218 protein-coding genes, 3 tRNA genes and 1 pseudogene (1 of these 222 running past the window's edge) are annotated in these 223,049 nt (G+C 72.6%); 121 read left to right on the top strand and 101 right to left on the bottom strand.

Going from position 1 to position 223,049, the window contains the following annotated elements; translation table 11 throughout:
* Nucleotides 1-307 carry the 5' portion of a YdeI/OmpD-associated family protein gene (locus GLX25_RS01245; RefSeq protein ID WP_166548314.1) on the bottom strand. It extends 194 nt beyond the left edge of the window, so 307 of the gene's 501 nt are visible here — the first part of the coding sequence; it begins with the start codon at nt 305-307; its stop codon lies off the left edge, out of view.
* 295 nt (nt 308-602) lie between these two features.
* On the opposite strand from GLX25_RS01245, the gene GLX25_RS01240 reads away from it, so the two are divergent.
* Nucleotides 603-2,699: a multicopper oxidase family protein gene (locus GLX25_RS01240; protein ID WP_240898045.1), complete on the top strand. Its 2,097-nt coding sequence runs from the start codon at nt 603-605 to the stop codon at nt 2,697-2,699.
* Here GLX25_RS01240 and GLX25_RS18660 read toward each other — a convergent pair.
* The 3 genes from GLX25_RS18660 to GLX25_RS01220 form a co-directional block, all read right to left on the bottom strand.
* A complete protein-coding gene (locus tag GLX25_RS18660; protein WP_240898044.1) occupies nt 2,678-4,198 on the bottom strand; it encodes an alpha/beta hydrolase in 1,521 nt (506 codons plus the stop codon). The genes GLX25_RS01240 and GLX25_RS18660 overlap by 22 nt on opposite strands.
* A 73-nt stretch (nt 4,199-4,271) precedes the next feature.
* The gene (locus GLX25_RS01225; protein ID WP_155840381.1) at nt 4,272-4,676 is read right to left on the bottom strand and encodes an NUDIX domain-containing protein; all 405 of its coding nucleotides are present in this window, start codon (nt 4,674-4,676) and stop codon (nt 4,272-4,274) included.
* 17 nt (nt 4,677-4,693) lie between these two features.
* Nucleotides 4,694-5,470, bottom strand: coding sequence for a polysaccharide deacetylase family protein (locus GLX25_RS01220; protein WP_155840380.1), 777 nt, complete (start codon nt 5,468-5,470; stop codon nt 4,694-4,696).
* Nucleotides 5,471-5,666: 196 nt separating this feature from the next.
* On the opposite strand from GLX25_RS01220, the gene GLX25_RS01215 reads away from it, so the two are divergent.
* From GLX25_RS01215 to GLX25_RS01185, 7 genes are all read left to right on the top strand, one after another.
* The gene (locus GLX25_RS01215) at nt 5,667-7,052 is read left to right on the top strand and encodes a glycine--tRNA ligase (protein WP_166548313.1); all 1,386 of its coding nucleotides are present in this window, start codon (nt 5,667-5,669) and stop codon (nt 7,050-7,052) included.
* A gap of 233 nt (nt 7,053-7,285) precedes the next feature.
* A complete protein-coding gene (locus GLX25_RS01210; protein ID WP_155840379.1) occupies nt 7,286-7,897 on the top strand; it encodes a hypothetical protein in 612 nt (203 codons plus the stop codon).
* Nucleotides 7,898-8,000: 103 nt separating this feature from the next.
* Nucleotides 8,001-8,516, top strand: coding sequence for a thioredoxin family protein (locus GLX25_RS01205; protein WP_155840378.1), 516 nt, complete (start codon nt 8,001-8,003; stop codon nt 8,514-8,516).
* A 16-nt stretch (nt 8,517-8,532) separates the two neighbouring features.
* Nucleotides 8,533-9,270 (top strand): cytochrome c biogenesis CcdA family protein, encoded by a 738-nt coding sequence (locus tag GLX25_RS01200; protein WP_166548312.1) that lies wholly within the window; start codon nt 8,533-8,535, stop codon nt 9,268-9,270.
* Nucleotides 9,263-10,045: a response regulator transcription factor gene (locus GLX25_RS01195; protein WP_166548311.1), complete on the top strand. Its 783-nt coding sequence runs from the start codon at nt 9,263-9,265 to the stop codon at nt 10,043-10,045. The genes GLX25_RS01200 and GLX25_RS01195 overlap by 8 nt, the downstream gene beginning before the upstream one ends.
* A complete protein-coding gene (locus GLX25_RS01190) occupies nt 10,042-11,178 on the top strand; it encodes a sensor histidine kinase (RefSeq protein ID WP_155840377.1) in 1,137 nt (378 codons plus the stop codon). Before GLX25_RS01195 ends, GLX25_RS01190 begins: the two co-directional genes overlap by 4 nt.
* 83 nt (nt 11,179-11,261) lie before the next feature.
* Nucleotides 11,262-12,287, top strand: coding sequence for a DUF4190 domain-containing protein (locus tag GLX25_RS01185; RefSeq protein ID WP_155840376.1), 1,026 nt, complete (start codon nt 11,262-11,264; stop codon nt 12,285-12,287).
* Nucleotides 12,288-12,471: 184 nt separating this feature from the next.
* Here the strand turns inward: GLX25_RS01185 and GLX25_RS01180 are convergent, their stop codons facing one another.
* The 3 genes from GLX25_RS01180 to GLX25_RS01170 form a co-directional block, all read right to left on the bottom strand.
* Nucleotides 12,472-13,119 (bottom strand): GNAT family N-acetyltransferase, encoded by a 648-nt coding sequence (locus GLX25_RS01180; protein WP_155840375.1) that lies wholly within the window; start codon nt 13,117-13,119, stop codon nt 12,472-12,474.
* 56 nt (nt 13,120-13,175) lie between these two features.
* Nucleotides 13,176-14,588, bottom strand: a complete 1,413-nt coding sequence (locus GLX25_RS01175; protein WP_166548310.1) for a glutamyl-tRNA reductase — start codon at nt 14,586-14,588, stop codon at nt 13,176-13,178.
* 79 nt (nt 14,589-14,667) lie between these two features.
* A complete protein-coding gene (locus tag GLX25_RS01170) occupies nt 14,668-15,384 on the bottom strand; it encodes a hypothetical protein (RefSeq protein ID WP_155840374.1) in 717 nt (238 codons plus the stop codon).
* A 165-nt stretch (nt 15,385-15,549) separates the two neighbouring features.
* Between GLX25_RS01170 and hemE the strand changes: the two genes are divergently transcribed.
* On the top strand, nt 15,550-16,710 hold the full coding sequence (gene hemE, locus GLX25_RS01165) for a uroporphyrinogen decarboxylase (protein ID WP_155840373.1): 1,161 nt from the start codon (nt 15,550-15,552) through the stop codon (nt 16,708-16,710).
* Nucleotides 16,707-18,242, top strand: a complete 1,536-nt coding sequence (gene hemG / locus GLX25_RS01160) for a protoporphyrinogen oxidase (protein WP_155840372.1) — start codon at nt 16,707-16,709, stop codon at nt 18,240-18,242. Before hemE ends, hemG begins: the two co-directional genes overlap by 4 nt.
* Before the next feature lie 187 nt (nt 18,243-18,429).
* Here the strand turns inward: hemG and GLX25_RS18440 are convergent, their stop codons facing one another.
* Nucleotides 18,430-18,840, bottom strand: a complete 411-nt coding sequence (locus tag GLX25_RS18440; protein ID WP_205719794.1) for a hypothetical protein — start codon at nt 18,838-18,840, stop codon at nt 18,430-18,432.
* Between the two features lie 3 nt (nt 18,841-18,843).
* Here GLX25_RS18440 and GLX25_RS01150 point away from each other — a divergent pair, with 3 nt between their 5' ends.
* The 11 genes from GLX25_RS01150 (at nt 18,844) to GLX25_RS01100 (ending at nt 28,232) form a co-directional block, all read left to right on the top strand.
* Nucleotides 18,844-19,248 carry a phage holin family protein gene (locus tag GLX25_RS01150; RefSeq protein ID WP_155840370.1) on the top strand — a complete coding sequence of 135 codons (405 nt, stop codon included), beginning with the start codon at nt 18,844-18,846 and terminating at the stop codon, nt 19,246-19,248.
* Nucleotides 19,235-19,528 carry a DUF3618 domain-containing protein gene (locus GLX25_RS01145; protein ID WP_155840369.1) on the top strand — a complete coding sequence of 98 codons (294 nt, stop codon included), beginning with the start codon at nt 19,235-19,237 and terminating at the stop codon, nt 19,526-19,528. Before GLX25_RS01150 ends, GLX25_RS01145 begins: the two co-directional genes overlap by 14 nt.
* Nucleotides 19,509-20,195, top strand: coding sequence for a GntR family transcriptional regulator (locus GLX25_RS01140; protein WP_166548309.1), 687 nt, complete (start codon nt 19,509-19,511; stop codon nt 20,193-20,195). Before GLX25_RS01145 ends, GLX25_RS01140 begins: the two co-directional genes overlap by 20 nt.
* A gap of 25 nt (nt 20,196-20,220) precedes the next feature.
* Nucleotides 20,221-21,315 (top strand): class I SAM-dependent methyltransferase, encoded by a 1,095-nt coding sequence (locus tag GLX25_RS19255; RefSeq protein ID WP_166548308.1) that lies wholly within the window; start codon nt 20,221-20,223, stop codon nt 21,313-21,315.
* A 72-nt stretch (nt 21,316-21,387) separates the two neighbouring features.
* Nucleotides 21,388-22,122, top strand: a complete 735-nt coding sequence (hemQ, locus tag GLX25_RS01130; RefSeq protein WP_155840367.1) for a hydrogen peroxide-dependent heme synthase — start codon at nt 21,388-21,390, stop codon at nt 22,120-22,122.
* Complete coding sequence (locus GLX25_RS01125) at nt 22,122-23,408, top strand: ferrochelatase (protein ID WP_155840366.1); 1,287 nt, start codon at nt 22,122-22,124, stop codon at nt 23,406-23,408. The genes hemQ and GLX25_RS01125 overlap by 1 nt, the downstream gene beginning before the upstream one ends.
* On the top strand, nt 23,405-24,376 hold the full coding sequence (gene hemC, locus GLX25_RS01120; RefSeq protein WP_166548307.1) for a hydroxymethylbilane synthase: 972 nt from the start codon (nt 23,405-23,407) through the stop codon (nt 24,374-24,376). The genes GLX25_RS01125 and hemC overlap by 4 nt, the downstream gene beginning before the upstream one ends.
* Before the next feature lie 14 nt (nt 24,377-24,390).
* Entirely contained in the window at nt 24,391-25,188 is a 798-nt protein-coding gene (locus tag GLX25_RS01115) for a uroporphyrinogen-III synthase (protein WP_155840571.1), read from the top strand.
* A 62-nt stretch (nt 25,189-25,250) separates the two neighbouring features.
* Complete coding sequence (gene hemB / locus GLX25_RS01110) at nt 25,251-26,246, top strand: porphobilinogen synthase (protein ID WP_166548306.1); 996 nt, start codon at nt 25,251-25,253, stop codon at nt 26,244-26,246.
* Nucleotides 26,243-27,565: a glutamate-1-semialdehyde 2,1-aminomutase gene (hemL, locus tag GLX25_RS01105; RefSeq protein WP_155840365.1), complete on the top strand. Its 1,323-nt coding sequence runs from the start codon at nt 26,243-26,245 to the stop codon at nt 27,563-27,565. The genes hemB and hemL overlap by 4 nt, the downstream gene beginning before the upstream one ends.
* 226 nt (nt 27,566-27,791) lie before the next feature.
* A complete protein-coding gene (locus tag GLX25_RS01100; RefSeq protein WP_205719793.1) occupies nt 27,792-28,232 on the top strand; it encodes a hypothetical protein in 441 nt (146 codons plus the stop codon).
* A 58-nt stretch (nt 28,233-28,290) separates the two neighbouring features.
* Here the strand turns inward: GLX25_RS01100 and GLX25_RS01095 are convergent, their stop codons facing one another.
* The 5 genes from GLX25_RS01095 to GLX25_RS01075 all read right to left on the bottom strand — a co-directional run bounded on the left by GLX25_RS01095 (nt 28,291) and on the right by GLX25_RS01075 (nt 32,554).
* Complete coding sequence (locus GLX25_RS01095; protein ID WP_155840364.1) at nt 28,291-28,680, bottom strand: DUF1304 domain-containing protein; 390 nt, start codon at nt 28,678-28,680, stop codon at nt 28,291-28,293.
* Nucleotides 28,681-28,708: 28 nt separating this feature from the next.
* The gene (locus GLX25_RS01090) at nt 28,709-29,539 is read right to left on the bottom strand and encodes an ABC transporter permease (RefSeq protein ID WP_155840363.1); all 831 of its coding nucleotides are present in this window, start codon (nt 29,537-29,539) and stop codon (nt 28,709-28,711) included.
* Nucleotides 29,539-30,441, bottom strand: a complete 903-nt coding sequence (locus tag GLX25_RS01085; RefSeq protein WP_155840362.1) for an ATP-binding cassette domain-containing protein — start codon at nt 30,439-30,441, stop codon at nt 29,539-29,541. Before GLX25_RS01085 ends, GLX25_RS01090 begins: the two co-directional genes overlap by 1 nt.
* Nucleotides 30,442-30,486: 45 nt before the next feature.
* Nucleotides 30,487-31,260 carry an isocitrate lyase/PEP mutase family protein gene (locus tag GLX25_RS01080; protein ID WP_155840361.1) on the bottom strand — a complete coding sequence of 258 codons (774 nt, stop codon included), beginning with the start codon at nt 31,258-31,260 and terminating at the stop codon, nt 30,487-30,489.
* 82 nt (nt 31,261-31,342) lie between these two features.
* The gene (locus GLX25_RS01075) at nt 31,343-32,554 is read right to left on the bottom strand and encodes a cysteine desulfurase-like protein (protein WP_155840360.1); all 1,212 of its coding nucleotides are present in this window, start codon (nt 32,552-32,554) and stop codon (nt 31,343-31,345) included.
* 160 nt (nt 32,555-32,714) lie between these two features.
* Between GLX25_RS01075 and GLX25_RS01070 the strand changes: the two genes are divergently transcribed.
* Complete coding sequence (locus tag GLX25_RS01070; protein WP_166548305.1) at nt 32,715-33,809, top strand: serine hydrolase domain-containing protein; 1,095 nt, start codon at nt 32,715-32,717, stop codon at nt 33,807-33,809.
* A 57-nt stretch (nt 33,810-33,866) separates the two neighbouring features.
* Here the strand turns inward: GLX25_RS01070 and GLX25_RS01065 are convergent, their stop codons facing one another.
* The gene (locus GLX25_RS01065; protein ID WP_155840358.1) at nt 33,867-34,661 is read right to left on the bottom strand and encodes a siderophore-interacting protein; all 795 of its coding nucleotides are present in this window, start codon (nt 34,659-34,661) and stop codon (nt 33,867-33,869) included.
* Nucleotides 34,662-34,824: 163 nt separating this feature from the next.
* On the opposite strand from GLX25_RS01065, the gene GLX25_RS01060 reads away from it, so the two are divergent.
* The 4 genes from GLX25_RS01060 (at nt 34,825) to GLX25_RS01045 (ending at nt 38,570) form a co-directional block, all read left to right on the top strand.
* Nucleotides 34,825-35,775: a siderophore ABC transporter substrate-binding protein gene (locus tag GLX25_RS01060; RefSeq protein WP_155840357.1), complete on the top strand. Its 951-nt coding sequence runs from the start codon at nt 34,825-34,827 to the stop codon at nt 35,773-35,775.
* Between the two features lie 77 nt (nt 35,776-35,852).
* On the top strand, nt 35,853-36,779 hold the full coding sequence (locus GLX25_RS01055; RefSeq protein WP_240898074.1) for an ABC transporter permease: 927 nt from the start codon (nt 35,853-35,855) through the stop codon (nt 36,777-36,779).
* Complete coding sequence (locus GLX25_RS01050) at nt 36,769-37,815, top strand: iron chelate uptake ABC transporter family permease subunit (protein WP_271192325.1); 1,047 nt, start codon at nt 36,769-36,771, stop codon at nt 37,813-37,815. The genes GLX25_RS01055 and GLX25_RS01050 overlap by 11 nt, the downstream gene beginning before the upstream one ends.
* Nucleotides 37,812-38,570, top strand: a complete 759-nt coding sequence (locus tag GLX25_RS01045) for an iron ABC transporter ATP-binding protein (protein WP_155840356.1) — start codon at nt 37,812-37,814, stop codon at nt 38,568-38,570. Before GLX25_RS01050 ends, GLX25_RS01045 begins: the two co-directional genes overlap by 4 nt.
* Before the next feature lie 156 nt (nt 38,571-38,726).
* Here GLX25_RS01045 and GLX25_RS01040 read toward each other — a convergent pair whose 3' ends face one another.
* From GLX25_RS01040 to GLX25_RS01020, 5 genes are all read right to left on the bottom strand, one after another.
* Nucleotides 38,727-39,107, bottom strand: a complete 381-nt coding sequence (locus GLX25_RS01040; RefSeq protein WP_155840355.1) for a hypothetical protein — start codon at nt 39,105-39,107, stop codon at nt 38,727-38,729.
* 4 nt (nt 39,108-39,111) lie between these two features.
* Nucleotides 39,112-39,453: a type II toxin-antitoxin system PemK/MazF family toxin gene (locus tag GLX25_RS01035; protein WP_166548304.1), complete on the bottom strand. Its 342-nt coding sequence runs from the start codon at nt 39,451-39,453 to the stop codon at nt 39,112-39,114.
* Nucleotides 39,450-39,650, bottom strand: a complete 201-nt coding sequence (locus tag GLX25_RS01030; protein ID WP_155840353.1) for a hypothetical protein — start codon at nt 39,648-39,650, stop codon at nt 39,450-39,452. The genes GLX25_RS01035 and GLX25_RS01030 overlap by 4 nt, the downstream gene beginning before the upstream one ends.
* Before the next feature lie 90 nt (nt 39,651-39,740).
* Nucleotides 39,741-40,736, bottom strand: a complete 996-nt coding sequence (locus GLX25_RS01025; protein WP_166548303.1) for an SIS domain-containing protein — start codon at nt 40,734-40,736, stop codon at nt 39,741-39,743.
* Nucleotides 40,700-41,878 carry a phosphotransferase gene (locus GLX25_RS01020; protein WP_155840352.1) on the bottom strand — a complete coding sequence of 393 codons (1,179 nt, stop codon included), beginning with the start codon at nt 41,876-41,878 and terminating at the stop codon, nt 40,700-40,702. Before GLX25_RS01020 ends, GLX25_RS01025 begins: the two co-directional genes overlap by 37 nt.
* A 120-nt stretch (nt 41,879-41,998) precedes the next feature.
* Between GLX25_RS01020 and GLX25_RS01015 the strand changes: the two genes are divergently transcribed.
* Genes GLX25_RS01015 through GLX25_RS01000 form a run of 4 tightly spaced genes read left to right on the top strand, consistent with a single transcriptional unit; the run spans nt 41,999 to nt 46,071 of the window.
* Nucleotides 41,999-43,102, top strand: a complete 1,104-nt coding sequence (locus tag GLX25_RS01015) for a polyamine ABC transporter substrate-binding protein (protein ID WP_205719792.1) — start codon at nt 41,999-42,001, stop codon at nt 43,100-43,102.
* An 11-nt stretch (nt 43,103-43,113) separates the two neighbouring features.
* Nucleotides 43,114-44,016: an ABC transporter permease gene (locus tag GLX25_RS01010; RefSeq protein ID WP_205719791.1), complete on the top strand. Its 903-nt coding sequence runs from the start codon at nt 43,114-43,116 to the stop codon at nt 44,014-44,016.
* On the top strand, nt 44,009-44,878 hold the full coding sequence (locus GLX25_RS01005) for an ABC transporter permease (protein WP_205719790.1): 870 nt from the start codon (nt 44,009-44,011) through the stop codon (nt 44,876-44,878). Before GLX25_RS01010 ends, GLX25_RS01005 begins: the two co-directional genes overlap by 8 nt.
* Complete coding sequence (locus tag GLX25_RS01000) at nt 44,875-46,071, top strand: ABC transporter ATP-binding protein (RefSeq protein WP_155840351.1); 1,197 nt, start codon at nt 44,875-44,877, stop codon at nt 46,069-46,071. The genes GLX25_RS01005 and GLX25_RS01000 overlap by 4 nt, the downstream gene beginning before the upstream one ends.
* On the opposite strand, the gene GLX25_RS00995 is transcribed toward GLX25_RS01000, so the two are convergent.
* Nucleotides 46,053-46,661: a TetR/AcrR family transcriptional regulator gene (locus GLX25_RS00995; RefSeq protein ID WP_155840350.1), complete on the bottom strand. Its 609-nt coding sequence runs from the start codon at nt 46,659-46,661 to the stop codon at nt 46,053-46,055. The genes GLX25_RS01000 and GLX25_RS00995 overlap by 19 nt on opposite strands.
* Before the next feature lie 133 nt (nt 46,662-46,794).
* On the opposite strand from GLX25_RS00995, the gene GLX25_RS00990 reads away from it, so the two are divergent.
* The 4 genes from GLX25_RS00990 to GLX25_RS00975 all read left to right on the top strand — a co-directional run bounded on the left by GLX25_RS00990 (nt 46,795) and on the right by GLX25_RS00975 (nt 52,680).
* A complete protein-coding gene (locus tag GLX25_RS00990) occupies nt 46,795-48,141 on the top strand; it encodes a glycosyltransferase (protein WP_155840349.1) in 1,347 nt (448 codons plus the stop codon).
* Entirely contained in the window at nt 48,138-49,550 is a 1,413-nt protein-coding gene (locus GLX25_RS00985; protein ID WP_271192324.1) for an NAD(P)/FAD-dependent oxidoreductase, read from the top strand. The genes GLX25_RS00990 and GLX25_RS00985 overlap by 4 nt, the downstream gene beginning before the upstream one ends.
* 13 nt (nt 49,551-49,563) lie before the next feature.
* On the top strand, nt 49,564-51,021 hold the full coding sequence (locus tag GLX25_RS00980) for an aminobutyraldehyde dehydrogenase (protein ID WP_155840348.1): 1,458 nt from the start codon (nt 49,564-49,566) through the stop codon (nt 51,019-51,021).
* A gap of 177 nt (nt 51,022-51,198) precedes the next feature.
* On the top strand, nt 51,199-52,680 hold the full coding sequence (locus GLX25_RS00975; RefSeq protein WP_155840347.1) for an LssY C-terminal domain-containing protein: 1,482 nt from the start codon (nt 51,199-51,201) through the stop codon (nt 52,678-52,680).
* Between the two features lie 34 nt (nt 52,681-52,714).
* On the opposite strand, the gene trhO is transcribed toward GLX25_RS00975, so the two are convergent.
* The gene (trhO, locus tag GLX25_RS00970; protein ID WP_166548302.1) at nt 52,715-53,614 is read right to left on the bottom strand and encodes an oxygen-dependent tRNA uridine(34) hydroxylase TrhO; all 900 of its coding nucleotides are present in this window, start codon (nt 53,612-53,614) and stop codon (nt 52,715-52,717) included.
* Between the two features lie 142 nt (nt 53,615-53,756).
* Here trhO and GLX25_RS00965 point away from each other — a divergent pair, with 142 nt between their 5' ends.
* Nucleotides 53,757-54,293 (top strand): YbhB/YbcL family Raf kinase inhibitor-like protein, encoded by a 537-nt coding sequence (locus tag GLX25_RS00965; RefSeq protein ID WP_155840346.1) that lies wholly within the window; start codon nt 53,757-53,759, stop codon nt 54,291-54,293.
* Nucleotides 54,294-54,305: 12 nt separating this feature from the next.
* Here GLX25_RS00965 and GLX25_RS00960 read toward each other — a convergent pair whose 3' ends face one another.
* Nucleotides 54,306-54,527, bottom strand: a complete 222-nt coding sequence (locus GLX25_RS00960) for a PLD nuclease N-terminal domain-containing protein (RefSeq protein WP_155840345.1) — start codon at nt 54,525-54,527, stop codon at nt 54,306-54,308.
* 43 nt (nt 54,528-54,570) lie between these two features.
* A complete protein-coding gene (locus GLX25_RS00955) occupies nt 54,571-55,209 on the bottom strand; it encodes a LysE family translocator (protein ID WP_166548301.1) in 639 nt (212 codons plus the stop codon).
* Nucleotides 55,210-55,291: 82 nt separating this feature from the next.
* Here GLX25_RS00955 and GLX25_RS00950 point away from each other — a divergent pair, with 82 nt between their 5' ends.
* Nucleotides 55,292-55,831 carry a MarR family winged helix-turn-helix transcriptional regulator gene (locus GLX25_RS00950; protein WP_155840343.1) on the top strand — a complete coding sequence of 180 codons (540 nt, stop codon included), beginning with the start codon at nt 55,292-55,294 and terminating at the stop codon, nt 55,829-55,831.
* Entirely contained in the window at nt 55,828-56,523 is a 696-nt protein-coding gene (locus GLX25_RS19250; protein WP_166548300.1) for a GNAT family N-acetyltransferase, read from the top strand. Before GLX25_RS00950 ends, GLX25_RS19250 begins: the two co-directional genes overlap by 4 nt.
* 14 nt (nt 56,524-56,537) lie before the next feature.
* Here the strand turns inward: GLX25_RS19250 and GLX25_RS00940 are convergent, their stop codons facing one another.
* Complete coding sequence (locus GLX25_RS00940; protein WP_155840342.1) at nt 56,538-56,921, bottom strand: VOC family protein; 384 nt, start codon at nt 56,919-56,921, stop codon at nt 56,538-56,540.
* Nucleotides 56,922-56,977: 56 nt separating this feature from the next.
* On the opposite strand from GLX25_RS00940, the gene GLX25_RS00935 reads away from it, so the two are divergent.
* From GLX25_RS00935 to GLX25_RS00920, 4 genes are all read left to right on the top strand, one after another.
* A complete protein-coding gene (locus tag GLX25_RS00935) occupies nt 56,978-58,120 on the top strand; it encodes an enoyl-CoA hydratase/isomerase family protein (protein WP_166548299.1) in 1,143 nt (380 codons plus the stop codon).
* Between the two features lie 214 nt (nt 58,121-58,334).
* A complete protein-coding gene (locus GLX25_RS00930; protein WP_166548298.1) occupies nt 58,335-58,709 on the top strand; it encodes an ArsR/SmtB family transcription factor in 375 nt (124 codons plus the stop codon).
* Complete coding sequence (locus tag GLX25_RS00925) at nt 58,702-59,139, top strand: SRPBCC family protein (protein ID WP_155050958.1); 438 nt, start codon at nt 58,702-58,704, stop codon at nt 59,137-59,139. Before GLX25_RS00930 ends, GLX25_RS00925 begins: the two co-directional genes overlap by 8 nt.
* A gap of 82 nt (nt 59,140-59,221) precedes the next feature.
* Nucleotides 59,222-59,560 (top strand): YciI family protein, encoded by a 339-nt coding sequence (locus GLX25_RS00920; protein WP_155840340.1) that lies wholly within the window; start codon nt 59,222-59,224, stop codon nt 59,558-59,560.
* Between the two features lie 101 nt (nt 59,561-59,661).
* On the opposite strand, the gene sufU is transcribed toward GLX25_RS00920, so the two are convergent.
* Nucleotides 59,662-60,102: a Fe-S cluster assembly sulfur transfer protein SufU gene (gene sufU, locus GLX25_RS00915; RefSeq protein ID WP_155840339.1), complete on the bottom strand. Its 441-nt coding sequence runs from the start codon at nt 60,100-60,102 to the stop codon at nt 59,662-59,664.
* On the bottom strand, nt 60,102-61,415 hold the full coding sequence (locus GLX25_RS00910) for an aminotransferase class V-fold PLP-dependent enzyme (protein WP_155840338.1): 1,314 nt from the start codon (nt 61,413-61,415) through the stop codon (nt 60,102-60,104). The genes sufU and GLX25_RS00910 overlap by 1 nt, the downstream gene beginning before the upstream one ends.
* An 81-nt stretch (nt 61,416-61,496) precedes the next feature.
* Here GLX25_RS00910 and GLX25_RS00905 point away from each other — a divergent pair, with 81 nt between their 5' ends.
* Complete coding sequence (locus GLX25_RS00905) at nt 61,497-63,035, top strand: MmgE/PrpD family protein (protein ID WP_166548297.1); 1,539 nt, start codon at nt 61,497-61,499, stop codon at nt 63,033-63,035.
* 69 nt (nt 63,036-63,104) lie between these two features.
* Here the strand turns inward: GLX25_RS00905 and GLX25_RS00900 are convergent, their stop codons facing one another.
* Nucleotides 63,105-63,887, bottom strand: coding sequence for a hypothetical protein (locus GLX25_RS00900; protein WP_155840337.1), 783 nt, complete (start codon nt 63,885-63,887; stop codon nt 63,105-63,107).
* A 371-nt stretch (nt 63,888-64,258) separates the two neighbouring features.
* Here GLX25_RS00900 and GLX25_RS00895 point away from each other — a divergent pair, with 371 nt between their 5' ends.
* Both GLX25_RS00895 and GLX25_RS00890 read left to right on the top strand, forming a co-directional pair.
* On the top strand, nt 64,259-65,428 hold the full coding sequence (locus tag GLX25_RS00895) for a bifunctional 2-methylcitrate synthase/citrate synthase (protein ID WP_155840336.1): 1,170 nt from the start codon (nt 64,259-64,261) through the stop codon (nt 65,426-65,428).
* Between the two features lie 110 nt (nt 65,429-65,538).
* Nucleotides 65,539-66,105 (top strand): acyl-CoA thioesterase, encoded by a 567-nt coding sequence (locus GLX25_RS00890; RefSeq protein WP_155840335.1) that lies wholly within the window; start codon nt 65,539-65,541, stop codon nt 66,103-66,105.
* A gap of 106 nt (nt 66,106-66,211) precedes the next feature.
* Here GLX25_RS00890 and GLX25_RS00885 read toward each other — a convergent pair whose 3' ends face one another.
* The gene (locus GLX25_RS00885; protein WP_155840334.1) at nt 66,212-67,321 is read right to left on the bottom strand and encodes an AI-2E family transporter; all 1,110 of its coding nucleotides are present in this window, start codon (nt 67,319-67,321) and stop codon (nt 66,212-66,214) included.
* A 60-nt stretch (nt 67,322-67,381) separates the two neighbouring features.
* Nucleotides 67,382-67,912 (bottom strand): SRPBCC domain-containing protein, encoded by a 531-nt coding sequence (locus tag GLX25_RS00880; RefSeq protein ID WP_166548296.1) that lies wholly within the window; start codon nt 67,910-67,912, stop codon nt 67,382-67,384.
* Nucleotides 67,913-67,982: 70 nt separating this feature from the next.
* Between GLX25_RS00880 and GLX25_RS00875 the strand changes: the two genes are divergently transcribed.
* Nucleotides 67,983-68,354 carry a hypothetical protein gene (locus GLX25_RS00875; protein WP_155840332.1) on the top strand — a complete coding sequence of 124 codons (372 nt, stop codon included), beginning with the start codon at nt 67,983-67,985 and terminating at the stop codon, nt 68,352-68,354.
* A gap of 142 nt (nt 68,355-68,496) precedes the next feature.
* On the opposite strand, the gene GLX25_RS00870 is transcribed toward GLX25_RS00875, so the two are convergent.
* Complete coding sequence (locus GLX25_RS00870) at nt 68,497-70,266, bottom strand: phytoene desaturase family protein (protein ID WP_155840331.1); 1,770 nt, start codon at nt 70,264-70,266, stop codon at nt 68,497-68,499.
* Nucleotides 70,267-70,377: 111 nt separating this feature from the next.
* On the opposite strand from GLX25_RS00870, the gene GLX25_RS00865 reads away from it, so the two are divergent.
* Both GLX25_RS00865 and GLX25_RS00860 read left to right on the top strand, forming a co-directional pair.
* Nucleotides 70,378-70,599 (top strand): ribbon-helix-helix domain-containing protein, encoded by a 222-nt coding sequence (locus GLX25_RS00865; protein WP_155840330.1) that lies wholly within the window; start codon nt 70,378-70,380, stop codon nt 70,597-70,599.
* Nucleotides 70,596-70,958, top strand: coding sequence for a type II toxin-antitoxin system PemK/MazF family toxin (locus GLX25_RS00860; protein WP_166548295.1), 363 nt, complete (start codon nt 70,596-70,598; stop codon nt 70,956-70,958). Before GLX25_RS00865 ends, GLX25_RS00860 begins: the two co-directional genes overlap by 4 nt.
* Nucleotides 70,959-71,023: 65 nt before the next feature.
* Here GLX25_RS00860 and GLX25_RS00855 read toward each other — a convergent pair whose 3' ends face one another.
* Complete coding sequence (locus GLX25_RS00855) at nt 71,024-71,848, bottom strand: ABC transporter permease (RefSeq protein WP_155840329.1); 825 nt, start codon at nt 71,846-71,848, stop codon at nt 71,024-71,026.
* A 112-nt stretch (nt 71,849-71,960) separates the two neighbouring features.
* Complete coding sequence (locus GLX25_RS00850) at nt 71,961-72,935, bottom strand: ATP-binding cassette domain-containing protein (protein ID WP_420837632.1); 975 nt, start codon at nt 72,933-72,935, stop codon at nt 71,961-71,963.
* 61 nt (nt 72,936-72,996) lie between these two features.
* Between GLX25_RS00850 and GLX25_RS00845 the strand changes: the two genes are divergently transcribed.
* Both GLX25_RS00845 and GLX25_RS00840 read left to right on the top strand, forming a co-directional pair.
* On the top strand, nt 72,997-73,974 hold the full coding sequence (locus GLX25_RS00845) for a helix-turn-helix transcriptional regulator (protein ID WP_155840328.1): 978 nt from the start codon (nt 72,997-72,999) through the stop codon (nt 73,972-73,974).
* A 46-nt stretch (nt 73,975-74,020) separates the two neighbouring features.
* Entirely contained in the window at nt 74,021-74,446 is a 426-nt protein-coding gene (locus GLX25_RS00840; protein ID WP_155840327.1) for a VOC family protein, read from the top strand.
* Between the two features lie 22 nt (nt 74,447-74,468).
* Here the strand turns inward: GLX25_RS00840 and GLX25_RS00835 are convergent, their stop codons facing one another.
* Nucleotides 74,469-74,861 (bottom strand): META domain-containing protein, encoded by a 393-nt coding sequence (locus GLX25_RS00835; RefSeq protein ID WP_166548294.1) that lies wholly within the window; start codon nt 74,859-74,861, stop codon nt 74,469-74,471.
* Between the two features lie 237 nt (nt 74,862-75,098).
* A complete protein-coding gene (locus tag GLX25_RS00830) occupies nt 75,099-76,091 on the bottom strand; it encodes a LysR family transcriptional regulator (protein WP_155840325.1) in 993 nt (330 codons plus the stop codon).
* A 201-nt stretch (nt 76,092-76,292) separates the two neighbouring features.
* Here GLX25_RS00830 and GLX25_RS00825 point away from each other — a divergent pair, with 201 nt between their 5' ends.
* The 4 genes from GLX25_RS00825 to GLX25_RS00810 all read left to right on the top strand — a co-directional run bounded on the left by GLX25_RS00825 (nt 76,293) and on the right by GLX25_RS00810 (nt 83,825).
* Complete coding sequence (locus GLX25_RS00825) at nt 76,293-79,925, top strand: bifunctional proline dehydrogenase/L-glutamate gamma-semialdehyde dehydrogenase (protein WP_166548293.1); 3,633 nt, start codon at nt 76,293-76,295, stop codon at nt 79,923-79,925.
* 218 nt (nt 79,926-80,143) lie between these two features.
* A complete protein-coding gene (locus GLX25_RS00820; protein ID WP_155840323.1) occupies nt 80,144-81,604 on the top strand; it encodes a basic amino acid/polyamine antiporter in 1,461 nt (486 codons plus the stop codon).
* 35 nt (nt 81,605-81,639) lie between these two features.
* Nucleotides 81,640-82,878, top strand: coding sequence for an arginine deiminase (locus GLX25_RS00815; RefSeq protein ID WP_155840322.1), 1,239 nt, complete (start codon nt 81,640-81,642; stop codon nt 82,876-82,878).
* Between the two features lie 2 nt (nt 82,879-82,880).
* On the top strand, nt 82,881-83,825 hold the full coding sequence (locus GLX25_RS00810; RefSeq protein ID WP_155840321.1) for a 1-phosphofructokinase family hexose kinase: 945 nt from the start codon (nt 82,881-82,883) through the stop codon (nt 83,823-83,825).
* Nucleotides 83,826-84,077: 252 nt separating this feature from the next.
* Here GLX25_RS00810 and GLX25_RS00805 read toward each other — a convergent pair whose 3' ends face one another.
* Nucleotides 84,078-84,560: an ATP-dependent zinc protease family protein gene (locus GLX25_RS00805; RefSeq protein WP_271192323.1), complete on the bottom strand. Its 483-nt coding sequence runs from the start codon at nt 84,558-84,560 to the stop codon at nt 84,078-84,080.
* 26 nt (nt 84,561-84,586) lie between these two features.
* On the opposite strand from GLX25_RS00805, the gene rimK reads away from it, so the two are divergent.
* Nucleotides 84,587-85,795, top strand: coding sequence for a 30S ribosomal protein S6--L-glutamate ligase (gene rimK / locus GLX25_RS00800; RefSeq protein WP_155840319.1), 1,209 nt, complete (start codon nt 84,587-84,589; stop codon nt 85,793-85,795).
* A 145-nt stretch (nt 85,796-85,940) separates the two neighbouring features.
* Here rimK and GLX25_RS00795 read toward each other — a convergent pair whose 3' ends face one another.
* Both GLX25_RS00795 and GLX25_RS00790 read right to left on the bottom strand, forming a co-directional pair.
* Nucleotides 85,941-86,303: a GntR family transcriptional regulator gene (locus GLX25_RS00795; RefSeq protein WP_155840318.1), complete on the bottom strand. Its 363-nt coding sequence runs from the start codon at nt 86,301-86,303 to the stop codon at nt 85,941-85,943.
* A 51-nt stretch (nt 86,304-86,354) separates the two neighbouring features.
* On the bottom strand, nt 86,355-86,792 hold the full coding sequence (locus GLX25_RS00790) for an Lrp/AsnC family transcriptional regulator (RefSeq protein WP_155840317.1): 438 nt from the start codon (nt 86,790-86,792) through the stop codon (nt 86,355-86,357).
* A 167-nt stretch (nt 86,793-86,959) separates the two neighbouring features.
* On the opposite strand from GLX25_RS00790, the gene GLX25_RS00785 reads away from it, so the two are divergent.
* Nucleotides 86,960-87,787 carry an LLM class F420-dependent oxidoreductase gene (locus tag GLX25_RS00785; protein WP_155840316.1) on the top strand — a complete coding sequence of 276 codons (828 nt, stop codon included), beginning with the start codon at nt 86,960-86,962 and terminating at the stop codon, nt 87,785-87,787.
* 49 nt (nt 87,788-87,836) lie between these two features.
* Here the strand turns inward: GLX25_RS00785 and GLX25_RS00780 are convergent, their stop codons facing one another.
* Nucleotides 87,837-88,658 carry a hypothetical protein gene (locus tag GLX25_RS00780; protein WP_155840315.1) on the bottom strand — a complete coding sequence of 274 codons (822 nt, stop codon included), beginning with the start codon at nt 88,656-88,658 and terminating at the stop codon, nt 87,837-87,839.
* A gap of 512 nt (nt 88,659-89,170) precedes the next feature.
* Between GLX25_RS00780 and ddaH the strand changes: the two genes are divergently transcribed.
* Nucleotides 89,171-90,034 (top strand): dimethylargininase, encoded by an 864-nt coding sequence (gene ddaH, locus GLX25_RS00775; RefSeq protein ID WP_155840314.1) that lies wholly within the window; start codon nt 89,171-89,173, stop codon nt 90,032-90,034.
* A gap of 56 nt (nt 90,035-90,090) precedes the next feature.
* Nucleotides 90,091-90,585, top strand: a complete 495-nt coding sequence (locus GLX25_RS00770; RefSeq protein WP_155840313.1) for a Rho termination factor N-terminal domain-containing protein — start codon at nt 90,091-90,093, stop codon at nt 90,583-90,585.
* 31 nt (nt 90,586-90,616) lie between these two features.
* On the opposite strand, the gene GLX25_RS00765 is transcribed toward GLX25_RS00770, so the two are convergent.
* Nucleotides 90,617-91,447 (bottom strand): alpha/beta fold hydrolase, encoded by an 831-nt coding sequence (locus GLX25_RS00765; protein ID WP_155840312.1) that lies wholly within the window; start codon nt 91,445-91,447, stop codon nt 90,617-90,619.
* A 161-nt stretch (nt 91,448-91,608) separates the two neighbouring features.
* Between GLX25_RS00765 and GLX25_RS00760 the strand changes: the two genes are divergently transcribed.
* Together GLX25_RS00760 and GLX25_RS00755 are read left to right on the top strand one after the other, a co-directional pair.
* A complete protein-coding gene (locus tag GLX25_RS00760) occupies nt 91,609-93,132 on the top strand; it encodes a peptide MFS transporter (protein WP_155840311.1) in 1,524 nt (507 codons plus the stop codon).
* Between the two features lie 43 nt (nt 93,133-93,175).
* A complete protein-coding gene (locus tag GLX25_RS00755) occupies nt 93,176-93,988 on the top strand; it encodes a polyprenol monophosphomannose synthase (RefSeq protein ID WP_155840310.1) in 813 nt (270 codons plus the stop codon).
* Here the strand turns inward: GLX25_RS00755 and GLX25_RS00750 are convergent.
* The gene (locus GLX25_RS00750) at nt 93,940-95,193 is read right to left on the bottom strand and encodes an ROK family transcriptional regulator (RefSeq protein ID WP_155840309.1); all 1,254 of its coding nucleotides are present in this window, start codon (nt 95,191-95,193) and stop codon (nt 93,940-93,942) included. The two genes, GLX25_RS00755 and GLX25_RS00750, sit on opposite strands and share 49 nt — an antisense overlap.
* A gap of 108 nt (nt 95,194-95,301) precedes the next feature.
* On the opposite strand from GLX25_RS00750, the gene GLX25_RS00745 reads away from it, so the two are divergent.
* Nucleotides 95,302-95,865 carry a dihydrofolate reductase family protein gene (locus GLX25_RS00745; RefSeq protein WP_155840308.1) on the top strand — a complete coding sequence of 188 codons (564 nt, stop codon included), beginning with the start codon at nt 95,302-95,304 and terminating at the stop codon, nt 95,863-95,865.
* A 12-nt stretch (nt 95,866-95,877) separates the two neighbouring features.
* Here GLX25_RS00745 and GLX25_RS00740 read toward each other — a convergent pair whose 3' ends face one another.
* Both GLX25_RS00740 and GLX25_RS00735 read right to left on the bottom strand, forming a co-directional pair.
* Nucleotides 95,878-97,416, bottom strand: coding sequence for a carboxylesterase/lipase family protein (locus tag GLX25_RS00740; protein WP_271192321.1), 1,539 nt, complete (start codon nt 97,414-97,416; stop codon nt 95,878-95,880).
* A gap of 14 nt (nt 97,417-97,430) precedes the next feature.
* Nucleotides 97,431-98,030: a TetR/AcrR family transcriptional regulator gene (locus GLX25_RS00735; protein WP_155840307.1), complete on the bottom strand. Its 600-nt coding sequence runs from the start codon at nt 98,028-98,030 to the stop codon at nt 97,431-97,433.
* 124 nt (nt 98,031-98,154) lie between these two features.
* On the opposite strand from GLX25_RS00735, the gene GLX25_RS00730 reads away from it, so the two are divergent.
* From GLX25_RS00730 to GLX25_RS00705, 6 genes are all read left to right on the top strand, one after another.
* On the top strand, nt 98,155-98,631 hold the full coding sequence (locus tag GLX25_RS00730; protein ID WP_155840306.1) for a hypothetical protein: 477 nt from the start codon (nt 98,155-98,157) through the stop codon (nt 98,629-98,631).
* Between the two features lie 94 nt (nt 98,632-98,725).
* Nucleotides 98,726-99,517 carry an MTAP family purine nucleoside phosphorylase gene (locus tag GLX25_RS00725; protein ID WP_155840305.1) on the top strand — a complete coding sequence of 264 codons (792 nt, stop codon included), beginning with the start codon at nt 98,726-98,728 and terminating at the stop codon, nt 99,515-99,517.
* Entirely contained in the window at nt 99,514-100,563 is a 1,050-nt protein-coding gene (locus tag GLX25_RS00720; RefSeq protein WP_155840304.1) for an NAD-dependent epimerase/dehydratase family protein, read from the top strand. The genes GLX25_RS00725 and GLX25_RS00720 overlap by 4 nt, the downstream gene beginning before the upstream one ends.
* Entirely contained in the window at nt 100,560-101,252 is a 693-nt protein-coding gene (locus GLX25_RS00715) for a glycosyltransferase family 2 protein (RefSeq protein ID WP_155840303.1), read from the top strand. Before GLX25_RS00720 ends, GLX25_RS00715 begins: the two co-directional genes overlap by 4 nt.
* Complete coding sequence (locus GLX25_RS00710; protein WP_155840302.1) at nt 101,249-101,881, top strand: TIGR04282 family arsenosugar biosynthesis glycosyltransferase; 633 nt, start codon at nt 101,249-101,251, stop codon at nt 101,879-101,881. The genes GLX25_RS00715 and GLX25_RS00710 overlap by 4 nt, the downstream gene beginning before the upstream one ends.
* Nucleotides 101,878-102,723 carry a class I SAM-dependent methyltransferase gene (locus tag GLX25_RS00705; protein ID WP_205719788.1) on the top strand — a complete coding sequence of 282 codons (846 nt, stop codon included), beginning with the start codon at nt 101,878-101,880 and terminating at the stop codon, nt 102,721-102,723. Before GLX25_RS00710 ends, GLX25_RS00705 begins: the two co-directional genes overlap by 4 nt.
* Here the strand turns inward: GLX25_RS00705 and GLX25_RS00700 are convergent.
* Together GLX25_RS00700 and GLX25_RS00695 are read right to left on the bottom strand one after the other, a co-directional pair.
* Nucleotides 102,609-103,052, bottom strand: coding sequence for a hypothetical protein (locus GLX25_RS00700; RefSeq protein WP_155840301.1), 444 nt, complete (start codon nt 103,050-103,052; stop codon nt 102,609-102,611). The two genes, GLX25_RS00705 and GLX25_RS00700, sit on opposite strands and share 115 nt — an antisense overlap.
* Nucleotides 103,049-104,239, bottom strand: coding sequence for a molybdopterin-dependent oxidoreductase (locus tag GLX25_RS00695; RefSeq protein ID WP_155840300.1), 1,191 nt, complete (start codon nt 104,237-104,239; stop codon nt 103,049-103,051). The genes GLX25_RS00700 and GLX25_RS00695 overlap by 4 nt, the downstream gene beginning before the upstream one ends.
* A gap of 129 nt (nt 104,240-104,368) precedes the next feature.
* On the opposite strand from GLX25_RS00695, the gene GLX25_RS00690 reads away from it, so the two are divergent.
* Nucleotides 104,369-105,715 (top strand): hypothetical protein, encoded by a 1,347-nt coding sequence (locus GLX25_RS00690; RefSeq protein ID WP_205719787.1) that lies wholly within the window; start codon nt 104,369-104,371, stop codon nt 105,713-105,715.
* A 442-nt stretch (nt 105,716-106,157) separates the two neighbouring features.
* Here GLX25_RS00690 and GLX25_RS00685 read toward each other — a convergent pair whose 3' ends face one another.
* The 3 genes from GLX25_RS00685 to GLX25_RS00675 form a co-directional block, all read right to left on the bottom strand.
* Complete coding sequence (locus GLX25_RS00685) at nt 106,158-107,573, bottom strand: MFS transporter (RefSeq protein ID WP_155840299.1); 1,416 nt, start codon at nt 107,571-107,573, stop codon at nt 106,158-106,160.
* A gap of 65 nt (nt 107,574-107,638) precedes the next feature.
* The gene (locus GLX25_RS00680; RefSeq protein ID WP_155840298.1) at nt 107,639-109,450 is read right to left on the bottom strand and encodes a sulfatase; all 1,812 of its coding nucleotides are present in this window, start codon (nt 109,448-109,450) and stop codon (nt 107,639-107,641) included.
* Entirely contained in the window at nt 109,447-110,067 is a 621-nt protein-coding gene (locus GLX25_RS00675) for a PadR family transcriptional regulator (RefSeq protein WP_155840297.1), read from the bottom strand. The genes GLX25_RS00680 and GLX25_RS00675 overlap by 4 nt, the downstream gene beginning before the upstream one ends.
* A gap of 151 nt (nt 110,068-110,218) precedes the next feature.
* On the opposite strand from GLX25_RS00675, the gene GLX25_RS00670 reads away from it, so the two are divergent.
* Nucleotides 110,219-112,576: a glycoside hydrolase family 3 C-terminal domain-containing protein gene (locus tag GLX25_RS00670; protein WP_155840296.1), complete on the top strand. Its 2,358-nt coding sequence runs from the start codon at nt 110,219-110,221 to the stop codon at nt 112,574-112,576.
* Nucleotides 112,577-112,642: 66 nt separating this feature from the next.
* Here GLX25_RS00670 and GLX25_RS00665 read toward each other — a convergent pair whose 3' ends face one another.
* From GLX25_RS00665 to GLX25_RS00655, 3 genes are read right to left on the bottom strand one after another with little or no spacing between them, the layout of a single operon-like run.
* The gene (locus GLX25_RS00665) at nt 112,643-113,677 is read right to left on the bottom strand and encodes a lactonase family protein (protein WP_155840295.1); all 1,035 of its coding nucleotides are present in this window, start codon (nt 113,675-113,677) and stop codon (nt 112,643-112,645) included.
* A gap of 3 nt (nt 113,678-113,680) precedes the next feature.
* Nucleotides 113,681-114,967 (bottom strand): alpha-hydroxy acid oxidase, encoded by a 1,287-nt coding sequence (locus GLX25_RS00660; RefSeq protein ID WP_155840294.1) that lies wholly within the window; start codon nt 114,965-114,967, stop codon nt 113,681-113,683.
* 16 nt (nt 114,968-114,983) lie between these two features.
* Complete coding sequence (locus GLX25_RS00655; RefSeq protein WP_155840293.1) at nt 114,984-115,760, bottom strand: FadR/GntR family transcriptional regulator; 777 nt, start codon at nt 115,758-115,760, stop codon at nt 114,984-114,986.
* Nucleotides 115,761-115,910: 150 nt separating this feature from the next.
* On the opposite strand from GLX25_RS00655, the gene GLX25_RS00650 reads away from it, so the two are divergent.
* Nucleotides 115,911-116,387: a DUF1707 SHOCT-like domain-containing protein gene (locus GLX25_RS00650; RefSeq protein ID WP_155840292.1), complete on the top strand. Its 477-nt coding sequence runs from the start codon at nt 115,911-115,913 to the stop codon at nt 116,385-116,387.
* 21 nt (nt 116,388-116,408) lie between these two features.
* On the opposite strand, the gene GLX25_RS00645 is transcribed toward GLX25_RS00650, so the two are convergent.
* From GLX25_RS00645 to GLX25_RS00625, 5 genes are all read right to left on the bottom strand, one after another.
* Entirely contained in the window at nt 116,409-116,753 is a 345-nt protein-coding gene (locus tag GLX25_RS00645) for a CU044_2847 family protein (RefSeq protein ID WP_155840291.1), read from the bottom strand.
* 28 nt (nt 116,754-116,781) lie between these two features.
* On the bottom strand, nt 116,782-118,500 hold the full coding sequence (locus GLX25_RS00640) for a CHAT domain-containing protein (RefSeq protein ID WP_155840290.1): 1,719 nt from the start codon (nt 118,498-118,500) through the stop codon (nt 116,782-116,784).
* 85 nt (nt 118,501-118,585) lie between these two features.
* Nucleotides 118,586-119,671, bottom strand: coding sequence for an NYN domain-containing protein (locus GLX25_RS00635; protein WP_155840289.1), 1,086 nt, complete (start codon nt 119,669-119,671; stop codon nt 118,586-118,588).
* 75 nt (nt 119,672-119,746) lie between these two features.
* Nucleotides 119,747-120,718 (bottom strand): serine hydrolase domain-containing protein, encoded by a 972-nt coding sequence (locus GLX25_RS00630; RefSeq protein WP_155840288.1) that lies wholly within the window; start codon nt 120,716-120,718, stop codon nt 119,747-119,749.
* Nucleotides 120,719-120,775: 57 nt separating this feature from the next.
* On the bottom strand, nt 120,776-121,729 hold the full coding sequence (locus tag GLX25_RS00625) for a 2-hydroxyacid dehydrogenase (RefSeq protein WP_155840287.1): 954 nt from the start codon (nt 121,727-121,729) through the stop codon (nt 120,776-120,778).
* 116 nt (nt 121,730-121,845) lie between these two features.
* Between GLX25_RS00625 and GLX25_RS00620 the strand changes: the two genes are divergently transcribed.
* The gene (locus GLX25_RS00620; protein ID WP_155840286.1) at nt 121,846-122,418 is read left to right on the top strand and encodes a hypothetical protein; all 573 of its coding nucleotides are present in this window, start codon (nt 121,846-121,848) and stop codon (nt 122,416-122,418) included.
* 69 nt (nt 122,419-122,487) lie between these two features.
* Here the strand turns inward: GLX25_RS00620 and GLX25_RS00615 are convergent, their stop codons facing one another.
* The 6 genes from GLX25_RS00615 to GLX25_RS00590 form a co-directional block, all read right to left on the bottom strand.
* Nucleotides 122,488-123,921, bottom strand: coding sequence for a rhamnulokinase (locus GLX25_RS00615; RefSeq protein ID WP_155840285.1), 1,434 nt, complete (start codon nt 123,919-123,921; stop codon nt 122,488-122,490).
* Nucleotides 123,918-124,169 (bottom strand): hypothetical protein, encoded by a 252-nt coding sequence (locus GLX25_RS00610; RefSeq protein WP_155840284.1) that lies wholly within the window; start codon nt 124,167-124,169, stop codon nt 123,918-123,920. Before GLX25_RS00610 ends, GLX25_RS00615 begins: the two co-directional genes overlap by 4 nt.
* The gene (locus tag GLX25_RS00605) at nt 124,166-126,202 is read right to left on the bottom strand and encodes a bifunctional aldolase/short-chain dehydrogenase (RefSeq protein WP_155840283.1); all 2,037 of its coding nucleotides are present in this window, start codon (nt 126,200-126,202) and stop codon (nt 124,166-124,168) included. Before GLX25_RS00605 ends, GLX25_RS00610 begins: the two co-directional genes overlap by 4 nt.
* 31 nt (nt 126,203-126,233) lie before the next feature.
* The gene (locus tag GLX25_RS00600) at nt 126,234-127,136 is read right to left on the bottom strand and encodes an alpha/beta hydrolase (RefSeq protein WP_155840282.1); all 903 of its coding nucleotides are present in this window, start codon (nt 127,134-127,136) and stop codon (nt 126,234-126,236) included.
* A gap of 94 nt (nt 127,137-127,230) precedes the next feature.
* On the bottom strand, nt 127,231-128,397 hold the full coding sequence (gene rhaI / locus GLX25_RS00595; protein ID WP_166548292.1) for an L-rhamnose isomerase: 1,167 nt from the start codon (nt 128,395-128,397) through the stop codon (nt 127,231-127,233).
* The gene (locus tag GLX25_RS00590; RefSeq protein WP_155840281.1) at nt 128,394-128,828 is read right to left on the bottom strand and encodes an L-rhamnose mutarotase; all 435 of its coding nucleotides are present in this window, start codon (nt 128,826-128,828) and stop codon (nt 128,394-128,396) included. The genes rhaI and GLX25_RS00590 overlap by 4 nt, the downstream gene beginning before the upstream one ends.
* Nucleotides 128,829-129,039: 211 nt before the next feature.
* Between GLX25_RS00590 and GLX25_RS00585 the strand changes: the two genes are divergently transcribed.
* Nucleotides 129,040-130,047: a LacI family DNA-binding transcriptional regulator gene (locus GLX25_RS00585; RefSeq protein WP_155840280.1), complete on the top strand. Its 1,008-nt coding sequence runs from the start codon at nt 129,040-129,042 to the stop codon at nt 130,045-130,047.
* A 67-nt stretch (nt 130,048-130,114) separates the two neighbouring features.
* Here the strand turns inward: GLX25_RS00585 and GLX25_RS00580 are convergent, their stop codons facing one another.
* From GLX25_RS00580 to GLX25_RS19465, 4 genes and pseudogenes are all read right to left on the bottom strand, one after another.
* Nucleotides 130,115-131,584: an MFS transporter gene (locus GLX25_RS00580; RefSeq protein ID WP_155840279.1), complete on the bottom strand. Its 1,470-nt coding sequence runs from the start codon at nt 131,582-131,584 to the stop codon at nt 130,115-130,117.
* 5 nt (nt 131,585-131,589) lie between these two features.
* Nucleotides 131,590-132,060: a MarR family winged helix-turn-helix transcriptional regulator gene (locus GLX25_RS00575; RefSeq protein WP_271192320.1), complete on the bottom strand. Its 471-nt coding sequence runs from the start codon at nt 132,058-132,060 to the stop codon at nt 131,590-131,592.
* Nucleotides 132,061-132,256: 196 nt separating this feature from the next.
* On the bottom strand, nt 132,257-133,201 hold the full coding sequence (locus GLX25_RS00570) for a PDDEXK nuclease domain-containing protein (protein WP_240898043.1): 945 nt from the start codon (nt 133,199-133,201) through the stop codon (nt 132,257-132,259).
* A gap of 118 nt (nt 133,202-133,319) precedes the next feature.
* A pseudogene (locus GLX25_RS19465) lies at nt 133,320-134,038 on the bottom strand (nucleotidyltransferase domain-containing protein).
* Between the two features lie 152 nt (nt 134,039-134,190).
* On the opposite strand from GLX25_RS19465, the gene GLX25_RS00555 reads away from it, so the two are divergent.
* Nucleotides 134,191-134,352, top strand: coding sequence for a hypothetical protein (locus tag GLX25_RS00555; protein WP_155840277.1), 162 nt, complete (start codon nt 134,191-134,193; stop codon nt 134,350-134,352).
* 102 nt (nt 134,353-134,454) lie between these two features.
* Here GLX25_RS00555 and GLX25_RS00550 read toward each other — a convergent pair whose 3' ends face one another.
* Nucleotides 134,455-134,694: a hypothetical protein gene (locus tag GLX25_RS00550; RefSeq protein ID WP_155840276.1), complete on the bottom strand. Its 240-nt coding sequence runs from the start codon at nt 134,692-134,694 to the stop codon at nt 134,455-134,457.
* A gap of 341 nt (nt 134,695-135,035) precedes the next feature.
* Between GLX25_RS00550 and GLX25_RS00545 the strand changes: the two genes are divergently transcribed.
* Genes GLX25_RS00545 through GLX25_RS00530 form a run of 4 tightly spaced genes read left to right on the top strand, consistent with a single transcriptional unit; the run spans nt 135,036 to nt 139,559 of the window.
* Nucleotides 135,036-136,898 carry a circularly permuted type 2 ATP-grasp protein gene (locus tag GLX25_RS00545; protein WP_155840275.1) on the top strand — a complete coding sequence of 621 codons (1,863 nt, stop codon included), beginning with the start codon at nt 135,036-135,038 and terminating at the stop codon, nt 136,896-136,898.
* A complete protein-coding gene (locus tag GLX25_RS00540; protein ID WP_155840274.1) occupies nt 136,892-137,821 on the top strand; it encodes an alpha-E domain-containing protein in 930 nt (309 codons plus the stop codon). The genes GLX25_RS00545 and GLX25_RS00540 overlap by 7 nt, the downstream gene beginning before the upstream one ends.
* On the top strand, nt 137,818-138,663 hold the full coding sequence (locus GLX25_RS00535; protein ID WP_166548290.1) for a transglutaminase family protein: 846 nt from the start codon (nt 137,818-137,820) through the stop codon (nt 138,661-138,663). The genes GLX25_RS00540 and GLX25_RS00535 overlap by 4 nt, the downstream gene beginning before the upstream one ends.
* 47 nt (nt 138,664-138,710) lie before the next feature.
* Nucleotides 138,711-139,559: an alpha/beta fold hydrolase gene (locus GLX25_RS00530; RefSeq protein ID WP_155840273.1), complete on the top strand. Its 849-nt coding sequence runs from the start codon at nt 138,711-138,713 to the stop codon at nt 139,557-139,559.
* Between the two features lie 21 nt (nt 139,560-139,580).
* Here the strand turns inward: GLX25_RS00530 and GLX25_RS00525 are convergent, their stop codons facing one another.
* Nucleotides 139,581-140,243, bottom strand: a complete 663-nt coding sequence (locus GLX25_RS00525) for a histidine phosphatase family protein (RefSeq protein ID WP_155840272.1) — start codon at nt 140,241-140,243, stop codon at nt 139,581-139,583.
* 163 nt (nt 140,244-140,406) lie between these two features.
* Here GLX25_RS00525 and GLX25_RS00520 point away from each other — a divergent pair, with 163 nt between their 5' ends.
* The 3 genes from GLX25_RS00520 (at nt 140,407) to GLX25_RS00510 (ending at nt 143,232) form a co-directional block, all read left to right on the top strand.
* A complete protein-coding gene (locus GLX25_RS00520) occupies nt 140,407-141,642 on the top strand; it encodes a glycoside hydrolase family 6 protein (protein WP_155840271.1) in 1,236 nt (411 codons plus the stop codon).
* A 137-nt stretch (nt 141,643-141,779) separates the two neighbouring features.
* On the top strand, nt 141,780-142,829 hold the full coding sequence (locus GLX25_RS00515; protein ID WP_155840270.1) for a lipoate-protein ligase LplAB: 1,050 nt from the start codon (nt 141,780-141,782) through the stop codon (nt 142,827-142,829).
* A gap of 82 nt (nt 142,830-142,911) precedes the next feature.
* Complete coding sequence (locus tag GLX25_RS00510; protein ID WP_155840269.1) at nt 142,912-143,232, top strand: hypothetical protein; 321 nt, start codon at nt 142,912-142,914, stop codon at nt 143,230-143,232.
* A 57-nt stretch (nt 143,233-143,289) separates the two neighbouring features.
* On the opposite strand, the gene GLX25_RS00505 is transcribed toward GLX25_RS00510, so the two are convergent.
* Nucleotides 143,290-143,793, bottom strand: coding sequence for a flavodoxin family protein (locus GLX25_RS00505; RefSeq protein WP_155840268.1), 504 nt, complete (start codon nt 143,791-143,793; stop codon nt 143,290-143,292).
* 156 nt (nt 143,794-143,949) lie between these two features.
* Between GLX25_RS00505 and GLX25_RS00500 the strand changes: the two genes are divergently transcribed.
* Nucleotides 143,950-144,864 (top strand): DNA-methyltransferase, encoded by a 915-nt coding sequence (locus GLX25_RS00500; protein ID WP_166548289.1) that lies wholly within the window; start codon nt 143,950-143,952, stop codon nt 144,862-144,864.
* 15 nt (nt 144,865-144,879) lie between these two features.
* On the opposite strand, the gene GLX25_RS00495 is transcribed toward GLX25_RS00500, so the two are convergent.
* From GLX25_RS00495 to GLX25_RS00475, 5 genes are all read right to left on the bottom strand, one after another.
* On the bottom strand, nt 144,880-145,905 hold the full coding sequence (locus GLX25_RS00495) for a LacI family DNA-binding transcriptional regulator (protein ID WP_155840267.1): 1,026 nt from the start codon (nt 145,903-145,905) through the stop codon (nt 144,880-144,882).
* A gap of 72 nt (nt 145,906-145,977) precedes the next feature.
* A complete protein-coding gene (locus tag GLX25_RS00490; protein ID WP_155840266.1) occupies nt 145,978-147,459 on the bottom strand; it encodes a GH1 family beta-glucosidase in 1,482 nt (493 codons plus the stop codon).
* Nucleotides 147,456-148,373, bottom strand: a complete 918-nt coding sequence (locus GLX25_RS00485) for a carbohydrate ABC transporter permease (protein WP_155840265.1) — start codon at nt 148,371-148,373, stop codon at nt 147,456-147,458. Before GLX25_RS00485 ends, GLX25_RS00490 begins: the two co-directional genes overlap by 4 nt.
* Nucleotides 148,370-149,404 (bottom strand): carbohydrate ABC transporter permease, encoded by a 1,035-nt coding sequence (locus GLX25_RS00480; protein ID WP_420837633.1) that lies wholly within the window; start codon nt 149,402-149,404, stop codon nt 148,370-148,372. The genes GLX25_RS00485 and GLX25_RS00480 overlap by 4 nt, the downstream gene beginning before the upstream one ends.
* Before the next feature lie 77 nt (nt 149,405-149,481).
* Nucleotides 149,482-150,747: an ABC transporter substrate-binding protein gene (locus GLX25_RS00475; RefSeq protein WP_155840550.1), complete on the bottom strand. Its 1,266-nt coding sequence runs from the start codon at nt 150,745-150,747 to the stop codon at nt 149,482-149,484.
* Between the two features lie 271 nt (nt 150,748-151,018).
* On the opposite strand from GLX25_RS00475, the gene GLX25_RS19245 reads away from it, so the two are divergent.
* The 4 genes from GLX25_RS19245 (at nt 151,019) to GLX25_RS19240 (ending at nt 155,614) form a co-directional block, all read left to right on the top strand.
* Nucleotides 151,019-151,750, top strand: coding sequence for an amidase domain-containing protein (locus tag GLX25_RS19245; protein ID WP_155840264.1), 732 nt, complete (start codon nt 151,019-151,021; stop codon nt 151,748-151,750).
* Nucleotides 151,750-152,550, top strand: a complete 801-nt coding sequence (locus GLX25_RS00465) for a M15 family metallopeptidase (RefSeq protein ID WP_155840263.1) — start codon at nt 151,750-151,752, stop codon at nt 152,548-152,550. Before GLX25_RS19245 ends, GLX25_RS00465 begins: the two co-directional genes overlap by 1 nt.
* On the top strand, nt 152,543-153,865 hold the full coding sequence (locus tag GLX25_RS00460; protein ID WP_155840262.1) for an MFS transporter: 1,323 nt from the start codon (nt 152,543-152,545) through the stop codon (nt 153,863-153,865). The genes GLX25_RS00465 and GLX25_RS00460 overlap by 8 nt, the downstream gene beginning before the upstream one ends.
* A 156-nt stretch (nt 153,866-154,021) precedes the next feature.
* Complete coding sequence (locus GLX25_RS19240; RefSeq protein WP_155840261.1) at nt 154,022-155,614, top strand: amidase domain-containing protein; 1,593 nt, start codon at nt 154,022-154,024, stop codon at nt 155,612-155,614.
* A 66-nt stretch (nt 155,615-155,680) separates the two neighbouring features.
* Here GLX25_RS19240 and GLX25_RS00450 read toward each other — a convergent pair whose 3' ends face one another.
* Nucleotides 155,681-156,883 carry a polysaccharide pyruvyl transferase family protein gene (locus GLX25_RS00450; RefSeq protein WP_155840260.1) on the bottom strand — a complete coding sequence of 401 codons (1,203 nt, stop codon included), beginning with the start codon at nt 156,881-156,883 and terminating at the stop codon, nt 155,681-155,683.
* Nucleotides 156,884-157,013: 130 nt separating this feature from the next.
* Here GLX25_RS00450 and GLX25_RS00445 point away from each other — a divergent pair, with 130 nt between their 5' ends.
* Nucleotides 157,014-159,188 carry a glycosyltransferase gene (locus GLX25_RS00445; RefSeq protein WP_155840259.1) on the top strand — a complete coding sequence of 725 codons (2,175 nt, stop codon included), beginning with the start codon at nt 157,014-157,016 and terminating at the stop codon, nt 159,186-159,188.
* Nucleotides 159,185-160,480, top strand: a complete 1,296-nt coding sequence (locus GLX25_RS00440) for a nucleotide disphospho-sugar-binding domain-containing protein (protein WP_155840258.1) — start codon at nt 159,185-159,187, stop codon at nt 160,478-160,480. Before GLX25_RS00445 ends, GLX25_RS00440 begins: the two co-directional genes overlap by 4 nt.
* Here the strand turns inward: GLX25_RS00440 and GLX25_RS00435 are convergent.
* From GLX25_RS00435 to GLX25_RS00425, 3 genes are all read right to left on the bottom strand, one after another.
* Nucleotides 160,429-161,139, bottom strand: coding sequence for a hypothetical protein (locus GLX25_RS00435; protein WP_155840257.1), 711 nt, complete (start codon nt 161,137-161,139; stop codon nt 160,429-160,431). The genes GLX25_RS00440 and GLX25_RS00435 overlap by 52 nt on opposite strands.
* A 104-nt stretch (nt 161,140-161,243) precedes the next feature.
* Nucleotides 161,244-162,875: a phosphoglucomutase (alpha-D-glucose-1,6-bisphosphate-dependent) gene (pgm, locus tag GLX25_RS00430; protein ID WP_155840256.1), complete on the bottom strand. Its 1,632-nt coding sequence runs from the start codon at nt 162,873-162,875 to the stop codon at nt 161,244-161,246.
* 58 nt (nt 162,876-162,933) lie between these two features.
* Entirely contained in the window at nt 162,934-164,220 is a 1,287-nt protein-coding gene (locus GLX25_RS00425; RefSeq protein ID WP_155840255.1) for a DUF445 domain-containing protein, read from the bottom strand.
* Between the two features lie 84 nt (nt 164,221-164,304).
* Here GLX25_RS00425 and pheA point away from each other — a divergent pair, with 84 nt between their 5' ends.
* Genes pheA through GLX25_RS00410 form a run of 3 tightly spaced genes read left to right on the top strand, consistent with a single transcriptional unit; the run spans nt 164,305 to nt 166,240 of the window.
* A complete protein-coding gene (pheA, locus tag GLX25_RS00420) occupies nt 164,305-165,264 on the top strand; it encodes a prephenate dehydratase (protein ID WP_155840254.1) in 960 nt (319 codons plus the stop codon).
* Between the two features lie 5 nt (nt 165,265-165,269).
* Nucleotides 165,270-165,920: a hypothetical protein gene (locus GLX25_RS00415; RefSeq protein WP_155840253.1), complete on the top strand. Its 651-nt coding sequence runs from the start codon at nt 165,270-165,272 to the stop codon at nt 165,918-165,920.
* Nucleotides 165,920-166,240: a hypothetical protein gene (locus GLX25_RS00410; protein ID WP_155840252.1), complete on the top strand. Its 321-nt coding sequence runs from the start codon at nt 165,920-165,922 to the stop codon at nt 166,238-166,240. The genes GLX25_RS00415 and GLX25_RS00410 overlap by 1 nt, the downstream gene beginning before the upstream one ends.
* Here the strand turns inward: GLX25_RS00410 and GLX25_RS00405 are convergent.
* Nucleotides 166,227-167,237: a diacylglycerol/lipid kinase family protein gene (locus GLX25_RS00405; protein WP_155840251.1), complete on the bottom strand. Its 1,011-nt coding sequence runs from the start codon at nt 167,235-167,237 to the stop codon at nt 166,227-166,229. The two genes, GLX25_RS00410 and GLX25_RS00405, sit on opposite strands and share 14 nt — an antisense overlap.
* Before the next feature lie 94 nt (nt 167,238-167,331).
* Between GLX25_RS00405 and serS the strand changes: the two genes are divergently transcribed.
* The 11 genes from serS (at nt 167,332) to GLX25_RS00350 (ending at nt 180,559) form a co-directional block, all read left to right on the top strand.
* On the top strand, nt 167,332-168,600 hold the full coding sequence (gene serS / locus GLX25_RS00400) for a serine--tRNA ligase (protein WP_166548288.1): 1,269 nt from the start codon (nt 167,332-167,334) through the stop codon (nt 168,598-168,600).
* Nucleotides 168,597-169,409: an HAD family hydrolase gene (locus GLX25_RS00395; protein WP_155840250.1), complete on the top strand. Its 813-nt coding sequence runs from the start codon at nt 168,597-168,599 to the stop codon at nt 169,407-169,409. Before serS ends, GLX25_RS00395 begins: the two co-directional genes overlap by 4 nt.
* Nucleotides 169,410-169,531: 122 nt before the next feature.
* A complete protein-coding gene (locus GLX25_RS00390; protein ID WP_155840249.1) occupies nt 169,532-170,950 on the top strand; it encodes an LCP family protein in 1,419 nt (472 codons plus the stop codon).
* Between the two features lie 150 nt (nt 170,951-171,100).
* Nucleotides 171,101-171,185: transfer RNA gene (locus tag GLX25_RS00385), tRNA-Ser, on the top strand.
* Between the two features lie 49 nt (nt 171,186-171,234).
* Nucleotides 171,235-172,539: an LCP family protein gene (locus GLX25_RS00380; protein WP_271192319.1), complete on the top strand. Its 1,305-nt coding sequence runs from the start codon at nt 171,235-171,237 to the stop codon at nt 172,537-172,539.
* A gap of 129 nt (nt 172,540-172,668) precedes the next feature.
* A tRNA-Ser gene (locus GLX25_RS00375) sits at nt 172,669-172,757 on the top strand.
* A 146-nt stretch (nt 172,758-172,903) separates the two neighbouring features.
* The gene (locus GLX25_RS00370) at nt 172,904-173,377 is read left to right on the top strand and encodes a hypothetical protein (protein ID WP_155840247.1); all 474 of its coding nucleotides are present in this window, start codon (nt 172,904-172,906) and stop codon (nt 173,375-173,377) included.
* A gap of 191 nt (nt 173,378-173,568) precedes the next feature.
* Entirely contained in the window at nt 173,569-175,776 is a 2,208-nt protein-coding gene (gene glgX / locus GLX25_RS00365; RefSeq protein ID WP_155840246.1) for a glycogen debranching protein GlgX, read from the top strand.
* Complete coding sequence (treY, locus tag GLX25_RS00360; protein ID WP_166548287.1) at nt 175,773-178,256, top strand: malto-oligosyltrehalose synthase; 2,484 nt, start codon at nt 175,773-175,775, stop codon at nt 178,254-178,256. The genes glgX and treY overlap by 4 nt, the downstream gene beginning before the upstream one ends.
* A complete protein-coding gene (treZ, locus tag GLX25_RS00355; protein WP_155840245.1) occupies nt 178,253-180,019 on the top strand; it encodes a malto-oligosyltrehalose trehalohydrolase in 1,767 nt (588 codons plus the stop codon). The genes treY and treZ overlap by 4 nt, the downstream gene beginning before the upstream one ends.
* A gap of 9 nt (nt 180,020-180,028) precedes the next feature.
* Complete coding sequence (locus tag GLX25_RS00350) at nt 180,029-180,559, top strand: ClbS/DfsB family four-helix bundle protein (protein ID WP_155840244.1); 531 nt, start codon at nt 180,029-180,031, stop codon at nt 180,557-180,559.
* Between the two features lie 27 nt (nt 180,560-180,586).
* Here GLX25_RS00350 and GLX25_RS00345 read toward each other — a convergent pair whose 3' ends face one another.
* Nucleotides 180,587-181,327 carry a DUF4386 domain-containing protein gene (locus GLX25_RS00345; protein ID WP_155840243.1) on the bottom strand — a complete coding sequence of 247 codons (741 nt, stop codon included), beginning with the start codon at nt 181,325-181,327 and terminating at the stop codon, nt 180,587-180,589.
* Nucleotides 181,328-181,416: 89 nt separating this feature from the next.
* Between GLX25_RS00345 and GLX25_RS00340 the strand changes: the two genes are divergently transcribed.
* Both GLX25_RS00340 and GLX25_RS00335 read left to right on the top strand, forming a co-directional pair.
* Nucleotides 181,417-182,067 (top strand): TetR/AcrR family transcriptional regulator, encoded by a 651-nt coding sequence (locus GLX25_RS00340; RefSeq protein WP_155840242.1) that lies wholly within the window; start codon nt 181,417-181,419, stop codon nt 182,065-182,067.
* Nucleotides 182,068-182,138: 71 nt separating this feature from the next.
* Nucleotides 182,139-183,275 carry a hypothetical protein gene (locus tag GLX25_RS00335; protein WP_155840241.1) on the top strand — a complete coding sequence of 379 codons (1,137 nt, stop codon included), beginning with the start codon at nt 182,139-182,141 and terminating at the stop codon, nt 183,273-183,275.
* A gap of 24 nt (nt 183,276-183,299) precedes the next feature.
* Here the strand turns inward: GLX25_RS00335 and ku are convergent, their stop codons facing one another.
* Complete coding sequence (ku, locus tag GLX25_RS00330) at nt 183,300-184,247, bottom strand: non-homologous end joining protein Ku (RefSeq protein WP_155840240.1); 948 nt, start codon at nt 184,245-184,247, stop codon at nt 183,300-183,302.
* Nucleotides 184,248-184,315: 68 nt separating this feature from the next.
* On the opposite strand from ku, the gene GLX25_RS00325 reads away from it, so the two are divergent.
* Both GLX25_RS00325 and GLX25_RS00320 read left to right on the top strand, forming a co-directional pair.
* Nucleotides 184,316-186,781, top strand: a complete 2,466-nt coding sequence (locus tag GLX25_RS00325) for an ATP-dependent DNA ligase (protein WP_155840239.1) — start codon at nt 184,316-184,318, stop codon at nt 186,779-186,781.
* 53 nt (nt 186,782-186,834) lie between these two features.
* Nucleotides 186,835-187,176, top strand: coding sequence for a DUF7882 family protein (locus GLX25_RS00320; RefSeq protein WP_166548286.1), 342 nt, complete (start codon nt 186,835-186,837; stop codon nt 187,174-187,176).
* 24 nt (nt 187,177-187,200) lie between these two features.
* On the opposite strand, the gene GLX25_RS00315 is transcribed toward GLX25_RS00320, so the two are convergent.
* From GLX25_RS00315 to GLX25_RS00300, 4 genes are all read right to left on the bottom strand, one after another.
* Complete coding sequence (locus GLX25_RS00315) at nt 187,201-188,289, bottom strand: fatty acid desaturase family protein (RefSeq protein ID WP_166548358.1); 1,089 nt, start codon at nt 188,287-188,289, stop codon at nt 187,201-187,203.
* A 156-nt stretch (nt 188,290-188,445) separates the two neighbouring features.
* The gene (locus tag GLX25_RS00310) at nt 188,446-189,420 is read right to left on the bottom strand and encodes a DNA topoisomerase IB (RefSeq protein WP_155840237.1); all 975 of its coding nucleotides are present in this window, start codon (nt 189,418-189,420) and stop codon (nt 188,446-188,448) included.
* A 10-nt stretch (nt 189,421-189,430) separates the two neighbouring features.
* A complete protein-coding gene (locus tag GLX25_RS00305) occupies nt 189,431-189,703 on the bottom strand; it encodes a DUF7218 family protein (protein WP_155840236.1) in 273 nt (90 codons plus the stop codon).
* Nucleotides 189,704-189,743: 40 nt separating this feature from the next.
* Entirely contained in the window at nt 189,744-190,625 is an 882-nt protein-coding gene (locus GLX25_RS00300; RefSeq protein WP_271192318.1) for an SDR family oxidoreductase, read from the bottom strand.
* A gap of 119 nt (nt 190,626-190,744) precedes the next feature.
* On the opposite strand from GLX25_RS00300, the gene GLX25_RS00295 reads away from it, so the two are divergent.
* Nucleotides 190,745-191,098 (top strand): DUF7882 family protein, encoded by a 354-nt coding sequence (locus GLX25_RS00295; protein WP_155840235.1) that lies wholly within the window; start codon nt 190,745-190,747, stop codon nt 191,096-191,098.
* On the opposite strand, the gene GLX25_RS00290 is transcribed toward GLX25_RS00295, so the two are convergent.
* Complete coding sequence (locus GLX25_RS00290) at nt 191,095-191,625, bottom strand: SRPBCC family protein (protein WP_155840234.1); 531 nt, start codon at nt 191,623-191,625, stop codon at nt 191,095-191,097. The genes GLX25_RS00295 and GLX25_RS00290 overlap by 4 nt on opposite strands.
* A gap of 171 nt (nt 191,626-191,796) precedes the next feature.
* A complete protein-coding gene (locus GLX25_RS00285) occupies nt 191,797-192,120 on the bottom strand; it encodes a DUF7882 family protein (RefSeq protein ID WP_155840233.1) in 324 nt (107 codons plus the stop codon).
* 167 nt (nt 192,121-192,287) lie between these two features.
* Here GLX25_RS00285 and GLX25_RS00280 point away from each other — a divergent pair.
* Nucleotides 192,288-192,360, top strand: a tRNA-Arg gene (locus GLX25_RS00280).
* 101 nt (nt 192,361-192,461) lie between these two features.
* Here the strand turns inward: GLX25_RS00280 and GLX25_RS00275 are convergent.
* Nucleotides 192,462-194,402, bottom strand: a complete 1,941-nt coding sequence (locus GLX25_RS00275) for an alpha-amylase family protein (protein ID WP_155840232.1) — start codon at nt 194,400-194,402, stop codon at nt 192,462-192,464.
* 95 nt (nt 194,403-194,497) lie between these two features.
* Here GLX25_RS00275 and GLX25_RS00270 point away from each other — a divergent pair, with 95 nt between their 5' ends.
* The 4 genes from GLX25_RS00270 (at nt 194,498) to GLX25_RS00255 (ending at nt 200,401) form a co-directional block, all read left to right on the top strand.
* The gene (locus tag GLX25_RS00270) at nt 194,498-196,375 is read left to right on the top strand and encodes a glycoside hydrolase family 15 protein (RefSeq protein WP_155840231.1); all 1,878 of its coding nucleotides are present in this window, start codon (nt 194,498-194,500) and stop codon (nt 196,373-196,375) included.
* 129 nt (nt 196,376-196,504) lie between these two features.
* Nucleotides 196,505-197,719, top strand: coding sequence for a hypothetical protein (locus tag GLX25_RS00265; RefSeq protein WP_155840230.1), 1,215 nt, complete (start codon nt 196,505-196,507; stop codon nt 197,717-197,719).
* Nucleotides 197,720-197,760: 41 nt separating this feature from the next.
* Nucleotides 197,761-198,075, top strand: a complete 315-nt coding sequence (locus GLX25_RS00260) for a GNAT family N-acetyltransferase (RefSeq protein ID WP_271192317.1) — start codon at nt 197,761-197,763, stop codon at nt 198,073-198,075.
* A gap of 397 nt (nt 198,076-198,472) precedes the next feature.
* Complete coding sequence (locus GLX25_RS00255; protein ID WP_155840228.1) at nt 198,473-200,401, top strand: S41 family peptidase; 1,929 nt, start codon at nt 198,473-198,475, stop codon at nt 200,399-200,401.
* Nucleotides 200,402-200,429: 28 nt separating this feature from the next.
* Here GLX25_RS00255 and GLX25_RS00250 read toward each other — a convergent pair whose 3' ends face one another.
* From GLX25_RS00250 to upp, 3 genes are all read right to left on the bottom strand, one after another.
* Nucleotides 200,430-200,897 (bottom strand): MarR family winged helix-turn-helix transcriptional regulator, encoded by a 468-nt coding sequence (locus GLX25_RS00250; protein ID WP_240898042.1) that lies wholly within the window; start codon nt 200,895-200,897, stop codon nt 200,430-200,432.
* Nucleotides 200,898-201,228: 331 nt separating this feature from the next.
* Nucleotides 201,229-202,008 carry a winged helix-turn-helix domain-containing protein gene (locus GLX25_RS00245; protein ID WP_155840227.1) on the bottom strand — a complete coding sequence of 260 codons (780 nt, stop codon included), beginning with the start codon at nt 202,006-202,008 and terminating at the stop codon, nt 201,229-201,231.
* 543 nt (nt 202,009-202,551) lie between these two features.
* Entirely contained in the window at nt 202,552-203,184 is a 633-nt protein-coding gene (upp, locus tag GLX25_RS00240; RefSeq protein ID WP_155840226.1) for a uracil phosphoribosyltransferase, read from the bottom strand.
* Between the two features lie 49 nt (nt 203,185-203,233).
* Here upp and tadA point away from each other — a divergent pair, with 49 nt between their 5' ends.
* On the top strand, nt 203,234-203,716 hold the full coding sequence (gene tadA, locus GLX25_RS00235) for a tRNA adenosine(34) deaminase TadA (RefSeq protein WP_240898040.1): 483 nt from the start codon (nt 203,234-203,236) through the stop codon (nt 203,714-203,716).
* A 31-nt stretch (nt 203,717-203,747) separates the two neighbouring features.
* Here the strand turns inward: tadA and GLX25_RS00230 are convergent, their stop codons facing one another.
* The gene (locus GLX25_RS00230; protein ID WP_155840225.1) at nt 203,748-204,497 is read right to left on the bottom strand and encodes a glutamine amidotransferase-related protein; all 750 of its coding nucleotides are present in this window, start codon (nt 204,495-204,497) and stop codon (nt 203,748-203,750) included.
* Complete coding sequence (locus tag GLX25_RS00225) at nt 204,494-205,456, bottom strand: cation diffusion facilitator family transporter (RefSeq protein WP_155840224.1); 963 nt, start codon at nt 205,454-205,456, stop codon at nt 204,494-204,496. The genes GLX25_RS00230 and GLX25_RS00225 overlap by 4 nt, the downstream gene beginning before the upstream one ends.
* Nucleotides 205,457-205,479: 23 nt before the next feature.
* Between GLX25_RS00225 and proC the strand changes: the two genes are divergently transcribed.
* Entirely contained in the window at nt 205,480-206,328 is an 849-nt protein-coding gene (proC, locus tag GLX25_RS00220) for a pyrroline-5-carboxylate reductase (RefSeq protein WP_155840223.1), read from the top strand.
* 7 nt (nt 206,329-206,335) lie between these two features.
* Here proC and rlmC read toward each other — a convergent pair whose 3' ends face one another.
* The 3 genes from rlmC to GLX25_RS00205 are packed head-to-tail and all read right to left on the bottom strand — an operon-like array spanning nt 206,336 to nt 210,071.
* Nucleotides 206,336-207,460, bottom strand: a complete 1,125-nt coding sequence (rlmC, locus tag GLX25_RS00215) for a 23S rRNA (uracil(747)-C(5))-methyltransferase RlmC (protein ID WP_166548285.1) — start codon at nt 207,458-207,460, stop codon at nt 206,336-206,338.
* Between the two features lie 23 nt (nt 207,461-207,483).
* Entirely contained in the window at nt 207,484-209,106 is a 1,623-nt protein-coding gene (locus GLX25_RS00210; RefSeq protein ID WP_205719786.1) for an ABC transporter permease, read from the bottom strand.
* A 5-nt stretch (nt 209,107-209,111) separates the two neighbouring features.
* Nucleotides 209,112-210,071, bottom strand: a complete 960-nt coding sequence (locus tag GLX25_RS00205) for an ABC transporter ATP-binding protein (RefSeq protein WP_155840222.1) — start codon at nt 210,069-210,071, stop codon at nt 209,112-209,114.
* A 134-nt stretch (nt 210,072-210,205) separates the two neighbouring features.
* Here GLX25_RS00205 and GLX25_RS00200 point away from each other — a divergent pair, with 134 nt between their 5' ends.
* Nucleotides 210,206-210,604 (top strand): hypothetical protein, encoded by a 399-nt coding sequence (locus GLX25_RS00200; RefSeq protein ID WP_155840221.1) that lies wholly within the window; start codon nt 210,206-210,208, stop codon nt 210,602-210,604.
* A gap of 89 nt (nt 210,605-210,693) precedes the next feature.
* On the opposite strand, the gene GLX25_RS00195 is transcribed toward GLX25_RS00200, so the two are convergent.
* Nucleotides 210,694-211,362, bottom strand: coding sequence for a potassium channel family protein (locus GLX25_RS00195; RefSeq protein WP_155840220.1), 669 nt, complete (start codon nt 211,360-211,362; stop codon nt 210,694-210,696).
* Nucleotides 211,355-212,800, bottom strand: coding sequence for a TrkH family potassium uptake protein (locus GLX25_RS00190; RefSeq protein ID WP_155840219.1), 1,446 nt, complete (start codon nt 212,798-212,800; stop codon nt 211,355-211,357). The genes GLX25_RS00195 and GLX25_RS00190 overlap by 8 nt, the downstream gene beginning before the upstream one ends.
* A gap of 70 nt (nt 212,801-212,870) precedes the next feature.
* Here GLX25_RS00190 and GLX25_RS00185 point away from each other — a divergent pair, with 70 nt between their 5' ends.
* A complete protein-coding gene (locus GLX25_RS00185; RefSeq protein WP_155840218.1) occupies nt 212,871-213,311 on the top strand; it encodes an ArsR/SmtB family transcription factor in 441 nt (146 codons plus the stop codon).
* Nucleotides 213,312-213,326: 15 nt separating this feature from the next.
* On the opposite strand, the gene GLX25_RS00180 is transcribed toward GLX25_RS00185, so the two are convergent.
* Nucleotides 213,327-213,809: an anthrone oxygenase family protein gene (locus tag GLX25_RS00180; RefSeq protein ID WP_155840217.1), complete on the bottom strand. Its 483-nt coding sequence runs from the start codon at nt 213,807-213,809 to the stop codon at nt 213,327-213,329.
* A 27-nt stretch (nt 213,810-213,836) separates the two neighbouring features.
* Nucleotides 213,837-214,346: a GNAT family N-acetyltransferase gene (locus tag GLX25_RS00175; protein ID WP_155840216.1), complete on the bottom strand. Its 510-nt coding sequence runs from the start codon at nt 214,344-214,346 to the stop codon at nt 213,837-213,839.
* 138 nt (nt 214,347-214,484) lie between these two features.
* Between GLX25_RS00175 and GLX25_RS00170 the strand changes: the two genes are divergently transcribed.
* Both GLX25_RS00170 and GLX25_RS00165 read left to right on the top strand, forming a co-directional pair.
* Nucleotides 214,485-214,583 (top strand): 30S ribosomal protein bS22, encoded by a 99-nt coding sequence (locus GLX25_RS00170; RefSeq protein ID WP_003792170.1) that lies wholly within the window; start codon nt 214,485-214,487, stop codon nt 214,581-214,583.
* Between the two features lie 78 nt (nt 214,584-214,661).
* Nucleotides 214,662-214,943 (top strand): glutaredoxin family protein, encoded by a 282-nt coding sequence (locus tag GLX25_RS00165; protein ID WP_271192316.1) that lies wholly within the window; start codon nt 214,662-214,664, stop codon nt 214,941-214,943.
* Between the two features lie 21 nt (nt 214,944-214,964).
* On the opposite strand, the gene GLX25_RS00160 is transcribed toward GLX25_RS00165, so the two are convergent.
* Complete coding sequence (locus tag GLX25_RS00160) at nt 214,965-216,215, bottom strand: cation:proton antiporter domain-containing protein (RefSeq protein WP_166548284.1); 1,251 nt, start codon at nt 216,213-216,215, stop codon at nt 214,965-214,967.
* A 64-nt stretch (nt 216,216-216,279) separates the two neighbouring features.
* Nucleotides 216,280-217,623 (bottom strand): aspartate--tRNA(Asn) ligase, encoded by a 1,344-nt coding sequence (gene aspS / locus GLX25_RS00155; RefSeq protein WP_166548283.1) that lies wholly within the window; start codon nt 217,621-217,623, stop codon nt 216,280-216,282.
* A 106-nt stretch (nt 217,624-217,729) separates the two neighbouring features.
* Here aspS and GLX25_RS00150 point away from each other — a divergent pair, with 106 nt between their 5' ends.
* The 5 genes from GLX25_RS00150 to ccsB all read left to right on the top strand — a co-directional run bounded on the left by GLX25_RS00150 (nt 217,730) and on the right by ccsB (nt 222,658).
* On the top strand, nt 217,730-218,374 hold the full coding sequence (locus GLX25_RS00150; RefSeq protein WP_166548282.1) for a histidine phosphatase family protein: 645 nt from the start codon (nt 217,730-217,732) through the stop codon (nt 218,372-218,374).
* Nucleotides 218,374-219,030, top strand: coding sequence for a TlpA family protein disulfide reductase (locus GLX25_RS00145; RefSeq protein WP_155840214.1), 657 nt, complete (start codon nt 218,374-218,376; stop codon nt 219,028-219,030). The genes GLX25_RS00150 and GLX25_RS00145 overlap by 1 nt, the downstream gene beginning before the upstream one ends.
* A gap of 15 nt (nt 219,031-219,045) precedes the next feature.
* On the top strand, nt 219,046-219,798 hold the full coding sequence (locus tag GLX25_RS00140) for a cytochrome c biogenesis CcdA family protein (protein WP_155840213.1): 753 nt from the start codon (nt 219,046-219,048) through the stop codon (nt 219,796-219,798).
* A 49-nt stretch (nt 219,799-219,847) separates the two neighbouring features.
* Nucleotides 219,848-221,524, top strand: coding sequence for a cytochrome c biogenesis protein ResB (gene resB, locus GLX25_RS00135; RefSeq protein WP_240898055.1), 1,677 nt, complete (start codon nt 219,848-219,850; stop codon nt 221,522-221,524).
* Between the two features lie 84 nt (nt 221,525-221,608).
* Nucleotides 221,609-222,658, top strand: coding sequence for a c-type cytochrome biogenesis protein CcsB (gene ccsB / locus GLX25_RS00130; RefSeq protein ID WP_155840539.1), 1,050 nt, complete (start codon nt 221,609-221,611; stop codon nt 222,656-222,658).
* The last annotated feature ends 391 nt before the right edge of the window (nt 222,659-223,049 follow it).

Raw genomic sequence — 223,049 nt, 5'->3', positions numbered from 1 at the left:
CCGGGGTGTCGACCTCGTCGGGATCGACCGGCCGGAGCCGGCAGAAGACCGCGACCCCGGGCTCGACCCCGAGGCGGCGCAGCAGCGACCGCCCGGCCCACACGAACGGACCGTCGATCACGGGAGCCCGCGTCACCGCGAGGTTCACCCGCACGTCGTCCATGGTCCCGCCGATGCGCCGCGTCCCCACCTCGCGCGCCGCGTCCGCCAGCTCCGGCGGGATCCGGATGACCGTGTAGGTGCTCCGTCCCCACGCGAGCGGCTCGACCACGCCGACGAACTCCCACTCCGGTTCAGGCTCGCCCATGACGCTCTGCTCCCTCCCGATCCGAGCGTCGCCCACACGGCGCCGGGACGGCTGGGAGAACGCCCCGAGAACGACGTGAGGATGCCTCGGCGGTGTCGCGGGACGCGGCATCCCTCGCGAGCACGACGCCCCCGGAACTGGGGGCGCGCGAACGCCGGCCGGCGGGACCTGAGTCCCGTCTCGCGCCCGACGACGCCGATAGAACTGGTGACGACCCGACCGCACCGCCGTCGCCGCCCTGCGCCCCCGCTCCGGCTCGAAACCAAGGGGAAGCAGGATGTCAGAGGCGACGCCCATGGGGCGACCCATCAGCCGACGCACGTTCATCGCCGCCGCAGGCGCGGCCGGCGCCGGATTCATGCTCTACCTGATGCTGCCGGGCGGCGAACGCGTCGCGCTCGCGCAGATCCCCGGCGGCACGCTCCCGCCGGGCGATGTGACGAAGTTCGTCACCCCGCTGCTCGTTCCGCCCGTCATGCCGAGGGCCGGCACGATCAAGCGCAAGGGCGGCAAGCCCGCCGACTACTACGAGATCTCGGTGCAGCAGTTCGCCCAGCAGATCCTGCCGGCCCCGCTCCCGATGACGACCGTCTGGGGCTACGGCGCGATCACGTCGGCGAGCAAGAAGGGCCTGCTCGTCCACAACGCGCCGTCGCTCACGATCGAGTCGAAGTGGGGCCGCCCGGTCCAGGTCAAGTGGATCAACGACCTCGTCGACGGCGACGGCAACGCCCTGCCCCACCTGCTGCCGGTCGACCCGACGCTGCACTGGGCGAACCCGCCGGGCGGCATCGCCGGTCGCGACAGCCGCCCGACGTTCACGGGCGACACGCCGGACGCCTACACCGGACCCGTCCCGCTCGTCACGCACCTGCACGGCGCGGTCGGCGTCGGCGACGAGAGCGACGGCTACGCCGAGGCGTGGTTCCTGCCCGACGCGAACGACATCCCCGGCGGGTACGCGACGCACGGCACCTGGTACGAGTTCTTCGCCCTCAAGGCCGCCGCCGCGTTCGGCGTGAGCTGGGGCCCGGGGCACGCCGTCTTCGAGTACCCGAACGACCAGCGCGAATCGACGCTCTGGTACCACGACCACACCCTCGGCATGACGCGGCTCAACGTCTACGCGGGGCCGGCCGGGTTCTTCATCGTCCGCGGCGGCCCGGACGGCGAGGCGGCCGTGCTCGATTCGCGAAGCGGGACGACGGCCGTCCTGCCCTCGCCGGCGCCGAACGAGGGCGACAAGTTCCCGCCGAACAAGACCTACTTCGAGATCCCGATCGTCGTGCAGGATCGCTCGTTCGACGTCGACGGGTCGCTCTTCTACCCGGACACGCGCGAGTTCTTCGACGGCGTCGTCGGCCCCTACATCCCCGACGGCGAGTTCTCGCCGATCTGGCAGCCCGAGTTCTTCGGCAACATGATCATGGTCAACGGCAACACCTGGCCGTTCCACGACGTGCAGCAGCGCCGCTACCGGCTGCGACTGCTGAACGGGTGCCAGTCCCGGTTCCTGATCCTCGACTTCACCGCGATCCCCGGGGTCGAGGTGTGGCAGATCGGCAACGAGGGCGGCTTCCTCGCCGCTCCCGTGAACATCACGGCCGACCACGGCAACCGGATGCTGCTGGGCCTCGCCGAACGTGCCGACGTCATCGTCGACTTCACGAACGTGCCCGTCGGCACCCACGTGCTGGGCAACGTCGGCCCCGACGAGCCGTTCGGCGGTGGCGTGCCGGGCCTCGACTTCCCGGAGGCCGATCCGGACTCGACCGGCCAGGTCATGGCGTTCGTGGTCGGGCCGGCCGCGGCCGCCGACCCGACGACCCCGCCCCAGTACCTCGTCCTCCCGCCGATCACGCCGCTCCCCGCCGAGACGGTGGTCCGACCGCTCGCGCTCATCGAGAAGATGGGCGAGGGCGTCGACGCGGGCGGCGAGCCGGTCGAGGGACCGGTCGAGGCGCTGCTCGGCGACATCCAGTCGGGCGTCTGGATCGAGCGCATGTGGGAGGAGGACGTCACCGAGAACCCCGCGGTCGGGGCGACCGAGGTCTGGGAGTTCGTCAACACGACCGGCGACGCGCACCCCATGCACGTGCACGAGGTCGTGTTCGAGGTGGTGGACCGGCAGGCCCTGCAGATCGACGTGGACGGCGAGGTGGCGCAGCCGGTGCAGCCGGTCGGCGCTCCGCGGCCGCCCGAGCCCTGGGAGACCGGGTTCAAGGACACCGTCATCGCCTACCCGGGCGAGGTCACGCGCGTGCGCGCCACGTTCGCGAACCCCGGCCAGTTCGTCTGGCACTGCCACATCGTGGAGCACGAGGACAACGAGATGATGCGGCCGTACCGGGTCGGGCCGGTGCAGCCGGGTCAGCCCGGCGAGCCCGGCTGATCGGTCGGGCTCCGGCCGTCGAGGCGCGCGACGCCCTCGAGCACCGCTCGGTGCGTCTCGACGGCCCCGAGGATCCGGAAGTGCCCGCTGACCGGGACGCGGATGTTCGTCGCGCCCTCGAGCAGGCTCCCGTCGGGGATGTGCGGGTCGAACCGGCCGAACACCGAGACGATGCGTGCGTTGACGGATGCCGCGCGCCCGAGCAGCACGATGGTCTCGTCGCTCGGGAGCAGTGCGCGCACGCTCGGGTCGAGGATGAGCCGCGCCATGCGCGACCCCGCGAACGGGGTCGCGACGGCGACGAGGCCGAGGAGTCCGTGCGGGCCGTCGGCCGCGGCATCCGCCCCGGAGACCAGCAGCTGCTTGGCGACCAGGCCGCCCTTGCTGTGCGCGACGATCACCCGGCCGGCATCGGGTGCCGGGCGGCGCTCGATCGCGCGGCCCAGCCGCTTCGCGGTCTCGGCGATGCCGCGCCGGTTGGTGCCCATGCCGTGCACGACGCGCACGCGGTAGCCGGCGCCGTTCAGCGCATCGCCGAGCGGCCGGAGGAACGACCAGTGCTCGTAGATGCCGGGTAGGAGCAGCACCTCCGGCAGGTCCTCGCGGCCCCGGCGCCACCGCGCGGGAGGGTTCCAGCCCTGGACCACGATGGCGAGCTGGCGGATGCCGGCGTACACGTAGTCGCGCGCCCACCACCAGCCGCGCGCGATCGCCGAGAGCTCCTGCGGCTCGGACACGCGCTCGACCTCGTGCCCGACGTGCTCGCCGCGCGCGTGCCGCGCGACGAGGTCGGCGACGCGCTCACCCGCGGTCACCATCGTCTCGTGGCCGCGGTCGGCGACCTCGACGTAGCGGCCGCGGGGCACCATCCGGGCGACCTGCTCGGCCCAGGCGCGGGGTGCGAGCCGGTCGTGCTCGCCGCGGATCACGAGCGTCGGCGCCGCGACATCCGGCAGCACGAGTTCGATGCGGTGGTCGAGCATGCGCCGGAGCTTCCGGAAGTACCACCGCGGCCCGGCCTGCAGGTACGAGCGGATGCCGAGCGCCACGACCTTCGGGCGAGTGAGCGACGGATCCTCGAGGAGCCGCACGCCCTGCATGAACGCCGAGCGTTCGCGAGGGTTCACGGTCGGCGCGATGAGCACGACGGATGCCACGAGGTCGGGCCGCTGTGCGGCGGCCTCGGCCACGACCTGCGTGCCCATCGAGTGCCCGACGAGCACGGCCGGCTCGCCGCCGCACTCGGCGTCGAGGAGCGCGGCGAGCTGCGCGCCCGACTCGGTGATGGTCGGCGTCTCCCGGGGCTCGGGGGCCTCGCCGAACCCCGGCAGGTCGAGCGCGAGCACGCGGCCCTGACGCGCGAGCTCGTCCGCGAGGTCGGACCAGTAGCGGTGCCCCATGCCGATGCCGTGCACGAGCACGTACGTCGGCCGGCCCGCGCCCGACTCGGTGATCACCGTCACCGCGTCGTCGCGGCGGAACTCGCGCGTCCGCGACATCCGCACCCCCTCCCGCCGGCCCGGTTCGATCATGCCGGATGCTGCGGCGCGCCGGCTCGCCCGCGGCGCGCCGTCAGTCGATGAGACCGGATGCCGCGAGCCGCCGCAGCACCTCGACGCCCGCCGGCGGGCACCGGTGCGCGTCGACGGTGCCGACCCAGTGCACCTCGCCGACCTCGCCCGAGGGCACGGGCGCGGCATCCGTCTCGGCCAGGAAGACGTGCATGCGCACGTGCTGCCCCTCGCCCTGGCCGTGGGCGAGCTCGCGCACGGTGAACGCCTCGACGAGCCGCGCCGGGTCGAGCACGAGCCCGACCTCCTCGAGCGCCTCGCGCGCCGCCGCCTCGGCGGGCGTCTCGCCCGCGTCGAGCTTGCCGCCCGGCATGTAGTGCACGTCGCGTCCGCGCGCCGTCACCATGAGCACGCGACGATCGCGCACGAGCGCGATGGCGGCGACGTGCAGGTCGGGCAGCGGCATCCGCTCAGCCTATGGACCTACGGATGCTGCGCCGACGTGAAGACGTCGTTCAGCGTGACCGTCTGCAGCCCGCGCTCGTCGAGGATCTCCTTCAGGCGCGGGAGCACGCCGACGACCGGGTCCTGGTTCAGGTGGCCGATGATGATGCGGCCGGCGGCGAACCACTCCGCGGCGAGGTCGACGATCTGCTGCTGCGTGATCGCGCCCGAATCGCCGAGCGAGCCGTACCAGAGGGTCGGCACCGTGTAGCCGATCGCGGCGGCCGCGGCATCCACCCGTGCATCGTGCACGCCGTACGGCGGACGGAAGAACGGGCGCGCGTCGACGCCGTAGACCGACTGCAGGTAGTCGTGGTTGTGCTGCAGCTGCCACTGGATCTCGGCGTCGCTCAGCGTGGTGAGGTCGGGGTGCGACCACGTGTGGTTCGCCAGCTGGATCTGGCCGCGCTCGACGAGCGGGCGGATCGCGTCGGCGTTGTCGTCCCACGACGCGTACACGCCGTTCACGAAGTAGGTGAGGCGGATGCCGTTCGCCGCCGCGAACGCGGTGTAGGCGCCGACGACGGCCGAGTCCGTCCCGTCGTCGACCGTCCAGGCCATCACCTGGCCCGCATCGGCGGGGAGTTCGGTGAGCGCACCCGCGGGAACCGAGACCCGCGCGAGCTCGGGAGCCGGGAACTCCTCGACCGCGGCCTGCTCCTGCTCGGCCTCCTGGCGATCGGCCATCACCCGGCTGACGGCGAGCACGCCGACGACGGCGACGCCGGTCAGGAACACGCGTCGGGTGAGGCCCATGCGACCGCCCCCTCCCGCCGTGGCGGCCCGGGCCGACCGCCTCACGAGCCGTTGTACACCGACCGGCGGCGCGCGCCCGGGCGTGCCGCCCGTGCGGCGCGAAGCCGCGGCATCCGTCGCCCTTCACATTTCGTAGGATGGACAGCGACTTCGCGGGCGACTCGCCCGATTCCCTCCCTGGACCATTGGAGCCACCGTGGCCGCACCCACCCGCCTCGAATCCGTCATCACGCTCGCCCAGCACCGGGGCTTCGTCTTCCAGGCGGGTGAGATCTACGGCGGTTCGCGTTCCGCATGGGACTACGGGCCCCTCGGCGTCGAGCTGAAGGAGAACATCAAGCGCCAGTGGTGGCGCACGATGGTGCAGGGCCGCGACGACGTCGTCGGCCTCGACTCGAGCGTCATCCTGCCGCGCCAGGTCTGGGAGGCGTCGGGCCACGTCGAGGTCTTCAGCGACCCGCTCGTCGAGTGCCAGCACTGCCACAAGCGCTTCCGCGAGGACCACCTCATCGAGGCCTTCGAGAACAAGAAGGGCCGCGCGCCCGAGAACGGCATGGCCGACATCGTCTGCCCGAACTGCGGCACGCGCGGCCAGTGGACCGAGCCGCGGGAGTTCTCCGGCCTGCTGAAGACGTTCCTCGGCCCGGTCGACGACGCCGCAGGCCTGCACTACCTGCGCCCCGAGACCGCGCAGGGCATCTTCGTGAACTTCGGCAACGTCCTGCAGGCCGCGCGCATGAAGCCGCCGTTCGGCATCGGCCAGATCGGCAAGTCGTTCCGCAACGAGATCACGCCCGGCAACTTCATCTTCCGCACGCGCGAGTTCGAGCAGATGGAGATGGAGTTCTTCGTCGAGCCCGGCACCGATGAGGAATGGCACCAGTACTGGATCGACGCCCGCTACCAGTGGTACGTCGACCTCGGCATCGACCCCGAGAACCTGCGGCTGTTCGAGCACCCGAAGGACAAGCTGAGCCACTACTCCAAGCGCACCGTCGACATCGAGTACCGCTTCGGCTTCACCGGCGGCGACTGGGGCGAGCTCGAGGGCGTCGCGAACCGCACCGACTTCGACCTCTCGACGCACGCGAAGCACTCCGGCAAGGACCTGTCGTTCTTCGACCAGCAGAAGAACGAGCGCTGGACGCCGTACGTCATCGAGCCCGCTGCGGGCCTCACGCGCTCGCTCATGGCGTTCCTCGTCGACGCGTACCACGTCGAGGAGGTGCCGAACGCGAAGGGCGGCGTCGACACCCGCACGGTGCTGAAGCTCGACCCGCGCCTCGCGCCCGTCAAGGCGGCCGTGCTGCCGCTCTCGCGCAACGAGAAGCTCTCGCCGCTCGCCCGCGAGGTGGCCGCGAACCTCCGAAAGCACTGGAACGTCGACTTCGACGACGCCGGCGCGATCGGCCGCCGCTACCGCCGCCAGGACGAGATCGGCACGCCGTTCTGCGTCACGGTCGACTTCGACTCGCTCGACGACGACGCCGTGACGGTGCGTCACCGCGACACCATGGGCCAGGAGCGCGTGCCGCTCGCCGAGCTCGAGGGGTACCTGGCCGCGCGCCTCGTCGGCGCCTGACCCGCGGCCGGCGGCTGCGCCGCGGCGCCCCCGGTGTCTTCCGCCGGAGTCTCCTCGAGAAGTCGCGGATGGCGAGTACGAGCGACCATCTGCGACCGTTCGATGGGTCGGGTTCGGCGCGCCCCGGCGGCCCGGAGTCGAAAAGTCGCGGATGACGGGTGCGCGCGTGCATCTGCGACCGTTCGATGCGACGACGGATGGTGCGGGGCGCGGTGCTCGCTAGGGTGATCGGCATGCACGCGGCATCCGGTGGGTTCTTCGACGTCGAGCGGCCCGAGCCGGGCCCCGAGCCCGAGGTCCCTCCGATGCCGCCGTGGCTTCAGCCGCCGCAGGACGAGCTGCCGGGTCGCGTGGTGCTCGACGAGCTGCTCCACCACGACGACGCGACCGTGCTGCTCCTCGGCGAGGTCGCGGCGTACTCGTCCGGGCTGCGGCTGACGGTGAGGTGCGTGCACCGGCGCACCGACGAGAGCCCGCGCGAGTGGGAGCGACGCATGATGGAGCGCCATGCGTGGTTCCCGGGGCGCTTCCCCGAGCCCGATGGCATGCACGTCGGAGTGCGGCTCGCCGACGGAACGCGGCTGCTGCCGATCGACCACCAGCGGGTCGCGCACGTCGACCGCGACCTCACGCCTCCGACGCTGCAGGTGCTCGGCGGCGGTGGCGGCGGCGGGCACGACTGGTACGACTGGAACATCGAGCTCTGGCTCTGGACGGGCGAGGTCGGGCGAGCGGGCTTCGAGGTGGTCTTCTCGTGGCCGGAGTTCGGCATCCTCGAGCTGGGACACGTCGTCGACGCCGAGGTGCTCGACGTCGTTCCGCCGCCCCGGCAGCTCTGGCCGTGAGCCGCCGTCAGGGTTCCGTAATCCCGCCGCGCGGCGGGCGGAGCGGGCACGACGTAGCGTGGAGGGAGCGGGCGGAGGTCGCCCGCGGAACGAGGAAGCCGCCATGCCCGAACGCCCCGCCCGCCCCATCGCCGCCGCGATGCTGCTCGTCGCCGCGCTCGCGCTGACCGGCTGCGCCGCGCAGTCGACGGATGCCTCCGGCGCGAGCGCCGAGCCGACGACCACGACCGAGCCGTCGACGCCCGAGGCGACCCCCGATGCGACCGACGAGGCCGAGGCATCCGCCGACGCCGCCGCCGACGACGCCCCCGCCGAGGGCGCCTACCTCGACTACACCGACGGCGCGATCGAGGCCACCGCCGGGCCGAAGGCCCTGTTCTTCCACGCGAGCTGGTGCCCGAAGTGCCGCGCGCTCGACGAGGACCTGAATGCGCAGGGCGCGCCCGACGGGCTCACGGTGTTCAAGGTCGACTACGACTCGCGCACCGACCTGCGCCAGCAGTACGGCGTGACGATCCAGACGACGATCGTGTTCGTCGACGACGCGGGCGAGAAGATCTCGAGCGTCGTGCTCTACGAGGACCCCTCGGTCGAGTCGCTCGTCGCCGCGATGCCGTGAGGCGGCGGACCGCCCCGTGACCGCATCCCTCACCCTCGCCCTCGCCGCCGGCGTCCTCACCGTCGCGGCGCCGTGCGTGCTGCCGCTCCTGCCCGTGATCGTGGGCGGATCGATCGTCCGCGACGGGGACGAGCGCCGTGCGCGCTACCGCCCCTACGTGATCGCCGCGTCGCTCGCGGCATCCGTCGTCGTGTTCACGCTGCTGCTCAAGGCGACCACCGCGCTGCTCGGCATCCCGCCGCAGGTGTGGCAGGTGATCGCCGGCGGCATCGTGATCCTGCTCGGCGTCGACATGCTGTTCCCGCGCCTGTGGGAGCGGGTGTCGACCGCGCTCGGGTGGGGCGCTCGCAGCGGCGAGATGCTCGACCGGTCGGTCCGGCGCCAGAGCGTCGGCGGCGACATCCTCACGGGCGCCGCCCTCGGCCCCGTGTTCTCCAGCTGCAGCCCGACCTATGCCCTGATCGTCGCGGCCGTCCTGCCGGTCTCGTTCGGCGAGGGCGTCCTGTACGTCGTCGCGTACGCGGTGGGGCTCGCGGCGATGCTGCTGCTCATCGCGCTGCTCGGCCGGACGCTCGTGCGCCGGCTCGGGTGGCTCGCGAACCCCGACGGATGGTTCCGGCGCACGATCGGCGTGATCTTCATCGTGGTCGGCATCGTGGTCGTGACCGGGTTCGACAAGACGCTCCAGACGTGGATCCTCGACGCCGGGCTGTACGATCCGATCGCACGCCTCGAGGAGGTGATCGGTGGCTGACCAGGTCGACCTGCTGCTCGACGGGCGTCTCGTGCTGCTCGTCGACGACGACCCCACCGTGCTCGAGGTGTGCCGCGCGTACCTCGAGTCGGCCGGGTTCCGGGTGCAGGATGCCGCGGACGCGTTCGTGGCGCTCGACCGCATCGCCGCGGAGCGTCCCGACCTCGTCGTGCTCGACCGGATGCTGCCCGGCGTCGACGGCATCGAGGTGTGCCGTCGCATCCGCGCGCAGTCGCAGGTTCCGGTCATCATGCTCACCGCGCTCGGCGGCGAGGACGACCGCATCGCGGGCCTCGAGGCCGGCGTCGACGACTACCTCGCGAAGCCGTTCTCGCCGCGCGAGCTGACGCTTCGGGTTCAGTCGGTGCTGCGGCGGGCGCTCGCCGTGGAGGCCGCCGGGGCGGCGGTCGCGGGCTCGGAGGCCGCGGTGATCTCGCGCGGGCCGCTGCGGATCGACACCGCCGCGCACACCGTCGACCTCGACGGGCGCCGGCTCGCGCTCACGCAGCGCGAGTTCGAGCTGCTCGCGTTCCTCGCGCGCCGGCCGGGCACCGTGTTCTCGCGGGAGGACCTGCTGCAGGGCGTCTGGGGCTGGAGCCACGGCGACCTCTCGACGGTCACCGTGCACGTGCGGCGACTGCGCGAGAAGATCGAGGCGGATGCCGCGAACCCGCGCATGCTCGTCACGGTCTGGGGCTACGGCTACCGGTTCGACGACCCGGGGGCGGGCGCCGGCCAGGCGGGCGCCGGCCCGACCGGGGAGGCGGCCCCGTGAGCGGCACCGACCTCCTGCTCGTCATCGCCGTGTCGGCCGCGATCGCCGCCGCGGTCGGGTTCGTCGCCTGGCTGCTGCTGCGCCGCTTCGCATGGGCGCCGATCGTGGTGCACCTCGTCACGGTGGTCGTCGCGGCGGTGGCCTCCGTCGTCGGCGGCGTGCTCGTGGCGACGCAGGCGATGTACCTCTCCGACCACGACGCGCAGATCGCGCTCGCCATCGCGGTGACGAGCGGGGTCGTCGCGATCCTCACCGCGTCGATCCTCGGCGCCGAGATCGCGCGCGCGGCGCGCGTGCTGCGCTCCGCCGCCGAGGACCTGGGTCGCGGCATCCCGGTCGAATCGCGCCCGCTGCCGATCGGCGAGTTCCGGGCCGTGCTCGACGAGCTCGCGGCATCCGACGCCCGCATCCGCGCCGCGCGCGAGGAGGTCGAGCGCCAGGAGCAGGCCCGCCGCGAGCTGGTGACGCGCGTCGCGCACGACCTGCGCGTGCCGCTCGCCGGCATCCGCGCCCAGGCCGAGGCGCTGCAGGACGGGCTCGCGCCCGACCCCGACCGCTACCTCGCGCGCATCGCGTCGCAGGTCGACCGGCTCGACGCGCTCGTCGCCGACCTGTTCGCCGTGTCGCAGATCGATGCGGGCACCCTGCACCTGCGCACCGAGCGGCTGTCGCTGGCGGATGTCGCGAGCGACGCCGTCGCGGAACTGCGCGGCCTCGCCGACGGGGCGGGCGTCCGGCTCGACCTCGACGTGGCGTCGGACGCGTCGCCGACGGTCGACGGCGACGCCCTGCAACTCGGACGCGCCGTCGCGAACCTGCTCGCGAACGCGCTCCAGCACACCCCGGCGGGCGGGCGGATCGCGGTGACCGTCGACGGGGAGGGCGACGAGGTGCGCCTCGCGGTCGCCGACAGCGGCCCGGGGTTCGCCCCGGAGGAGCTCGCGCACGCGTTCGAGGCCGGATGGCGCGGCTCGTCGGCCCGGTCGCCGCATCGGCTCGACGTGACCGGCGGCGCCGGTCTCGGGCTCGCGATCGTGCGCGGCATCGCCCGCGCGCACGGCGGTGACGCGTCGGCGACGAATGCGCCGGCGGGCGGCGCGGTGCTCGCGCTGACGCTGCCTCGGTCCGCCTGACGCGCCCTCCGGTTCGTTGCCGACCCTCGATCGGCCTGCCATCATGGCGCGGGAGCGCACGTCCGAGCATCCACGGGGGAATGATGACGAACGCATCCGGACCGAACCCACCCGACGACGGCCGCACCGAGGTGCTCGACGCGCCCGGCCCGGAGCCGGAGGGGCAGCCCGCGGGAACGAACGGCGTCGGCGTCGGCGCACTCGCCGTCGGCATCGTCGCGGCCGTCGTCGCCCTGCTCGCGTTCGCGTGGCAGTGGGCGTGGATCGCGGGCGTCGTGCTCGCGGCGATCGGCCTCGTGCTCGGCATCGTGGGCCTCACGAAGGCGGATCGCCCGAAGGGCGTCGCGACCGCGGGCACCGTCGTCTCGGGCGCTGCGCTGGTGCTCGCCATCATCGTCGGCGTGCTCTACGGCACCGGCGCGCTCGGTGCGGGCGGCACGCAGCCGACCGCCTCGCCCACGCCGTCGGCCTCGCCGTCGGCGACCCCGACCGAGACGCCGACGAGCACGCCGACGCAGACGCCGACCGCGACCGTGCAGGAGTGGGCCGACCAGACCTGGGGCACGTTCACGAAGGTCGACGCGAGCGGCACGGGCGACGATGTCGTGGCGATCCCCGACGGGATCACGGGCGGCATCGTCACGGCCACGTTCGACGGCGACGACGACGCGCCCTTCACGCTGACGCTGCTGGACTCGTCGAACCAGCCGTCGGGGAACCCGCTCGTCGACACGACCGACGACTACGACGGCACGACCGCGTGGGGCGTGGCGGATGCCTCGTCGGCGCGCAGCGTGCAGGTGACGGCGACCGGCTCGTGGACGATCTCGATCCAGCAGATGTCGGCGGCATCCGAGCTGCCGAACGCCGCGAACGGCGAGGACGACGCCGTCTACCTCTACGGCGGCGGCGCCGCGACGCTCGCCGCGACCCACAGCGGCGACGACGCCGAGGACCCGTTCGTCGTCGCCCAGCAGTCGCAGCAGGCGTTCGGCGGCGCGGCGCTCATCGACGTGACCGGCGCCTACGACGGCAACGTGCCGCTCGCGGCCGGACCGTCGGTCGTGACCGTGATCGCGACGGAGGACTGGACGCTCTCGGTCGGCTGATCCGGGCCCCCGGCCGGCGGGTCGGGCGGGGCCGCCCGATATTCGTCCCGGGAAGCGAACGGCGAGCGACTCTCCTCCGCAGGTCGGGGAGAAAGGTATCCGCGGAATACCGTTCTCCCTCGTCCGCGAGGAGGAGGGTGAGTCGAGACGCCGGCTCGCGCCGGTGCTCGGCCGGATCGGGGCTTCAGGCGGAGCGGCCCGCGCGCACCGCGCGCCATTCGCGCCGCAGCATCCCGTACGACGCCGTGTCCTGCCACTCGCCGTCGTTGTACTCCTCCTCGACGAGGGTCGCCTCGCGCCGCATGCCGAGGCGTTCGCAGAGGTGGGCGGATGCCGCGTTGCGGGCGTCGAGGTGCGCGACGACGCGGTGTGCGGCGAGCCGCCCGAACGCGAGGTCGAGCAGCACGTCGGCGCCCTCGGTCGCGAGCCCGCGGCCGTGGAAGTCGGGGTGCACGACCCACCCGATCTCGAGTCGCGCGTGCTGGGCGTTCGCGAGCCGGACCATGAGGTCGCCGATCACGCGACCGTCGAGCACCATCGCGAGGAAGATCGCGTCGCCGTCGGCGACGAGCCGGCGCATGTCGGCGCGCGCTTCGGTGTGCTCCCGCGCCTCGTCGCGCTCCCGCTCGGGCCACGGGATGTAGCGGAGCACCTCGGGCAGGCGCTGGTACTCCCACACGTCGTCGGCGTCGTACGCCGCGAGCGGACGCAGCGTCATCCGCGCGGTCGTCAACGGCCGGTGCTCGACCTCGGCGACGTCGTACGGCAGGCGGAGGGCCGGCGGGCCGGCGTCGGCGGCCTCGTCGGGCAGCGCGTGGAGGATGGTGGACATCGAACGGCAGCGTACCGCGCCGGCCTGGCGAGCGGGACCGTCCGTCCGGGATCGGGTCAGCGGGTCCCGGAAGCCCGATGCTCGTCGGCGTCGGCGTTCGAGGCGGCGTCCGAAGCCAGGGCGGATGCCGCGGGCTCGGCCTCCGGCCGGATGCCGAAGACCGCCTCGAGCCCGTCGAGCCAGGCCTGCTGGTCGCCGGCGCGGGCGTACTCGCGCGAGCGGACCATCGGGGTGTGCAGGAGGACGCCGGCCATGTGCCGCAGCGCGGCCTCGGTGCGGCCGTCGTCGTCGCCGCGCGAGCGGGCGCGATCGATCTCGGCGTCGAGCACGTCGAACACGTGGCGGCGGAGCGCCACCACGGCGGGGGCGAGGTCGAGCTCCTCGGCGACGCGCCCGAAGTTCCGGGCGGCGCGGTCGACGATCTCGCGGGCGGCGTCGGTCGAGCCGAACTCCTCGAGCGGGGCGTGGATCTTGATGGTCTCGAGGTCGAGCAGTTCGACGCCGGCGACCTCGACGACGTCGGGGGCGACGTTGCGCGGCAGGCCGAGGTCGATCACGAGTTGGCGCGGCGCGTCGGCCGCGGCATCCGCCGCTGCCGCGGCATCCGTCGACCCGCGGCCCGGCAGCAGTGCGACCGGGGCGCGCCCGTCGGCGACGACGAGCTCGGCGCGGCCGAGCTCGAGCAGGTCGCGGTCGACGACGTGGTGGTCGACGGTCGTGCAGGTGACGATGAGGTCGGCGCCCGCGGCGGCCATGGCGTAGTCGGCGCTCGACACGGCCTCGATGCCGTGGTTCGCGGCGAAGCGGCTCGCGCGGCCCGAGACCGAGTGCACGGCGACGTCGACGACGCCGCGGTCGCGGAGCGCGGCGAGCGACGCGCCGGCGTAGCGGCCCGTGCCGACGAGGAGCACGCGCACGGCCGACCAGTCGGTCACGCGGCTCTCGGCGAGGTCGAGCGCGAGGCGCACGAGCGAACGGCCCTCGTGGCCGATGCCCGTGCGGTTCTTGACCTTGCGCGAGGTCTGCGACGCGCGCTGGAAGAGGCGCTCGAGCTCGGCGGTGGTCGTGCCCTCGGACCGGGCGCGTTCGAGCGAGCGGCGCACCTGGCCGGCGATCTCGCCCTCGCCGACGACGACCGACTCGAGGCCCGCGGCGACGGAGAAGAGGTGCCCGGCCACGGCGTTGCCGTGCACGAAGTCGAAGGTGCTGCGCAGTTCGTCGGTCGAGAGGCCCGCGACGTCGCCGACCGCGAAGATCGCGTCGTGCACGGCCTCGACGGGGGAGTCGCCGTGCGGGACGTCGAGGTCGAGGTAGGCCTCGTAGCGGTTGCAGGTGGAGACGACCACCGCGCCGCGAACGGCCTCGTGCCCGTCGGTCAACCGCGGTCCGGCGTGCTCGGAGGACGCCGAGAGACGTTCGAGCATGTCGAAGCCGGCGTTCTTGTGGCTCGCGGAGAGACAGATGAGCACCGGTCGATTCTACCCGGCGTCGAAACCGCCTCCGACCGGCCGCGTCACACGCCTCACGGTCGACGGGCAGGCCGGCCGCTCAGGCCGCGGGCCGAGCCTGCCGGATGATCGGGATGGCGCCCGTCACGGGCGGGAGCTCGAGGCCCTCGGACGCGAGCGCGGCGCGATGCCGCGCCTTCCACGCGCGCACGGTCGCGAAGAACGGCGCGTCGGTGAGCGCGTACCGGCCGGGGCGCGGGTCGCTCAGCATCATCGGCAACTCGATGCTCGAGCCGTCGCGGCGGATGCGCACGACCGCGACGGGGACGCTCGTGCTGCCGGCGACGGTCGAGTCGGCGCGGATGTTGCGCACCTCGCGCCAGGGGAAGGCGGCCGCGCGCCTCGGCCGTCGGCCACCGGCCCAGAACGAGATCCCGTGGTCGTCGGCGACGATCGAGAACCGCCCGGGCAGGCTGGGGGTCCGACTGCCCGGGCGGGTCAGCTCCTCGAGCCGTGCGACGAGATCGCGGTTCCGGATGCCGCAGCTCACCGCTCCGGCATGGACCGACTCGAGTGCGCGATGACGGGCCCGCGCGCGGGCGGACGCCGCTCCGCGCACGATCGCGGAGACGAGGACGATGGCGCCGGCGATGGCGGCGAGGCCGAGTGCGACCGGCGTGCCGGGCACGTCGGGCAGGGTCGGGACGATCCGTTCGACCTGGCGGCCGCCGAGGGCGAGCGCGGCGACGACGACGACCGCGGCGAGGGCGACGAGCACGATGAGTCCGGTGCGATGCCGCGTTGCGATGCTGGACACGATGGTGTTCTCCGTGGGTGGCGGAGGCGCGCGTCGCGGGGGTGGTGCGGAGCGCGTCGTCGTGCCGGGGACGCACGACGCGACCGACCTTAGCGGCGTGGGAGCGCGGCCACCAGCCCCAGTTCTCCGATCGGCCAACACGACCACAGTGCCCGCCCAGCCCCGATGGGGGAGGATGTCACGGTGAACCTCTCCCCGCAGCATCCGCTGGCCGCCGGCCTCACCCACGACTCGCGCCTCGTCCGCGCCTACCGGGGCCTCCGCAGCGACACGCTGCCCGTCTGGTTCATGCGGCAGGCCGGCCGGTCGCTGCCCGAGTACCGCGAGCTCCGCGTCGGGACGCGCATGCTCGACGCGTGCCTCGACCCGGCCATGGCGGCCGAGATCACGCTGCAGCCGGTGCGCCGTCACGGTGTCGACGCGGGCATCTTCTTCAGCGACATCGTCGTGCCGCTGAAGCTCGTCGGCGTCGACGTCGAGATCCAGCCCGGCCGCGGCCCCGTCTTCGGTCGCGCGTACGCGGATGCCGCGGCCGTCGCCGAGCTCGCCGCGATCGACCCGGCCCGCCTCGACGAGGCCGCCGGCCCGATCACCGAGGCCGTGCAGCGCACCGTCGCCGAGCTCGCGACCCTCACCGCTCCGGGCGCGCCGACCTCGACCCCGCTCATCGGCTTCGCGGGCGCGCCGTTCACCCTCGCGGCCTACCTCGCCGAGGGCGGCCCGTCGAAGGACCACCTCGCGGCGCGCACGCTCATGCACGCCGACCCGGGCGCCTGGCGCGCCCTCATGGACTGGACCGCCGAGCTGACCGGCCGCTTCCTCCGCACCCAGGTGCTCGCGGGAGCATCCGCCGCACAGCTCTTCGACTCGTGGGCGGGCGCGCTCTCGCTCGCCGACTACGAGACGCACGTCGCCCCCGCCTCGGCCGCGGCGCTGACGCACGTGCACGACCTGACCTACGAGACGACGGATGCCGCCGGCACCGCCGGCACCCACGCGGTCCCGGTCGTGCACTTCGGCGTCGGCACGGGCGAGCTGCTCGGCGCCATGAAGTCCGTGGGCGTCGACGTGGTGGGCGTCGACTACCGCGTGCCGCTCGACGTCGCTGCGCTCCGCGTCGGCGAGGGCGTGCCGCTGCAGGGCAACCTCGACCCGGCGCTGCTCGCAGCACCGTGGCCCGTGCTCGAGGCCGCGGTGCGCGACGTCGTCGCGCGCGGCCGCACGGCGCCCTCGCACGTCTTCAACCTGGGCCACGGCGTGCCGCCCGAGACCGACCCGACCGTGCTGACCCGCGTGGTCGAACTCGTGCACGAGGTCGGCCGATGACCGACCCCGCCGCCGCCGCCGACCACCGCTCGACCGACGTCGTGGTGATCGGCGGCGGCGTCGCCGGACTCGTCGCCGCCCTCGAGTGCGCGCGCCTCGGCCTCGGCGTCGTCGTGCTCGAGCAGTCCGACCGACCCGGCGGCTGCGTCGGCCGCATCGAGGTCGACGGGCTCGCGCTCGACGCGGGCGCCGAGTCGTTCGCGACCCGGAACGACTCGGTCTCGACGCTCGTCGAACGGCTCGGCCTCGCCGACGCCGTCGAGTCGCCGAACCCGGCCGGGGCCTGGCTCGTCTGGGGCGACCGCAGCGGACGCCGCGCGGCTCGCCTGCCGCGCACGGGCGTGCTCGGCATCCCCGCGAACCCGCTCGGCGAGGACGTCCGCGCGATCATCGGCTGGGGCGGCGCGTGGCGCGCCTGGCGCGACCGGATCACGCCGATCCTCAAGATCGGCAGGGCCGAGCGGCTCGGCCCGCTCGTCCGGCAGCGCATGGGCGACGCCGTGCTCGACCGGCTCGTCACGCCGATCTCGGCGGGCGTGTACTCGACAGACCCCGACGACCTCGACGTCGACGTCGTCGCGCCCGGCCTCAACGAGGCGATGACCCGGGCCGGCTCGCTCTCCGGCGGCGTTGGCCAGCTCATCGAGGCGAGACGCGCCGGCAGTGCCGTGCTCGGGCTCCGCGGCGGCATGCACACGCTCGTCGACGCGCTCACGGCCGAACTCGCGCGCTTCGGCGCCGAGGTCCGCACGGGTGTCCGAGCGACCGCGCTCGAGCGCCGTTCCGCCGCCGAGGCGGACGGTTCGGCGGCGAGGTGGCGCGCGATCGGCGAGACGGTCGAGGCCGACGCGGCCGTGCGACCCGGCGACGTCCCGGTCGACGGCGACGCCGCGGCATCCGTCGTCGTCGACGCGCGGTTCGCGATCGTCGCCACGCCCGCCCACGTCTCGCGCGCGCTGCTGGCCGGCGTCGCGCCCGAGGGCGCGCTCGCCGAGGAGTGGCCGGCCGCGGCATCCGTCGAACTCGTGACGCTCGTGCTCGACGCGCCCGAACTCGACGCCGCGCCGCGCGGCACGGGCGTGCTCGTCGCCGCCGGCACGCCCGGCGTGGCCGCGAAGGCGCTCACGCACTCGAGCGCCAAGTGGCCGTGGCTCGCCGAGTCCGCCGCCGGTCGTCACGTGATCCGGCTGTCGTACGGGCGGGCGGGGGTCGCGAGCCCGCTCGAGGGCCTGGACGACGACGCGGTCGCGGAGCTCGCCCTGCGGGACGCATCCGCCCTGCTCGGGGTCGACCTCGAGGCGTCGCAGCTCCGCGCGCACGGACGGTCCGCCTGGCGAGACGCGCTCTCGCAGGCCGCGGTCGGACAGCGCGACCGCGTGCGCGCGCTCGAAGCCGCGATCGAGCACGACGAGGACCTCGCGCTCGCCGGGTCGTGGGTCGCCGGAACCGGGCTCGCGTCGGTGGTGCCGCACGCCATCGAGGCCGCCGAGCGCATCCGCCGCCGGTCGCTCCGCCTCGCCGGGGATGCATAGCCGGATCGGCATACGATCCGCCGGAACACCCGGCAACCCCCTTGCATCGCACCTGCCGGGGTCTACGCTGGAGTGACGCTGTCTGAAGAACCGCAGCGGGGGATGGGGTGCACATGAAGGGCAAGATCCTCTTCGTCGTCGGTCTCGGGGTGGGCTACGTGCTCGGAACGAGGGCGGGACGGGAACGCTACGAACAGATCCAGAAAGCCGCCCAGGGCGTCTGGAACCAGCCGGCCGTCCAGGACGGCGTCCAGACCGTGAAGGACTTCGCGATGGCGCGCGTCGGCGACGTGAGCGACGCCGTGCTCGACAACGCCAAGAAGCTCGTGCGGCAGATCTCCGAGGGATCGACCGACACCGCCTCGAAGTCGTCGGGCGGCTCGACGTCGACCGGATCGAAGTCGACGGCGTCGAAGTCGACCGCCTCGAGGTCGACCGCATCGAAGTCGTCCGGATCCGGATCGACCGCCTCGAAGTCGTCGGGCTCGGGCTCGTCGACCCGCTCGAGCTCGGCGAAGTCCGGCGCGTCGGGTTCCAAGGCCTCGGGCTCGTCCGGCTCGTCCTCGTCCTCGTCCTGACCGACCACCGGAGGTGACACCCGATGGCTGCACCACTCAACGACGACCGGTCGCTGTTCACCCTGGTCGGTGAACTGCCCGACCAGATCCAGGCGCTCGTCAAGGCCGAGATCGACCAGATCAAGGCCGAGCTGAGCTACAAGGCCAAGCACTTCGGCATCGGCGCGGGGCTCGTGGTCGCCGCGGCGTTCGTCGGCATCTTCCTGCTCGGCACCCTCATCGCGACCGGCATCCTCGCGCTCTCGCTCGTGATGCCGGGCTGGGCGGCGGCGCTGACCGTCTCCGGCATCCTGCTGCTCATCATCGCGATCCTCGTGGGCGTCGCGCTCTCGAGCTTCCGTCGCGGCAGCGAACCGCTCGAGACCATCGAGAGCGTCCGACAGGACATCGACGCGATCACCGGAAGGGGCGACTATGGCGGCCACTGACGTCGTCCGGCTCGACAGGAAGCAGCAGCGCAACTTCACGCGGCTGCAGGCGCACGACAACGCCCGCGCCGCGCGGGACCAGCTCGCCGGCACGCTCAGCGCGCTCGAGGAGAAGCTCAACGTGCCCAAGCGTGCGGCGCGCGCGACGGCCCGAGCGAAGCGGAAGATGCAGCGCTTCGCCGATGAACAACCCGGCGCGGCGATCGCGCTCGCGGTCGGAGTCGCGGCCGCCGTCGGCGTCGGGGTCTGGCTCGTGGTGCGTGCCAACCTCGACCGCTGAATCCGGCCGCGTCGATGCCGCGCCGGCGTCGACGGCCGTCGAGCGCGTCACCGCGGTGCTGCGCGACGAGATCCTGAGCGGCGAGCTCGCACCGGGCACGCCGCTCCGCGAGGAGTCGGCCGCAGCCCGCCACGGCGTGTCCCGGCACACCGTGCGCGCCGCGTTCCAGCGCCTCGTCGCCGAGCGCCTCGCGGTCGCCGAGCCGTACCGCGGCGTGCGGGTCACGAGCTTCGACGACCGCGAGATCATCGCGCTGCAGCAGCTGCGCGCGGCGCTCGAGATCGAGGCGCTGCGCATCGCGTTCGCGCGCTTCGGCGGCACGCTGCCCGAGCACGTGCTCGAACCCGCGCGTGCTGCGGTCGACGCGATGGAGGCGGCGGCCGACGGCGGTCCCGGCGGGGCGACGGATGCCGCGTGGCGGCGCATCGAGCGGTTCCACGCCGACTACCACGCGGCGCTGGTCGCGGCATCCGACAGCCCCCGCATCATCGAAGCCCACACGGCGATCGGCAGCGAGCTGCTGCTGTTCGTCGCCCACATCCGGCGGCACGCCACGGTCGCCGACCTCGTCGAGGACCACCGGCGCCTGCTGGTCGAGCTCCTCGAGCGCGGGCCCGAGGCCATGCGCGCCCATCTCGAGCACTCCACCCGGCTGCTCACCGACTGAGCGGCCCACCCCGCTAGGAGGCGACGTGTCCGCCACCGAACCCACCGCTCCCGACCCCGTCGACGCCTTCGCCGACCGCATCTTCGCCTCCGCGCTCGGCGCGTTCGAGACGCTGTCGGTCCACCTCGGCGACCGGCTCGACTGGTACCGGATCCTCGCCGAACGCGGCTCGCTGACCTCGTCCGAGCTCGCCGAGGCCGCCGAGACCGGCGAGCGCTACACCCGCGAATGGCTCGAGCACCAGGCGGTGAGCGGCATCCTCGCGGTCGACGATCCGGATGCCGAGGCATCCGCTCGCCGGTACTCGCTGCCGCCCGCGCACGCCGAGGTCCTGACCGACGACGAGTCGCTCGCCTACCTCGCCCCGATCGCACGCATCGTCGCGAGCGCTGCGGCGCAGCTGCCCGGGCTGCTCGACGCCGCACGTACCGGGGGCGGCGTGCCGTGGGCGTCGTTCGGGAAGGACATGCGCGACGCGCAGGGCGACATCAACCGCCCGTGGTTCGACCGGGAGCTCGCCGGCGCACTGGCGTCGGTGCCCGAGCTCGATGCCGTGCTGAGCCGCCCCGGGGCCCGGATCCTCGACGTCGGCTGCGGACACGGGTGGTCCTCGCTCGCGCTCGCCCGGGCCTACCCCGAAGCGGTCGTCGACGGCGTGGACCTCGACGGACCCTCGATCGAGGCGGCGCGCGCGCACGCCGAGGACGCCGAGCTCGCGGATCGCGTCACGTTCCACCTCGGCGGCGGGGAGACCCTCGCCGAGGAGGACGCCTACGACGCGGCGTTCGTCTTCGAGGCGCTCCACGACATGCCGAACCCGGTCGACGTGCTCGCCGCGCTCCGCCGCGTCGTGCGCGACGACGGCGCCGTCGTGATCATGGACGAGGCCGTGGCCGAGCGGTTCGCCCCCGACGGCGACGGGGTCGAGCGGGTCATGTACGGCTACAGCCTGCTCGTCTGCCTGCCGGACAGCCTCTCGACGCCGGGGTCGGTCGGCACCGGGACGGTCATGCGACAGGCGACGCTCGAGGGGTACGCGCGGAGCGCGGGCTTCACGTCGGCCGAGGTGCTGCCGATCGAGGGGTTCGCGGCGTTCCGCTTCACGCGGCTGCACCCCTGAGCGCCGCGCGCCGTGCCCCGCCCCGCCCCGCCCCCTTTTTGAGCTTTCAGCTTGCGGGGGGAGGATAGTGCCATGTCTTCCCCCGCTGCCGAAGGGGCAGCCGCGAGCGCACCCGAGTCCGACCCGACCCCCTCGCCGGAGGGCTACACGCTCTTCGCCGTGCTCCGCAAGGACCCGGCCCGGCCCGACGACCTCGACGGGCACGACGTGCCCCGGTTCGTCGGCGAACTCGACGGCGTCATCCGCCTCGTCGAGGACGAGGGCGTCGTGGTCCGCGGCCTCTACGACGTCTCCGGCCTCCGCGCCGACGCCGACGTGATGCTGTGGCTGCACGGCCCGACCGCCGAGGGCCTGCAGTGGGCGCTCCGCGAGCTGCGCCGTGCGCGACTGCTGCGCGCGCTCCTGCCGACCTGGAACGCGATGGGCGTGCACCGCGACGCCGAGTTCAACAAGGCGCACGTGCCCGGCTTCCTCCGCGGCATCGAGCCGAAGTCGTGGCTCACGATCTACCCGTTCGTGCGCAGCTACGAGTGGTACCTGCTGGCGCCCGAGGAGCGCGGGCGCATGCTCGCCGAGCACGGCCGCAAGGGCGCCGCGTTCCGCGGCGTGGTCGCCAACACGGTCTCGGCGTTCGCGCTCGGCGACTACGAGTGGCTGCTGCCCATGGAGTCCGACGAGCTCACCGACCTCGTCGACATGATGCGCGACCTGCGGGCGACCGACGCGCGCCGACACGTGCGCGACGAGCTGCCCTTCTACACGGGCCGTCGCATCACGACCGCCGAGCTCGTGGAGGTGCTGCAGTAATGGTCGCGACGAACCTCGGCGGAGCCGGCGCCGAATCGCCCGAGCGCGCGCAGGCCGCCGAGGCCGGTCACCCGCTGCGCGGCGTGAAACCCGCGGCCGCGACATCCGCCCCGCTCGCCCCCGGTGCGGTCGTGCCGGGCGCGACCGAGCCGGCCCAGTCGGGGCCCGAGCACGTCGAGGCGCCCGTCGCCTACGACGCGATCCTGCTCGCCGGCTTCGGCGGGCCCGAGGGCCAGGACGACGTGATCCCGTTCCTGCGGAACGTCACGCGCGGCCGCGGCATCCCCGACGAGCGCCTCGAGGAGGTCGCGCATCACTACCGCCACTTCGGCGGCGTGAGCCCGATCAACGAGCACAACCGCGAGCTGAAGGCCGCGCTCGAGGCCGAGCTCGCCGGTCGCGGCGTCGACCTGCCGGTCATCTGGGGCAACCGCAACTGGGACCCGTACATGAACGACGCCCTGCGCGAGGCGGGCGATCGCGGCTTCACGAAGCTCATCGCGATCGCCACGAGCGCCTACTCGTCGTACTCGAGCTGCCGCCAGTACCGCGAGGACTTCGCCGATGCGCTGGAGGACACGGGCCTCGGCGGTGTCGTGCAGATCGACAAGGTGCGCCAGTTCTTCGACCACCCCGGCTTCGTCGCGCCGTTCGTCGAGGGCGTGCGCGACGCCATCGCGAAGCTCGAGGCCGACCACGAGGCGTTCGACCCGACGACCGACGTCGAGGTGCTGTTCGCGACCCACTCGATCCCGACGACGGACGCCGAGAGGTCGGGCCCCGCGGAGCGCGGGTTCGGCGAGGGCGGCGCGTACGCGGCCCAGCACACCGCCGTCGCCGAGGTCGTCATGCGCGAGGCCGGCGCGGGCGACGTGCCGTGGCAGCTGGTCTACCAGTCGCGCTCGGGCCCTCCGACGCAGCCGTGGCTCGAGCCCGACGTCAACGACGCGATCGCAGAGTTGCCGGCCGCGGGTCGCAAGGCCGTCGTGATCGTGCCGCTCGGCTTCGTGAGCGACCACATGGAGGTCATGTGGGACCTCGACGAGGAGGCCATGGAGACGGCCGAGAAGCACGGACTCGCTGCCGTGCGGGTGCCGACGCCCGGCGTGCACCCGGCGTACGTGGCCGGGCTCGTCGACCTCGTCCTCGAGCGCGTGAACGGCACGCCCGCCGCCGAGCGCCCGCACGCGACCGACCTGGGCCCCTGGTACGACGTCTGCCGGCCGGGGTGCTGCGAGAACGTCCGCCTCGGCTTCAAGCCGGCCCTCGCGGGGATCGCGCCGTGACCGCCGCAGCGCCGCAGCGCGACGTGATCCGCGTCGGGACGCGGGGGAGCGCCCTCGCGCTCGCGCAGACGAACCAGATCGCCGAGCGCCTCGGCAAGGCCGCGAACGCCGACATCGAGATCGTCACCGTCACCACGCAGGGCGACACGTCTCGCGCGTCGCTGCAGTCGATCGGCGGCACGGGCGTGTTCGCCGCCGCGCTGCGCGAGGCCCTCATCGCGGGCGAGTGCGACGTGGTCGTGCACTCGCTGAAGGACCTGCCGACGGCCGACCACCCGCAGCTCCGCCTCGGCGCCGTGCCCAAGCGCGCCGACGCGCGCGACGCGCTGTGCGCACGCGACGGGCTCACGCTCGCCGAGCTGCCCGAGGGCGCTCGCATCGGCACCGGGTCGCCGCGCCGCATCGCCCAGCTCGGCGCGGCGCGGCCCGACGTGGTCGCGGTCGACGTGCGCGGCAACATCGACACGCGCCTCGGGTTCGTCGAGCAGGGCGAGCTCGACGCGGTCATGCTCGCGGCCGCCGGCCTCGGGCGACTGGGGCGGGCGGATGCCGCGACCGAGCGCTTCTCCCTGAGCGACTGGCCGACCGCGCCGGGTCAGGGCGCCCTCGCGCTCGAGGTCCGGAACGAGCGCGCCTCGCGCCACCTGCAGCGCGCGCTCGACGCCGTCGACCACGGCACGACCCGGGCCACGGTCCTCGCCGAGCGCCTCGTGCTCGCCGGGCTCGAGGCCGGCTGCGCCGCCCCGGTCGGGGCCACCGCGTTCGTGGAGGACGAACTTCTGTTCCTCACGGCGACGGTGTACAGTGCCGACGGGGCGCGGCAGTTGACCAGCTCGCACGCCGCCACCCCCGAGAGCCGCTCGGCCGCCGACCTGGCGGACGCGGCACGCGATGTCGCATCCCGCGTCGTCGCGGACCTCCTCGGCAACGGCGCCGCCGATCTCGCACCTGCCCAGGAGTCGCCGTGACCGAATTCGAACCGATGACCGGCGCGATCAACCTGCCCGGAGCCGACGGCTCCAAGCCGCTGGCGGGGTGGCGCGTGCTCGTGCCCCGAGGGGGGCCCTGGGGCGACTCGGTCGCGGCGTCGCTCCGCGCACGTGGCGCCTCGCCGGTCATCGCGCCGATGATCAACTTCGCGCCGACCGACGACCAGTCCGCGCTCGAGGCGGCCCTGGCGAAGCTCGCCGCGGGCGGCTTCGACTGGGTCACGGTCACGAGCGCGACGACGGTCGACGTGCTGTCCTCGTACGGCGCGGTCATCCCGGAGTCGACGAAGGTCGCCGCGGTGGGGGAGACCACCGCGGCCGCCCTCGTCGCCGCCGGCTACCGCGCCGACATCGTGCCGAGTGAGGAGAACTCCGCGCGCGGCCTCCTCGAGGAGTGGGAGGCGGCGACCGAGGGCGTCGTGCCGCTCCGCGTGCTCGCGCTCCGCTCGGCGATCGCCAAGCAGGTGCTCTCGGTCGGCCTCGAGCGCATCGGCCATCACGTCGAGGCGGTCGTCGCGTATCGCACGGTCGGCGTGCCGGTCGCGCAGAAGGTCGTCGACGACGTCCGTGCGGGCAAGGTCGACGCGATCCTCGTGACCTCGGGCAGCGTCGCCGAGCAGGTGCAGGCGCAGCTGGGTCCCGTCCCCGACAAGACGCTCGTCGCGGCGATCGGCCCGCAGACGCAGAAGGATGCCGCGGCCTTCGGCTTGCGCGTCGACGTCGTCGCCGCCGAGCGCTCGGCCGAGTCGCTCATCGACGCGGTCGTGAACTCGGCGCTCGCGAGCGCCTGAGCCGCCCGCGGCATCCGCCCGCGCCCACCGACCGCACAGCCGGGCCCGCGTAGGCTTGCCGGGTGACTTCTGCACCCGCGCCCCGCGTGCGGCCCCGGCGACTCCGTGAGACGCCGGCCCTGCGCCGCCTCGTGTCCGAGACCCGCCTCGACCCCGCCGAGCTCGTGCTGCCGGTCTTCGTCCGCGAGGGCGTGACCGAGCCCATGCCGATCGCCTCGATGCCGGGCGTCGTGCAGCACTCGCTCGACTCCGTGAAGCAGACGGTGACGGATGCCGCGGCCGCGGGCGTCGGCGGCGTGATGCTGTTCGGCGTGCCCGAGACCCGCGACGCGACCGGTTCGTGCGGTGTCGACCCGAACGGCATCCTCAACGTCGCGACGCGCGTCGTGGCCGACGAGGTCGGCGACGCGATCGTCGTGCAGACCGACCTCTGCCTCGACGAGTTCACCGACCACGGCCACTGCGGCGTGCTCGACGCGCTCGGCCGGGTCGACAACGACGCGACGCTCGAGCGGTACCAGGAGATCGCGCTCGTGCAGGCCGCGTCCGGCTCGCAGCTGCTCGGCCTCTCGGGCATGATGGACGGCCAGGTCGCCGCAGTGCGCGAGGCGCTCGACGGCGCCGGGTTCACGCACACCGCGATCCTCGCGTACTCGGCGAAGTACGCCTCGGCGTACTACGGGCCGTTCCGCGACGCGGTCGAGTCGACGCTCGAGGGCGACCGCCGCAGCTACCAGCTCGACCCGGGCAACCGTCGCGAGGGCCTGCGCGAGGCGATGATCGACATCGACGAGGGCGCCGACATCGTGATGGTGAAGCCCGCGGGCTCGTACCTCGATGTGCTCGCCGACGTGGCCGCCGCGAGCGAGGTACCCGTGTGGGCGTACCAGGTCTCGGGCGAGTACTCGGTGATCGAGGCCGCCGCCATGCACGGCTGGATCGACCGCCGCCGCGCCGTGATCGAGTCGGTCCGCGGCATCCGCCGTGCCGGCGCCGACGGCGTGCTGACCTACTGGGCGACCGAGCTCGCCGGATGGCTCCGGGAGGGGACCGAATGACGACGAACGCCGACCTCTTCGCCCGCGCGCAGGCCGCGATCCCTGGCGGGGTGAACTCGCCAGTGCGCGCCTTCCGCTCGGTGGGCGGCACGCCCCGCTTCCTCGTCTCGGCGCGCGGACCCTACGTGACCGACGCCGAGGGCCGCGAGTACGTCGACCTCGTCGCGGGCTGGGGTCCGGCGATCCTGGGTCATGCGCACCCCGAGGTGATTCGGGCGGTGCAGGATGCCGCGGCGCGGGGCCTCTCGTTCGGCGCCTCGACGCCCGTGGAGACCGAGCTCGCCGAGCTCATCGAGCAGCGCGTGGCGCCCGTCGAGAAGCTGCGGCTCGTGTCGACGGGCACCGAGGCGACCATGAGCGCCATCCGCCTCGCCCGCGGCTTCACCGGCCGCGACCTGCTCGTGAAGTTCGCCGGGCACTACCACGGCCACTCCGACGGCCTCCTCGCCGAGGCGGGTTCGGGCCTCGCGACGTTCGCGCTGCCCGGCTCCGCGGGCGTGCCGGCCGACGTGGCCGCACTCACGCTTGTCGTGCCCTACAACGACCTCGACGCCCTCCGCGCGGTCTTCGCCGAGCACGGCGACCGCATCGCGGCCGTGATCACCGAGGCCGCCGCGGCGAACATGGGCGTGGTACCGCCGCTGCCCGGGTTCAACCGCGCGCTCGTCGACCTCGCCCACGCGCACGGCGCGCTCGTCATCAGCGACGAGGTGCTCACGGGCTTCCGCGTCTCGAAGGCCGGCTGGTGGGGCATCGAGGCCGAGACGGATGCCGCGTACACGCCCGACCTCGTCACGTTCGGCAAGGTCGTCGGCGGCGGCATGCCCGTGGCCGCGCTCGGCGGCCGCGCCGAGATCATGGAGCGGCTCGCGCCGCTCGGCCCGGTGTACCAGGCGGGCACGCTCTCGGGGAACCCGGTCGCGGTGGCGGCGGGCGTCACGACGCTGCGGCTCGCCGACGATGCCGTCTACGCGAGGCTCGACGAGGTGAGCGCGCTCCTGCAGCGCGAGGTCTCGGCGGCGCTGTCGGCCGAGGGCGTCGCGCACGGCGTGCAGGTCGCGGGCAACCTCTTCAGCTTCCTGTTCGGCGAGGGCGTCGCCGGCGGCGCGAGCGACTACGCGGGCGTGCTGTCGCAGGAGTCGTGGCGCTACGCGCCCTTCTTCCACGCGATGCTCGACGCGGGCGTCTCGCTGCCGCCCAGCGTCTTCGAGGCCTGGTTCGTGACCGCCGCGCACGACGAGGACGCGATCTCGCGGATCGTCGACGCCCTCCCGGCCGCGGCGCGCGCCGCGGCATCCGCTCGACCGCCCGCCGCCTGACCGCATCGGCCGCCCACTCGGTTCCCCGGAGATTCCGCGCGTCGCAGGACGCGATCGTCGCGTTCGTCCTGCAGAACGCGGAATCTCCTGTCGACGAGGGTGAGGAGCGGTTGGAAGACCTCCGGCCTGAGACGCTCGTCATGGGAGGTTCCGGCAACGGAACCGATCGCGCGTTTGTGGAGCGTCGACGACGCCCGTGACGGCGGGCTCGGGCAGGATGGGAGATATGGCCAACCTGCGCGTCCACAACGATCGGCTCGAGGTCCACCTCACGCCGGCCGAGAAGTCGCTGGCGCTGCGTGGCGCCGACGTCATCGTGCAGCGCGACGACATCCGCTCCGCGACGATCACCGACGACCCGTGGATCTGGGTGCGCGGCATCCGTCGCCGCGGCACCGAGGTGCCGCTCGTCATCGCGGTCGGGGTCTGGAAGACGCACAGCGGCAGCGACTTCGTGCTCGTCAAGGGCAAGCGCCAGGCCGTCGTGCTCGAGCTCTCCGACGGCGAGTTCGACCGCCTCGTGCTGAGCACGAGCCGAGCGGCCGAGCTCATCGACCGGCTCAAGGTCGGTGCGCCCGACGACGACGACGTGGAGGCCGCCGCCGAGGCCGGTGCCGCCGGCGCGGCCCCCGACGACTTCGCGCAGGAGGAGACGAGCGGCGACTGACGCCGCCCACCCGCGCACGGCGCGCGCCCGCGCGCCCGCTCACCCGGCCGTCGCCGGATCAGACCAGGAGCAGCAGCACGAACCCGATGAGCGGCAGCGTGCCCTGGATGAGCGCCGGGCGAAGGTACCCGGGCCCCGTGGTCGTCAGCACGACGGCCGCCGCGGCCATGCACGCCGTCGTGAACAGCGCGAGCGTCAGCCCGGCCCTCGGCAGGTCCGTCCAGTAGAGCCAGACGCCGGCGAGCGCGCCGATCGCGAGGAACAGGTTGTAGAAGCCCTGGTTGTACGCCATCGGGCGCAGCACCTCGGCCTGGTCGCGATCGCGCACGCCGAACACGCGCCAGGTCGACGGCTGCATCCAGCGGACGCTCTCGAGCACGAAGATGTAGACGTGCAGCAGCGCGGCGAGCACCACCACGACACTGCCGACGATCGCGAGCACGCTCATGGACGGATGCTACGCCCGCAGCGACCCGTCACGACACGTCTCGCCGCCATGTCGTGGCCCCGCCGATGACCGTCGTCACGACCGCGATGCCGAGCAGCACCAGCCCGCCCTGCCACCACTCGAGCGAGTCGGTCGAGCCGAGCGAGGCCACGCTGTAGAACGAGGCGCCGACGAGCGCATCGCTCGCCGCGCCGGGCAGGAATCGCCCGACGGAGGCGGTGACGTCGTTGAGCGAGGACACCAGGCGGAGCACCGGCTCGAAGAACTGCGTGAACGCGATGACGATGACGATCGCCGCGACCTGGTTCGGCACGAGCGCGCCGAGGCCCACGCCGATCGCGCCCCACAGGGCCATCGCGAGGATGCCGCGGCCGACGAGCGCCCACGTGTCGCTCGAGTCGAGCCCGGTGTCGAGGTCGAACGCGGCGAGGGCCGCGGCGCCCGCGGCGACCGACGTGGCGAATCCGATCACGCCGAACACCGCACCGACCACGAGCTGCGAGACGAACTTGCCCGAGAGCACCGTCGTGCGGTGCGGTTCCGCGAGGAACGTCGTCGTGAGCGTGCGGTGACGGAACTCCGTCGTCACGGCGAGGGCGCCGAGGAGGACCGGGAACACGTACCCGATGGACGAGGCGAAGCTGTAGAGCAGTGGTGCGAGCTCGACCCCGGGCGGCAGCGCCGTGTCGCCGCCGGCCGAGGCCGCGGCATCCGGGTTCTGGGTCGCCCACCCGAGGAACGCGCCGAAGCCGCCCGACATCATCGCGACGTACCCGACGAGCACGAGCGCGAGCAGCCACCACATCCGGGTGGTCAGGACCTTCTGGAACTCGGAACCGAGCGAACGCACGATCGACATCACGCCGCCCCCTCGCCCTCGCCGACGAGCGCGAGGAACGAATCCTCGAGCCCGGACTTCAATCGGTGCAGCGAACTCAGTTCGACGCCGCCGACGAAGGCGGCGTGCCCGACCATGCCCGGATCCGGCTCGGCCACGATGAACCCGCCACGACCCTCCGTGTACTCGAGACCGGCCTGGTCGAGCGCGGCGGCGAGCCGCGCGCGGTCGGGCGAGTCGACCACGGTCCGCGGCGACGAGTCGAGTTCGAGGCTCGACAGCGGGCCCGATCGCACGAGCCGTCCGCGGGAGATGATGACGACCTCGTCGACCGACTGCTGCACCTCGCTCAGCAGGTGCGAGCTGACGAGCACCGTGCGTCCGTCGCGCGCGAGCGATTGCAGGAACCCGCGGATCCACCTGATGCCCTCGGGGTCGAGGCCGTTGATCGGCTCGTCGAGGACGAGCACGCGGGGGTCGCCGAGCAGCGTCGTGGCGAGCGCCAGTCGCTGCCGCATGCCGAGGGAGAACCCGCCGACGCGCCGGTTCGCGAACTCCGACATGCCGACCTGCTCGAGCACCTCGCCGACGCGCGACGAGCGGATGCCGGCGGCGGTCGCCGTCACCCGGAGGTGGTTGCGGGCCGTGCGTCCCGGATGGAACGCCGCGTCGAGCGCCGCGCCGACCGTCTCGAGCGGCCGCTTCAGGTCGCGGTAGACCGTGCCGCCGAAGGTCGCCGTGCCGGCGGTCGGACGCTCGAGCCCGAGCAGCGTGCGGAGCGTGGTGGTCTTGCCGGCGCCGTTCGGTCCGAGGAACCCGGTGACGCGGCCGGGCTCGACCGTGAAGGTCAGGTCCTCGACGGCGGTGACGGCGCCGAACCGCTTGGTGAGTCCGGTGATCTCGATCGTGGTGCCATCGCCCATGCGCGATCCTCTCCGTGTGCGGGCCGGCCGGGTGCCGGCGACCGCCTAGTCCAGTGGGCGGATGCCGCGCGGCAGCACCCCGCCGCCGTGCAGCATGGCCGCGAGGTCCTGCAGCGACGCGAGCGTGACGCGCTGCGGGTACGGCCCGTACGAGATGCGGGCGACGCCGAGCTCGACGAGCCGGTCGGGCGGCGGGACGTCGGGCAGTCCGATGAGACTCACCCGGCGCCATCCGATGCCCTCGACCAGTTCGGCGACGACGTCCTCGCCGAAGTTCCCGGGCACGAACACGCACGTCGCGCCGGCGTCGAGGTACGCGCGCCCGCGCTCGATCGCGTCCGCGAGCCGCACCTCGCGCGGCCGGTCCCCGCCGCGGAGCCAGGCGTCGGTGCGCGCGTTGAGCGCGAACGGGACGCCCTCGGCGTCGGCGGCGGCGACGGCGGCCCCGACCGCGGCCACCGCTTCGGCGAGCGGTTTCAGCTGGTCCTCGAGGTTCGCGCCGACGACGCCCTCGCCGATCGCGCGCCGGATCGTCTCGCCGGCGTCGCCGTAGCCCGCCTCGAGGTCGGCGCTGACGGGGACGTCGACGGCGCGCGCGATGCGGCCGACCATGTCGAGCATGAGCTCCGCCGGAATGTGCTCGCCGTCGGGGTAGCCGAACGCGGCGGCGATCGACTGGCTCGCGGTCGCGAGCGCCCGGGTCTCGGGGAGGGCGGCGACGGCCCTCGCGCTCGCCACGTCCCACACGTTGACGACCTGCAGCAGCTCGTCGTCGGAATGCAGTCGACGCAACTCGGCGCCGGACTCGGCGGGGGTCATGCGTCCCACACTATTGCCCGACCCCCGCTCGGCGGAGAAGATGCCCCGGTTCGTCGCGGGTCGGGCGCGGCCGGCGCGCCGATCAGCGGACCGCGAGTCGGAGGCCGGCGATGAGCCGCTCGACGTCCTCGTCGTCGGTGTAGGGCGCGAGCCCGATGCGGAGCCCGCCGTCGTCGCCGAGCCCGAGGTGCCGCGACGCCTCGAGCGCGTAGAAGTTCCCGCTCGGGGCGAGCACGCGGTCGGCGGCGAGCGCCTCCGAGACGGCGGATGCCTCGTGGCCGGCGAAGCTCGCGAGCAGCGTCGGCGTGCGCCGCGAGGCGCGCGAGTGCACGGTCGTGCCGGGCAGGTCGGCGAGCGCCGACTCGAGTCGGGCGAGGAGGCGCGACTCGTGCTCGTGCAGGGCGGCGTACGACGCGGCGAGGCGCGTGCGGCGGGAGCCGGAGGCATCCGTCGCGGGGTCGGCGAGCGAGGCGAGCACGTCGATCGCGGCCGTCACACCCGCGAGGAGCTCGTACGGCAGCGTGCCGAACTCGAACCGCTCGGGCACGACGTCGGTCGCGGGCAGCAGCTTGTCGGGAGCGATCGTCTCGAGGAGCGCGGGGTCGGCGACGAGCAGCCCGCAGTGCGGGCCGAGGAACTTGTACGGCGAGCACGTGAAGAAGTCGGCGCCGAGCGCGCCGAGGTCGGGCAGCTCGTGGGCGGCGTAGTGGACGCCGTCGACGAAGAGCAGCGCGCCGACGGCGTGCACGGCCTCGGCGATGGCCGGCACGTCGGGCATGGTGCCGATGAGGTTCGATGCGGCCGTCACCGCGACGAGCCGGGTGCGGTCGGTGAGGGCGGATGCCACCGCCGCGACCGGGAGCTCGCCCGTCGCCGGGTCGAACGCGACCCACCGCACCGTCGCACCGCGCCGCTCCGCCGCCTGCACCCAGGGCCGCACGTTCGCGTCGTGGTCGAGTCGCGTGACCACGACCTCGTCGCCCGGGCCCCAGCCCCTCGACAGGTGACGCGAGAAGTCGTAGACGAGCTGCGTCGCGCTCCGGCCGTGCACCACGCCGCGCGGGTCGGCGCCCGTGAGATCGGCGACGGCGTCGCGGAACGCCGCGACCGCGGCATCCGCCCGCTGCGCCGACTCGCCGAGCTGCCCGCGGTTCGAGAGCGGGCCGGTCAGCGTCGTCGCGATCGCCTCGCCGACCTGCCGCGGCGCCTGCGTGCCGCCGGGGCCGTCGAAGAGCGCCCAGCCGTGCTCGAGCGAGGGGAACCAGGAGCGGATGCGGGCGACGTCGTAGGCCATGGGCGCGAGCCTAACCGCCCCGACTCGGCGCATGAGAATCCGGCCGATGATACGGCACGCGCGGGCATCCGCCGGATCCTCATGCCCGGGTCGGACGTCGGAGCGCGGCCGGGGAGCGCGACCGAGAGCGCTGCCAGCGAGCGCGAGTAGCATGCGCGGTATGGCCGCGCACCGCGTGGCGCACCGGCATCCGCACCCGCACCGGCACGTCGCAGCCGTCGTCGTCGCGGCGGTGACGATCGGGGCGATGGGCGGATGCGTCTCCGGCCCGCCGTACGACCAGCTCCTCACCGGCGACGAGGAACTGCTCTCCATCGCGCGCGAGCAGTACACGGAGGCGCGCGACCGCGTCGCGATGGCCGTGATCGACGGCGACGAGGTGCGGACGGCGTTCGTCTCGGCGGACGCGGGGACGCGGTTCGGGTTGGGCGCCGCGACGAGCGGGCTCACCGGGCTGCTGCTGGCCGACGCGATCGAGCGCGGCGAGGTCTCGGTCGACGACCCCGTCTCGGCGTACCTGGACCTCGGGGACGCGCCCGCCGCCGCACTGACCCTTCGCGATCTCGCGACGCACCGCGCGGGCCTGCCGCAGAGCCCCCTCGGACCCGGCGCGTACGAAGCAGCCGCGGCACCGGGCGAGGAGGTGCTCGACCGCGGTGGGATCGACGCGCTCCTCGCCCGCGTCGCGTCGCTCGACCTCGTGCCCGAACTCGAGTACAACCCGAACGACTTCGACGCCGCGCTCGTCGGGCAGGCCCTCGCCGCCGCGACCGGCACGCGGTTCGCCGACCTGCTGGCCGAGCGCGTGCTCGGGCCGGCCGGGATGGAGGGCGCGCTCGTGGTCGAGTCGGGCGACCTGCTCCCCGACGGCCTCGCGCAGGGGCACGACCGTCGCGGCGAACGCGTGGCGGCGAGGGGGAGCGGTGCGTATGCGCCGGCCGTCGGCGTCGTCGTCACGATCGATGACGCCGTCGCGCTCGCCCGCGCGGTGCTCGACGGTCCGCTCGCCGGGAGCGATGCACTCCAGCCGGTCGCGAGCACGCGCTGGCCGCAGATCGACGTCGGCTACTTCTGGGAGCGCATCACCGACGCCGGCGGCGACGAGGTCGTCTACGTCGTCGGATCGGCCGAGGGCTTCACGGCGGCCGTCCTCGCCGATCCCGCTGCGGGGCGCGCGGCCGTGCTGCTCTCGAACGCCGAGGAGGCATGGCCGTGGTTGCGGCTCCGGCCGATCCTCGGCCTGCTCGCCGACTGAGGCCGGCGTCCGCTCCGGCGGCGCGTGGCGGCGGCCGGCGGCGCGAGGCGGCGGCGCTCAGTGCGGCGCGTGGTACTCCGACTCGCCGCGCTTCCAGTAGCCCTTCACGACCGCGCGGTCGGCGTCGATGCCCCAGCGCGAGAGCAGGGCGCGGCCGGGGCGCACGATCGCCTGCTCGGCGGCGACGAACGCGAACACGTCGCCCGCCGGGCGATCGGCGGGCGCGAGCGCGTCGAGCTCGGCCGTGAGCGCGCTCGCCGCGGGTGCGTCGCCGCGGTGCACCCAGCGCACTTCGACTCCGGCGGGGGCGTCGAGGTCGAGCTCGTCGGCGGGGCCGCGCACCTCGACGACCACGTGACCGCGGGCGCCCGGAGGCATCCGTCGCAGCCATCGCCGGATGGCCGGGATCGCGGTCTCGTCGCCCGCGAGGAACCACGCGTCGGGCTCGCCCTCGAGCACGAGCGAACCGCGTGGGCCGCCGACGCCGACGACCGAGCCGACCGGTGCGGATGCCGCCCAGGGGCCGGCCACGCCGGCGTCGCCGTGCACGACGAACTCGAGCTCGAGCGCGCCGGCGTCGGCGTCCCAGTGCAGGGGCGTGTACTCGCGGTTGGGGAAGGCGCGGAGCGCCTCGGCGGCGAGGTCGGCGGGAGTGGCCGAGTCGCCGGCGCCGCCCGCGTGCGGGGGGAAGAACACCCGGATGTGGTCGTCGGCGCCCGGCGAGTCGAAGCCGCGGAGCGCCTCGCCCTCGAAGCGGAGGCGCACGTAGTCGGGGGCGAGCGCGGTGCGTGCGGCGAGGCGCACGGGTCGGAAGACGAGCTCGTTCGGGCGGCGGGCGAGGGTGAAGGGCATGCGGCGTCATCCAGTCGACATCGAGGGGGAAGTGAGGTTAGTCTAACCTCACTTAGGCAACCCTTACTTCGATCATGACGCCGGACGACGTGCGACGCGCGATCGACGCGGGTGCCCCCGGCCGCGAACCGCGCGGCGCAACCCAGCATTGGAGCGAACCCTCATGACGCGTGCCCGGATTCTCGGCACCACCGCCCTCGTCAGCCTCGCGACCCTCGCCCTCGCCTCCTGCGCGAGCGGCTCGGCCGCCGAGACGCAACCGACCGCCGACGCGGCGACGGAGATCACCGTCGAGCACGCGCAGGGCGAGACCGTCGTGCCCGCGAACCCCGAGACCGTCATCGTCTTCGACATCGCGAGCCTCGACACACTCGACGCGCTCGGCGTCGAGGTGGCCGGCGTGCCGAAGGACAACCTGCCCGACTACCTCGACGCGTACGCCGACGACGACGTGCTGAACGCCGGCACGCTCTTCGAGCCGGACTACGAGGCCGTGAACGCCGCCGCGCCCGACCTCATCATCGTCGCGAACCGCTCGGCCGAGGCGCTGCCCGAACTGTCGAAGATCGCCCCGACGATCGACCTCTCGCTCGACTGGACCGACTACCTCACGAGCTTCGAGGAGAACGTCGAGACGCTCGGCGAGATCTTCGCCAAGGAGGACGAGGCGGCCGAGGCGCTCGCCGAGATCGACGACAAGATCGCCGAGGCCCAGGACGCGACGGCCGACGCCGGCACGGGCCTCATCGTGCTCACGAGCGGCGGCGAGATCACCGCGTTCGGCCCGGGCTCGCGCTTCGGCTGGCTGCACGACGAGCTCGGCCTGGCACCGGTCATCGAGGACGTCGAGGCCGCCACGCACGGCGACCCCGTCTCGAACGAGTTCATCCTCGAGGCGAACCCCGACTGGCTGTTCGTCGTCGACCGCGACGCCGCGATCGGCGAGGGCGGCGCGGCCGCCGAGCAGGTCCTCGACAACGAGGTCGTCGCCGGCACCACCGCGTGGAGCGAGGACCAGGTCGTCTACCTCGACGCGCAGGCCTGGTACGTGGTGATGAGCGGCCTGACCGCGGTGAACACCATGGTCGACGAGGTGATCGAGGGGCTCTCCTGAGCGCGGTCGCACTCCGGGCGGCGCCTCCCTCGCGGGGCGCCGCCCGCCTCCTCGCGCCCGCCGCCGTCGGCGTGGCGCTGCTCGCCGTGGCGAGCACCTTCGTGGGCGTCGCCGACGTGAGCCCGTCGGCGCTCCTCGCGCAGGGGTCCGACGGCGAGGCCGCGCGACTGCTGGTCGCGAGCCGCATCCCGCGCACGGTCTCGCTCGTGCTCGCGGGCGCGTCGCTCGCGATCGTCGGACTCATCATGCAGATGCTCGTGCGCAACCGGTTCGTCGAGCCGTCCACTACTGGCACCGCCGAGTCGGCCGCGCTCGGCCTCCTCGTCGTCACCCTGCTCGCACCCGGCATGCCCCTCATCGGCAAGATGGGCGTGGCGGCCGTCTTCGCGCTCGCCGGCACCGGGCTGTTCCTCCTCATCCTCCGCCGCATCCCCGTGCGGCAGATCGTGCTCGTGCCGCTCGTCGGCATCATGCTGGGCGGCGTCATCGGTGCCGTGACGACGTTCATCGCCTACCGCTACGACCTGCTGCAGACGCTCGGCACGTGGATGACGGGCGACTTCTCCGGCATCCTGCGAGGCCGCTACGAGCTGCTCTGGATCGCGTTCGTGCTGACGGTCCTCGCGTGGGTCGCCGCGGACCGCTTCACCGTCGCCGGGCTCGGCCGCGACGTCGCCACGAACCTCGGCCTGCACCACGGCCGCGTCCTCGCGGGCGGCCTCGCGATCGTCGCCGTCATCACCGCGACCGTCGTCGTCACGGCGGGCGTCATCCCGTTCCTCGGCCTGGTCGTCCCGAACGTCGTGAGCATGGTCATCGGCGACGACGTGCGCCGCGGCATCCCGTGGGTCGCGGTGCTCGGCGCCGGCTTCGTCGTCGCGTGCGACCTCGTCGGCCGGCTCATCCGCTTCCCGTACGAGATCCCGCTCGGGATCGTCGTCGGCGTCGTCGGCGCCGCCCTGTTCCTCTGGCTGCTCCTCCGGAAGGGGTCCCGTGCGCACTGAACCGTCGGTGATCGAGCGGATGCCGCGGGCCGCGGCCGCACCCGACGCGCCCGCGCGGCGCGGGGCCCGCGAACGGGTCGTGGTCGCGCTCGCGCGACCGGGCGTGCGGCTCGCCCTCCTCGCGGCGCTCGCCGCGGCATCCGTCGCCGTGTTCGTCTTCGTCGGCATCGAGGGGTCGTGGGCCTTCGCGGTGCCCTTCCGGCTGCGGAAGGTCGCGGCGATGCTGCTCGTCGCCGTCGCGATCGGGGTGTCGACCGTGCTGTTCCAGACGATCACGGGCAACCGGATCCTGAGCCCGGCGATCATGGGGTTCGACGCGCTGTACGTGCTGATCCAGACCGTCGTGGTGTTCGCCTTCGGCGCGGGCGCGCTCGCGACGACCGACCCGAACCTCATGTGGCTCGTCGAGGTCGGGGCGATGGTGGTCTTCTCGGGGCTGCTGTTCCGGTGGGTGTTCGCGCGGTCGGCGCGCAGCGTGCACCTGCTCGTGCTCGTCGGCATCGTGTTCGGCGTGCTGTTCCGCAGCGTGTCGTCGCTCATGCAGCGCATGCTCGACCCGGCGGCGTTCGCGGTGCTGCAGGACTCGTTCTTCGCGAGCTTCACGGGCGTCGACGAGACGCTCCTCGGCATCTCGACGGTCGCGGTCGTCGCGGTCACGGCGATCGCCGTGCCGCTCGTGCGCCGGCTCGACGTGCTGCTGCTCGGCGAGAGCCACGCGATCGGGCTCGGCGTCGACCACCGCCGGACGGTCACGCTCGTGCTCGTGCTGGTCGCGGTGCTCGTGTCGGTGTCGACGGCGCTCGTCGGCCCCGTCGCGTTCTTCGGCCTGCTCGTGGCGAACCTCGCCTACCTCGTCGTCGGCAGCTTCCGCCATGCCGCGACGCTCCCTGCCGCGGTGCTGCTCGGCGTGATCTGCCTCGTCGGCGGCCAGTTCCTGCTCGAGCAGCTCGGCCTCGGCACGGCGCTGTCGGTCGTGATCGAGTTCGTCGGCGGGATCGTGTTCATCCTCATGCTCGTCAGGAAGGGAGTGCGATGATCACCGTCGCATCCGCCACCAAGCGCTACGGCCGCACCGCGGTCGTCGACGACGTCGCCCTCGAGCTCGGCGACGTCGGCGTGACCGCGATCATCGGCGCCAACGGCGCGGGCAAGTCGACCCTGCTCTCGCTCATCGGCCGCCTGCTGCCGCTCGACTCGGGCCGCATCGAGATCGACGGCCTCGACGTGGGCGCGACCAAGGGCGACGTGCTCGCGCGGCTGGTCGCGGTGCTCCGCCAGGAGAACCACCTGACCGCGCGCCTCACGGTGCGCGACCTCGTCGGCTTCGGACGCTTCCCGCACGGACGCGGCCGCATCGACGCCGCCGGCCGCGCCGCGATCGAGGAGGCGATCGCCTACCTCGACCTCGAGCCGCTCGCAGAGCGCTTCCTCGACGAGCTCTCGGGCGGCCAGCGCCAACGCGCGTTCATCGCCATGGCGCTCGCCCAGGACACGCGCTACCTGCTGCTCGACGAGCCGCTCAACAGCCTCGACCTCCGCCACGCGGTCGAGATCATGCGGCTGCTGCGCCGGCTGGCCGCCGAGCGCGGCACGCGCGTCGTCGTCGTGCTGCACGACCTCAACTTCGCCGCCGCGCACGCCGACCGCATCATCGCGATGCGCGACGGCCGCGTGATCGCCGACGGCCCGCCCGCGTCGGTCATGCGATCCGAGGTGCTCGAAGCGGTCTACGACCTGCCGATCGACGTGCGCGAGATCGACGGGGCGCGCGTGGGGCTGTACTTCCGCTGAGCGGAAGGCCGGCGGGTCGCGTGCTGTGCGCATCTGGCGGGGCGTGCGGCCCGCGCGGTCGCGTTACCGCGCGACCGGGCTATGGCATCGGCTGCAGGATGAGGGAGAAAGGTATCCCCGGTCCACCTTTCTCCCTGATTCCGGAGCCTGCCCGCTCTACCCGACTTCGCGGTACGTCCGGTAGATGTCGCCGGCGGGCCATTCATCGTCGAACGCCTCCAGGACCTGTGCCGCCAGGTCCCTGGTGCGGAAGTCGGTCCCGTGCTGCCGGTGGTCCTCGAGCGTCCTTCGCACCTCTGGCCAGCGAAGCCGGTGCATCGTGAATTCGAGAGCCTCAGCTGCGCCCGGGGGCCAATCGCTCGCCAGGCGGTCGAACTCCGCAAGAGCACTCTCCCGGTCGACTCGCCCCGACTCCAGCAGGTCGAGGAGGTGCACCAGAAGGTGCTCGTACGAGTTCACCCCGACGAATCGATCGGCTGCTGCCGATATCGCAGCGGTCGTGCGAGCGAGATCCGCGGGCGGCGTGTCATCCCTCACGCCGTCATCCGGCCCGCGGGGGATTCGCATCCTGGAAGCCGAGGTAGTGGGCCAGGGCCAGGTCGACCTCTGCCAGCTGATCTCGGGTCAGGTAGTCGACGGGATCGCCCACGACGTAGTCGATGTCGATCGAGCGGATCTGGTCGACGAGCAGCCTCGTCTCGCGGCCATCGATCTCGAGTACCGGCCGATGGATTGAGGGCCCCGCAGACGTCGAGGTGGGAACGATGGTGACGACCGACAACGGCGAGTCGGATGGAGACATGACGAGCCCGAGCCTTCTTCCGCCCTGCTCGTGCCCGCGTGGTCGGGCCAGGTCGATCCGGTAGACGGCGCCGCGGATCACCAGGCGTCAGGCTCCGCGTCGAGATTCTCGTCCTTCAACGCGTCTGCGTCAGCACGGAACTGCGCCAGCCAACGCTCGTGATCCAGCAGCCTCAACGCGCGACGAAGCGTGTCGGACGTGCTCTCGCCGGGCTGCGCCGCCTCGCGAAGAATTCGCTCGTCGTCAGAGGTGGGACGGAATCCGATCGTAGAGGCCATGTGATCATGGTATTCACTGTCTAACAATTGTTCAACGCTGCGCAGCTGTCCGACATGCGCCGTCGAGCGCGCCGTGACGACCGCGACGGCTCAGCCGGCCCGGCGGGCGTGCGACGCGGGCACCGTGAGCCGCCGGTCGGCGACGAGCTCGCCGAGGAGGGTGTCGGCGAGGGCCGCGACGGTCGGGTCGTCGTCGCCCGGGTAGCGGACGGTCAGCTCGGCCCCGTCGAGGGTGCCGCCGACGGCGGCGAAGCGCGAGCCGCGCTGGTGCATCCAGTCGAGGGCCTGCGCGTCCCACGCGGAGCCGGCGAAGACGAGCGCGCGGTAGTCCTGCGTCTTGGTGAGGTAGACGTCGACGTGCGACCAGTCGCCGGTCTCCGAGGCGAAGGCGCCGAGGCGCGGCACCTCGCGCAGCATGAGCGCCGACTGCTGCGCGCTCGAGAGGCGCTCGGCGGGGGCGAGGGTCCAGGTGCCGTCGGGGCCGGTCAGCAGGTCGGCGAGGGGGTCGAGCCAGTCGACGGATGACTCCAGCAGCGCCGCGTTCGCGTCGGCGCCGCGCCGCACCGCCGCGGCGTCGAATCGCGCCGAGGGCGCCGTGCCGAGGAGTTCGGCGAGCACCTCGTCGAGCACGGCGAACGTCGCGCGGAACGTGCGGCATGCGACGCCCGATGCCTCGACGCCGGCGTGCAGCGGCACGACGACGTCGGCCGCCTCGGCGAGGGGCGACTCGGCCCGGTTCGTGATCGCGACGAGCCGGCCGGTGCCGCGGTAGCGCTCGATCGCGCGGAGCACCTCGACGCTCCCGCCCGTGGCGGAGACCGCGACGACGACGAGGTCGGGGGCCGCGGGCGGCAGCAGCTCGACGCTCGCGAGCTCGACGAGCACGTTGGCGCCGACGGCGCGGAAGCGGCGGGCGACGACGTCGGCCGCGTAGCGGCTCGAGCCCATGCCGACGACGAGCACCCGGGACGCGCCGAGCAGCGCGAGGCGGTCGAGGCCCGCGAGCCCGGCGTCGAGCGCATCGGCGAGGCGGCCGAGCGACTCGGGGATCAGGTCGAGGTCGGCTCGAAAGGCGGCGGTGTCCACGGGTCCTCCGGAAGCTCGTCGGTCGAGGGGTATCGGTGCGTGATCGCGGCATCGGGCGCGTAGCGCCAGCGCGGCAGGAACCGGTCGGCGTACGTGAGCTCGGCGGCCAGCTGCTCGGCCTCGAGCCCGGGCACGAGCGCCGGGTCGAACAGGTCGCCCCGCACGAGCGTCGCACGATATGACCCGAGCAGCGCGTCGCGCGCGCGGTCGGCCCACGCGAACGCCGCCGGCTCGGCGCGTCCGAGCCGCTTCTGCGCGACGGCCGCGACGAGGTCGAGCGACACGAGCAGGTGCGCGACGTCGCGCGCGGCGGCATCCGATCGCCCCCGCTCGGACGCATCGAGCTGCGGGTCGCCGTCGAAGTCGATGACCGTGTACCGCGGCGGCGTGCCGGAGGAGCGCAGCACCTGCCCGACGTGCAGGTCGCCGTGCAGGTCGAACGCGAGGCCGGGCGCGGCGGCATCGAGCGAGCGGATGTCGCGCCGCAGCGCCTCGGCCCGGTTCGCCAGGCGCGCGGCCGTCGGGCCGGTCGAGCGGTCGGTCGCCTCGAGGGCGGCGTCGAGTGCCGCGAACGCGCGCGCCGCGCGCTCGGACGGAGCCGAGTCGGGTGATGCGACCGCGTCGGCGCCGAGCACGTCGTGCAGCCGTGCGACGGTCGCTCCGAGCATCGCCGGGAAGGAGGGCTCGGCGCCGGCGCCGCCGAGCATCGCGACCACGTCGTCGACCGCCCAGTCCCAGCCGTCCTGTGCGCCCGGAAGGTACTCGGTGACGATCGCGAGCGTCGAGGTGCCGAGAGTCGGATGCCCCCAGTCGACGCGGCCGGCGTAGCCGGCGACATCCGTCGACCCCGCCTCGGCGAGCCGCTCGAGCAGGTGCGCGGCGCGGTCGGCCGCCGCCCACCGGCCCACGACCTTCACGACCAGGCGCTCGTCGACGATGACCGACGTGTTCGTCTGGTCGACCGCGATCGCCCGCTCCGCGGCATCCGTCGCCACGGTCGGATCGACCAGTCGCGCGAGTGCGCGCGAGATGCCGTCGCCCGCCGCGGGCCGGGCGCCCCCGACCCGGACCTCGCCCGAGGGCGCGACGGAGAGCGTGCGGCCGGCGATCTCGGGCCGCTCGCCGCCGAGCAACGAGTTCATTGAATCCGGATTGTAACAACTGTGCAAAACCGGCTCTAGAGCGTCCCGGAAACCATTGCGGTTTCTTGATGCCCGGTGCAACAATTCCTCAACCTTTCCGACGTCCCCAGGAGGTACCTCATGCCCACCATGCGTCGCATCTCCATCGCAGCGGCCGGCACCGCTGCACTCGCGCTCGTCCTCTCGTCCTGTGCCGGCGGCGACAGCGGCGACGGGTCCGACATCGACCGCACCGCCGACATCTCGGAGCAGACGCTCACGGTGTCGATCTGGGCCGACTACTACCCCGAGGACCTCGCCGAGCGGTTCGAGGAGGCCACCGGCGTGAAGACGACCATCGTCAACCACGCCACGAACGAGGACGTGGTGGCGAAGCTCACCGCGAGCTCCGACCCCGGCATCGACGTCGCCTTCGTGTCGGGCCAGTACGCCCAGGCGCTCGCCGAGCAGGGCCTGCTGCAGGAGCTCGACAAGGAGCTCGTCCCCAACGAGTCGAACCTGTACCCCGAGGCCCTCGAGCTCGCCTACGACGAGGGCAACGTCTATTCCGAGCCCTACGCGTGGGGCACCACGGGCCTCTGCTACCGCCCCGACCTGACGGGCTTCGACCCGACGTCGTGGAACGACCTGCTGAACCCGACGCCCGAGCTCGAGGGCAAGACCACGATGCTCTCGACCGACCGCTGGCTCGCGCTGCCCGCGCTGAAGGCCGCCGGCTACTCGGTGAACACCACCGACGACGCCGAGCTCGAGGAGGCGAAGGCCCAGCTGCTCGAGACCAAGCCGACCCTCCTCGCCTACGACGACACGACCTTCTACTCCAAGCTCGTCTCGGGTGAGGCCGCGATGGTCGAGGCGTGGGACGGCTGGTGCAACTACGGCATCGCCGAGAACCCCGACATCCAGTTCGTCGTCCCCGACGAGGGCGCCGACCTCTGGGTCGACACCATGACGGTGCTGAAGAGTTCGGAGAACAAGGAGGCCGCGATGGCCTTCATCAACTACATCCTCGACCCCGAGGTGCAGACCTGGGTCGCCGAGAACATCCTCTACAAGGTGCCGAACCAGGTCGCCATGGAGGCGCTCGACCCGACGCTCATCGAGTCGTACCCGACGCTCGGCATCACGGTCGACGAGCTCTTCGAGCAGGAGGTGATCGTCGACCTCGGCGAGGACTCGCTGAAGTACGTCGACCTGAACGCGGAAGTCCTCGCGACCAACTGACCCGGAGCGCCGTGACCACCACGACCCCGCAGGCGACCCCCGCCGTGCGCGCCCAGCGCGCCCGGCGGGGGCTCGCCGCCGCACCGTTCCTCGCGCCGGGCGTGCTCTTCCTGATCGTCTTCATGGCGATCCCGGTCGGGCTGCTGGCGTTCTACACGTTCTTCAAGCGCGGCCGCTTCGGCGGCCTCGTGTTCGAGTTCACGCTCGACAACTGGGCGAAGCTCGCCGAGCCGCTCTACGTCGGCGTCATCCTGCAGTCGATCGGGCTCGCGTTCATCGTCACCGTGCTCGCGCTGCTCCTCGGCTACCCGATGGCCTACGCGATCGCCGGGTTGTCGCCGAAGTGGCGGACGGTCGCCCTCATCGCGGTCGTGCTGCCGTTCTGGACGAACTTCCTGATCCGCACCTACGCGTGGATCCTCCTGCTCAACAACGCGGGCTTCGTGAACCAGTGGCTGCAGGCGATCGGCATCACCGACGAGCCGATCTCGATGCTCTACACGCCGCAGGCGATCGTCGTCGGGCTCCTCTACATGTACCTGCCGCTCATGGTGCTGCCGCTCTACGCGTCGCTCCAGCAGCTCGACCCCTCGCTCCGCGAGGCCGCGACGAACCTCGGCGCCTCGCCGTGGCGCGCGTTCCGCACGGTCACGCTGCCGCTGTCGCTGCCGGGTGCGCTCACCGGCTGCATCTTCGTCTTCGTCCCGGCGATGTCGAACTTCGTGATCCCCGAGCTCATCGGCGGCGGCAAGACCGTCATGGTCGGCAACCTCGTGCGCGACCAGTTCTACGAGGCGCGCGACTGGCCGTTCGGCGCGACGCTCGCGCTCGTGCTCACGATGCTGCTCGTCGTCGTCATCGTGATCCAGGCGGCGGTCTCGCGCCGCGTCACGGAAGGACCGCGCCGTGGCTGAGGCGACCGCACCCTCGACCGATCGCGCCGACGAGTCGGTGTCGGCGATGACGGATGCCGCGCCCGCGCCGGTCACGTCACGACCGCGTCGCGGCAGGCCCCGCGGCATCCTCGTGCCCCTGTGGCTCGGCTACGTCTTCCTGTACCTGCCGATCCTCGTCGTCGTCGTGATGAGCTTCAACGAGTCGCGGAACCTGTTCGTCTGGACGGGGTTCTCGCTGCGCTGGTACCCGGAGCTCTTCGCCGACGGGGCCATGATGCAGGGCCTCGCGAACACGCTCATCGTCGCGACCGGGGCGACGCTCATCGCGACCGTGCTCGGCACGCTGCTGGCCTACGGCATCCACCACTACACCCGCGGCGGGCTCATCCGGGCGTTCGCGATCGCGCCCGCGATCCTGCCCGACCTGCTGCTCGGCATCGGGCTGCTCACGTTCTTCTCGCTGCTGAGCTTCACGCTCGGGCTGCACTCGGTGATCCTCGCGCACGGCGTCTTCGCGACCGCGTTCGTCACGGCGATCGTGCTGGCGCGCATGGCGAACCTCGACCCGAGCCTCGAGGAGGCCTCGCGCGACCTCGGGATGGGGCCGGCGAAGACGTTCCTGCGCGTCACGCTGCCGCAGCTCGCGCCCGGCATCGTCGCGGGGGCCCTGCTCGCCTTCACGCTCTCGCTCGACGAGTTCGTCATCGCGTTCTTCACGACCGCGCCGACGCAGCCGACGCTGCCGATCGTCATCTACTCCATGGTGCGCTTCGGCGTCACGCCCGAGGTGAACGCCCTGGCCACCCTCCTGCTGCTCGTGAGCATCGTCGCGGTGATCTCGGCGCAGCGCCTCACCCGACTGACAGGAACCTCACGATGACCGCCGAACCCCTGCTCCGCGTCGACGGCGTCCGCGCCGTGTACGGCGACACCGTCGCCCTGCACGACATCTCGCTCGACATCGCCCACAACGAGTTCTTCGCGCTGCTCGGGCCGTCGGGCTGCGGCAAGACCACGCTGCTGCGCTCGATCGCCGGCTTCGAGACGCCCGCCGCCGGGCGCATCACGGTCGACGGCCTCGACCTGCTGCCGCTGCCCGCGCACAAGCGCCCCGTGAACATGATGTTCCAGAGCTACGCGCTGTTCCCGCACCTGTCGGTCGAGAAGAACATCGCCTACGGGCTCGAGGCCGAGGGCGTCGGGCGCGCCGAGATCCGCGCGCGCGTCGGCGAGGTCATGGAGGTCGTGCGGCTCGGGCACCTCGCCAAGCGTCGTCCATCGCAGCTCTCGGGCGGCCAGCGGCAGCGCGTCGCGCTCGCGCGCGCGATCATCAAGCGTCCGAAGCTGCTGCTGCTCGACGAGCCGCTGTCGGCGCTCGACCGGCAGGTGCGCGCGTCGATGCAGCTCGAGCTCAAGCGCCTCCAGCACGAGGTCGGCCTCACGTTCGTCGTCGTCACGCACGACCAGGAGGAGGCCATGTCGATGGCCGATCGCATCGCGGTGCTCAACGAGGGGCGCCTCGAGCAGCTCGCGACCCCGCAGGAGCTCTACGCCGAGCCCGCCTCCCGGTTCGTCGCCGCGTTCATCGGCACCGCCAACCTCCTCGACGGCGAGGCGACGGCCGACGGCGTGGCCGTGCCCGGCCTCGGGCCCGTGCCCGCATCGCATGGGCTCGCCGCGGGGTCGCCCGCGACCGCGGTCGTGCGCCCGGAGGACGTGACCGTCGGCACGGAGGTCTCCGGCGGGCTGCGCGGCACGGTCGTCGACACGTACTTCCTCGGCGGGGCGTCGACGATCTCGGTCGAGGTCCCGGGGCTTCCGGCGCCGCTCCTCGCGAGCGTGCACGGCGCGACCCGGCTCGCGCGCGGCGCCGACGTCGGCGTCACCTTCGGGCGCGCGACGGCGGTGCCGCGCGATCCGTCGCAGCCGCCGTCGTACGGCACGACGATCCCGACGACGGCGATCCCGGTGACGGATGCCGCGGCCGCGGCGGACATGGACGAGGCGGCGGGCAACGCGACCGGCGTGCCCGCGGCATCCGCCCCGCCCCGATCTCAGGACGTCAGCGCGTGACCCGTCGCCAGTCGCGCGTACTCGCGCAGGAGCTCGGCCGCCGCGGCGCGGTCGAGCGTCGGGTGCTTCGCGACGATGCGGTAGCCGTACGCGTCCTCCAGCGCGACGAGGTTGCGCGCGATGACGAGCGTCGGCTGCGCGAGCGCGAACAACCCGCGCGCGGCACCCTGCTCGAGCACGACCTGGTACATGCCGACCTGGCGGTCGTAGAGCGTCGTGAGCAGCGACGCCATGAGCGGGTTGCGCCCGGCCGACCCGCCGAGCTCGCAGAGCAGGCGCACCTCGGTGTCGTCGGAGCCGCTCGGCAGGCCGGAGTCGATGAGCGCGACGAGGCGCACCACGGGGTCGTCGGGCAGCCCCTCGAGCATGCGGACGCGGCCCTCGTAGAAGCGCTCCATGCCGGCCCGGTTCGCCTCGAACATGAGCTCGTCGATGTCGGGGTAGTAGTACAGCACCGCGCCGGAGGTGAGCCCCGCCTCCTCCGCCACGCGGTTGAGGCGCGCCCCGTCGGGGCCGTGCGCCGCGATCGCGCGCTGCGCCGCCGCCACCAGCTGGCTGCGCCGCTCCTCCTGCCGCTTGGGCCTCGCCATCGTGCTCCCTCCCGAGCGGACAGATTGTCTGCACTGCCCCGCAATGTTAGCCCGGATCGTCCCTGTGAAACAGGGTTCCGGGTGTGCTGAATTCTCTATAACCTGCTGCAAAGAATCGATGAACGGAGTCGCCATGACCGACGCTCGCCGCACCTTCCTCTTCATGCCCGAGAGCGCCTACGGGCCGACCAACAACTGCATCGGCATCGCCAACGAGCTGCTGAAGCAGGGGCACCGCGTGGTCTTCGCCGCGGAGCGGTCGTGGCAGGGCAAGCTCACCGCGCTGGGCTTCGAGGAGGACCTCGTCGACCTGGCGCCGGCCCCCGAGCCGGTCGAGGGCGAGGAGGAGGCCGAGCAGGACGCGGGCCAGTTCTGGAAGGACTACATCAAGGAGGTCGCGCCGGAGTTCCGGAAGACGACCGCCGAGCAGCTGGAGACCGTGACGCTCCCGATCTGGGAGGAGCTCGTCAACGGCGCGAAGTACTGCGAGCCGCAGCTGAAGGCGATCATCGGCCGCGTTCGGCCCGACGTCATCATCGAGGACAACGTGCTCGCCTTCCCCGCGCTCGTGACCGCCGGCGTGCCGTTCGTGCGCATCATGAGCTGCAACCCGCTCGAGGTTCCGGGTGACGACATCGCGCCGGTGTTCTCGGGCCTCGGCAAGGACGACCGCGAGGGCTGGGCGGCGTTCCGCGCCGAGTACGAGCGCACGCATCGGCCGCTCTGGGAGTCGTTCGACGCGTGGGTGCAGGAGCAGGGCGCCGCGCCGCTGCCCGACCTCGAGTTCATCCACACGGGCGACGCGAACCTCTACGTCTACCCCGAAGAGCTCGACTACACCGACGTGCGCCCGCTCGACGAGACCTGGCACCGCCTCGACTCCTCGGTGCGCGAGACCGAGCAGGAGCCGGCCGACCTGCCCGCCTCGTTCACCGACGGCAGCCGGCCGCTCGTCTACTTCAGCCTCGGCTCGCTCGGCTCGGCCGACGTCGAGCTGATGCAGCGCGTCATCGACGCGCTCGCCGACGTGCCCGTGAACGTCATCGTCTCGAAGGGTCCGCTGCACGACGAGTTCGAGCTCGCCGGCAACATGTGGGGCGCCGAGTTCCTGCCGCAGACGAAGCTGCTGCCGCTCGCCGACCTCGTGATCACGCACGGCGGCAACAACACGACGACCGAGGCCATGCACTTCGGCAAGCCGATGATCCTGCTGCCGCTCTTCTGGGACCAGTACGACAACGCCCAGCGCGTCGACGAGCAGGGCTACGGCCGCCGCCTCGACACCTACGGCTTCACGGCCGACGAGCTCCGTGCAGCGGTCACGGAGCTCCTCGCCGACGACGCGCTCCACGCCCGTTCCGAGGCGGCGGGCGCCGCCATCCGCTCGCGTCACGGCGTCGCGAAGGCCGCCGAGATCATCGCGGGCGTCGGGCTCCCGGTCGGCGCCGGCGTCGGCTCGGGCGCGTCGGGGGCCGAGTGAGCCCTTCGATGACGGATGCCGCGGCCGCGGCGATCTCGGACGCCGCGCCCAGGCCGTACTGGACCGACCGTCCCGACGCGCCGGCCGAGCGCCCGGCCCTCGCCGGCCGGCACGAGGCCGACCTCGTCGTCGTGGGTGCCGGGTTCACGGGCCTGTGGGCGGCGTGGCGGGCGCTCGAGCGCGGGGAGGCGGCATCCGTCGTCGTGCTCGAGGCCGAGCGCGTCGGCTACGGGGCCAGCGGCCGCAACGGCGGGTTCGTCGCGTCGTCGCTCACGCACGGGCTCGCCCACGGCACCATGGTGTGGCCCGACCAGGTCGGCGCGCTGCACGAGGAGGGCGAGCGGAACCTCGCCGACCTCGTCGCGACGATCGAGGCGGCGGGCATCGACTGCGACCTGCGGCGGGTCGGCAAGACCACGCTCGCGGTCGAGGAGTGGCAGGTCGCGGGCCTCCGCGAGGCGGCCGAGCTCGGCGCCCGCCACGGCGTCGCACTCGAGCTGCAGTCGCGCGACGAGGTGCAGGCCGACGTGCACTCGCCGACCTACCTGGCCGGGCTCCGCGACCGCACGGGCACGGTGCTCGTCGACCCGGCGCGGCTCGCGTGGGGCATGGCGGCCGAGCTCGAGCGGCGCGGCGTGCGGATCAACGACGGGTCGCGCGTGACCGGGATCGACCGCTCCGGCGGGGGGGTCGTGGTGCGCACCGACGGCGGCGAGGTGGTCGCGCGCGGGGCGATCGTCGCGACGGCCGCCTACCCGGCGCCGCTCAGGCGCCTCGGGTCGTACATCATGCCGCTCTACGACCACGTGCTCATGACCGAGCCGCTCACCGCCGCGCAGCGCGAGTCGATCGGCTGGGCGGAGGGGCAGGGGCTCACCGACGCCGGCAACCAGTTCCACTACTACCGGCCCACCGCCGACGGGCGGATCCTCTTCGGCGGCTGGGACGCGGTCTACCACCGCGGTGGCCGCGTCGACGCGGCCTACGAGCAGCAGGGCGGATCGCACGCGCTGCTCGCACGGCACTTCGCCGAGACGTTCCCGCAGCTCGAGGGCGTTCGCTTCACGCACCGCTGGGCCGGGCCGATCGACTCGACGACCCGGTTCACGGCCGCCTACGGCACGGCCCGCGGCGGACGCGTCGCCTACGCGGTCGGGCACACCGGCCTCGGGGTCGGCGCCTCCCGGTTCAGTGCGGATGTCGCCCTCGACCTCCTCGCGGGCGAGCCGACCTCGCGCCTCCGCTACGACATCGTGCGCCGGCGGCCGTTCCCCGTCCCGCCCGAGCCGTTCCGGAACCCGATCATCCAGTACACGCGCCGCAGCATCCTCGCCGCCGACGCCCACGAGGGCCGCCGCAACCTGTGGCTGCGCACCCTCGACCGCTTCGGCCTCGGCTTCAACTCCTGAAAGGCACCACTCCATGACCACCACCGGCACCTTCATCGGCGAGTACCGCGCCGGCACGGGCGGCGACGCCGTCATCGTGAACCCGGCGAGCGAGGAGGAGGTCGCGGCCTACCGCGAGTCGGGCCTCGCCGACGTCGACGAGGCCGCCGCCGCGGCCCGCGCCGCCCAGCCCGACTGGGCCGCGAAGACGCCCGGGGAGCGCTCGCTCGCGCTGCTCCGCCTCGCCGACGCGATCGAGGCCGACGCCGAGCACCTCGCGACGCTCGAGGTCGAGGACTCGGGCAAGCCGTGGACGACCGCGTTCGACGGCGAGCTCCCGTTCGCCATCGACAACCTTCGGTTCTTCGCAGGTGCAGCACGCTCCCTCGACGGCACGGGCGCCGGCTCCTTCTCGAACGGCTACACCTCGATCCTCACCCGCCGGCCGGTCGGCGTCGTCGCGGGCATCACGCCGTGGAACTTCCCGCTCATCATGGCGATCTGGAAGGCGGGGCCCGCGCTCGCCGCGGGCAACGCGGTGATCGTGAAGCCCGCGCCCGCGACCCCGCGCACGACGCTCCGCCTCGCCGAACTCGCCGTCGAGGCGGGACTGCCCGCGGGCCTCTTCAACGTCGTCACGGGCGACGCCGAGGTCGGCCAGGCGCTCGTCGCGCACCGCGAGGTCGACATGGTGAGCGTCACCGGGTCGACGCAGACCGGCAAGGCCGTCATGCGCGGCGCCGTCGAGGGCGTCAAGCGCGTGCACCTCGAGCTCGGCGGCAAGGCGCCCGTGATCGTGTTCGCGGACGCCGACCTCGGCGCGATGGCGCAGGCGGTCGCGCTCGGCGCGACCTACAACACGGGCCAGGACTGCACGGCCGCCACGCGCGTCTACCTCGAGCGGTCGGTGTTCGACGACGGCGTCGCCGCGCTGCGGCAGGCACTCGCGGGCGTCGTCGCGGGCGACCCGATGGACGCCGACACGCACATCGGCCCGCTCATCTCGCGCGGGCACCGTGACCGCGTCGACGGGTTCGTCTCGCGGGCCGTCGCCGAGGGCGCGGAGGCCCTGGTCGGCGGCCACGCGATCGACCGCACCGGGTCGTACTACGCGCCGACCCTCCTCGTGGGCGCCGCCCAGTCGTCGGAGATCGTGCAGGGCGAGGTCTTCGGGCCCGTGCTCGTCGCCCTGCCGTTCGACGGCGAGGCCGACGGCATCCGCCTCGCCAACGACAGCGCCTACGGGCTCGCGTCGTCGGTCTGGACCTCGGACGTCGCCCGGGCGATGCGCGTCAGCCAGTCGCTCGACGTCGGCGTCACGTGGGTCAACGACCACCTGCCGATCGCCTCCGAGGCCCCGCACGGCGGGGTCAAGGGCTCCGGCTTCGGCAAGGACATGTCGCTCGAGCCGCTGCTCGACTACTCGGTCACGCGGCACCTCATGATCCGGCACGCGCCGCCGCCCGAGACGTCGGGCTTCCGTCCCGCCTGAGCGTCCCGGGCCGCCCGCGCGAGACGTTCCCGCCCTCGGAGGTGGGAGAAAGGTAGCCCGGGGATACCTTTCTCCCTGCTCGGGCGGCGAGGATGTCGCCGGCGTGAGGATCGCTGCCGCGGCGAGACGCGCTCACGGCCCGGTCGGCCACGCGGTGACTGGCGCTAGCATGCAGGCATGCGGGCGGATGTCGCGGACGAGAAGCCGCCTCCGCCGCTGCCGCCGCGCACGTCGTTCACGAGCCTGCTCGACGGGTTCTTCTTCGTGTTCGCCGGCGCCGCATCGGTCTGGCTCGCGTGGCTGATCTTCAACCAGTCGTTCGAGTTCGGCTGGGCGGGCATCGGCTTCTTCCTCGTGTTCTGGCTCGTGCTGGCCTACCTCGTGCTCCCGCGCCTGCACCGCATCCTCACGACGATCTACGTGCCCGACTACTTCATCGGCCGCACGCGCACCAGCGACGGCCTGCTCGGCGACCCCGTCAACCTCGCGTTCGACGGCGACGAGGAGGCGCTGCACGCCGCGATGCGGGCCGCGGGCTGGACGCGCGCCGACGACGTGACGCTCGCGTCGAGCCGGCGCATCATCACGTCGACGATCACGCGGCGCAGCTACGACGAGGCGCCGGTGAGCCCGCTGTTCCTCTTCGGCATGAAGCAGGACTTCGCCTACCAGCAGGAGGTCGCGGGCAACCCGGCCAAGCGCCACCACGTGCGGTTCTGGCGCACGCCCGACGGCTGGCTCCTGCCCGGCGGGCGCCGGGTCGACTGGCTGGCGGCCGGCACGTTCGACCGATCGGTGGGCTTCTCGCTGTTCACGCTCCAGGTCACGCACAAGATCGACGCCGACATCGACGTCGAACGCGACCACATCATCGCCACGCTCGTCGCGGCCGATCCGAGCATCCACGTCGAGGTCCTCCGCGACTTCTCGACCGGGTACCACTCGCGCAACGGCGGCGGCGACACGATCCGCACCGACGGCGACCTGCCCGTCGTGCGGGTGGGCGCACCGACCGAGGCCGAGCCCGCGGCCGAGCCCGCTCCGACGCGCTCGGCGACCGGCGAGGCCGAGGCATCCGTCGCAGCCTCACGCCCCGTCGCCTCGCCCGTCGGGGGAACCGAGCCCGTCGAGAAGCGGGCGGCGTTCGAATCGCCGCTGCGATTGGCCGAACGCGAGCCCGTGCGGCGGATGCCCCGGCCGAGCGCGACCGCGTTCGGCGTCGTGGTCGTCGTCCTCCGCGTCCTCGCCGGCATCGTCTGGGTCGCCGCGGTCGCGCTCCAGTGGGACCAGGTGCTCCGGGAGGAGCTCGGCATCGACGCGTCGTCCGACCCGGACTCGCTCGCGGTCGCGCGAGGTGCCCTCGTCGCGGTGGTCGTCTTCTTCGGCATCTCACTGGCGATCCAGGCCGTGTTCGCCTGGCGGATCTGGGCCGGCGGCAACTTCTCGCGCATCGCGGTGATGCTCTTCGCGACGATCAGCATCACGGGCACGGCGATCGAGTCGTTCACCGGTTCGGCCGAGGTCACCGTTCGGACGACGTTCGTCACCGTCGCGCTCGACATCCTGCTGCTGCTCGCGCTCTCGAGCCGTGACGCGCGCGCGTTCGCGCGGCAGTCGCGCACGCGGCGCGGGCGTCGGGAGCGTTCGGCGAGCCGGTGAGGCGAGTTCCGCTGCGGGCTGCCGCGCGGGCGCGTCAGGCGACGGATGCCGCGTGCTCGGCGCACCACGCGGGCGTGCACGCCTCGCAGCGCACGAGCTGCGCGCGGCACGAGGCATCCGTGCAGTTCACCGTGCGGTTGGTCGCCGCGCCGCAGCCCTCGCAGACGCCGACGATCGTGGCGTGGTCGCTGAAGTCGACCGACCCGCGCCCGTCGAAGACGTAGAGCGAGCCCTCCCACAGCCCGTCGTCGCCGAAGCGCTCGCCGTATCGCACGATGCCGCCCTCGAGCTGGTACACCTCGCCGAAGCCGCGGTTCGCCATGAGGCTCGAGAGCACCTCGCAGCGGATGCCGCCCGTGCAGTACGTCACGACCGGGCGACCCTTCAGGTGGTCGTACGCGCCCGAGTCGAGCAGTCCGACGAAGTCGCGCGTCGTCTCGGTCGGCGGGACGATGGCGTCGCGGAAGCGTCCGATCGCGGCCTCGACCGCGTTGCGGCCGTCGAAGAAGACCACCTCGTCGCCGCGCTCCGCGACCAGGGCGTGCAGCGCTTCCGGCGAGAGCCGCGCGCCGCCCCCGACCACGCCCGACTCGTCGACGACGAGCTCGCCGGGCGCGCCGAAGGAGACGATCTCGTCGCGCACCTTGACGCTGAGCTTCGGGAAGTCGACGCTCCGCAGGTCGTCGTCGAGTCCGGTGCCCTCGCTCCACTTCACGTCCAGCCCGCGGAAGCCCGCGTACTCCTTGGTCTTCCGCAGGTAGCGCTTGAGCGCGCCCATCTCGCCGCCGAGGGTGCCGTTCAGGCCGTCCTTCGAGACGAGCACGCGCCCGCGCAGGCCGAGCCCCTCGGCCAAGTCGCGCTGCCACAGCCGGATCGCGTCGGGGTCGGCGAGCGGCGTGAAGGCGTAGAACAGCAGGATCTTGGGCGTCGGCACCCCGAGATCCTAGGGGTGCAGGCTGGGCGGATGCCGCGACGCGGCGTGTGCGCGGGCGGCGGCATCCGCGTCGGACGTACCCTGCCCGCACAACCACCCGGTCAGCGACAGGCCGACCGTCGACCGAGCAGGAGGATCGCGCATGCTCGACGTGGACCCCTACGGAGCGTTGCAGCGACTCCGACCCGTGGACTCCTTCACCGTGACCAGCACGGACTTCGACGACGGCGGGCCGCTCGCGCGGCCGCAGTGGAGCCATGGCGCGGGTGGGGTCGACCGCTCGCCGCAGCTGTCGTGGAGCGGATTCCCCGAGCGCACGCGCGGCTTCGCCGTGACCTGCCTCGATCCGGACGCGCCGACGGGGTCGGGCTGGTGGCACTGGGCCGTGCTGAACCTGCCGCTCGAGACCACGAGCCTCGACGCCGGCGTCGGGACGCCCGGCGGGCCGCCGCTGCCCGAGGGGTCGATGGTGCTGGCCAATGAGGACGGCGATCGCGGCTTCGGCGGCGCGGCGCCGCCGCGCGGCACGGGGGTGCATCGCTACGTGTTCGTGGTGCACGCCCTCGACGTGCCGAGCCTCGACCTCGACCCGGCGTCGACGCCCGCGGTCCTCGGCATCCGCTGCTTCACGCACGCGCTCGCGCGTGGGATCCTCATCGGCACCGTCAACCGCGACTGAGCGGTCGTCGCGTCAGTCGACGCGTCGACCGAACAGGAAGTACGAGATCGGCCCGATGTAGTTCACGGCGATGACGACCGCCCAGACCCACTTGCGTCCGTTCACGTCCTTCTCGTCGCGCTTGGCCAGGTCGGCCCATGCGGCGGACGCGAGCGCCAACTGGATGACGGCGCCGACGATCCCCCTGACCTGCTGACCCCGACTGAGGTCGCTCCACTGCTTCGCCTTGGCCATGACTCCTCCGATCCCGGGTGCCGGCCCCGCTCCACCGACCGTTCTAGTGCTTGTTCCCCGACAGCGCCAGCACTCCGCCGAGGCCGATCATCATGACGCCGCCCGAGGCCGCGAGGTGCGAGGCCCGGCGCGGCGATCGCGCGAACCAGTCGCGAGCCGTCCCGGCCGCGAGCGCCCAGGCCGAGTCGCACGCGAGCGCGAGCACCACGAACGCCGTACCGAGCATCGCCAGCTGCATGGGGATGGCTCCGGCGTGGAAGTCGACGAACTGCGGCAGCACCGCGACGAAGAACGCGATCGTCTTGGGGTTCGTGACGCCGACGACGACGCCCTCGCCGAGCAGGCGCCACGGGGACCGGGGCGCGACCTGGCGCGCGACGGCGTCCGCGGCATCCGCTCGGTGACGGATCGCCTGCACGCCGAGGTAGACGAGGTACAGCGCACCCGCGATCTTGAGCGCCGTGAACAGGGCCACCGACTGGGCGACGACCGTGCCCACGCCGAGCGCGACGGCCGCGACGAGCGGCAGCATGCCGATCGCGTTCCCGAGGACGCTCAGCAGGCCGCCCATGCGTCCCAGCGCGAGCGACCGCCCGATGACGAACAGCACGCTCGGCCCGGGGATGACGATGAGCACCACCGAGGCCAGCACGAACGCCCAGAGGTTGGATGCGGGGACCACGAGGGCGATCCTACGCCCGTGGGCTTGCGCGTCCATATGCTGCTATATAACCTGTTATCGAATGAGGAGGCGGGAGGCGGGCATGGCGGAAGACCTCGTGGCACGACTCGGGCACCTGACACTCGGGTCGCGGCTCAAGCGGCTCGGAGAGCGACTGCAGTCCGAGACCTCCCGGTTCATCCGCGCCGAGGGCGCCGACATCCCGGCGAGCTGGTTCCCCGTGCTCGCCTCGCTCGATCGCGCGCCGGCGTCCGTGGGTGAGCTGGCCGAGCAGCTCGGCGTCGCCCAGCCCGGGGTCACGCGCACCGTCACGAGCCTCGCCGACCTCGGCCTCGTCACGGTCGCGGCCGACGGCGACGACCGCCGACGGCGGACCGTCGCGCTCACGGCCGCCGGCGCCGCACTCGTCGAGCGCGCCCGCCGCGACCTGTGGCCCCGGATCGACGCCGCGGTGGCGGAGGCGTGCGGAGGACTCGAGGGTTCGCTCCTCGAGCAGGTCGCGGGGCTCGAACGCCGACTCGACGACCGGCCCCTGGATCGCCGTGCCGCCGAACTCGCGACGACGGCCGAGCACGCGGCGCCGGTGGCGCCGGCGACGCCGGGTGCGGAGGGGGTGTCGTGACGCGGCATCCGCTCGACCGACCCGCGTGGAGCGCGCTCACCGGCCGCCAGCGCGGATTCGCGATCGGCGACGGGCCGGCGGTGCGGTACGACCCGGCGGTCGGCCCGTTCGCGGCGATCGGAGACGACGACCCCGATCAGCTCGAGGCGCTCGCCGCGCTCGTCCGGGCGCACGGTCGCGTCGTCCTGCTGCAGGCGGCGCCGGCGCCGGTGCCGCCCGGCACCGTCGAGCGGCTGCGCGCGCCGGGCGTGCAGCTGGTGCTCGACCGCCTGGCCGAGCCGAGGCATCCGTCGTCGGCACCGACCCTGCTCGAGCTCGGCGCGTCGGACGCGCCCGAGATGCTCGCCCTCGCCCGCCTGACCGAGCCCGGACCGTTCGAGGCCCGCACGCACGAGCTCGGCGGCTTCGTCGGCGTGCGCGAGCCCACGACCGGCGCCCTCGTCGCGATGGCGGGCGAGCGCATGCGGCCCGACGGGCACACCGAGGTCAGCGGCGTCTGCACGCATCCCGATCATCGCGGCCGCGGGCTCGCCGCCGCGCTCAGCATCGCGGTGGCCCGGCGCATCCTCGCCCGCAGCGAGACCCCGTTCCTGCACGCCTACGCGCGGAACCGGCCCGCCGTCGCCCTGTACGAACGGCTCGGGTTCGTGCATCGCGCCGACGTCGAGGTCGTCGTGCTCGACGCCGGCTGAGCCGGCCGTCCGGCCTACTCCTCGTCGGGCGGCGGCGCGATCGGCTGCCCGAGCCGCACGCGCGTGCCGAACGGATCGGTCACGAGCGAGACGCGCTCGCCCCAGTCGCTGTCGCTCGGCTCCTCGACCACGAGGAACCCGGCCTCGGCGAGCGAGGTGGTGACCGCATCGACGTCGTCGACGTAGAACCAGAGCAGGATGCCGGCGCCTTCGCCCGCCGTCGCCCCGTCGGCGAGGCCGAGCCCGACCTGCGACGACCCCGCCTGCAGCGTCGCGAACAGCGGCTCGCCCTCGGGCGGGTAGCGGTACGTCACGGTGGCGCCGAGCCCGTCGCGGTAGAACCGCAGCGCGGCCTCCATGTCGGGCACCTCGACGATCGGGAACGCGGATTCGATCATGGTTCCTCCCCCGGCCGACGCTACGCGGCGCGAGGGGATGCCGCTACCGTTGCACCGTGAGCGAGCACATCTCCGCGAGCGTCGCCGACGGCGTCGGCCACCTGACGCTCGAACGGCCGCAGGCGCTGAACGCGCTGAGCTACGAGATGATCCGCGCGCTCACCGCCGTGTTCGACGCGTGGCGGCACGACCCCGAGGTCTCGACGGTCGTGCTCGACGGCGCGGGCGAGCGCGGGTTCTGCGCGGGCGGCGACATCCGCGAGCTCTACCTGTACGCCACGGGCGGGCACGTCGCCGAGGCGCTGCGCTTCTTCCGCGACGAGTATCGCCTGAACTCGGCGATCGCGCGCTACCCGAAGCCCGTCATCGCGATCATGGACGGCATCACCATGGGCGGCGGCATCGGGCTCGCCGGGCACGCGTCGATCCGCGTCGTCACCGAGCGCTCGCGCGTCGCGATGCCCGAGACCCGCATCGGCTTCACGCCCGACGTCGGCGGCACCTGGCTGCTCGGCCGGGCGCCCGGCGAGCTCGGCATCCACCTCGCCCTGAACGCCCGGACCATGGACGCCGCCGACGCCATCCACGCCGGCTTCGCCGACGTGTTCGTGCCGAGCGCGAGCATCCCGCACCTGCTCCAGGCGCTCGAGGAGCGCGCCGACCCCGGCACGCCGGCGGAGATCGTCATGCTCTTCGACGAGACGCCCGGACCGTCCGCGCTGGCGGCGGCACGTCCATGGGTCGACGCGTGCTTCTCCGCGCCGACCGTGCACGGCATCATCGACCGCCTGCGGGCGTTCGCCGAGGGGCGAGCGGATGCCGCGTGGGGCGCGCCCGGCGCGGGCGACGGGTCCCCGCATCCGGCCGACCAGCCCGCTCACGCCTATGCGGCGGCGGCCGCCGACGAGCTCGAGACGCTCTCGCCCACGGCGCTCGCCGTCACGCTCGAGGCGGTGCGCCGCGCCCGCACGCTGCCGAGCCTCGAGGACGCGCTCGAGCAGGAGTTCCGCGCCGTGTCGTGGTTCATCGGGCAGCACGACCTGCACGAGGGCATCCGCGCGCAGGTCATCGACAAGGACCGCTCGCCGAAGTGGGATCCGCCGACGCTCGACGACGTGCCGCCGGGCCTGCCCGCTCGCGTGCTCCGGGAGCAGCTGCACGACCCCGTCTGGGACGCCCCGCCCCCGGTGGTCGAGTAGGCCGAGACGCGCCCGGCCCCTGGTGGTCGAGTAGGACGCGAAGCGCCCGTATCGAGACCCCGCTCCCGGTGGTCGAGTAGGACGCGAAGCGCCCGTATCGAGACCCGCCCCCGGTGGTCGAGTAGGACGCGAAGCGCCCGTATCGAGACCCGGTCGTCACAGGGGGTTGTGCGGCGCCTTCGTCCGGCGAATAATAAACCATATGGTTTACTCGATGGGCGACGGAGGCCTGCAGGCCCGGACGGAGGGGGACGCCGACCGCCTCGACGCGGTCTTCGCGGCGCTCTCGCATCGGTCCCGACGCGACCTCGTCGTCTACCTCGCCGCGAGGACCGACTCGCCGCGCATGTCGCAGGTCGCCGCCGACCGCGGCGTCTCACCGCAACTGCTCAACAAGCACACCGCGGCCCTCGAGAAGGCCGGGCTCGTCCGTCGCGTGGGCGACGGCCGGGAGCGTCGGCTCGTGCTCGACACCATGGCGCTGATCGAAGCGCAGCAGTGGATCGTCCGCGCACGCGAGTACTGGACCGCCCGGCTCGACGCCCTCGACTCGTACATCTCCACGATGGAGGACGACCACGATGCCTGACGCCGTCTTCGACATCGAGCGCACGTTCGCGATCGACCGATCGACCATGTGGTCGCTCTGGACGGATGCCGCGCACGCGGCGCGCTGGATGCGCCCCTCGGTCTCCGAGTACGGGGAGACCGTCGCCACGATCGACCCGCGACCCGGCGGAGCCTACCGCTTCGAGATGCACGGCCCCGACGCGGTCTACGCCACCTCGGGCACGTACGTCGACGTCGATCCCATCGACCGGCTGAGCTTCACCTGGCGGTGGGACGGAACCGACGAGGAGACGCTCGTCGAGGTGCGCTTCGCCGACGCCGACGAGGGCACCAGCGTCCGGATCACCCACACGCGCTTCTCGTCGACCGAGTCGGCCGAACGGCACGGCGACGGCTGGCGCGGATGCCTCGAATCCATCGCCGCCGTCTTCGAGCCGTCGACCGGCTGACCCCCGCCCCGTACCGGCGCCGTCGCCGGCACCCCGGGCTCCCGACCGGAAGCCCGCCACCGATTCCGAGAGGACCGACACCATGTCACGTTTCGTGTTCATCTACCACGCCCCGATGAGCCCCGCCGATGCCACCCCGCCGACCGACGAGCAGACCGCCGCCGTGATGGGCGAGTGGATGGAGTGGGCGGCGAAGGTCGGCGGCGACATGGTCGACTTCGGCACGCCGCTCGCGGAGGGCGTCCGCGTGAGTTCCGACGGCTCGACCGCGCCGAGCACACGCGAGGTCAGCGGCTACACGATCATCGAAGCCGAGGACATGGACGCGGCGCTCGCGCTGGCGAAGGTGCATCCGCACCTGAAGATGCCCGGCGGGTGCGAGATCGAGGTGCATGCCGCGCAGGCGGTTCCGGGCATGTGACCCCCGCTGGTCGAGTAGGACGCGAAGCGCCCGTATCGAGACCCCGACCCCGGCGGTCGAGTAGGACGCGAAGCGCCCGTATCGAGACCCCGCCCCCGCGCTCAGCGCGCCTTCGCGACCGCCGCCTCGAGCGCGACCCACGAGAGCATCGCGCACTTGATGCGCATGACGTACTTCGAGACGCCGTGGAACGCGATCGCGTCGCCGAGCACGTCCTCGTCGGGCACGCCCTCGCCTTTCGAGCGCAGCATGGCGCGGAACTCCTCGGCGAGGCCGAGCGCCTCGTCGACCGGCCGACCGGCCATGAGGTCGGTGAGCACCGACGCCGACGCCATGGAGATGCTGCATCCGTCGCCCTGCCAGGCGACCGCGTCGATGCGCTCGCGCGCGCCGTCGAGCTTCACCCGGAGGGTGATCTCGTCGCCGCAGGTCGGGTTGTACTCGTGGTGCTCGGCGTCGGCGCCCTCGAGCGGTCCGTCGCCGTGCCGCGCCTTCGCGTGGTCGAGGATGATCTCCTGGTAGAGGCCGTCGAGGTTCGACATCACGCGGCTCCCGTTCCGAGTCCGAAGAAGCTGCGGACCTCGCCGAGCGCGGCGACGAACCGGTCGGCCTCCTCCGCGGTCGTGTAGACGTGCGCGCTCGCGCGCGTCGTCGCGGTGAGCCCGAGCGCACGGTGCAGCGGCTGCGCGCAGTGGTGGCCCACGCGCACGACGAGGCCCGCGTCGTCGAGGAACTGCCCGACGTCGTGCGCGTGCACGCCGTCGACGGCGACGCTCACGAGACCGGCGCGTGCGTGCCCGGCCTGCGGGCCGACGATGCGGACGCCGGGGATGCCCGCGACGCCCTCGACCACGCGCTCGGCGAACGCGTCCTCGTGGGCCGCGACGGCATCCATGCCCATCCCCTCGAGGTAGCGGGCGGCCGCCGCCAGCCCGATCGCCTGCGACACCGGCTGCGTGCCGGCCTCGAAGCGCTGCGGCGCAGGGAGGAACTCGGCCGAGTCGAACGTCACGCGCGTGATCGTCGAGCCGCCCGTGCGGGCCGGCGGCAGCGCGTCGAGCAGCTCGGCGCGCCCGTAGAGCACGCCGATGCCGTTCGGCCCGAGCATCTTGTGGCCGGAGAACGCCGCGAAGTCGACGTCGTAGCCCGCGAGGTCGACGGGGCGGTGCGGCACCGACTGGCAGGCGTCGAGCACGACGAGGGCCTGCGGTGCTCGGGCCCGCACGGCCGCGACGACGTCGGCGACCGGCACGATCAGTCCGGTTACGTTCGAGATCTCGGCGAACGCGACGATGCGCGTGCGCGGGGTCAGCACCGCGACGAGGTCGTCGACCGACCAGCACCCGTGCTCGTCGACCTTCACCGGAACGAGCCGAGCACCCGTGCGCTGCGCGACGCGCTGCCACGGGAGCAGGTTCGCGTGGTGCTCGGCCTCGGTCAGCACGATCTCGTCGCCGGGCCGGAGCGCGAAGCGCGCGGCATCCGCCCCGCCGATGCCGGCGCTCGCGTCGGCGATGCCGAGCGCGACCATGTTGAGCGCGTCGGTCGCGTTCTGCGCCCACACGATCTCGCGGTCGTCGGCGGCGCCGACGAACCGGGCGAGGTCGGCGCGAGCCTCCTCGAAGCGGGTCGTCGAGCGGCCGGTCGCGGCGCTCGCGCCGCGGTGGACGGCCGCGAGGTCGTGCTCGAGGTAGTCGCGTTCGGCGTCGAGCACGGCCGTCGGTCGCTGCGCCGTCGCGGCCGAGTCGAGGTACGCGGTGGGTCGGGCGTCGCCGGATGCCGCGAAGGCCGGGAAGTCGTTCCGGATCTCGTCGATCGCGCGTGCGCCGACGCGCTCGGTAGCGGTGGGGATCATCCCCTCCATCGTCCCATGCCTCGGCAGGGAGGTCGCCGTCAAGACCGGGCGCGACGGGGCCCGGTTCGATAGCGTGAGCGAGTGAAGATCCACCACCTGCGTACCCACCGGAGCGACGAGAACCTCGCACGAGAGGGCCAGCTCGCCTGGCAGCTCGCGGGCGTCGCGGTCGACCCGGTCGAGGTCGACGACGAGGTCGTCGACATGGTCGTGAACCGCGTCATCGACAATGCCGCCGTCGCCGCGGCATCCCTCGCCCGGAAGCCCGTCGTCGCCGCCCGCAGCCAGGCGCTCGCGCACCCCGTCTCGATCGGCGGCGACGGCGCCACCGTGTTCGGTGCGGATGCCGCGCGGCGGACCTCGCCCGAGTGGGCCGCGTGGGCGAACGGCGTGGCCGTGCGCGAGCTCGACTTCCACGACACCTTCCTCGCGGCGGACTACTCGCACCCCGGCGACAACATCCCGCCGATCGTCGCCGTGGCGCAGCACCTCGCCGCCTCGCGCGGACTCACGGGCCGCGACGTGGTGCGCGGCATCGCGACCGGGTACGAGATCCAGGTCGACCTCGTGAAGGCGATCACGCTGCACGTGCACAAGATCGACCACGTCGCGCACCTCGGCCCGTCCGCCGCCGCCGGCATCGGCACCCTGCTCGGCCTCGACCAGGAGACGATCTTCCAGGCCATCGGCCAGGCCCTGCACACGACCACCGCGACGCGCCAGTCGCGCAAGGGCGAGATCTCGACGTGGAAGGCGCACGCGCCGGCGTTCGCCGGGAAGATGGCCGTCGAGTCGGTCGACCGCGCCATGCGGGGCGAGACCAGCCCCGTGCCGATCTACGAGGGTGAAGACGGAGTGATCGCCTGGCTCCTCGGCGGCCCCGAGGCGACCTACGACGTGCCCCTGCCCGAGGCGGGCGAGGCGAAGCGCGCCATCCTCGACTCCTACACGAAGGAGCACTCGGCCGAGTACCAGGCGCAGGCGCTCATCGACCTCGCCCGCAAGCTCCACGACGCCTATCCGCTGATCCTCGACGACCCCGACGGCATCGAGTCGATCACGATCCACACCTCGCACCACACGCACAACGTGATCGGCACCGGGGCGAACGACCCGCAGAAGTACGACCCGGATGCCTCGCGCGAGACGCTCGACCACTCGATTCCGTACATCTTCACGGTCGCCCTGCAGGACGGCACGTGGCACCACGCGGACTCGTACACGCCCGAGCGCGCGCACCGACCCGACACCGTCGGCCTCTGGCGCAAGGTCTCGACCGTCGAGGACCCGGAGTGGACGCGCCGCTACCACTCGCTCGACATCGGCGAGAAGGCGTTCGGCGGTCGCGTCGTCATCCGCCTCGCCGACGGCAACGAGATCGTCGACGAGATCGCCGTCGCCGACGCGCACCCGCTCGGCGCCCGGCCGTTCGGGCGCGAGCAGTACGTGCAGAAGTTCCGCACGCTCGCCGAGTGGGTGCTCGAGCCCGCCGAGATCGACCGCTTCCTCGAGGTCGCGCAGCGCCTCCCGGAGCTCGGCCCCGACGAGCTCGGCCAGCTCACGATCACCGCCGCCCCCGGCGCCCTCAATCACGTCGAGATCCCCACAGGCCTCTTCTGACCCGGTTGTCGTCACGATCGGCGGGTCGAGCGTGACCGAGACCCGCCGATCCTGACGACGACGTCCCGGTCACCCGGGGAACCAGGGCGAGAATCGCGGGGCGCCGCCCCAGCCCCGGCGGCGGAGGTTGGCGACGACGCGCTCGATGAGCTGACGAGGCTGGTCGAGGTCGGCCTGCGTGATGTCCGTCACGTGGAAGCCGAGTGACTCGAGGGTCGCCTCGCGGGTCCGGTCGCGACGCCACTGGCGCACGTCGGTGCGGTGGTGGTCGCCCTGATACTCGAGCAGTTCGCCGTAGCGCTCGAAGGCGAGATCGACTCGCGCGACGAATCGGCCCGCGTCATCAGTGACGACCATCTGGCACCTGGGAACGGGCAGGCCGGCCAAGCGCAGGAGCGCGCGCAGTTCCGATTCCTTCGGGGACTCGCTTGCGATGTCGCGCAGGCGAGCCGCCTCGGTGAGCTTGGCACGCAGTCGATGGTCCGGGAATGCCGCGATCGCCCGGGCCAGTTCGGGGTGCGGCGTGGCCAGGGCGTCGGCCACTGCCACCAATTCGGGCACCGAGAGGTCGCGGGCGAGATCGCAGAACGTCCGCACCGCGGACGTCACGCGGACCTCGTCGACGACGACGTCGTCCGGCGCGACGCGAAGCGCCCGCCCCAGCACGCCGCGCCGACGGGGTGCCCTCGACGTGTCGGGGACGCCGACCTCGATGATTCCAAGCAGTCGCGGCGGAATCGGAAGCCGGTGGTGCTGCGCGGCCGAGCGGCCGCAGAGGAACGCATCGCTCCGCAGCACCCTGAGCACGGCGCGGTGCCGCGCGAGTTCATCGGCGTCGGTGTCGATGCGCACACCGGATGTCGGTGCGACGAGATCGGAGGCACGAAGGCGACTCCGCCGGACTCCGGCTCGCCATGCCTCGCGCACCGTGAACGCGCGATCCGACCGCAATGGGTCGGGCAAGTGGCTCTTCGCGGTCATGCGGGCGATGCTCCTCGCCCAAGGGGCCTCAGCCCGCGCCATCCGCGCCCCGGTGAGATCCCGGGCCGCCCGCTCGGATGGTGAGGACGGAAGGATGTCGTCACGATCGGCGGGTTGGCCGCGCGTGCGACCCGCCGATCCTGACGACAACCGTCCGGACGCGGGCGGGCGGCGGGCCGTAGGCTGGGGGAGCGGTCGCGACGAGGCGACCCGCCCGTCCGAAGAGCCCCACGAGGAGCACGATGAGCGAGCAGACCCCGCAAGCAGAGACGCCGAAGATCTACAAGGGCCTCGCCGGAGTCCCCGTCGACGTCACCGCGATCTCGAAGGTGAACCCCGACAGCAACTCGCTGCTCTACCGCGGCTACCCGGTGCAGGAGCTCGCGGCATCCGTCACCTTCGAGGAGGTCGCGTACCTGCTCTGGTACGGCGAGCTGCCGAACGACGAGGAGCTCGCCGCGTTCGAGGACCTCGAGCGCAGCCATCGCGGCCTCGACCACGAGACCAAGCGCATCGTCGACGAGCTGCCGCTCACCGCCCACCCGATGGACGTCGTCCGCACGGCGGTCAGCGTGATCGGCGCGAGCGACCCGAAGACGCCCGACGACTCGCACGCGGCGAACCTCGAGAAGTCGATCCGGCTGTTCGCCAAGCTGCCGTCGATCGTCACCTACGACCAGCGACGGCGCCACGAGCTCGAGTTCGTCGAGCCGAACAACGACCTCGGCTACTCCGCCAACTTCCTCTGGCAGGCCTTCGGCGAGACGCCCGAGCTCGAGGTCGTGAACGCGTTCGACACGTCGATGATCCTGTACGCCGAGCACTCGTTCAACGCGTCGACGTTCACGGCGCGCGTGATCGCCTCGACGCTCTCCGACCTGTACTCGGCCGTCACCGGCGCGATCGGCGCGCTCAAGGGCCCGCTGCACGGCGGTGCCAACGAGGCGGTCATGCACGCGTTCGACGAGATCGGGCCCGGCGAGGGCGGCGCCGAGCGCGCCGTCGCCTGGCTGGATGCCGCGCTGGCCGACAAGCGCAAGATCATGGGCTTCGGCCACCGCGTGTACAAGCACGGCGACTCGCGGGTGCCGACGATGCGCGACGCCCTCGAGCGGATGGTGGAGCACTACGACCGCCCGGACCTGCTCGAGCTCTACACGGCCCTCGAGCAGGGGATGGACGAGCGCAAGGGCATCAAGCCGAACCTCGACTACCCGGCCGGGCCGACCTACCACCTCATGGGCTTCGACACGGAGACCTTCACGCCGCTGTTCGTCGCGAGCCGCGTGACCGGATGGACCGCGCACGTCATGGAGCAGCTCGCCTCGAACGCGCTCATCCGTCCGCTGTCCGTGTACGAGGGGCCGGCCGAGCGGCACGTGCCGCCGAAGGGCAACGCGACGGGCGAGTAGCCGGCGTTCGCGCCTGCCCACAACGCCGCGCCGCGGCATCCGCCGTCGCGCTGTGCGCCCGCGCCAAGCTGTGCCGATCCGCCACCGGATCGGTCATATCCTCGTGGACTATGCACATGCTGTTCCGGACGCTGCTCCACATGCTCTTCCTCTCGCGCCGCAAGCCGACGCTCGGGCACTACGACATCGCGCGGACCCGGTTCATCACCCTGCCGACCGACCTCGACGTGAACCGCCACATGAACAACGGCGTGTACTTCTCGATCATGGATGTCGCGCGGTTCGACATGCTCGTGCGCAACGGCGTCTTCGGGCTCATGCGCGAGAAGGGCTGGTACCCGGTCGTCGCGAGCGAGACCATCACGTTCCGCAAGTCGCTGCAGCTCTGGCAGCGGTTCACGATCGAGTCGCGCCTGCTCGGCTACGACGAGCGCGCGGTCTACGTCGAGCACCGGCTCGTGCGCCCCGACGTCTCGGGCGAACCCGAGATCTACGCGCGCGCCTTCATCCGCGCCCGGTTCCTGCGGAAGGAGGGCGGCACGGTTCCCGTGTCGGAGTTGATGGAGGTGTTCGGCACGCCGCCCATCGACGACGAACTGCCCGAGTGGATCGAGCGCTGGGGGGCGGATGTCGCGCTGCCGGCGACGCGCGCGGCGGCGCCGTCCGTCTGGCACTGAGCGAGCGGGCGGAGCCCGAGCGGGCGGCAGCGGGCGAGCGGGCGGAGCCCGAGCGGGCGGCGGGCGAGCAGGCGGTGCGCGAGCGGCCCGCCGGGACCCGAGTCCGCTAGCTGCGCGCCTTCCAGGGCACGACGACCTCCTTGACGATGAGGAGGATGCCGGCGGCCACCGGGATCGCGACGAGTGCGCCCGGGAGCCCGGCGAGCGTGCCGCCCGCGAGCGCGGCGATCAGCACGATCGATCCGGGCACCTGCACCGCACGGTTCATGACCCGCGGGGTGAGGATGTACGCCTCGACCTGCATGTAGATGAGCATGCCGACGAGCACGACGCCGGCCGAGGTCGGCGAGACGAAGAGCGCGAGCACGGTCATGAAGATGGTCGTGAGGACCGTACCGATCATCGGGATGAGCGTGATGAAGAACGCGGCGACGGAGATCACGAGCGCGAACGGCACCTGCGCGATGGTGAGCAGGATCAGGCTGTAGACCGCGTTGAAGAACGCGAGGACGACCATGCCGCTGAGGTACCGCCCGACGTTCTGCATGATGCGCTCGGCGTAGTCGACCACGCGGTCGCGGTGCGACGCGGAGACCAGGGTGTAGATCGCCGCCTTGGACGAGTCGAGGGTCGCGGTGAAGTAGATCGTCAGGATGAAGATGAAGAACGCGGTCGAGATCCCGCCGATGATCGCGAATCCGACGTTGAGCGCACCGCCGCCGACGGTCGCCCAGGTCGCGGGGTCCGTGATGAAGTCGACGAACGTCGAGTACAGCGTGGCGAACACCCCGTCGGAATCGGCTGACAGCTGCTTGAACCAGTCCTGCTGCTGCAGGTCCGCGTAGAGCTGGGGCAGCGAGGTGACGAACTCGGCCGCCTGGGTGATGACGATCGGCAGCACGATCCCGAGCATGCCGCCGATGACGAGGACGAACAGGATGATCACGGTGAGGATCGCCCAGCCGCGCTTCATGCCGCGCCGCTGGAACCAGCGGACGAGCGGGTCGAGCCCGAGCGTGATGAAGACCGCGGCGAAGACCGAGAACACCACGCTCGAGAGGTTGATCAGCGCGGCGGCGAGCGCCAGCGTGACGAGCACGCCCGCGGTGGCGAGCAGGCCCCACACGAACGGCCGCTCGCCCATCATGCCGCCCCCGGCGGCCTCGCGCATGCGTGTGGTCTCGAGGTCGCGCGCCCGCCGTTCGATGGCCTTCACGCGCGTCAGTCTAGGGGCGCGCTCGCGTGCAGCGCAGCAGATCGGGTGAACGTCGGGGTGTCAGCGCCCGCGTGCGGCGTCGGGCGCCTGGGCGGCGGCCGGCACGTGCAGCGAGCGGTAGGTGTCGACGAGCCCCGGGTCGTAGGCGCTCCACTCGGGCATCTCCGTGCCGGACCGCGCGGCGGCGAGCCGGTCCAGGAAGTAGTCCCAGCCGGGGCCGATCGAGGTCGCGTCGGCCGGCGTGCGCAACCGCTGGCCGAGCGTGAGGGTCGTCATCCCCCCGGCCTCGCGGAGGTGGCAGAAGACGCGCACGGCGTCCTCGCCCTCGCCGATGTCGGCGTGGAAGCCGTGGGGTGCGTCGCATTCGAGGATCGAGGTGTTCTGCCACTCGGCGTCCTCGCTCGACATCCGGAACCGGACGGCGCCCGTCGAGGGATTGCCCGTGTACGTCCCGATCCAGGCGAGCATCGCCGTCGGATTCGTCAGCGAGTACCAGACGTCCTCGATCGGCGCATGGAACAGCCGATCGAACTGGAGGTAGAGCCCGTCGCCCTTGTGAACGTAGTGGCCGGTCGCCCGAGTGATGGTCATCGTCGCCCCCATGCGTGTCGTCCTGACCTCAGGCTAATCCGGCCGTGCCGGGACGGCTAGAGTGGCGCGCATGAGCACTCGGGGAACCTCGCAGCAGTCGCACGACGAGCAGACGCTCCAGATCGCCGGCCGGCACAGCGGCATGTGGGGGTGGTTCAGCGGCATCATCGTGCTCGCCCTGATCGCCGTGCCGCTCAGCGCCGCGTTCGCCTTCGCGACCAACCCTGGCACGCAGCAGCTGTTCGGCGGGCGCCTCTCGGAGGCGACGCAGGGCGGCTACCAGGCGTTCTGGTGGGTCGTCACGCTGCTGCTCGTCGCGCTGCCGATCCTCGTCGGCTACGGCGTCGCGAAGATGTCGGGCCGCGCGCTGATCATCGTCGGCGCCGTCGTGGCGCTGTTCGTGATCGCGATCATGATCCTCGGGCAGCTGTTCGTCTTCTGACCCTCGGCCCGGCGCGACCCGCGCGGGTGGATTCGCAGGACCAGCCGTCGCATGTGCCCCGAGCGGGCGGCATCGGGCGTCCGGTCCTGCGAACGGCGACGGATGCCGCGGCGCGCGCCCGCGGCATCCGTCGCCGTCGTGCTCAGGGGAGTTCCTCCTCGAGCACGGCCATCGCGGCGTTGTGCCCGCCGATGCCGCTGACCGCGCCGCCGCGGACCGAGCCCGAGCCGCACACGAGCACGCGCGGGTGCGCCGTCGCGACGCCCCAGCGCTCGGCCGGCGTGACCGGTTCGGCGCCCGGCTCGGTCCACGGCCACGACAGCGGCCCGTGGAAGATGTTGCCGCCGGGCATGTTGAGCGCGTGCTCGAGGTCGCGCGTGGTCTTCACCTCGATGCACGGGCGGCCGGCGGCATCCGTCGCGACGACGTCGGCGATGGGCTCGGCGAGCACCGAGTCGAGCGAGGCGAGCACCGCGTCGCGCAGCCGGTCGCGGAGCTCGTCGTTGCCGATCGCGTCGACCAGCCGGTCGGGCACGTGCAGGCCGAACACGGTGAGGGTCTGGGCCTCGGATGCCGCGAGCTCCGGCCCGAGGATCGTGCGGTCGCTCAGCGTGTGGCAGTAGATCTCGCACGGCAGTGGGTCGGGCAGGTCGCCGCCCGAGGCACGGCGGTAGGCGGCGTCGAGCTGCGACTCGAGCTCGTTGATGTGGAATGTGCCGGCGAACGCGTGCTCGGGCGCGACCGACGCGTCGGCGAGGCGCGGGAGGCGCGTGAGCAGCAGGTTGACCTTGACCTGGGCGCCCTCGGGCATGCCGGCGCGGGCGAGGCGGCGGCGGTCGTCGTCGTCGAGCGGCACCTCGTCGGAGCCGGGGGCGGCCGGCTGGTCGCGCGGGGCGACGGAGGCCGCGGGGCCGTCGGCGTCGGCGGGGGCGGTCGGGCGCGCCTCGCCATTCGAGGCGGTGCGGCCGGATGCCGCGACCAGCCGGTCGAGCACGATCGGCGCGACGTTCGCGAGCACGACCTGGGCGCGCGTCGTGCGTTCGAGCCCGCCCTCGCGCCAGCGCACCTCGCCCGAGTCGCCGTCGATCGAGACGACCTCGGCCTCGGTGCGGAGCACGGCGCCCGCCTCGCGCGCGGCTCGCCCGAGCTCGCCCGACACGGCGCCCATGCCGCCGACGGGCACGTCCCAGTCGCCGGTGCCGCCGCCGATGACGTGGTACAGGAAGCAGCGGTTCGCGTCGAGCGACGGGTCGTCGAGGTCGGTGAAGGTGCCGATGAGCCCGTCGGTCGCGACGACGCCGCGCACCAGGTCGTCGGCGAAGCGCTCGTCGATCGTCTCCCCCAGCGGGCGCTCGACGAACCCGTCCCAGACGCGGTCGTCGCCGACGAGCGCGCGCGCCTCGGCGTGGGTCGGCAGCGGCTCGGTCAGGGTCGGGAAGAGCGCCTCGGCGACGCGGGCGGTGTCGGCGTAGAACGCCTGCCACGCCTCGGCGTCGCCCTCCGCGCCGACCCGGGCGAACGCGTCGCGCGCGGCCGCGGCATCCGCCTCGACGTCGACGAGCAGGCCGCGCGACGGGTCGCGCGGGTCGGGCGTGTACGACGAGAACCGGCGGCGCACGAGCCGCACGTCGAGCCCGAGGTCGTCGATGATCCGCTGCGGCAGCAGGCTCACGAGGTACGAGTAGCGGCTGAGGCGCGCGTCGACGCCGTCGAACGCCTCGGCCGAGACGGTGGCGCCGCCGAGGTGGTCGTCGCGCTCGAGCAGCAGCACGCGCTTGCCCGCGCGCGCGAGGTAGGCGGCGGCCGTGAGGCCGTTGTGGCCGCCGCCGACGATGACGACGTCGTGGTCGGCGGCCGGGTCGGGTGCGCCGGCGGGCAGGGTCGCGTCGGCGGGGTGCGCATCGGTGGGCATCCCACGAGCGTAGACGAGCGGATGCCGCGTTCCGCGCGCCGCCTCGGTCGGCCCGCATCCGGCCGGCCGATGCCCCGTCTCGAACGGGTCGTACTGGAGTAGGATCGAGGTATGACCAAGCTCAGCGTGAGCCTTCCGCCCGCCGACATCGAGTTCATCGATGCGATCGCCGTGCAGTACGACGGCAACCGTTCCGCGGCGATCCACGATCTCGTCCGCCTCGGCCGAGAACTCGCCGCCGGTGACGCCTACGCCGAGGCGTTCGACGAGTGGGAGTCCTCCGGCGACGCGGCGGCCTGGGAGTCGACCGCGGCCGACGGACTCGCGAAGTGAGACGCGGCGACGTCATCGTGGTGGCGCTCGATCCCGCCCTGCCGGCGGAGGCGTCGAAGGCCCGCCCGTGTGTGCTGGTGAGCAACGACGGTGCGAACTCGACGGCGACCCGGCTCGGCCGGGGGGTCGTCACGGTCGTGCCGCTCACGTCGAACACGGCACGGGTCTTCGCTCCGTTCGAGTGCCTCGTCGACGGTGTCGACGATCTCGCCGCGATGGGCCTGCCCGCGCCGTCGAAGGTGCAGGCTGCGCAGGTGAGGTCCATCTCGGTCGCCCGTGTGCGTGGAACCATCGGGCGCTGCCCGGAATCCGTGCTCGGCCGGATCGACGACGCGCTCCGGTTCCACCTCTCGCTGTAGCCGGGCTGAGCGGCGCGCCGACGGCTCGCAGTGCGACCGCCGACGCGCCCCCCGCCCGAATCCGATCAGCGGGCGCGGCGCATCGCGCGGACGCCGAGCACGAGGCCGAGCGCGCACGTGATCGCCGCGGCGATGACGCCGCCGACGATCGACGGGTCGCCGAACCCGCCGGCGAGGAGCACGCGCTCCGCGTCGACCAGGTAGCTGAGCGGGTTCACGGCGGCGGCGACCTGCATCCAGGCCGGGCCCTCGTCGAGCGGGAGCAGCATGCCCGAGAGGATCATCAGCGGGAACAGCAGCGTCTGGTGCACCATCCAGAACATCCAGTCGCGATTGCGGCACGCGAGCGCGAGCGTGTAGCTGAGGGCGCCGAGGCCGACGCCGAACACCGCGAGCACGAGCAACCCGACGGCGAGTCCCGGCACGTCGAGCCGGAACCCGAACGGGACCGAGACGAGCACCACGAGCGTGCCCTGGATCACGAGCGGCACGACGTCCTTCAGGGCCCGCCCGACGAGCAGCGCGGCGCGCGAGAGCGGGGCGACGAGCGTGCGCTCGTGCGACCCGGTCTGCATCTCGAAGAGCAGGTTCGCGCCGGTCGACGCGGTGCCGAACAGGGCGACCATCACGAGGATGCCGGGGACGAACCACTGCAGGGTGCCCGCGGCATCCCCGCCCGATGCGCCGATGAGCAGCGGACCGAACAGGCCGAGGAAGACGAGCGGCTGCACGAGCGAGAAGACCACGCTGAACGGGTCGCGGACGAGGGGGCGCGACTCGCGCGCGAAGACGGCGACGGTGTCGTGCACGAAGCCGGTGGGGCGGGCGACGGATGCCGCGGGGGCGGCGAACTCCGTGGGGACGGGTGCGGAGGTGGTGACGGTGTTCATGGGTGCTCCTTGTGCGTCGGGGTGGTCTCGATACGGGCGCTTCGCGTCCTACTCGACCTGCGGATGGTGGTCTCGATACGGGCGCTTCGCGTCGTGCTCGACCTGCGGATGGTCAGGCGGCCGCCGCCGCGCCCTCCTCGCGCAGGCTCCGGCCCGTGAGCGCGAGGAACACGTCGTCCAGGGTCGGTGCGCGGTGCGTCGCGGCGACGACCTCGAGGCCGGCGGCGTCGAGGTCGCGGATCCAGCGGGGCAGCGCGACGTCGCCGTCGGGCGTCGCGACGGAGATGCTCGAGCCGTCGTGGTCGCCGCCGAGGCGTGCGGCGGCGGCCGCGGCATCCGTCGCAGACCCGAACTCGAGCGTCACGCGATCGCCGGCGAGGCGCTGCTTGAGCGCGGCGGCCGTGTCGTCGGCGATGACGCGGCCGTGGTCCATGACCATGACGCGCTCGGCGAGCTGGTCGGCCTCGTCGAGGTAGTGCGTGGTGAGGAAGATCGTCGTGCCGGTCGTGCGGCGCAGGTCGACGATGTGCTCCCAGAGGTTCGCGCGGCTGTGCGGGTCGAGCCCGGTCGACGGCTCGTCGAGGAACAGCAGCGAGGGCCGGTGGATGAGCCCGAGCGCGATGTCGACGCGCCGCTTCTGGCCGCCCGAGAGCGACTGCACCTGTCGATTCGCGACCTGGCCGAGTTCGAGCGAGTCGATGAGCTCGTCGGCGCGGGCCCGGGTCTCGCGCCGGCCCATGCCGGAGAACGCACCCTGCGCGTGCAGCTCGTCGCGCACGCGCTGCGTGTGCCCGCCGCTCGTGCCCTGCCCGACGTAGCCGATGCGGCTGCGCACCCCGGCGGGGTCGCGACGGATGTCGCATCCCGCGACGACCGCGTCGCCCGACGTGGGCGGAAGCAGCGTCGTGAGCATGCGGAGCGTGGTCGACTTCCCCGCGCCGTTCGGCCCGAGGAAGGCGACGAGCTCGCCGGGCGCGACCGAGAGGTCGAGGTCGGTGACGGCGTCGACGGTCCGCCCCTTCGCGCGGAACGTCTTCGTGAGGCGGCGCGCCGTGATCATCCGGTTCGTGTCGGTTTCGATGTCCATGCGGCCAGCCTGTCGACGCATCCGGTCAGGTTCCGTCCGGAATAGGAGGAGAATCGAGAGCATGGCCGCGACCACCTCCCGCACGCTCGACCTACTCTCGCTCCTGCAGAGCCACCGGCACTGGACCGCGCGCGAACTCGTCGACCGCCTCGGCGTCAGCGAGCGCACGCTGCGCCGCGACGTCGAGCGGCTGCGCGAGCTCGGCTACTCGATCGAGTCGACGCGCGGGGTCGCCGGCGGCTACCGGCTGGCCGCCGGCACCGGGCTGCCGCCGCTGCTCCTCACCGACGACGAGGGCGTCGCGATCGCCGTCGGCCTGCGGTCGCAGGCCGCGGCCGGGCTCCGCGGAGCCGAGCACACCACGTTCAGCGCGCTCGCGAAGATCGAGCAGGTGCTGCCGCCCGCCCTGCGCCGGCGCATCGGGGCGCTGCAGGCCGTCGCGGCCCCCGCCGGTGGGCCGGGCGCAGGACCCGGCACCGCGCCATCCGTCGACAGCGACCTGCTCGGCCTGCTCGCGCTCTGCTGTCGCGACGCCGAGCGCATCCGCATGAGCTACACGGATGCCACGGGCGCGGCGAGCACGCGGTCGGTCGAGCCGCACCGGCTCGTCCCGCTCGGGCGCCGCTGGTACCTCCTCGCGTGGGACCGCGACCGCGACGACTGGCGGACGTTCCGGCTCGACCGGATCGACGACGTCTTCCAGACGCGCGTGCGCTTCGCGCCGCATCCGCTCACCGACGACGAGGCGCTCGAGCGCGTGCAGCGCGCCGTGCGCTGGCGCGATCACGCCGTGCGCGCCGAGGTGCACGTGGCGATGCCGGTCGAGGAGTTCCGCGAGCGACTCGGGTGGTGGGCGCGCGACGCGGTCGCGGCGCCGGGTGGCGGCACGGTGTGGCCGGTCGAAGGGGAGTCGCTCGCGGGCGTCGCGGCGGCGCTGCTGTGGGTGCCGGCGGCGGTCGGATGCCGCGTCGACGGGCCGCCGGAACTGCTCGCGTACCTCGAGGCGCAGGCCGAGCGCTTCGCGGCGGCGGGTGGGTGAGGCGGAGCGCCTGGCGGGTGTCGGTGGGCGGGGGTCGAATGGGGGAATGGACATCGCCTTCATCGCCGGGTTCGGACCGATCGGCACGGTCGATGCCGCGTCGCACGACTTCTGGGCGGGCGCGCTCGGCATCCCGTTCCACGAGAACGCGCCGCGCTACTTCCACACCGAGGAGGTCGAGGGAGCGAAGGCGTTCGCCATCTGGCCGCTCGACCAGGCTGCCGAGGCGACCTTCGGCACGACCGAGTGGCCCGCCGACCGGCCCGTGCCGCAGGCGTGGATCGAGTTCGACGTCGCCTCGCCCGAGGCCGTCGCGCCCGCGGTGGAGGAGTTGCGCGCGAAGGGTTTGGAGATCCTCGTCGACGCGCACGAGGAGCCGTGGGGGCAGACGACCTCGCGGCTAATGAGCCCGGAGGGGCTGCTCGTCGGCGTCAGCCACACGCCGTGGATGCACGGCGGCGGCGCGGACTGACGGCCGCGCCCACCGGAGCCGCTCAGCTCGAGCGCTCGAGCGTGCCGATCGGCGATCCGTCCGACCCGAGCACGGTCATCGAGTCGTCCGCGACATCCGCTGCGCTCATGCCGGCGAGCCAGTCGTCGACGTCGTCGCACGCCTTCTTCGTGGACGCCACGTTCTCGAACTCGACCTGGTCGGCCTCGTTGACCGACCAGGTGCCGTTCAGCGTGTTGCAGCCGTCGCTGCCCGTGAAGTCGCCGCCGTCCTCCAGCGTGAGGAACGGCTCGCCCTGCGTCGACGAGTCGCCCCAGGTGCCGGCCGGATCGATGTCACCCCCGGTGTCCTCGCCGGCGACGCCGCTGCATCCGCTGAACGCGAGCGCGGCCGCCAGCACCCCCATGCCGATGACGAGTCTCTTCCCCCTGGTCATGGTCGCAGCGTAGCGGGGCCCGCATCCCGCCGCATGAGAATCCGGGCGATGGGGGGCGTGCGGGGTGCTGTCTGCTGGATCTTCATGCACGAGGCGGGCGGCGCGATTCCTCGTGCATGAGGATCCGGGTGTTGGGCGCGTGCGGGGCGCTGTGCCGCGGATTCTCATGCACGGGATTCGACCGGGCGCCAGGTCCGGTGAGGGGTGGGCGCGCCCGGGTGGGCAGGCGGACTCCCGTCAGTCGTGCGTCGGGGGCGGCTCGCTGCGGGCCGCGGCGCGGGCGAGCGCGTCGCGCGCGGCGACGACGGCGGGGCGACGGGCGGCGGCGCTGCGCGTCGAGGAGAACACCTCGCGGAACGGGTCGTCGGGCAGCGAGGCGAGCTGCACGCTCGGCGCCTCGCCGGCCCAGACGAGGTCGGGCAGGAGCCCGACGGCGTTGCCCGAGCGGATCAGGCGGATGTGCGCCATGAGGTCGGCGGTCTCGAAGCGCACGTCGGGCTCGAAGCCCGCGCGGCGGCAGAGCTGCTCGGCCCACTCGCGGGAGGCCGTGCCGCGCGGCTCCATGACCCAGGGCATCTCGGATGCCGCGGCGAGTCCGTCGTCGGCGACCGACCGGAGCAGCTCGGTGGGCGCGTCCTTCGGGAGGGCGGCCGCGACCGGGTCGGGTCGGCGCAGCCCCCGACGGCGGGCGGCGGGATGCGGCGGCAGCGCGAGCCGGATGGCGTCGCGCGCGAGCGGCACCCGGTCGAGCTCGGGGTGCAGCGGCCGCGTGTAGCCGGGGTACTGCTCGGCCACGACCAGGTCGAAGTCGCGCGCCGCGACGTCGAACAGGGCGAGCTCGGGCTCGCGCTCGGTCACCTCGACCCTGAGCGACGGATGCTCGGCGGCGAGCAGCGTGAGCGCCTGCGGGACGACGGCGTGCGCGGCGGACTGGAACACGGCGATGCGCACCGTGCCGCTGACGGTCGTGAGCGAGCGCGCGACATCCGCCTCGGCCTCTTCGAGCCGTTCGAGCACGGCCTGCGCGTGGCCGACGAGCAGCTCGGCCTGGGGCGTGAGCTGCACGCGCCGGCCGACCTGGACGAGCAGCGGCACGCCGGCCTCCCTCTCGAGCTGGCTGAGCTGCTGCGAGACCGACGACGGGCTGTACGAGAGCGCCTCCGCGACGGCCGTGAGCGTGCCGCGCTGGCTGAGCTCGACGAGGAGGCGCAGGCGACGGACGTCGAGCATGCGTGCACCTCCTCTCCGCGGCATCCGCCTCGCATCGAGCGCCGAACCGGCGCGGCGGGACCGCCCGAACCGAACGTTCGGGAAACATGAACAGTATGCATCGGATTCATTCGCTGTACCGAACGGAATCCGAGGCGCACACTGGAGGTGCCGGGCGTGCACCATCCCGTGCGCCCTCCGAGACCTAAGGACACCGCAGTCGTGACCACTTCGAAGCTCCTCACGGACGTCGTTCCCGACACCGACCACGTCATCGCACTCGTCGAGCGCTGGCTCGCCGACAGCGCGAACCATCCCGTCGACCCGGCCGCGCAGCGCCTCGCGGGCGTGCTCAAGGACGAGCACGGCCTCGCCTTCACGGTCGGCTTCGTCGACGGCGTCATGCGCCCCGAGGACCTCAGGGTCGCCGGCCGCAACCTCGCCGAGGTCGCGAAGCTCACGCCGAGGTTCCTGCCCGCCTACCTCAAGGCCGCGATCCGCCTCGGCGGCGCGATGGCGCCCACGTTCCCCTGGCTCGTCATCCCGATCGCGCGCCGCGTGCTGCGTGCGATGGTCGGCCACCTCGTGCTCGACGCGACGCCCGCCAAGCTCGGCCCCGCGATCGCGAAGCTCCGCGAGTCCGGAAACCGCCTGAACCTCAACCTCCTCGGCGAGGCCGTGCTCGGCGAGCACGAGGCCGACCGGCGCCTGAAGGGCACCTACGACTTCCTCGCGCGCGACGACGTCGACTACGTCTCGATCAAGGTCTCGAGCGTCGTCAGCCAGCTGTCGATGTGGTCGTTCGACGAGGCCGTCGAGAAGGTCGTCGCCAAGCTCACGCCGCTGTACGAGCTGGCCGCGAAGGGCGCCGCGCAGGGCCGGGCGAAGTTCATCAACCTCGACATGGAGGAGTACCGCGACCTCGACCTCACGATCGCGGTCTTCAAGCGCCTCCTCGACCAGCCGCAGCTGCAGGGCCTCGAGGCCGGCATCGTGCTGCAGACGTACCTGCCCGACGCGCTCGGGGCGATGCAGGACCTCACCGAGTGGGCGCAGGTCCGCCGCGCCGCGGGCGGCGCCCCGATCAAGGTGCGCGTCGTCAAGGGCGCGAACCTCGCGATGGAGCACGTCGACGCGCACGTCCACGACTGGCCGATCGCGACGTACTCGACCAAGCAGGACTCCGACACCAACTACAAGCGCGTGCTGCACTGGTCGATGACGCCCGACCGCATCGACGCCGTGAAGCTCGGCATCGCCGGCCACAACCTCTTCGACGTCGCGCACGCGTTCCTCACCGCGAAGGAGCGCGGCGTCGAGCACGGCGTCGAGTTCGAGATGCTGCTCGGCATGGCGACCGGGCAGGCCGAGGCCGTGCGCGGCGACGTCGGCCGCCTGCTGCTCTACACGCCCGTCGTGAACCCGAGCGAGTTCGACGTCGCGATCGCGTACCTGATCCGCCGCCTCGAGGAGAACGCGAGCCAGGACAACTTCATGTCGGCCGTGTTCGAGCTGAACGAGGACCGCGCCCTCTTCGAGCGCGAGCGCGACCGCTACCTGCGCTCGCTCGCCGCGCTCGACGGAGAGGACCCCGAGGGCCCGGCGCCGGCGCCGAACCGCACCCAGAACCGCCGCACCGAGTGGGACGAGAAGGATGCCGCCGAGCTCGCCGGCACCGTCGTCGGCGCGCCCGCGCCGGGCGAGGAGCACGAGGGCTCGCTGACGAGCGTCGTCCTCGGCATCACCCGCGGGTCCGGCCTGGACGGCGAGCTGACGGATGCCGCGGCCCTCGCCGCAGCCGAGCTCACCGGCCCCGGCGTCACCCCCGGGTTCCGCAACGAGCCCGACACCGACCCCGCGCTCGCCGCGAACCGCGACTGGGGTCGCCGCATTCTCGAGCGCGTGCCGACCTCGACGCTCGGCATCGACACCCTGCAGGCGAACCGCATCGAGACCGCCGACGAGCTCGAGCAGCTCATGACCGCGGTCACCGAGCGCGCCGCCGCGTGGGCCGCGCTGCCCGGCGACGAGCGTGCAGCGCTCCTCCACCGCGCGGGCCTCGCGCTGGCCGCGAACCGCGACCGCCTCATCGAGGTCATGGCCGCCGAGACCGGCAAGACCATCGCCGAGGCCGACCCCGAGATCTCCGAGGCGATCGACTTCGCGCACTACTACGCCGAGCGCGCCCGCGAGCTCGACCACGTGCAGGGCGCCCGCTTCGTGCCCTCGAAGCTCACGGTCGTCACCCCGCCGTGGAACTTCCCCGTCGCGATCCCCGCGGGCGGCGTGCTCGCCGCGCTCGCCGCGGGCTCGGGCGTGATCATCAAGCCCGCGAAGCTCTCGCAGCGCTCGGGCGCGATCATGGTCGAGGCGCTGTGGGAGGCCGGCATCCCGAAGGACCTGCTCGCCCTCGTCGACCTCGGCTCGCGCGAGCTCGGCACCAAGCTCGTCTCCGACGAGAAGGTCGACCGCGTCATCCTCACCGGCGCCTACGAGACGGCAGAGCTCTTCCGTTCGTTCCGGAAGGACCTGCCGCTCCTCGCCGAGACCAGCGGCAAGAACGCGATCATCGTGACGCCGTCGGCCGACCTCGACCTCGCGGCATCCGACGTCGTCAAGAGCGCCTTCGGCCACGCGGGCCAGAAGTGCTCGGCCGCGTCGCTCGTGATCCTCGTCGGATCGGTCGCGAAGTCGGAGCGGTTCCGCCGCCAGCTGGTGGATGCCGCGACGAGCCTCCGCGTCGGCTGGCCCGAGCACCCGCAGAGCCAGATGGGCCCGATCGTCGAGCCGGCGAACGGCAAGCTGCTGCATGCGCTCACGACGCTCGGCGCCGACGAGGACTGGCTCGTCGAGCCGCGTCAGCTCGACGGCACCGGTCGGCTCTGGTCGCCCGGCATCCGCGCGAACGTGAAGCCCGGGTCGTACTTCCACCTCACCGAGTTCTTCGGCCCGGTGCTCGGCATCATGCACGCCAAGGACCTCGACGAGGCCATCCGCTTCCAGAACGCCGTCGACTTCGGACTGACCGCGGGCCTGCACTCGCTCGACTCCGACGAGCTCGCGACCTGGCTCGCGAACGTCGAGGCCGGCAACCTCTACGTCAACCGCGGCATCACCGGAGCGATCGTGCAGCGCCAGCCGTTCGGCGGCTGGAAGCGCTCGTCGGTCGGCGCCGGAGCCAAGGCCGGCGGTCCGAACTACCTGTTCGGCCTCGGCGACTGGGCGCCCGACCACTCCGAGCCCAGCCGATCGCTGCACCTGCGCGGCCTCGAGCAGCGCGTGACCGACCTCATCGAGGCGTCGCAGTCCTCGCTCGAGTACGAGGCGTACGAGGTGCTCCGCCGCTCCGCGCTCTCCGACGCGGTCGCCTGGGCCGACGAGTACGCCACGGTGAAGGACGTCTCGGGCCTCGGCGTCGAGCGGAACCTGTTCCGGTACCTCCCGCTCCCCGTCACGATCCGCGTGAGCGAGGACGCCACCCTCGCCGACGGCCTCCGTGTCATCGCCGCGGGCCTGCTCGCGAAGTCGCCGCTGTCGATCTCGACCTCGCACGAACTGCCGAAGGGCGTCCGCGCGCTCCTGGCCTCCCGCGACGTCCGAGTGGTCCGCGAGGGCGACGCCGGCTGGATCGCCCGCGCCGGGAAGGGCGAGGTCACCGGTCGCGTGCGCCTCGTCGGCGGCTCGGCCACGGCGCTCGCCGAGGCGACGGGCGGCACGCCCGACCTCGCGGTGTGGTCGCACCCGGTGACCCCGTCGGGTCGCGTCGAGCTCCTGCCGTTCCTGCACGAGCAGGCGATCTCGATCACGAACCACCGGTTCGGCAACCCGACGACGATCTCCGACGGAGTCATCTAGGCCGAACGGATGCCACGGGGGCGGTCGCGCGAGCGGCCGCCCCCGTCGCCGTGCCCCGGCGTGCCGCGGGTCTCGCCCGGGCGTGCTCGGCAGGCCCGTGGCATCCGCCGCCCTCGACCTTGTGCGGGCCCGGGCCCTGCGCTAGACACGGAGCAGGTCGGGACGCCGCGACCTGAACGATCCGCACGGGGGCGGATCGGACCGGGGAGGGGGCCCTGATGGCATCGACGGCCGAGACGCGCGCGACGTCGAAGCTCAGCCTGCCCGCGCTCACCGCGATGGTCGTCGGTTCGATGGTCGGCGCGGGCGTCTTCCAGCTCCCGGCGCGCTTCGCGAGCCAGACCGGGGTCTACGGCGCACTCATCGCCTGGGCGATCGCCGGGCTCGGCATGCTGACGCTGGCGCTCGTGTTCCAGACGCTCGCATTGCGCAAGCCGAAGCTCGACAACGGCGTCTACGTCTACGCGAGGGCCGGGTTCGGGGTCTACCCCGGCTTCCTCTCCGCCGTGGGCTACTGGGCGTCGGCGTGCGCGGGCAACGCCTTCTACTGGGTCCTCATCATGACGACGCTCTCGCAGCTCTTCCCCGAGCTGCGACCGGTGCTCGGCGAGGGCGACACCTGGCCGTCGTTCTTCATCTCGGTCGCCGCCGTGTGGGGCGTCTACCTGCTCATCCGGCAGGGCGTGCGCGAGGCCGCCGCGATCAACTTCATCGTCACGATCGCGAAGCTCGTGCCGCTCGCGCTCTTCCTCGTGCTCGTGGTCTTCTTCTTCGACTGGGACGTCTTCGTCGGCAACCTCTCGGGTGACGCCGGACCGGCGGGAGACGAGGCCCTGTTCGCGCAGGTGCAGGGCACGATGCTCATCACCGTGTTCGTGTTCCTCGGCATCGAGGGTGCGAGCGTGTACTCGCGCTACGCGAAGAAGCGCGCCGACGTGGGGCGGGCGACCGTGCTCGGCTTCCTCTCCGTGCTCGCGCTGTTCGCCTCGGTGTCGATCCTGTCGTACGGGATCCTGCCCCAGGCCGAGATCGCGGCGCTGCCGCAGCCGTCGGCCGGCGGCGTGCTCGAGGCAGCAGTCGGCCCGTGGGGCGGCGCGTTCATCCGCGTGGGGCTCATCATCTCGGTGCTGGGCGCCTATCTCGCGTGGCAGCTCCTCGCGGCCGACGTCGTCTTCGCGGCCGCGAAGGACAAGGACCTGCCGCGGTACTTCGCTCGGCTGAACGCCCGCGAGGTGCCCGAGCACGCCGTGCTGTGGACCTCCATCCTGGTCACCGTCATCCTCTTCCTCGTCCAGTTCGTGAACGACGCGCTCGACTTCACGCTCGACCTCACGGCCGCGCTGTCGCTCGCGCCGTACGCGCTGGCGAGCGCGTACGCCGTGAAGATCGCCGTGCAACGCGACGGCTATGCGGATGCCGCGCCGGCGCGTCGCACGCGCGAGCTCGTGATCGCCGCGATCTCGACGGCGTACACGCTGTTCCTGATCTGGGCGGCCGGCTACGTCTTCCTGTTCCTGGCGTGCATCCTGCTCGCCCCGGCGACCGCGCTCTACGTCGTCGCCCGTCGGCAGCAGCAGGCCCGGGTGTTCACGCCCGCCGGGCTCGTCGTCTTCATCGTCATCGTGGCGTTCGCCGTGATCGGCGTCGTCCTGCTCGTCACCGGGGTCGTCCAGCTCTGACCGTCCTCGCGCCGCGGCGCAGAAGGGAGCACGCCATGTCGGACCAGTCGTACGGGGTCCATTCCGAGGTCGGCCGGCTGAGGAAGGTGCTCGTGTGCCGACCCGGCCTCGGCCATGAACGGCTGACGCCGAGCAACAGCGATGCCCTGCTGTTCGACGACGTGCTCTGGGTGCAGAACGCCCAGCGCGACCACGCCGACTTCGTGCAGCACATGCGGGACCGCGGCGTCGACGTGGTCGAACTCCACGACCTGCTCGCCGAGACGCTGGCCGTGCCGGGCGCTCGCGACTGGCTGCTCGACCGAAAGATCGTCGCGAACGAGGTCGGTGCCGGGCTGGTCGCCGACACGCGCGCCTTCCTCGACTCGCTCGACCACGCGACGCTCACCGAGTACCTCATCGGCGGCCTCTCGACGCGCGACCTGCCGGCCGAGTTCCGGGCGCCCGAGGTCGCGCTCGTGCGCGAATCGGCCGGCATGACCGAGTACCTCATGCCTCCGCTGCCCAACACGATCTACACGCGCGACACGACCTGCTGGATCTACGGCGGGCTGACGCTGAACCCGCTCTACTGGCCGGCCCGTCACGCCGAGACCATGCTGATGAAGGCGATCTACGACTTCCACCCGGACTACACGGGCAGCACGGTCTGGTGGGGCGACCCCGAAGAGGACCAGCGCCAGGCGACGCTCGAGGGCGGCGACGTCATGCCGGTCGGCAACGGCGTCGTGCTCATCGGCATGAGCGAGCGGACGTCGCGGCAGGCGATCACGGCCGTCGCCGCGCGCCTCTTCGAGCAGGGCGCCGCGAACCGGGTCGTCGTCGCCGGCATGCCGAAGCTGCGCGCGGCCATGCACCTCGACACGGTCTTCACGTTCGCCGACCGCGACCTCGTGACGTACTACCCCGACATCGTCGACGGCATCCATACGTTCTCGCTGCGTCCCGACGGCGACGGCGGCATCGAGGTGACCGAGGAGCGGGCCTCGTTCATCGAGGTCGTCGCCGAGTCGCTCGGGCTGCCCAGGCTGCGGGCGGTCGAGCCGGGCGGCGGATGGTACGCCGGGGAGCGCCAGCAGTGGGACAGCGGCAACAACGCGGTCGCCGTCGAGCCCGGCGTGGTCTTCACCTACGACCGCAACACCTACACGAACGCGCTGCTGCGCGACGCCGGCGTCGAGGTCATCGAGATCGTGGGCGCCGAACTCGGCCGCGGCCGCGGCGGCGGGCACTGCATGACCTGCCCGATCTCGCGCGACGCCGTGGACTACTGACCATGGCCGTGCACGCACCCATCGTGACGTTGACCATGAACCCCGCGCTCGACGTGTCGAGCACCGCGGACCGGGTCGTCCCCGAGCACAAGCTGCGATGCGGGCCCAGCCGGTTCGACCCGGGCGGCGGCGGCGTCAACGTGAGCCGCGCCATCCGGAACCTCGGCGGCAGCTCGATCGCTGTCTACCCGCTCGGCGGGCCGACGGGGCAGGCGTACCGCGGGTTCATCGAGGAGGCCGGGCTCGTCACCCGCGTGATCACGATCGCGGGCAACACCCGCGAGAGCTTCACCGTCGACGAGCTGTCGACCGGCGACCAGTTCCGGTTCGTGCTGCAGGGGCCGACGATGCGCGAGCCCGAGTGGCGCGCGTGCCTCTCGGTCATCGCCGACGAACTGCCCGTCGGCGGATTCCTCGTCGCGAGCGGCAGCCTGCCGCCGGGCGTGCCCGACGACTTCTACGCGATGCTCGCGTCGATCTCCGCCGATCACGACGTGCGCCTGGTGGTGGATGCCTCGGGGCGGGCGCTGCGCCGCGCGCTCGAGGCGGGCGTGTTCCTCATCAAGCCGAGCCGCGACGAGCTCGCCGAACTCGTCGGCGCCGACGGCGAGCTCGACGAGGCCGAGCTGGTCGAGGCGGCGGGCGTGCTCGTGGCCTCGGGCCGCGCCGAGGTCGTCGCTCTGACGCTCGGCGGACGCGGCGCGGTGCTCGTGACGCCCGACGAGGTGCTGCGGCTGCCCACGCCGCGGGTCCGGGTGGCGAGCGCGGTCGGAGCGGGCGACGCCTTCCTCGGCGCGCTCGTGCTCCGGCTCGCGCAGGGTCGCACGATCGGCGAGGCGTTCCGCACGGCGGTCGCCGCGGGCAGCGCGACGGCGATGCAGCCCGCGACCGAGTTGTGCCGCCCCGAGGACGTGGCGCGGCTCGAGGCCGACCTCGCCGTCGCGTGAGCCGCGGCATCCGTCGCGCCGACCCACCGCGCGCGTGAGTTCGCAGGATGACGGGCGTCGTACCCGGCCTGGCGGCGCCATGGCGCGGATGGTCCTGCGAACTCGGTCCGGCTGTGCCGGACCGGCGCGCCGGTACGCAGGATGAGACGCGCGATGCCCCGCCTCGGGGAACCATGGACCGGCTGGTCCTGCGAACTCGGGTCCGGGTCTCGATACGCGCGCTTCGCGTGCTACTCGACCACCGGGGGTGCGTCAGATGCGGCCGCGATTGCGGCGACGGATGTCGCGGGGCGCGCGCCCGCCGACGAAGGAGCGCCCCGCATCGACGAGGAACCCGTTGCGCAGGGCCTCGCGCCCGATCAGCATGCGGAAGCCCATCTCGTCGCGATTGGTGAGCGTGACCTCGGCCGTCACCGGGTGGTCGTGCAGCACGATCTCCATGAGCACGACGAGCCGCTCCTGCGTGTGCCCGGTCGAGCTGCGGATGACGCGGCGGTCGTGGACGGGAAGCTCGACGGTCGCGGCATCCGCGTCGGTGTCCTGCCAGGGGTGGATGCCGAAGCGGACCCAGTCGGCGCCGTCGCGCTGGAACTCCTCGACGTCGAACGCGTGCAGCGCCGACGATCGCGCGCCCGTGTCGAGCTTGGCCTTCAGCCACCCCACGTCGGCCTGCGGGAGGCGCACCCATTCGCGCCATCCGGCGATGGTGTTTGAATGGTTCGGCACATCCGTCACCCGATCATCTTCGCAGGGACTCCCGAATGAAACTCGCGATCCTGTCGCGCGCGCCGCAGGCGTACTCGACCCAGCGTCTCCGTGCTGCAGCGCAGCAGCGCGGACACGAGGTCAAGGTCCTCAACACCCTCCGCTTCGGCATCGACCTCTCCGGCGCCGAGCCCGACCTGCAGTACCGCGGTCGACCGCTGTCGGACTACGACGCGATCCTGCCGCGCATCGGCAACTCGATCACCTACTTCGGAACCGCGGTGGTGCGGCAGTTCGAGCAGATGGACGTCTACACGCCGAACACCGCGAACGGCATCACGAACGCGCGCGACAAGCTGCGCGCGAACCAGATCCTCTCCCGCCACAACATCGCGCTGCCCGCGACGACGTTCGTGCGCAACCGCGCCGACCTGCGGCCCGCGATCGAGTCGGTCGGCGGCGCGCCCGTCGTGATCAAGCTGCTCGAGGGCACGCAGGGCATCGGCGTGATCCTCGCCCCGACCGTCAAGGTCGCCGAGGCGATCATCGAGACCCTCCACTCGACGAAGCAGAACGTGCTGATCCAGAAGTTCATCGCCGAGAGCCGCGGGCGCGACATCCGTGCCCTCGTCGTCGGCGACCGCGTCGTCGCGGCCATGCGGCGCGTCGCGAGCGGCGACGAGTTCCGCTCGAACGTGCACCGCGGCGGCAGCGTGGAACGTGTCGAGCTCACGCCCGAGTACGAGCAGGCCGCGGTGCGCTCGGCGCAGATCATGGGCCTCAAGGTCGCGGGCGTCGACATGCTCGAGGGCAACGAGGGTCCCCTCGTGATGGAGGTCAACTCGTCGCCGGGCCTGCAGGGCATCGAGACGGCGACCAACCTGGATGTCGCGGGCGCGATCATCGACTACATCGGCAACCAGGTCGCCTTCCCCGAGATCGACGTGCGGCAGCGGCTCACCGTCTCGACCGGCTACGGCGTCGCCGAGCTCGTCGTGCACGGCGCGGCCGACCTCGTGGGCAAGTCGCTCGGCGAGTCCGGGCTCTGGGAGCGAGACATCACGGTGCTCACGCTGCACCGCGGGGCCACGGTGATCCCCAACCCGCGCAAGGGCGTCGTGCTCGAGGCCGAGGACCGCCTGCTCTGCTTCGGCAAGCTCGAGGAGATGCGCTCGATGATCCCCGAGCGCCGTCGCCGGCGCCAGAAGGTGCGGCGGCTGCCCAAGGAGCCGATCCCGGCGCCGCAGGAGGCTGCCGCGAGCTGAGCCGCGCGGTCCGCCCCCTGGCCCCCGCCGAACGCGGACGGTTTCTGGGGTGGAGTACCGTGCGGAGCCGCACTCCACCGCAGAAATCGTGCGTGAACGCGGGACGAGCGCGGTCGAGCGCGGGCGAGCGCGGGCGGGCGCGGGCTCAGCGGCGGGCGCGCAGCGCGCGTGCGACGGCGGCCTCGGCGGCATCCGTCGTCGCGCCGAGGCGCTCGACCGTGTCGACGAAGGCGGATGCCGCGGCCTGCAGCGCCTGCTCGACCGGATCGCCGGCGGCGCTGACGAACGTGCCGGCGCGACCGCGACCCTCGACGACGCCGTCGGCCTCGAGCTCCTTGTAGGCGCGCGCGACCGTGTTCGCCGCGAGCCCGAGCTCCTCGGCGAGGCCGCGGACGGTCGGCAGCTTCGAGCCCGCGGCGAGGCGGCCGTCGCGCACGGCGTCGACCACCTGCATGCGGAGCTGTTCGTACGGGGGAGTGTGCGCGTCGTCGTCGACGGTGAATCGCATGAGGGCTCCGGTGATCGGGTCTCGGGTGGTCGCGGGCGAGGGCGGGTGCGGTCAGTCCCGGTTGCGGTTGACGAGGCGCGACAGCACGATGGCGCTCCTCGTGTGGTCGACGTTCGGGGCGATGCGCACGCGCTCGAGCGCCTCCTCGAGCGAGGTGATGTCGCGCGCGCGCATGTGCACGATCGCGTCGGCGCTGCCGGTCACGGTGCCCGCGTAGACCACCTCGGGCACGCCCTGCAGGATGCGCTGCAGCTCGTCGGGCGCGACGGTGCCGCGGCAGAACAGCTCGACGTAGGCCTCGGTGCTCATGCCGTCGACGGCCGGGTCGACCTGGATGGTGAACGCCTTGATGACGCCGTCGGCGACGAGCTTGTCGACGCGTCGCTTGACCGCGGACGCGGAGAGCCCGACGGACGACCCGATGTCGCCGTACCCGGCCCGCGCGTTCTGTCTGAGCAGGTCGAGGATCGCCCGGTCGAGGTTGTCCATGCGCCGAGTGTACGGCGGTCCGTTGCGTCGCGATACGGCCCGACGCCGCTTTCGTGCGCGGTGTTGTGGTTTCGTGATGGCGCCCGTGCGCGACGCGCGGAGGCGGCATCCGTTCGCTCGTGGCGCAGCCCGCGGGAAGCGGTCGCCGGCCGACGTATCGTGAGGCCATGACCCCGAACACCGCTCCCGTGCGCCTCGGCGTGCAGCTGCAGCCGCAGCACGCGACCTACACGCAGATCCGCGACGCCGTGCTCCGCATGGAGGACCTCGGCGTGGACGTCGTCATGAACTGGGACCACTTCTTCCCGCTCTCGGGCGACCCCGACGGCCTCCACTTCGAGGCGTGGACCATGCTCGGCGCCTGGGCCGAGCAGACCGAACGCGTCGAGTTCGGCTCGCTGGTGAACTGCAACTCCTACCGCAACGCCGACCTCCAGGCCGACATGGCCCGAACCCTCGACCACATGAGCGCGAAGGGCGGCGACGTCGGCCGCTTCATCTTCGGCACCGGTTCGGGCTGGTTCCAGCGCGACTACGACGAGTACGGCTACGAGTTCGGCACGGTCGGCTCGCGGCTCGACGACCTCGCCGAGGCGCTGCCGCGCGTGAAGGCGCGCTGGGCGAAGCTGAACCCGGCGCCGACGCGCGACATCCCGATCATGATCGGCGGCAAGGGCGAGCAGAAGACGCTGCGCCTGGTCGCCGAGCACGCCGACATCTGGCACTCGTTCGTGCGGCCCGACGAGCTCGGCCACAAGGTCGACGTGCTGAAGCGCTGGGGCGAGAAGGTCGGGCGGGATGTCTCGGGCATCACGATCTCGAATGAGCTCCCGCGCCGCAGCCTCGACGACGCGTACGCCGACGCGCTGCACGACGCGGGCGTCCGGCTCTTCACGCTCGGCATCTCCGGCCCGCACTACGACGACGCGGCCGTGAAGCATTGGCTCGCCTGGCGCGATCGCCGCAACGAGGAGGCTGGGGTGCGCGCGGCCTGAGCCGGGCGGCGCCCGGCGCGAACGCCGAGCCGCTGACGCGGCTCGTGGGTCATTCCGCGCCGCTCGAGACCGCGACCGTGCCGTCGGCGCTGAGCCAGGCGCTGTACAGGCCGAGGCCCGGCACCGAGGATCGCATGCCGAGCCCCTCTCCGCCCGGGAACATCCCGTCCGACGTGCACGCGCCCATGCCCTGGGTCGCGTCGATGCGCACGGCGAGGCACATGTCTCCCGCAGCCGTCAGCGCGACGTGGACCGTCGATCCTCCCGCGTCGGTCACGAGGAGGCGGGAGCCGTCCGGCGCCATGCCCAGATGTCCGAACAGGTTCGGGTCCATGTCCAGGTCCTGCGCCGTCGGCTCGCGATCGAAGATGCGGAAGGCGGCCGTCTCCTCGACGGGGATCGCGGCGCCGGCGCCGGGTACGCCTGCGGGGGCGGGGGCGACCTCCGGTTCGTCGAGTGGGAACACGAGGGACGAGTCGGGGATGCCGGGGATGGACTCCGCTCCTGCGAAGTTCGCGCCGGTCGCCCACCCGGCGGCGAAGCCGATCGCGAGGGCGATGCCCGCGGCGACTCCGGCGACCCGCATCACCGTGGATGGCCCGATCGTCGCCGGGGGCGGTCCGGATCCTTCCGTGAGGACCGGCGCGAGCAACTCCTCGAACTCTGCGCGGGCGTCGTCGTCCATGGCGTCGGCGACCGTGCGTTCGTCGGCCGAGCCGGCAGGACCCGCGACCGCCTTCGCGGCACCGGCTCCGACCATCCCACGTCTGATCTCCTCGAGCTGAGCGGCAGCCACGGCGCGCTCGGCGTCGTCGGTCCCAGCCCCGTACGCGAGGCGTTGCAGTTCGGCGATGCGGTCGCCCTCGGACATCCGGGTCTCCTCGCTCGACCGGTGCAGGGCGATCGGGCTGCGCTCAGGATGGCGCACCGCGACCGCCCGCGCAAGAACTCGAACGAGGAGATGCCGAACGCACCGCTCGAGGACGCGAGCGGTGGTTTCGGCATCCTCTCGATGCGGGTGAGGCGGGTGAGGCGGGTGATGCGGGCGGCGCGGCCGAGTCAGCCCGGGCGGCGACCCGCGCGAGTGCGCGGCCCGCGCGGGATTCCTGCGCCCGTGCGGGCCGCCACGACGCGCGAAGCGCGCGGATGCGGCATCCGCCACGCTCGGATCGTTGCGCGAAGCCGCCCAACGCGCAGGAATCGTGTGCGGGAAGCCGAGAAGTCGCGGGCCGCGAGGCCCACACTGGAGGTGGCGTCCCGACGGCGGTGCCATCCGAACACCGCCGCCGGGGCTCGAAAGAGCGACCTGGTCCGCCGACACCCCACCGGCCGAGCCGGCGGCGTACCGCCGCGCCCGGCCACGGAACCCATTCGAGGAGTGAGATGTCGACCGTGATCGAGACCCAGACGACCCCGACCACCGCCGCGCCGGAGCGCACCGCGTCGAAGAAGACCGTGCTGATGTGCCGCCCCGAGCACTTCACGGTCGTGTACCAGATCAACCCGTGGATGGATCCGGCCAAGCCGACCGACACCGCGCTCGCCGTCGCGCAGTGGCAGACGCTGCACGACACGTACGTCGGCCTCGGCTTCGACGTGCACCTGATCGACCCCGTCGAGGGCCTGCCCGACATGGTCTACGCGGCCAACGGCGGCACCGTGATCGACGGCATCGCGTACGGCGCGAAGTTCACGCACGCGCAGCGCGCGGCCGAGGGGCCGGCGTACATGGACTGGTTCCGCCGGGCCGGCTTCGACGTGCGCGAACCGGCCGAGACGAACGAGGGCGAGGGCGACTTCCTGCTCGTCGGCGACGTGGTCCTCGCGGGCACGGGCTTCCGCAGCGACGGCTCGAGCCACGACGAGCTCGCCCGCATCACCGGCCGCGAGGTCGTCACGCTGACGCTCGTGAACCCGAGCTTCTACCACCTCGACACCGCGATCGCCGTGCTCGACTCCCGCCCCGGCCAGGAGCACATCGCCTACCTGCCGAGCGCGTTCGACGGTCCCTCGCTCGAGATCCTGCGCGAGCGCTACCCCGACGCGATCCTCGTCTCCGAGGAGGATGCCGCGGTGCTGGGCCTCAACTCCTACAGCGACGGGCGCAACGTCGTGATCGCCGCGCGCGCGACCGGATTCGAGCGCCAGCTGCGCGAGGCCGGCTACCGGCCGATCGGCGTCGACCTGTCCGAGCTGCTGCTCGGCGGCGGCGGCGTGAAGTGCTGCACGCTCGAACTGCGGCGCTGATCCGGCTACGATTCCGCAGAACCCCACCCGCACGACCCACCCCCGAGGGATCGACGATGGCACCTGCGAACACCGAACAGAACCCTGCCGCGAAGGCGCTCAGCGCCGCGAAGCAGCTCGCCGCCCGAGCCGGGCAGGCCACGCGCGAGCGACTCCGCACGCTCCGCCGCACGGACACGACGACGACGGATGCCGCGGCCCCCGCGAGCACGGACTCGACCGCGTCGCCGGCCGCGGCATCCGAGCCGTCCGCGGCATCCGCTGAGGCCCCGACCGGCAGTGCGGCGCCCGCGCCTGCGGCGCCCGCGCCTGCGTCGCCCGCGCCCGCGACACCGGGCGACGCGACGCCCGCGCCCGCGAAGCCGGCGGCCACGAGGAAGCCCGCGACCAAGCCCGGTGCGAAGCCCGCGGCGAAGCCGGGCGCGAAGCCCGCGACGTCCGACCTCGCTTCCCGCACGGTCCCCGAGCTGCGCGCGCTGGCGAAGGAGCGCGGCGTCACCGGGTACTCGCGCATGACGAAGCCGCAGCTGCTCGAGGCGCTCGCGGGCTGACCTCCGCGGCGGCCCGCGGCCCGGGCCCGACCTACGACGCCACGAACGTCAGCAGCGCGGCGTTGACCTCCTCGGCGTGCGTCCACAGCATGCCGTGCGGCGCGCCCTCGATCTCGACGTACTCGGCCGACGGCAGCATCGGGTGGAAGCGCCGCGCGGTCGCGTCGATCGGGAGGATCCGGTCGGCGGTGCCGTGCACGATCAGCGCGGGCACGTCGATGCGTTCGATGTCGGCGCGGAAGTCCGTCAGCCACGTGTCGACGCACGCCGACGCGGCGTACCATCCCGCGCCCGTTGCCGTCGCCCAGCTGCCGCGCACCGCGGCCTTCGAGATCCGGGAGCCAAGGTTCTCGTCGAGGTTGTAGAAGTTCTCGAAGAAGCCGTCGAACCACGCGAAGCGGTCGGCCTCGGCCTGCGCCTTCAACCCGTCGAAGTCCGGCGCGGCGCCGTCGGGATTGTCCTCGGTCTGCCGCAGGTACGGTTCGAGCGAGCCGAGGAACACGGCCTTCGCGATGCGATCGCTGCCGTAGGCGCCGAGGTAGCGGCCGACCTCACCGGTGCCCATCGAGAAGCCGACGAGCGTGACATCCGTCAGGTCGAGCGCATCGAGCAGCGCCTTCAGGTCGGCGGCGAACGTGTCGTAGTCGTATCCCGTCGCGGGCTTCGACGACCCGCCGAAGCCGCGCCGGTCGTACGCGACCACGCGGTACCCCGCGCTGAGCAGCACTCGCGACTGCTTCTCCCACGACGCCCCGTCGAGCGGGTAGCCGTGGATGAGCACGACGGGCCGGCCCTCTCCGTGGTCCTCGTAGTGGAGCTCGATCGGTGCGGAATTCTCGGTTCCGACGGTGATGTACGGCATGTTCGGTGTCCCCCTGCGGTCGTCCCTGCGGTCGTCTGCCTCGGCAAAGTCCAGCACCCGCCCGTGGGCGGGACAAGGCCCCCACGACGGATGCCGCGACCCCTGACCGCTCCCGGCCGACGGGTGTAGTGTGCTGGGCCATGCGAGACGACGATCGTCCGATGGGGGAGAGCGACGAGTCGGCGGCGGGGGCGGGGGCGAGCGCCGGGGTGACGGCGCCGGCGACGCAGGTCGGCCACCGCGACGAGCGCGCGGACCGCGGCTTCTTCGGCCAGCCGCGCGCGCTGGCGCACATCTTCGGCGTGGAGATGTGGGAGCGGTTCAGCTTCTACGGCATGCAGTCGATCCTGCTGCTCTATCTGTACTTCTCGGCCTCCGAGGGCGGCCTCGGCATGGAGCAGAGTGCGGCGGCGGGCATCGTCGGCGCGTACGGCGGCGCCGTGTACCTGTCCACGATCCTCGGCGCCTGGATCGCCGACCGCCTGCTCGGAAGCGAGCGCGTGCTGTTCACCTCGGCGATCGTGATCATGGCCGGGCACATCGCGCTCGCGCTGCTGCCGGGGTTCCTCGGCGTGGGCGTCGGCCTGGTGCTGGTCGCCTTCGGCTCGGGCGGGCTCAAGGCCAACGCCACGAGCGTCGTGGGCACGCTCTACTCGCGCGAGGACCCGCGGCGGGATGCCGGCTTCGCCCTGTTCTACCTCGGCATCAACCTCGGCGCCTTCCTCGGCCCCCTCATCACCGGGCTCCTGCAGTCGACCGTCGGGTTCCACTGGGGCTTCGGTGCGGCGGCGGTCGGGATGGCCATCGGGCTCATCCAGTACTCGTTCGGTCGGAAGGGGCTGCCGCCCGAGGCATCCGTCGTGCCCAACCCGCTGCCGCGCGAGCGGCGGGGACTCGTCGTCGGCATCGCCATCGCGGCGGTGATCCTCGTCGCGGCGCTCGTGCTGACGCGCCTGGTGACCGCGGAGAACCTCGTGACCTGGGTGATCGGCGGCACGGTCGTCGCGGCGGTCGCGTACTTCATCGTGATCCTGACGAGCCATGCGGTCAGTGCGGTCGAGCGCAGCCGCGTGCTCGGCTTCATCCCGCTGTTCATCGCGAGCGTGGCGTTCTGGTCGCTGTACCAGCAGCAGTTCACGGTGCTGACGATCTACTCCGACGAGCAGCTGGATCGCAACCTCTTCGGCTGGGAGATGCCGATCTCGTGGGTGCAGTCGATCAATCCGGTCTTCATCATCCTGCTGTCGGGCGTCTTCGCCGCGATCTGGACGAAGCTCGGCGACCGGCAGCCGTCGACGCCGGTGAAGTTCGCGCTCGGCACGACCGTGATGGGCGTCGCGTTCCTGCTGTTCCTGCCGTTCGCGGGCGGAGGGGCGAACTCGACGCCGCTGCTCGCGATCGTCGGCATACTCTTCGTGTTCACGGTCGCCGAGCTGCTGCTCTCGCCGGTCGGGCTGTCGGTGGCGACGAAGCTCGCGCCCGAGAAGTTCCACACGCAGATGGTGGCGTTGTTCTTCCTGTCGGTCGCGCTGGGCACGGCGATCGCCGGCCAGTTGGCGGAGTTCTACTCGGCGGTGCCCGAGGCGGTCTACTTCGGAGTGCTCGGCGCGATCGCGATCGTGCTCGGCGGGGCGCTCGCGCTGGCGACCCGCCCGGTGCTGCGGCTCATGCAGGGGGTGCGCTGACCGGTTCGCGGCCGGTCACCGCGGCCGGGTACGATGCCCTGACATGTCGTCGCGTGCTGAGGAGGAGCCGGTGAGCGGACCTCTCGTCGTGATCCCCACGTACGACGAGCGCGAGAACCTGCCGGGGATCGTCGCGCGGGTGCGCGCCGCGGTGCCCACCGCGTCGGTGCTCGTCGTCGACGACGGCTCGCCCGACGGGACCGGAGAGCTCGCCGACGAGATGGCCGCGGCGGACGCCTCGCTGCACGTGCTGCACCGGCGCGAGAAGCAGGGGCTCGGCGCCGCGTACCTCGCCGCGTTCGAGTGGGCGCTCGATCGCGGGTTCGACCCGATCGTGCAGCTCGACGCCGACGGGTCGCACCTGCCCGAGCAGCTGCCGACGCTGCTCGACGCGCTCGAGACGACGGATGCCGCGGGGCGCGCGCCGGACGTCGTCGTCGGGTCGCGCTGGGTGCCGGGCGGTTCGGCCGTGAACTGGCCGCGACGGCGGGTCTGGCTCTCGAAGACCGGAAGCACCTACTCGCGGTGGATGCTCGGACTGCCGGTGAAGGATGCGACGGCCGGGTACCGGGTCTATCGCGCCGACGCGCTGCGCGCGCTGGACCTCGACGACGTGCACACCAAGGGCTACGGCTTCCAGGTCGATATGACGTGGCATGCGGTGATGGCCGGGCTCCGGGTCGTCGAGGCACCGGTCACCTTCGTCGAGCGGGAGCGGGGGCGTTCGAAGATGAGCGCGGCGATCGTGTTCGAGGCGATGGCGCGGGTGACGGCCTGGGGCGTCGCGCGCCGGTTCCGACCGACGCGTCAGGCGACGGCGGAGGCCAACCAGGACCGCAGGCCGTCGCGCGCCTGACCGCGGGCGCCCGCGAGGCCGAGGTCGTCGTCGGATCTCCCCGCCACGAGGCGCGGGATCGAGTCGAGCACGCCGCCGCCGAGGTTCGGTCGGTTGTCGCGGAACGCCGCGTCGATGTCGTCGGCGAGGGGTGCCCACCATCCGCCGACGACGACCACGTCGGGGTCGATCGTCGGAACGGCGACCTGCAGCGCTCGCCCGATCCAGAGTGCGGCGTCGAGCCACGCCCAGCGGGCGCGATCCTCGGAGGCGGCGATCCGCTCGACGAGCTCGGCGATCGCCGCCCTGCGGCCGTAGGTGAGCTCGAAGTCCTCGAGTTCGGCCCTGGCGAGCACGACGGCGGGTGCGGCGACCGTGGCGAGGCATCCGCGCTGGCCGCATTCGCACTTCACGCCGTTCGGGACGATCGGGAGGTGGCCGAACGTCGCCGCGAGCCCGTGCGCACCCGAGTAGGGCTCGCCCCGCACCACGATCGCCGCGGAGACCTGCGCGTCGCCGGAGATGTGCAGCACGATGTCCTCGGGCCGTCCGTCGGCGGCGCTCGCGGCCCGCGCGGAGGCGGACGTGCGGACGGCCGGCGGCGCGACGAGGTCGTGCTCGATGCCGGCGAGACGCTCGGACCGCGCGCGCAGCGCGCCGGTGATGTCGAGCGGGTCGAGTCCGAGCGTCGCGTCGCCGAGCACGAGCGCGGGTTCGCCGACGACGGCGCCCTGCACGACGAGCGTGACCTCGGCGATCCGCCGCCCTTCGCGCTCGGCCTGGGCGATCGCGCGGTCGACGACCACGGCGAGTGCGTCGAGCGGCGCGGCGCTCGGCGGCCGCGGGTCGTCGTCGGCGAGCGCGACGGGCTCGTCGTAGCGGGCGACCTCGGTGCCGTCGAGTTCGGCGAGCGCGGCGACGGCGTCGTCCGCGGCGACCCCCGCGGTGAGCAGCAGTCGGTCGGCGATGGCCAGGCGCAGTCGGCCGTGGCGCCCGTCGCGCCCGGTGTCGGGCTCGAGGAGCAGGCCCCCGTCGACCATGCGGGCGACGAGCCCGGAGACGGCGGTGCGGCCGAGGCCGATCGCGCCCGCGAGTTCGGCGCGCGTGGCGCTGCCGTGAGCGAACAGGTGATCGACGATCCGCGCGGCGTGGTCGGCGCGTGTTGCCGGGTTCGCCGCGGTGCTCTCAGACGGAAGGTGGGCTGCGGTGGCGCCGGGCTGCGTCATGGCGCCAGCATGACGGGTCGGCGCCGCGCGCGAGAAGTGCCCCGTTCGGGGGGTGGCGGGCGCCGGGCGGCGACCGACGAGGCGGGCGGTTCGTGGGACGCTGGAGCCATGCGCAGGTTGACCTTCGGGATGAACGTGAGCGTGGACGGCTACGTCGCCGCGCCCGGCGACGACCTCGGCTGGAGCGTGCCGAGCGACGAGCTGTTCCAGTGGTGGTCCGACCGGGTGGGTGCGACGAGCCTGGCGCTGTACGGGCGTCGACTGTGGGAGGCGATGAGCTCGCACTGGCCGACCGCCGACCGGCAGCCGGATGCCACGCCGGCGTCGATCGAGTACGCCCGTCGCTGGCGGGACATGCCGAAGGTCGTGTTCTCCTCGACGATCACCACGGTCGACTGGAACGCGCGCCTGGTCACGGGCGACGCCGTCGCCGAGATCACGCGGCTCAAGGCCGGCGACGGCGGCCCCATGGACATCGCCGGTGCCACCCTCGCCGCAGCGGCCATGAAGGCCGGGCTGATCGACGAGTACGTGGTCGTCACCCATCCGGTCCTGGTGGGCGGCGGCATGCCGTTCTTCACGGCGTTGGACGACTGGGTGAACCTGACCCTGCTGGAGACCCGGACGTTCCCCGACGGCGTGATCCTGACCAGGTACGAGACGAGGCGCTGAGCGACCGCCGCGTCACACCCCCGCGAGCGGCCGGGCCGAGGCGTAGGCGTCGGGCATCGTCGCGATCGTCGAACCGTAGAGCCGCGCCGGGAACGCCTCGCCCGCGGCGGTCGGCCAGGCGGGGTCGGCGCCGCGGACGAACGCGACGACGTCGGCGTGCAGCCGGTCGGCGAGGCCCTGCGGTGGGCGCACGCCCGCGACCGCGGGAACGTGCCCCTCGGGCAGGACGTCGAACAGGAACGGGACGTCGAGGCAGTGCACGGCCGCGCCGGACACGGGCGAGCGCCATGAGAAGCGGTACGCCCACGTGGCGGCGGGCGCCGCGCCATCCGTCGCGGCCACGGTCGCACCGAGCTCGCGCGCCGCGACCGTGCGCACGAGCGGCGCACGGAACACGTGATCGCTCACGTACCGGCCGAGCACGGCGGCCGTGCCGTGCAGGCCCTCGCCGCGGTTCGCCTCGAGCCAGGCCGAGCGGCGCGGTTCGGCGAGTCCGAGGCGCTTCAGCGCGGACTTCCGCGGCACCCACCGGAGCCGCCCGGCCGCCGCGCGGAACGCCGCCGAGAACTCGTCGTCGGTGGTGCCGAGCACGAGCGGCACGGACGCGCCGACACCCGACGCGAGCGACGACGTCGTGGTCGCCGGCAGCAGGTCGCCGTCGACGACGGGTCCGATCGGGAGGCCGTCGGCCACGAGCTGCGCACCGCCGCCCCGGGTCCCGCGCGCCGCGCGGAGAGCCTCGCGCTGCAGCTGCCGCACCCGCTCCTCCGACAGCGAGCGCAGCCCGTCGAGGTCGGGACGGATGCCGCCGAGCTCGCCGATCCGGCGCGCGAGCGCTTTCGCGCGGTCCCGCGACACGTCGGCGACGGCCGGGGAGGCCGCCCACACGCGGTGGAACAGGCCCCGCGCACGCGGCATCCCGAGCAGGGTGAGCACGGCTCCGCCGCCCGCGGACTGCCCGGCGACGGTCACGCGTCCCGGGTCGCCGCCGAACGCCGCGACGTTGTCGCGCACCCATTCGAGTGCCAGCAGCCAGTCGAGCACGCCGCGGTTCGCGGGTGCGCCCTCGATCCAGCCGAACCCGTCGAAGCCCAGCCGATACGACACGTTGACCGTGACGACGCCGTCGCGGTTGAACGTCCGGCCGTCGTACCAGGGGCTCGCGGGCGAACCGGCGACGTAGCCGCCGCCGTGGAACCAGACCAGCACCGGCAGGCCCTCGGCACCGGCGCCGGCACCGGCCGGCCCCGGCGCCGGCGTGAACACGTCCACGTTGAGCGTCGCCTCGCCCGGCACCGACGGCTCGGGGATGATCGTGGCACCGGGGTCGCCGCGCTGCGGCGTGGGCCCGTGCTCGAGCGCGTCCCGCACGCCCTCCCAGGGCCGCGCGGGCTCGGGCGGGGCGAATCGGAGCTCGCCGACGGGCGGTTCGGCGAATGGGATGCCGAGGAACGCCGCCGACGCCCCGGGCGCACCCGGCTCGCCCCGCCACCTCCCGCGCACTGCGCCCGCCCGCGTCATGGCCTCGACGGTGGGCGCGGGATCGGGCACGGTGTCTCCTTCGGTCAGGCGTCGGCCGGAGCGGCGGGCGGCTCGAGCAGGCGGAGCAGCGTCGCGACGTGCTCGGCCATGTCGATCGTGGGGTCCGTGAGCCACTGGACCTGCAGGCCGTCGGCCGCCGCGAGCAGGAGCATGGCCGCCTGCTCGGCGTCGACATCGGCGCGGGCGGTGCCCTCGGCCTGCATCCGGCGGATGTCGCCGGCCACGGTCTCGCGGAAGGCCCGCGTCCGCTCGGTGAAGAACGCGTGCGCCGGATGCGCGGCATCCGTCGCCTCGGCCGACAGGCGCACGTAGAGCTGGATGAGGCCGGGGACGTCGGCGTTGCGGCCGATCGTCTGCCGGAACCCCTCGAACACGGACCTCGTGCCGGTCTCGTCCTCGGAGCGCGCGAGGTCGGCCTCGTCGCGCTTGCGGAGCACGGCGGCGAAGAGCTCCTCCTTGGTGCCGAAGTAGTGCAGCAGGCCGGCCTGGCTGAGCCCGACGGCCTCGGCGAGCTCGCGCACCGACGCCCGGCCGTACCCCTCGCGCGCGATGACCTCGAGCGCGGACGTGAGGATCTCCTCGCGCTTCGCGACGCCCTTCGCGTACGACCCCCGCCGTGCCATGTCATCGATCCTAGGTTGCGCGGCCCGGTCGGACCGTCAAGGGGTTGGGGTCGGATGCCTCGCGGCGTACTCTCCCGAGAGGGCGCCCGATCGGGGCCGCCCGTCCGACACGCGAGGGGGACGCATGCCGAAGACCGCTGCCGACCGCGACGCCCGCCGTGCGGCGAAGCGCGCGGTGAAGGAGGCCGAACGGGCGGAGAAGGAGGCGCGCAAGCTCGCGTCGTCGCTGCCCGAGCCGGCGAAGTCGCGCGTGAAGTCGGCGGCCTCGGCCGAGAAGCGCCGCATCGTCATCGTCAAGCGCGAGGCCGATCGCGTGCCGTACGCGGCCCGGCGTGCCGCCAGGCGCTCGTCGGCGCGGCTCGAGCGGGTCGCGGTCCGCTACGGCACCGCGGGCGGGCGGGCGTCGTCGGCCGACGCGTCGCGCACGGGCGGAGCCGCGAAGTCCATCGAGCGCCAGCGCAAGCAGGTGAAGCGGCCCTCGAACATGGCGATCGTGAGCGGGTTCCGCACGCTGTTCGCGACCATCACGACGCCCACCGACCAGGATCGCGCACGCACGACCGCGAAGGAGCGCGTGCGGCGCATGAACCGCAGAGGATGACGTGACGACGCGCACGCCGACGCGATGCCGCCGCGTCACCGGATCGTAAGGAACCTCCTCGATCCGGCGCAGGGGGGACGGGCAGGGTTGAGCCATGGACACGGTGGGGGTCATCGGGGGCACGGGACTCGCCGCACTGATCGACGGCGAGGCGCGCGAGCACGCCACGCCGTTCGGCACGGCCGCCGTCACCTCGGGTGAGCTCGGCGGCCGTGCGGTCGTCTTCCTCGCGCGGCACGGCGACGGCCACACGATCCCGCCGCACCGCATCAACGCGCGCGCGAACGCGTGGGCGCTCGCCGACCTCGGCGTGCGCGCGGTCGTCTCGACGGCGGCCGTCGGGTCGCTGCGCGCCGAGTTCCCGACGCAGTCGTGGGCGATTCCCGACCAGCTCCTCGACCGCACCGCCGCCCGCGACGACACGTTCTACGACGGCTCGCTCGTACGCCACCTGCCGTTCGCCGACCCGTTCTGCCCAGAACTGCGGCGCGTCGCGATCGAGGCGGTGCCGGATGCCGCGCCGCGGGCGACCGTCGCGGTGATCCAGGGTCCGAGGTTCTCCACGCGGGCCGAGGCATCCGTCCTGCGGGACGCCGGCGCGGACCTCGTGAACATGACGCTCTGCCCCGAGGTGGCGCTCGCGGCCGAGCTCGGCATGGGCACCGCGACGCTCTGCCTCGTGACCGACACCGACACCGGCCACGTCGAGGACGACCCCGACGCGGTCACGGCCGAACTCGTGTTCCGCCGCCTCGCCGAGGCGAGGCCGCGGGTGCTGGCGTCGCTCGAGCGGATCGTCGCCGCGATCCCGGCCGAATACGCGCCCCGCGAACTCATCGACGACGAGGCGATCGCGCACGTGCTCGGACTCCCGGTGGCGCGATGACGGTCCTCGTCACCGGCGGTGCCGGGTTCATCGGCGGCGAGGTCGTGCGGCTCGCCCTCGAGCGGGGCGACGCGGTGCGGGTGCTCGACTCGCTGCGACCCGACGTGCACGCGGGAACCGTCGCACCGCCGGACGGCGTGGAGCTCGTGCACGGCGACGTGCGCGACCCGGCGGTGCTCGATCGGGCCCTCGACGGGGTCGAGGCGGTGTTCCACGAGGCGGCGAAGGTGGGCCTCGGCGTCGACCTGCAGGACGCGCCCGACTACGCCGCATCGAACGTGCTCGGCACGGCCGAGCTCGTCGCGGCGATGGCCCGGGCGCGCGTGGGCCGGCTCGTGCTCGCGTCGTCGATGGTGGTCTACGGCGAGGGCGCGTACCTCGACGCCGAGGGGCGGCGGCGCCGGCCCGCCGCGCGCACGGTCGCCGACCTGGACGCCGGTCGCTTCGAACCGCGAGACCCCGGGACGGGGCATCCGCTCGCCCCCGACCTCGTCGACGAGGATGACGCGCTCGACCCGCGGAACGTCTACGCGCTGACGAAGCTCGCGCAGGAGCACCTCGCCTCGGCGTGGGGGCGCGCGACCGGCAGCCGGGCGGCGCTGCTGCGCTACCACAACGTCTACGGGCCGCGGATGCCGCGGGACACTCCCTATGCCGGTGTCGCGGCGATCTTCCGCTCGTCGCTCGCGCGCGGCGAGGCGCCCCGGGTCTTCGAGGACGGCGCGCAGCGCCGCGACTTCGTGCACGTGACGGATGTCGCGGCCGCGAACCTCGCGGCGGCCGACGCGCTCGGCGGGTTCCCGGCCGGCACGGCCCGGGCGTTCAACGTCGGGTCGGGCGTGATCACGACGGTGGGCGAGCTCGCCTCCGGGCTCGCCCGGGCGATGGGCGGCCCGGATCCGGTCGTGACGGGGGAGTACCGGCTCGGCGACGTGCGGCACATCACCGCGTCATCCGCCCGGGCCCGGGCCGAGCTCGACTGGGCGCCGCGCGTCGCGCTCGACGACGGGCTCGCCGAGTTCGCCGCGGCCGGAGCGGCGCGATGAACCACGGGAGCGGCGAGCGCGGCGGGTCGCCGCACGTCGACCTCGTGCTCCCGTGCCTCGACGAGGAGCGCGCGCTGCCGTGGGTGCTCGGGCGGCTGCCCGACGGCGTGCGCGCGATCGTGGTCGACAACGGCTCCACCGACCGCTCGGCCGAGGTCGCGCGCGAGCACGGCGCGACCGTCGTCACCGAACCGCGGCGCGGGTTCGGCGCCGCCGCCAACGCGGGCCTCGAGGCGGCGACCGCGCCGCTCGTCGCGTTCTGCGACGCCGACGCGTCGCTCGACCCCGCCGACCTGCCGCGGCTCGTCCGGCTCGTGGACGCAGGGGAGGCCGACCTCGTGCTCGGTCGGCGACGGCCGACCAGCGGGTCGGCCTGGCCGCTCCACGCCCGGCTCGCGAACCGGGTGCTCGCCGCGCGCATGACGCGGCGCACGGGCACGCCGCTCCACGACCTCGGGCCGCTGCGGGTCGCCGAGACGGCCCGCCTGCAGGCACTGGGCATCCGCGATCGCCGAAGCGGCTTCCCGCTCGAGATGGTGCTGCGGGCCGCGGCCGACGGATGGCGCATCCGCGAACTCGACGTGCCGTACCGGCCGCGCGAGGGGCGGTCCAAGGTGACGGGCACCGTGCGCGGCACGCTCACCGCGATCGGCGACATGTCGCGCATCTTCCGCGAGGTCCACGCATGACCGCCGTGGCGGTGATCGCGAAGGAGTGCCGGCCGGGTCGCGTGAAGACCCGGCTGACCCCGCCGTTCATGCCCGAGGAGGCCGCCGCGCTCGCCGCGGCCGCGCTCGACGACACGCTGGAGGTCGTCGCCGCGTTGCCGGTCGACCGGCGCGTGCTCTACTTCGACGGCGAGGCCGCCCCCGAGGCTGCGGCGGGGTTCGACGTGCTCGCGCAGTCGTCGGGCGACCTCGACGAACGGCTCGCGCACCTGTTCGACGCGGTCGACGAGCCGCTGCTCCTCGTGGGCATGGACACGCCGCAGCTGACCGGCGCGCTCGTGGCGGCGGCGCTCGGCGTCGGCGACACCGACCACTCGACCGACGCCTGGCTCGGCCCGGCCGCGGACGGCGGCTTCTGGGCGCTCGCGATGCGCGAGCCCGACGGCGCGGTGATCCGCGGCGTGCCGATGTCGCGCGACGACACCGGACGGCTCCAGCTCGCACGGCTGGAGGCCGCCGGGCTCGTCGTGGGCCTGCTCGACGAGCTCACCGACGTCGACACGGCCGAGTCCGCGGCATCCGTCGCCCTCGCGGCACCGGACACCCGGTTCGCGCGGCTGCATCGGGAGCTCACTGGGGGACGGCGATGAGCGCCCCGCCGCTCCGGCCGGCGCCCGCGACCACCGCGCCGGCGGCACCGGAGCGGGCCGGTCGGAACGGCGCGGGATCGAGTCGGCACGGCCCGTCGCCCGAGCTCGCCGCCTTCGGCGCCGGTCGCGGAGAACCCTACGTGCGGCTGCTGGCCGGACAGGACATGGCCTCGCTGTCGCTTCGCGGCGCCGACGGCTCGTCCCATCGGCTCGACGCGGGCAGCTGGGTCCGGCCCGCGGGGGAGGCGGACCTCACTGTGATCGACCGCGCGACCGGTCCGCTCCTCGACGTGGGCTGCGGTCCGGGGCGGATGCTGCACGCGGCCGGCGCACGTTCGCTGCCCGCGCTCGGGATCGACGTCATGCCGCACGCCGTCGAGCGCGCCAGGCAGGCGGGCGGCCTCGCGCTGCGGCGGTCGGTGTTCGAGCGGCTTCCGCTCGAGGGGCGCTGGCGGAGCCTGCTGCTCCTCGACGGCAACATCGGCATCGGCGGAGCACCGGCCCTGCTGCTGCGACGATGCGCGGAGCTCGTCGCCGAGGGCGGCCAGGTGCTCGTCGAGGTCGACGCCGACGCCGACCTCGCCGTCGTCGGCCACTGCACGCTCGTCGACGACGACGGGCGAGAGAGCTCGCCGTTCCCGTGGGCCCGTGTCGGGTGGGCGGCCGCGGCCGCCCTCGCGTCCGACGCGGGGCTCGTGGTCGTCGAGCACTGGGACGCCGCCGGGCGTCACTTCGTGCGTGCGGCGCGCGCGGCGCGGACGACCGCGATGCGCGAGGCGCGCAGCGCGATCGCGGCGAGCGCGAGCAGCACGGCCCAGATGACCGCGAGCGCGATGCCGTAGGAGCCGACGAGGATCGTCGGGTTCGGGTTGCCGAGCGTCGACGCGACGAGCGCCGGCACCGTGATCGCCGTGAGGATCGCACCGACGACGAGGGCGCCCTGCGCGATCGCGACGCCCCGATCGCCGACCCGCCCGCGCACGCTCGCGGCGCCGAGCCCGACCGCGACGACCACGGGCGCGACGACGCCGTCGTGCAGCAGGATCGCCGCGCCCACCCACACGGCGATGCCGATCCACTGCGACGGATCGATCTCGGTCAGCACCAGGAACCCGCCGTACGCGGCGAGCCCGAGCCCGACGGCGATGAGGAGGCCGCGCGCCGCCCTCATGCCGTCACCTCGATCCGCCGCAGCCACTTCGTCTGCATGACCCCGGGTCGCCCCGGCGCGATGATGCGCGCCGGGTAGCCGTGGTCGACGTCGAGCGTGCCGCCGTTCAGCTCGAGCGCGACGAGCGTGAGCGGGTCGCGTGCGTACTGCGGCGGCATCTCCGTGCGCGCGAACGCGCCGCGCTCCTGCAGGCTCTCGATCCGGAGCGGCGCCGTCGGCTCCGCGGCATCCGCTGCCGCGAGCAGGTCGACCATCCGCACGCCGCGCCACGTCGCCGACTGGCTCCAGCCCTCGACGCATGCGATCGGCAGCACCTCCTCGGCCTGCGGCAGGGCGCGGAGGTCCTCGAGCGTGAAGTCGCGCGACCCGGTCGGGCTCGTGACCGTGAGCACCCAGTCCGGTGCCACGGCCGTCTCGGTGACGCCGGCCTGCGCGGCCGTCCGGTTGATCGGCAGGCCCTGCGGGCCGACGCCCATCCGGCGCGGTGCGAGCACGTTGAGCGGTGCGAGCGCGGGCACCGTCTGGCCGGCCGTGAGCGCGACGGCGGAGGTCGCGGCGGCGCCGACCGCGACGAGGAATCCGCGACGGGACACGAACCGGCCCGTGGCATCCGCTCGGTCGCCCGTCGGCCGCCGCCAGACCTTGGCGATCACCGGGAGCTTCACGCCGAGGTGGATCGCGAGGGCGCCGATGAGCACCCACGCGAGTGCGAAGTGCGTCGCCCGGAACGAGAAGGGGAACGCGTACCACTGCACGAGGTTCATCAGGCCGATCGTCACCTCGACGAGCGAGACGCCGACGAGCACCGCGATCGACGCGCGCTCGAGGAGGTGCGACACCGACCGCACGGGCGGCCAGGTGAACAGCCGCGGGTAGACCGTCCAGAGCTTTGCGAGCAGCAGCGGCACCGCCGCGGTGCCCGTGATCACGTGCAGGCCCTGCGTCACCCGGTAGAGCTCGACCGGGCGGGTCGGCATCGGCAGCCACGGCAGCGGGTCCTGCAGCAGGTGGCTGTAGACGCCCGTGCCGAAGCAGATGAGGAAGGCGGCCCCGAGCAGCCGGCCGACCACGACCGTCGTGCGCGCCGACTTCACCTGCGGGTCGGATGCCGCGTCGTGCGCGGCGCCCATCAGCGGCTCGAGTCGTTCGGCGATCCGGGCCGAGGCGCGTTCGGTGAGGCCGGCCATGGTTCCAGTCGACCACCGGGTCGCCGCGGATGCGAGGGGTGGACCTTACGGTTCGCGGACGCGCGACGTCGGCGTTCCGTAAGAAGTCCACCCCTGCCCGGGCGGGCGCGCCGTCCGTAGTCTCGGAGGGTGCAGGTCGATCCCCGTCGTCGCAGGCTGGTCGCCGTCGCGCCCTGGATCGGGCTCGGGATCGCGCTCGCCCTCATCGCCCTGGCGATGATCGTGCCGCCCCTCCTCGGCCAGAGCGTGCACATCATGTCGTTCCCGCCACTGCACGCCGAGTGGATGCCGCGGCTGGGGCCGGGCACGCTTCCGGCCGTGCTGCTCGCGGTCGCCGCATCCGTCTGGGGTGTCCCGCTCGCGCGCCGGCTCCGCTGGGGCGCACTGCTCGCGATCGCGTACGCCGCCGCGGTCGCGTGGATGGTCGCCCTCGCGACGGTCGACGGGTGGGACGGGATCGGTCGGATCCTCGAGCACCGGTACGAGTACCTCGGCACGGCGCGCGAGGTCACCGACTTCGGCGCGACCCTCCGCGACTACATCGCGCACATCCCGCTCGACTCCGAGGACAACTGGCCGGTGCACATCGCCGGGCACCCCCCGGGTGCGCTGCTGTTCTTCGTCGTCCTGGTGCGGCTCGGCCTCGGCGGCGGGCTCGCGGCCGGGTTCGTCGTGCTCCTCGTCGGCGCGACCGCCGCGCTCGGGGTGCTGACGCTGCTCCGCCGGCTCGGGGCCGAGGATGCCGCGCGCCGAGCCGCACCGTTCCTGGCCATGGGACCCGCGGCGATCTGGTTCGCGGTCTCGGCCGACGGCATGTTCGCGGCAGTCGCCGCGTGGGGGCTGTGCGCCCTCGGGTTCGCGGCGACCGCCGGCCGACTCGGGGCGATGGCCGCGTGGAGCGTGCTCGCGGGCCTGCTGCTCGGCTACTGCGTGATGCTCTCGTACGGCCTGCCGATCCTCGGGATCCTCGCGCTCGCCGTGCTCGCGCTCGGCCGCGACTGGCGACCGCTGCCCATCGCGGCGCTCGCGGCGCTCGCCGTCGTGCTCGCGTTCGCGGCGTTCGGCTTCGCGTGGTGGGAGGCGTTCCCCGTGCTCGTCGAGCGCTACTGGGACGGCGTCGCGAGCCGCCGCCAGTTCACTTACTGGGTGTGGGGCAACCTGGCCGCGCTCGCGATCAGCGCCGGCCCGCTCGTCGGCGCCGCGATCGCCACGACGGGTGCACGGGCGATCGGATGGCGTTCGGAGGTTCGGCCCGAGCGCGTGGTGATCGTACTCGCGCTCGCCGCGGCCGCCACGATCGTCGCCGCCGACCTCTCGCAGATGAGCAAGGCCGAGGTCGAGCGCATCTGGCTGCCGTTCGTCCCGTGGCTCCTCGTCGGCACCGCACTCCTCACCGAGCGCTGGCGCCGCGCCGGCTTCGCCGGCCAGCTCGCCTTCGCGCTCGTCGTGCAGCACCTGCTCGTCACGAGCTGGTGAGGTTCGGACGCGACGCCTCGGCCGAGCACCGCCACCCCGGTACCGCCACCCGTCTCCCGTGACGCTGCGCCATCGACTCGCTCAGGCGCCCGCGGAACCGCCACCCCCGGAACGGCGCGGAACCGCCACCCGCGGCACCGCCACCCGCGGCACCGCCACCCGCGGAACCGCCACCCGCGGCACCGCCACCCGCGGCACCGCCACCCCAGTACCGCGCCCCGCGGATACCCTCTTCCGCAAGACGAGGGAGAAAGGTATCCCGGGAATACCTTTCTCCCTCGTCGTGGCGTAGGGGTATCGGCCGCTGCCGGGCCGGGGGCGGCCGTGCCGACGGCCAGGTCCGGCCTGCGGCGCAGCGGCGAGTCGCCCGCGTCCGGCGAACGACGGGGGCGGATGCCACGGCGCACGGCACGTGGCATCCGCCCCCGCTCGGGGCCGCCGGTCAGGCCGACTCGGCGGCCTCCTTCGCGAGGATGTGCTCGCGCCGGCGGTCGAGCTCGGCCTCGAGGGCGAGGCGGTCGCGCTTGAACGGGCGGTAGAGCAGCGAGAGGAACAGGCCGTTGACGATCATGAGGACGACGACGAGCCAGAACATGACGGCCTGCATGCCGATGGCGTCGGCGAGGAACCCGGCCGTGAGCGTGTAGATCGCGAACGCCACCGACTCGATGATCGAGACGAAGATCGCGAACGCCGCGCCGCGGAGCTCGGGCGGCACGACCGCCATGACGAGCGGGCGGTTCACGCCGGGGTTCAGGCCCATCGTGAGGCCGACGAGGCCGAAGAGCACGAGGAACGGGACGATGCCGCCGTACGCGACCTGCGTGGCGAAGAACGCGACGATCGCGAAGAGGAACTGCGCGGCCTGGAGCAGGCCGACCCGACCGTAGTTCGGGCTCAGCCGGTTCAGCACGTCGGCGACGTAGCCGCCGATGATCGTGCCGAGCAGGTACCCGATGCCGAATGGCGCCATGACCGTCGCGGCCACCGCAGTGTCGAAGCCGTAGACCTGCACGAGCAGCACGACGCCGAAGGCGGCGAGCAGCAGGTGGCTCGAGAGCAGCCGGCTGCCGAGGAGGATCAGGTAGCTCGGGATCTTCACGAGCGAGACGACCTTCGCCCAGGTGATCTTCGACTCCGCATCACGCTCGGCCTGCGTGAAGCCGCGCAGCTGCGTCTCGCCGTTGCCCGTGCCGGGGTCCTTGAAGAACACGACGATGAGGAGGCCGAACAGCACGTTGATCGCCCCGAACACGAAGAATCCGTAGCGCCAGCCGTCCTCGACGTTCGCGAGCTGGCCGATGAGCGGCGCGAGCACGGCAGAACCCGCGGCGACGCCGCCGTAGAGCCAGCCGACGACGCGACCGCGCTTCCTGTCCTCGAACGAGTCGCCGATCACCTCGGGAACGATCGCGTGCGCCGCGGCCGGACCGGCCGCCATGATCGTGTAGAAGATCAGCAGCTGCGTGAAGTCCTGCGCGAAGCCCGCCGCGATGCCCCACAGGCCCCAGAACCCGGTCGCGATCGCGAGGATCCACTTCCGCGAGAACCGGCGGGCGAGGTACACCCAGATCGGCCCGGCGACCGCGCCGACGATGCGGCCGGCCGCGGCGAGGATGCCGAGCGCGCTCGTCGCGAGTCCCAGCGCCGCCTGGATGACGGGGAACAGCGTCGTCGAGATGCTGCCCTCGCCGCCGTCGACGAGCATCGAGCCGCCGAGGACGACCAGGTTGGTCTTGCGGCGCTTCGGCGCAGCCGACCCGTCGGGGGTCGGCGCACTCGCCTCCGGCGCGCCGGGCGACGCCGCGGGGGCGGGGTGCACGATCGCGCTCGGCGCGGTGCGTACGTCATTGGACATGGTTCACTCCTTCGTGAGGGTACTGCGGTACTGCGGTCGATGGGTCGGTCGGGAGGGCGGCCCGTTCAGGCCGGGTCGAGTGCGACGGATGCCGCGGCATCCGCCTCGGTCAGCTCCGCCGCGAGGGCGGCGAGGAGTGGGCGGGGCAGGAGGCCGATCATCATCGAGGCGACCTGCAGCAGCGTGAGCCGGCCGGCCATCGCGACCACCGGACCGCCGGCGAGCATCGGAGCGTGCCGGGCGAGGACGGCGCGGCTCGCGTCATCCGCCAGCAGTTGGGCGATCGGACGCTCGAGCGCCGCGCCGGCGTCGCCGAAGTCGGACGCGGTCACCGCGGGGAGCAGCGAGAGCTGGAGCATCTGCCACTGCGCGCCGACGAGCAGGTGCTCGTCGCCGAGGGCGCCGGTCTCGGGCAGGCCCAGGCGCACGAACTGCTCCGCGGGTGCGTCCGACGCGACGAGCAGGTCGCGGAGCGCGGTCGCGAGTTCGAGCTCGAGCGCGTCGTCCCGAAGGGGGTGCTGCTGCTCGGGGTCGGCCTCGAGGTCGAAGAGCTGCGTGCCGAACGCGTACGGCGAGACGAACGCCTGCGCCGGGGTCTTCAGCACCTTGAGACCCTTCGTGAACGCGAACCCGTCGACGAGCTCGGCGTGCGCGAGCTCGCCGGTGTGGAAGAACCCGTGCATGTGGGTCGGCATGAGCGTGTGCTCGTGGAGCGGCTGGTTCGCGGGCGTCGCGGAGGCGCGCATGTAGACGTACCGGCCGTCGGTCACGCACGCGTGGCCGCCGAAGACGCCGAACAGCCCGTACTCGCGGATCGGCTGGTCGTCGACGACGACCGGCGCGAGCGACGAGCCCTGCATGTCGTCGGTGGGCGCGATGCCGAAGAAGTCGAGCAGGGTCGGGCCGAAGTCGATCGTCTGCACGAGCGAGCCGCGGCGCTCGCCGGCGACGCCCGAGCGCGGGTCCCACACGAAGAGCGGGTTGTGGATCGTCTCGTCGTACCAGGGCTGCACGTTCTTGCCCCACCAGCCGTGCTCGCCGAGCATGAAGCCGTGGTCGGTGTTGACGATGAGCATCGTGTCGTCCCACAGGTCGTGCTCGTCCATGACGTCGAGCACGCGGCCGAGCGACCGGTCGCACATGGTGAGCAGCGCGGCGTACTCGGTGCGGGCGTGCTCGACGGCCTCGGGCACCTCGGTCACCTTGGCGTAGTCGGGCCAGTCGAAGTGCGGCCCGTCGTACCCGGTCGCGTAGTGGCGCTTGTAGTCGGCGTAGCTGAAGAACGGCTCGTGCGGGTCGAAGGTCTCGATCTGGACGAACCAGCCGTCCTGGTCGGCGTTGGTCTCGAGGAACTCGATGCCGGCGTCGAAGGTGCGCGTCTGCGGGTGGTCCTTCTCCTCCTGCAGGTGGCCGCGGTTGACCCAGTCCTGCCGCCAGAGCTTCGTCTTGAGCTCCTTCGACATGCCGAGCGACTCGGGGATCTCCGGGTCGGCGACCTGGCCCTTCCACGGGTCGCCCTCCTGCCCGCGGAAGAACTCGTGGGTCGAGTACCGCGTGTGGTAGGTCGCGCCGCCGTCCTCCCAGTAGTGCTGGTGGTCCGTCGCGAGGTGGGTGTGGATGCCCGCCGCGGTGAGCATCGCGGGGACCGAGTCGTCGAACGGCTCGAGCGGGCCCCACGACCGGTGCAGGAAGTTGTAGCGCGCGGTGTGCATCTCGCGCCGCGCCGGCATGCACGGCATCGACCCGCCGTAGCAGTGGTCGAACGTCACGCTGCGGGCGGCCAGCCGCTCGAAGTTCGGGGCGTGCACCCAGTCGCTGCCGTAGGGCGGCAGCATCCGTCGGTTCAGGCTGTCGAACATGACCATGATCGCCCTCATGAGCGCGCCTCCTCGGTGGGGGTGGCGGTGACGGATGCCTCGGCGACCGTGTCGCTCGCGATCTCGTCGACGAGCGACGCTCGCATCTCCTCGAGCCACTCGATCCAGCGATCGACGGACTCCTTGCCGAACTCGTGCATCGCGAGCCCGAGCCGTCGCGCCCGGGCGAGGTCGATCTCGGGGATGGGATCGGGATCGGCCATGGTGAGCGATCGCGTGCGGCTGCGGAGCACCTGGGCTCGGCGGTAGTCGAGCTCGGTGTCGATGACGACGATCGCGGCGGCCGGATCGAGCTGCGCGGTGAAGATGAACCGGGCGTTGAAGTCCGCGTCCTGGAAGCGGCTCGTGGGCTGGTAGGGCGAGTGCACCCACTCGACCAGCGCTTCCCGGCCGACGTCCGTGATCCGATAGACCTTCGCGTCGGGCCGCCCTTCGCGCGGGTCGACGTGGAACTCGACGAGGCCGTTGGTGACCATGCGGCCGAGCTCGCGGTAGATCTGGCTGTGGTGCGTGTTCGACCGGAGGAACTGGCCCTCGGTGTCGAGCCACTTCATCAGCTCGTAGCCGTGCAGCGGCTTCATGGCCAGCAGCCCCAGCAGGACGTTCTCGAACTTCATCGTTGCTCCTTATGTGCATCGTCACACATGTAACTAGTGTTATAACGGTCTGAGAAAACCGTGTCAAGCTCGGATTTCAGGCATCCAGCCCTTGAGGCTGAAAACCTAGTGCTATACAGTTTTCGCAACTCAGCGACGAGAAAGGCGCATCATGACCGACATCCTCCAGAACGGCGCAGCGGCAGCGGCCGTCGATCCCGCGGCGTTCGCCACGACACCCGCGGCCGACATCGTCGCGACGCTCACGACCGAGGAGAAGGCCGCCCTCACGAGCGGCGAGAGCTTCTGGACCACCAAGCAGGTCGGCCCCGTGCCGTCGATCATGCTCACCGACGGCCCGCACGGCGTGCGCAAGCAGGACGACAGCGCCGACCACCTCGGCATGGCCGCATCCGTCCCCGCGACCTGCTTCCCGCCGGCGGTCGCCCTCGGCTCCTCGTTCGACCCCGAGCTGCTCGAGCGTGTCGGCGTCGCGCTCGGCGAGGAGTCGCGCGCCGAGGGCGTCGGCGTGCTCCTCGGTCCGGGCATCAACATCAAGCGCTCGCCGCTCTGCGGCCGCAACTTCGAGTACCTCTCCGAGGACCCGCTCGTCTCCGGCGTGCTCGGCTCCGCGCTCGTTCGCGGCGTGCAGTCGCAGGGCGTCGGCGCGTCGCTCAAGCACTACGCGGCGAACAACCAGGAGGACGACCGCATGCGCGTGTCGGCCGACATCGACCCGCGCCCGCTCCGCGAGATCTACCTCCGCGGCTTCCAGCGCGTCGTCGAGGACGAGCAGCCGTGGACCGTCATGTGCTCGTACAACCGTGTGAACGGCGTCCCCGCCTCGCAGAACCCGTTCCTCCTCACCGAGGTGCTCCGCGACGAGTGGGGCTTCGACGGGCTCGTCGTCTCCGACTGGGGCGCCGTCACCGACCGGGTCGCCGCGCTCGCCGCAGGGCTCGACCTCGAGATGCCCGCCAACGGCGGCCGGTCCGACGCGCAGGTCGTCGCCGCGGTCGAGGCCGGCGAGCTCGACGCGTCGGTGCTCGACACGGGCGCCCGCCGCGCCGTCGAGCTCGCGCAGAAGGCCGTCGCCGGCGCCGACCCCGACGCCGCGTACGACGTCGACGAGCACCACGCGCTCGCCCGCGAAGCCGCGGCGAACAGCATCGTGCTGCTGCGCAACGAGGGGTCGCTGCTGCCGCTCGCGCCCGAGGCATCCGTCGCCGTCATCGGCGAGTTCGCGCGCACCCCGCGCTTCCAGGGCGGCGGCAGCTCGCACGTCAACGCCACGCGCATCGACGCCGCGCTCGAGTCGATCCGCGAGGTCGCCGGCGCGGACGCCGTGACCTTCGCGCCCGGCTTCACCATCGACGGCTCGGATGCCGCGGGGCTCGCCGACGAGGCCGTGGCCGCCGCCTCCGCGGCCGACGTGGCCGTGCTCTTCCTCGGGCTGCCCGCGAGCCTCGAGTCCGAAGGGTTCGACCGGCGCGACATCGAGCTGCCCGCCGCGCAGCTCGAGCTCGTCGACCGCGTGCTCGCCGCGAACCCGAACACGGTCGTCGTGCTCTCGCACGGCGGCGTCGTGCGCCTCGCGCCGTTCGCCGACCGTGTCCCCGCGATCCTCGAGACGTGGCTGCTCGGCCAGGCGGGCGGCTCGGCCGTCGCCGACGTGCTCTACGGCGCGGTGAACCCGTCCGGCCGACTCACCGAGACCGTGCCCGTGCGGCTGCAGGACACCCCCGCGTGGGGCAACTTCCCCGGCGAGCACGGGCACGTGCGCTACGGCGAGGGCCTCCTCGTCGGCTACCGCTGGTACGACGCGCGCGAGCTCGAGGTGACCTACCCGTTCGGCCACGGCCTCTCGTACACGACGTTCGAGTACGGCGACGCCGTCGTGAGCTCCGACGACGACGGGCTCCTCGTCCGCGTGCCCGTGACGAACACCGGCGACCGCGACGGCGCCGAGGTCGTGCAGGTCTACAGCTCGCTCCCCGGCTCGACGGTCTCGCGCGCTCCGCGCGAGCTGAAGGGCTTCGCCAAGGTGTCCCTGGCCGCCGGCGAGCGGCGCGACGTCGAGGTCCGCGTGCGCCGCACCGACCTCGCCTACTGGGACACCCGCGTCGACCTGTGGATCGTCGAGGGCGGCGAGTACACGGTCGAGGTCGGGGCGTCGAGCCGCGACGTCCGCTCGGTCGCGACCGTCGACGTCGAGGCCGACCCGGTGCGGATCCCGCTCACGATCGAGTCGACGATCAGCGAGGTCATGGCGCACCCCGTCGCCGGTCCGATCGTCGGCCAGGCGCTCGCGGCCATGGCGGCCGACCTGCTCGGCGGGGGCGACCCGACGGGCGAGGCCACCGCCGAGCAGCCGGCCGAGACCGCCGGCGGGCTCGGCCTCGACGCCGAGGGCATGATGCAGATGATGGGCGCGATGCCCATCGGCCGCGCCGCGATGTTCCCCGGGTCGGCGTTCGACCTCGAGCAGATCGAGCAGCTCATCGCCGTCGCGAACGCCCCGATGGCCTGACGCACGACGACGGGGCTCGGCTCGCGCGGAGGCGCCGGCCGAGCCCCGACGCGCGCCCGCGTCGGTTCAGTCGATGGGGAGCACGCAGGTCGGCGCCGTGAGGTCGAGCACACGGCGGGTCGCGCCCGTCACGAGGTCGACCTCGACGAGCGCGTCGCCGAGCTGGGCCGCGACCGCGACCGTGCGGTCGTCGAGGTGCGCGTGGTGGCGCGGCCACGATGCGCCGATCGCGTGCTCCTCGGCGAGGCGCGGGTGCGCGGCATCCGTCGCCTCGAAGACCGAGACCGTGTCGCGCCCGCGCACGAGGGCGGTGAGCAGCCGGCCCGATGGGGCGTGGTCGAGGTGCGAGGGCTGCACCACGTCGTCGGGGCCGGACGACGCCCGGGCGACGGTCGGCGTCGAACCCGCCGGCCGGAACGACGACGCGTCGACCTCGAAGGTGTGCAGGTCGCCGTCGAGCTCGCCGACGACGTGCAGCAGGCCGCCGCGGACGACCATGTGCCGAGGTCCGGTCCCCGGCGGGACGTCGAGCGTCCGCGTGATCCGGAGGGCGGGCGCGCCGTCGGCGCCGTGCTCGACCGCGAATTCGTGGATCGCGTCGCCGCCGAGGTTGCTCACCACGTGGGTGCCCCAGGGCGTCGCGACGATCTCGTGCGCGTGCGGGCCCTCCTGGCGGTCGGGGACCGGTCCGCCGCCTGCCGGCAGCGGCAGCGTGACGGGCGTGCCGAGCGCCCCGGCGTCGTCGACCGGAACCGCGGTGATCGAGCCGGACGTGTAGTTCGCCACGAGCACGACGCCGAGCTGCGGCGCCGCGACGACGTGGCACGGGTCGGCCTCGCCGTGCTCGACGACGGCGATCGGGGTGATCTCGTCGCCGTCGAGGCGGTAGCTCGCCACCGACCCGGAGGCGTTCTCGAGCACCGCGAAGACGAGGTCGCCCGATCGTGCGACGAACGACGGGTTCGAGGCGGTCGCCGACGTCACGATCCGCCACGTCCCGTCGGCCGAGCGCTCGGCGAGGTGCACCGCGGGCGCCGGTCCGTCGGGGGTGTACGACCCGAGGAGGAAGCGTCGGCTGCGGGGCTCCATGCGCGCGGACATGGTTCAGACCCTAGTCGGCATCCGATCCGCCGCCTGCTCGGCCGCCGCGGCGACCGGCCGCGCGACCGGCACGAGCCGGGTGAGCTGCGTGACGTGCTTCGGGGTCAGTTCGTCGAGCGTCGCGACCTCGAGCAGCTTCATCGTGCGGACGATCTCGGTGCGCAGGATCTCGATGGTCTTGTCGACGCCGCGGCGCCCGCCCGCCATCAGGCCGTACAGGTAGGCGCGGCCGACGAGCGTGAAGCGCGCGCCGAGCGCGATCGACGCGACGATGTCGGCGCCCGACATGATGCCGGTGTCCACGTGCACCTCCAGGTCGCCGCCGACCTCGCGGACGACGTCGGGCAGCAGCAGGAACGGCACGGGCGCGCGGTCGAGCTGGCGGCCGCCGTGGTTCGAGAGCACCACGCCATCGACGCCGCGGTCGGCGAGGAGCTTCGCGTCCTCGACGGTCTGCACGCCCTTGACGACGATCTTCCCGGGCCAGATCTGCCGGATCACGTCGAGGTCGTCGAACGAGATCGTCGGGTCCATGGCGGAGTCGAGGAGCTCGCCGACCGTGCCGCCCGTCGACGAGAGCGAGGCGAACTCGAGCTTCGGGGTCGTGAGGAAGTTGATCCACCACGCCGGGCGCGGGAGCGCATTGATCACGGTGCCGAGCGTGAGCTGCGGCGGGATCGAGAAGCCGTTGCGCTTGTCGCGCAGGCGCGCGCCCGCGACGGGCGTGTCGACCGTGAAGAACAGGGTGTCGAAACCGGCGGCGGCGGCACGTTCGGCGAGGCCGTACGAGATCTCGCGCTGCTTCATGACGTAGAGCTGGAACCAGTTGCGGCCGTGCGGGTTCGCGGCCTTGACGCCCTCGATCGAGGTGGTCCCGAGCGTGGACAGCGTGAAGGGGATGCCCGCCGCGCCCGCGGCGCCGGCACCCGCCTCCTCGCCCTCGGTCTGCATCATGCGGGTGAAGCCCGTCGGCGCGATGCCGAACGGCAGGGCGCTCGGGCCGCCGAGCACCTCGCGGCTCGTGTCGACCTCGGGCACGTTCCGCAGGATCGACGGGTGGAACTCGATGTCGAGGAACGCCTGGCGGGCACGGGCGAGCGAGATCTCGGCCTCGGCCGAGCCCTCGGTGTAGTCGAACGGCGCCTTCGGCGTGCGGCGCTTCGCGATCGCACGCAGGTCGGCGATCGTGAGCGCCTTCTCGAGCCGCCGGTCGGTCGGGTTCAGGGTCGGGGTCTTGAACTTCATGAGCTCGGCGAGCTCGCGGGGGTTCGGCAACTGGCGCTGGACCATGCTGGTGCTCTCTTTCCTACGGGAGGTCGGACGCGCCGGGCGCGCCGGCGTCGGTGTCGGTCTCGGGGGAGATCTCGGCGTAGTACCCCGAGATGTGGTCGTGGATGCGGGTGCGCGCGGCCGTGGCATCCGCTGCCCGGATCGCGTCGAGCACGCCGCGATGCTCGGCGCGCAGCCGCGCGGAGGTCGTCGCCCAGTCGGCGATGCGCCCCTGGCCGGCGAGCGCGTAGCCCTCGATGCCGCTGCGCAGGCCCGCCATGGTCGCCGTGACGACCTGGTTGCCGGATGCCTCGGCGAGGGCGAGGTGGAAGGCGGCGTCGAGCGCGAGGAACTCGGCCGGGTCGAGGCCGGGGTCGTCCATCGCGTCGAGCAGGCGCTCGGCGGCGGCGAGGTCGGGGGCGGATGCCGCGTCCCGCGCGCCGGCGGCGAGGTCGCCCGCGACGTGCGTCTCGAGGAGCAGTCGGGTCGCGACGATGTCGTCGACCGGGAAGCCGTTCGCGGCGACCTGCAGGCGCATCAGCGCGCTCATCCCGCCGCCGGGGGTGGCGATGATGATCGCGCCCGCGGTCGGCCCCGACCCCGCGTGCGTGCGGATGAGCCCGAGCACCTCGAGCACGCGCAGCGCCTCGCGCACGCTCGACCGGCCGACGCCGAGGTCGGCCGCGAGCTGGCGTTCGCCCGGGAGCCGGTCGCCGGGGGCGAGCTCGCCGTCGAGGAGCTTCCGCTCGACGTGCTCGAGCACGGCCTGCCACGCGCGCGGCTCGATCGAGCGAGCGGATGCCTCGTCGCCCATGCCGTCTCCCTCGCGCGTCCGGGGCGCGGCGCTCAGGCCGGGCCCTCATGTGGTCAGACCACAGAATACCAGATGTGGTCAGACCACACGGGCGAGTCTGGGGCCTTTGGTCACTGGCCGATGACGGGGGCATGGGACAGGCTTGGGCGCATGAGCGGATATGCCGACCCGGAGCGATCGCAGGAGCGCCTGAGCGATGCCGAGCGCGAGGAGGCCGTCGGGCACCTCATGACGGCGCAGGCGGAAGGGCGCCTGACGACCGCGGAACTCGCCGAGCGATCCGCGTCGGCGCGCTCCGCCGTGACCCGCGGCGACCTCGCGCCGCTGTTCGCGGACCTTCCGGGGGCCGCATCTCGACCCGCCGCCCCGACCGTATCGGAGCCACCCCCGACCTGGGCGCCCGTCCCCGAGCCGACGGCGCCGATGGGACGACGGTCCCGAGCCCTCGGCGGTCGGGTCGGCGACACGCTCATGGCGCTCTCGCCGTTCGTCGCGCTGCTGCTGTTCTTCGGGTTCGGCTTCTGGACGCCGGGCGGGTTCACCTGGTCGTGGCTGTTCTTCTTCCTCATCCCGATCGCGGGCATCATCATCTACGGCGGCGGGTCGGCGACGGAGAAGAACCGCTGATCGGAGCGTGGACGACGCGGATCAGTCCCCGCGATCCCACCGCATCTTGACGCGGAAGTTCGCGGACGAGTCCCCGGTCGCGATGAAGGCGCCCACCTCGAGGCTCAGCTGGATCCCGAACTCGACCTCGACCTCATCCGGCGCGTCCTCGGTGTCACGGAGCTGGCGGATGAGCGAGACCACAGCGGGACGCGCGTGCGCGAGGACCTCGTCGAGGTTCTGACGCGTGCGTTCCATCAGGCCCCCGCCGCGGAGTGTGACCCCGGGGGCGACGGGATCGTCCGCGATCACCTGGTCTGCGACCTGGACGGCCACCTCGTCGCCGTCCGCCGTCGTGTAGATCGCCACTCGCTGCATTCCGCTCATCTCCTCTCGATCCGGGTCCCGATCCCGGTCACTGGGCGGGAACGTGGGTCACCGTCACCTCGAACGAGCCGCGGTTGTCGCCCGGGCGCGTGTCGTTGACGCCGAGGTACAGCGACCCGTCGACCGGGCAGATGTACTGCTCGAACGAGCCGATCGCGAAGGGCGGCTCATCGGTGTCCTCGAGCGCGCCGATCAGCTCGCCGGTGTTCGCCGACTCGAGGAGCCGCGTCTCCGGCGACGTGCCGTCGGCCAGGCCGTCCGGACCGATCGCCGCCGTGGCCGTCGCATCCAGCCAGGCCTCGCCCGTCGCCGTGATGTCGAGCCGGTCTCCGGCTTCGCACCAGACCCCCGATTCGGTGGAGTCGGCATCCGCCTCCACGGTCACGACGGTCCGGTCGGTTCCCCCGATGCCCTGGACGGTGGTGCCGGACCCATCGCCGGCGCCCTCCCAGGGACGCAGCACGAAGAGCACCCCTGCGGCGATCGCCACGGCGACGACGCCTCCGGCGACCCACCGGAACGCGGGGCGGGCGAGCATGCCTCGGATCGCCTGATCGCCCGGCGGCGGCGCCGCCGCGGAAACGGGCGCCATCGGCGGGGCGGCTCCGGACCCGTCGGACGGCGGCGTGGCTGAGCCGACCCACTCCGCGGGTCGCGTGAAGAGCCGGCCGTCGTCGCCGCGCAGGTACAGCACGGGCGTGACCCATTCCAGGGTCCCGCGGCCCGTGCCGAGGATGTCGATCCGTCCGCTGCGCACGGCCTCGTCGACCGCGCGGCCGTTCGCGAGCGCGGTGTAGAAGCCGCGCGCGAACGCGAGCGCCGCGCCGTCGCTGATCGGGAACTGCATCGCGACGACCGCGTGGATGCCGCTGTGCGAGAGCGCCGCGGCGGTCCCGGAGAGCAGGTCCGACCGGCTGGCGGCGCCGGACTCGCAGGAGTTCAGCACGACGAGGCGAGGCGTCGGCTCGGCCTCGTCGAGGAGGTCGGCGAGCGCGTGCGCCGGCACGAGGTCGGCGCGACCGTCCGTGCCGACGAGTGCGAGCACGCCCTCGTCGGCGACGTCGTCGTAGTCGCCGTGCCCGATGAAGTGGAGCACGTGCCACTCGTCCTCGAGGAGGGTGCGGTGCACGCTCGCCCACGACGCCTGTTCGAGCCACTCGAGGCGGACGAGGCCGTGCTCGGCCTGCGGCCGGAGGGCCTCCTCGAGCCGGTCCCGCTCGGCGGGGACGTCCAGCGGCGGAAGGCCGCGCGGCGACGACACCATGGCCAGGACGCGCAGCGGCGGCTGCACCGCGAGCGGCGACGGATTCCCGGCCGTGACGTGCCGCACGAGCGGCTCGCGACGGCACAGGTAGGTCCCGCTCGAGGGGTCGTACAGCGTCTCCCAGGGCAGCGCGGCCAGTTCGGGCGCGGTCAGCCGCAGCGCCAGCCGGAGATCGCTCCCGCGCTCGGCGGCGATGGCGGCGCTCGTGCGGTACTCGGCCGCGACCTCGCCGCGGAAGGCTGCCGCGAAGAGACGCTCGCCGACGTCGCGGAGCGCGGCTTCATTCGCGGGCACCACCCGGCGTGCCGCGACCGCCGACGAGAGCACGCTCGCCTCGAGCAGTGGAAGGAGGCCGGCGAGGTCGTCGACGTCGAGCCGGATCGTCTCGACCGGGTCGCCGCCGCCCGTGGAACGGACGACGCGGACGAGGTAGGAGCCGGCGTCAGGGCCGGACCCGATCTCCAGCTCCATCACGGTGTCCATGCGCGAACCGTGTCGCCTCGGCGCGCAGGCCGCGACCGGGCCGACACTGAGATCATCTCACTTCCGCCACCGCGACGGCGGGAACTCAGCCCTTCTTCGGCCGGATGCGCACGCGGTTCTGGCCGGTGGTCTCATCCAGTTCGACGACGCCGCCCCGCGACTTGAGGAAGTCCGTGAACGACGCGAACCCGAGACGCCGCTCCTGGAACGACGGATCCATGCGCAGCATCTGGTTCTTCACCGCCCCGCTCGGCTGCCACTCCTCGTCGGACTTCGCGCGGAGCAGTTCGAGCGCCTTCAGCAGGAGCCGGCCGGGGTTCCGCGTGGTCCCCGCGGGCGTCTCGTCCGCGGCCTGGCCCGGGGCCATGAACTGCACGGCGGTCGTCGGCGCCGACTGCTTGTCGTCGGTGGTGTCGGCCGCTGCATCGGCGGATGCGGCATCCGTCGCCTTCTTCGACGAGGCGCGCCGTCGGCGTGCCGGTGCCGGCTCGTCCTCCTTCGGCGTCTCAGGCGACTCCGCCTTCTTCGCGGACGCGGTCGCGGACTTCCCGCCCCGCGGCGAGGTTCCCTGTGCCGCCGCGGCACCCGCCTCGTCGTCGGCCACGGCGGCATCCGTCGCCAGCAGCGCGTCGTAGTCGGCGTACTCGTCGCACGCGGCCGTGAGCGCGCGGCTCGTGCCGCCGGCGACGCCGATGCCGACCACGTAGCGGCCGAGGCGCTTGGCCTTCTGCGCGAGCGCCACGTAGTCGGAGTCGCCCGCGACGATCACGATGTGCGAGAGGTCGTCGATGCGGAACATGTCCTCGACCGCGTCGACGGCGAGCCGGATGTCGGCGCCGTTCTTGGTCGCGGACAGCGGGAAGAGCTGCACGAGGTCGACCGCGCGGTCGATGAGCTGGCCGCGATAGCTGGCGTTCACGGGCGTCGACCAGTCGGCGTACGCGCGCGCGATCGCGATCGTGCCGAACGTCGCCGCGAAGTCCAGGACCGCGTCGACGTCGACCGTCGCCTCCTTCAGGCGCTCGGCCGCCTTCGTACCGGGCGAGACCGACTTGGTCCGCGAGGTGTCCTTCCGGTACTGGCTGTCGCCGTGCAGCTGGTCGTACCGCGAGATGACGATGTTGTCGAAGTCGAAGTAGAGCGCGACGCGGGGTTCTGCCGAAGCGGGCATGGGGACCTTCCGTCGGGGTGTCCCTCGATCGTATGCCCGGTCGCCCGCGGGCCGACAGGGAGCGCGCGGCGAGGCTCAGGCCGCCGCGGCCACCGCGTTGTGCAGTTCGTCGGCGTCGACGCCGAACCGGCCGAAGCCGCCGCCGAGGTTCGTCAGGAGCACGAAGCACACGCCGAGCGACGGCGTCACCCAGAACTCGGTGCCCGCCCAGCCGCCGTGCCCGAACGTGTCGGTCGTGAGGAGCCCGGGTGCGGAGTGGCGGAGGTTCCACGTGAAGCCCCAGTCCTGGCCCCGCGAGGCGGGGTAGGGCTCGAGCTTCGGCAGCCCGGCGGTGAGGGGCCGCAGCATCGCGGAGGCGGTGACGGGTGCGACCACCGCGCCGTCGTTCCGGAGCAGCGCGCTGCCGAGCGCGAGCAGGTCGGCCGCGCGGCCGAGCAGCCCGGCACCCGGATGCCGCAGCGCGGCGAACCGCGCGTAGTCGAGACTCTGCGCGGCGGCGTCGACGGGCGCGTGCGGCGAGGCGCCGGCGTCGAAGGTGAGGCCGGAGGCATCCGCTCGCCCGGCGACGTCGTCGACGGCCCGCTCCCACGGTGCGCCCGAGGCGTGCTCGATGAGCGCCGCGATGCCCTCGAACGCGATGGTCGAGTAGCGCGAGACCGTGCCGGCGGCGAAGTCGCGGCCGGGTGCGAGGAGGGACGGGCGGAGCCCGTCGGGCGTGTCGAGCGGCGGCTCGACGATGCCCGAGGTGTGGCTCGCGAGGTGGCGGAGCCGCACGACGTCGTCGCGGCCGGCGCCGAAGCCGGGCAGCGCGCGCTCGAGCGGCGTGTCGGGCGTGAGGCGCCCCTGCTCGACGAGGCGGAGCGCCGCGAGCCCGACGATCGGCTTCGTGATCGAGAACAGCGGGTAGTGGTCGTCGACGGATGCCTCGCCGAACGCGTCGAGCGCGACGACGCCGTCCGCGTTCGCGACGCCGAGCACGGCGTTCGGCAGCGGCCCGTCGGCGACGTTGCGGCGGACCCAGTCGAAGGCGTGGTCGAACTGCGGCATGGGGTCGGATCCTCTCGTGGTGCAGCGCGGGGGTGCAGGCCTGGGGGCGTGGACGGATCAGGTGCGGAGCACGACGTTGCGCGGGGCGTCGCCGCGCAGCATCCGCTCGATCTGGTCTCGAAGGAGCCGCGCCATGCGCGGCATCATCGCGGTCGTCGCACCGCCGACGTGCGGCGAGACCAGTACGTTCGGCAGCGCGAACAGGGGGTGGCCCTCGGCCAGCGGCTCGGGGTCGGTGACGTCGAGCGCGAAGCGCAGGCGGCCGGTGGTCGCCTCGGCGAGGATCGCGTCGGTGTCGGCGACCGCGCCGCGGGCGACGTTCACGACGAGCGCGCCGTCGGGGAGCGCCGCGAGGAAGGCGGCGTCGACGAGCCGGGTCGTCTCGCCGGAGAGCGGCACGACGACGATGACCACCTCGGCGTCGGGCAGGAGCGCGGGGAGTTCGTCGACGCCGTGGATCCGTCCGCGCTCGTCGTCGCGGGCTCGGCTCGCGACACGGGTCAGCTCGACCTCGAAGCCCGCGAGGCGGTCCTCGATCGCGCGGCCCACGCCGCCGTACCCGACGAGCAGCACGCGTCGGTCGGCGAGGCTCGCGTGCCGCGCGGGCGCCCAGCGGCCCTCGTCCGCCGCGCGCACGAAGTCGGGGATGCCGCGCTGCGCCGCGATCGCGAGCCCGACCGCGAGTTCGGCGGTGGAGGTCTCGTGCACGGATGCCGCGTTCGCGAACACGTGCCCCGCTGGCAGCGCGTCGGGCACGTCGTCGTAGCCGATCGACTGCGACTGCACGAGCCCGACGTCGAGCCCGTCGAGCACCCCCAGGCGAGCCGACGCGCCCATGTAGGGCGGCACGGCGATGCCGATACGGCGAGCGGATGCCTCCGCCGGAGGCGGCCCGGCCATGTCCCACTCGACGATGTCGACGCCCGCGGGCACGCCGCCGGGCGTCTGCTCGAGCGCACGACGCAGGGTCGCACCCGGCACGGTGACGAGGAGGTTCGCGTGATCGGTCATGCGTCGATCCTTCCAGCGCCTGCGGGGCCGACCGCACCGATTGCGAGGCGGGTGCCGTTCGTGCCGCGGATGACGGTGCCCGCGGGCGCGGCCGCCGGATGGCTACGATGGCGCGCATGGACGAGGTGGACGCCGGGGCGGGCGCCGATCCGGCACGTCGAGGCGGCCGACCGCATCGGCGGCGCGGGCCCGACGACCTGCCGATCGAGGAGATGGGCGAGGCGCTGAAGGAGCGGGTCTACGCGACCTTCACCGGGCTCGCGATCGTGCTCGTGCAGCATGAGAACGCCGATCACATCACGGCCGGACGCGCGACCCTCACCCTGCTCGTCGGCATCGTGGCGATCACCGCGGCCGGGTTCGTCGCCGACGTGATCTCCCACCTCGTCGTGCACGCCGACTTCCCCCGTGGGGGCGAGCTCAGGCGGATGCTCCGGGTCGCCGGCTCCGCGCTCGGGTCGGCGAGCATCCCGCTCGTCATCCTCGTCCTCGCGGTGCTCGGTGTGTTCGAGCTCAAGGGGGCGCTCTTCGCGGCGTCGATCGTCTACATCGCGACGCTCGCGCTCATCGGCTACGTCGCGGTGCGCCGCAGCCGCCTCGCGTGGTGGGAGCAGCTCGTCGCGCTCGGCCTGCTGGTGCTCCTCGGCCTCGCGGTCGTGGGGCTCCAGCAGCTCGCGCACGGGCACTGACATGCGGTCGGTGGTCGAGTAGGACGCGAAGCGCCCGTATCGAGACCCCACCACGCGCCCGGGAATCCCTCAGCGCGCCGCGGGCTCGTACCGGCGCGGCGCGAACGCCTGCGCGACGAGCGCCCGGAGCGACTCGAGGTCGCCCGAGGCGAACCCCTGCGCGCGGGCCTGCACGAGGACGTTGCCGATCGCGGTCGCCTCGACCGGTCCGGCGAGCACGGGGATGCCGGCGCGGTCGGCCGTGCGCCGGCACAGCAGCTCGTTGAGCGCTCCGCCGCCGACGACGTGGATCGTCTCGACGTCGACGCCCGACAGCACGGACGCGGTCCGCACCGCGCCGGCGAACGCCTCCGCGAGGCTCTCGACGATCGACCGTGCGAACTCGGCCCGGGTGCGCGGCGCGGGCACGTCGTGCTCCGCGCACCACTCGGCGATCCGCCCGGGCAGGTCCCCGGGGGGCAGGAACCGCGGGTCGTTCGCGTCGAACACCGCGACCTCGCCGGTGACGGATGCCGCGGCCGCGAGCAGCTCGGGCAGGTCGATTGCCTCGCCGTCCCGCTCCCACCAGCGCACCGACTCCGACAGCAGCCAGAGCCCCATGACGTTGTGGAGGAACCGCACGCGTCCGTCGACGCCGCCCTCGTTCGTGAAGTTGGCCTCGCGCGCGGCATCCGTCGTCACTGGCCGTTCGAGTTCGACGCCCACGAGACCCCAGGTGCCGCACGAGATGTACGCGGCCGACTCGGCCCGCATCGGCACCGCGACCACCGCCGACGCGGTGTCGTGCGATCCGACGGCGACGACCTCGATCCCGGCCGGGGCACCGAGGTCGGCCGCGACCTCGGGCCGCAGCGGGCCGACCGAGGCGCCGGGGTCGACGAGCGGGGCGAAGACGGATGCCGGGAGCCCGAGTCGTGCGATGAGCTCGTCGTCCCATTCGCCCGTCGCGACCTCGACGAGCCCGGTCGTCGAGGCGTTCGTGCGCTCGGCGACTCGGGCGCCCGTGAGCTGGAACCCGATGAGGTCGGGCACCAGCAGGAGCGAGTCTGCGAGGTCGAGCCATCCGCCCGCCTGCTCGGCGGCGAGCTGGTACACGGTGTTGAACGGAAGGAACTGCAGGCCGCTGCGGCGGTACAGCTCGGCGAACGGCACCCTCGCGTGCACGGTGTCGACCGCGGCCTCGTTCCGGGCGTCCCGGTAGTGGAACGGCTCGCCGAGGAGCCGGCCGCCGCGGAGCAGGCCGTAGTCGACCGCCCACGAGTCCACGCCGATCGACGCGACCGCGGGTTCGCGGCGGAACGCGTCGGCGAGGCCGTTCGTGAGGTCGCGGTACAGGCCCGCGACGTCCCAGTGCAGCCCCGATGCCATCCGCACCGGCCCGTTCGGGAACCTGGCGACGTGGTCGAGGTCGAGCCGCCCGGCCGACTGGTCGACGTGCCCGACGATCACCCGCCCGCTCGTCGCGCCGAGGTCGACCGCGGCGACCGCGCCCGCGGCGCTCATCGGGAACCCTCGGTGGTCGAGTCGGCGCGCAGTGCGACGCTTCCGTCGGTCGAGTAGGCGCGCAGTGCGACGCTTCCGTCGGTCGAGTAGGCGCGCAGCGCGGCCCTTCCGTCGGTCGAGTAGGCGCGCAGCGCGGCCCTCCCGTCGGTCGAGTAGGCGCGCAGCGCCGTATCGAGACCCGCAGCCGCAACGGTCTCGATACGCGCCCGGCTGCGCCGGGTGCTACTCGACCACCGGTATCCGCTCATCGGAGGAACGCCGCCGCGACGCCCGAGTCGACCGGGATGTGCAGGCCGGTGGTGCGGCTGAGCTCGGGGCCCGTCAGCACGTAGACCGCGTCGGCGACGTTCTCGGGCACGACCTCGCGCTTGAGGATCGTGCGCTGCGCGTAGAACTTGCCGAGGTCCTTCTCCTCGACCCCGTAGGTCGCGGCGCGGTTCGCGCCCCACCCCGACGAGAAGATGCCCGAACCGCGCACGACGCCGTCGGGGTTGATGCCGTTGACGCGCACGCCGTGCTCGCCGAGCTCGACCGCGAGGAGGCGCACCTGGTGCGCCTGGTCGGCCTTGGTCGCGGAGTAGGCGATGTTGTTGGGGCCGGCGAACACCGAGTTCTTCGACGAGATGTAGATGACGTCGCCGCCCATCCCCTGGGCGACCAGCGCTGCGGCGGCGGCCTTCGCGACGAGGAACGAGCCCTTCGCCATGACGTCGTGCTGGAGGTCCCAGTCCTTCTCGGTGGTCTCGAGCAGCGGCTTCGACAGCGAGAGCCCGGCGTTGTTCACGACGAGGTCGATGCCGCCGAACGCGAGCACGGTCGCGTCGATCGCGGCCTGCACGCCCTCGGCGTCGGCGACGTTCGCGGCGACGCCGATCGCGACATCCGAGTTGCCGAGCTCGGCCGCGGCGGCCTGCGCCTTCTCGAGGTCGAGGTCGGCGACGACGACGCACGCGCCCTCGGCCGCGAGGCGGGTCGCGATCGCCTTGCCGATGCCGGATGCCGCGCCGGTGACGAACGCGATGCGGCCCTGGTGGGTCTTCGGCTTCGGCATCCGCTGGAGCTTCGCCTCCTCCAGCGCCCAGTACTCGATGCGGAACTTCTCGGCGTCGGAGATCGGGGTGTAGGTCGAGAGCGCCTCGGCGCCCCGCATCACGTTGATCGCGTTGACGTAGAACTCGCCGGCCACGCGCGCGGTCTGCTTGTTCGCGCCGTAGCTGAACATGCCGACGCCCGGAACGAGCACGATGAGCGGGTCGGCGCCGCGAATGGCCGGGCTCTCGGATGTCGCGTGCGCGTCGTAGTACGCCTGGTAGTCGGCGCGGTACGCCTCGTGCAGCTCCTGCAGGCGGGCGAGCTGCTCCTCGACGCTCGCCGTGGTCGGCAGGTCGAGGATCATCGGCTTGACCTTGGTGCGCAGGAAGTGGTCGGGGCAGCTCGTGCCGAGCGCCGCCAGTTCGGGTGCGCGCTCGGCGGCGAGGAAGTCGAGCACGACGTCGGAGTCGGTGTAGTGGCCGACCATGGGCTTGTCGGTCGACGCGAGGCCGCGGATGGTCGGCGCGAGCGCGGCGGCGCGAGCGTGCCGCTCGGCCTCGGGCAGCGCCTCGAACCCGGCGCGCGCGCCGCCGAACGGGTCGGACTTGCCGTTCGCCTCGATGTAGGCGGCGGCGGTGTCGATGATCCACAGCGAGTTCGCCTCGGCCTCGTCGGACGTGTCGCCCCACGCGGTGATGCCGTGGCCGCCGAGGATGCACCCGATCGCGGCGGGGTTCGCGGCCTTGATCTCGGCGATGTCGAGGCCGAGCTGGAAGCCGGGGCGGCGCCACGGCACCCAGACGACCCTGTCGCCGAAGATCTTCGCCGTGAGCGCCTCGCCGTCGGCTGCGGTCGCGATCGCGATGCCCGAATCCGGGTGCAGGTGGTCGACGTGCGCGGCGTCGACGAGGCCGTGCATGGCGGTGTCGATCGACGGCGCGGCGCCGCCCTTGCCGTGCAGGCAGTAGTCGAACGCGGCGACCATCTCGTCCTCGCGGTCGACGCCGGGGTAGGTGTTCACGAGCGCGCGCATCCGGTCGAGGCGGAGGACCGCGAGCCCGGCTTCCTTCAGCGTGCCGAGGTCGCCGCCCGAGCCCTTCACCCAGAGCAGCTCGACGGGCTCGCCCGTGACCGGGTCGGTCTCGGTGCCCTTGGCCGACGTGTTGCCGCCGGCGTAGTTCGTGTTCTTCGGGTCGGCGCCGAGGCGGTTCGACCGCGCGATGAGGTCGGCAGCTGCCTGGTTCGTCATGAGGAGGTTCCTTCGGTGGTGGAAACGGTGGTCAGTGCTGGTGGTCGAGCGAGACGCCCGCGCCATGCGGTGGTCGAGTAGGACGCGAAGCGCCCACGCCATGCGGTGGTCGAGTAGGACGCGAAGCGCCCGTATCGAGACCCGCCAGCCACGTCAGAACCCGCTCGACGGTGGCGGATGCCGCGGGCTCGTGGGGCCGGTTCAGGTGCCCGTGCTCGGTGCCGGGCTCCGTGACGACGAGGACGGGCACACCCGCGGCGACGAGCGTGGCCGCGAACGCCTCGCCCGACACGCGGAGCTCGTCGGCCTCGCCGTTGACCATAAGGGTCGGCGGGAACCCGGCCACCTCGGCCGGCGTGGCGAGTCCGGGCACGGCGGGGAGCGGGGCGTCGTCGACGGGCCCGCCGAGGTAGTCCTCGTACATGGCGCGCACGCGCGCGGGGCCGAACCGGTCGGCGGCGGGGTTCGCGTCGAGCATCGCCCGCAGCGCGGCGTCCGGCGCCGGCTGCACGGCGAGCAGGGTCGGGTAGGCGAGGAACACCCCGGCCGGGACGGGCGCGGCACCGTCGAGCGCGCGGAGCACGGCGCCCGCCGTCAGGTTCCCGCCGGCGCTCGCGCCGCCGGCGACGATGCGCGCGGGGTCGATGCCGAGGTGTCCGGCGTGCGCGGAGGTCCAGCGCCACGCGGCGAGCACGTCGTCGGACGGGTCCGGGTAGCGGCATCCGCCCCCCGCCAGCCGGTAGTCGATCGAGACGACCGTCACGCCGCGCGCGGCGAAGGCGCGAGCGACCCAGTCGGCCTCGGGCATGTCGAGGTCGCCCGCGGTGAAGCCGCCGCCGTGCGCCCACACGAGGGCGGGCGTCGGGCCGGGCCCGGCGTCGTCGGCGGGGTAGACGCGGACGAGTCCGTCCGCGGAGTCGTATGGAGTCGTCATGGTCTCGTCATCCTCTCTGCTCGCTCCGGTCGGGGGTGGTTCGCGGATGCCGGGGCCGGGGCATCACCCGGCATCCGCGACCGTCTCGGGGGGCCTACGCGCCCCAGCCGGCCTGCACGCCGCCGACGCGGTCGGCCGCGATCTTCGCGAGGTAGCCGGATGCGGCGAACGCGGCCATCGGGTCGGCCGCGAGGCCGCGCGTCTCGCGCCACTCGGCGAGGGCGGGGCGCACGTCGGTGTAGAAGGCGTCCATGAAGACGCGGTTCGCCTCGAGCACGTCGCCCGAGACCTGCGCGGCGCGGAGCGCGTCGGTGTCGACGAGCAGGGCACGCGCGGTCATCTCCTGCACGTTCAGCACCGAGCGGATCTGGCCGGGGATCTTGTCCTCGACGTTGTGGCACTGGTCGAGCATGAACGCGACGTCGGGGTGGTTGAGGCCGCCGCCGCGTGCCACCTCGTAGACGATGCGGAACAGCTGGAACGGGTCGGCCGCGCCCACGATGAGGTCGTCGTCGGCGTAGAAGCGGCTGTTGAAGTCGAACGAGCCGAGCTTGCCGAGGCGCAGCAGCTGCATGACGATGAACTCGATGTTCGTGCCCGGCGCGTGGTGGCCGGTGTCGAGGCAGACCATCGCCTTGTCGCCGAGCGCCGCGACCTGGGCGTAGCTCGTGCCCCAGTCCGGAACGTCGGTGTGGTAGAACGCCGGCTCGAAGAACTTGTACTCGAGCACGAGGCGCTGCTCGTCGCCGAGGCGGTCGTAGATCGTCTGCAGCGACTCCTGCAGGCGGTCCTGCCGGCCGCGCAGGTCGGCCTGGCCCGGGTAGTTCGAGCCCTCGGCGAGCCAGATCTTCAGGTCGCGGCTGCCGGTCGCGTGCATGATGTCGATGCACTCGAGGTGGTGGTCGATGGCCTTCTGCCGCACGGCGGCGTCCTCGTGGGTCAGGGCGCCGAACTTGTAGTCGTCGTCCTGGAACGTGTTCGAGTTGATCGTGCCGAGCGAGACGCCGAGCCCCTCGGCGTGGGCGCGGAGGTCGTCGTAGTCGTCGACCTTGTCCCACGGGATGTGCAGCGCCACGGTCGGCGCGAGCTTCGTGTAGGCGTGCACCTGCGCGGCATCCGCGATCTTCTCGTACGGATCGCGCGGCGTGCCGGGGGTGCCGAACACCTTGAAGCGGGTGCCAGAGTTGCCGAACGCCCAGCTCGGCAGTTCGATCGCCTGGAGCTCCAGCTGGTCGAGGACGGTCTGCGGAATGGTGCTCACTGTTCGCTGCTTTCTGTGCGGGTGGTGACGGATGCCGCGGGGCCGGTGGCCGCGCCTGGTGCGGATGCCGCGTCGGCGTCGATCGCGGCGAGCTGGTCTTCGAGGTGGAACACCTCGGGGAGCCGTGGGGCGCCCTGGTCGGGGCGGGCGCCGTCGAGCGCGACGAAGAACCCGGCCATCTCGGCCTCCCACGGCGCGGTGCGGGGGTCGTTCGCGAGCGAGGCCTGGGCCGCGTCGTCGTCGTCGACCTCGTAGTAGCCGATGAGGAGGCCGTCGTCGCGGAGGAAGAGCGAGTAGTTGCGTCGGCCGGATGCCTCGATCGCCCGGAGCATGTCGGGCCAGACGGCGGCGTGCCGCTCGCGGTACTCGTCGAGGCGAGCGGGGTCGACCTGCAGCTGGAAGCAGACCCGCTGCGTGGTGCCAGTGCTCATCGTCGAGCTCTCCGTTCGTCGTGAATCGTTTCAAAGCGTAGATGACGTTCGCAGAACGCGCAAGCGGAACGCGCATTCCAAACTGGTTGCGCATGAGAATCCGGGTGACAGGGCGGCGGAGGCGCCCGTCACCCGGATTCTCATGTGCTCGGAGGGCGTCGCCGCGCGGAGACGGCCGGGCCTCGTAGACTCCGACGCGGAGGGGAGTCCGATGGCAGTCAGCGTGCGCGAGGTCGCGGCCGCCGCATCCGTCTCGGTCGGCACCGTCTCGAACGTGCTCAACCGGCCCGAGAAGGTCGCGCCGGAGACGGTCGCGCGCGTGCTCGCGGCGATCGAGGAGCTCGGCTTCGTGCGCAACGACGCCGCCCGCCAGTTGCGCGCAGGCCGCAGCCGGTCGATCGGGCTCGTCGTGCTCGACGTGCGCAACCCCTTCTTCACCGACGTCGCTCGCGGCGCCGAGGATCGCGCGGCCGAGGACGGCATGACGATCCTGCTCGGCAACAGCGACGACAACCCCGACCGCGAGCGCTCCTACCTCGACCTCTTCGAGGAGCAGCGCGTGCACGGCGTGCTCATCTCGCCGCGCTCGGACGACCTGCCGCGCCTCGAGCGCGCGCGCTCGCGCGGCGTGCCCGTGGTGCTCGTCGACCGCGAGGCGCCCGACCGCAGCTTCTCGTCGGTCGCGGTCGACGACGTGGTCGGCGGAGCGATGGCCGTGCGGCACCTCGTCGAATCCGGGAGGCGGCGCATCGCGTTCGTCGGCGGACCGTCGTCCATCCGCCAGGTCGCCGACCGTCTCGAAGGTGCCCGGCTCGCGGCCGCCGAGACCCCCGGCATCACGCTCGAGGTCGTCGAGACCGCGGGCACCACGGTCCTCGAGGGTCGCGCGGCGGGCGAGGCGATCCGCGACCGGGCGCCGGAGTACCGGCCCGACGCGATCTTCTGCGCGAACGACCTGCTCGCCGTCGGCGTCCTGCAGGCGCTCATCATGCTCGGCGACCTGCGCGTGCCGCGCGACATCGCGCTCATCGGCTACGACGACATCGACTTCGCCCAGGCGGCGGTCGTGCCGCTCTCGTCGATCCGCCAGCCCGCGTGGCTCATCGGCTACACCGCGGTCGACCTGCTGCTCCGCGAAGCGCGTGACGGACCCGACTTCGAGCCCGAGCAGGTCCAGTTCCAGCCCGAGCTCGTCGTGCGGGACTCGACCGGGCGCTGACGCACGCTGGGACCGGGAAGGCACCTCATCGCCCGACGTGCCTGCTCGTTGCGAGCCGGCGACCGGGTCAGGCGCCCGATCGCTGCGTGGCCGGCCTGGCGCGCGTCGTCGCCGTCGTGCCCGCCGGGCGACGGGCGGCCGTGTGCCGGCCCTCCGGCACGTCGACCGGTGCTGCCTCCGGCACCTCGACCGAGGTCGTCGGTGCCACCAGGTCGATGGGCGACGTGCTCGTCGTCGGAAGCTCGACGGGTCGGGTGACCGGCACGGCGATCGCGGCCGTCGGCGCCTCCGCGTAGGCGAGCGCGAAGCGCGGCATCCGCCCCCCGATCGGATGGCGCACGACGCGCAGCCCGCGCGCCACGACCAGCCAGGCGAGGCCGACGAGTGCCGCGACGCCCGCCGCCGCCGCGGCGACGCCGAGCGCCCAGCGCGGACCCCACGCGTTCGCGACCGCGCCCACGATCGGGGCGCCGATCGGCGTACCGCCGGAGAGGATCGCCATGTAGAGCGCCATGACCCGGCCGCGCAGAAGCGGGTCGGTCGTCGTCTGCACGTAGCCGTTCGCGGTCGTCAGCATCGTCACGACCGTGAACCCGATGAAGACGGTGGATGCCGCGAACAGCCAGTACGACGGCATGACGGCGGAGACCGTCGCCGCGATCCCGAAGAAGGCGACCGCGCCGATGATCACGCGGATGCGGGCGCGCTCGCGCTTGGCCGCGAGCAGCGCGCCGGTCAGCGAGCCGATCGCGAGGATCGACGACAGCAGGCCGTACTCGCCCGCGCCGCGGCCGAACTCGACCGCCATCGTCGAGGAGAAGATCGGGAAGTTCATGCCGAACGCGCCGACGAGGAACACCATCACGAACACGACGACGAGGTCGGGCCGGCCGGCGACGTAGCGGAAGCCCGCGACGAAGGCGCCGCGCTCGCGGGGGGCCCGCGGCATCCGTCGCAGGTTCGATCGCCTGAGCTTCGCGAGCGCGACGAGGACCGCGATGAACGTGACCGCGTTGATGACGAAGACCCAGCCGGTGCCGACGAGCACGATGAGCACGCCCGCGAGGGCCGGGCCGATCATGCGGGCCGCGTTGAACGACGCCGAGTTGAGGGCGACCGCGTTCGACATGTTCGACGACGAGACGAGGTCGGCGACGAAGGTCTGGCGGGCGGGGATGTCGACCGCGTTGACGATGCCGAGGAGGCCGGCGAAGACGTAGAGGTGCCAGAGTTCCGCGTGCCCGAGGATCAGCAGCAGGCCGAGGGCCAGGCCGAGCAGCATGAGCGCCGACTGCGTGAACATCAGGATCTTCCGGCGCTCGAACCGGTCGGCGATGAGGCCGGTCACGGGCACGAGCAGCAGCTGCGGCGCGAACTGCAGCGCCATCGTGATGCCGACCGCGAGCGCGTCGTTGTCGGTGAGCTCGGTGAGCACGACCCAGCTCTGGGCCGTGGCCTGCATCCACGCGCCGATGTTCGAGACGAGCGCGCCGATGAACCAGATGCGGTAGTCGACTGAGGCGAGGGAACGGAACATCGATCTCACTGGTCGGTGAGCCTCCTGAGGATGTCGGTGGCGGCGGCGAGCGTGTCGCGCTCGTCGGGGGAGAGGGCGGCGAACCGCTTGGCGAGCCAGGCGTCGCGGCGGCGCCGGGTCTCGCGGACGATCGCCTCGCCCTCGTCGGTCGTGCGGAGCAGGACCTTGCGGCCGTCGTCGGGCGAGCCCTCGCGGACGAGCAGGCCCGAGTCGACGAGGCAGTTCACGGTGCGGTTCATGGACGGGGGAGTGACCCGCTCGAGCTCGGCCAGGCGGCCCGGCGTGAGCGGTCCCTCGGTCGCGGTCCAGGCGAGCGCCGCGTACTGCGTCGCGCTGAGCTCGGTGTCTGCACGTTCCTGGCGGATGCGACGGGCCAGGCGCATGACCGCGAGGCGGAGCTCGGTGCTCTGCTCGGCGAGGGGCGCGCGGCGGGCGCGGGCCGCCGGCGCGGCGGCGGTCGGGGGCGTGTCGGTCACATCGTTAGCATAACAAATTAGCGTGCCTAATGATTCCGCAGATCGCGACCCGTCTTCGATCCTGAACCGGGCCGTATCCGATGCTGGACGGGTTACTCGGCCTCTGTGCCGTCGACTTCGGTTTCGCCCGCCGCGACCTCTCGTGCAACGCGTGCGAGCGCGTCTTCTGCAGGGAGGGCGGCCTGGGCCGATGCGGTCAGTTCGTAGCGGGAGACCGCGACGGGCTGGGCGGTGCCGGCCAAGGCGTATCGGACGACGGTCTCGTTCTGCTCGGCGACGAGGAGCATCCGACAGTGGGTTGGTGCTTGTCGCGGACGCGGAGCCGATCGTCGACGAGCGCGACATAGAAGCCGAGTTGCCCGGCGTCGCGTGGATCGAACTTCGTCGTCTTCAGCTCGATGACCACGTAGCGCAGTTGCTCGACGTGGAAGAAGAGCAGGTCGAGGTAGAAGTCGTCGCCGGCGACGTCGAAATGCACCTGCCGGCCGACGAACGCGAACCCGCGTCCGAGTTCGCGCAACGTGTCGATGATCCGCTCGACGAGCCGGTCCTCGAGCTGACGTTCGGCGGAGTCGCTGTCGAGCGCGGTGAAGTCGAGCACGTAGGGATCTTTGGTGAGTTCCTGGGCGAGCTCGGAGTCCACCCGCTCGAGTGCGAGCGGGTAGTTCGAGGGCGCGGCACCTTCGCGCTCGTGCAACCTCGTCGCGATCTGATGGGTCAGCACGGCACGCGACCACCCGTGGGCCACCGCTTTCGCGGCGTACCACGCGCGCAGCTCGGGGTCATCGAGCTTGTCCAGCAGGAGCGTGAGCTGGGTCCACGGGATCTGTCCAGCAGGCTGCTGGACGAATCCGTCGACGTCCGGCCAGGCCTCGGCGACCCGCCGCATGTAGAAGAGGTTCGCTCGCGAGAAGCCCTTCATGGTGGGGAACTCGGCGCGAAGATCACCGGCCAGCCGCCCGACGACGTTGCTTCCCCACCCGGCCGTACGCTGCCGGTCCAGGATCGTCGCCCCGATCCGCCAGTACAGGCGCAGCAGCTCGGTGTTCACCTTGCGCTGCGCTTGGTACCGCGCCTCGTGAACGTGGCGCTTGAGCTCGTCGAGCGTCGCAGCGTAATCAGTGGGCTCAAGCTCCGTCATGATTCCCCGATCGTTCCACCTGGCCCCGACAACGCAGGGTGCCCGATCCTGCGTCCCCCGATCGCGCTCGAATGCGCGGCGGTGGCAATCGCCCGGGATCCCTCAGCGGGCGTTCGCCTCAGCCGAGCTGCGACCTGAAGTATTCATCCGCCAAGGCCCGCGTGGGGGTGGGATCATTCGTCGGGGCGATCGTTTCGAACCGTTCAGCTCGTTCGAGTTCCGTGGTCAAGAATCGTTCCAAGACCGTGGGCGGTGTTCCCCCTCCGAGCTCCCTTGTTCGCGCCTTTTGCCTGATGAGCTCGCTTGCCGCATCGCGTACGTCACCATTGACGTCTCCTTCGGCAAGCAACGTCGGGAGGTCCATGGGCGGCACAGCGTCAGCCGGATGCGTTTCCAGCCATCGCAGCGCGGCCGCAGGTCTCAGAACATAAAGAACCGCTTCAGCGTCGCCGGGCCGGTCCTTTGCTGCTTGGCGACGTGAAGATAGTGCCGCCCGATTGCGCTGCGCTCAACCACAGCGTCGGCAAGCGAAATGAGATCGTCTCGGAAGTCGGCGTCGCCGGTATAGATGATCGGCGAGCGAAGCCACTCGATCGCCGTCGCGTTGCCCTTCACGATCAGCCTGACTGTCTTCGCCAGGTCCCATCCGTTCACGTCGAACGTGCTATCGAGCGGCGTCTCGATAACGTCTCGGGAAGGCCACAGCGAGGCGTAATGATCGCGGGAACGGATGAACACGAACCGGCAGTCATAGTCGCTGTCCGGCGACGGAAAGCCCCACGCCCGGCTGCCGCTCTCGATGGCCCAAGGGATTCGAACCCCGTGCTCGGCCGACACCGTCGACAAGCGCCGGTCGATCTCGGCAACCACTTGCGAGTCAAGGGAGATCGGGACCGCACGCACGGCTCGACGATACCGCCGGCGTCGATGGAGATCTTCGACGATCCTCCTGTGATCATGAGGGAGGGGCTCGGACAGAGGAGGACTCTATGGACGAGGCGAATGTTGCGCGCGCGTTGGCGACGGTGATCGCTGGGGAAATCGAGGCTCAACTCGGCGTACATCGGAGGGTGGAAGACATGTCACCGCTGATTGCGGACGCCATCCTCGACGCATTCACAGTGCAGGTTCGCGATGGCATCACGGTCTAGATCTCTGGGTGCAACCCTCGCCGACACCCCACCGGATCCGCTTGACCTCGCCCGGCCGATGCCAGCACTGAGGTCCGCGTGGCGCCCGATGACCGGTGCCCTTCAGATCGCCCGTCGCAGCGACCTGACCAGCCTTGCGACCGCCTCGGCCATCGTCGAGCTGCCAACGTCCTGAAACGAACCCATTCCGCCGCGGTAGAGACGGAGGCTCTCTCTGGCGGCGTCGCGAAGCTCCGCTTGGGTCGTGATGCCGTCGAATCTCACGGCGATCTCGGCCGACCGACTCCGAGCCTCATCGCCTTCGATGGTGGCTGCGGAACGGATCTGGGCGATGGCGCTCAAGATCTCATCCACTTGACCAGCCACTGACAGCACGGCGTTCACGCTAGCGCGGGAAACGCAGTCGCGTCAGGGTAGCCGGTCGACCAGCGAACCGCGATCCGTCGCGGAACCGGCGCACTGCTTCGATTCTCTTCGGTGTCAGATGACCCGCCCGATGAACCTGCCCGCAAGGGCACCTCATCAGCAACATCGTGACTGTCTCATGACCCCGTGGATACGAGGCGTCTCGATCGCGGCCTCGGCCCCGTGTGCGCGCAGGCCGAGAGGGAAGGGCCGCGGTCGATTCCCGCCCGACGCGTGTCGGTAACCGGCCTGAAACACCCGACTGGAACCGTAGGCACATGGGAAGCCTCTTCGACGGGTACGCGGCGACGCGGTCGCGCAGGCGGAACCGATCGCGGCCGTGGGACGAGATGTTCCCGGCCGACGCCGTGACCGTGCGCGAGCCGTACCGCGAGCTCTACCCCGCGCTCGCGCGCATGACGCAGGACGAGCTGCGCGGCCGCACCGACGCGCTCGCGAGCAGCTACCTCGCGCAGGGCGTCACGTTCGACTTCGCGGGGGAGGAGCGGCCCTTCCCGCTCGACGCGGTCCCACGCGTCATCGGGGCGGGCGAATGGAACGTCGTCGAGGCAGGGGTCGCCCAGCGCGTGCGGGCGCTCGAACGATTCCTCGGCGACATCTACGGCCGGCAGGACGTCGTCCGCGACGGCGTGATCCCCGCCGCACTGATCAGTTCGTCGACGCACTTCCACCGCCAGGCGGCCGGGATCGAGAGTGCGAACGGCGTGCGCATCCATGTCGCCGGCATCGACGTCATCCGCGACGAGCTCGGCGACTGGCGGGTCCTCGAGGACAACGTCCGCGTGCCGAGCGGCGTGAGCTACGTGATCTCGAACCGGCGCGTCATGGCGCAGACCCTGCCCGAGCTCTTCACATCCATGCGGGTCCGCCCGGTCGGCGACTACCCGAACCGCCTCCTCCAGGCGCTGCGCGCGAGCGCGCCCGAGGGCGTGGACGATCCGACGGTCGTCGTGCTCACGCCCGGCGTCTACAACTCGGCCTACTACGAGCACACGCTGCTCGCGCGCCTGATGGGCGTCGAACTCGTCGAGGGGCGCGACCTGTTCTGCTCGGGCGGCCGCGTCTGGATGCGGACTACCGCCGGGCCCACCCGTGTCGACGTCATCTACCGCCGCGTCGACGACGAGTTCCTCGACCCGCAGCAGTTCCGCCCCGACTCGGTGCTGGGCGCCCCCGGGCTCATGCTCGCGGCGCGGCTCGGCCACGTCACGATCGCGAACGCGGTCGGCAACGGCGTCGCCGACGACAAGCTGGTCTACACCTACGTGCCCGACCTGATCCGCTACTACCTCGACGAGGAGCCCATCCTCCCGAACGTCGACACCTGGCGGCTCGAGGAGCCCGAGGCGCTCGCCGAGGTGCTCGACCGCCTCGACGAGCTCGTCGTCAAGCCCGTCGACGGGTCGGGCGGCAAGGGCCTGGTCGTCGGGCCGGATGCCTCGAAGTCGACGCTCTCGGAACTTCGCGGTCGACTGCTGAAGGACCCGCGCGGATGGATCGCCCAGCCGGTCGTGCAGCTCTCGACGCTCCCGACGCTCGTCGAGGACGGCATGCGCCCGCGGCACGCCGACCTGCGCCCGTTCGCGGTGAACGACGGCGACGACGTCTGGGTGCTCCCCGGCGGGCTCACGCGCGTCGCCCTGCCCGAGGGGCAGCTCGTCGTGAACTCGAGCCAGGGCGGCGGCTCGAAGGACACCTGGGTGCTCGACGACTCGGTCACGACCGGGCCGATCGCGGGACTCGTGCCCAGCCCACGACCCGAGGTGCTCGGCAGCATCCACGGCGCCGGCGGGCGCGTCGGCACGATCGTCGCCGACCAGGCGACCGGGATCGCGAGCGCACCCACCACCGCGACGGGGATCGCGAACGCCTCCGCGAATGCGACCAGCCCGATCTCCGAGATCGAGCAGGGCGCGCAGCATCGAAGTCACCGCCCGGAGTCCTCGCCCCAGGACGAGGACGCCCCGGTGCGCCAGCAGCAGCAGCAGCAACAGCAGCAGCAGACCCGGTGGTCGAGTAGCACGCGAAGCGCGCGTATCGAGACCATTCCAGAAGGTCTCGATACGGTCGCTGCGCGGCCTACTCGACCAGCGGCGGGGACGGAGGCGAACCCATGCTGAGCCGCATCGCCGAGAGCCTGTTCTGGATCGGCCGCTACATCGAGCGGAGCGACGGCACCGCGCGCATCCTCGACGTGCACCTCCAGCTCCTCCTCGAGGATCCGTGGATCGACGAGGACTCCGCGTGCCGCGCGCTCCTCGCGGTCATGGGCAGCGAGCCCAACGAAGATGTCGCCCTCGGCCCGCAGGACGTGATCGCGCTCCTCGCGGTCGACCCGCGCCACCCGGCATCCATCGCCCACTCGGTGATCGCGGCCCGCGAGAACGCGCGCCGCGCGCGCGAGATCGTGTCGACCGAGCTCTGGGAGGCGCTGAACCACACCTATTCGCGGATGCCCCGCCAGGTGGCATCCGACAAGACGCACGAGTTCTTCCGCTGGGTCCGCGACCGGGCTGCCCTCGCGATCGGCGTCGTCGACTCCGCCTCGAGCCGCGACGAGGCCTGGCACTTCTTCAACCTCGGGCGCTCGATCGAACGTGCCGACATGACGGCCCGACTGCTGGCGACCCGTTCGCTCACCGAGGCGAGCGGCCCGAGCTGGACGACGATCCTCCGCAGCTGCGGCGGCTACGAGGCGTACCTCCGCAGCTACCGCGGGGTGCCCTCATCGCTGTCCGCCGCCGAGTTCCTGCTCCTCGACCGGCTGTTCCCGCGCTCGATCATCTCGAGCGTCATCCGCGCCGAGGAGTCGCTCCGCGAGATCGACCCGCGAGCGGGCCGCGTCGGCGTGACCGACCAGGCGCAGCGGCTGCTCGGCCAGATCCGGTCCGAGCTCGAGTACCGGCCCATCGGCGACATCCTGTTCGACCTGGCCGGGAACATGGAACGCGTCCAGGAGGTCGTCTCGGCGGCGAGCGACGCGATCCGGCAGCGCTATTTCCCGACGAGCGTCGTGCCGGTCTGGATCGGGGAGGTCTCGTGAGTCGGCTCCGCATCGTCCACCGCACCGGGTTCGCCTACGCCGAGGAGGCCACGGCGTCGTACAACGAGGCGCGGATGCTCCCGCACTCCGGCGGCGAGCAGTTCGTGCTGCACGCGAGCCTCGACATCCGCCCGGGTGCGACGCAGCACGCCTACCTCGACTACTGGGGCACTCGCGTCTCGACGTTCGAGGTGCTGACCCCGCACCGCGAGCTCTCGGTCACGGCCACGAGCGTCGTCGAGGTGCGGCCGCTGCCCGGCCGCGGGCCCGAGCCGACGTGGGACGAGCTCGCCGCGATCCGCGCGTCGAGCGTGCCGTTCACCGAGTACACGACGCAGACGGATGCCACGGAGCCGCCACCCGAGGTCGCCGCGCTCGCCGCGGAGATCGCGGCCGAGGGCATGCCGGTCGGTGAGACCGCGCTCGAGATCTCGCGTGCCGTCGGCGATGCCGTCGAGTACGTGACGGGCGTGACCGGCGTGAACTCGACCGCCCGCGAGGCGTGGGCCGAGCGCAAGGGCGTCTGCCAGGACATCGCGCACCTCGCGGTCGGCGCGCTGCGCTCGGTCGGCATCCCGGCGCGGTACGCGTCCGGGTACCTGCACCCCGACGGCGATGCGCCCGTCGGCGTCACCGTCACGGGCGAGTCGCACGCGTGGATGGAGTGGTTCGCGGGAACCTGGCGCGGGTACGACCCGACGAACCTCGCCGAGGTCGGCGAGCTGCATGTGCTCGTGGGCCGCGGCCGCGACTACGCCGACGTCGCCCCGCTCCGCGGGGTGTACGCCGGACCGTCGTCGTCCGAGCTGTTCGTCTCGGTCGAGGTGACCCGCGAGTCCTGACGCGCGAGTCCTGACGCGCGCCCGCCCCGGCCTGCGAGGATGAGCGCATGCCGACGTTCACCGACCCGCAGGGCGTGCGCATCCACTACGAGTCCTGGCGCGTGCCCGACCCGGTCGCGGTCGTGCAGCTCGTGCACGGCGTCGGCGAGCACATCGGCCGCTACGGCGCCCTCGTCGAGGCCCTGAACACGGCCGGGTACTCGGTCTGGGCCGACGACCATCGCGGTCACGGGCAGACCGGCTTCGAGCAGCACGGCGGTGACCTCGACCGGATGGGCAAGCTCGGCCCGGGCGGGCTGCGCGCCGCGATCCACGACGTGCACCTCTTCACCGGCGTCATCCGCGCCACCGAGGGCGACGAGGTGCCGCTCGTGCTGCTCGGGCACTCGTGGGGGTCGCTGATGGCGCAGATCCTGCTCGAGCGGCACCCCCGCGACTGGGACGCGGCGGTCCTCACCGGCACCGCGTACCGCACGCCGATCCACATGAACTCGGGCGACCTCAACCGCCGCCACCGGCACCTCGGGACGACGGGCCTCGAGTGGCTCTCGCGCGACCCGGCCGTCGCCGAGGCGTTCGTCGCCGACCCGTACACGACCGGGGTGCCGCTTCAGCAGCTCTTCGGGCTCATCGAGGCCGCCCGGCTGCTCGGTCGCCCCGGGCGCAACCTGCCCGAGGAACTGCCGCTGCTCATCATGGTCGGCTCCGACGACGCGCTCGGCGGCGAGAAGAGCGCGCTGAAGCTCGCGAACGCCTACGCCTCGCGCGCCGGCCTCGCCGACGTCACGCTCGTCGTCTACGACGGCGCCCGCCACGAGATCTTCAACGAGACGAACCAGGAGGAGGTCCGCGGCGACCTCGTCCGCTGGCTCGACGACCGCTTCGCCGTCGACTGAGATCCGGCGACGGATGCCGCGTCAGCGCGCCGTCGGCAGGTTGAAGCCGATCAGCCGCGGCTGCATCCGCCCCTCGAGGAGCTCGAAGCGCACGGGCGTCAGACCGCAGTTCTCGACCTCGGGGAAGAGGTCGCGGTAGCGGTCGGGGTCGACGCCGAGCCAGTCGCAGAGCAGCAGCCGCATGAGCGTGCCGTGCATCACGATGAGCACCCGGTCGCCCTGCCGCGAGGCCGCCGACCCGCCGACCGTTCCGGGCCCGATGCCGAACTCGTCGACGAGCTCCTGCAGCGCGGGCTTCGCGCGCGCGATGCCCTCGACGCCGGCCTCGCCGCCGGGCAGCGGCTGCCGGGCGGGATGCCGCTCGAACGCGGCCCATTCGGCCGGCATGCGCTCGGCGAGCTCGCTCGGCCCGAGGCCCTCGCCGGCACCGAAGTCGATCTCGACGAGGCGCGGGTCGGTGCGCAACTCGAGCTCCGCGGCATCCGCTGCCGGCTCTGCCGTGAGTCGCGCGCGGCTGAGCGTCGACGACACGACGGCCGACAGCCGCGCCCGCGACGCCCACTCGGCGAGCTCGTCGGCCTGGGCGAGCCCGTGCGCGGTGAGTTCGATGTCGGACGAGCCTGCGTAGCGGTGCTCGCCGTGCCACACGGTCTCGCCGTGTCGTGCCAGGTACAGGGTGGTCATCGCGGCGTCCCCCTCGCTGCCGGACGGATGCTCCGTGGCCGAGCCTACGCCCGGGGTCGGACGGCCGGCTCTTGACAGGGTGCGCGTCGTGAGGGCAGGCTGTGCACCGTGAGAGCGCTCTCACGGCCCGTGTCATCGTCGACCGATCAGCCAGGAGGAATCGATGAAGCTTCCGCACCACTCCAAGACGCTCGCCGGAGCGGCGGCGCTCGCCCTCGCCGCGGTCGCCCTCGCCGCATCCCCCGCGCACGCCGCGAACGACGTGCTGTCGCCCGAGGCGACCCTCTGGACCAACCCGACGAGCACCACGATCGAGGCCGCCGCCGCACTCGACGGCGACGCCAGGGCCGACGCACTGCTGCTCGGCTCGTTCCCGAGCGCCACCTGGATCAACGGGGGCACGCCCATCGAGGCCAAGCAGGATGTGAAGCGCGTGGTCTCGGCTGCGCACGCCGCGAAGCAGGTGCCCGTGCTCGTCGCCTACAACATCCCCTTCCGCGACTGCGCGCAGTACTCCGCCGGCGGGGCGACCACGGTCGACGAGTACACCGCCTGGATCGACGGCTTCGCCAAGGGCATCGGCAACAAGGACGCCGTCGTGATCCTCGAGCCCGACGGGCTCGGCATCATCCCCTGGTACACGACCATCAACGGCCAGCTCGAATGGTGCCAACCCGCCGAGGCGGATGCCGCGACCGCCGCCGACGAGCGCTTCGCGATGCTCAACCACGCCGTCGACGCCTTCGCCGGGCTTCCGAACACGGCCGTCTACCTCGACGGCACCCACTCGGCGTGGCTCGGCGTCGGCGACATCGCCGACCGGCTCATCAAGGCCGGAGTCGAACGAGCCGACGGCTTCTTCCTCAACGTCTCGAACTACGAGACCACGGAGCGCCAGCAGAAGTACGGCACCTGGATCTCCGAGTGCATCCACCTCGACCTGAACTCCTGGTGGCAGCGCGCATGGTGCGGCAGCCAGTACTACCCGGCGAACCCCGGCGACTTCTCGACGTGGGGGCTGACGGATGCCGCCTACGACCAGGCGTACGCCGACACGGGCCTCGAGCGCGATCCCGACGCGCAGGCGCACTTCGTCATCGACACGAGCCGCAACGGCGCCGGCCCGTGGACCCCGACCGAGGTCCACCCCGACCCGCAGGTGTGGTGCAACCCGCCCGACCGCGGTCTCGGCCTGCGCCCGACGACCGAGACCGGGGATGTGCTCATCGATGCCTACCTCTGGGTCAAGGTCCCCGGCGAGTCCGACGGGCAGTGCCTGCGCGGCACGGCCGGTCCCGAGGATCCGGAGCGGGACATGGTCGACCCCGCGGCCGGGGAGTGGTTCGTGGAGATGGCCGACGAGCTGATCGCGAACGCGGTGCCGCCCGTCGTTCCGTAGCTCGGACGCCCGGAACCCCTCGAAGGGGCGGGAGTCGGCGCACCCCCTCAACGCCTGCGCCGGCTTCCGCCCGTCGGTCGAACGAACCGGTCGGCGCGAGGGACCGCCCGCCTCGCGGCATCCGTAGGCTTGGACCCATGCACGGTGAGTACAAGGTCCCCGGCGGCAAGCTCGTGGTCGTCGACTTCGACGTCGTCGACGGGGCGATCCGGAACGCGCGCGTCGCGGGCGACTTCTTCCTCGAACCCGACGAGGCGCTGGGCGACCTGAACCGGGCGCTCGACGGGCTGCCCGCGGCATCCGATGCCAAGCAGATCGCCGCGGCGATCACGAAGGGGCTCCGGCCCGACGCGGTCATGCTCGGGTTCTCGGCCGAGGCGATCGCCGTGGCGGTGCGCCGCGCGATGACGGATGCCAGGACCTGGTCGGACTACGAGTGGGAGATCGTGCACGATGCCGCCGTGCCGCCGCGCGTGCACCTGGCGCTCGACGAGGTGCTCGCGACGCGCGTCGGCGAGGGGCGGCGGAGGCCGACGCTGCGGTTCTGGGAGTGGGAGGAGTCGGCCGTCGTGATCGGCTCGTTCCAGTCGGTGCGGAACGAGGTCGACCCGGATGGCGCGGCGCGCTACGGCTTCGACGTCGTGCGCCGCATCTCGGGGGGCGGCGCCATGATGATGGAGAAGGGCAACGTCGTCACGTACTCGCTGTACGTGCCGGCCGAGCTCGTGCAGGGCATGAGCTTCGCCGACTCGTACGCGTTCCTCGACGACTGGGTGCTGCAGGGGCTGCGCTCGCTCGGCATCGAGGCGACGTACCAGCCGCTCAACGACATCGCGAGCCCGGCGGGCAAGATCGGCGGCGCGGCGCAGAAGCGGCTCGGCTCGGGCGGCGTGCTGCACCACGTGACGATGGCCTACGACCTCGACAACGCCAAGATGCTCGAGGTGCTGCGCATCGGCCGCGAGAAGATCAGCGACAAGGGCATCGCGTCGGCGGCGAAGCGCGTCGACCCGCTGCGCTCGCAGACCGGCCTCGCCCGTGCCGAGATCATCGACCGGCTCAAGGAGACGTTCGCGGCGCTCTACGGCGCGACGCCCGGCGCGGTCACCGCCGACGAGCTCGCAGAGGCCGAGGCGCTCGTCGCCTCGAAGTTCGCGACGGAGGACTGGCTGCAGCGCGTCCCCTGACGCCTGCGCTGCGGGCGCGCGATCGGCCGGTCCTGTGGAAGCCCTGAACGTGAGGCGGCGTCAGGGCGTCTACAATCGCCGGGTGGACTGGTGGCTGATCCTGATCATCGCCGGCGCGGTGATCGCGTTCGGCGTGTTCGCCACGCGCAAGGGGTGGATCGACCTGTCCGACAAGACCAAGACCGGCAAGCCCAGCGGCTCAGCCGTCATGATGATCGGCGACGAGGTCTTCGCGCCGCGCAAGTACGAGGCGCAGGTCGAGGTCGACCGCCAGGCCCGACTCCCCGTGCCCGCACCCGTCCCGGGCGACGGCGACAAGGGCATCGCGTTCGCCGCGGCCGATGCCGATGACGACGACCCCGACCGGTTCCGCGGTCGCATCCGGCTCGACGTCGAGCGCTGAGCACGTGCCACGCCCCCGATCGAGGGCGCAGCAGCAGGCGGATGCCGCGACACGCCGCTACGCGTCCGTGAGCGTCGCACCCCACTCGCGCGCCCGCTCGAGCTCGCCGTCGGCGACCGGGCCCGAGTAGCCGTGCACGCCGAAGGTCTTCGGCGAATCGACCGGGCGGAAGCCCTTCGCGACGAGCGCCTTCATGGCCTTCTTCGCGGCCGAGCCGGGCAGGCGAGGCTTGACGGTGCGCGTGTCGAACGTCGCGACGGCGACGGCCGACGTCGGCGGGGCGAGCTGGCCGATCCACTCGCGGATGCCCCGGGCTGGGATCTCGGTCGCGCCCTGCTGGCGTGCGTTGTTCCTGGTCGACGCGGTCGACATCGAGAACGCATGCGTCGGTCCGCCGACGACCACGAGGTCGATCTCCGGATCGATCGCGGGCGGGGCCTCCGTCGCGGCCGCGACGTCGACGCGCTCGACGCCCGCGCTGCCGCGCAGTCCCTCGGCGGCCGCCTCGGCCAGGGATCGGGTGTTGCCCCAGATCGTCTCGTACACCACCAGCGCGCGCATCGTCCCGTTCCCATCGCTCCCCACCGGCGACTCGGGGCCTCAGACCGCCGATCGCCGCGCGATCAGCGTAGGGCGGGCCCGCCTCGGCCGACCGGGACCTTCGACCGGCGGCCTCGGTGGCCCTGAAGCGCCGGGGAGCGCTGGCAGACTTGAGCGGTGTCCGCCGACGAACCCGATCGCGTCATCCACGCCGACAACCTCGACGTGCTGCGCTCGTTCCCCGACGGCCGGTTCACGCTGGTCTACCTCGACCCGCCGTTCAACACGGGCCGGTCGCAGGCGCGGCAGTCGCTGCGCCACGTGCGGCAGGGCGGGGCGGATGCCGCGGCCGAGGCATCCGTCATCGAACCTGCCCGGGACGCCGCGCCCGAGGCGACCCGGCGCCTCTCGATCACCGGCTTCGCCGGCCAGCGCTACGAGCGCATCCGCGGCGACCTGCTCCGCTACGACGACCGGTTCGACGACTACTGGGGCTTCCTCGAGCCGCGGCTCGTCGAGGCGTGGCGGCTGCTCGCCGACGACGGCACGCTCTACCTGCACCTCGACTACCGCGAGGCGCACTACGCGAAGGTGCTGCTCGACGCCCTGTTCGGGCGGGAGTGCTTCCTGAACGAGCTGATCTGGGCGTACGACTACGGCGCGAAGTCGAAGCGGCGCTGGCCGACGAAGCACGACACGATCCTCGTGTACGTGAAGGACCCGGAGGCGTACTTCTTCGACTCCGAGTCGGTCGATCGCGAGCCGTACATGGCACCCGGGCTCGTCACGCCCGAGAAGGCCGCGCGCGGCAAGCTGCCGACGGATGTCTGGTGGCACACGATCGTGTCCCCGACGGGCCGCGAGAAGACGGGGTACCCGACGCAGAAGCCCGAGGGCGTGCTGCGGCGCATCGTGCAGGCGTCCAGCCGTCCGGGCGACTGGGTGCTCGACGCGTTCGCGGGCTCGGGCACGACCGGCGCGGTCGCCCGCTCGCTCGGCCGTCGCTTCGTCCTCGTCGACGAGCACGCCGATGCGATCGAGGTCATGCGCCGCCGGTTCGGGGATGCCGCCGGCATCCGCTTCGACGCCTGACGCGCCGCCGCGGCGCTACGCCGACGCGCGGCGCACGAGCCGGGTCGGCATGATGTTGCGGTGCGGCACGTCCTCGCCGGCGAGCAGTCGCAGCAGCAGGTCGGCCATCAGGTAGCCCATCTCCTCGGACGGCTGGTAGACCGTCGTGAGCGGGATCGCCGACGAGGTCGCCGCCGGGCTGTCGTCGTAGCCGACCACGGCCACGTCCTCGGGCACGCGCCGGCCGCGCTCGCGCAGCACCGCGAGCGCGCCGGTCGCCATGAGGTCGCTCGCCACGAACAGTCCGTCGACGTCGGGCTCGCGGTCGAGCAGGCGCCGGGTGGCGGCGACGGCGCCGGCGACCGAGAAGTCCGCCTGCTCGACCGCGTCGGCCGACATGCCGGCGGTCTCCATCGATCGGCGGAAGCCCGCGAGCCGATCGACCGCCGCGGGCATGTCGAGGGGCCCGGTGATGGTGCCGATGCGCTTGCGGCCGATCGCGATGAGGCGCTCGGTCGCCGTCATGCCGCCCTCGAGGTTGTCCACGTCGACGAAGATGTCGTCGTCGGCGATGTTCGGCGGGCGACCGCCGAAGACCATGGGCATCTCGTGGGCGGCCTCGTGCAGCGAGTGGTCGCCCTCGTGGTGCGAGACGACGAGCGCACCGTCGACGACGCCCGACCGCAGGTAGCGCACGGTCTTCCGGTTCGGGTCGCTCGTCGAGAGCAGCAGGTTCAGCAGGTACTCGCTGTCGTCGAGCCGGCGGGTGATGCCCTGGACGATCGCCGCGAAGTACGGGTCGCCGAAGAACCGGGTCGTGTCCTCGGGCACCACGAGCGCGATCGCCCCGGAGGTGCGGCTCGCGAGGGACCTGGCCGCGCGGTTCGGCACGTAGTTCAGCTTCGCGATCGCCGCGTTGACCACGCGCACGACCTCGGGCGAGACCTTCGGCGAGCCGTTGACGACGCGGCTGACGGTCGCGCGCGACACGTTCGCCTCGCGCGCGACCATCTCGAGGGTCGGCGCGGATGAACGCGCCCCGGTTCCGGTTGCCCCCTGCATGCCGGCCAGTCTATTTGCGGTGTTCATGCGGAGGTGGTCATGGGTCGGTCCGGGGCGCGTTCGTCGGGTCGTTCAGCGAGCGGATGCCGCGGGCAGGCCGCGCTCGCGGATGACGCGCTGGTAGGCCAGCCCGCTGTCCTTGATCGTGCGCTCCTGGGTGTCGTAGTCGACGCGGACGAGGCCGAAGCGCTTGTCGTAGCCCCACGCCCACTCGAAGTTGTCGAGGATCGACCAGTAGAAGTAGCCGTGCACGGGCGTGCCCTCCTCGATCGCGTCGAGGATGGCGTCGAGGTGGCCGAGGAGGAACCCGGTGCGCTCCACGTCGTGCACCGCGCCATCCGTCGCGACCTCGTCGTCGTACGCGGCACCGTTCTCGGTGACGTACAGCCGCACGCCGGCGGGTCCGGAGTACTCGCGATGCACGCGCCCGAGGAGTTCGCGCAGCCCGTCGGGCTGGACCTCCCAGCCCATGCCGGTGCGCGGCAGGCCCTGCGGGTGGAAGTGCACGCCGTCGGCCGCGGGGAACGGCGACCGGGTCGGCCGGTCGGTCGGCGCCTGCCCCTCGAGCGGCTCGGCCGCCGGCTCGTCGCTCACGGACTCGCCGTGGTAGTAGTTCACCCCGAGCGCGTCGATCGGCGCCGAGATGATCTCGAGGTCGCCCGGCTGGATCGCGTCGCGCAGGCCGAGGTGGCCGACGTCCGCGAGCAGGTCGCCGGCGTAGTGGCCGCGGAAGATCGGGTCGAGGAAGACCCGGTTGAACTGGCCGTCGATGCGGCGGGCGGCGTCGACGTCGCCGGGCCGCGACGGGTCGACGGGCTTCGCGACCGTGAGGTTCAGCGTGATGCCGAGCTCGAGCGACTCATCGCGCTCGCGGAGCGCCTGCACCGCGAGGCCGTGGCCGAGCAGGAGATGGTGCGCGGCGCGGAGTCCGGCTTCGACGTCCTGGCGCCCGGGCGCGTGCGCGCCGGCCGTGTAGCTGAGGAACGACGAGCACCACGGTTCGTTGAGCGTCGTCCACACCTTCACGCGGTCGCCGAGCGCGTCGTGCATCGTGAGCGCGTAGTCGCGGAACCGGAAGGCGGTGTCGCGGTTCGCCCAGCCGCCCTGCTCCTCGAGGGCCTGCGGGAGGTCCCAGTGGTAGAGCGTGAGCCAGGGCAGGATGTCGGCGTCGAGCAGCTCGTCGACGAGGCGGGAGTAGAAGTCGACGCCCGTCGCGTTGGCCGGGCCGCCGTCGGGGTGCACGCGCGCCCACGACGTCGAGAACCGGTAGGTGTCGAGCCCGAGCTCGCGCATGAGGGCGACGTCGTCGCGGTAGCGGTGGTAGTGGTCGCACGCGACATCCCCGTTGTCGGCGTTGACGACCGCGCCGGGCACGCGGCTGAAGGCGTCCCAGATCGAATCGGTGCGGCCGTCCTCGTGGGCGGCGCCCTCGATCTGGTACGCGGCGGCGGCGGCGCCGAGGAGGAAGCCCTCGGGGAAGCGGCGGACGAGTGCCGGTGCGGCGGCTGCCGCGGCATCCGTCGTCGCGGTGGTGGTGGGCTGGATGGTGGTCATCCCTTGACGGCTCCTTGCATGATTCCTGAGACGAGCTGCTTGCCGGCGACGACGAACAGCAGGAGGAGTGGAATGGTCGACAGCAGCACGCCCGCCAGCACGATCGAGTAGTCCACGAAGTGGTTGGACTGCAGGAGCGAGAGCGCCACGGGCAGGGTCGGGTCGCTGCGGTCGAGCACGATGAACGGCCAGAAGAAGTTGTTCCAGGCCGTGACGAACGTGAAGAGGCCGAGCATCGCGGCGGCCGGGCGGGCGGCGACGACGCCGATGGTCCAGAACGTGCGGATCATCGACGCGCCGTCGACGCGAGCAGCCTCGATGAGCTCGTCGGGCACCGCCTGGCGGAGGTACTGGGTCATCCAGAACACGCCGAACGCGCTCGTGATGGCCGGGATGATGATCGCCCCGATCTGCCCCGTCCAGCCGAGGTCGGCGAAGAGGATGTAGAGCGGGACGACGCCGAGCTGCATCGGCACGGCCATCGTCGCGACGACGAACACGAGCAGCGGCTTCGAGCCCGGGAAGCGCAGCTTCGCGAACGCCCAGCCCGCGAGCGTCGAGGTGAACACGACGGCGGCCGCGATGAGCGCCGAGCTGTAGATCGAGTTCCACAGCGCCGGCCAGAAGTTCACGGCCGGGTCGCTCACCACCGTCTGCGCGTTCGCGAGGAAGTTGCCGCCCGGCAGCCACGAGAAGTCCGGGTCGTTGATGGTCGTCGAGTCGCCCGATCCGATGAGGAACGACCAGTAGAACGGGAACAGCGAGCCGACGAACACCACGCCCAGGCCGGCGTAGACCCAGAAGCCCGCCCGGCGGCCCTTGATGCGGGTCGTCCGGTTGCGCTTGCGCTGCGGCGTCTCGGGGATGCTGGACTCGACGATGGACAGTGCGGCGGGGGAGTTCAGGGAGCTCATGCGCGCACTCCCTTCTGCTTCTTGCCGGCCTTCGGGACGCGCGTGCCCTCGTCGCGGACGAGGGTCCGGGTCACCGCGAGGTTGATCAGGCCGATGACGAGGATGATGAGGAAGAGGATCCACGCGAGCGCGGCGGCGCGGCCGAAGTTCCACTCGCCCCAGCCGATGTTGTAGAGGAACAGCGTGATCGTCAGCCACTGCTGGGCGGGACCGCCCTCGCCGGTGTTGTCGAACATGCGGGGCTCGTCGAAGATCTGCAGGCCGCCGATCGTCGAGGTGATGATCACGAAGATGAGGGTCGCCTTGAGCGACGGCAGCGTGATGCTCGTGAACTGGCGGAAGGCGCCGGCGCCGTCGACGGTGGCGGCCTCGTAGTAGTCGCGCGGGATCGCCTGCATCGCGGCGAGGAGGATCAGCGTGTTGTAGCCCGTCCACCGGAAGTTGACCATCGTCGCGATGGCGACGTGGCTCCAGAACGGGTCCTTGTGCCAGGGGACGGCGGGCAGCCCGAGGTCGGTGAGGACGCCGTTGACCAGGCCGTGGTTGTCGCCGAACATGTTGCTGAAGATCAGGGCGACCGCGACGGGGGCCATGACGAAGGGCACGAGCACGCTCATGCGCCAGAACGTCTTGGCGCGAATGTTGCGGTCCAGCATCGCCGCGATGAAGATCGCGACGATCAGCTGCGGCACGCTCGAGAGCAGGAAGATGCTGAACGTGTTGCGCAGCGCCGTCCAGAACTGCGGGTTCTGGAGGATCCAGACGTACTGGTCGAACCCGATGAACTCGCCGGAGTTGCGGACCAGGTCCCAGTCCATGAGCGAGATGACCGCCGTGTAGCCGATCGGGAACAGGCCCACGATCGCGAACATGATGAAGAACGGCGAGATGTAGAGGTACGGCGAGAGCTTCAGGTCCCACCGGCTGAGGTTCTGGCGGAATCCGAGCACCCGGACCGGGCGGGCTGCGGGCTCGGCCGGGGCGGTCTCGGGCGCCGACACCGTCGGGCGCGTCTGCGTCGAGGTCACGATGGCTCCGTATCAGGTGATGGATGCGTCGGGGTGAGGGGTGCGGGCCGGCCGATGCCGGCCCGCACCCCGTGTCCGGCCTAGAAGGCCTCGACCTCGGCGACCCAGGTGTTCCAGGACGACGACGCGTCCTCGGACCCGTCGAACACGCGGTTGACCGCGTTCTGGAGCGCGTCGTGGTACTTGAAGTAGTCGGCGTCCTTGTACGGGGCGACCGTCACGGCCTCGGCGCGGCTGGAGAGGATCTCACCGGTGGGCGCGTCGTTGAAGTACTCGTTGGTGGCGCTCGCGAGCTCCTCGCCCTCGAGGGCGTCGACCTGGCTCGGGAACGTGCCGGCGTTGGCGAACGCCTTCATCTGCGTCTCGGGGCTGGTCAGCCAGTCCGCGAGCTCGAGCGCCGCCTCGACGTTCTCGCCGTCGGCCGGGACGGTCAGGTATGAGCCGCCCCAGTTGCCGCCGCCGTTCGGGAAGACGTCGGCGACGTCCCAGCCGTCGACGTCCGCCGCGGATCCGGAGATGACGCCGAGCATCCAGCCCGGGCAGAGCATCGTCGCGAACTCGCCGTTCGCCATCGAGGCGAACCAGTCGTCCGACCACTGGCCGGAGTACGCCGAGTTCGGGATGGCGCGCTCGGTCACGAGCTCGTAGGCGTCGGCGATCTCGGGGTTCTCGGTGGCGATCACCGCGCCGTCGGGCTCGGTGTACGTGTACTCGATCTGGTTCACGATGCCCTGGAGCACCGAGTTGGCCGAGTCGATCATGGGCTTGCCGGTGGCCTCGCGGTAGTCGTCGGCGACGTCGAGGAAGTTCTCCCAGTCGCCGTCGAAGAGGTCCGCGACCGACTCGCGGTCGCTCGGCAGGCCGGCGGCCTCGAACAGGTCTGCGCGGTAGCAGATGCCCTGCGGGCCGATGTCGGTGCCGAAGCCGATCAGGCGGCCGTCCGCATCGGTCGCGGCGGCTTCCTTCCACTCGAGCCAGCGGCCCTGGACGCTGTCGGGCGCCTCGGCGAGCAGGTCGGAGTACTGCATGGCCTCGGCGAACCAGTCGATCTCGACCGCCTCGATGTCGGCCAGGCCGCCCTTGCCGAGCTTCTGGAAGTAGTTGGCGCGGGCGTCGCCCGACTCGGCGGCGACGTTGTGGACGATCGTCACGTTCGGGTGCTCGTCCATGTACTCCTGGAGGAGCTCGTCCGTGTAGCCGAAGTTGTTGAACGTGGCGACGGTCAGCTCGATCGGGCCGCCGTCGTCGGCGGCGGTGTCGTCGCCCGCGGCGCAGCCGGTGGCGATGAGTGCGAACGATGCGGCGCCTGCGAGGGCGGCGATCGCCTTGGTGCGTCGTGAAAGCATCACGGTCACTCCCTTGTGTGCGTGGAATCGGATTGCGGGCGCGTCGCTCGAGCGCGATCGATCTCCGGTGAGAGCGCTCTCACGATGCGGTTCACGAGACTAGGCAGTCATCCCGGTTCCTGTCAAGAGAGCGCTCTCACATTCGCGTGATCGTGACCTCGGCGTGACCGCCCGCGCCATCCGCCCGCTCGCACCGACGGCACCGGTGACGCACCGCTCGCACGCAGGTCGCTCCCGGCTTCCTCAGAGGCGTCGCGGTTAGCGTGAACGCGTGCCCCGTACCCGAACCTCCCGTCGCCGCGCCGTGGCGACCCTGCTCGGCGTGGCCGCGTTCGGCGGCCTGTGCCTGACGGGCTGTGCGGGCATCCCCCCGCTCCCGCCGCAGGTCGCGTCCGCGGATTCGGCGTCGCCGACGCGCAGCGGCGGCATCGATCCCGACGACGGCGAGACGCCCGACGATGAGCCGGGGTCCGAGGTCGCCGACTCGGGCGAGGACGCCGGACTCGTCGCCGACGAGACGACCGATCCCGCCGTGCTGGCGCAACTCGACTACGCCCTCGCATACTGGTCGGACTACAACGTCGAGGAGTGGGGCGTGCTGGAAGGCAACGATTGCGTCAACTTCGCCAGTCAGGCGCTGGTCGCGCGCGGATGGGCGCAGACCGACGAGTGGAACCACGGCGGCGACCCGTACGCGTCGACCGCCTCGTGGCGCAGCTCGACCGCGATGCACGAGTGGCTCAGCGAGCACCCCGAACTCGCGACCCCGCTCGACGACGGCGACCGAGCGAAGGTGCAGCTCGGCGACATCGTCCAGTTCGACTGGGACCGCTCCGGCGACCGCGACCACACGGGCATCGTGACGCGCATCGAGCGCGGTGACGGCGAGGTGCGCATCTCCTTCGCCGGCCACACGAAGGACAGTGCCTACCGCGACGTCGACGTCGCGATCACCGAGGAGCACCCGGGCGCCGAGGTGTACTACTGGAGCCTCGCCGGGTGATGTCGTCCGGATCCGGCGCGTCCCCGCGCGTCCGCCGCAACCGCCTGATCGCCGCCCTCATCGGCATGGCCCTCGTCGCGGCCGTCGCCGTCTGGGCGATCGTGGCGTTCACGCCCTCGGCCGACTCCGCGGCCCCGTCGCCGTCGCCCTCGCAGACCCCCACCCCGACGCCGCGGCCCGCTCCGACGGCCACGTCGACCCCGACGCCCGTCGAGACGTTCGACAAGGCGGCGCACTCGATCGACGATCCCGACAGCATCTGGGTCGTCGTCGACAAGCTCCGTCCGCTGAACCCCGCGGACTACGAGCCGTCCGACCTCGTCGTCGTCCCCGTGCCGCACACGTGGGAGCCGCTCATGCGCGCCGAGGCGGCCGACGCGGTCGTGAAGATGTTCCAGGCCGCATCCGCCGAGGCCGGGCTCTCGCTCGCGTCGAACAGCGCGTACCGGTCGTACGCGGCGCAGGAGCGGATCTACGACAACGACGACGAGCTCACCGCTCGCCCCGGGTTCAGCGAGCACCAGACGGGGCTCACGATCGACATCGGCCCGGAGTCGGGGAACTGCTCGCTCGCCGTCTGCTTCGCCGACACCCCCGAGGGCCAGTGGCTCCGCGACAACGCGCACCGCTTCGGCTTCCTGCTGCGCTACCCGGCCGACAAGGCACAGGTCACCGGCTACCAGTTCGAGCCGTGGCACTTCCGCTACATCGGCACCGTCCTCTCGAACGAGATGCACGAGAAGGGCATCACCACGCTCGAGGAGTTCTTCGGCCTCCCGGCAGCGCCGAACTATGCCTGAGCGGACGGCGGATGCCTCGGGGCCGGGCGCGACCGGCTCGGCATCGTCCGGCGCAGCCGAGCGGATGCCGCGGCGCGAGCCCGCACGCGCCCGCCAGGGCCTGCAGCTCGGCCTCCTGATCGTCAACCAGCTCCTCGCGGGCATCGGCGTCGCGACCGGCATGACGCTCGCGGCGATCCTCGTCGCGGACCTGACGGGCGTGACGGCGCTGGGCGGCCTCTCGCAGTCGGCCAGCGTCCTGGGCGCGGCGATCGCGGCGATCCCGCTCGCTCGGCTCGCGGTCCACTCCGGCCGGCACGTCGCACTCGCGACGGGCTACGCGTCGTCCGCGGTCGGCGCGGTGCTCATCGTCGTGGCGGCGTCGACCGGCCTCGTGCTCGTCGTCTTCCTCGGCCTGGCCGCCTTCGGAGCGGGCGCCGCCGCCGGACTGCAGGCGCGGTTCGCCGCGACCGAGGTCGCCTCGCCCGGCTTCGAGGCCCGCTCGATGTCGCTCGTGCTCTGGGCGACCACGATCGGGTCGGTCGCCGGGCCGCTGCTCTCGTCCACGGGCGACCAGCTCGGCCGGGCGATCGGACTGCCCGCGCTCGTCGGGCCGTTCGTGCTCTCGGGCGCGGTCTTCGCGATCGCCACCTTCATCGCGGCCGCCGTGCTCCGGCTGCCGAGGGCGGGTCGGCTCGTCGCCGACGCGTCGGGATCCGGCTCGAGCGAGCGAGTCGGGTCGTGGCCCGCCTTCCGGGCCGCCTTCCGCGACGCGCGCGGCCGCCTCGCGATCCTCGCGATCGTCTGCGCGCACACGGTCATGGTCGGCGTGATGGTGATGACCCCCGTGCACATGACCGGTCACGGGGTGCCGATCGGCATGGTCGGCGTGGTCATCAGCATCCACATCCTCGGCATGTACGCCGCGAGCCCGCTGATGGGCTGGCTCGTCGACCGCGTCGGCGCGCCGCGAGTGATCGCGCTCGGCGGCGCGATCCTCCTCGTCTCGACGCTCATCGGCGTCTTCGCGCCCGGCGACTCGATGGTGCTCATCCCGGTCGCGCTCGGACTGCTCGGGCTCGGCTGGTCGGCGGCGCTGATCGGCGGCTCGACCCTGCTGACGACGACGGTCGATCCCGCGTCGCGCGTCGCGCTGCAGGGGGCGACGGATGCCGCGATGAACGTCGCGGCGGCCGCGTCGGCCGCACTCTCGGGCGTCGTCCTCGGCCTCGCGGGCTTCGCGGGCGTGAGCGTCGTCGCGATCGTCGTGCTCGTGCCGCTGGTGCTCGCGGGCGTCGCGCTCGCGCGTCGGGCGCGTCGCGAACGCGCCGCCTGACCCGGCCGCACGCCCGGTGGTCCGGGCCGGCTCGAGCGCCGGGACTCGATGATCGCGCTCTCACGGTCCTCCCAGTGCGCGCGAGGGAACCTCACAAGATCGCATGATGGGCTGTGGTGTCCCCCCAAATGCCGACACGGAACACCCCCACGCCTCGTGCCCAGAAACTTCCTCCTGCCTGCCCACCGTCGTTCGACCTACCGCGCCCCCCACCCGGATGCCGCGCGCGACTTCGACCTGACGCAGCCCCCCGGCGACACCGAGCCCGGCGACCGGCGCGGAGCGGCGCTCGCCGCCATCCGCGCCGAGCTCGACCTGCCCGAGCCCGCGGCAGCGGAGGCGGTCCCGGCCGAGGCGACCCGCCCCGAGTCGGCCCGGTCGACGTTCACGCCGGCCGCGACCACCCACCCGACCCCGCTCGACTCGGCCGTGCCCGATCCGGCCGAGCCGACGGTCCCGGTCGTCGAGACCGGCGACGCCCCCGTCGTCGCGACCCCTGCCGTGGATGCCCCCGTCCTCGGTTCCCCCGCCGAGGACCGGGTCGCTGCGACCCCCGACGCGACCCCCGTCGACTCGACCGTGCCCGATCCGGCCGAGCCGACCGCCCCGACCGCGAGCAGCGCGGACGCCGACGCCCGCACCGGCGCCGTCCGCAGCCTCGGGGAGGGCTTCCGCTTCCCGCGCCACCGCGCCGACCGGCGCGGCAACCGTCGCCCGTCGAGCGGGTCGCGCCGCCCGCTCCTCGTGGCGTGCGCGGCGTTCCTCCTCGGCAGCGCCGTCGGCGGCGGCGTGCTCGTGAACGGCATGGACGACCCGGCCGTGGCCGACGCGTCGGCGCGGGATGCCGCGGTCGACGCGCTCGCGGCATCCGCCGGCGAGGACGACGTCGTGATCCCGCCGGTCACGACGGACGACCGTCCGGTCGTGACGACCGAGCTCTCCGCGACCGAGGCGCCGTTCACGGGCGGTACGACGGTGACCGTCGAGGGCCGCAACCTCGACCGGGTCGCCGAGGTCACCGTGGCCGGCACCCCGGCGGAGATCGTCGAGTCCGACGCCGTCACGATCACGTTCGCCGTGCCGGCGGTCGACGACGCCGTGCGCGGCGACGCCGAGGTGGTCCTCGCGGACGCCGACGGGTCGACGGTCGACGTCGAGGTGCCCGTGGCATCCGCCCCCGCCTCGGTCACGACCTCGGTCCAGGGCATCGTCGAGGCCTCCGCGCCGCTCGAGGCCGACGAGGTCGACCGCGAGCCGCTCTCGCTCACCTACACCGACGACCCCGACATCGAGGCGCAGGTGTCGTACGTGCTCGCGCATTGGTCGAGCTACAACACGGCCGAGTACGCCGTGCTGAGCGGCGTGGACTGCGCGAACTTCGCCAGCCAGTCGCTCATCGCGCGCGGCTGGAAGATGGACGCGGCCTGGAACTACGACCGCGGCACCGGTCGGATGACGAGCGCGTGGTCGAGCTCGACCGCGCTCCGCGACTACCTGCGCACGCGCACCGACGTCGCGACGGAGCTCTCCGACGCCGAGCGCCGTCAGGTCAAGGTCGGCGACATCGCCCAGTTCGACTGGGACGGCTCGGGCGACCGCGACCACACCGCCGTCGTCACGCGCGTCGAGCGCAGCGACCAGGGCACGAAGGTCTGGGTCGGCGGGCACACCAAGGACGCCGACTACTGGGACGTCGACGTCGCACTCGCGACCGGCGGCGGCTCGGTCTCGTACTTCTCGCTGCGCTGAGCGACGGCGGTACGGCCGCGCGCGACGTGCGACATGCGACGCACGGCGGCGGGGCGCCGCCCCGCATCAGTCCGTGAGCGCGGCGGCGACGCGATCGAACCATCGCTCGGAGTCCGCCGCCGCGCCCGGCCGCAGCCGATCCGCCGCTGCCCGGGTCGCCCCGCGGCGATCCCACACCCGCCCGAGCGCCTCGGCCCCCGCATCGGAGGCGGCCTCGGCGAGCGGGATGACGCCGTCCTGCTCCCACCATCCGGTCGCGCCCCGGAGCTTCACCTCGGTGTAGTCGTCGGCCGAGAGCGCTGCGACCGGGACCCCCGCCGACGCGGCGAACACGGCCGGATGGTAGCGGCTCGTGACGAGCATGGCCGCCCCGCGTGCCAGGCGCGCGGCCGAGCGCGGGTCGCCGGGTTGGAGCAGTTCGGCCGGCGCGCGCATGGCGTCGCGGACCTCTGCGTGCAGCACCTCGTCGCCGGCCTCGACCGACGGGTCGAGCGAGCCGAAGTGCGGGTGGAAGCGCACGCGAGCCTCGGCGCGCTCCGCGAGGCGGTCGAGCGCCGCAGCGAGGCCGCGCACCGTCCCGCCGCGGGGCAGGCCGCCGAGGTGGAGCGAGAGGCTCACGAGCAGGAACGGCTCGCCGGGATCCGGGTGGGGTCCGTCGGAGGCGAGGAAGCTCGCATCGTCGCGGTTGGCGGCGAGCCGCTCGGTCGGCGCACCGAGCTCCCGCGCGAGCCGCAGTGAGGCCGATTCGCGCAGCCCGACCAACCGCGCGGAGGCGAGCAGCGCTGCGACGAGGTCCCGCTCGGGCGCATCCAGCCACGGCCCGAGGGTCTGGCCGGAGACGACGAGCGGCCGGCCGAGCGACTCGGCCGCCGCGGCGAGGGCCGCACGCTCGAACACGTGCGCCGGCCAGTTCGAGGCGAGGTTGCCGCCGCCCGCGACGACGACGGCGTCGGCGTCGGCGACGGCGTCGATCACGCGCCGCGCGGAGTCGTCGCTCGCGAGGGCCGGGGCGCCCGCGGCCCCGGCGGCGGCCGATCGCACCGACTCGAGCCGTTGACGCATCTGCGACCGCGTTCCGGCGAAGCCCATCCGCTCGATGGCGGCGACGCCGTACCGGGCGGCCGTGTCCTCCGGATCGGCGGAGATCGCGGTCACCTCGCCGACGCCCCGATCGCGGAGCTCGTCGACGATGGCGTCGAACATCGCCTCGTCGCCGATGTGCATCATGCCGTTTACCACGCCGACGTCGCCGATCGCCACGATCCGCATCGCTGGCTCCTTCCCAGTGGACTGTCAACCGGGTGACAGGAACGTCCATCGTGTCGAAGTATCATCCAGATCGCGTGCGCCGTCGACGCCGGCATCCGCCCGTCGGCCGCCGCGGGCAAGGGGGAGCGCCATGGGGGTCCGGACCGCACTCGACGCCGTGCTGACGGCGCCCTCGATCGTCGATGCGATGCGCGCGGCGGACGACCTCGCGTTCGAGGCGGGGCGCGACCCCGGCGCACGGACCATCCGGCTCCTCGCCGGGGTGCTGCGCGGGCACGACGAGCTCGCGGCGATCGCCGCCACCCACGCGCTCGCCGGGATGCTCGACGACGCGGCGTCGCGCGTGCTGGTCGGCCTGCTCGACGACGACCGCGAGTTCGAGCGGGAGCACGCCGCCTGGGCGCTGGGGTCCGGGCTGCCGCGGTACGACGCCGTCGGCGGCCTGCTCCGCATGGTCGTCGGCGGCGGGTTCGCGGGCATGCTCGCGCAGCGCACCCTCGAGCAGTGGTCGGGGTTCGCGCCGACGGCGCTCGTGGCCGGCATCGAGGGCGCGCTGCTCGGCATCGCCGAACCCGAGGCGCGAGCGCGGCTGGTCGAGACGCTCGGACTGGTCCGCGACCCGCTCGCGACGGGTCCGCTGCTCCGGCTCGCCTCGGATGCGGACGAGCCGCAACCCGTACGGATCGCCGCGGTCGCGGCGCTCGGCCAGCGTCCCGACCCGAGCGCCGTCGTGCCGATGCTCGAGTCGGCCGCCCAGGGCGACGGGTTCCTCGGCGCGGTCGCGCGTCTCGCGCTCGTCGACCTGGCCGCGGCCGGCCCGACCACCCGGGGCCACGGCCACGGGCACGAGCTCGGGCGCGGGCTGACCGTGGCCCAGCTGTTCCTCCACGCCGACCTCGACCCCGGGCTGCGATCGGCCGGCGCAGGCGACAACGGCGGCATCGCGACCCTGCTCGTCCGGCTCGGCGACGCGCTCGTCGCCGACCCCGGGACCGGGGTGAACCGGGTCGTGACGCTCTCGCGAGGCTCGGCGGCCGACGCGCTCGACGACCTCGTCTCCGTCGAGGCATCCGAGCGCGGGCACGTCTACGGGCGCATCCCGCTCCTCCACGAGCCCGTGTCGTCCGCCGGCGCCTGGCCACTGCGCGTGGCGGCCCGTCGCGGCATCCGTCGTGTCCTGCGCGCCGCCGGAGGCGCGGACGTGCTGCACCTGCGGATGGCGGACGTCGGCAGCCTCGCCGCGGCCGACGTCGCCCGCGAGCTCGGAACGCCGGTGGTGTTCACGCTCGCGCCCGACCCCCATGCGGTCATCGACTCGCTCGATCGCTCCGGTCGCCTCGCGAGAGGGGACTTCGGCCGGGTCGACCTCGCCGAGCACTTCTGGTTCCGGGCGCGACTCGTCAACCGGCTCGCGGCGGACGCCGCGCACACCGTGCTGTTCCCCAGGCCTCGGCTCGAGGACGACCTGCGGCGCCTCGTCGGCGTCGACCTCGCGACGGACTCCGAGCGCCGGACGATCGTCCCGGAGGGCGTCGACGCCGCGGCCGTCGACCGCGCGCTCGCGGAGGTCGGGACGCCCCGCACCGGCGCGGACGCATCGCCCGCGCTCGCCGAGCTGCGCCGGCTCGTCGAGGGCCTCGACCCCGATCGCCGCGGCCGCCCCCTCGTCGTGAGCGTCGGCCGACTCCATCGCGTGAAGGGGATGGCCGCGCTCGTCGAGGCCTGGGCGGCGTCGCCGGTCGCGTCTCGCGCGAACCTGCTCCTCGTCGGCGGCGACCTCGCCTCGCCGTCGGCCGATGAACGGGCGGAGCTGGATCGGATCGACGCGATCGTTCCGCCCGCCGAACGCGCCCGCCGAGGGCTCCTGCTGCCGGGCCATCGGCCGAACGACGTCGTGGCCCGCTGGCTGGCCGCGGCGCGCCTCGGCCTGCCGGGGAGCGTCGCGCCGCGCGGGGTCTACGCGTGCGGGAGCCTCAAGGAGGAGTTCGGCATCGCACTGCTGGAGGCGATGGCGGCGGGCCTGTTCGTGGTCGCGCCGAACGGCGGTGGCCCGGCGACCTACATCGACGACGGCGTGACCGGCATCCTGACCGCCACGTCCGACGGTGCGCGGCTGTCCGCGGCGCTCGGGCGGGCGGTCGCCGTCGCGCAGGCCGAGACCGACGACCAACGGGCCGAGCGGTCGCGCGCGATGGTGCGCGATCGCTTCACGGTCCAGCGGATGGCGCGGGTGCTCGCCGAGGTGTATCGAACCGTCGTCCGCGACGAGGCCACCCTGCTGGAATCCGCGGAACGATCGCGATGACGCTCCTCGTGATCAGCCCGGACTACGCGTCCCACCTGCTTCCGCTCGCGACCCTCGCGACGGCGTGGCGCGATCGGGGCGAGCGCGTCGTGGTGGCGACCGGTCCCGCCACCGCGGGAATCGTGGAGGCGTTCGGGTTCGAGCGCCGCGACCTGCGGCTCGGCCGCGGCTCCAACCCCGGGGTCATCGCCGCGGGGGAGCAGCCGCCCGACGAGGGCGCGTCGTTGCGGGGGTTCTTCCGCGCGACGGAGGAGGGCGCGCTCGCGACCCTCCGGTACCAGGCGGAGGAGCGGCTGACTGACCTCATGTGGGACCCGGTCGGGCGGGCGCGCGCCACCCGGCGCATCGTGGACGACCTGGTGCCGGACCACGTCATCGTCGACCACCTGGCGTTCAGCGCGCGCCTCGGGCTGCTGGGCGCCGGGACGTCGCACGGCGACGTCGTGCTCGGACACCCGACGGCGCTGCCGGTGGGCGACGAGCTCTACGGCGTGCCGCCCGCGTGGCCGTCCGCGTTCGACCCCGACCCGAGCGGCCTGGAGGACCTCCGCCGCCTGTGCCGGCGGGTCTCGGAGCGGTTCACCGAGGAATGGAACCGCGCGGCGACCGAGCTCGACCCCGGCCATCGGCCCGTCGAGGACGCCTTCGCCGAGCACGGCCCCCTCGTGCTCTACAACTACCCGACCGAGCTGGTCGACGACGCCCGACGCCGACTCCTGCCGACCCATCGGTTCCTCGGATCGGCGCGCCGTTCGGAGGCCGAGGACGCCGACGTCGAGGCGTGGCTCGCGCAGGGCCGGCCGTTCGCCTACGTGAGCTTCGGCAGCTTCCTGTCGGTCCGCGGCGACGTCCTCGCGCGCGTCGCGGAGGCGCTCCGCCTGGTCGGGGTGCGCGCGGCCGTCGCGACCGGTTCGACCGATGCCGCCGAGTTGGGCGCCGTCCCGTCGGATTGGCTCGTCCGCCCGTACCTGCCGCAGGTGCGGCTCCTCGCCGCAGCCTCGGCGGCGGTGACGCACGGCGGGAACAACTCCGTCACCGAGGCGATCGGCGCGGGCGTCCCGCTCGTCGTGCTCCCGTTCTCGACCGACCAGTTCGCCGGCGCGGCCGCCGTGGAGGCCGCCGGCTTCGGCGTCGCCCTCGACCCGAACGCGGCGACGGCGCGGGACCTCGCCGACGCGATCCGTCGCGTGCTCGACCTGCCGGTTTCGGACCGAGCGCGACTGGATGCGACGGCGGCGGCTCAGGCCGCGAGACCCGGCCCGGAGGTCGCGTTCGAGGCCCTCTCGGCCTGACCCTCCGCGACGAGCGCCGCCATCGCGTCGACGTCGCCGGCGGCCGCGCGGTAGCGCTCCATCAGCGCGGCGTTCCGGTCGTACTGCTCGCCGGCGCGGACCTCGGGCTCGTGCGAGAGCGCGTGCACGGCCCCCTCGTGCCGATTCGGCGGTGCGCCGAGGAGGGTCTCGTGCGCGAGCCGCCACGCGGAGTCCTCGTAGCCCCACCCGCGGAACCGCTCGTCCTGGCCGCCGTGCGCCGCCCAGGTCCGCGCCGTGGTGACGTACACCCCGGAGCAGGCGCCGTGGACGAGGACGTGCGCGCAGTCGCCGAGCCCGACGCCGGCCTCGAGGTCGGCCGTCCCCTCGGGGCCCAGCCAGCGGTACGTCGTGTACGGCAGGTGCACCCGACCGCTCACCGCGGCCGCGGCGACCGCCACGCGGAGCGGACCGGGATCGGGCAGCGTGTCGGCGTCGTTGATCACGACGACGTCGTCGGGGTCGGCGAGGCGAGCGACGGCGAGGTTCCGCGTGCGCGCGAGCACGAACACGTCGTCGTCGCTGTCGATCGTCTCGATGCGGAACTCGGGGAGTTCGGTGCGGTACCAGGCGAGGACGCGCTCGAAGGCGGCCAGCCGGGACGGCGCCGGCCGCCACGGGATCACGACGAGGTTGGTCACGACGCCATGGTAGGCACACGGGTCACCCCGCGCTCAGGCTTGACAGCGGGTGCGCAGTCTGCCCTGCCCCGCTGCCGCGCCACGCTGCCGTGGCCGGGCGGCGGCTACGCCGATCCGAGCGCCGCGTCGACGATCCGCTTCGCCTCGGCCTGCACCTCGGCGAGGTGCTCCGGCCCGCTGAAGGACTCGGCGTAGATCTTGTAGACGTCCTCGGTGCCGCTCGGGCGCGCGGCGAACCACGCGTGCTCCGACGCGACCTTCACGCCGCCGACGGCGGCCCCGTTGCCGGGTGCGTGGGAGAGCTTCGCCGTGATCGGCTCGCCCGCGAGCTCGGTCGCCGAGATCGCCTCGCCGTCGAGCCTGCCGAGCGCGGCCTTCTGCGCAGCGGATGCCGCGGCATCCGTTCGCTCGTAGGCCGGCGCGCCGAAGCGCGCGACGAGCTCGGCGTACAGCTCGCTCGGCGACTTGCCCGTGACCGCGCGGATCTCGGAGGCCAGCAGGCACAGGAGGATGCCGTCCTTGTCGGTCGTCCAGACCGTGCCGTCGGTGCGGAGGAAGGACGCGCCCGCGCTCTCCTCGCCCCCGAACGCGACCGAGCCGTCGATGAGCCCGGGCACGAACCACTTGAAGCCGACCGGCACCTCCCAGAGGCGGCGCCCCAGCGACTCGGCGACGCGGTCGATCATCGAGCTCGAGACGAGCGTCTTGCCGATCGCGGCATCCGCCGGCCAGTCGGGCCGGTGCGTGTAGAGGTACTCGATCGCGACCGCGAGGTAGTGGTTCGGGTTCATCAGGCCGCCGTCGGGCGTGACGATGCCGTGTCGGTCGGCGTCGGCGTCGTTGCCGGTGAGGATGTCATAGCCCTCGCGGTTCGCGAGCACCGAGGCCATCGCGTTGGGGCTCGACGGATCCATCCGGATCTTGCCGTCCCAGTCGAGGGTCATGAACGACCAGCGCGTGTCGACCTTCTCGTTCACGACCGTGAGGTCGATGCCGTAGCGGTCGCGGATCGCGCCCCAGTAGCCGACCGACGCGCCGCCGAGCGGGTCGGCGCCGATCCTGATGCCGCTGGCCTTGATCGCGTCGAAGTCGATGATGCTCGCCAGGTCGTCCACGTACCGGCCGCGGAAGTCGTAGGTCTCGACCGCGCTCGGCTCGGCCTGGTTCACGTCGCGGCAGCCGTCGGCGATGAGCTCGTTGGCGCGGTTCGCGATCCAGCTCGTCGCGTCGGAGTCGGCCGGGCCGCCGTGCGGCGGGTTGTACTTGAAGCCGCCGTCCTGGGGCGGGTTGTGGCTCGGCGTGATGACGATGCCGTCGGCCTCGCCCTCGGCGCGGCGCTCGGGGTCGTTGTTCCAGCTCAGGATGGCGTGACTGAGCGCCGGCGTCGGCACGTAGTCGTCGTACTGGTCGGCGAGCACGCGCACGCCGTTCGCCACGAGCACGTCGAGGGCCGTCGTCTGCGCGGGACCGCTCAGCGCGTGCGTGTCGGCGCCGATGAAGAGCGGGCCGGTGATGCCCTGGCTGTTGCGGTAGTCGACGATGGCCTGCGTGATCGCGAGGATGTGGTCCTCGTTGAACGCGGTGTTCAGCGACGAGCCGCGGTGGCCGGAGGTGCCGAAGACGACGCGTTGCTCCGGGATCGAGGCATCCGGATGCAGGTCGTAGTACGCCCTGAGCAGGGCCTCCACGTCGATCAGGTCGGATTCGGTCGCCGGGGTTCCTGCTCGCTCGTGCATGCCCCCATCCTGCCGCGCACGCCTGTCGCGCGACACCCCCTCACGGCAGGCTCGGAGGTCAGACGAGGGCGCCGACCGCGGTCGCGATCGAGTGGATGGCGAGCCCCGCGAGCGCACCGACGACCGTTCCGTTGATCCGGATGAACTGGAGGTCGCGCCCGACCTGGAGCTCGATCTTCTCGGTCGTCTCGGTCGGGTCCCACCGCTCGACGGTCTCGGTGATGACGCCCGCGATCTCGTGGCGGTACCGGCCGACGACGTAGGCCGCGGCATCCGTCACCCAGGCATCGACCTTCGCGGCGAGCTCCTCGTCGGTCGCGAGGCGCGCCCCGACCTCCATGAGCGCCGAGCGCACGCCCGCGCGCAGCTCGCTCGCCGGGTCCTCGAGCGACGCGGCGAGCGAGACCTTCACCGAGTCCCACACCTCGCCCGCGAACTCGCGCAGCCGCGGGCTCTCGACGAGGTCGAGCTTCAGCCGCTCGATGCGCTCGATCATCGCGGGGTCGTGCTGCAGGTCGTCGGCGACCTCGGCGAGCCAGCGGTCGATCGCGAGGCGAAGCGGATGCCGCGGCTCCTCGCGCACGGACCGCGCGAACGCGAGCACCTCGCGGTACGCCCGGTCGTCGACGAGTCCGCCGACGAAGCCGGGCACCCACTTCGGCAGCCGGCTCGAGACCATCGTGCCGAACGCCTCCGGATGCGCGGCCAGCCACGTCTCGACCTTCTCGAGCACGGCGTCGACCGCCGCGCGCTGCTGGTCGGCCGCGACGAGGCGCGCTCCGACCCGCCCGATCGCCGGGCCCCACTCGGGCTCCAGCAGGTGGCGCCGGGCGAGCTGCTCGATGACGTCGGCCACGTCGTCGTCGCCGAGCAGGGCGAGCACGCCGCGTCCGGCGACGGATGCCTCGGCGGTGACCCGCTCGGCGTTCTCGGGTTCGCGCAGCCACTCGCCGAGCCGCCGCGCGATGCCCATCGAGCGCAGCTTGCCGGTCACGACGGCCTCGGAGAGGAACTCCTCCTCGACGAAGGCGCCGAGCGTGGCGCCGATCTCGTCCTTGCGGCGCGGGATGATCGCGGTGTGCGGGATCGGCAACCCGAGCGGATGGCGGAACAGCGCCGTGACCGCGAACCAGTCGGCGATCGCGCCCACCATGGCGCCCTCGGCCGCCGCTCGCACGAAGCCCATCCACGGCACGGTCTCCTGCAGCGGGAACGCGACCGCGAACACCGCGGCGGCCGCGAGCAGCAGGCCGAGGGCGATGCGCTTCATGCGCCGCAGCGCGATGCGCCGCTCCTCGTCGGTCGGCACCGCGCGGCGCGCGGCCGCGGCATCCGTCGTCGTCATGCCGTCACCCCCTCGATGCATTCTGCCCCGCCGGCACGCGACGGCTCCCCGAAACACGTCGATCGCGCGCCGTAGGCTTGCGGCATGACGGATGCCGCGCAGCCACGCCCCGACGAGACGTACTCGTACCTCGGGCCGGCCGGGACGTTCACCGAGGCCGCGCTGAAGCAGGTGCACGAGGCCGCGGGCAAGCACTGGCGCAGCGTGAACAACGTGGGGGAGGCCCTCGCCGACGTCGTCGACGGGCGCTCGACCGCGGCGATGATCGCGATCGAGAACTCGGTCGACGGCGGAGTGTCCGCGACGCAGGACGCGCTCGCGACGGTCGCCGGCCTCCGCATCATCGGCGAGTACCTCGTCCCCGTGAACTTCGTCCTCGTCGCACGCCCCGGCACGCGGCTCGACGAGGTGCGCGTCGTGAACGCCCATCCGGTCGCGTACGCGCAGTCCCGCGGATGGCTCGAGCGCGAGCTCCCCGACCACGCCCACCTGCCGGCGACGAGCAACGTGCAGGCCGCGGCATCCCTCTTCGAGAACGGCCTGGCGGATGCCGCGGTCGCCCCGCCCGGCATCGTCGACCACCTCGACGTCGAGGTGCTCGCGGAGTCGATCGGCGACAACCCGAACGCCATGACCCGTTTCGTGCTGGTCAGCCGGTCGCGGAGCATCCCCGCGCGCACGGGCGCCGACAAGACGAGCGTCATCGTCGAGCTGCCCGACGACGAGCCGGGCTCGCTGCTGGCGATGCTCGAGCAGTTCTCGACGCGCGGCGTCAACATGTCGCTGCTCCAGTCGCGGCCGATCGGCGACGAGATGGGCCGCTACCGGTTCGTCATCGACCTCGACGGCCACGTCGAGGACGAGCGCGTGTACGACTCGCTCCTCGGCCTGCGGCGGTTCAGCCCGAAGGTGATCTTCCTCGGCTCCTACGCGCGCGCCGACCGGCGCGAGGTCGAGTACCACTCGAAGTACGACGACGAGATCTTCATCGAGGCGCGCGACTGGCTGCGCGGCATCCTGAGCGGCGAGCCCGAGGAGGACTGAGCCCCATGACCGAGCCGGCGACGGAGCCGCAGTTCGATCCGCGCTTCGATCCGCGGTTCCAGCGCGGCTGGTCGGGGCGGCCGACGGATGCCACGGCCGACGACTCCACGGAACCCGGCCGGTCCGGTGGCGATGCGCCCGCCGAGGGCGCCGGCCCGACTCCCGTCCTCGGATCCGGCGCCGCTCCCGCGGACGGACCGGCTCCGGAGCCGGCGGCGGCCCGACCCGCGGACGCACGGCCCTCGGACGTACCGTCCGCGGACGCGCCGCCCGACGCCGCGCCGCCGGCCGCCGCGCCCGACGCCGCGCGACCGGACACCGCGTCCGACGCGGCGCCACCGCTCGCCGCGCCGCCCGCGGCCGCAGCGCACGCCGACGCCGACCGCATCATGCGCATCGCGTTCGGGGTCGCCTGGAGCGCCGTCGCGGTCGCCTTCCTCGTCGGGGTCTGGGCGGTGTGGATGATCGTGGGTCAGGACCCGTTCGCCGCGCCCCGACAGGCCTCCGGGGAGCTCGCCCTCCGCTCGTTCGCGTACGTGGCGGGCCCGCCCCTGCTCGGCTCGGCCGTGGTCGGCATCGCCATCCTCACCGTTCTCGACGGCATCCGCCGGCTCCGACCGGCCGCCGTGCGCGCGGGCGACGGAGGAGTCGGCTGATGGAGGTCGGCCGCGCGCTGCGCTCGCCGCACGTGATCGCGCTGGTCGTGCTGGGCGCGGCCGGCCTCGTCGTGCTCTGGACCATGACGTCGTGGATCGTCCAGGCGGACTCCGGCGCCGTGTTCGTTGACGGCGACCCGGACGCCCAGCGACGCGCCTACCTGATGGCGACGCTGCCGTACCTGCTCTCCGGTGCGGCAGCGTCGGCCATCCTCGGGGCCCTCGTGGGGCTGCCGCTCCTCGTCGGCGCGCGACTCGTCGCGCTGCGCCGGGCCCGCGCCGCCGACGAGGGCGGCCCTGCCGCCCCTACTGCTCCTTGACCCGCACGACGAGCGACTTCGGCTCGATCGTGAATCGCGCCGCGGTGATCGTGCCCATCTCCTCGCCGTCGATCTCGAACTCCTGCGGGCCGCCGTCGATGACGAGGTCGATCTTGGCGCCGCTGGAGTAGACCACCTCGCGGCGCTTGTTCCCGCCCGTCAGGTCGATGAGCTGGCGCCCGAGAGCCGACTTGCGCAGCACCCGGTTCTCCCACGCGACGCGGCGCCAGACCATGAGCCACTCCCAGACGTTGCGCGGCTGCAGCCGCACGACGTCGAGCCTGCCGTCGTCGATCTCGGCGTCGGGGATCAGCTCGATGTTGCCCGGAAGGTAGCCGAGGTTCGCGACGAGGATGCTCGAGACCTTCGAGCGGTGCGTGCGTCCGTCGTCCATGCGGTGGGCGACCCGGAACGGCTCCGAGTTCGGGATGGCGCGGAGCCCGGCGTCGACGTAGGCCAGCCAGCCCACCCGCTTCTTCAGGTCGGAGTCGGTGTTCGCGATCATGGCCGCGTCGATGCCGATGCCGCTCATGACGAGCGACACCTCGGTCTCGGTCGAGTCGTCCTCGCGACGCACCCTGGCGCGCAGCACGTCGACGGCCCGATCGCGGCCCGTGAAGGCCAGCTTCGCAGCGCCCGGGATGTCGTTGACCGGGATCCCGATGTTGCGCGCGAAGAGGTTGCCCGTGCCGAGCGGCACGATGCCGACCGGGATCTGCTCGCCGTCGAGCCCCTCGGCGATCGCGCGCACGGTGCCGTCGCCGCCCGCGGCGATGATGAGGTCGACGCCCTTCTCGCGCGCTTCGCGCGCCTGGCCGGTCCCCGGGTCGTCCTCGGTCGTCTCGATCCACTCCGCCGCGGCGTAGCCGTGCTCGGCCGTCAGCTCGTCGACCACCGGCCGGAGCTGGTCGACGCCCTGCTTCACCGGATTGAAGACGACCGCGACGCGTCGCTCGCCGCCCGCGGCATCCGCCTGCTCGGTCTCGCCCGCACTCATGCGTCGAATCTAGGGCATGGGTGCGGCCCGGAGCCCGAGGATGCGCTGAACGCGGCCGCCGAGCCCGACGGATGCCCCGGCTACACTTGCTCGGGTGATCGACCCCGTGCTGCTCCGCGAGAACCCCGACCTGGTCAAGCGCTCGCAGGAGGCGCGCGGCGAGTCCCCGGCCTTCGTCGACGACGCGGTCGCCGCCGACACCGCACGCCGGGCCGCGATCTCGGCGTTCGAGTCGCTGCGAGCCGAGCAGAACGCGTTCGGCAAGCAGGTCGCGAAGGCCCCGAAGGACGAGAAGGCGGCGCTCGTCGCGCAGGCCCAGGAGCTCGCGGCGAAGGTCAAGCAGGCAAATGCGGATGCCTCGGCCGCCGAGGAGGCGTTCGCCACCGCCGTCCAGCGCATCGGCAACGTCGTCATCGAGGGCGTCCCCGCGGGCGGCGAGGAGGACTTCGAGGTGCTCCGCGAGGTGGGCGAGATCCCCGCGTTCGGCTTCGAGCCGCGCGACCACCTCGAGATCGGCGAACTGCTGGACGGCATCGACATGGCGCGCGGGGCCAAGGTCTCGGGCGCCCGGTTCCACTTCCTCAAGGGCGTCGGCGCCCGCCTCCAGCTCGCGATCATGAACATGGGCCTCGACAAGGCGATCGGCAACGGCTTCACGCCGCTCATCACGCCGACGCTCGTGCGCCCCGAGATCATGCAGGGCACGGGCTTCCTCGGCGCGCACGCCGAGGAGGTCTACCACCTGCCGGCCGACGACCTCTACCTCACGGGCACGAGCGAGGTCGCGCTCGCCGGGTACCACGCCGACGAGATCCTCGACCTCTCGGCCGGTCCCATCCGGTACGCGGGCTGGTCGACGTGCTATCGCCGCGAGGCCGGCAGCCACGGCAAGGACACGCGCGGCATCATCCGGGTGCACCAGTTCGACAAGCTCGAGATGTTCAGCTACGTCGACCCGTCCGATGCGGAGGAGGAGCACGAGCGGCTCCTCGCCTGGCAGGAGGAGATGCTGCAGGCGCTCGGCCTCGCGTACCGCGTGATCGACGTCGCCGCGGGCGACCTCGGCTCGAGCGCGGCCCGCAAGTTCGACGTCGAGGCGTGGGTGCCGACGCAGCAGGCGTTCCGCGAGCTCACGTCGACGTCGAACTGCACGACGTTCCAGGCGCGTCGCCTCGACATCCGACACCGCACCGGGACCGGGAGGACGGCGCCAGTCGCGACCCTGAACGGCACGCTCGCGACGACGCGGTGGATCGTCGCGATCCTCGAGACGCACCAGCAGGCCGACGGCTCGGTGGTGGTGCCCGACGGGCTTCGCCCGTGGCTCGGCGGCCTCGAGGTGCTCCGCCCCGTCGAGCGATGACCGCCGCTGCCGACGAGCGCTGGTTCGTCGCCCTCGACGTCGACGGCACGATCATGCACGAGGACGAGTCGATCGATCCCGCCGTCGTCGAGGCCGTGGCATCCGCCGTCGCCCGGGGCCACGTGGTGACGCTCGCCACCGGGCGCTCCTGGTCGACCACGCGGCCCGTGCTCGAGCACCTCGGGCTCGAGCCCGAGTACGTCGTCACGGCGAACGGCGCCATCACCATGCGCCGCGACCCGTCGTCGCCCGACGGGTGGACGCAGGCGCACGTCGAGACGTTCGACCCGACCGACGTGCTGCTGCGCATCCGCGACGAACTGCCGAGCGGGCGGTTCCTCGTCGAGCTCGCCGACGGCTACCGGCTCTTCACCCGCGGCATGTCCGACTGGAACCTCGAGCGGGCGCGCGAGGTGGAGTTCGAGGGACTGCTCGGGCAGCCCGCGACCCGCGTGGTCGCGACGTCGGTCGACCACGACCTCGACGAGTTCTTCGGCCTCGTCGAGCGGATGGGCCTGCACCACGTCAGCTACGCGATCGGCTGGACCGCGTGGCTCGACATCGCTCCCGACGGCGTGAACAAGGCCACGGCGCTCGAGCGGGTGCGCGGATGGCTCGGGGTGCCGCTGCGCCGCGTGATCGCCGTCGGCGACGGCCGCAATGACATCGAGATGTTCCACTGGGCGGGCGCCGCGGGCCGGTCCGTCGCGATGGGACAGGCTCCCGCCGAGGTCGTCGCCGCCGCGCACGAACGCACCGGCCCCATCGAGGAGGCGGGGCTCGCGCCCGTCCTCGACTCGCTGCCCTGACCGCGGCTCGCCCCGCGCGCGGTGCGCGCGAGCCGGCCGTGCGCGTCGCGTTCGCATCACGAACGGCGGAGTTCCGCCCCTGATCAGGCCGAACGTGGTTAGGATCGCGATCGGGGGAACGCGTGAGCGATCTGATCGACGCACCGCACGACGACACGCCGACGGATGACGACGGCGCGACGGTCGGGCACGTCCGGCTGCCCGCCGTCATCCCTCCGCCCGCGCCGCCGCCTTCGCGGCTCCCGCCCGTGCTCACCGAGGCGGCGGTGCCACCGGCCCACCACGGCCGGCTCCCGCGTCGTGGCGCCGGCCGCGCGCTGGCGAAGGGCGTCGGGGCGACCCTCGCGGCGCTGCTCGTGGCATCCGGTGCGATCGGCGCGTACGCGGTCAGCTCGATCGTCGAACCGGTCGCGGCGAAGCCGAGCGTGAAGTTCGCGAGCGAGCAGGTGCTCGAGAGCGTCCCGGACATCGGCGCGATGGAGGGCGGCCTCAACTTCCTGCTCGTCGGCAGCGACAAGCGGCCCGCGAGCGGGGCGTTCGGCGACCCCGACATCGAGTCCGGCGTGCTGAACGACGTGACCATGCTCCTGCACATCTCGCAGGACCACTCGCACGCCGAGGTCGTGAGCTTCCCCCGCGACCTGCTCGTCGACGTGCCCGCGTGCCCGGATCCCGAGGACCCCGAGGCCTTCGGCTACTCCGCGCGCTACGGGGTGAAGATCAACACGATCCTCAACGACGGCGGGATGGGCTGCATCGCGAAGACCCTCGAGCAGATGCTCGGCATCACCATCCCGGTCGGCGGCGTGGTCGAGTTCGACGGGGTCGCCGCGCTGTCCGAGGCCGTCGGCGGCGTCGAGGTGTGCGTCGTCGACCCGATCGACGACGCCTACACCGGCCTCGTGCTCGATGCCGGCTCGCACGTCATCAAGGGCTACGAGGCGCTCGCCTTCCTCCGCACCCGGCATGCGGTCGGCGACGGCAGCGACCTCGCCCGCATCTCGAGCCAGCAGACGTTCCTCGCCTCCCTCGCGCGCACCCTGCAGTCCGCCGGCACGCTCGGAGACCCCGTGAAGCTGTACGGCATCGCCCGTGCCGTGGTCACGAACATGACCCTCTCCTCCGGACTCCAGGACCTCGGGCGCCTGGTGTCCGTCGCCCGCGCGCTGCAGTCGACCGACCTCGACCGGATCGCGTTCATCCAGTACCCGACCGTCTACACCGACGACCTGGGCGCGGTCGTCCCCGCGGCGTCGGCGAGCATCGTGGCATCCGCCCTGCAGCAGGACGTCGCCGTGCAGTTCGACCCGACGGCGACCGACGACACCCCGTTCGGGACGGTCGATCCGAACGCGACGGATGACCCGGCCGAGGCGCCCGCCGGCGAGGCATCCGACACGCCCGAGGCCACTGAGCCGCCCCAGGCCACGGATGCGGCGACCCCCGCGCCGACCTCGGAGCCGACGACCGAGGCGCTGCCGGGCGACGTGAGCGGCCAGACCGCGGCGGACGTGCGCTGCGCGGCGGCGAATTCGGGCTGACCCGGGCATTCCCCCGATCGCTCCGAGGGCGGTTCAGGGCCCTCACAGCCGCGACGTGGAAATCTGATGCGGATGCGGTTCGGCTAGAATCGGGGCCTGCCCAGCCCGTCGACGTGCCGCGGAAACGCGGTCCGGCGGCGCGCCGGGCGAGGAGGGCTGTCCGAGCGGCCGATGGAGCTGGTCTTGAAAACCAGTGGGCAGCAATGCCTCGTGGGTTCGAATCCCACGCCCTCCGCCGAGATCCCGCACCACCGAGACCGACCGAGACCCCGAGAGGAGACCGAGTGAGCCGCACCTCCCCGCAGCCCACGTCGCGACCCGACGCCTCGAGCACGCGCCACGGGCGCCTCCGTCGCAACGGAGTCTGGGGCACCCTCACGAAGGCGCTCGCCTCGGTCGTCGCAGTGGTCCTCACCTCGGGGGCGGCCGTCGCCGCCTACGCCGCGTTCGACCTCGCCGCGACCGCCAAGCCGACCGTGACGCTCGGCAACGAGGACGTGCTCGAGGGCGTGCCCGATGTCGGCGCGATCGAGGGCGGCGTCAACCTGCTCGTCATCGGCAGCGACAGCCGAGCCGGCCAGGGCACGGGCTTCGGCGACCCCGACGAGGAGACCGCGGTCCTCAACGACGTCACGATGCTCATGCACATCTCGGAGGACCACTCGCACGTCGAGGTCATCAGCTTCCCCCGCGACATGTTCGTCGACGTGCCTGCCGGATGCACCGACCCCGAATCGGGCGAGGAGGTCTGGGAGCAGTACGACGTCAAGATCAACTCGGTGCTCTCGTACGGCGGCGTGCCCTGCGTCGTGAAGACCGTCGAGGAGCTCACCGGCGTGACCATCCCGTTCGCGGGCGTCGTGCAGTTCATGGGCGTCGCCGGCCTCTCCGAGGCCGTCGGCGGCGTCGAGGTCTGCGTGGCCGAACCCATCGAGGACGAGTACACGGGTATGTTCCTCGACGCGGGCACGCACTCGCTCGCAGGGATCGACGCGCTGCAGTTCCTCCGCACCCGCCACGGCGTCGGCGACGGCTCCGACCTGGGCCGCATCTCGAACCAGCAGGTCTTCCTCTCGGCGCTCGCGCGCAAGCTGCAGAGCGACGGCACCTACACCGACCCCGTGAAGCTCTACGGCATCGCGAAGGCGGCGCTGGCGAACATGCAGCTCTCCGACAGCCTCACCGACCCGACGCGCATGGTCTCGATCGCGAAGGCGCTGAAGGACACCGACCTCTCGAAGATCGCGTTCATCCAGTACCCGACCGGCTACGTCGACGGCGGCGTCGCGGCCACCGAGTCGGCCGAGCTCGTCAACCTCGCGCTCCAGAACGACACCCCGGTCTCGTTCGACCCGACCGCGGCGGAGGATGCGACATTCACCTCGAGCGGCGACCCGAGCACGACGCCGACCGAGGAGCCCGTCGCCGAGACGCCGACCGAGGAGACGCCCGCGGAGGAGCCGGCGACCGACGCTCCCGCCGAGCCGGCGGCCCCCGAGCCGACCCAGCAGGCGCTGCCGAGCGACGTCACCGGCCAGACCGCCGCCGAGACCCGCTGTTCGGCCGGCCGCACGCTCGCCGACCAGTAGCCGGCGGTCGTCGCGCACGACCGCCACGGGCGTGCTGCGGCGCGAGCCGCGGCATCCGCACCGCCGAATCGTGTTTTGGGCGGGATGCCGGTTATGATGGCAGTCGCGTTCGCCTTCGGGCGTTCACGAGGAGACGTCGCATAGTCCGGTCGAGTGCACCACCCTGCTAAGGTGGAGTCCCCGTAAGGGGACCGCGGGTTCAAATCCCGCCGTCTCCGCTCATGACATCGAGCCGAACGGCCGCGTGCATCGCGGCCGTTCCGCGTTTCCGGCGCAGCCGGAGCCCGTCGGCCGGGCTCTGGAGGGATGTCGGCGCCGAGGGCTATGCTCCACCTGTTCCACACGACACAGGGGGAGTTGCAGAATGCGACGTTTCACCATGCCCGCGGCACTGGTCTTCGCCGGTGCCCTCGCGCTCACGGGCTGCGCGTCCGGCGACGGCGGGGACACCGCCGCGACCGGTGATGAGAGCTGCTCGTCGATCGCCGCGGAGGTTCGCGACATCTCGAACGGCGTCCAGAACAACCTCGCCGCGCCGGCGTCGCTCGAGGGGCTCCAGGACTACCTGGGCGAGGCCTCGGAGCGGACCGACGCGCTGATCGAGGAGGCCGGCGACAGCGATGCGCTGATCGACTCGCTCGGCGGGTTCCAGACCGCGCTCAACGAGGTCTCGACCTACGCCGGCGGCCTGGAGGAGGTGCCCTCCGAGGAGGACCCTGCGGCGATGACCATCGAGCAGGACCCCGATGAGCTCGCCTCCCAGCAGGCGGCGGTCCAGGAGGCGTCGGGCGCCGTCGCCGCGTCCTGCGACACGGAGTCCGACACCGAGTCCGAGTAGGACCCATCCGGGCGGAGACGTCCGACGGCGGCCGGGGCGGCGACGAGGTCGCACCCCGGCCGTCGGCGTTCCCGCGTGCTGGGCGGGGCCGCGGACGTCGCACCCACCACGAGAGGCCCGCTCCCGTCAACGGACGCCGGCGTGAAACATCCGCCCCCTACGATGGCCGGAGGCTCACCGTTGGGGGATGCATGCACAGTTGGCCCGGCTCCACCTACCCGCTCGGCGCGACGTTCGACGGGAACGGCACGAACTTCGCGCTGTTCAGCGAGGTCGCCGACAAGGTCGAGCTCTGCCTGTTCGACAACCGGCGGCGCGAGAAGCGGGTCGAGCTCATCGACGTGGACGCGTACATCTGGCACGCGTACCTCCCACAGGTGCAGCCCGGCCAGCGCTACGGCTACCGCGTCCACGGGCCGAACGACCCGGCGAAGGGCCTCCGCTGCAACCCGAACAAGCTGCTGCTCGACCCGTACGCCAAGGCCGTCGAGGGCGAGCTGAACTGGAACCAGTCGTTGTTCGGCTACCCGTTCGGCGAGCCCGACGGGCGGAACGACCAGAACTCCGCGAAGAGCATGATGCTCGGCGTCGTCACCAACCCGTTCTTCGACTGGACCGGCGACCGGCATCCCCGCACCCCGTACGCCGCCTCGTTCATCTACGAGGCGCACGTGAAGGGCCTCACCGAGACGCTGCCCGGCGTGCCCGAGGAGATCCGCGGCACCTACGCGGGAATCGGGCACCCGGTCGTCACCGAGCACCTGAGGAAGCTGGGCGTCACGGCGATCGAGCTCATGCCCGTGCACCAGTTCGTCGACGACGGCACCCTGCAGGAGAAGGGCCTGTCGAACTACTGGGGCTACAACACCATCGCGTTCTTCGCACCGCACAACGCGTACGCCTCGACCGGCCAGCGCGGCGAGCAGGTGCAGGAGTTCAAGGCGATGGTGAAGGCCCTGCACGCCGCGGGCATCGAGGTGATCCTCGACGTCGTCTACAACCACACGGCCGAGGGCAACCACCTCGGGCCGACGCTGTCGATGCGCGGCATCGACAACGCCGCCTACTACCGGCTCGTCGACGACGACAAGCGCTTCTACATGGACTACACGGGCACGGGCAACTCGCTGAACGTCGGCAACCCGCACGCGCTGCAGCTCATCATGGACTCGCTCCGGTACTGGGTGCTCGAGATGCACGTCGACGGATTCCGCTTCGACCTCGCGTCGACGCTCGCACGCGAGTTCTACGAGGTCGACAAGCTGTCGACCTTCTTCGAGCTCGTGCAGCAGGACCCGGTGGTCTCGCAGGTCAAGCTCATCGCCGAGCCGTGGGACGTCGGCCCCGGCGGGTACCAGGTCGGCAACTTCCCGCCGCAGTGGACCGAGTGGAACGGCAAGTACCGCGACACCGTCCGCGACTTCTGGCGCGGCGAGCCGGCGACGCTCGGCGAGTTCGCCTCGCGGTTCACCGGTTCGGCCGACCTCTACGAGCACTCGGGGCGGCGGCCCGTGGCATCCATCAACTTCGTCACGGCGCACGACGGCTTCACGCTGCGCGACCTGGTGTCGTACAACGAGAAGCACAACGACGCCAACGGCGAGGGCGGCAAGGACGGGGAATCGCACAACCGCTCGTACAACCTCGGCGTCGAGGGCCCGACCGACGATCCCGACATCCTCACCCTCCGGGCGCGTCAGCAGCGCAACTTCATCGCGACCCTGCTGCTCTCGCAGGGCGTGCCGATGCTCTCGCACGGCGACGAGCTCGGGCGCACGCAGCAGGGCAACAACAACGTCTACGCGCAGGACAGCGCGCTCAGCTGGGTCGACTGGGAGCACGCCGACCAGCCGCTCATCGAGTTCACGGCGGCGGTGGCGAAGCTTCGAGCGGAGCATCCGACGTTCCGTCGGAGCCGGTTCTTCGACGGCCGACCCGTGCGCCAGCCCGAGGGCGGCCCGGTGCCCGACCTGGTCTGGCTGCGCCCCGACGGCACGATCATGGCGCCCGAGGACTGGGACGCGGGGTTCGGCAAGGCGATCGGCGTGTTCCTGAACGGCGAGGGCATCCGCGAGCGCGACCGACGGGGCGAGCGCATCGTCGACCGGCACTTCATCGTGCTGTTCAACGCGCACGACGACACGGTCGAGTTCACGATCCCGCGGCACGAGCTCTCGCCCGAGTGGGAGGTGCTCATCGACACGGCGGGCCGTCGGGCCGACAGCGACCCGGTCCAGCCGGGTGACGTCATCGCGCTCGAGCAGCGGTCGCTCGTCGTGCTGCGCCAGCACGACCCCACGCCCGAGGAGGTCGACCACTCGGTCGCCGCGTCGCTGTCGGCGATGGTCGCGGCGGCCAAGGACGAGGCCCCCGCGCCGAGGACGGAGGCGGGCACGTGACGGAGCCCGTCGCACGCGAGCCGCGGTCGACGTACCGGCTCCAGATCCGTCCGTCGTTCGACCTGCACGACGCGGCGGCCCTCGTCGACTACCTCGACGCGCTCGGCGTCGACTGGCTGTACCTCTCGCCGATCCTGCCGTCGCGCGCGGGGTCCGACCACGGGTACGACGTCGTCGCCCACGACCGGGTCGACGCGGCGCGCGGCGGCGAGGCGGGCCTCGCGGCGCTGGCGGATGCCGCGCACGGCGCCCGTCGCGGCATCCTCGTCGACATCGTGCCCAACCACGTGGGCGTGGCGGATGCCGCGCAGAACGCCTGGTGGTGGAGCCTGCTGCAGCTCGGCCCCGACTCCCCGCACGCCGGCGCGTTCGACGTCGACTGGGCCCTCACCGGGGGGAAGGTGCGCCTGCCCGTGCTCGGCGGCACCCTCGAGGAGGCCGCGGCCGCCGGCGACCTGCGCGTCGAGCACGGCGAGCTGCGGTACTTCGAGCACCGGTTCCCGCTCGCGCCGGGGTCGGCCGAGGCCGCCGACGCGAACGGCGCCGACGCTGCCGTCGACGTGCTCGCGGTGCACGCGCGCCAGCACTACGAGCTCGTGCACTGGCAGCGCGCCGACGCGGAGCTGAACTACCGCCGCTTCTTCGCGGTCAACGAACTCGCCGGCGTCCGCGTCGAGCGTCCCGAGGTGTTCGACGCGACGCACGAGGCGATCGTGCGCTGGATCGGCGACGGTCTCGCCGACGGCCTGCGCGTCGACCACCCGGACGGCCTCGCGCGTCCCGGCGCCTACCTGCGACGACTCGCGAACGCCACGGGCGGCGCGTACGTCCTCGTCGAGAAGATCCTCGAGGGCGACGAGCCGCTGCCGCCGCACTGGCGCACCGACGGCACGACCGGGTACGACGCGCTCGCCGACGTCGACCGGGTGCTCGTCGACCCCGACGGCGAGGCGCCGCTCGACGCGCTCGACGCGCGCCTGCGCGCGCAGACCGGCATCGCCGGACCGACCGACTGGCACGAGCTGATCCACGGCACCAAGCGAGGCATCGCCGACGGCATCCTCCGCAGCGAGGTGCTGCGGCTCGAGCGGATGCTTCCGGAGCCGCGCCCCGCCGGCGCCGCCGACGCGCTCGCCGAGCTGCTCACGTGCTTCCCCGTGTACCGGTCCTATCTCCCGGCGGGCGCCGACCACCTCGAGCAGGCCGCGCGCCGCGCGCGCGAGCACCGGCCCGACCTCGCGCCGACGATCGACGCGCTGCTGCCCGTGCTCGGCGACTCCGGGCACCCGGTCGCCGTGCGCTTCCAGCAGACGAGCGGCATGGTGATGGCCAAGGGCGTCGAGGACACGGCCTTCTACCGGTACACGAGGCTCGGCTCGCTCACCGAGGTCGGCGGCGACCCGGCGGAGTTCGCGATCACCGTCGACCGGTTCCACGAGCGGCAGGTCCGCCGCCACGCGGAGTGGCCGCACTCGATGACCACGCTCTCGACGCACGACACCAAGCGCGGCGAGGACGTCCGCGCGCGTCTCGACGTGCTCGCCGAGATCCCCGAACGCTGGTCGGTCGAGCTCGACGGCCTCCGCGCGACCGCGGGCTCGACCGGCGACGGCCCCTTCGACGCGCTCCTCTGGCAGGCGATGATCGGCGCCTGGCCGCTCGAGCGCGAACGGGCGCACGCCTACGCCGACAAGGCCGCGCGCGAGGCATCCGTCTCGACGACCTGGACCGCGCCGGATGCCGCGTTCGAGACCCGCATGCACGCGGTCATCGATCGCGCCTACGACGACCCCGCCGTGCGGGAACGGGTCGACGCGTTCGTCGCGTGGCTCGCACCCGCCGGGTGGTCGAACTCGCTCTCGGCGAAGCTGCTGCAGCTCACGATGCCCGGCGTGCCCGACGTGTACCAGGGCTCCGAGCTCTGGGAGACGAGCCTCGTCGACCCCGACAACCGCCGGCCCGTCGACTTCGACCTGCGCCGGCGCATGCTCGCCGAGCTCGACGAGGCGACCGCGCGCGGCGAGCTCCCGGCGACGGATGCCACGGGCGCCGCGAAGCTCCTCGTGACCACGCGGGCGCTCCGCGCCCGGCGCGACCACCCCGAGTGGTTCACGCGGTACCGCCCGCTGGAGGTCGTGGGGGAGGCGGCGCGGCACGCCATCGCGTTCGACCGCGGCGGGATCGTGACGGTCGCGACCCGACTGCCCGTCGGCCTCGCCGCCCGGGTCGGCGCCGAGCCGGCGGCATCCGCCCCCGACGGGGCATGGGGCGACACGGCGGTGCTCGTCCCCGGAGGGCCGGTCGTCGACCTGCTCACCGGGCGGCGGCACGGCGACGGCGACGGTGGCGGCGACGGCGTCGGCGGCGCGCTCGCGCTCGCGCTCGCCGAGGTGCTCGCCGGGTATCCGGTCGCGCTGCTCGCGCCCGCGGCATCCGCCCCCGACGCCCCGCAGGTCCACGACGAGGAGGCCGCCCGATGACGCCCGAGCTCTGGGCTCCGATCCCGACGCGCGTCGCGCTGCGACGCCCGGGCCGCGCCGACCTGCCGATGCGGCGCGACGACCGCGACCGGTGGCACGCCGACGTCGAGCTCGCGCCCGGCGACGAGTACGGATTCGTGCTCGACGACGACCACCGGGCCCTCCCGGACCCGCGATCGCTCCGGCAGCCGCTCGGCGTGCACGAACTGAGCGCCGCCTTCGACCTCGGCGCCCACGAGTGGGCGGATGCCGAGTGGACCGGCCGGCAGCTCGCGGGCGGCACCGTGTACGAGCTGCACGTCGGCACGTACACGCCCGACGGCACGCTCGATTCGGCGATCGAGCGACTCGACCACCTCGTCGACCTCGGAATCGACTTCGTCGAACTGCTGCCCGTCAACGCGTTCAACGGCACGCACAACTGGGGCTACGACGGCGTGCTCTGGTACGCCGTCCACGAGGCGTACGGTGGGCCGGCCGCCTACCAGCGCTTCGTCGACGCGTGCCACGCGCGCGGGCTCGCCGTCATCCAGGACGTCGTCTACAACCACCTCGGACCGAGCGGCAACTACCTGCCGCGGTTCGGGCCGTACCTGCGCACGGCCGAGCGCAACACGTGGGGCGACTCGGTGAACCTCGACGAACCCGAGGTGCGCCGCTACATCGTCGAGAACGCGATGACGTGGCTGCGCGACTTCCACGTCGACGGGCTGCGGCTCGACGCGGTGCACGCCCTGCGCGACCGGTCGGACCGGCACATCCTGCGCGAGCTCGCCGAGCACGCCGACGCGCTCTCGGCGCACCTCGGCCGGCCGCTCACGCTGATCGCCGAGTCCGACCTCAACGATCCGACGCTCATCCTGCCGCGCGAGGCGGGCGGATACGGTCTCACCGCGCAGTGGAGCGACGACCACCACCACGCGATGCACGTCGCCCTCACGGGCGAGACCGCGGGCTATTACGCCGACTTCGCGCCGCTCGACGCGCTCGTGAAGACCACGACGCGCGGCTTCTTCCACGACGGCACCTACTCGTCGTTCCGCGGGCGCGACCACGGACGGCCGATCGATCCGGCCGTGCCGGCCTGGCGCCTCGTGACGTTCGCGCAGGACCACGATCAGGTCGGCAACCGCGCGGCCGGCGACCGCCTCTCGCCCGCGCTCGGCGAGGCCCGGCTGGCGATCGCCGCCGTGCTGAACCTGACGACGCCGTTCACGCCCATGCTGTTCATGGGCGAGGAGTGGGGCGCGTCGACGCCCTGGGCGTTCTTCACGTCGCACCCCGAGCCCGAGCTCGGCCGTGCGACCGCCGAGGGGCGCATCGCCGAGTTCGCCCGCATGGGCTGGGACGAGTCGCTCGTGCCCGACCCGCAGGACCCCGAGACCTTCCGGCGCTCCAAGCTCGAGTGGTCGGAGCCCAGCCAGACGGACGGCGCGCACGCGCGCCTGCTCGACCTGCACCGCCGACTGCTCGCCCTCCGCCGCGCGCGCCCCGAGCTCACCGACCCGGCGTTCGAGCACACGACGGCGTGGGCGGATGATGCGGCGAGCCGGTTCCGGATGGATCGCGGCGCCCCCGACGCCCACGAGCGGGTCGTGGTGCTCGTGAACCTCGGCGCGTCGCCGTGGGCGCTCGAGCTCGACGGACCGGCCGAGGTGCTGCTCGCGACCGATCCCGCGCTCGCCGACGCCGGCGTGCCCGACCGCATGATCGAACTCCCGCCCGAGACGGCCGCGATCCTCGCCGTCGCGCACGGATCGTAGGCTGGGCGCGTGAGCATCCCGCAGCACCGCGCCGACCTGGTCCGCCAGGCGGTCGAGCGCTTCGCCGAACTCGAACGCGCGCTCGACGCCCTCGACGGCGTCGCGCTCCCCGGCCGTGACGAGCCGATGACGGATGCCGCGGCCCCCGCGCCGCGCGACCGGGACGCGGTCGACGTCGTCAACCACCTGCACGCCTGGCACGTGCTGCTGCTCGGCTGGCTCGCCGCCGACGCCGCGGGCGAGGCGCCCGCGTATCCCGCCGACGGGTACACCTGGCGCGACCTCGACCGCCTGAACCGCGACCTGCGCGACCGCTACCGGGGCGACGGCGATCCGACCACCGCCCGAGCACGGCTCAGGGCGAGCCACGACTCGTCGCTCGCCCGCCTCGACGCGATGAGCGACGCCGAGATCTTCAGCGACGGGCGAGCGTGGCTTCGGGGCGCCACCCTGGCCGAGCCCGCGCACGAGTGCCTCGGCGGGCACTACGCCTGGGCGCTCGGCGCCATCGCGGGACCACCGGCTCCGGCGGGCGGTTGACCGCGCGGCGCCGCCGGCCGGTCGGGCTCACGCCGGGAGCCGCGCCGTGTCGAGCCCGCGGACGACGAGCAGGCCCGCGAGCACCACGCCCTGCAGCGCGAGCGGTGCGGTGAGCGCCAGGTAGGGCACGCCGACCACCTCCACGACGCCGGCGAGCAGGAGCGCGCTCGCGGCGATCGCCGCCACGACGCCGGCGATGCCCCACACCGACAGCCACCGGGGGACCAGTCGCCACCGGAGGAGCAGCACGAAGAGCAGCAGGTCGCCGAGGCCCATCGCGGTGATCACGACGACGTGGTTGACGAGGTCGCGCCCGATCCGCACCGCCTCGGCGACGATGGCGGTCACCTCGGCCGCCGGCGTGCCGATCGCGGCGTCGTACCCGTGCGCGAGGTCCAGCAGGAGCGCCAGCATGGCGATCGCGAGCAGGTGGAACCCGCAGGCGACGAGCCGGAATCCGACGAAGCCGACGCCGAGCGTCGGGCTCGCGCGCCTCAGGATCGGGTGGAGGACGAGCGCGAAGCCGGCGTACGCCACCACCATGACCAGCTGGAACAGTGCGCCCGAGACGAGCTCCGGTCCGCGCTGCGTCACCGATCCGAGGTAGTCCGGCTCCTCCAGCACGGGGACCACGCTGAGGACCCCCGCGATCATCGCCACGAGCACCAGGGCCCCGGCGGTCGTCGCCGCACGACGCTCTGGCGTCGAACGCGGCCGAACCGTCCGCGTGCCCGAACCGCTCCCGGATGTCTCGTGGGCGCGTCGCATCTCGAATCTCCTTTACACCTGTAAGGTACGTGAACGGACGCCACTATACACGTGTAAGGTCCTGAGTCGGGGATCACGCGAGGAGGACCATGCCGGCACGACCGCCGCTCACGCCGGAGCGCATCATCGGGGCCGCCGTCGCGCTGGCCGATCAGGGCGGCGTCGCCGCCGTGAGCATGCGGAAGGTCGCCGACTCGCTCGGGGTCGAGGCCATGGCCCTGTACCACCACGTGCCGAGCAAGGACGCGATCGTCGACGCGATCGTCGACGCGGTGTTCTCCGAGATCGAGGTCACGCGCTCCGGCGCCGACTGGCGGACGGACCTCGAGTTCGCGGCCCGGTCGACCCGGGCCGCCGTCGCGCGACACAGTTGGGTGCTCGGCCTCATCGAGTCGCGCGACCATGTCGGTGCCCACCGGTTGCGCCGACATGACGCGGTCCTCGGCGTCCTGCTGGACGCGGGGTGCACGCCGATCGAGTCGATCCTCGGGGTCTCCGCGCTCGACAGCTACGTCTACGGCTTCGTGCTGCAGGAGAAGCAGCAGGCGCTCGTCGAGTCCTCCGACGCCGAGGAGGCCGCCGGTCGGTTGCTCGACGACGACTCCGCCGCCGACCTGCCCCACCTCCGGCGAATCGCCGAGGCCGTGCGCGACGGCTCGGCCCCGAGCCACGACGAGGCCTTCGCCCACGGGCTGCGGGTGATCCTCGACGGGCTGCCCGGCTCCGGATCACACCGATGAGCCGCCGTCCGCGTCGCGCCTCAGTGCCGTCCCTGAGGTTCGAGCTTCCCGCGGCCCCCTAGGCTTCGGGCATGTCGACCCGAACGGGCGCCGCGAGCGCCGACCCTGCTCGCCCCGGCATCGCCGCCCGTCTCCGCGCTCCCGGGATCCTGGCCGTCGCGCTCGCCGCAGGCGTCTCCCTGAGCGCCTGTGCGGCGCCGTCGGCAGGACCCGCCGGGCCGACGACGGCTGCGGCGACGCCGACCCCGTCGACGGAGCCCGTCGCCGAGACGGCACCGGGATCGGAACCGCCCGTCGCCCGCTACGACCTCGACTGCGACGGGCTGGTCCCCGCGACGCTCGTCGGCGACCTGTTCGCCGCACCGGTCGAGCCGACCGACCCGCTCGTGACCGCGTCCTCGGTCGGGATCTCGCTGCCGCGCATGACCTCCATCGTCGCCGTGGGCGGCCTGGCGTGCGAGTGGTCGAACGGTGAACCGTCCAACAGCCAGTACGGCACGAATCCCGCGCACGTCGGGCTCCTCGTCACCGTCGTCCCGCCGCCGGCCGGAGGGTGGAGCGACACGGCGGTCCGCTTCGGCATGCCGGCGGCGGGCACCGACTGCGGCGGGCAGACCTGCACGGCCACGCAGCCGGCGTCGGGCGCCTGGGTCCAGGTGCAGGCGACGGATGGCTCGGGCGCACCGGACCCGACGACGTTCGGCCGGGTGGTCGACGCCGCTGTCGCCGCCGTCGATGCCGCCAGTCCGCCTGAACCGCCCGCCGCGACCGGATCGGCGATCCCCGATGACTGCCAGGACCTCGTGCCGGACGCGGTCGTGGAGTCGGCTGCCGGCGTCGCCGAGGTCGTGGAGTCGTCGTTCGCCGGCGGCTGGAGCGAATGGGCCGAGGCGAAGACGATCGCCGGGGACCTCGGCTGCCGGTGGTTCCGGGCCGATGCCGACGAGATCGTGGCCGGCGCGGACTGGGTGCGCGGGGGGCGCTGGGCCTACGAGCGCATCGCCGACGGCGGCGGTCTGGTGCCGCCCGGGTCCGAGGTCGACCTCGGCCTCGTCGCCCCGGATGTCGCCGTCCTCCGATGCGACGCCGCGTACGGCACCTGCGCCGTCGACGTGGTGGTCGGCGCCGACTGGGTGCAGGTCACGGCCCCGGACGAGTCCGTGGCCGTCGCCGTCGCGACCGAGGTCGCCGGCCGGCTGGCGACCTGAGACCTCCTCCGGCCGCGACGCGAGTCACCCCGCCTTCTTGGCGGTGCGGCGCTTCGCCGCCGGCTTCTCATCGGACGATCCGGACTTCGACGACGTCGTGCTCGAGCCCTTCGCAGCCGGCTTCTTCGACGACGAGGACTTCGACGCCGGCTTCGCCGAGGACGAGGACTTCGCGTCATCCGCCCCGCCGCCGCGCTTCGCGGCGATCGACTGGCGCAGCGCCTCCATGAGGTCGATCACCTCGCCGCCCTCCTCCTCGGGCTGCTCGCCGAACGTGGCGGCCGTGTCGAGGGCGTCGCCCTGCTCGAGCTTGGCCTGGATCAGCGTGCGGAGCTCCTGCTGGTACTCGTCGACGAACTGCTCGGGCTCGAAGTCGTTCGACAGGCTCTCGATGAGCTGCTTCGACAGGTCGAGCTCCTTCGACGTGATCTTCGCGGGCTCGTCGAGCGCCGGGAAGTTCGCCTGGCGCACCTCGTCGCTCCAGAGCAGGGTCTGCACCATGAGCACGTCGCCGAACACGCGGAGCGCGGCCAACCGCGTCTTCTGGCGCAGCGCCATCCGTACCACCGCGGTGCGGTCCGTCGACTCGAGCGCCTCGCGCAGCAGCACGTACGCCTTGTTCGACGCCGAGTCGGGCTCGAGGTAGTAGCTGCGGTCGAACATGATCGGGTCGATCTGGTCGGTCGGCACGAACTCGACGACCTCGATCTCACGGCTGCGTTCGGCGGGCAGCGACTTCAGGTCCTCGTCGGTGATGATGACGGTGCGTTCGCCGTCGTCGTACGCCTTGTCGATGTGCTGGTACGGCACGACCTCGCCGTCGATCTCGCACACGCGCTGGTAGCGGATCCGCCCGCCGTCCGCGTCGTGCACCTGGTGCAGGGACACGTCGTGGTCCTCGGTGGCGCTGTACAGCTTGACGGGCACGTTGACGAGGCCGAACGTGACCGCCCCCTTCCACACGGCTCGCATGCCCCCAGTACACACCCCGCCCGGCTGGAGCGATACCCCTTGCCCGCTGCGGCGGGCAGGATGGGGGCATGGCGCAGGGCCCCGCGCAGCTGGTCGACGTCGACGGACGTCGGCTGCGTCTGACGAGCCTCGACAAGGTCATGTACCCGGAGGCCGGCATGACCAAGGGCGAGATGATCGCCTACTACGCCGAGATCGCACCCGTGATGCTGCCCCACGTCGCCGGGCGGCCGATCACGCGCAAGCGCTGGGTGAACGGGGTCGGCACCCCGAGCCATCCGGAGCAGGCCTTCTTCGAGAAGAACCTCGAGCACGCGCCCGAGTGGATCCGGCGAGGCATCCAGCACCACTCCGACGGCGACAAGACGTACCCGATCGCCGACGCCCGGGCGACGCTCGTGTGGCTCGCGCAGATGGGCGCCATCGAGCTGCACGTGCCGCAGTGGCGCTTCGACGCGTCGGGCGCGCCCGCGAATCCCGACCGAATGGTGTTCGACCTCGACCCGGGCGAGGGCGTCGGCCTCGCCGAGTGCGCCGAGGTCGCGCGCATGGTCCGCGACCTCCTGCACCCGATCGGCCTCGACCCCGTGCCGGTGACGAGCGGCAGCAAGGGCATCCACCTCTACGCGCCGCTCGACGGCGCGCAGACCTCGGAGCAGGTGTCGGCCGTCGCGCACGAACTCGCACGGGCCCTCGAGGCCGACCACCCCGACCTGGTCGTGTCGAGCATGCGGAAGACCCTCCGCAGCGGCAGGGTGCTCATCGACTGGAGCCAGAACAACGCCAAGAAGACGACGATCGCGCCGTACTCCCTGCGCGGCCGCTTCCGTCCGACGGTCGCGGCGCCGCGAACGTGGGACGAGCTCGAGGATCCGGACCTGCGCCAGCTCGAAGCCGACGAGGTGGTCGCGATCGTGTCCGAGCGCGGCGATCCGATGCTCGAGGTCACCGGGGCCTCCGCCGACGGGCCGCTCAGCACGTACCTCTCGATGCGCACGGCCGGCTCGACGCCCGAGCCCATGCCCGACTCGGCGTGGGGCGTCGCGAACGACGGCGACCCGCGCTTCGTGATCCAGGAGCACCACGCGCGGCGCCTGCACTTCGACCTGCGGCTCGAGCGCGACGGCGTGCTGAAGAGCTGGGCGGTGCCGAAGGGCGTGCCGGACGACACGGGCGCGAACCACCTCGCCGTGCAGACCGAGGACCACCCGATGCAGTACCTCGTCTTCGAGGGCACGATCCCCGACGGCCAGTACGGCGCCGGGGGCATGACGGTGTGGGACACGGGCACCTACGAGACCGAGAAGTGGCGCGACGACGAGGTCATCTTCACGCTGCACGGCCGGGTCGGCGGCCCGCTCGGCCGCGTACGCCTGGCGCTCATCCGCACGCAGGGCGACGGCGAGAAGAGCCAGTGGCTGCTGCACCGCATGAAGGAGCAGCGCGGCGCCGCGGTCGAGGGGCGAGGGGCGGATGCCGCGGCCGCGCCGGCCACGTCGACGCCCCGCGCGCTCCGCACGGCCGGCGCGGTCCCGCGCGATCCCGTGCCGAAGCCCATGCTCGCGGTCGCCGGCACGCCCGGGCTCGTCTCGGGCGACGACTGGGCGATCGAGTGGAAGTGGGACGGCATCCGCGTCGTCGCCCGCGTGGAGGACGGCGTCGCGCGGCTCGTCAGCCGCAACGGGATCGACCAGACGGCGACGTACCCGGAGCTCGCGGGGCTCGGGTCCGCGCTCCGCGCGGACGCCGTGGTCGACGGCGAGATCGTCGCACTCGACGAGGAGGGCCGGCCCGACTTCGGGCTGCTGCAGCGCCGGATGAACCTCGGCAAGCCGCGCGAGATCGCCGCGGCCGCGGCATCCGTCCCGGTCGGACTGCAACTGTTCGACGTGCTCGAGGTGGCGGGCACCCCCACGGTCGACGAGCCGTACGATCGCCGGCGCGAGCGACTCGAACGCCTCGTGCGGCCGAACGCGGACGCACCCGTCGACGTGCCGCCGGTCGTGGGGCGGGGCGCGGAGGACGCGCTCGAGGAGGCGCGACGGCTCGGGCTCGAGGGGATCGTCGCGAAGCGACGCGGTTCGCGCTACGAGCCCGGCGTCCGGAGCGACGACTGGGTCAAGGTCAAGCTCTCGCGGACCCAGGAGGTCGTCATCGGCGGGTACCGGATGGGGTCCGGCACGCGGGTCGGCCGCATACGCTCGCTGCTCGTCGGCGTGCCGACCCCCGACGGGCTCCGCTACGCGGGCCGCGTCGGGTCCGGCCTCCGCGAGCGCGAGACCGAGCGGTTGCAGGGAGTGCTCGACGGGCTCGCGGGGGACACCTCGCCGTTCATCGACGTCCCGGCCGCGGACGCCGCGGACGCCGTCTGGGTCCGGCCCGAGGTCGTCGGGGAGATCGAGTTCGGCGAGTGGACGCGGACCGGGGTGGCGCGGCATCCGCGCTGGCGAGGCCTCAGGCCCGACAAGGCGGCGGGCGACGTGGGGTTCGAGGCCGGGGCGGGTCCGGGGGACGCCGACGCGCACCCCGGGTGAATGAATCGAACGGATGATTTCGCTGACACCCGGACGGGGGTTAGTGTTCAGCCGTGGGAACCCTGTATTACGGCGACGCCGGCACGCCGATCGAGATCGACGACCGAGCCCTCGCCCACCTCAAGATCGCCATCACGACGAAGCTCCGTCGCAACGAGAGCTTCACCCTCTCCTGGCGCCACGTCGACGGCCCGACGCGCGGCCGCAGCTCGCTGTGGCTCCACCCCGCGATCCCGCTCCGGTTCGTGTTCGAGACGCCCGAGGCCGGCGAGCTCGACCGCGAGTGGATCGAGGACCTCATGCGCGGCGCCAACTCGGGCGGAGGCATCGTGCTCGACCTCGAGCACGCGGCCGCGCGGAAGCCGACCGGACCGAAGCCCGTCGAGGCGGCGTAGGCTCCCGCTTCCGGACGGGCGGAGTCAGCGTCGACGGAACTCGCCCGCAGCGGGACAGTCGAACGGGTCGCGCGCCGAGAGCCCGACCCGGTTCAGGTACCGCACCACGATGCCGTACGAGTCGAGCAGGGTCGTCTCGGTGTAGGGGACGCCGATCGAGCGGCAGTGCTCCCTGACGATCTCCCGCGCCCGCCCGAGATGCGGTCGCGGCATGCTCGGGAAGAGATGGTGCTCGACCTGGTGGTTCAGGCCGCCCATGAGCGCGCCGGTCCAGCGACCCGTGATGTTGCGGCTCGTCAGCACCTGCTTGCTCAGGAAGTCGAGCTTCGCGTCGGCGGGCACGATCGGCATGCCCTTGTGGTTCGGCGCGAAGGATGCGCCCATGTACACGCCGAAGACGGCGAGCTGCACCCCGAGGAACGCGAACGCCATGCCGAGCGGCAGGAACCAGAACACGACGGCGACATAGGCGCCGAGGCGCACCGCGATGAGCGTGAGCTCCAACGCCCTCCCGGGGATCGCGCGGCGCTCGAACAGCGAGCGGATCGACGTGACGTGCAGGTTGAGGCCCTCGAGGAGGAGCAGCGGGAAGAACAGCCAGCCCTGTCGGCGCGTGATCCACGCGATGATCCCGCGCTGCCGCGCCGCCGACTCCTCGGTGAAGGAGATCGTGTCGAACTCGATGTCCGGGTCCTTGCCGATCCGGTTCGGGTTCGCGTGGTGCCGCGTATGCTTCGTCATCCACCACTGGTAGCTGATGCCGACCATGGCCGTCGCGACGAGGCGTCCGACGCGGTCGTTGGCTCGGCCCGACGAGAGCACCGCGCGGTGCGACGCCTCATGGGCGAAGAAGGCGAACTGCGTGAAGATGATCCCGAGCGCCCCTGCGATGAGCAGCTGGTACCAGGTGTCGCCGAGCAGGACGAAGCCCGTGACGGCGCCTCCCAGTGCGAGCACGAGCCCGCCGACCAGCAGCGAGTAGAAGATCGGCGTCCGGCGGAGCAGCCCGCTCTCCTTGATGACCTGCGACAGGGCCGCGTAGCTCTGGGTGACGCCGGGGCGATCACCGCGCGGCTTCGTGGTGCGGAGCGCACCGAGGTGCGGTGCAGGGATGAGTGATGCGCTGATGATCCGGCCCGTCGTCGTCGACTTCCCAGCCGGTGTCTCGCGGGCATCCGCCCGCAGTGGATAGGGCTAGCGTATGGCGGCGTATGTACCGCTCGACGCACATGTGGAGGATGCCCAGCAGACGCACGGCCGCCGCACGGTTCAGGCGACGTCGTCGACGAGCAGTTGCAGCAGTGCGCGCTCCCGTCCGCCCCGGAGTCCCACCAGGCGGCCGTGCTCGTACGCCTCGACGACCCGCGGGTCCACGTAGCTCGCCTTCGCGATCGCGGGCGTGTTGCCGAGCACCTCGCTCGCCCTGACGATCGCCTCCCGAACCGCGGCGGAACGGGCGCGCGTCGTTCCGGCGGTGCCGAGCTCCGCGAGCCGGTCCGCCGCCGCGATCGTCCCACGGAGCGTCCGGAAGTCCTTCGCCGTGAAGTCGCCGCCCGTCCGCGACCGGATGTCCTCGTTGACGTCGATCGGACCGAGCGGCCTCATGCGCCGACCCTCCGCGAACGCGTAGAGCCTCGCCGCCGGCGAGCGGCCCGACATCCCCTCCACGAACGCCGCGAGCGCCGCATCCTCCAGCACGAGCTCCTGCGCGACGCCGCCCTTCGCGCGGAACCGGAGTCGCACGGCGTCGACGCCGTCCAGGCGGGCGTTCCGCACGAGCAGCGTCGTCAGCCCGCGGCTGCGGGCCTGCGCGAGCGACTCCTCCGACCCGATCCGGATGGCGCCGAGGTCGAGCGTGCGGAAGGCCGCGGCGAGCACGCGCTCGCGCAGCAGCTCGTCGAGCGCGAGGTCGCGGCGGACCCCGCGCCGAGCCGCGGGGAGCACCTCGGCGAGCGCCGTCATCCGCTCGAACTTCTCGGCGTCCTGCCGCTCGCGCCAGACCGGGTGGTACAGGTACTGGCGACGGCCGGCCGCGTCGACGCCGACGGCGAGGATGTGCGCGTTCGGCGCTTCGGCGATCCAGACGTCGTCCCACGCGGGCGGGATCGCGAGGTCCGCGATCCGGTTGCGATCGGCGCGGTCGGCGGCCGATCCGTCCGCGTGGCGGTAGGTGAAGCCGCGACCGCTGCGACGGCGCGTGAGCCCGGGTGACGCGTACGGTTCGACGCGTCGCAGTCGCGGCATCCGTCGCCCCTCAGTGGTTGCGCAGGGCGTCGATGAGCTCGCCCTTGCGCTTGCCGCTGTAGCCCGTCAGGCCGAGTTCCTTCGCGCGCTTCTTCAGTTCGGGCACGGTCCAGTCGTCGTAGCTGCCGGACTCGCCGCCCTTCCTGCCGACCGCCGTACGGCCCCGCGCTGCGGCCGCGTTGGAGATCCGGGCGGCCTTCTCCTTGGAGGCGCCGTCGTCGCGGAGCTCCTCGTACAGTTCCGGGTCCTTCAGCGAGTTCTGTCCTCGTCGGTTGCCGGGCATGTCGGTCTCTCCTTCCTTCCGTGCGGGGTCGTGGCGCCGGTCAGAGGGGCTTGCCCCCGGTGACCGGCAGGATCGCGCCCGACGTGAACGACGCGTCGTCCGACGCGAGGTACACGTAGGCGCCCGCGAGCTCGGCCGGCTGCCCCGCGCGGCCGAGCGGCGTGTCCTGGCCGAACTTCGGCAGCTTGTCGGGCCATCCCGTCGACGGGATGAGCGGCGTCCAGATGGGGCCGGGCGCGACCGAGTTGACGCGGATGCCGCGGGGCCCGAGCTCCTCGGCCAGCGCCTTCGTGAACGCCACGAGCGCCGCCTTCGTCATCGCGTAGTCCACGAGACGGGATGACGGGTCGAAGCCCTGGATCGACGACGTCGTGATGATCGACGAGCCGGCGTCCATGCGCGGTACCGCCGCCCGGGCGAGGAACACGCTCGAGTACAGGTTGACGCGCATGACCTCGTCGAAGTCGTCGGTCGGCACCTCGTCGATGCCGCCCCGGTCGCGCTGGTGCGCCGCGTTCAGCACGAGCAGGTCGATGCCGCCGAACGCGTCGCAGGTCTGCTCGACGAGGTCGGCGCAGTGCTGCTCGTCGACGAGGTCGCCGGGCAGGAGCTCGGCGCGCCGCTCCGCGTCGCGGATCCAGTAGGCCGTCTCGTCGGCGTCCTCCTGCTCGGAGGGCAGGTACGAGATGGCGACGTCCGCACCCTCCCTGGCGAACGCGATCGCGACGGCCCGGCCGATGCCGGAGTCGCCGCCGGTGATGAGCGCTCGCCGTCCCGCCAATCGGCCCGCGCCGCGGTAGCTGTACTCGCCGTGGTCGGGCTGCGGTGTCATCCGCGGGGTCATGCCGGGCGGGAGCTGCTCCTGCTGCGGGAACGGCTCCGCGGTGTGCTTCGTGGTCGGGTCGACCAGGTGGTCCTGCACGCAGGCCTCCTCTTCCGAGTGTCCGTGCGGTCACGCTACGCGCGTGCACGGGATGGGCCGAGGGGGTTGACGGACCGCGTACGGCGTGCGGTCGAGCGCGTCGCGGTAGCCTCGTCGCCATGGGCACGCTGTACTACGGGAACGCCGGGACCGCGATCGGCATAGCGGACCGGGCGCTGGCGCATCTGCAGGTCGCCGTGGTCACGAAGCTCCGCCGGGGCGAGTCCTTCACGGTGTCGTGGCAGCACCCCGACGATCAGCCGGACGGGCGCAGCACGCTGTGGCTCCACCCGAACATCCCGCTGCGATTCGTGTTCGACGATCCCGAGCCGCCGGAGCTCAGCCGGACCTACCTCGAGGAGCTCATGCGGAGCGCGAACTCCACGGGTGGCATCCAACTCGTGCCCGAGCACCTCGACCCGGCGCCGGGCGCCGCCGACGAGGTCGACGGGCCCGACCCCGCGAGCGCCTAGGGGCGGAGGTCCGGGTCCTGGCCGACGATCCCGTCGTCGCCGAGCGCGCCCTGGTCGGCGGCTGCGCCGCCCCCGTGGACCTCACCCCGCCAGGCCCCGGTCGGAGCCTCGCGGGACTCGATGAACTCCTTGAACTTCCGCAGGTCGTGCTCGACCTGCCGGTCGTCGACGCCGAGCGCGGCGCCCGCCTTCTCCACGAAGCCCTCCGGCTCCCACTCGAGCGTGACGTCGACGCGGGTCCGGTCGTCCGAGACCGGACGGAACTCGACGCGGCCGCGATGGTCGACCTCGGCGGTGGTGCTGTGCCAGGCGACGTGGTCGTCGGGAACCTGGTCGGAGACGTCCGCGTCGAATTCGCGGGTGGCCCCGCCGACCGACACCACCCAGTGCGTCGTCGCGTCATCGACCTGGCGGATGGAGTCCACTCCGCTCATGAAGCGCGGGAACGTCTCGAACTGGGTCCACTGGTCGTAGGCCACGCGAACCGGCACGTCCACCTCGATGTCGGCGGTCACGGTCGTGCTCATGGTGATCTCCCTTCCGTCCCGCGTGCGGGATCGCACGCGGCGGCCACCGTAGGCACGACCCGACCCGCGGATCGAGGGGTTGCCGCCCGAACGGGCGGCTGTTATCACGGAAGGGAGGGCACCGTGCGTCGCGGGGCGCGATCGAGCATCCACGCAGCCGCCGGCATCCGCTCACTCGAAGTCGAAGGGCTCGTTCTCCTCGGGCTCCGGCACGTTCTGCAGCCCGCTCGTGCTGTTGGCGGAGAGCAGCATCTGCTCGATCCACAGGCGGTTGAGCTTCGGCGGGCGGTTGCCGCTGAACACGAACTGCAGGGGCACCGACTCGTGGAGCCAGAGGGTGGTGCGGCCGCTCCCGTGCTCGATGCCGTGTTCCCAGGTCATGGCGAAGCTCTCGGACCGACGCAGCTTGTTGATGATGGCGACGCGCAGGTGCGCGAGCGTGCGGTCCTCGATCTCGATCTCGCGGTTCGAGGAGTTGTAGATCAGCTTGCCCATGGCGGAATGCTAATGCCGGCGGCCGCCGAGTGGAGGCTCGGCTTCCGATCGGGGATAACCGCGCGACGACGCGCCCGGGCCGACGCGCTCGATTGGCGCGAGGCCGCGGCGTGAGATAGAGTAACCGGGTTGCCTGATGAGCCGAGAGGTTCCGGGCGACATCCCATGCGCCCGTAGCTCAATGGATAGAGCATCTGACTACGGATCAGAAGGTTGGGGGTTCGAGTCCCTCCGGGCGCGCAGAGCGAAGCCCCGGAATCCCGCAGAACGCGGGGGTCCGGGGCTTCTTCCGTCGGCGCGAACATCCGAAGGGCGGGGCGGATGCCTCGCCGCCGTGCCGCTCAGAACCGCGGGGGCTCGTCGGCGGCGCGCACGCGCAGCCACGCGACGTGGCACGGCTCGAGCACGATGCCGCGCTCGAGCGAGACCCGCCGGTCGGTGATGAGCTCGTGCGCCTCCGGCGCGAACCCCGAGAGCGTGAGCGCGTCGATCGCCGCGGGTGCGTCGCCGACGTTCGCGAGGCAGAGCACGATGGCGGTCGTGCCGGGCGCGGCAGCGCCATCCGTCGCCGCCGGGCGCTGGTACGCCAGGACGGTGGGATGTCGCGGATCGAAGGGCACCAGTCGCCCGCCCGCGAACTCCGGGGTGCCCCGTCGCACCTGGATGAGGCGCGTGAGTCCCGCGTACACCGCGCCGGCCGCGGTGTCGCGGTCGTGCCGAGCGGCGTACGCCTCATCGGGGCGGCGCGGCCGGTTCACCCACCGGCTGTCGTCGGCGAGCGCGGGGTCGTCGACGAAGCCGTAGTCGTTCAGCTGCGCCACCTCGTCGCCGAGGTAGACGAGCGGGATCCCTCCGGTCGACAGTGCGATCGCGTGGGCGAGCAGCACGCGGTCGACCCCGTGCGGATCGCCGGCCTCGACGCCGGCGAGCGAGGCCGTCGTGCCGGCCACGCGTGCGTCGCCCGTGCGCGGGTTCTCCTGGAAGGGCACGCCGCGCGCGAAGCTTCCGGGGAAGCGGTTCACGTAGAACGCGTTGAGGAACCGGCGGTGGTCGAACCCGTCGATGCCGAGCTCGGCGGCGTCCTCGTCGGCGAAGGTCCAGCCGATGTCGTCGTGGCCGCGCACGTAGTTGACCCACGCGCAGCCGTCGGGCAGCGCGTGCCGGCGTTCGAGCGCCTGCCGGAGCATCCGCGGGTCGCGCGTCGCGAGCGCCTCCCAGGTGAGCGCCATCTGGAGCGGGTTGTACGACAGCTGGCACTCGCCGGGCGAGATGTACTCGACGACCTCGTCGGGGTGCACGATCGCCTCGGACTTGAACAGCAGACTCGGCGCCGCGATGCGCAGCACGGCGTTGAACGCCTGCAGCAGCAGGTGCGCCTCGGGGAGGGACTCGCACGGCGTGCCGAGTCGCTTCCAGATGAACGCCACCGCGTCCATGCGCAGGACGTCGACGCCGAGGTTCGCGAGGAACAGCATCTCGCCGGCCATCGCCCGGAAGACCGCGGGGTTCGCGTAGTTGAGGTCCCACTGGAACGTGTGGAACGTGGCCCAGATCCAGCGACCGTCGGGCAGCGGCACGAACGAGCCCGGGTGGTCGTCGGGGAAGATCTCGCGCACCGTCTTCTCGTACGCGTCGGGCATCGCGCGGTCGGGGAAGATCAGGTAGAAGTCCTCGTACCCGGGCTCGCCCGCAACCGCGCGCCGGGCCCACTCGTGGTTCGACGCCGTGTGGTTGAAGATGAAGTCGAGCACGAGCGAGATGCCGTTCGCGCGCAGCTCGGCGGCGAGGCCCTGCAGGTCGTCGATGGTGCCGAGGTGCGGGGCGACCGCGCGGTAGCTCGAGACTGCGTAACCGCCGTCGGAGTTGCCCTCGGGCACCGCGAACAGCGGCATGAGGTGCAGGTAGGTGAGGCCGAGCTCGACGAACTCCGGGATGCGCGCGCGGATGCCGGTCAGGTCGCCCGCGTACCGGTCGACGTAGCAGACGCCGCCGAGCATGCCGTTCGAGAGGTACCAGGTCGAGTCCTGCTCCCGGCGGGCGTCGGCGACCTTGAGGTCGGTCGGTCGTTCCGCCCAGGACGCCGCCGCGTCGGCGATCACGCCGGCGAGCACGTCGAGGGCGTCGTCGCGCTCGCCGTAGAGCCGGTGGAACAGCCCGTGCAGCACCGGGAAGGCGGAGGCGAGGCGCCGCTCGAAGTCGGCGTCGTGGTGGGCGGATGCCGCGGGCCCCCCGGGGCGGATCCTGGCGAGGTCGACATCGGCGTCGGTTCCCATTCGTGCCATGCGCCCAGCCTCCACCATTCGGGCCGCGGCATCCACCCGCCCTTGCCCCTCACCCGCCCGCATGCCACCATCCCCAGTGGGGGAAGGGGCGACGTATGGCGAAGCGGTACCCGGACATCAGCGACCACGGCCTGATCGGCGACCTGCAGACGGCGGCGCTCGTCTCGACCGACGGCACCATCGACTGGTTCTGCAGTCCGAGGTTCGACGCCCCGAGCGTGTTCGGCTCGCTCGTCGACGCCCAGCGGGGCGGCTTCTTCCGCATCCGTCCGGTCGGCATGGAGTACGTGACCCGGCAGCTCTACCTGCCGGACACCGCCATCCTCATCACCCGGTTCCTGACGGACGTCGGCGTCGGCGAGGTGATCGACTTCATGCCGGTGGCCGAGGGGCCCGCGACCGACCGGCACGCGATCGTCCGGATGGTCCGCGTCGTCCGGGGGGAGATGACCTTCGAGGGCGAGATCCAGCCCCGCTTCGACTACGGCCGCGCACCGCACCGGCTCGTGCCGTCGGGTCCCGGTGCCAAGTTCGTCTCCGACGACCTCGTGCTCACCCTGCATCGCGTCGGCGACCCGATCCTGCACGGCGACGAGCGGGCCGGGAAGGTCGAGGTCGTCGACCAGGGCGTGAAGGTGACGATCACGCTCCGCGCCGGCGAGCTCACGGGCGTCATGCTCGAGTCGGGCGACGTCGACGCCCGGCAGATCAGCGAGGACGAGCTCATCGCGACCTTCTTCGAGACGCGACGGTACTGGCGCCGCTGGAACGACCGCTCGACGTACACGGGCCGCTGGCGGGAGATGGTCGCCCGCTCGGCGATCACGCTGAAGCTCATGACGTACGCGCCGACGGGCGCGCTCGTCGCCGCGCCGACCACCGGACTGCCCGAGCAGATCGGCGGCGAGCGCAACTGGGACTACCGGTACACCTGGATCCGCGACGCCTCGTTCTCGGTCTACGCGCTCCTCAGCCTCGGCTACCAGGACGAGGCGGAGGCCTTCGTCGGATGGCTGCTCCAGCGGATCCACGAGGGCGTCGGATCCGACACGGCGCCGCTGCGGATCATGTACCGCGTCGACGGCTCGTCGGACCTCGGCGAGGAGACGCTGGAGCACTTCTCCGGGTACCGGAAGTCCAGGCCGGTCCGGGTCGGCAACGGCGCGGCCGGCCAGCTCCAGCTGGACATCTTCGGCGAGGCGATGGACTCGATCCACCTCGCCGACACCCACGGCCTCGAGCTCCCGCACGCCGGGTGGATGAAGGTCAGGGAGATGCTCGACTGGCTCTGCGACCACTGGGACACGCCGGAGGAGGGGATCTGGGAGACCCGCGGCGGCCCCCAGAAGTTCACCTACGGCCGCTTCATGTCGTGGGTGGCGCTCGACCGCGGCATCCGCATCGCCCGGTCGCACGGCCGGCCCGCGTCGATGACGCGGTGGGTGCACGAGCGCGACCGCATCTACGAGCGCATCATGGAGTCCTTCGACCCCACGCGGCAGGCGTTCGTGCAGCACGAGGGCAGCGACGTGCTCGACGCCTCGCTGCTGCTCATGCCGCTCATGGGCTTCATCACGCCGCGGGACCCGATGTGGATGTCGACGCTCGAGGCCATCGACGACTCGCTCGTCTCGGACAGCCTCGTCTACCGCTACGACCCCGCGGCCGCACCGGACGGGCTGAAGGGCTCGGAGGGCACGTTCACGCTGTGCTCGTTCTGGTACGTCGACGCGCTCGCGCGCTCGGGCCGCCTCGACGAGGCGCGGCTCGTGTTCGAGAAGATGCTCACGTACGCCAACCACCTCGGCCTCTACGCCGAGGAGATCGGGCTCACGGGCGAGCAGCTGGGCAACTTCCCGCAGGCGTTCAGCCACCTCGCGCTGATCAACGCGGCGGTGAACCTCGACTACCAGCTCGACCACGGCTCCGGCGACGTCGAGCCCGTGCTCCGGCGCGGCCGCCGGATCGACTGACCGCGTCGCGGCCCGGACGCCTGTGAATCCGCCATGGATCCCCGTTGTCCCCCGGAAGCGGACTTCGGCAGGACGGACGCCTCCGGTTAGGCTCTGACCGGTCAGATTCCCGCGATCGAGAGTTCGACTATGAGGGGTGCGAGCGCCGCTGCGACCGGCCAGGCGCCGGTCGCCCGTCACGCTGCCCTCGTCTCGGCGATGGTCGCGATCGCGGCGGCGGTCGCGGTGGCGGCGGCGACGCGGCTCGTCCACCTCGTCCCCCATCCGCACGACGAGGCACTCGGTGCGGGGCACGTCGTCGTCGACGTGCTGTGCCTCGCGGTCGCGGTGCTCGTCGCCCTGCTCCTGCTCGCCGCCCTCACCGTCGCATCGGTGCCCGCCCGGCGTCGCGGCGGGCCGGCGGCGTGCTTCGTCCCGCGCGCGAGCCCGCAGCTCGGCGCGTTCGCCAACGCGTCGGTGTGGGCGACGATCGCGGCGCTCGCGGTGGGCAGCTCCGCCGGGGCGTTCGACGGGTTCCCGGGCGGCCACCTCGCCGCGTGCGCCGTGCTCGCCGGAGGGCTCGGCGCCACGACCGGCGCCGTGCATCGCCGCGCCCACCACCAGTCCGTCTACCGGTCCTTCAACGTGGTCGCGATGCTCCTGGCGGCCGGATGCCTCGCGAGCATGAGCCTCACCGACACCGGCGAGTGGTGGGTCCGCAACTTCAGCACGCTCGGGACATCCGACGACGTCGCCGCCGTGTGGTTCAACGCCGGCCTGGTGCTCTCGGGCGGTGCGATGGCGGCGATGGCCGGTCGACTCGTCCGAGGGCTCGCGCGGCCCGAGTACCGGGCGCGCCGGGGCGCGCGGATGGTCGTGCACGGCCTCGTCGGCATCATCGGCTTCGCGCTCGCCGGCGTCGGCCTCGTGCCGATCGACGCCGACGAGACGCTGCACAACGTGTTCGCGAGCGCGGCCGGCGCGGCCTTCTTCCTGCTGGCCGCCGGGACCCCGTGGCTCGTGCGACGGATGCCGCGGAGGCTCGTCGTGACCTCGGTCGCGTCGCTCGTGACCGAGGTCGCCGCATGGGTCGTCTACGACGGCCTCGGCTTGGCGTCGCTGACCGTGTTCGAGGTCGTCGCATTCGCGCTCGTGTTCGTCTGGCTCATCGCGCTGGTCGTCACGACGCATCCGGAACGGGTCGACGCGCCCGCGCTCGCGGCGGCGGTCGGCGAGCTCGTCGCGTCCCCGACGCGCAGCGCAGCGGCGCTCGGCGACCGGGTCCGCACCGCCACCATCCCCACGTTCGCGTTCGCCGGTGCGCCACCACCGGGAATGCAGCCGGCCCTCGCGCGTTCCACCTGATGAGCCTGCGGGCCGACCGGCCCGCGCGGAGAGGAGATCCCGTGACCGACGACGACGTCGAGATCGTCCGCGACGACGAGGCGAGCCGCTACCGGCTGCTCCTCGGCGGCGGCCAGGCCGGCTTCGCGAAGTTCCGGGCGAGTCCGGGGCGCATCATCTTCACCCACACGGTCGTCGACCCGGCGTTCGAGGGCCGCGGCCTCGGGTCGATGCTCGCGAGGTTCGTCGTGGAGGATGCGGTTCGCCGCGGCGAGCGGATCGTGCCGCGCTGCCCGTTCATCGCCGCGTGGCTGCGGAAGCACCCGGGCTACGAGGAGTCGATCGACTGGCCCGGCGGCCAGCCCGCCACCGCCTGAGCGCGGCCGAACCGGAACGCCGCGTCCGATCCGTGCCCCCCGCTCTGGGGCACTGCCGCCGTCACCGCAAAACGATACGATTCCTCAAAACCCGAGTCGGGACCCGACCCGACAGATCGCTGCACCGCGGCGAATGCGACCGGATGTCCCAGCACGGTCGCTCGGGAGGTGGCTCGCCGAGCTCAGTTCGGGTCGCTCGGCGGGGAGGGCCTCCTGTGAGGCCGCGGTGGGGCGGGAGGTAGGGTTCCCGTCCCACCGTCATGCCCGCTCGCGCGCGTCGCGCGGACCGGAGCGGCGCGTCCACCGGACAGCCGCGGTCACCGGAGCGCCTCGTCCGAGGAAATGAGGACTGTTCATTTTCGTCGGGGAGGAGTAGGACGGGATCCGGGGGGATCTCATGCCATCGATCAACGTCATCGGGATGGGGCGCGGCCACGGACTCGGTGCGGTCCGCACGATGCCGGAGTTCCGCGCGCACGTGGAGTCCGGCGCACTCACCGAAGCCCAACGGAGGACGCTCGTCGACCAGGCGGAGATCCTGATCGAGGGGCTCTACGTCCACCTGCCGCTGAAGCGCGCGATGCACGCGGTCGACCCGCTCCAGGGCCTGCGACTGCTGCGGTCGCGGCTGCCGGTGCTCACCGAGCCGGAGTTCCACGTCGCGCTGCAGCGAGTCTTCCTCGGACTGCGCGACCTGCACACGAACTACATCCTCCCCGACCGCTATGCGGGCTTCGCCTTCCTCGGCATCCTCGTCGAGCGCTGCGCGGACGCCGGGACGACGAAGTGGATCGTGACCAAGACCTTCGACCATCTCACGGGAGACCCCGACCTGGTCGTCGGCGCCGAGGTCACGCACTGGAACGGCAGCCCGATGGCGATCGCCGTCGAACGCAACGCCGCCCGCGAGGCCGGCAGCAACACGGCGGCGAGCCTCGCGCGAGGCCTGGAGAACATGACGATCCGGCCGGTCGGCATGTCGCTGCCGCCGGACGAGGACTGGGTGGACCTGACGTACCGCGTCGGCGCTGCCGAGCACGAGACGCGCCTGCCCTGGCGCGTGTTCGAATCCGCGGCGGACCTGGGCGGCGGCGATGCGAGTGCCGAGCTCCCCCAGGGGGTCGCGTCGCCGGCGTCGCACCTGGTCGGACTCGACCTGAAGACCGAGCTCAGCCGCCAGGTGAAGCGCCGCCTGTTCGCCCCGGCCTCCCTGAAGGAGGAGGCGCGGGTCGAGCGCAGTTCGCTCGACGTCCCGCGGGCCACCAAGGCGCAGCAGGAGGCCGGGATCGTGCCGACCACGCGGCCGACCGAGCTCAAGGCGCGGACGGTCGCGACGGCGAGCGGCACGTTCGGACACCTGCGGATCTTCACGTTCTTCATGCAGGATCGCCGGATCGAGGCGTTCATCGAGGAGGTCGCGCGGCTGACGTCGGTGCTGCCGCGCGAGGGCCTGATCCTCGACGTCCGCGGCAACGGCGGCGGCTTCGTCATCGCCTCCGAGTTCCTCCTGCAGTTCTTCACGCCCCGCCGGGTCCGGCCCGAGCCGATGCAGTTCATCAACACCCGGCTCACCGCGGACCTGACCGGCCGGGTCGCCGACTACCGCGACTGGAAGCCCTCGATCGACGAGTCGATCACCACGGGCGCGCCGTTCTCGCGGGCGCTGCCGCTCTACCCCGAGGACGTCGTCAACGGGGTCGGCCAGCTGTACCACGGACCGGTGGTGCTGGTCACCGACGCGCTCTGCTACAGCGCCACCGACATCTTCGCCGCCGGCTTCCAGGACCACGCGATCGGGCCCGTGCTCGGCGTCGACGACAACACCGGCGCGGGAGGGGCGAACGTGCTCACCCATGAGGACCTGCGCGCGGACTGGACGGGCGGGCCGCTGCGACCGCTGCCCGCGGGTGCCGCCTACCGCGTGTCGCTCCGGCGCTGCCTCCGGGTCGGCGATCGGTTCGGCCAGCCGGTCGAGGACCTCGGGATCGTGCCGGACGAGGTCCACCGCCTCACGCGACGGGACGTCATGGAGGACAACGTGGATCTCATGGAGGCGGCAGGGCGGCTGTTGGCCGAACGGACGCCCCGGATGCTCGAGGCGGCGCTCGGCGCTCCGTCGAACGGCCGACGCACGCTCACCCTCCAGACCGATTCGATCGACAGCGTCGACGTCTACCTCGACGGCCGACCCGTCGGGACCACGACCACCCAGGACGGGACGACGCTGCTCGACATATCCGTCGACGGCGCGACGCCGGACAGCGTGCTCCGACTGGAGGGGTTCGACGGCGACGACCTCGTGGCCTCGCGCCTGATCGGCGTGTAGCGCGACCTCGCGGACCCGATGCGGCCGATCAGCCCTCGCGCTGCTGGCCGGTCGGGGGCGGGTCCTGCGCCTCGCGCAGACGGTCGCACAGGTCGATGAGCTGTCGCAGCTCGTCCTCGTCGAGGCCGCCGCCCATGCGGTCGGTGATCGCCTCCATGTGGTGGATGGCGGCGCGGCGGAACTCCTGGAAGCCCTTGGCGGTGAGCTGCACGATCGTGCCGCGGCCGTCGAGCGGGTCATCCGTCTTCTCGACCCAGTCGCGCGCGGCGAGCCGGTCGACGAGCCGGCTCACGCTCGGCTGTGAGATGAGGACGTGGCGGTTGAGGTCCTTCAGGCGGAGCCGTCGACCGGGAGCGCGCGAGATGTTGAAGAGCACGTCGTACTCGTTGAGCGACATGACCTCGGTCGGGAACTCCGCCGAGAGCCGGCGCATGATCGAGACCTGGGCGCGGAAGAGCGCCTCCCACGCCGCCACCGCCATCGCGCGATCCGCCAACCCCGGCTCCTCTCGTCGGACGTGCGGCGCACAGCCGCCGATGAGACCAAGGATAGGGATGCATGGAACCGGCGCCGAGTGCCGGGACCGGGATGGCGCGGCGGGGCCCCCTCAACTGGGGGCGGACACGGTTGAGGGCCGGTCGTAGAGGCTGACGACCGGCCCTCTCCCTTGCACCAAGAGTGTCCTGCAATCACATTCCGCACCAGCCGCCACAGCAAACAGCCGGTGCGCTACGAATATATAACGGATCGATAACGGGCGCTAGTGGGATGTGCCCCGAATGCGGGGGAGTTTCCTGAGAGTCCCGACGAGCGGGCGATGACCCGGCTCAGAACACGTCGGGGCTCGGCGTCGACGCCTGGCGGATCGAGACGTCGGCGTGCCGGTCGAAGCGGTAGCCGACGCCGCGGACGGTGCGGACGATGTCCTGGTAGTGGGCGAGCTTCGAGCGGAGCCGGCGGATGTGCACGTCGATCGTGCGCTCGTTCGGGATCTCGTCGTCGCCGGCCCACAGGCCGTCGATGAGCTCGTGACGGTCGATCGTGCGACCCTCGCGGAGCACGAGGTACTGCAGGAGCTCGAACTCCTTGTACGTCAGGCCGGCGGGCTCGCCATCGAGCAGCACGCGCTTGCGCGAGATGTCGATGATGACGCCGTCGGGGTGGCGGTCGGCGTCGTCGCTCAGGCCCTGGGACTCGCGCTGGCGGGCGAGCGCGGCCGGGTCCTGCAGGGCGAGTCGCACGACGTCGACGTCTCGGCCGCCGGCTCCCTCGGGCGCGAGGGCCACCGCCGCGTACGTCTCGGCGGAGGGCGCGAGCTCGGTCGTGAGCGTGCGGAGGGCCTCGACGATGCGGTGCAGGCTGGTGCCGTCGGCCGCGGCCTTGAGCTCGTCGATGCCGACGTAGAGGACGAAGCCGCGCGCCTCGGTGCCCTCGGGCACGGCACGAGGCCGCGGTGCCGCGGGCGCGACGGGAGCAGCGGGGGCGACGGGCGCCGCCGCCGGGGCGGCGGGCCGTGCGGCGGCCGGCTGGGGGCGGTACGCGGCCGGGTGCGTGGGGCGTACGGCGGGGTGCGCGGTGCGGACGGCGGGAGCGAGGGTGAGAGACATGGCGGATCCTTGTGCTGAAGATGCGTCGACGGCCCCGTCGTCGCGGGGTCGGAGCGAAGGGCCCGAGTGGGCCGGGGAGAGCCCGATCAGAGGTGTCGGGTTCGACGGAGCCGTTCCGGTCCGGATGGGATCGGTCGCGTGCTCGGCGGGGGTTCGCTGGTCAGCGGCACATTCGACAACACATGGACGCACGCGCCGGCATCATCGCGCCGGCAGTCCACTGAGCCTCGAGGGCGGTCAGGGAGCGTGCGGTGTCAGTCATGGGCGAAAGTCAAACCCAGGCGTGCGGATGTGTCAAACCGTGACCCGCCGATGACCGTGCGTGACGTCGCACGCGGTGCGCGCGCGGGGACGTGGAGAGGGGAGGTCCGATGTGCCGGTCGTCGGATGCGGAAGATTCTTCGAGAGCGAGGTGAATTCTCGAATCTTGCCGGATCGTTCTCCGCACGGCGTGTCTCACAGCGAAGATCCTGCGAGGTGAGGCGTGCGTAACACGAACCGCACGTCGACGCCACGCCATGACGCCGGGCGGGGCCGAGGCCGTCAGACCAGGCCGTACAGCCGGTCGCCGGCGTCGCCGAGGCCCGGCACGATGTAGCCGTGCTCGTTCAGTCGCTCGTCGACCGCGCCGAGCACGACCGTGACGTCGCGGCCGGCCATCGCCTGCTCGACGGCCTGCAGGCCCTCGGGCGCCGCCAGGATGCAGATGGCCGTGACATCCGTCGCCCCGCGCGCGAGCAGGAAGTCGATCGCCGCGATCAGCGACCCGCCCGTCGCGAGCATCGGGTCGAGCACGAAGCACTGCCGACCCGACAGGTCGTCTGGCAGCCGCTCGGCATACGTCGTCGGCTCGAGCGTCTCTTCATTGCGGGCCATGCCGAGGAAGCCGACCTCGGCCGACGGCAGCAGCTTGACCATGCCCTCGAGCATGCCGAGGCCGGCGCGCAGGATCGGCACGATGAGCGGCTTCGGGTCGGCGATGCGCACACCCGTCGTCGGGGCCACCGGCGTCACGATGTCGACCGGCTCGACGCGCACCTCGCGCGTGCCCTCGTAGGCGAGGAGCGTCATCAGCTCCTCGACGAGCGAGCGGAACACCGGGGACGGCGTCGTCTCGTCGCGGAGCACCGTGAGCTTGTGGGTGACGAGCGGGTGGTCGGCAACGTGGACTCGCATAGGCTCGAGTCTAGTTGCGGGGGTTCCGCCGATGAGAAGGGGCGAACGGATGCCGGTGCAGCGCCCTGAGCACGTCGAATGGATGCGGCTCGCCCTCGCCGAGGCATCCGCCGCCCTCGTCTCGGGCGACGTGCCCGTCGGCGCCGTCGTGGTCCGCCACGGCGAGGTCGTCGCGACCGGGCGCAACGAGCGCGAGCTGCACGAGGACCCGACGGCGCACGCCGAGCTCCTCGCCATCCGGGAGGCTGCCCGCGTCACCGGCGACCGGCACCTCACCGACTGCACCCTCGTGGTGACGCTCGAGCCGTGCGTGATGTGCGCCGGCGCGATCCTCGCCGCGCGCGTCCCGACCGTCGTGTTCGGCGCGTGGGACGAGAAGGCCGGCGCCGCCGGCTCGGTCTACGACGTGCTCCGCGACCGGCGCCTGAACCATCGCGTCGAGGTCTACGCGGAGGTCGAGGCGGACGCCTCGGCACGGCTGCTCCGCGACTTCTTCGAGGATCCGCTGCGCCGCCCGACCACCGCGGGCTGAGCGCGCCGCACCCGGCGGAACCGGGAGCGGCTCAGCTCGCGCGCGGCAGCGCGCCGCGCCGGGCGAGGCCCTCGACGAACTCGCCGAGGATCGCGGCCGACGCGGTCTCGGCGGCGGGGCCGCAGGTCGCCTGGAGCTCGCGCATCTCGGCGACGTCGAGCCCGTACTCCGGCAGCTCGTCGCCCCACGCCGCGAGCCAGTCGTCGTGGATCTCGCGGTCGATCTCGGGGTGGAACTGCACCGCGAGCAGCCAGTCGCCGCGGCGGAACGCCTGGTTGGCGTACTGCGGCGACCCGGCGAGGCGTTCGACGCCCTCGGGCAGGTCGAACGTGTCGCCGTGCCACTGCACGAACCGCACGCCCTCCGCGTGGCGCACGGGCGAGCCCTCGCCGGCCTCGGTGAGGTCGACGCCGAGCCAGCCGACCTCCTTGCGCGGGCCTCGGTACACGTCCGCGCCGAGCGCGGCCGCCAGCAGCTGCGCGCCGAGGCAGACGCCGTAGATCGGCGCCTCGGCGGCGATGCGCGTGCGCAGCAGGTCGAGCTCGTCGGCGAGGTACGGGTACGCGTCGGTCTCGTACGCGCCCTCCTCGCCGCCGAGCACCACGACGAGGTCGGGCGCGAGCGGGTCGACGGCCGTCACGTCCTCGGTCGGCGCGTCGAGGAACCGGACCTCGTAGCCGTGCACCTCGAGCGCGGGCCCGAGGTTGCCGAGGCCGATGGCGGAGTCGTGGCGCAGGACCAGGGCGACGGGTCGGCCGGCCGTGCCGGCGGCATCCGTCATTCGAGGCCCTTGATGACGATCGCGTCGGTGGGCGGCGCGGCGAGGTTCGGATCGACGTAGATGTCGGGCTCGACGTAGATCACGCGTGCAGCGGGCACCGCGTGGCGGATGCGCTGCTCGATGACGTTGATCGCGGTCGACACCTCGGCGAGGGTCTCGCCGCCGTGGAACCCCAGCTTCGCGGCGACGAGCAGCTCGTCGGGCCCGAGGTAGAGGGTCTTCATGTGGATGATCCGCTCGGCCTCGGGGCCGGCGAGGATCGCCTGCTCGATCTTCTTCACGTCGGCCTCGTTCGCGCCCTCGCCCACCAGCAGGCTCTTGGTCTCCATGCCGAGGATGATCGCGACGATGATGAGCAGCGTGCCGATCATGAGCGTGCCGATCGCGTCGAAGATCGTGTTGCCGGTGATGATCGTGAGGCCCACGCCGAAGAGGGCGAACACGAGGCCGAGGAGCGCCGCGACGTCCTCGAGCAGCACGACGGGCAGCTCGGGCGCCTTCGCGCGGCGCACGAACTGCACCCAGGTCTGCTTGCCGCGGATCCGGTTCGACTCCTTCACCGCCGTGCGCAGCGAGAACGACTCGAGCACGATCGCGATCACGAGGACGAGGATCGGCAGCCACGGCACCTCGAGCTCGTGGGGGTGCTGGATCTTCTCGACGCCCTCGTAGATCGAGAACACGCCGCCGACCGAGAACAGGATGATCGACACGACGAACGCGTACACGTAGCGCTCGCGCCCGTAGCCGAACGGGTGCTCGCGGTCGGCCTCGCGCTTGGCCTGCCGGCCGCCGAAGAAGAGCAGCAGCTGGTTGCCCGCATCCGCCACCGAGTGGACCGCCTCCGCGAGCATCGACGCGGACCCGGAGAAGAACCACGCGATGAACTTCGTCACGGCGATGCCCGTGTTCGCGAGGAATGCCGCCAGGATCGCCTTCGTGCCGCCGGATGCGCTCATGCGCCAATCCTAGGATGGCTGGCATGGCCCCCTCGCAACCCGTTGACCTGCCCGTGATCGCCTTCCTCGGCGCCGGATCGATGGCCCGCGCGGTGCTCGCCGGGCTGCTTCAGCCGCACGTCTCGGCGGCCGGCATCGCGGCCACGAACCGCAGCGCGGCGCGCGCCGCCGAGTTCGACGACGAGCCGCGGGTGACGGCGTTCGCGACCGAGACGGATGCCGCGGCGAACCGTCGCGCGGTCGCCGGCGCGAAGCTCGTCGTCGTGGCCGTGAAGCCCGCCATGGTGCCCGACCTCCTCGACGAGATCGCCGACGCGCTCGAGCCCGGCGCCATCGTCGTGAGCGTCGCCGCCGGCGTCACTGTGGCGACCTTCGAGGCCCACCTTCCGTCGCACGTCTCGGTCGTTCGGACGATGCCGAACACGCCCGCGGTCGTCGGTCGCGCGGTCACCGGCGTCTCCGCGGGCACCCGTTCGTCGTCGGAGGACCTGGCCCTCGTCGTCTCGCTCTTCGAGACGGTCGGCGAGGTGCTCGTGGTGCCCGAGTCGCAGCTCGACGCGCTCTCGACGATCTCCGGCTCCGGGCCGGCGTACGTCTTCCTCCTCATCGAGGCGCTCGAGCGGGCGGCGATCGCGAAGGGATTCGCCCCGGAACAGGCCGCCGTGATGGTCCAGGGCACGTTCCGGGGCGCGAGCGAGCTGCTCGCGGCATCCGTCGACGACCCCGCCGAGCTGCGCCGACGCGTCACGAGCCCGAAGGGCACCACGGAGCGGGCGATCGCCGTCCTCGAGGACGCCGACCTCCCCGACCTCTTCGCCCGCGCGACCGACGCCGCCCTCGCCCGCGCCCGCGAGCTCGCCGCCGGCGCGTAGCTCGGGATCAGGTGCGCTCGAGGAGGACCATGACCTCGAAGTGCGTGGTCTGCGGGAACATGTCGAACACGCGCGCCTTCACGGGCCGGAGCGACGGCATCGCCGCGAGGTCCTTCGCGAGCGACGCGACGTTGCACGACGAGTAGAGCACGTGCGCGGCATCCGACCGCTCGAGCCAGCCCGCGAGGTCGGCACCGATCCCGCGGCGGGGCGGGTTCACGACGACGAGGTCGGGGGCGGATGCCGCGCCGAGCGCGAACTCGGTCGCGTCGCCCGCCGCGAAGCGGACCCGCGACAGCGCGGCATCCGTCCGGCTCAGCTCGGCGCTCGCGACCGCCTCGACGCTCGTCTCGATGCCCGTGACGGCGGTCTCGCCGCCGGCGAGGTGCAGCGCGAAGCCGCCGACGCCGGAGTAGAGGTCCCACGCGTCCTCCGGCGCGAGGTCGCGGATCCAGTCGCGGGCCTCCGCGTAGAGCGCCTCGGCGATCGCGGTGTTCGTCTGGAAGAAGCTCTGCGGGCGCAGGTGCATCGTCACGTCGTTGAGCCGCATGGGCAGCGTGTCGGCCTCGGTGAGCACGACCTCGTCGGCGCCCTCGAGCACGGCCTTGTGCTCGGGCAGGAGGTTCGCGGTGACGACGCGCGCCTGCGGGAGCTCGGCGAGCAGCGTCGGCAGGTGCTTGCGCATGCGGCCGAGCGGCTCGGTCGAGCGCAGTACGAACCGCACCATGAGCTCGCCGTCGGGCGACTCGGTCACGATGAGGTGCTTCAGCTCGCCGCGGCGGGCGACGACGTCGTAGGGCGTGATGCGGGCGAGCGTGATGAACCGGGCGAGCACCGGGAACGCGGCGCGGTGCCCCGGCGAGCAGATGCCGCACGCCTGCAGGTCGACGCCGTGGCCGTCGGCGTCGAGGATGCCGATCGTCGGCGCGTCGACCGTGCCGCCGACGACCATCTTCGCCTTGTTGCGGTAGTCGCGCTCGCCGCTCGCGACCGGGGGCAGCCACTGCGGGACGTCGAACGCGCCGAGCAGCTCTTCGGCGTGCGCCTGCTTGTCGCCGAGCTGCGACGGGTACGGGCGCCCCATGAGCGAGCACGACCGGCAGCGCCCCGCGTCGAAGTAGGCGCAGTCCACCCGTCAAGGCTACGTCGATCCGGTCAGCCCTCGGTCGCGAGCTCGCGCCGTCCCATCGCGACGACGGCGAGTGCGGTCGCCGCCGCGGCGATGCCCAGCATCCAGAACCCGCCCGTCCAGTCGACCTCGCCGCCCACGGGCAGGGGGGAGTGCGCGAACGGCGACAGGTCGTGCAGCCAGTCGGGCAGGCCCAGGAGCTCGCCGAAGATGCCGAAGAACGCTCCGGCGGCGAGCAGCGCCCACGCGACCGGGATCGTCAGGCGGGGTGCGAGGACGAAGACGACGAGGCCCAGCCCGAGGAACACGAGCGCGGCCGGCGCCTGGGCGAGGGCCGACTGCAGCGCGTTCTCCGCCGAGGCGGCCGGGTCGTCGGAGGCGAGCGAGCCGAGCAGCGCCCCGCCCGCGGAGAGCACCAGGATCACGACGACCGCGAGCGCACCGACGAGTGCGTACCCGCCGAGCCACGCGCGACGGGGCACCGGCGTCGCGAGCACGGGCTCGGCCGAGCCGTGCGCCTCCTCGAGCCGCGCGCGCATGACGGCCTGCAGCGCGGCGGCTGCCGCGAGGATGCCGACCATCGAGAAGAACGTGACCGTGAACGCCTCCTCGAGCGACGCGTTCGGGCCGGCGACCTGCTGGAGCGTCTCGGCGATCGCCGGGGCGTCGGAGCCGATCTGGTCGACGAGGGGCGTGAGCGTCGTGGCGAGCGCGCCGGCGAGGACGGCGCCGACGGCCCACGACGCGATCGCGCCCGCGTTCAACCGCCAGGCGAGGCCCACGTGGCCGGAGAGCAGTGGACCGGCCGCGGCGCGCCCGGCGCGCCCGGGCAGGAGGCTCGCGCCGCTGTCGCGCGCGGACTGGAAGACGAACACCAGCCCGATGAGCACCACGGCGAGCCCGATCGAGAGCAGCAGCGGCGTCGGGTCGTTCGCGGCGAACGGCTCGGTCCGCTGCGCCCAGCCGATCGGCGAGAGCCGGCTCGGCCAGGCTGCGGTCCGGAAGAGCCCGTCGTCGGATGCCTCGCCGAGGGCGTCGCCGAGGCCGCGGACGAGGTAGGCGGCCAGCACGAGCGCGACCGACAGGGCGTTCGCGCTGCGGGACGTGCGGAACAGCTGCGCCGCGACGAGCCCGACGCCGAGGAAGGCGACGCCGGTCGCGCCGACCGCGAGGCCCGTGACCGCCGAGCCCGCGGCATCCAGCCCGCTCGCCATGAACGCGATGGCCACGGCGATCGCGAGGACGAGGTTCGCGAGCACGCCGTGCACGACGGTGGCCGCGGTCGGCAGCGTGCGCGCGGCCGGCGTCGCGGCCACGAGTTCGGCCCGGCTCTGCTCCTCGTCGCCGCGCGTGTGCCGCACCGCGAGGAACGTGCTCATCAGGCCCGCCATGAGGCAGAGGAACGCGAGGATCAGGAAGACCGCGAACTCGCCCTCGCCCGCGCCGTTCGGCGTGCCGCGGAAGATGAGGATCGCGGGCGCGATGATCGTCAGTCGCAGGATGGACTCGCGCTCCGACTCGTCGCCGAAGGTGCTGCCGACGGCGGCGGTGGCCATGAGTGCGAGGCCGGCGGTGCCGGCGATCCACAGGACCAGCTGGAGGCGGTCCCGCCGCGCGCGCGACGCGACGAGCGGGACGAGCAGCCCCACCGGGCTCACCGTGCGGCCTCGGCACCGGCCCCGGATGCCGCGGGCGCGCCATCCGCCATCGCCGGATCGTCGCCGTAGTGGCGCAGGAAGAGCTCCTCGAGCGAGGGCGGGGCGACGGTCAGCCCCTCGACCCCGAGCCGGCCGAGCTCGGGCAGGAGCGCGGCGACGCGATCGCTGTCGGCGGTGAACTGCACGCGGCCCGCGTTCACGACCACGTCGTGGGCGCCGTCGAGCGCCTCCACGGCGGACTCCTGGCCCGGCACGTGCACGAAGGCGACCGACGACCGGGTCAGGTGGCGGAGCTCGGCGAGCGTGCCCGCCTCGACCCGGCGCCCGGCGCGGATGATGCTCACCCGGTCGCAGAGCGTCTCGACCTCGGAGAGGATGTGGCTCGACAGCAGCACCGTCGCGCCGTCCGCGGCGGCGCGGTCGATCTCGCGGTTGAAGACCTGCTCCATGAGCGGGTCGAGCCCGCTCGTCGGCTCGTCGAGGATGTACAGCTCGGCCGGCGTCGCGAAGGCGGCGACGAGCGCGACCTTCTGGCGGTTTCCCTTCGAGTAGGCGCGGCCCTTCTTCCGCGGGTCGAGCTGGAACGCCTCGATCAGCCGCGCCTTCCGCTCGGCGTAGGCGGCGCGGTCGGCGGTGCCGCCGCGCAGGCGCGAGAGCAGGTCGATCGCCTCGCCGCCGGACAGGTTCGGCCAGAGGCTCACGTCGCCCGGGACGTAGGCGACGCGCCGATGCAGGTCGGCGGCATCCCGCCACGGATCGCGATCGAACAGCCGCGCCTCGCCGCCGCTCGCCCTGGCGAGGCCCAGCAGGATCCGGATCGTCGTGGACTTGCCCGCGCCGTTCGGCCCGAGGAAGCCGTGGATCTCGCCCTGCGCCACCTCGAGGTCGAGCCCGTCGAGGGCGACGGTGCGACCGAAGCGCTTCTCGAGGCCGCGGATGCTGATGACGGTGCTCATGGGCGCGATGCTACGCGCGTGCGCGATCGCGCCACCAGCGCCACGCGACGGCACGCGACGCCCCGCGACGCCGCGGACCGCTCGGCTCGCGGCGGTGTCATCCGGTGCCTCCGATCGCGGGTACGCTCAGCGCCATGGAGCCGCTCGACGTCATCGCCCTCGCCGGCGAGGTGGTCGCGTGGGTCGCGCTGGCGACGGGAGGCGTGCTGCTGCTCGCGTTCGCCTTCGCGCGTATGGCCGACGGGGCATGGGATGCGATCGAGGTCGCGATCGTGGAGCGCGACGACGGCACCGTCGTGCGCTGGTTCGCCGGCGGCGAGTTCCACGAGCGCCCCCTCGAACCGGGCGAGGAGCCCAAGCCCGATTCCGAGGACGGCGAGCCGCTCGCGTGGGTGCGCCGGCGGAGTCCCGACCGGTTGCGGTTCGAGGCCGCGTCGCACCTGCCGCGCGTGCTCGGCACGATCGCCGTGATCCTCGTCGGGATCGGCATCGTCGCGACGGTCGCCTCGACCGTCGCTGGCGTGGTCGGCTGAGCCGGGCGGGGATGCCTCGGGCCCGCGCCCGAGGGGCGCCGGCGAGCCGTGCGCGGTGCCGGGCCGACGCATGCGCCCCGCAGCATCCGCTATTCGAGCGCCGCGAACTTCTCGATGTCGCCCTCGGTGCCCGACACGATGATGAGGTCGTGGTTGGACACCACGGTCTTCTCGGTCGCGTAGGTGAACGGCTTGCCGGGGCTCTTCACGCCGACCACGGTCACGTTGTGACGTGAGCGGACGCCGGAGTCGGTGAGGTTCTTGCCGCGGATCGGCTTCGGCGGGTACATCTTCACGAGCGCGAAGTCGTCGTCGAACTCGATGAAGTCGAGCATGCGGCCCGACACCAGGTGCGCCGTGCGCTCGCCCGCCTCGCGTTCGGGGTAGATGACGTGGTTCGCCCCGATGCGCTCGAGGATCTTGCCGTGCGAGCTCGAGATCGCCTTCGCCCAGATCTGCGGGATCTTGAGGTCGACGAGGTTCGCGGTGATGAGCACGGATGCCTCGACCGACGATCCGACCGCGCACACCGCGATCGAGAACTCCTGGGCGCCGATCTGCTTCAGCGCGTCGAGCGACTTCGCGTCGGCGACGACGGCGTGCGTGACGCGCTCCGCCCATTTCTGCACGAGGCCCTCGTCCTCGTCGACGGCGAGCACCTCGCGGCCGAGGCGGTCGAGCTGGCCGGCGGTGGCCGCCCCGAACCGGCCGAGTCCGATGACGAGCACTGGGGCGTCGTGCTTGATGCGATCAACCAACGATGGGCCTCTCTTCCGGTCGTCTGAACAGCTGGCGCTTCTGCGCGGCCGCGAGGGCCGCCGCGAGGGTGACCGTGCCCACGCGTCCCATGAACATGGTCGCAGCCATCACGTACTTCCCCTCGGGCGGCAACGACTCGGTGAGCCCGGTCGACAGCCCGCACGTCGCGAACGCCGAGATCACGTCGAAGAGCACGAAGTCGAGCGCCGACTTCGTGATCTGGGTGATGATCACGGTCGAGACGGCCACGATGGTCGCGCCCCACAGCACGACGCTGACGGCCAGGCGCAGGATGTCGCGCGGGATCCGCCGCCCGAAGGCCTCCATCGCGGGCGCGCCGCGCGCCTCAGCGTAGGCGGCGAGGAACAGCACGGCGAGCGTGGTCACCTTGATGCCGCCCGCGGTCGAGGCCGAGCCGCCGCCGACGAACATCAGCATGTCGGTCACGAGCAGGCTCGAGCCGTAGAGGTCGGCCATGTCGATCGTGGCGAAGCCGCCCGACCTCGTCATGGTCGACATGAAGAACGCCTCGTAGAAGGTCTTCAGGAAGCTCAGCCCGCCGTAGGTCTTCGGGTTGTTGTACTCGAGCACGAGGAACGTGACGGCGCCGGCGATCCAGAGCACGATCGTCGTGGTCAGCGTGAGCTTCACGTGCACGCTCCAGCGGCGCGGCCTCCTCCACGTGCGCAGCAGCGTGAAGATCACCGGGAACCCGAGGCTGCCGAGGAACACGGCGAGCATCATGAGCGACTGGAACCAGTAGTCGTCGAAGAACTCGACCGGCCCCATCGGGTTCGGGTTGAAGCCCGTGTTGGTGAAGGCGCTCACCGAGTAGTAGGCCGAGTACCAGAGGCTCAGGCCGAAGTCGTAGCCCTTGGCGAGCACGCTCGGCATCATGCCGATCATGACCGCGGCCTCGATCGCGAGCGTGCTGACGGCGACCGTCACGAGCAGTCCGCCGACCTCGCCGAGCCGCACCGCCTGCCGCTCGGACACGGGGCCTGCGTGCACCCTCGACGGGTTGGTGTCGCTCGCGGCCATCAGCTTCGCGCGCAGCCCGAGGCGCCGCGAGACCACGAGTCCCAGGATCGACGCCAGCGTGAGGACGCCCATGCCGCCGACGTTCATGCCGATGAAGATGATCGTGTTGCCGAAGGGCGACCAGTGCGTGGCCATGTCGACCGTCGTGAGGCCCGTCACGCAGATCGTCGAGACGGCGGTGAAGAAGGCGTCGTGAAGCGGCGTGCCGCCGGTTCCGGCGCCGGCACGCGCCAACGGCAGCGACAGCAGGGCGGTCGTGATGAGGATGAGCGTCGCGAACACGAGGATCGCGAACCGCGACGGCGAGCTCTTCACCAGGATGTCGAACGCGTCGCGCACGCCGGCGATCCATGAGCGTCGGGCGGGTCCCCGACGACCCACGGTGTGCGAGGCCATCCGCCCTCCTCCGCTCGACGCGAGAGTCATGGTACTCCCCGGCTCCGGCGCGACTGGCTACCCTTGCACCATGGCGGACATCTTCGACGTGGTGGCGGATCCGACCCGACGTGACATCCTCGGCGTCCTGCTCGACCGGGAGACCTCCCAGCCCGACTCGGGCGGCGAGATCAGCGTCGGCGAGATCGTCACCGCGCTCGGCGTGAGCCAGCCGACCGTGTCGAAGCACCTGAAGGTGCTCCGCGAGTCGGGCCTGGTCGGGGTCCGCGAGGAGGGCCAGCACCGCTACTACCACCTCGACCGCGCGCCGCTGGAGCGGCTCGAGGACTGGCTCATCCCGTTCGTGACGACGGATGCCGCGGCCGACGCCGCAACGCTGGCGGGCGCCGACGCCGATGCCGACGAGACGCTGAACGACGACCAGCGGGCCTTCGCGTCGGCTCTCGGGAAGGCCTTCGCCGACACGGCCCGGCAGGTGACCGCGGTCGTCGGCGCGAAGCGCCGCCGCTAGGGGACCGCGCCGCCGCTAGCCGGCCGCGACGAGGCCGACCGCGAGCAGGGCGCTGGACGCCGCCGCGCCGAGCGTGCGCACGTGGTTCCACCCCATCCACCCCGCGCGGAAGGCCCGCCACGCGGCCGCGAGCCCCTCCGGCTCGTCGGGCGCCGCCGCCAGGGCGTTGTTGCGCGGCACGTTGCCGCCGCCCGTGACGAACACGACGGTCACGAGGTAGAGGGCAGCGGATGCCACGACCCACCAGGTGATGCCGGAGCCCGGTCGGAGCAGCGACGCGACCGCCAGCACCGCGAGGAGCAGCGCCGTGCCGAACAGCTCGAGCATGAGCGGCCAGCGCACCGCCGTGACGTTGACGGCGCGCATGGCGCGCGCGGCATCCGCCTCGGGCAATCGATCGAGCCCCTGCACGACGAACGCCGAGAAGGCGAAGAAGACGCCCGCGGCGACGCCGGTTCCGACGACCGCGACCAGGATGCCCGCAATGAGGAGGTCCACGCGCCCAGTCTTCCCCACGGGCGGGGGTCAGCGCAGTCGCTTCACCATCTCGAGCTCGAGGCCGCCGGGCTCGAGCTCGTACTCGCGGCTGTGCCCGGTGTAGGCGAAGCCGCGCCGCTCGTAGTACCGGCGCGCCCGAGGATTGTCCTCGTGCACCTCGAGCCGCAGCGTGTCGGCGCGGCCGGTCGCCCAGCGCTCGATCTCGTCGAGCAGCGCATCGGTCACGCCCGAATCGCCGCCGCGCCGGTCCGGGGTGACGTAGACGCCGACGAGCAGCGGACCGGTCGCGGCATCCGGAACGTAGCAGCCCATCGTGCCGACCCAGCGGTCGCCCTCGATCGCGACGACGACGGTCTGCACGGCCGACTCGCCGCGCTTCGCGCGCGTGCGCCACTCGGCCTCCTCGTACCCGAGTGCCCGCTCGAGCGTGTCGCCGAAGGCGATCGGAGTGTCTCGGAGCATCTCGAGGCGGAGGTCGCGGACCTCTCGCCAGTCGTCCTCGCGGGTGGTCCGGATGACGAGTTCGGGTCGGGCCATCACCCGAACCTAGCGGATGCCGCGGGGCGGGCCGATCGATCCGGACCGCGCCTCGCGGTCGAATGGGCTAGACTACCGCGGGGCGTTTCCGCCCACGGCTGCGGCACGCGCGGCCGACCCGATCTTTGTGAGGTTTTCGTGGGTTCCGTCATCAAGAAGCGTCGCAAGCGCATGGCGAAGAAGAAGCACCGCAAGCTGCTTCGCAAGACGCGCCACCAGCGTCGCAACAAGAAGTAGTCGCAGCGCGACCACGGCAGGGCGCCGGGCCATCGGCCTGGCGCTTTTCGCTGTCTTCGCGCGACGTATCCTGACGGGGTGAACCCGACGCTCCGCGACATCCGCCTCACCCTCATCGGCAAGCCCGGATGCCACCTCTGCGACGACGCGCGCGAGGTCGTCGCGTGCGTGCGCGAGGAGCTCGCCGCGACGCCGGGGTCGCCGCGGACCACGCTCGAGGAGCGATCGATCCTCGACGACGAGGCGCTGCGCGCCCGCTACGCCGAGGAGATCCCCGTGCTGCTCATCGACGACGAGGTGCACGGGTACTGGCGCCTCGACCCGGTCCGCCTCAAGACGGCGCTGCTCGCGCGCGGCTGACGGCGCTTCCGCGCGGTCGGGTCAGTCGTCCGACGCGTCGGGTGGGCGGATGCCGCCGCGCCGACCGACCTCGGGCGTGTCGAGCCAGGTCGCCCGAGCCTCCCGGTCCGCCGCCTCGCGGCGCGCGAACCAGCCGGCGATGGGCACGTCGGTCGACGAGTGGGCGACGACCGAGAGCACGATCGCGACCACGACGACGTGGAACATGAAGTCCGCGTTCGGCGCGCCGCTCTGCAGCACGAGCAGGCCGTAGAGCACCGAGGCGAAGCCCTTCGGGCCGAACCAGGCCGCCGTGGCGCGTTCCTCCCACGGCAGCCCGCTGCCGACGAGCGAGAGCTCGACCGCCGCCGGCCGGGCGAGCACCATGAGCAGCACGCCGAAGAGGTAGGCCGTCCACGGCACGGAGGCGAGCAGCTCGGGAGAGATGAGCGCGCCGAACATGAGGATGGCCAGGAGCTTCAGGAGCTCGGAGAACTGGCCGCCGAACTCGGCGAACGCGTCGCGCATCTCGGGTGCGGCCGTCGCGATCGTGATGCCGGCCGCGTACGCGGCGAGGTAGAGGTTCGCGTGCGTGACCGTGCAGATGCCGAGCACGATGAGCGCGACCGCGACCGGCGTGAGCGACGCATAGAGCGGAGTGCGCGAGAACACCTTCCGCCGCACGAGCCACGCCACGACGAGCGGCACCGCGATGCCCACCGCGATGCCGAGCGCGAGCTCCTCGGCGAGCACGAACGGCTCGACCTCCGGCCCGCCGACCGTCGCGATGAGGATGAGGACGACGGGCAGCGCGAGGCCGTCGTTGAGGCCCGACTCGACGCCGAGGAGGTGCCGCACGCGGTGCGGGATCTCGGCACGGCCCACGATCGCCGACGCGAACACCGGGTCGGTCGGTGCGAGCACCGCGGCCACGAGCGCGGCCTCGAGCCAGCTGAATCCGAGCAGCCAGACGCCGAGCAGGGTCGTGATGACGAACGTGATCGGCATGCCGAGCAGCAGCGCCCGGCCGGGCAGGCGCCACGCCGCTCGGAGCTGCTGGAGCGCGACCTCCTGGCCGTCCGTGAACAGCACGACGAACAGCGCGAGCGAGGAGACCGTCGTGACGGTCGGGTCGGTCGGCTCGAGCACGATGACGTCGAGCACGCCGCTTCCGAGGAAGAACCCCGCGACGAGGAAGAGCACGGTCGTCGAGAGCACGGTGCGGTGCGCGATCCCCGAGATCAGGATGGCGGCCAGCAGCACGAGCGCGAACGACAGCAGCAGGGCATCCACACGGAGGAGTCTGCCGCGTCCACCCCCGGTGGTCGAGTAGCCCGCGCAGCGGGCGTATCGAGACCTACGGCAGCAGGCGCGTCGGGCCGCGGAAGAGGTACGTCGTCTCGCGGATCGAGTGCTCGTCGAGCATGAGCATCAGCAGGCGCGCGAGGCCCATGCCGAACCCTCCGTGCGGCGGCACGCCGTAGCGGAAGAAGTCGAGGTAGAACCCGAGTTCCTCGGGGTCGAGGCCCTTCTCCTTCGCCTGCTCGACGAGGACGTCGATGCGGTGCTCGCGCTGCGCGCCGGTCGAGATCTCGACGCCGTTGTAGATGAGGTCGTACGAGTTCGTGAACCCCGCGTCGTCGGCGTGGCGCATGTGGTAGAACGGCCGGATGCTCGAGGCGTAGTCCGTGAGGAAGACGAAGTCGTGGCCGTAGGTCTCCTTCACGTACGCCGAGATCTGACGCTCGCCCTCGGGGTCCATGTCGGCGTCGGCGCGGGGCACGACGTAGCCGCGCGAGGCGACGATCTCCTTCGCCTCGGCGAGCGGGATGCGCGGGAACGGCGTCGTCGGCACGGTGACCTCGACGCCGAAGAGCTCGCGGATCTCCTCGGCGTGCTTGGCGACGACGGCCGTGAAGCCCGCGACGAGGACCTCCTCGTGCATCGTCATGACGTCCTCGTGCGAGTCGACCCAGCTCATCTCGGCGTCGATCGAGGTGAACTCGGTCGCGTGGCGCGACGTGAACGACGGGTCGGCGCGGAACGCCGGGCCGACCTCGAAGACGCGGCCGAAGCCGGCCGGCTGCGCCATCTGCTTGAAGAACTGCGGGCTCTGCGAGAGGTAGGCCGTGCCGTCGAAGTAGCCGAGCTCGAACAGTTCGGCACGCGACTCGGATGCCGAGGCCATGAGCTTCGGCGTCTGGATCTCGATCCAGTCGCGCTCGACCCAGTAGGTGCGGAGCGCGTGCAGGAAGGTGGTCTGGATGCGGAAGATGAGGTTCTGCTTCGGGTGGCGGAGGTCCAGGAAGCGCCAGTCCTGCCGCTTGTCGAGGCTCGAGTCGGCCGCGATCGGCGTCTCGAGCGCTTCGGACACCACGTCGAGCGACTCGATCTTCACCTCGAGGCCGCCGAGCTTGACGCGCTCGTCGTGCTTGAGCTGACCGGTCACGCTGATGAACGTGCCGTGCCCGAGCGCCGAGATCTGCTCGGTGAGCGCGAACGCCTCAGCCGCGCCGACGCTGACGCCCTCGGGGTCGAGCTCGCGGACCGCCGGGTTCACCAGCTGCACCGCCCCGGACTCGTCGCGCAGGATGATGAACTGCACCTTCTTCTGATCGCGGACCGTCTCGACCCAGCCGGCGACGGTGACCGGGTCGTCGGGAAGGGCGGCGAGCTGCTTGACAGGGGTGCGCGTGTTCACGACAGGCCATCCTACCGGCCGCGGATTCCGCGCCCGACCGGGGCGGCGCGCGGATGCCTCGGGCGCACGGCGGATTCCTAGGGAACCGCTTCGTAGACTGGAGGGCGTGCCGGCCGAGCAGATCCATCTCGTGCGCCACGGCGAGGTCTTCAACCCGCAGGGCGTGCTCTACGGTCGACTCCCCGGATTCGGGTTGAGCGACCTCGGTCGCGCGATGGCCGGGTCGGCCGCGGACGACCTCGTCGCCCGCAAGCGTCACGTCGCCGTCCTCGTCTCTTCGCCGTTGCAGCGCACCCAGCAGTCCGCCGAGCCGATCGCGAAGGCCTTCGAACTCGAGCCGACGATCGACGACCGCATCATCGAGCCGACCAACCGCTTCGAGGGCAAGCGGATGTCGGGGCGCGACTCCGCGCTCCGGGACGTCCGCAACTGGGCCTTCCTCGTCAACCCGTGGGAGCCGAGCTGGGGCGAGCCGTTCCGCTCGGTCGCCGATCGCATGCTGGCCGCGATGACGGATGCCGCCGACGCCGTCGACGACGGCGACGTCGTCATGGTCAGCCACCAGCTGCCGATCTGGATGGTGCACCGCCGCGTCGCCGGGAAGTCGCTCGCGCACGACCCGCGTCGGCGCCGGTGCGCGCTCTCGAGCATCACGACGTTCGAGCGCCGCGGCAGCCGATTCGTCGAGGTCGGCTACCGGAACCCGGCGGCCGGGCTCCAGGCGCAGGCCACCGACGTGGGGGCGGTGTGATGGATCTCGATACGCGCGTGGTGCGTGATCTCGATACGCGCGCTTCGCGTGCTACTCGATCACCGAGGCGCGGGACGCTGGCCGCCGCGCTCGCCGTGGCATCCGTCGTCGCCCTCGCCGGCTGCTCGAGCGACCCGCTCGCGGAGCAGTACCGCGAGGGCAGCGGCAAGGGCTACATCGCGGGCGACGGCACGATCTCGGAGTTCCCGGCCGACCAGCGCGGCGAGCCGATCGAGTTCACCGGTACGACGATCGAGGGCGACACGCTCGGTTCGACCGACCTCGCCGGCGAGGTCGCCGTCGTCAACTTCTGGTACGCCGGCTGCGCGCCGTGCCGCGCCGAGGCGCCGATGCTGCAGGACGTGTTCGAGGAGTTCGACGGGAACGGGGCCGCGTTCGTGGGCGTGAACGTCCGCGACCAGGCCGCGACCGCGGCATCCTTCGAAGAGGGCTTCGGCATCACCTACCCCTCGATCGTGGACGCGAACGACGGCGCCGTGCAGTACGCCTTCGCGGGCGACGTGCCGCCCGCGGCCGTGCCGACGACGCTCGTGCTCGACGCCGAGGGCCGGGTGGCCGCGCGCATCCTCGGGCAGCTGAAGGACGCGTCGATCCTCGAGACGATCGTGCGCGACGTCATCGCCGAGCAGGCGTAGCGGCGGCGGCACGACATGGACCTCGGGGAGATCGTCTTCAGCGGGCAGCTGCTCGCCGCGCTGCCGATCGCGCTCGCCGCGGGGCTCGTGTCCTTCCTGTCGCCGTGCGTGCTGCCGCTCGTGCCCGGCTACCTCGGCTACCTCGGCGGGTTCGCCGACGCGAGCGCCGAGGCCGACGAGGCGCGCCGCGCGCGGCGCCGGCTGCTGCTCGGCGTGCTCCTCTTCATCGCGGGCTTCACGCTCGTGTTCCTCATCTTCACGACCGCATTCGGCGTGCTCGGGGCGTGGCTCGCCCGCTGGTCCGACCTCATCATCCGCGTGCTCGGCGTGGTCCTCATCCTCATGGGCCTCGTCTTCATCGGGCAGTTCACGTTCCTGCAGCGCACGTTCAAGCCGTCGTGGCGCCCGGCGACCGGGCTGGCGGGAGCGCCGCTCCTCGGCATCGTGTTCGGCCTGGGCTGGACGCCGTGCATCGGCCCGACGCTCGCGGTCGTACTCGCCCTCAGCGCCGACTCGGCCTCGGCCGGTCGCGGCGCGCTGCTCGGCCTCGCGTACTGCATCGGCCTCGGCATCCCGTTCGTGCTCGTCGCGCTCGGCTTCGGCTGGGCGGCGAACGCGCTCGCGTTCGTGCGGCGGCACATCCGCGCCGTGAACCTCATCGGCGGCGGGCTGCTCATCGTGATCGGCGTGCTCATGGTGTCGGGCCTCTGGACCATCTGGATGTACGACCTGCAGGCGGTGATCAGTGGTTTCGTCCCGGCGATCTGAGGCTGAGCGAGCGGATGCCGCGTCCGCGCGCGACACGGGCGTCGACCCGTTGCGGCCCGCCGACTACGACGACGGCACGGCCGGCCCCGCGGCATCCGTCACCGCACCGAAGCTCGGACCGCTGGAGTGGCTGCGCTTCGCGTGGCGCCAGCTCACGAGCATGCGCACCGCGCTGCTGCTCCTGCTGCTCCTCGCGATCGCCGCCGTGCCCGGCTCGCTCGTGCCGCAGCGCTCGAGCGACCCGAACGGCGTCGTGCAGTACTTCGCCGACAACCCCGACCTCGCGCCGGTGCTCGACTCGTTCCAGATGTTCGACGTCTACACGTCGGTCTGGTTCTCCGCGATCTACCTGCTGCTGTTCGTCTCGCTCATCGGCTGCATCATCCCGCGGACGAAGCACCACCTCGAGGCGCTGCGCGCCCGCCCGCCGAAGACGCCCGCGCGGCTGTCGCGGCTGTCGGCGTACACCGAGCGCGAGCTGGACGGCGGCGCCGACGACGCGGCCGACGCCGCAGCCGACGCCGAGACCGCGATCGCCTCCGCGTCCACCGAGCTGAAGAAGGCCGGCTACCGCGTCGAGCGCTACGACCAGCGCGGCGTGCCGTCGGTCTCGGCCGAGCGCGGCTACCTGCGGGAGACCGGCAACCTGGTCTTCCACACGGCGCTCGTGGGCGTGCTCGTGACCGTCGCGATCGGCGGCGGGTTCGGCTTCTCGGGACAGCGCGTCATCGTCGAGGGCCAGTCGTTCGTCAACACCCTCGCGGCCTACGACTCGTTCAACCCCGGCCGGTTCTTCGACGACGGCCGGCTCACGCCCTATCGCCTCACGCTCGATGAACTCGACGCGGTCTACGAGACCGAGAACACCGACGCGCTCGGCCAGCCGATCGACTTCACGGCGCACGTCACCATCGACGGACCCGACGGCTCGGCGGAGCGCGACGTGAAGGTGAACGAGCCGCTCTACGAGTACGGCACCGACGTGTACCTGCTCGGCAACGGCTACGCGCCGACCATCACGGTGCGCGACCCCGACGGCGAGGTCATCTTCACGGACTCGGTGCCCTTCCTGCCGCAGGACGCGAACCTGACCTCGATCGGCGTGATCAAGGTGCCGGACGGCCTGGACGAGCAGATCGGCATGGTCGGCTTCTTCTACCCGACGCAGTCGACGCTCTCGACGGGCGCGTACACGTCGACGTATCCCGACCTCGTCTTCCCGGTGCTCACGCTCAACGTCTACTCGGGCGACCTCGGCATCGACGACGGCACTCCCCGCTCGGTGTACCAGCTCGACACGAGCGGCATGGAGCAGCTCACCGGCGGGCAGACGGGCGTCGACTCGGTCGAGCTCATGCCCGGGGAGTCGACGGAGCTGCCGAACGGCCTCGGCACGGTCGAGTTCGCGACGGCGACGCCGGATGCCGCGGGCGACGACTTCTCGCAGAGCGTGCCGCGCTTCGCCTCGTTCGACGTGCACCACGACCCCTCGCAGGTCTGGGTGCTCGTGTTCGCGCTGCTGATCCTCGGCGGCCTGCTGCTCTCGCTCTTCGTGCCGCGCCGACGCATGTGGGTGAAGGCAGTCACGCGGCCCGACGGACGGGTCGTGCTCGAGTACGCGGGCCTGGCTCGCGGCGACGACCCCGGGCTGGAGCGCGCGGTCGAGGAGTTCGCCGACCGGCACGCCGGTCCGCGCCCCCGATCCGATGACCCGGTGGTCGAGTAGCGAGCGAAGCTCGCGTATCGAGACCCGACGTAAGGTGGAACAGTGACGCTCGACGAGATCTCCATCATCGCCGTGTACTCGGCGATGGCCGTGTACGCGATCGCGTTCATCGCCTACTCGATCGACCTCGCACGCCGCTCGGCCGCCTCGACGCAGGCGACGGATGCCGCGTCCGCGGGCACCTCGGACGCCGCCGGCGCCGACCTGGCCGGGTCCGAGCGCGAGCCCGCGCTGCAGGGCGCGACCGCGTCTGCTCCGGCCTCGGCCGCCGGCTCCGCCGGCGGCACCACCGCGGCACCGCCGCGCGCGGGCAGGGGAGCGGGCGCCGCACGTCGTGGCGCGAGCGCCGCGCCATCCGTCGACTACGGCCGCTCGCCGTCGCTGCGCGTGGCCGTCGCGATGACCGTCATCGCCTGGGCGCTGCACCTGGCGGCGACCGTGCTGCGCGGCGTCGCCGCGAGCCGGGTGCCCTGGGCGAACATGTACGAGTTCGCGCTCACCGGCACGCTCGTCATCACGACCGTCTTCCTCGTCGTGCTGCTGATCGCGAAGACCGACCTGCGCTTCCTCGGCACGTTCGTGACCGGGCTCGTGCTCGTGCTGCTCGGCATCGCGACGGTGAACTTCTACGTCAGCGTCGTGCCGTTGCCGCCGGCGCTGCAGTCGGTCTGGCTCGTGATCCACGTGTTCGTCGCGACGTCGGCCGTCGGCTTCTTCGCCCTCGGGTTCGCGCTCTCGGTCGTGCAGCTCATGCAGTCCCGTCGGGAGGCGATCGTCGCGACCGCCGACTCGGTGAAGAAGTCGTTCCTCGCGACCCTGCCCGACTCGACCGCGCTCGAGAACCTCGCGTACCGCGTGAACATCATCGGCTTCATCCTCTGGACCTTCACCCTCATGGCCGGCGCGATCTGGGCCGAGAAGGCCTGGGGCCGCTACTGGGGCTGGGACACCAAGGAGGTGTGGACCTTCATCATCTGGGTGGTCTACGCCGGCTACATCCACGCTCGAGCGACCCGCGGATGGCGCGGCTCGCGCTCGGCATGGCTCGCGATCATCGGCTTCTCCGCGGTGCTGTTCAACTTCACCGTCGTGAACCTGTTCTTCAAGGGCCTGCACGCGTACTCGGGCCTCTGATCGAGCGCTGTCGAGCGTCGACCGGGTCGCCCCGAGACGCGACACGCCCGGGATGCAGGCCCGATTTGCCCGGGGGTTCGGCGGCACGTAGATTCTTCTTCGTTGCCACGGCAGCCGGGAGCGAGAAGCTCACGGGGCGGGCAGCGAATCCCAGCCAAACAGCCTCGTAGGCGCCTCGTGCGACTCGGTTGCTTCAAGCCTGGGGAACAGATCACCACCACGTCTGCTCGGGTTCGAGCGGTTCCGGAACGCCCAGCGTTCGGGAAGGCGGTGGTGGTACAGTAGGGAAGTTGCCCCGGTGGGGCTGGCTCGGTTTCGGGTTGGTCTGTCGGGTGCGTCCGTTCCTTGAGAACTCAACAGCGTGCACTATGTTCAATGCCAATTTTTTGAA

This window comes from Agromyces luteolus (genome assembly GCF_009729855.1).
Taxonomy (GTDB): domain Bacteria; phylum Actinomycetota; class Actinomycetes; order Actinomycetales; family Microbacteriaceae; genus Agromyces; species Agromyces luteolus.
This window is presented reverse-complemented; position numbering and strand designations above follow the sequence as displayed.

Bases quoted from the DNA above. Each gene is read 5' to 3' on its own strand.
- GLX25_RS01240 (WP_240898045.1), top strand. From the start codon at position 603: ATGGGGCGACCCATCAGCCGACGCACGTTCATCGCCGCCGCAGGCGCG.
- GLX25_RS18660 (WP_240898044.1), bottom strand. From the start codon at position 4,198: ATGTCGCGGACGCGCGAGTTCCGCCGCGACGACGCGGTGACGGTGATC.
- GLX25_RS01225 (WP_155840381.1), bottom strand. From the start codon at position 4,676: ATGCCGCTGCCCGACCTGCACGTCGCCGCCATCGCGCTCGTGCGCGAT.
- GLX25_RS01220 (WP_155840380.1), bottom strand. From the start codon at position 5,470: ATGGGCCTCACCCGACGCGTGTTCCTGACCGGCGTCGCCGTCGTCGGC.
- GLX25_RS01210 (WP_155840379.1), top strand. From the start codon at position 7,286: ATGCACGCGGCATCCGGTGGGTTCTTCGACGTCGAGCGGCCCGAGCCG.
- GLX25_RS01205 (WP_155840378.1), top strand. From the start codon at position 8,001: ATGCCCGAACGCCCCGCCCGCCCCATCGCCGCCGCGATGCTGCTCGTC.
- GLX25_RS01185 (WP_155840376.1), top strand. From the start codon at position 11,262: ATGACGAACGCATCCGGACCGAACCCACCCGACGACGGCCGCACCGAG.
- GLX25_RS01180 (WP_155840375.1), bottom strand. From the start codon at position 13,119: ATGTCCACCATCCTCCACGCGCTGCCCGACGAGGCCGCCGACGCCGGC.
- hemE (WP_155840373.1), top strand. From the start codon at position 15,550: ATGGGGGAGGATGTCACGGTGAACCTCTCCCCGCAGCATCCGCTGGCC.
- hemG (WP_155840372.1), top strand. From the start codon at position 16,707: ATGACCGACCCCGCCGCCGCCGCCGACCACCGCTCGACCGACGTCGTG.
- GLX25_RS01150 (WP_155840370.1), top strand. From the start codon at position 18,844: ATGGCTGCACCACTCAACGACGACCGGTCGCTGTTCACCCTGGTCGGT.
- GLX25_RS01145 (WP_155840369.1), top strand. From the start codon at position 19,235: ATGGCGGCCACTGACGTCGTCCGGCTCGACAGGAAGCAGCAGCGCAAC.
- hemQ (WP_155840367.1), top strand. From the start codon at position 21,388: ATGTCTTCCCCCGCTGCCGAAGGGGCAGCCGCGAGCGCACCCGAGTCC.
- GLX25_RS01125 (WP_155840366.1), top strand. From the start codon at position 22,122: ATGGTCGCGACGAACCTCGGCGGAGCCGGCGCCGAATCGCCCGAGCGC.
- GLX25_RS01115 (WP_155840571.1), top strand. From the start codon at position 24,391: ATGACCGGCGCGATCAACCTGCCCGGAGCCGACGGCTCCAAGCCGCTG.
- hemL (WP_155840365.1), top strand. From the start codon at position 26,243: ATGACGACGAACGCCGACCTCTTCGCCCGCGCGCAGGCCGCGATCCCT.
- GLX25_RS01100 (WP_205719793.1), top strand. From the start codon at position 27,792: ATGGCCAACCTGCGCGTCCACAACGATCGGCTCGAGGTCCACCTCACG.
- GLX25_RS01095 (WP_155840364.1), bottom strand. From the start codon at position 28,680: ATGAGCGTGCTCGCGATCGTCGGCAGTGTCGTGGTGGTGCTCGCCGCG.
- GLX25_RS01090 (WP_155840363.1), bottom strand. From the start codon at position 29,539: ATGTCGATCGTGCGTTCGCTCGGTTCCGAGTTCCAGAAGGTCCTGACC.
- GLX25_RS01085 (WP_155840362.1), bottom strand. From the start codon at position 30,441: ATGGGCGATGGCACCACGATCGAGATCACCGGACTCACCAAGCGGTTC.
- GLX25_RS01080 (WP_155840361.1), bottom strand. From the start codon at position 31,260: ATGACCCCCGCCGAGTCCGGCGCCGAGTTGCGTCGACTGCATTCCGAC.
- GLX25_RS01075 (WP_155840360.1), bottom strand. From the start codon at position 32,554: ATGGCCTACGACGTCGCCCGCATCCGCTCCTGGTTCCCCTCGCTCGAG.
- GLX25_RS01070 (WP_166548305.1), top strand. From the start codon at position 32,715: ATGGCCGCGCACCGCGTGGCGCACCGGCATCCGCACCCGCACCGGCAC.
- GLX25_RS01065 (WP_155840358.1), bottom strand. From the start codon at position 34,661: ATGCCCTTCACCCTCGCCCGCCGCCCGAACGAGCTCGTCTTCCGACCC.
- GLX25_RS01060 (WP_155840357.1), top strand. From the start codon at position 34,825: ATGACGCGTGCCCGGATTCTCGGCACCACCGCCCTCGTCAGCCTCGCG.
- GLX25_RS01045 (WP_155840356.1), top strand. From the start codon at position 37,812: ATGATCACCGTCGCATCCGCCACCAAGCGCTACGGCCGCACCGCGGTC.
- GLX25_RS01030 (WP_155840353.1), bottom strand. From the start codon at position 39,650: ATGGCCTCTACGATCGGATTCCGTCCCACCTCTGACGACGAGCGAATT.
- GLX25_RS01020 (WP_155840352.1), bottom strand. From the start codon at position 41,878: ATGAACTCGTTGCTCGGCGGCGAGCGGCCCGAGATCGCCGGCCGCACG.
- GLX25_RS01015 (WP_205719792.1), top strand. From the start codon at position 41,999: ATGCCCACCATGCGTCGCATCTCCATCGCAGCGGCCGGCACCGCTGCA.
- GLX25_RS01000 (WP_155840351.1), top strand. From the start codon at position 44,875: ATGACCGCCGAACCCCTGCTCCGCGTCGACGGCGTCCGCGCCGTGTAC.
- GLX25_RS00995 (WP_155840350.1), bottom strand. From the start codon at position 46,661: ATGGCGAGGCCCAAGCGGCAGGAGGAGCGGCGCAGCCAGCTGGTGGCG.
- GLX25_RS00990 (WP_155840349.1), top strand. From the start codon at position 46,795: ATGACCGACGCTCGCCGCACCTTCCTCTTCATGCCCGAGAGCGCCTAC.
- GLX25_RS00980 (WP_155840348.1), top strand. From the start codon at position 49,564: ATGACCACCACCGGCACCTTCATCGGCGAGTACCGCGCCGGCACGGGC.
- GLX25_RS00975 (WP_155840347.1), top strand. From the start codon at position 51,199: ATGCGGGCGGATGTCGCGGACGAGAAGCCGCCTCCGCCGCTGCCGCCG.
- GLX25_RS00965 (WP_155840346.1), top strand. From the start codon at position 53,757: ATGCTCGACGTGGACCCCTACGGAGCGTTGCAGCGACTCCGACCCGTG.
- GLX25_RS00960 (WP_155840345.1), bottom strand. From the start codon at position 54,527: ATGGCCAAGGCGAAGCAGTGGAGCGACCTCAGTCGGGGTCAGCAGGTC.
- GLX25_RS00950 (WP_155840343.1), top strand. From the start codon at position 55,292: ATGGCGGAAGACCTCGTGGCACGACTCGGGCACCTGACACTCGGGTCG.
- GLX25_RS00940 (WP_155840342.1), bottom strand. From the start codon at position 56,921: ATGATCGAATCCGCGTTCCCGATCGTCGAGGTGCCCGACATGGAGGCC.
- GLX25_RS00930 (WP_166548298.1), top strand. From the start codon at position 58,335: ATGGGCGACGGAGGCCTGCAGGCCCGGACGGAGGGGGACGCCGACCGC.
- GLX25_RS00925 (WP_155050958.1), top strand. From the start codon at position 58,702: ATGCCTGACGCCGTCTTCGACATCGAGCGCACGTTCGCGATCGACCGA.
- GLX25_RS00920 (WP_155840340.1), top strand. From the start codon at position 59,222: ATGTCACGTTTCGTGTTCATCTACCACGCCCCGATGAGCCCCGCCGAT.
- sufU (WP_155840339.1), bottom strand. From the start codon at position 60,102: ATGTCGAACCTCGACGGCCTCTACCAGGAGATCATCCTCGACCACGCG.
- GLX25_RS00910 (WP_155840338.1), bottom strand. From the start codon at position 61,415: ATGATCCCCACCGCTACCGAGCGCGTCGGCGCACGCGCGATCGACGAG.
- GLX25_RS00895 (WP_155840336.1), top strand. From the start codon at position 64,259: ATGAGCGAGCAGACCCCGCAAGCAGAGACGCCGAAGATCTACAAGGGC.
- GLX25_RS00890 (WP_155840335.1), top strand. From the start codon at position 65,539: ATGCACATGCTGTTCCGGACGCTGCTCCACATGCTCTTCCTCTCGCGC.
- GLX25_RS00880 (WP_166548296.1), bottom strand. From the start codon at position 67,912: ATGACCATCACTCGGGCGACCGGCCACTACGTTCACAAGGGCGACGGG.
- GLX25_RS00875 (WP_155840332.1), top strand. From the start codon at position 67,983: ATGAGCACTCGGGGAACCTCGCAGCAGTCGCACGACGAGCAGACGCTC.
- GLX25_RS00870 (WP_155840331.1), bottom strand. From the start codon at position 70,266: ATGCCCACCGATGCGCACCCCGCCGACGCGACCCTGCCCGCCGGCGCA.
- GLX25_RS00865 (WP_155840330.1), top strand. From the start codon at position 70,378: ATGACCAAGCTCAGCGTGAGCCTTCCGCCCGCCGACATCGAGTTCATC.
- GLX25_RS00855 (WP_155840329.1), bottom strand. From the start codon at position 71,848: ATGAACACCGTCACCACCTCCGCACCCGTCCCCACGGAGTTCGCCGCC.
- GLX25_RS00850 (WP_420837632.1), bottom strand. From the start codon at position 72,935: ATGGACATCGAAACCGACACGAACCGGATGATCACGGCGCGCCGCCTC.
- GLX25_RS00845 (WP_155840328.1), top strand. From the start codon at position 72,997: ATGGCCGCGACCACCTCCCGCACGCTCGACCTACTCTCGCTCCTGCAG.
- GLX25_RS00840 (WP_155840327.1), top strand. From the start codon at position 74,021: ATGGACATCGCCTTCATCGCCGGGTTCGGACCGATCGGCACGGTCGAT.
- GLX25_RS00835 (WP_166548294.1), bottom strand. From the start codon at position 74,861: ATGACCAGGGGGAAGAGACTCGTCATCGGCATGGGGGTGCTGGCGGCC.
- GLX25_RS00830 (WP_155840325.1), bottom strand. From the start codon at position 76,091: ATGCTCGACGTCCGTCGCCTGCGCCTCCTCGTCGAGCTCAGCCAGCGC.
- GLX25_RS00820 (WP_155840323.1), top strand. From the start codon at position 80,144: ATGGCATCGACGGCCGAGACGCGCGCGACGTCGAAGCTCAGCCTGCCC.
- GLX25_RS00815 (WP_155840322.1), top strand. From the start codon at position 81,640: ATGTCGGACCAGTCGTACGGGGTCCATTCCGAGGTCGGCCGGCTGAGG.
- GLX25_RS00810 (WP_155840321.1), top strand. From the start codon at position 82,881: ATGGCCGTGCACGCACCCATCGTGACGTTGACCATGAACCCCGCGCTC.
- rimK (WP_155840319.1), top strand. From the start codon at position 84,587: ATGAAACTCGCGATCCTGTCGCGCGCGCCGCAGGCGTACTCGACCCAG.
- GLX25_RS00795 (WP_155840318.1), bottom strand. From the start codon at position 86,303: ATGCGATTCACCGTCGACGACGACGCGCACACTCCCCCGTACGAACAG.
- GLX25_RS00790 (WP_155840317.1), bottom strand. From the start codon at position 86,792: ATGGACAACCTCGACCGGGCGATCCTCGACCTGCTCAGACAGAACGCG.
- GLX25_RS00785 (WP_155840316.1), top strand. From the start codon at position 86,960: ATGACCCCGAACACCGCTCCCGTGCGCCTCGGCGTGCAGCTGCAGCCG.
- GLX25_RS00780 (WP_155840315.1), bottom strand. From the start codon at position 88,658: ATGTCCGAGGGCGACCGCATCGCCGAACTGCAACGCCTCGCGTACGGG.
- ddaH (WP_155840314.1), top strand. From the start codon at position 89,171: ATGTCGACCGTGATCGAGACCCAGACGACCCCGACCACCGCCGCGCCG.
- GLX25_RS00770 (WP_155840313.1), top strand. From the start codon at position 90,091: ATGGCACCTGCGAACACCGAACAGAACCCTGCCGCGAAGGCGCTCAGC.
- GLX25_RS00765 (WP_155840312.1), bottom strand. From the start codon at position 91,447: ATGCCGTACATCACCGTCGGAACCGAGAATTCCGCACCGATCGAGCTC.
- GLX25_RS00760 (WP_155840311.1), top strand. From the start codon at position 91,609: ATGGGGGAGAGCGACGAGTCGGCGGCGGGGGCGGGGGCGAGCGCCGGG.
- GLX25_RS00755 (WP_155840310.1), top strand. From the start codon at position 93,176: ATGTCGTCGCGTGCTGAGGAGGAGCCGGTGAGCGGACCTCTCGTCGTG.
- GLX25_RS00750 (WP_155840309.1), bottom strand. From the start codon at position 95,193: ATGACGCAGCCCGGCGCCACCGCAGCCCACCTTCCGTCTGAGAGCACC.
- GLX25_RS00745 (WP_155840308.1), top strand. From the start codon at position 95,302: ATGCGCAGGTTGACCTTCGGGATGAACGTGAGCGTGGACGGCTACGTC.
- GLX25_RS00735 (WP_155840307.1), bottom strand. From the start codon at position 98,030: ATGGCACGGCGGGGGTCGTACGCGAAGGGCGTCGCGAAGCGCGAGGAG.
- GLX25_RS00730 (WP_155840306.1), top strand. From the start codon at position 98,155: ATGCCGAAGACCGCTGCCGACCGCGACGCCCGCCGTGCGGCGAAGCGC.
- GLX25_RS00725 (WP_155840305.1), top strand. From the start codon at position 98,726: ATGGACACGGTGGGGGTCATCGGGGGCACGGGACTCGCCGCACTGATC.
- GLX25_RS00720 (WP_155840304.1), top strand. From the start codon at position 99,514: ATGACGGTCCTCGTCACCGGCGGTGCCGGGTTCATCGGCGGCGAGGTC.
- GLX25_RS00715 (WP_155840303.1), top strand. From the start codon at position 100,560: ATGAACCACGGGAGCGGCGAGCGCGGCGGGTCGCCGCACGTCGACCTC.
- GLX25_RS00710 (WP_155840302.1), top strand. From the start codon at position 101,249: ATGACCGCCGTGGCGGTGATCGCGAAGGAGTGCCGGCCGGGTCGCGTG.
- GLX25_RS00705 (WP_205719788.1), top strand. From the start codon at position 101,878: ATGAGCGCCCCGCCGCTCCGGCCGGCGCCCGCGACCACCGCGCCGGCG.
- GLX25_RS00700 (WP_155840301.1), bottom strand. From the start codon at position 103,052: ATGAGGGCGGCGCGCGGCCTCCTCATCGCCGTCGGGCTCGGGCTCGCC.
- GLX25_RS00695 (WP_155840300.1), bottom strand. From the start codon at position 104,239: ATGGCCGGCCTCACCGAACGCGCCTCGGCCCGGATCGCCGAACGACTC.
- GLX25_RS00685 (WP_155840299.1), bottom strand. From the start codon at position 107,573: ATGTCCAATGACGTACGCACCGCGCCGAGCGCGATCGTGCACCCCGCC.
- GLX25_RS00680 (WP_155840298.1), bottom strand. From the start codon at position 109,450: ATGAGGGCGATCATGGTCATGTTCGACAGCCTGAACCGACGGATGCTG.
- GLX25_RS00675 (WP_155840297.1), bottom strand. From the start codon at position 110,067: ATGAAGTTCGAGAACGTCCTGCTGGGGCTGCTGGCCATGAAGCCGCTG.
- GLX25_RS00670 (WP_155840296.1), top strand. From the start codon at position 110,219: ATGACCGACATCCTCCAGAACGGCGCAGCGGCAGCGGCCGTCGATCCC.
- GLX25_RS00665 (WP_155840295.1), bottom strand. From the start codon at position 113,677: ATGTCCGCGCGCATGGAGCCCCGCAGCCGACGCTTCCTCCTCGGGTCG.
- GLX25_RS00660 (WP_155840294.1), bottom strand. From the start codon at position 114,967: ATGGTCCAGCGCCAGTTGCCGAACCCCCGCGAGCTCGCCGAGCTCATG.
- GLX25_RS00655 (WP_155840293.1), bottom strand. From the start codon at position 115,760: ATGGGCGACGAGGCATCCGCTCGCTCGATCGAGCCGCGCGCGTGGCAG.
- GLX25_RS00650 (WP_155840292.1), top strand. From the start codon at position 115,911: ATGAGCGGATATGCCGACCCGGAGCGATCGCAGGAGCGCCTGAGCGAT.
- GLX25_RS00645 (WP_155840291.1), bottom strand. From the start codon at position 116,753: ATGAGCGGAATGCAGCGAGTGGCGATCTACACGACGGCGGACGGCGAC.
- GLX25_RS00640 (WP_155840290.1), bottom strand. From the start codon at position 118,500: ATGGACACCGTGATGGAGCTGGAGATCGGGTCCGGCCCTGACGCCGGC.
- GLX25_RS00635 (WP_155840289.1), bottom strand. From the start codon at position 119,671: ATGCCCGCTTCGGCAGAACCCCGCGTCGCGCTCTACTTCGACTTCGAC.
- GLX25_RS00630 (WP_155840288.1), bottom strand. From the start codon at position 120,718: ATGCCGCAGTTCGACCACGCCTTCGACTGGGTCCGCCGCAACGTCGCC.
- GLX25_RS00625 (WP_155840287.1), bottom strand. From the start codon at position 121,729: ATGACCGATCACGCGAACCTCCTCGTCACCGTGCCGGGTGCGACCCTG.
- GLX25_RS00620 (WP_155840286.1), top strand. From the start codon at position 121,846: ATGGACGAGGTGGACGCCGGGGCGGGCGCCGATCCGGCACGTCGAGGC.
- GLX25_RS00615 (WP_155840285.1), bottom strand. From the start codon at position 123,921: ATGAGCGCCGCGGGCGCGGTCGCCGCGGTCGACCTCGGCGCGACGAGC.
- GLX25_RS00610 (WP_155840284.1), bottom strand. From the start codon at position 124,169: ATGAGCGGATACCGGTGGTCGAGTAGCACCCGGCGCAGCCGGGCGCGT.
- GLX25_RS00605 (WP_155840283.1), bottom strand. From the start codon at position 126,202: ATGACGAACCAGGCAGCTGCCGACCTCATCGCGCGGTCGAACCGCCTC.
- GLX25_RS00600 (WP_155840282.1), bottom strand. From the start codon at position 127,136: ATGACGACTCCATACGACTCCGCGGACGGACTCGTCCGCGTCTACCCC.
- GLX25_RS00590 (WP_155840281.1), bottom strand. From the start codon at position 128,828: ATGAGCACTGGCACCACGCAGCGGGTCTGCTTCCAGCTGCAGGTCGAC.
- GLX25_RS00585 (WP_155840280.1), top strand. From the start codon at position 129,040: ATGGCAGTCAGCGTGCGCGAGGTCGCGGCCGCCGCATCCGTCTCGGTC.
- GLX25_RS00580 (WP_155840279.1), bottom strand. From the start codon at position 131,584: ATGTTCCGTTCCCTCGCCTCAGTCGACTACCGCATCTGGTTCATCGGC.
- GLX25_RS00570 (WP_240898043.1), bottom strand. From the start codon at position 133,201: ATGACGGAGCTTGAGCCCACTGATTACGCTGCGACGCTCGACGAGCTC.
- GLX25_RS00555 (WP_155840277.1), top strand. From the start codon at position 134,191: ATGGACGAGGCGAATGTTGCGCGCGCGTTGGCGACGGTGATCGCTGGG.
- GLX25_RS00545 (WP_155840275.1), top strand. From the start codon at position 135,036: ATGGGAAGCCTCTTCGACGGGTACGCGGCGACGCGGTCGCGCAGGCGG.
- GLX25_RS00540 (WP_155840274.1), top strand. From the start codon at position 136,892: ATGCTGAGCCGCATCGCCGAGAGCCTGTTCTGGATCGGCCGCTACATC.
- GLX25_RS00530 (WP_155840273.1), top strand. From the start codon at position 138,711: ATGCCGACGTTCACCGACCCGCAGGGCGTGCGCATCCACTACGAGTCC.
- GLX25_RS00525 (WP_155840272.1), bottom strand. From the start codon at position 140,243: ATGACCACCCTGTACCTGGCACGACACGGCGAGACCGTGTGGCACGGC.
- GLX25_RS00520 (WP_155840271.1), top strand. From the start codon at position 140,407: ATGAAGCTTCCGCACCACTCCAAGACGCTCGCCGGAGCGGCGGCGCTC.
- GLX25_RS00515 (WP_155840270.1), top strand. From the start codon at position 141,780: ATGCACGGTGAGTACAAGGTCCCCGGCGGCAAGCTCGTGGTCGTCGAC.
- GLX25_RS00505 (WP_155840268.1), bottom strand. From the start codon at position 143,793: ATGCGCGCGCTGGTGGTGTACGAGACGATCTGGGGCAACACCCGATCC.
- GLX25_RS00495 (WP_155840267.1), bottom strand. From the start codon at position 145,905: ATGCAGGGGGCAACCGGAACCGGGGCGCGTTCATCCGCGCCGACCCTC.
- GLX25_RS00490 (WP_155840266.1), bottom strand. From the start codon at position 147,459: ATGACCACCATCCAGCCCACCACCACCGCGACGACGGATGCCGCGGCA.
- GLX25_RS00485 (WP_155840265.1), bottom strand. From the start codon at position 148,373: ATGAGCTCCCTGAACTCCCCCGCCGCACTGTCCATCGTCGAGTCCAGC.
- GLX25_RS00475 (WP_155840550.1), bottom strand. From the start codon at position 150,747: ATGCTTTCACGACGCACCAAGGCGATCGCCGCCCTCGCAGGCGCCGCA.
- GLX25_RS00465 (WP_155840263.1), top strand. From the start codon at position 151,750: ATGTCGTCCGGATCCGGCGCGTCCCCGCGCGTCCGCCGCAACCGCCTG.
- GLX25_RS00460 (WP_155840262.1), top strand. From the start codon at position 152,543: ATGCCTGAGCGGACGGCGGATGCCTCGGGGCCGGGCGCGACCGGCTCG.
- GLX25_RS00450 (WP_155840260.1), bottom strand. From the start codon at position 156,883: ATGCGGATCGTGGCGATCGGCGACGTCGGCGTGGTAAACGGCATGATG.
- GLX25_RS00445 (WP_155840259.1), top strand. From the start codon at position 157,014: ATGGGGGTCCGGACCGCACTCGACGCCGTGCTGACGGCGCCCTCGATC.
- GLX25_RS00440 (WP_155840258.1), top strand. From the start codon at position 159,185: ATGACGCTCCTCGTGATCAGCCCGGACTACGCGTCCCACCTGCTTCCG.
- pgm (WP_155840256.1), bottom strand. From the start codon at position 162,875: ATGCACGAGCGAGCAGGAACCCCGGCGACCGAATCCGACCTGATCGAC.
- GLX25_RS00425 (WP_155840255.1), bottom strand. From the start codon at position 164,220: ATGACGACGACGGATGCCGCGGCCGCGCGCCGCGCGGTGCCGACCGAC.
- pheA (WP_155840254.1), top strand. From the start codon at position 164,305: ATGACGGATGCCGCGCAGCCACGCCCCGACGAGACGTACTCGTACCTC.
- GLX25_RS00415 (WP_155840253.1), top strand. From the start codon at position 165,270: ATGACCGAGCCGGCGACGGAGCCGCAGTTCGATCCGCGCTTCGATCCG.
- GLX25_RS00410 (WP_155840252.1), top strand. From the start codon at position 165,920: ATGGAGGTCGGCCGCGCGCTGCGCTCGCCGCACGTGATCGCGCTGGTC.
- GLX25_RS00405 (WP_155840251.1), bottom strand. From the start codon at position 167,237: ATGAGTGCGGGCGAGACCGAGCAGGCGGATGCCGCGGGCGGCGAGCGA.
- GLX25_RS00395 (WP_155840250.1), top strand. From the start codon at position 168,597: ATGACCGCCGCTGCCGACGAGCGCTGGTTCGTCGCCCTCGACGTCGAC.
- GLX25_RS00370 (WP_155840247.1), top strand. From the start codon at position 172,904: ATGCGACGTTTCACCATGCCCGCGGCACTGGTCTTCGCCGGTGCCCTC.
- glgX (WP_155840246.1), top strand. From the start codon at position 173,569: ATGCACAGTTGGCCCGGCTCCACCTACCCGCTCGGCGCGACGTTCGAC.
- treZ (WP_155840245.1), top strand. From the start codon at position 178,253: ATGACGCCCGAGCTCTGGGCTCCGATCCCGACGCGCGTCGCGCTGCGA.
- GLX25_RS00345 (WP_155840243.1), bottom strand. From the start codon at position 181,327: ATGCGACGCGCCCACGAGACATCCGGGAGCGGTTCGGGCACGCGGACG.
- GLX25_RS00340 (WP_155840242.1), top strand. From the start codon at position 181,417: ATGCCGGCACGACCGCCGCTCACGCCGGAGCGCATCATCGGGGCCGCC.
- GLX25_RS00335 (WP_155840241.1), top strand. From the start codon at position 182,139: ATGTCGACCCGAACGGGCGCCGCGAGCGCCGACCCTGCTCGCCCCGGC.
- ku (WP_155840240.1), bottom strand. From the start codon at position 184,247: ATGCGAGCCGTGTGGAAGGGGGCGGTCACGTTCGGCCTCGTCAACGTG.
- GLX25_RS00325 (WP_155840239.1), top strand. From the start codon at position 184,316: ATGGCGCAGGGCCCCGCGCAGCTGGTCGACGTCGACGGACGTCGGCTG.
- GLX25_RS00310 (WP_155840237.1), bottom strand. From the start codon at position 189,420: ATGCCGCGACTGCGACGCGTCGAACCGTACGCGTCACCCGGGCTCACG.
- GLX25_RS00305 (WP_155840236.1), bottom strand. From the start codon at position 189,703: ATGCCCGGCAACCGACGAGGACAGAACTCGCTGAAGGACCCGGAACTG.
- GLX25_RS00295 (WP_155840235.1), top strand. From the start codon at position 190,745: ATGGGCACGCTGTACTACGGGAACGCCGGGACCGCGATCGGCATAGCG.
- GLX25_RS00290 (WP_155840234.1), bottom strand. From the start codon at position 191,625: ATGAGCACGACCGTGACCGCCGACATCGAGGTGGACGTGCCGGTTCGC.
- GLX25_RS00285 (WP_155840233.1), bottom strand. From the start codon at position 192,120: ATGGGCAAGCTGATCTACAACTCCTCGAACCGCGAGATCGAGATCGAG.
- GLX25_RS00275 (WP_155840232.1), bottom strand. From the start codon at position 194,402: ATGGCACGAATGGGAACCGACGCCGATGTCGACCTCGCCAGGATCCGC.
- GLX25_RS00270 (WP_155840231.1), top strand. From the start codon at position 194,498: ATGGCGAAGCGGTACCCGGACATCAGCGACCACGGCCTGATCGGCGAC.
- GLX25_RS00265 (WP_155840230.1), top strand. From the start codon at position 196,505: ATGAGGGGTGCGAGCGCCGCTGCGACCGGCCAGGCGCCGGTCGCCCGT.
- GLX25_RS00255 (WP_155840228.1), top strand. From the start codon at position 198,473: ATGCCATCGATCAACGTCATCGGGATGGGGCGCGGCCACGGACTCGGT.
- GLX25_RS00245 (WP_155840227.1), bottom strand. From the start codon at position 202,008: ATGTCTCTCACCCTCGCTCCCGCCGTCCGCACCGCGCACCCCGCCGTA.
- upp (WP_155840226.1), bottom strand. From the start codon at position 203,184: ATGCGAGTCCACGTTGCCGACCACCCGCTCGTCACCCACAAGCTCACG.
- tadA (WP_240898040.1), top strand. From the start codon at position 203,234: ATGCCGGTGCAGCGCCCTGAGCACGTCGAATGGATGCGGCTCGCCCTC.
- GLX25_RS00230 (WP_155840225.1), bottom strand. From the start codon at position 204,497: ATGACGGATGCCGCCGGCACGGCCGGCCGACCCGTCGCCCTGGTCCTG.
- GLX25_RS00225 (WP_155840224.1), bottom strand. From the start codon at position 205,456: ATGAGCGCATCCGGCGGCACGAAGGCGATCCTGGCGGCATTCCTCGCG.
- proC (WP_155840223.1), top strand. From the start codon at position 205,480: ATGGCCCCCTCGCAACCCGTTGACCTGCCCGTGATCGCCTTCCTCGGC.
- GLX25_RS00205 (WP_155840222.1), bottom strand. From the start codon at position 210,071: ATGAGCACCGTCATCAGCATCCGCGGCCTCGAGAAGCGCTTCGGTCGC.
- GLX25_RS00200 (WP_155840221.1), top strand. From the start codon at position 210,206: ATGGAGCCGCTCGACGTCATCGCCCTCGCCGGCGAGGTGGTCGCGTGG.
- GLX25_RS00190 (WP_155840219.1), bottom strand. From the start codon at position 212,800: ATGGCCTCGCACACCGTGGGTCGTCGGGGACCCGCCCGACGCTCATGG.
- GLX25_RS00185 (WP_155840218.1), top strand. From the start codon at position 212,871: ATGGCGGACATCTTCGACGTGGTGGCGGATCCGACCCGACGTGACATC.
- GLX25_RS00175 (WP_155840216.1), bottom strand. From the start codon at position 214,346: ATGGCCCGACCCGAACTCGTCATCCGGACCACCCGCGAGGACGACTGG.
- GLX25_RS00145 (WP_155840214.1), top strand. From the start codon at position 218,374: ATGGATCTCGATACGCGCGTGGTGCGTGATCTCGATACGCGCGCTTCG.
- GLX25_RS00140 (WP_155840213.1), top strand. From the start codon at position 219,046: ATGGACCTCGGGGAGATCGTCTTCAGCGGGCAGCTGCTCGCCGCGCTG.
- ccsB (WP_155840539.1), top strand. From the start codon at position 221,609: ATGGCCGTGTACGCGATCGCGTTCATCGCCTACTCGATCGACCTCGCA.